This window comes from candidate division KSB1 bacterium, assembly GCA_034506255.1.
GTDB lineage: Bacteria > Zhuqueibacterota > Zhuqueibacteria > Zhuqueibacterales > Zhuqueibacteraceae > Coneutiohabitans > Coneutiohabitans thermophilus.
The window spans coordinates 115,343-346,028 of sequence record JAPDPX010000007.1 but is presented as its reverse complement, the minus strand read 5'-3'; the positions used below and the strand labels follow the sequence as shown (position 1 = coordinate 346,028).

Below are 230,686 nucleotides of genomic sequence, written 5' to 3'. Positions count from 1 at the left end.
CCGCGGTGGCCGCCCACAACTCCCGCGTGAAACTGTTGAAGGCAACGGCTGAAATTTTTGGCACATTCTTGCGCTGTGCCAGCAACCGGCCGTCGCCGTCAAAACGCAGCACGCCCTCGCCCGAGCTGTCAGCCACCCAAACGTGGCCGGTGCCGGGATCGAGTGCGAACCCGGCCATTCCCACAAAGCTGCCATGACTTCCCAGCAGGCGGCCGCCAAGATTGCAGCGCGCCAACTTGCCGCTGGTGCGTGTCGATCGATCCGTCACCAACACCCAAACCGTGCCGCGCTGCCGGTCGACCGCCAGACGAAACGGCGCCAGCGACAGGAATGAGCGCAAGATTTCATGACGCCCGTCATGCGAAATCTTCACCACGCTGCGATCATCGAAATCGGCAACCCATGTGAGTGTGGGGCCGGGCGTGATCGTGGCCGCGGCCGAGCGGGGCGATTCGAAGTCATTCACCAACGCACTGATTTGATAGCGGTGTTCCACACCATAGCGCACCCCCAGGTCGAGGTAGCGCGTTTGCGTCGGCTGTAACCGCGCCAGCAGGGAAGGGGCATTTTCACCGGAACGCTGGCGATAGAGATTGTAACCGGTCAAATCACGCAGGCCAACGGCGTGCCAGCGTACTTCGATGGTATCCAGAATCGCGATGGCGGTCACGCCGGTGGGGCGGCCGCCGGTTTCCGGATTGGCCGGATCCAGAGGATTGTTGCGTGGCCGATCGCTGCACCCCGCAGTCAGCGCACTCAACGCGATGAGCATGGCCGCGCCGAGCAGGCCTGCAGCCACCTGTCCGCAGGTGCGTAAGCCTGGTCGCGACACTGCGCGGCCCGCGGTGGATAACTTGGCGGAAGACCTCCGCTTGACCTTGCGGATGTTCAAATTCTGCTTGAGTGGGCAAGAATGAAGCTGGTCCCGAATGCCATTCGGGATTGTCACGAGTGGGAAAACCAGGCTTTCGGAGTCTAGTCTACCATCATCTGGTGAATTTTGCGGCAAGACCGGCTGCGACAGCACGGCACATGGATTCGAATCGCGCGCAAAATAAAGAATTCGCTTCGGCAAGTCAAGAAATTTGTTGAATGTTTGGCAGTGCCTTTCTATCTTGCCAGCCGTTTTTGCCGTCGCGTTGCCGTTTGGCGATCACCAACTGCTTACCGACTCCGGATGACCACGTTTTCATCGCATGCTCGACCTCAGTCCGCTTAATCCTCCACAACGGCAGGCCGTCACACACACGGAAGGGCCGCTGCTCATTTTGGCGGGCGCCGGCTCCGGCAAGACCCGCGTCATCACCTATCGCCTGGCACATCTGCTCTTGAACAAGAAAGTGCCGGCACAGCATCTGCTTGCCGTGACCTTTACCAACAAAGCCGCACAGGAAATGCAGGAGCGCCTGAAGCATCTGGCGGGGCCGGCAGCGCAAAAGGCAACCCTCTCCACCTTTCACGCACTCGGTGTTCGCATCCTGCGCCAACAGGCGGCGGCTGCGGGCTACCGTCGCAACTTCGTGATCTACGACCAGCACGACCAGCTCGCACTGGTGCGCGAGATCGTGAAGGAGCGGGCCCTGGATTTTGCCGCGCACAACGCCTTCGAGCTGCTCGGCCGCATCTCTGCCGCGAAAAATCAGGGCGAATCGCCGGAGAGGTTCGCCAACCAGTCCAATCCCGAAGAGGCACTGTTCGGCGATCTCTATGCGCATTATCTCGAACGCACGCGCCATTGCAACGCCGTCGATTTCGATGATATTTTGCTGTTGGTGACCCATTTGCTCGAGCAACATCCCGCCATCCGCCGGCACTATCAGGAGCAGTTTCGCTATCTGATGGTGGACGAGTATCAGGACACCAATCCGCTGCAATATCGGTTCATCACGCTGTTGTTGGGCGAACATCGCAACCTTTGCGTCGTGGGCGACGATGACCAGGCGATTTATTCCTGGCGCGGCGCCGACCCCGAAATTTTGCTGCGCTTTGAGGAACACTTTCCCGGCGCCCGCCTGGTCAAGCTCGAACAAAACTATCGCTCGACCCAGGTGATCCTGCAGGCGGCCAACGCGGTGATCAGGAACAACCGCCGGCGCAAACCCAAGGAACTTTGGTCCGCGCTCGGCGGCGGCGCCCGGCTGCGCGTTCTGACCGCGGAGAATGAGAACGAGGAAGCGGAAAAAGTGGTCGGCGCGATCACGCTGCGCAAGCTGCTCGACCCGCGGGTGCGTTACAGCGATTTTGCCGTGCTGGTGCGCACCAACTTTCAATTGCGGCCGCTGGAAGAAGCGGCGCGCCATGCCAATCTCCCCTATCAGCTCATCGGCGGCACCTCGTTCTATGAGCGTCCGGAAATCCGCACGCTGATCGCCTATCTCAAGCTGATGCGCAACCCCGATGACGAGCTCAGCCTGAAGCGCGCACTCGATTTTCCCAGGCGCGGCATCGGTGCCACCACGCTGCTGCGCCTGCATCAATACTGCCAGCAGCACAATTGCAATCTCTCTCACGCCTTTCAACAGGCTGCGCACGTGGCGGAGATTCGCCCGGCGGCGCTGCATGCCATTCAGGCTTTTGTCCAGCTCATCGAGGAGTTTCGCCGGCGCTTTCAGCATGAGAAACTGAGCCTGGCCATGCAGGAGCTGGTCGCGCAAACCGGCTACCTCAAGGCGCTGGAAGAGGCGACGGCTGATCCGAAATCCCGGCAGGCCAAAGTCAACAGTGTGCGTGAATTCCTCGGCAGCCTGCAGCGCTTCGAGCAAACCAGTGATGATCCCACACTCGCCGGTTTTCTCGACCGGGTCAGTCTGATCTGCGACAGCGATTATCTCAACGAAAAAGTGGATCGCGCCATCTTTCTCACCATTCATGCCGCCAAAGGCCTGGAGTTTCCCCACGTTTTCCTGTTCGGCATGAATGACGGCCAGTTTCCCAGCAGTCGCGCGCTGGAGAGTGGCACTCTCGAGGAGGAGCGCCGTTTGTGCTACGTTGCCCTCACGCGGGCGCAGCGCGAGTTGACCCTGAGCTATTCCACCCGCAAGACACGCTACAAAGAAGTGCTCAAACTGCAACCCTCGCGCTTCCTGCTGGAAATCCCCGCCGAGCTGTTGGAGAACGGCGGCGCGGGATCGCCCGGAGAGGCAGCGCCGCGGACCGCCGGGGAACAGGATGATTTTGCCGCCATGCTGCGGCGCTTGCGCGAGAACCATTTCAAAGTCTGAGAAGTCGGAGCCCGGCGCCCCGTCGCACGGCAGCGATGCCGCAGACACACATGCGGGAAAATGTTCCTGTCATGGCCTGCCAGGACAAAGAACCAACTGAAGGCCGCGTCATCAACTGCAATCACCTTTGATTTGGCGTCCGTCCTGACTCGCAAGCCTTTGCGAAAATGCTCCCGCAACGGCCCGGCCGGTGCCGGAAGGACCCCGGAACGTCCGACAGGCTGGGACGTTTTGGAACCCCGGCTCCGCCGGGTGAAACGTTTTCGGGATCGATGCCACTTCGCGCTTGCAGGCTCCATGACCAGGCACCCCGACGGTTGCTGCCCTGCCGGACCGGCAGCAGTTGCATCGTGAAGTAGTTTTGAATTGCGGTTGAAATTGCTCATGGAAGCCATCAGTAACAAATCCTGGTTGTGCCGCCGGTCTTCTGGCATGCTGCTCATGCTCGCCGTGTTGGGAACAGGAGGGTTCGCCCAATCTCCAGCCGCACTCAGCGGTTTTGTTCAGGATGCAGACAGTCATGAAGCTTTGATTGGCGCCCACGTGCTGCTGGCCGGCACCCCGCTGGGCGCCGCCACCAACGTGGATGGCTATTTCGTCATCCATGGCATCACGCCCGGCCGGCACGAGATCATCGTCGGCAGCATCGGCTATGAACAGCAGGTGCATGTCATGAGTTTCGCGCCCGGCGAGAAAGTGGTGAGAAATTTTCGGCTGGCGGTGAAGCCCCTCATGCTCGGCAGCGTGACCGTAACGGCCGAGAAGCAAGCCGCCCAGCGCGATCTCGCCATTGCCCAGCTCAATCTCAGCGGCCGCACGCTGACGACCCTGCCGCGCGTGGTGGAAGCCGATGTCTTCCGCGCGCTGCAGTTTTTGCCGGGGGTCACGGGCACCTCGGACTACAGCACGGCGCTGGCGGTGCGCGGCGGCAACACCGATCAAAATCTCATCCTGCTGGATGGCATCACCGTCTACAATCCCTCGCATGTGGGCGGCTTGTTTTCCAATTTCATCACTGATGCCCTGAAAGATGCGAACCTGATCAAGGGCGGCTTTCCGGCGGAGTACGGCGGCCGCTTGTCATCCGTCTTGCGCCTGACCAGCCGGGAGGGAAACAGCCGGAATTTTTCCGGCACCGTGGCGATCAGCCTGCTCAGCTCGCAGACCACTCTCGAAGGGCCGCTGCACAAAGGCGCCTGGTTGCTGGCTCTGCGACGCACTTATATCGATCAATTGCTCAACGCGGCGCGGCGTGCCGGCCTTACCGATTTTGAACTGCCCTACTACTTTTATGATGCCCAAGCCCACGTCTTTCAGGACCTCTCGCCGGCCGATCGCATTTCCTTCAGCACATATCTCGGCCGCGATGTGCTGGATTGGGGGGATCTCACCCTCGATCTGAACTGGGGCAACCGCACCTTTGCGCTGCATTGGCGCCATCTCTTCAGCCAGCAACTGCTGGCGAATTTCATGGCGGCCGGCAGCCATTTTGACACCAAAGTCGGCATTGGCGGCCGCGGCGGTGCCTTCGGGCTCAACGAGATTTTCGATCAAACCTTCAAGGCGGATCTCACCTATTTCCGCAATCCGCAGCAGGAAATCAAGCTCGGCCTGGAAGCGAAGAATCTCAGTTTCGAATACCGCAATGTTTTCGATGATCGCGATCTGGGCCGCATCCGGCAGGAGCCGTTCGCGCTGGCGGCCTATGTCCAGCATCTCTGGCGGCCGTCGCCGCGTTTCACGCTGCAGCCGGGCTTGCGCCTGAGCTATTACAACGTCGCGACGCACATGCTGCAGCCGGAGCCGCGCCTGTCAGCGCGCCTGTTGCTGGGCGAACATTCGGCGCTCTCCGTGGCCTGGGGGATCTACAATCAGTACATCGCCACGGTACAGGATGAATTGAACCCCTCGTTCATTGACTTTTGGTTTTCCTTCGACCGCACGCTCGATCCCGGCCACTCCCGGCATTATCTCGCCGGCTGGGAAACCGAATTCCCCGCCGCCGGTTTGAAACTGACGGTGGAAGGCTACTACAAAACCCTGCGCCATCTGCTGGCCTTTCGTGAAACGCGTTCCTCATTCACCCAGCAGGTCGATTTTACGATTTTGAACGTGTTCCGCAAGGCGGATGGCGAGGCCTACGGGGTGGAGGTGTTTCTGCAGAAACCCACAGGCCGTTTCAACGGCTGGCTGTCCTATGCCCTGGCATCTGTTTACAAGGAAGGGCAGACGCTCAATGATCAAATCGCGCGCTACCCGCCCAATTGGGACCGGCGCCATTCTGCCAATCTGGTGATGAACTGCCATTTCAGCCGCAAATGGGAACTGGGCGTGCAGTTCAAGCTCGGCAGCGGTTTCCCCTACACCAAAGCGAGCGGCAGTTTTGAATATGACGTGCTGGGCGTGCCGGTTGCGCGGCGGGTCATTTTCGACCGCATCAATGGCGCACGCTATCCCGTTTATCACCGTCTGGATCTTGGCGTGACCCGACACTACTTTTTCAAGGCGTGGCAGATGGAGGTCTCGTTGAATCTGGTCAATGTGTACAATCGCAGGAACGTGTTCTATTACGTGTGGGATTTTGACAAAAATCCGGCAGAACGGGAGACCGTGCCGCTGTTTCCCTTTCTGCCGAGTGTGGGTGTGCGTGCGAAGTTTTGAGCCGTGCGGCAGACCGCGACGGACAGGGCTGGAGAATGACTGCTGCAATTGTCGGCGTTTAGCGTGAAGGGGGATCCCCCTTCCGCCGTTGCCGCTACAAAGCGTATTTGATCACGAGGAAGCCGAGAATCAGCAGCACCGTGAAGCCCAGTGCAAACCAGTCGAAGTAGCGATCGATCTTTTCCTTGATGGCCGCACCAAAGACGCGGATCAGCCCGGCCACCAGGAAGAAGCGCAGGGAACGGCCCACGATCGAAGCGGCCACAAACTCGGCGAAGTTGATCTGAAAGACCCCGCCGGCAATGGTGAAGACTTTGTAGGGAATGGGGGTGAAGGCGGCCGTGAACACCGCGAGAAAGGCATTGTCGTTGTATTTTTGCGCCACCAGATTGAAGACTTCCGGGGTGAAACCCGGCACGTGGGTGAAAAAGAAATCGCTCACTACATGCCACAACTGCCAGCCGATCAGATAACCGAGCATGCCGCCCGTCGCCGAAGAAGCCGAACACACCAACGCATACCACAGGCTGCGCTCCGGCCGGGACATGGCGAGTGCCATCAGCAGGGGATCCGGCGGGACCGGGAAAAAAGAGGATTCGGCCGTCGCCAAAGCGGCCAGCGCCGGCGTGCCGTAAGGCGTGTGCGCCCAGTGCAGAACCCAATCGTAAAGCCGGCGAATGAGATGCGGTTTTTTCACTGCTGAAGCCGAGCTTGGTTTTGTTGCAATATCCGGAAGGCTCATGCGGGTGGCAGTCCCGTGGTTATGGTTGTCAGTGATCGGGCAAAATTGACTTTGAAATGTACAGAAAATGCGCTAGTTTTGCAAACATGCTGTTCAACTTTTTCGCAGAAGGGAGGCTGACAGAATGAAAGCGGGACGCAATGACCCCTGTCCCTGCGGCAGTGGCAAAAAGTACAAAAAATGCTGCATGGAGAAGGATGAAGCCGCGGCGCGCCAGGCGCATGCGGCAATGGTGCAGGCACGCGCCACGATGGAAACGCCGGCTGCCGCGACAGCGGAAGCCGCGGAAGAAAAGGGCGGTGAGTCGCATCCCGCCAGCGGACATGCGGCAGAGGGACATCCCACGCCCGCACGGCTCCGCCCCGCAGCGCGGCTGGAGGCCAAAGGCGGGCAAAGCCGTGCTGCGCGCATTCGCGCAAAGGATTTCGCCAAACGCTGGGCCACGCGCAAGCGCGCCGAGGGCTGAATCGTTTCTGCGTTCATGATTGCGCCACCTCAAAGACCCGATTCGCCTCCGCAATTTCCGCGGCCTTGCGCTCGGCCGTCCAGCCCAGTTCGCCAGCCATCAGCTCGGCGCACCGCTGCAGCGCCTCGGCGCCGGGGTGACCGGCGGTGCCGAGTTCGGTACGCCGCATAATCACATCGACCAGCTTTTGCGCCATCTCTTCGCGCACGCCATGAATCACTTCTGCGGCTATGGTTGTGGTCTGCGGATGCACGCGCGCCGCCCATGCCGGGTTTTCCCGAAGATGTGGAAACAAATCGACGTAGGCGGAGCCGTAATTCTCGATGAGATGCTTAACGATTTCCGCCGGCAGGCCATATGGCTGTTTGCGGCTCTCGGCAGCCACAAAGGCCTCGAAACGGTCAATCTCCCCGCCATGAATCCGTTCTTCCCGGGAACGCGATGGCAGCACGGGACGCTGCAATTTGCGCAGCGCCAGGTCGATGGACTTCTGCGCGACGTCACGTGCGGTGGTGTATTTCACGCCCACCACTGTCAGCAAACCCTCGAGGCCCTCCACCACGGCATGATCCCGAAGCAGATATTGCTTCAGCAGTTTGACGTCCCCGGTGCGGGGATTGACGCTCTCCATGGGGAGCAGACCGCCGTAGTAAAAAGAAACGTCGTCACGGGTCAATCCCGCGGCAGGATACGCCGCTCGGAACGCGTTGACGAAATCCTGGATATCCTGCTCGGTGATCCTGAAATCCTGCGGATCGCCCTGATAGGCGACATGGGTGGTGCCGATCAGCGAGAGATGCCGCCAGGGCCGCAGAAAGAGCAGGCGCGAACCTTTGTTGAGGATGGCGTCCGCATCCTTGAATTCGAATTTGCTCGGCACACCGACGGCATAGTCGGGCAGCAGTTGTCGGCGGATGACCAGATTCATGGCTTTGGAGAGCAGCACCGGCGGCTGCGGCGGCCGGCCGTTTTTCAGGCTGAGCACCTGGTTGACCCAGGGCCCGCTGTTGTTGATGGTCAGACGCGCGCGCACGTCAAAGCGCCGGCCGGTGATCAGATCTTCGACCTGCACGCCGGTGATGCGATTGCCTTCCTTCAAAAAACCGCGCACCGGGAGATAATTGGCCACCTGCGCGCCTTTTTTCACCGCGGAATGCAGAAAGGAAAGCAACAAACGCTCGGAGTTGTAGACGTGGCAGTCATACCACAATGCCCCACCGGTGAGGCCTTTTTCGTCCACCCCCGGAATCAGGCGCTTGCACGCCTCCTTCGAAATCACGCGACCGGCTGGCAGAAATTTTTGGGGATCCTCCAGGCGGTTGCGATCGCAGCCGATCAGGTCGTTGAGAAACATGGCGACCGCCATGACTTCCCTGCCTTTCAGCGCGTGGCCGTAAGTCGGCATGACACAGGGCAGGGGGTGCACCAAATGCGGTGCGATGCGCATCAGCACCATGCGCTCATGAATCGACTCGCGCATGCGTTTGAAGTCGGCATGCTGCAAATAGCGCAAGCCGCCGTGAATGATCTTCAAACTGTTTGCGGAGGTGGCGCCGCCGAAGTCGCCTTTTTCAACCAATGCGACTGACAAGCCGCGCAGCGCTGCCTCCCACGCCGCACAAGCGCCATAAATGCCGCCGCCGATGATCACCACATCGAAAACATTGTTGGCCAGAGCATTCAGATCTCGTTTCATAACGGAAATCCATCACTCGCGGATCGGTTCAAAGCAGGCTTCCTTGCGGAGAACAATCTTGGATATTCAAAGAATGATTTATAACTTCCCCCACCGGCGAGCGGTAAGGGCTCAATATGCAAATCCTCCGGCCCCTTTCAAATAGTCCGAAAACCTTCCCGCCCCGGCTGAGCCGGGGTATCCCAAACAGCCAGAGGCGTGAAAATGCAGCCTGTTTAAAGCAACGGCCGAGCCTTTGCTGGAACCGCTGTTGCAAAGTCAGTGATTTCGGACGCTAAATAGAAATGCCGGCTTGATCCCGCTGCCCAATGCCTCGGTTAGGTGTGGGGAGACGGGGCAGATTTTTTGTCTGCAGGCAGGGATGCCGGCTCTCCTCCACTCGCTGCTGAAGGATGACGTGCCGGATACTCCTGCACAGCAGGAGAATTTCCGGAAAAACTTTGGCCGGACAATCCGGCTGGCGGAACAACATTCCGGATCATACCCATGCTTTCCCTCACCGGGCAATTGCTGCTGTTATTTGGCATCGGCCTTGTTGTCGGTTTCATCAACGTACTCGCAGGCGGCGGCTCGCTGTTGTCGCTGCCGGTGTTGATCTTTCTCGGCCTGCCGAGCGCAACCGCCAATGGCACGAACCGCATCGGCATACTCCTGCAAAATGTGGTGGCGATTGCCGGCTTCCAGCGGCAGCATGTCATGCCCTGGCGCGTCAGCCTGCTCGCCGCTGTGCCGGCGGTGGCGGGTTCGATTATCGGCGCGCGGTGGGCGATCGCCTTGCCGGAGCACCAATTCAAACGTGCGCTGGCGCTCACTATGATTGGCGTATTGGTTGTGATCCTGGCGGACCCCGGCAAACGCCTGCATGCAACCCCCCGGCCACTCACCGGTTGGCGCCGGCTGGCATTCATGGCCGGTTTCTTTGGTGTCGGCGTGTTCGGCGGATTCATTCAGGCGGGGGTTGGCTTTTTGATCATTTTGGTCATGGCGTTGGCTGGTTTTGATCTGGTGGCGACCAACGCGGTGAAAGTCATCGTCGTTTTTATTTTTACCATCGCGGCGCTGTACGTCTTCATCAGGCATGACCACGTGGACTACCTGTTGGGCGCCGGCCTCGGCCTGGGCAATGCGTTGGGCGGCTACCTTGGCACACGCTATACAGTGCGCAAGGGCCATGCCTGGATTCGTGGTTTCGTGGTGGTCGTGGTCATCGCTTTTTCCCTGTATTTGATGTGGGATTCGCTGTCATGACACGATCTCTGCACAAGTATGCCTTGACCCTGCTGGCTTGTCTCACACTCGGGCTGGCGCCTTATGTCCCTGAGCCTCATCTCGTCGGTAAAATCCGCTGGATTCTCGGCGGCGCCCAGGGCATGGCGCTCATCGACTGGTGGGACACGCTGCAGCACGGCGCGCCCTGGCTGATTTTGCTTTATTTCGCTGTTACTGACCTTTACCTGAAAATCACAAGGAGAAACAATGTTGCGCGTTAAGCAGTCACTCCTGCCGCTCATGCTCGCGGCTGTCTGGCTGGGATGCCAATCCAGTGAGAAAAAAACTGACGATTCGCCTGCTCAACAAGAAAATTCCCACCCCGCCCTCGCCGGTGAGGTGAGCTACACTGCCCCCGATGGCTGGATCGCCGAGCCGCCCTCCAACAACATGCGCAAAGCGCAGTTTCGCTGGCCCGGCGTGGAGGGGGCAGCGGATGGCGAGCTGGTGGTCTTCCATTTTCCCGGCACGGGCGGTTCGGTGCAGGCCAATCTTGACCGGTGGTATGGCCAATTCAAACAGCCGGACGGCAGTGACACACGCGACCACGCAGAACAGCGACAACTGCGAGTCAACGGCCTGGACGTGACCGTGGTATCGGTGACCGGCACCTATCTCAAATCGCAGTCGCCGATGATGATGAGCGGGCCCTTCGATGAGCTGCCGGATTACGCCATGCTGGCGGCCATCGTCGCGATGCCCAATGGCAATTGGTTCTTTAAAGCCGTTGGTCCGCAGAAGACAATCGCGCACTGGCGCGCCAGCTTCGACGCATTCGTGCAAACCTTGCAGGCGAGTTAGCACAGCCGCCAGCCTTGTTTGTGCAGCTCGCCACACACATGCCATGGCCGGCTGCCGGATGCCATATCAAACCAGGGATGATACCAGCAGCCGGCCATCCCTGCGAATGCAGATGCCGGCGTGCCCCGCCTTGCAATCTTGACCGGCAGGTGGCAGCCGCTCCCGCCGCGGGTTGGAGGCCAGAGACGCTTCATGCGCCAATTCGTGCCCTCTGAAATCGTTGACCTCTCAACGGCTGTTCCTGCACCAGCCTTGTCGCGGCTTTGCCCTCCCCGACTTTGTCACGAGCCGCGCTGTTTTGGAAGTCCCGTTGCAAGGCTGACACTAAAATTTACGCCTGTCTGAAATCGCGGCCTTTTGCGCAAAGGGTTTCACCCGGCCGGGCCGTTTCAGGAGAAACCCTCGAAGTTGTTGCGGGACGCAAACTCTTGCAAACATCGGCTCACCGGCGAGAGTGGAACCCCCGGGGACGGAGTGTTATGCTCCCTGCCATGATAAAGCTGCCATGCCTTGTCAGCCTGGTGATGTTGCTGCCGGTCTGCAACCAGAAACCCGCCAGGCTGCCATCAATGAGTGGGCCCTCCCAAATGCCGCGGGTTGAGTCCATGCCTTCCCTGATCTTTCTGCCGGAATTCCAGCCATTCGTATCCGACTATCTGATGACCGCACCCACTCTTGATACAACCACCTTGCAAGCCTTCGCTGCCGTCTGGCAGCGTGAAGGCGCCGGGATTTGTCGTCACATCACCGTTGATACCCTCGCCAGTCTTTCGCGCCGGGCGGCGGCAGAGGTGACAGCCTTGCAATTGCCTGAGCGCTGGTGGGAGAAAATTCCCCTGCGGCCTGTGGGCGTCTCCGCTGATCGCCGACTCATCCTGTTTGGCCAGTTCAAAGAAGAGGGACTGCCATTGCCTTCCCACCATCCACTCGTCTTTCGTCGTCTCACCCTTTTCGCCGGCTATGATCCGCACCGCCAGCGCCTCGCGACCGTTATTGTTTCCATCGGTGGCTGGGTTGAAGAGTAATTGCGGTTCCATCTTGATTTGTGTGGGTAAAGCGTAACGCGGCACTCAGTCCTGAACAAATTTCCCGGACGCTGATCGAAGCGGGGTCCCCGCTAATTTTTATCAGCCGCAGGCTGAACAATTCGGTGTCCCCGAAATCTCTGCAGCCAATATTGTGTTTTCAGGGTCACTGCCATGTCCGTGTCGGCACCCATCGCGATGAAAATGACGCGCAGACCTCTTGACTGCCAGCGGGCCACCTTGGGGATAACGACCCTGAAAGGCCTACTACAGAAAAGCATGCAGCCAGGGTTGCCTGCGCTGGTCCACACGTTTTATTTGGGGATTGCGTGCCGAAAATTCAACCGCGCAGCCTCAGCATCTGATGCCCGCAGGAAATTTTCGGCCTCGACGGTTGAGCACATGCTTTAGCCATGACAACAGGTGTCGGGATTGACTCCCTTTGAAACAGTGATGTCTCATGAGTTTGGTGGATAAAATGGCACGCTGCGACTCGGCGAAGCTACTTTTCTTCACTCGAAAGGGCTTAAGCGTACAAAAATCTTTGATGCACGTCAAAAGTTGATTATATTTTTGTCGTTTTTGAGAAGCTGCAATTTGTGTGCTTGATATTGCAGGTGAAAATTTGTTCGTCTGCGCCGGATAAGCGGATGAGATAATCCTGCAAAAGCCCGTTTGCGATGGTAATTTCTTTGGCAACTGGCTGGATTGTTTGACATCGGCAAACTTCAATTGGGATCTCGCAATTCGGATTTGGACAGCATTGCAGTTTGCCGGCGCATGGAAGCTCTCAAAAGCACCGTGAGGCTCGTCCGCCTTGCCGGCGATTCGCGCCCGGTTCGCCGGTGAGATGAGCCAGCAGAAAATCGTGTCTGATCGAAAACATTCCAAGCTCGGTGGGTCAGGCAAGGCTCGAGCCGTGGCAGAAACATCCCCTAAAAGTTTATGATTTCGAGCGGGCACGAGTCTGCGCAGAGCAGCACGGATTACCAGCAAGCCTGCGCTGTGCAACTGCCAGGAGGCAAATATGTTCAGGAGATTGTTCGACACGGCACAGGGAGTGACAAGCCGAGGGCAAGGAAAGTGTTGCTGTAATGAAGCGCGGCCTGCCGCTGCAGGGCGTGGTGCCGGGAAAAAAGCCGCCGGCCCGGCGCTGCCGGCTTGCCGTCCGCACCGGGGCGTGCTGATGTTCTTTGTCATGCTTTCGTTCCTGGCGGGTGCGGCGTCAGGGTCCGCCCAGGAGATTCGCGAATGGCTCGTTCTCGGTTCTTTCTCTGCGGAGAAAGGCCGGGGGCTGGGGGATGATTTCACCGGCAATGACGCGGGCATTCGGCCGCATGGCGGGCTGGTTACCGCCGGCAAAAGCTGGCGGCATTATGCCACACCCCAGGCCCACCTCGACTTTCTCGACCTGATGCTGGATTTCTTCCCGGTGGAGCATGTCGTGGCCTATGCGCATTGCTACGTCCACAGCCCGGCACGCGACAGCGCAGTGACGCTGATCGTCAGCTACGATGACTTTGCCGCTCTCCGGGTCAACGGCCGGCCGGTGTGGATGCAAAAAGAGCGGCGTGCCAACCGCCTGGAGCAGGACACGGTGACGATCACGCTGCAAAAAGGCTGGAATGCGCTGTTGTTCAAAGTGATGAACGGTGTCGGGGAATGGTCGCTTGCCGCACGTTTTATCAATGCCACGGGCTTGACAGTGCAGGCGGAGACACCGGAGCGCCTGACCACGATTCCACGCGCCGATCCGGAATTGATTCGTATCCGCAAGATCGAGCCGGCGGAGAAAGCCATCTTCACGGTGGACAATCGCCCGGCCCTGCAATTTCGTACGGTGATCTACAATCCTCAACAGCAACCGCTGGGCGCCTGCCGTGCCCGGCTGCTGGCACGCAATGGCAAGGCAGTGGGCGGGGAAGCGGTGTTTGAGCTGCATGCCGGTGAAATTCGTGCCGTTTACTTCACGGTGCCGGTGAGCGCCATTCTCAACAGCTTTCAGGCCTCCGGGGCCTGGCAGATGCGGCTGCAGTTCAACAATTATGAAGTGAAGCGGGTGGTGCCGCTGCAATACGATGCACGGCTGCTGGACAAGATTCTGGGCAGCTTCGAAGTCGATGGCGTCGAACCGCTCGCCAGCAACGGCAGCAGCGGGTTTCGCCGCGTGTTGTTCGTGCCGTGGGAATGGGCGGGCATGCCGCTTTATGTTTCGGCAGACCTGGGTTCCGCCACCGGCACGGTGTTGATCAACGGCGAGCAGCGGCTGTTCAATCATCGTGGGTACACCGGCGATCTGTTCCTCACCGACAGCGCCGAGGTGGCGGCGCGCTACGAAATCGTGGTGCATGCCGGCACCGGCCACGCCAGCCGCGCGGCGGGGGAGACCACAACCGCCGCTGACAGCGGGATTCCCGTGCCGCACCTCACCATTGCGGTCGAAAACCTTGCTCTGCGGCGCTATCTCTCCGCGGCGGCGTTGTTGCAGCAGTATCGCGGCGATGAAATCGCGGAGCAGAAGACGCTCGATGAGAAAATGTTCGCGGCGCTCAAAGCGCGCGATGTTGCCACCCTCAACCAACTCATTGACGAGGCACATGCCAAACTGCCGCAGGTGCCGGAAGCCGAGCTGAAAGTTCCCGAAGTGAGTCTGATCGGCAATGCGCATGTCGATCTCGGCAAGTCGGCCGATGTCCATGCCGGCATGCAGCAATATCGCGCCACTTTCGCGCAGGTGATCAAGAACTTTGCGAAGTATCCCGGGTTTCATTTTTCCCAGGCACATGCCTCGACCTACTGGTGGGTCGAGCAAAACGATCCGCAACTCTTCACCGCCATCACCGAAGCCGTGCAGCAGAAGCGCTGGGAAATTGTGGGCGGCAGTTGGGCGGAAAGTGACATGAATCTGCCCGCCGGTGAAAGCCTGGCGCGCCAGTTTCTTTACGGCAAGCGCTACCTGAAGGCCAAGTTCGGCGTGGAATCGAAAGTGGCGTGGATGCTGGACAGCTTCGGCCACGCGGTGAGTGTGCCGCAGCTCCTCAAGAAGAGTGGCATGCGCAGCTACGTGTTTTACCAGCCGTGGGAATCCATGCGGCTGTTCGAATGGGAGGGCCTCGATGGCAGCCGGGTGCTGGGTTATCGGCCGCCGGAGCAATTCGATCTGCCGCTCACCCGCGATGAAGGGCGGCACGCCCTGGCGGCCAACCAGCGTTTTGGCTGGCCCAAGGCGGCCCGGCTTTACGGCGTGGGCAGCAGCCCCGCCAGCCGGGACATTCGTCTGGCGGAAGATCTGGCCTATCTCACCGCCGGGCGGGCAAATCACCCCGCCGTGCCCTCGGTGCGCATGACCGGTGCGCGCGGCTTTTTCGAAGAATTGGAAACCGCCAAACCCCGACTGGGCGTGCATCGGGACGAGATCAATTTCACCGCGCGGGGCGCGTGGGTGAACAATGCCCGGTTGAAGCGCAGTCATCGCCGCAGCGAAATGGCCCTGCCTGCGGCGGAAGCCTTCGCCTTGATTGCACGGTCATATGGCTTCACTTATCCGCAGGGCGAATTCACCCAGCAATGGCGCAATGTTCTCTTCAATCAATCACAAAGCATTTTGGCCGGCGCCACCAGCAGCGGCGTGAGTGAAGATGCCCTGCGCTCCTATCGCGAAGCCACGGAGACCGCCAAGGCCGCGCTGGACAAGGCCATGACGCGCATCGAGACCGCTATCAACACCAAATCGGCCAACGGCTCGGAGAAAGCCCTGGTGGTCTACAATCCGCTCAACTGGCCACGCACTGATGTCGTGGAAGTGGACGTCACCGTGCCGCCGCCACCACCTGAAAAACCGGTGGTCACGAAGACCAAACGCGGTAAAAAGGCCGCCACGGCAGACTCGACCCAGATGAAGACGCCGCTGCCCTACTTCCGTGAGGCCGCCGGGGCACGCCTGCCGGCACAAATTCTTCTGCGTGACTCGACGGCCGAAGGCATTCATTACAAGCTGCTCTTCCTGCCGGAGAATGTGCCGGCGCTCGGTTACAAGGTCTATTGGCTGGAATGGCTCAAACAGGAGGTCGAGATTCCCGGCCGGGCGCGCATCGATCTCCCGTCATTGGCCATGAACAACGGGTTCTTCACCGTGCGCCTGGATTCCGCCACCGGCGGGCTGCTGCGGCTGGTGGACAGCCGGCAAAACCGCGAATGGATGGCTGCGGCCGGCGGCCTGGAAATGCTGGGGGAACGCAACACCCCGCAGTCCGCGCTGGAATTGGAATATGATGGCCGGCGCGAAATCGTACGCATGTCGGCGCGGCCGGAGATCATTGAAGCCGGGCCGCTGCGCGCGCGCTTGCGGACATATTTGTCTCATGGCAACACCACCTTGCGGCAGGATTATGTGATTTACGCCAATCTCCCGCGGCTGGAATTGCAATATACCGGCCGCTGGCAGGAACAGGACAAGGTCCTGAAAGTCGGTTTTCCGTTCTATGTCCCGGACAGCCGCGCCATGTTCGAGATTCCCTTTGGCGCCATGGCACGCGCGATGAACGGCGAGGAAGTGCCCATGCAGAAATGGCTCGATCTTTCCAACGAGCAATTTGGGGTCACCGTGGTGAATGACGGCAAGTACAGCGTCGATGTCAAGGACGGGTTCGTGCGGGTAACCGCCCTGCGCGGCGCCACGCCCCTGGACCAGGGTGAGCAGCAATTCAACCTCGCCATCCTGCCGCATGAAGGCGATTGGAAGCAGGCCATTCAGGCCGGCTATGGCTTCAACCAGCCCCTGATTGCGCGCCTCGTCGAGCAGCATGCCGGCACCCTGCCGCCGGCCTTCAGCTTTGTCAGCATCGAACCGCGCAACGTGGTGCTGTCGGCGCTGAAGAAAGCCGAAGATGACGACAGTTGGATCATCCGCCTGTTTGAAAGCACGGGCACGGCGGTGAATGCCAGCATTACGCTGCCCTTCTCCGCCACCGCGGTGAGTGAGGTCAATTTGATCGAATGGGAAGACAAGCCGCTGCCACTCTCCGGCCCGCGTTTGACGGTGACGCTTGCGCCCTGGGAAGTCAAAACTCTCAAGGTGAAAGGGCAACCTGTTTCGCAGCAGTGAGCAAGAAAGCCCGGCTCCTGCTGCACCGCGATCACCTGGTGGGCGGGAGCCGGCAATCAGGTTGTAAACTTCGGGGTATCCGTCCCCAAGGTGTTCTTCAGGAAGCAGGAGGGAGCATGGCCGAAACCGGATTTCGGTCTTTCTTGTCAATCTCATTGCCGGCCGCTCTGGCCGGGTCCGCCTCTATTGGAGAAAGCGGCGCCCTGCCGGCACGTGGAGAGATTTCATCTGCTGCCGGCCCGCTTCGATTTGCATCCCTCCGCCCGTTCCCGCCAGCGACCACACCGTTGCGATGTCGAAATCCCGTTGCCGTGAGGCATCCGTTCTTCTCCACAATCAATCACGCCTGGATGAGCAAATGATCTACACCAGCCCCTACACGCACAAAGTTCGCAAAGGCAGCGTGCTTGCCGCCAAGAAAGTCCGCTTCAAGTTCCATGTGGTCTCACATACCCACTGGGATCGCGAGTGGTACAGCACGTTTCAGCAGTATCGCATGCGTCTGGTGCGCCTGATGGACCGCCTGCTGGACTTGCTCGAACGCACGCCCGAGTTTCGCTATTTCGTTCTCGACGGCCAAACCATCGTGCTGGAGGATTACCTGGAGATCCGGCCGGAGAATCGCGAGCGGCTGCGCAATCTGGTGCAAGCCGGACGGCTGGAGATCGGGCCGTGGTATGTGCTGCCCGATGAATTTCTCGTCAGCGGTGAAGCCCTGATTCGCAACTTGATGACCGGGCAACGGGTGGGGTTTCCCTTCGGTGGCGTGATGAAAGTCGGCTACAGCCCGGACTCTTTTGGGCATGTGGCGCAACTGCCGCAGATTCTGCGCGGCTTTCAAATCGACAATTTCATTTTCACCCGCGGCATGGGCGATGAGCAGGATGCGCTGGGCACGGAGTTTCTCTGGGTCGCGCCCGATGGCAGCCGGGTGCTGGCCGTCAATCAATTCAAATCCTATTGCAATGGCAAACAAATTGGCTTCGAATCCGGCCCGGTGGCCGCCACGGAGGCACCGCGTTTCGATCTGGTGGTCGACTTTTTCAAGCAGGAAGCCCAGGCGCTCGGCGCGGTGGCCAAGCCGGGCACGGACGACACCCGTCACCTGCTGATCAACAACGGCTGTGATCATCTCGAGCCGCAGGCCGACCTGCCCCGCATTCTTTCCTATGCCAACACCGTGCTGCCGGACAGCCAGGTGGAGCACACCACCTTCTCGCGTTTTGTACACACGCTGCGCCGTGCCGGTTTGTCGCTGGCCGACTGGTCCGGAGAAATTCATGCCAGCAAGCATCATGACGTGCTTGCCGGCGTGTTGTCGGCTCGTGTTTATCTCAAGCAGCAAAATGATGCCTGCGAAAGTCTGCTGACCCGGCAGGCGGAGCCGCTGGGCGTGCTGGCCAGTCAGTTGACTGGTGCCGAAAGTTTTGCCGGATTTCTGCAGCAAGCTTGGAAGGCGCTGCTCAAGAACCATCCGCATGATTCGATTTGTGGTTGCAGCATCGACCAGGTGCATCGCGACATGCAGCCGCGTTTCGAGGAAGCGCGGCAAATCGGCCGGCTGGCGCTGGCTGCCGGTCTTGACGCACTGACCGGCCGTGTCAAGCACGAGTCGCGGCCAACGGTGGTGACGGTGAACACGCTGGCGTTTGCACGCTCCGCGGTGGTGCGCTCACTCGTCCTGCTGCCGCCGCAGCGGCCGGCAAAAGACCTGACCCTGGTCGATGCCAACGGTGAAGCGGTGCCCACGCACATCCTCAAGGTGCGCACGCTGCGGTCACAACCCGGCTACAGCCTGCCCCAGGCGTTTCTGGCGGTGAGCACCGGCCCGGGTTCCGAGGTGCGGCCGCTGGATTACGCGGCCAAACGCGCACAGCTCGAGCGCGACATTGCCAACTTCGGCCTCACCACTCTGACCGCGGACAAACCCTGGCGCGCCATCGAGCTGGAGTATTTGGTCGAGCATGCGCCCGCGCTGGGCTATCGCGCGCTGACGCTGGTGCCCCGGGCCACGGTCAAACCGCCGGACAGCGTCATTGTGCGCGGCAACGTCGTGGAGAACAAGTTTCTGCGCGTGAAATTTGCCAGTGACGGCAGTTTCGATCTTTATCACAAAGCCACGAAAAGGGAGTACCGCAACCTGAATGTGCTGGAAGACGCCGCGGATCTCGGGGATGAATATGACTATTCCCCCGCTCCCAAAGACAAGGGCATCTGGAGCCGCAACCAGCGCGGCAAAATGAAGATCACGCATCGCTCGCCGCTGGCGGTGGCCGTCGAGATCGACACCACGCTGCGGTTGCCCGTGAGTTATGACCGCGCCCGCAAGCGCCGTCACGCCAACACCGTGCGCTGCCCGGTGCATTGGAAATTCACCGTGACCGCTGCCACGCCCTGGGTTGAAGTCGAGCTGGCCTTCACCAACCTGGCGCGCGATCATCGTCTGCGCGTGCGCGTGCCCGCGGGGATCCCGGCACAACATACCCTCACGGGACAGGCTTTTTGTACGGTGCCGCGCCCGCTCAAGCAGCCGGCCGGCAAAGACTGGCGCCAGGCTCCCGCGCCCACCGTGCCCATGCAGGGCTTCTGCGCGGTCGAAGATCAGCGTCGCGGTCTGGCAGTGCTGGTGCACGGGCTGTACGAGTACGAAGCGATGAAAAGCAGGGGCGGCGTGGAACTGGCCCTGACACTGCTGCGTGCCGTGGGCTGGTTGTCGCGCGATGATCTGACGACGCGCCGCGGTCATGCCGGTCCGTTCTATGCCACACCTGAAGCCCAATGTCAGGGGCTGCAGACCTTCCATTATGCGATTTTCCCCTATGCCGGCACGGCGGAGAAGCTCAATCTCGCCAACGTGGCGGAATCCTATCGTGTGCCGCTGCTGGAGGAACAATGCAGCGGCGCGGGCGGCAACCTGCCGGCACAGTTTTCCCTGCTGCAGTGCGAGCCGGCCTGTCTGACCATCACCGCGATCAAACGCTGCGAGCAGCGCAACACCACCATCGTGCGGCTCTACAATGCTTCGACCGAGCGTGTGCGCGGTCAGCTCGCATGGGGTCTGCCCATCGCGCATGCCTGGCGGGTCAATCTCGCCGAAGAGCGACTGGAGGAGATCGCGGTTCTCGCGAAATCGCGCGTCGAGCTGGATATTCCCGCTTGGCGCATTGTGACGCTCGAACTGGAGGCAGGCAGGAAGATCGCCGGCTGAGAAAGCTGATGCCGGTGAGCACCGCGGAGTGTCGTCGCGCGGCGGTCGCTTGCCTACAATCCTCGTCTTCAGCGGCAACGAGCATCAGCAGGCGCGAACGTTGGAGCTGAGGTCCCGGTGATGGCCCCGCTGTTGTCAAGCCTGTGTGAGCCATCACGCCGTTGGAGGTTTGGGAAAGTTCGGGGCGGCCGAGGGCGAGGCATCGGAAGGACGTGCACCATTTGAAAAACTGCGCGCAGGCGTAAAGCGTTTTCCATCCAAGCAACGGCCATGATCACCACCTTCTCCTTTCCCACCAAAATCATTTTCGGGCCCGGTGCCATCAGCCGGTTCGAAGCAGCGCTCACTGAACTGGGTGGCGTGCGGCCGCTGATCGTGACGGACAAAGGCCTGGTGGCGAGCGGCATCATCAAACAAGTCATCGTGCCGCTCAAAAAAGCCGGGCTGGAGTTCAGCGTGTTCGATGAAGTCGTCTCGAATCCGATAGAAGACAACATGCAGGCCGGGGTCGCGCGTTTTCAGCAGGAGAAGTGTGACATGATCATTGGCCTGGGTGGCGGCTCCCCGCTGGATGCTGCCAAAGTCATTGGCTTGCTGGCCACGCATCCGCCGCCGTTGGCGCACTACGACGAAAAACGCGAAGGCTGGCAGCATGTCCGTCCGGTGTTGCCGCCACTGCTCGCCATTCCCACCACCGCCGGCAGCGGCAGCGAGGCGAGCCCCAGCGCGGAGATCACCCTCAACGCCACCGGGCGCAAGACAGTGATTGCCTCACCCCATCTCATGCCGCGCCTGGCGATCTGCGACCCCGAACTGACGCTCAAGCTGCCGCCCCACCTCACCGCCGCCACCGGCATGGACGCGCTCACGCATTGTCTGGAAGCTTATGTTGCCCGCGGTTATCATCCCTTGTGTGACGGCATTGCGCTGCAGGGCTTGCGCCTGATCGCCGGCAGCCTGTTGCGTGCGGTGCATTACGGTGACGATGTGGCGGCACGCACGGACATGATGATGGCTGCGCTCATGGGCGCAGTGGCCTCGCAAAAAGGGCGGGGGGTGTGTCAGGCGCTGGCGCATTCACTCTCTGCCATCGCGGGGTTGTCTCACGGGCTGGCAAACGCCATCATGCTGCCCCGGGTGCTGGACTTCAATCAGAACGCAGCACCGGAACGGTTTGCGGAGATGGCTGCTGCACTGGAGGCCAGGAAAGAGGAGTCGGTCAGTCTCACCGTCAAACGCCTGAACAAATTTGCCGGCATTCCTGAAAAGCTCTCCGCCGTGGGGGTGAAAGCCGAACAAATTCCGGCATTGGTTGAGCAAGCCTTTGAGGATGCTGCGCACCGGCTCAATCCCCGGCCGGTGACGAAGGAAGATTTGCGCGCCTTGTACGAGATGGCGCTTTAGAAGCCGGCTGTTCATGAAACCCCGCTTGTGAAATTGGCGGAAAACACGCTCCTGCTCTCCAACGCCACCGTCCTGGCTTGGCCTTTCCGGTTCATTGTCCGATGTTCAATAAGGTACACAATCCTCAGGGCAAGCTGATATCGATTCATGTCCATGCGTTATCCCTTTACAAATCAATGAGCCGATTCTGCCGCCATGCAGCCCTGTCAAGGCGGCATGGGGGTTGCATAGTGGGCAGTTGGTTAACTGGCTCTCAAGAATTGCTCATGTCCCTGTTCACAAGACATCGCTGGATGGTCGGGCTGCTGCTCATCCCTTGCCTGGCGGGCGCAGCGTTCACGCAAACCGAAATCGGCCTGCGCGGCGAGCTGGAAAAGCTCAAAGCCCTGCTCGAAACCGCACGCGAGGTGGTGCAGACTTTTGGTAACGAAGAAGCCCGCAAGCTGCTGGCTGACGCCGAGATGCTACGCCAGAAAGCCGAGCAGGCTTTTGCAGAGCGCCGTTGGCGCGAAGCCAACCTGCGGCTGATGGAGGCACGCCGACTGGCGGAAGCGGCGATGGAGCTGGCTTTGCGGGCGCCGGTGCAACGTCTGCGCACCCAGCTCGAGGAACTCATGCGGCGGGCGGAGAGTGAAGTGATCGGCAGTGGCAACCGCGAGGCCGAGCGGCTGGTGCAGGAGGCCCGCAGGAATCAGCAGCTCGGTGAACGCGCCCTGCTGAACCGCAGCATCCGCGGGGTGGAGCATTTTCGCCTGGCGATTACCCTGCTTGAACGTGCCCTCAAGCTGGTGCAAGGCTCAACCGGGCCCAGTCTGCCGGGTGAGCGTGCCGAACGCGCGCGGCAATACCTTACGGAGCTGGCACAACGGGCGCAGGAAGGTTTGGAACAATGCCGCCGGCCACTCGCCCGACAGGTTTATGAGCAGGCGCTGCAGCAAGGCCGTCTGGCGGAGGAGGCTTTTCATCGGGGCGAGTTTCTGCGTGCCGAGAAATTTTTCAATGGTGCCACACGTTTGTTGCTGCGCGTCATCGATCTGTGCCCGGCCACCGGGCAGGCGCTTGATGCCGAGCGGCTGCGCCGCGAGTTGCAAGCGCTGCGCGATGCCCTGGCGACTGCCGAGAGTCAGATCACGAGCGTAAGCTCCCGTCCGGGGGCGGCGGTGCTGCTCGACCAGGCCCGCAAACTCAGCCGCGAAGCCGAAGAGGCACTCAACCAACAGCGTTATCAGCAAGCCAGTCGTTTCATCGTCAACGGTCACAATTTGATCGCCCTGGCCACGCGCAGTGGCAACGTGCCGGCCGCCGACTTTAAAAGGCAATGCGAAAGCGAAGTGGCGCAGTTGCAGCAGGAGTTGGAGACGGTTGCGGCAGAGCGTGAGGCGGTGGCGAATGAGGAAGTCCATGTTCTGATTGACTTGTCCCGCCGGGCAACTGCAAGCGCGGGGAGAATTTGTCAGTGGCCACGGCAGACCCTGCGTTCCGTCGCGGCTTTTCGTCTGATGGTGCGTCTTGCCGAACAGTTCCTGGTGCAGGCGGAAGCGCTGGTGCAAAGCACGGCCGCTGCTCCGCCCAACCGCGGGATCCTGGGCCAGCGCCTGCAAGAGTTGGACGCCACACTGAGTGAGGTGAGTAAAAATTTGCAGGGCGATGAGTCGGGCTTTGCACAGATTCTGGTGGATCAGGCCACGGAAATGCGGCGACGCGCCCGGGCTGCCTATGAGGCGGGTCAGCTTCACGTCGCAGCCGAAACCACCGCCCTGGCTTTCGATTTGTTGCGGGAGGCGCTCAAACTCGCGGAATAGCGCAAAGGCTTGGGCGTTTGCGCCGGCACTCCGGCTTTGTGTTTTGGAAATCCGGCTCCGCGGAGCGTGACATCCCGCGGTGTAAATGTTTTGCCACTTGCTGCGATTCCCCTCGGTCTCTTAAGAGTTGAATCTGTGTAGAGAGCAAAGATTTCTCCCACTGATAGAAAACCCGACGGATAAAATTTAACAGTTGGGTTCTGCCATCCGCTGGAGATTTTCTGTTGGGTGGTGGCTTGCCCACGTTGGGTGGCAAGCTCCCCGGCGGTTTTTTGAATGACCAAGTTCGCACCACCGTCAGGTGCGCGAAGATTCTGCAGCGCCAGCTTGCTGCCCGCCGGGTTTCACAAACTGCAATCCTGTGTGGCGAGGCAGAATGTAATTCCCCGGAAAAACCGTCGCAACGAGGAGGTGAGTGCAATTAGGGAAGAATGTGTGGGTGGTGGGAACATGTGGCGCAGCACGACGCACGCGCCATTCTCGCACGGTGGCAAGACCACCATTCAATCCCATTGCGGTATTCGTTGAGAAGGAGTTCATCATGAGAGCATTACGAAATGCAGTTGTGCTTTTCCTGTTGGGGATGGCCACCGGCGCCCTGGCACAACGGGAACCGAAACTTGTGATCACGCCGCCCGAAGCCAGCCTGCAACCCGGTCAGGGCCAGCGTTTCGAAGCCGCCTTGTTTGATGCCGCCGGCCAGCATATTCGCATCATCAGTCTGCGGTGGCGTGTCGAACCGGATTCCCTCGGCAAAATCACCGATGACGGGTTCTTCATCGCCGGCCGCAATGCCGGTGCCGGTGCGGTGATCGCCGAGGCAAAAGCGGAGGGCTGGAATACGTTGTTCGTCGGCCGGGCGCAGGTCAAGATCGGCCGGCAGGATCCCTTGCGGGTGCGGGTGGTGGTCCGGCCGGAAATTGCCGTGGTGCCACCCGGTGAACAACAGCAATTCAAAGCTTTCGCCTTCGGCCCGGGTGGCGAGCCGCTTGCCATCAGCCGGGTTCGCTGGGAAGTCCGGCCGCCGGAGTTGGGCAAGATCGATGACCACGGCGTCTTCACCGCCGGTCGCGAAACGCGGCAGGGCGAGGTTGTCGCTTTCGTGGAAACCAGCGCGGGTGTGTTTCAAGGTGCGGCCAGGGTGATTGTGTCGGTACGGCCCAGCTCGGCAATCACTGGCAAAGTGGTGGCGGAGGATGGGACGACCCCGCTGACCGGCATGGTCTGCGCCGAGCGGGTGGCCGATGGCCCCTGGCGCGGCGAGGCGCCTATTGCCGAGGATGGCAGTTACATTATTGGCAATCTCATGCCGGGCATCTATGTCCTGAAGGCCCAGGTGCGCGGTTTTCTGCCGGAGTTTTATGACAATGTCGATCAGTTTGTTGAAGCCAAACCGGTGCAGCTTGCCGCGCATGATACTGCCAGCGGCATTGATTTCAGCCTGCGCCGCGGCGCGGGTATCGCCGGCTTGATCACCGTGGAAGACGGAGGTACGCCGCTTGCCGGTGCTCATGTCTTCGCCTCGCGCGTGGTGCGGCCCGACCTCCGGCATCATGCTGTAAGCAACGATGACGGCACGTATCTGATCGAAAATTTGCCCGCGGGTTCCTACGCGGTGTTTGCCGAAGCCCCCGGTTATCGCGGAGAATTTTACGACAATGCCGGCAGCCTGCTGGAAGCAAAGTTGATCGCAGTCATGCCGCCGGCGACTGTCTCCGGAATTGACTTGGCCCTGGCGACCGCCAGCGCGATTCGCGGTCGCGTGGTGGATGCGATCAGCGGGGCAGCGCTGGCAAAGGCGCAGGTCACGATTCAGCCCGCGCGCGGTCCGCAGCCCGGGCTGGTGGTTCGAACTGTGCTCACCGATGAAGAGGGCAATTACCTGGCGGGCGTGCCGCCGGGCTCCTATCTCGTCATGGCGCAGGCACGCGGCTATCATCCGGAGTTTTATGATGGTGTGCGTGAGCGCAGCCAGGCCACGCCCGTGACCGTCGAAGAAGGCAAGCACACTGCGGGCATCGATTTCAAGCTCGATCCGCTCAGCCGCATCAGCGGCAAGGTGACCGCTCAGGCCACCGGCAATCCGTTGAGCGGGGCGTTGGTGCTGGCCTTCCGCGAGCGCCATGCCACCAACCCGGCCGGCGATCCTGGCCATCTGAACGGGCCATACGCTGCGCGCACGGATTCGAACGGCGTGTATCTCCTGGAAGGTTTGCCTGCGGGAAAATATTTTGTGATGGCGGAGGCGCACGGCTATCTCAATGAATTCTGGCAGGAAGCACCCGCGCTCGAGCAGGCAACGGCGGTCGAGGTTCCGGAAAGCGGCGAAATCACCGGCATTGATTTTACCCTGGAACAAGGCGGTGCGATCTCGGGACGCGTGGTGGCCAGCGCCGATGCCATGCCAATTCCCGGTGCCACGGTGCATGTCTGGTTGCTGGGCAGCAATTGGACAACACACAGCCAGACTGATCGTCAGGGCAATTATCGCGTGGCGGGTTTGCGCTCCGGCCAGTATGTCGTCTATGCGGAAGCCAAGGGCTTCAAGCCGCAGTTCTATGACGGCGTCGAAACCCGCGATAACGCCAAGCCGGTTTCCGTCACCGCACCCAACGAAACCAGTGGCATTGACTTCAAGCTGGAAAAACTCGGCAATCTGCGCGGCGCCATCAGTGGCACCGTGACTGCAGAAGCGGACGGCAGTCCGATTGCACATGCCATTGTGCTTGCCATTCCCACCACACCGGGCGCCCCGGGGTTTGCGTGGACCGATGCCCTGGGTCAGTACACCGTACCCGGCCTGAAACCCGGAAAGTACATCGTGCTGGCGTGGGCGCGCCATTTCCTTTTGGAATTTTATGACAATGTGCGCCATTGGCGGCAGGCCACGCCAGTTGCGGTTACAGAAGGGGCGGAAACCACCGGCATCAATTTCAGTCTGGCTGCCGGCCGGTCCGGACCGTACAGGATTGCCGGCCGTGTGACGCGCGGCAATTCCAGCGTGGGTGAAGGCTATGCCGCCGTCTTCGCCCTGGCGAATGGCGTCCCGGTTGCTTCCGCCGTTGCCGAAGCCAACGGCACTTTCACGGTGGAGGACGTGCCGGCCGGTGACTACAAGCTGATGAGTTCAGGCCCGGGTGGCACGGCCTATTTCGGCGGCCCGGATGAGCAGCATGCCGCCAACATCACGCTCGGCAATGGGGCCAGTGTCAGCAACGTGACCATCAACCTGCCGGCCACGCCGACGCACGTTGAGGAAGCGGCAAGCGTGCCGGTGACTTTCGCACTGCAACAGAACTATCCCAATCCCTTCAATCCGGAAACCATGATTCAGTATGAACTTCCCCAGCGGGTGGAAGTCACACTGAAGATCTTCAACGCCCTGGGCCAGGAAGTCCGCACGCTGGTGCAAAAAGTGCAGGAGCCGGGCGTTTATCGCGTGACGTGGGATGGCAGAGACAACCGTGGCGTGACGCTGGGCGCCGGCATTTATCTTGTCCAGATGCAGGCCGGTGACTTCAAACTGACGCGCAAGATGGCGTTGGTGAAATAGGGCCATCGGGCCTGAAAGAAAATGCCGGAGAAAAATTGCCGGCACCGCGACAACTGCCGGCCGGTGCCGGCCCTGCGGCGATACACCTGAAACTCAACAAAGCAGTGCAGCGATGGCCTCGGGAGTTGGCGGGCCCAAACCGGCCAGCGCGGCACGGACAGAAAACAGCAACGGCCCCGTGATGCCAGCGGCAAGGGAAATCACGCGGGCCGTTGCTGTTTGGATGATTGAGAATCCTGGTTATTCCTGAATCGGCGGGGTGGCTGCCGGATTGATGCTCACCACCGACGGAATTTTCAACTCATCGTTCAGATTGAGATTGTAAAGATCGAGGTCGGGATTGTACATCGCCACCAGCCAGACCGGCACCTGATAAATCTCGTTGCAAATCTTCCAGATGGTTTCGCCGCGTTTCAGACGGTGTGTCTGCACACTGTCAACTTTGTAGGTCGAGAAAAAATCTTCCTCGATGCTGCGGTGATATTCATTGCGCCGGCGCTCGAACTCCGTGGCCGATACGCGGGCATAGGACAGCCGAATCCGCTGGCCGATGCGAATGTCTTCACTGTAGCGCAAACCGTTGAGCGCCCGCAGCCGCTGCGTCGGAATCTCCAGCCAGGTGGCGTAATGGCCGAGCGTCTCCTCCGGCTCGACTTTGATCCACAGGGAATCTTTGGAGGTGCGCAAGCGCGGGGGAATCGACCTGGTCATGGTCTCGTTGCGCACCGGTGCAGGCAGCGTGACCGCCGCCACCTCCACCGGTTTTGACGCGCTTGCTTCACTTTCATAGGTCACGATCGACTCGCGTTCGGCGCGGGGTAAATCAGCGCGTTGCACGGCATAGGACTGGCGAATCGCTTCGGGCGTCAGCTCGATTCTGGTATCGATCGCATTCTTGATCAGGGCCCCATCTGCCAGAGTGCGGTTGTTGTCAGCTGCCAGCGTCGGTTCGGCAAGTGTGGCAGGCGCGGCTTTGCTCGCTGTCTTTTGGTCCGCAACCGCCGCCGGGGGAGGAGGCGGAATGACAGGGGGCGGCATCTTGCTCTCCGCATGCGCCATCACGGCCGGTTCCGCAGCGGGAGGAGCGGTTGCCACCGCCGGCGCCGCCGCAGGGGCTTTGCCCTCGGGAATCCGCAAAACCAGTCCCACGGCAAGTTTGCTGCGCAAGCTCAGATTGTTGCTTTCCGCCAGCAGTTGCGGGGTGGTATTGAATTTTCGCGCAATGGCATAAAGGTTGTCGCCCTTCTGCACCCGATACCACTCTGATTCCACCTGGGAATCATAGGTGGCATTGGGATTGATTTTGGCGGCCAGCAGGGTGGCATCTGTGCCGAGGCGGTCGGGCAGTCGCAGCTTGTAGCCGCGCGGAATGCGGCGTTGCGAGTTCAACACCGGCGGCCGCAAGCCGGAGTTCAACTCGGCAAACTCCTCCAGCGTCACGTTGTAGATCTTGAGAATGTCCCTCACCGTAACGAAGCGATCCAGTTCGATCTCCACGAATTCGGCGGGCACGTGATAGTCGATTGGCCCGAAGTAGGTTTTGGCATTCTTGACCACCTCCAGGGCCGCCAGAAATTCTGCGTAGAAATTTCGCGAGGCAAAACCGAAGCTGCGGCTTTGATAGCTGGTGTAAATCCTGCCGAAATCCGTGCCAAATTGTGCCTTGGCGCGTTTCATGCCCTGCAAGCCGTGATTGTAGGCCGTGATGGCCAGCGGCCACGACCCCAGCTCGCTGTAATTGAGTTTGAGCAATTTGGCCGCCGCCTCGGTGGCGCGCAGCGGATCGAGACGCTCGTCGATGTCATAGTCGATCCTCATGAACAGCCGGCCGGTGTAACGGGTGAATTGCCACAGGCCGGCGGCACCGACTTTGGAGTAGGCTTTGTAATTGAAGGAAGACTCAACGTGCGGCAGCACTGCCAGCTCGCGCGGCAGGCCGTGTTCCGCCAAAATCTTTTCGATGAAATCCAGATACAACCCGGAACGTTGCATGCCGAGCAGAAAGCGATCCTTCAGGCCGAGCTGGCCGCGAATGGAATTGGCAGCCGTGCGCAAGCGCTCGGGGTCCGCCTCTGCGCCATAAATTTCCAGCACCCGTTTCGCGCGCGCACCGGGATTGGTGAGGTCCAACCGCCGATCAGCCAGGGCAGTGAGAATACTTCTGTATTCGTCCTTGATCGCCTCGATTTTGCGCCACTCCTGGCGGTAGGCATATTCACCCTGGCTGTTGTCGATATCGACGATCTCATAGATGATGGAAAGATCGTTGATGTCGTGTATCAGCACCTGGTTTGTCGGATAAACGGCATAAACCTTTTTCCAGAATTCGACATTATTCCGAATCTCTTCCGGCATCGGAAAAAGGTGTGCAGTTTCGTTGGATTGTGCCTGCGGGGCATCCAGCCAGACTCCCAACCACAGCAATGCGATGGTCAATCCTGTTTTCAGCATGCGACCCCTCAACAAGTTGATCTCCTTACCGCCTTTTTCCTGTCATCACTGCGTTGCGCATGGGCATGAACAGCATCCACTTCGTTGAAGTGCCGAAAATATTGAAACCACGACTGAAATCCAAATTTTTCCTGCTCTGTTGCCTATTTTTATCGTCCAACCGCCTGGTTCGCAGAGCCCCACGTTGCAGAAATTTTGCAACCGTTGCGGAAAGGTCACAATCGGCGTGGACATCGCTGCCGATTAACGCCGCGGCGACTGTTCGGTTCAAATTCTCCGCGATCAGGCAGGCATGGGGGGGGAGAGCAACGCCCCGGTGCCGCTCGCACCCGGTTCCTCGTGATACCTCACCTTGCCCCAGGGCGGTGACGGGGCGGGAAACCTGAAACGTGCATTGATTGGCGGAACGATAGGGGGAATCGGAAATCTTTTCGGCACCGTCGTTTGCCGGTTCTGCCAGGTTGACCCCGGCAGCCGATCATCACAACCAGCGGCTACCAGTGCCGTTCCAGGCCGTGGCCGAAGCCAAACCGGCCGGGAATGGTCACCGGCAGTTTGCCGGTGATGGCTGCTTCGCCCAACAGAGCCCGCGCCATGGCGCCCTCCATCAATTGGCTGCCGCCGTAGGCACACAGGCTGGCAGCCATTGGGGGGAGATGTGCGAACATGTAAGGATCACCCAAAGAGAGGGCAATCACCGGTTTTTGCCCGTCGCGCGCCGCCTGCAAGAATTGATGCGCCTGCGGCGGCAATTGCAGCTCGCCCTTCCAGGCTCCCATGGTGAGAAAGGCCTCAAACACCACCACCTCCGCCTGCCGGCAGGCGGTGAGCGCTTGCGCCAGCCTGGCTTCACTCATTTCAGCGGACAAACGAAAGGTGTCCACCACGTGGCCGGCTGCTGCCAGCCGGCTGTTGAGATATTCGCCCTCCGTTGCCAGCGCAGAGTTGGACACCACGCCCACCGCCAACTTCAGGGAGGGATGGGTGCGCAGCGGCAGAATCCGGGCATCATCCTCCAGCAAAGTGATGGCGGCGCTTGCTGCTTGTTGCGCCAGCTCCTGCGCCGCACGGGTTTGCACCACCTCCGCCAGCTCTTCAATCGCGACCGTGCGCTGCAGATGCAAACCCAGGCCGGCCTTGGCGGCCAGCACACGCCGGGCCGCGCTTTCGACCTGTGTGAGCGGCAATTCTCCGTGTTGCACTGCCTGCACCAGCCGGCGATGGGCGGCGTCAATATCTGCCGGAATCAACAGCATGTCCACGCCCGCTTGTGCGGCGAGTAGCGCCGCCTCCCCGGCCGAATAGTAATCGCTGATACCCTGCATCGTCAGGGCATCGCTCACGACCAATCCTTCAAATCGCAACTGTTGTCGCAGCAGGCCGGTCACGATGGGGGGCGACAGCGTTGCGGGTCGGCAGGTGGCATCGATCCTGGGCAGGGCAATGTGTGCGGTCATCGCCGCTTTCACGCCGGCTTGGATCGCCGCTTTGAACGGCATCAATTCGACCGCCTGCAGGCGCGCGGCATCAAAATCCAATACCGGCAGCGTGACATGCGTATCCATGTCGGTATCGCCCTGGCCGGGAAAGTGCTTCATGGTGGCAATCAACCCGGCAGCCTGGCAACCGGAGAGGTAGGCAACACCCAGACGGGCGACGAGTTGGGGCTCTTCTCCGAAGGCGCGCACGTTGATGATCGGGTTGCGCGGATTGTTGCTGAGATCGAGCACGGGCGAGTTTGTCCAATGGATGCCGGCGGCGCGCGCTTCCCGGCCGGTGAGCCGGCCGATCTCGTAGGCGAGCGCTGTGCTGCGCGTGGCGCCAATGGCCATCATGCGCGGGAATTCCGTGCCACCGCCGGAGAGATACGCCGGCAAATCCGGCGCGCGGCCGCGCGCCCGGCGCCAGGGAGAGGGAAAGAGCGCGCCGGTTTCCATATCGGCATTTACCAGCAGCGGCACCCTGGCCAGCCGCTGCAGTTCGTTGGTGATCAGTGCCACTTCCAGCAAGCCGCCACCCGCGAGTATGATGCCGCCGATGTGCAACTCGCGCAGCAGGCGGACGATGCGCCGCCAATTCTCATGGTCATGGTTGGTGAAGACGGCGGCAAAGTCGGCAAGCAACATCTGTCCGACTTTTTCCTCCAGACTCATGTGGGCGAGGGTGGACTCAACCCATTGCGCGGCATTTCCGGTCGAATTCATGGGGTCTCTTGGTTGGTGAGGGCTGGGTTGGGCGGGGCGACAGCAGGAATCAGACTTCGTCTTGTTCGAAATCGCGCAGGCGCTTTTTGAGATCGTTCAATTGCTCGATCAGGCCGGCGATTTCGGGCGCGGGTGATGGTTCATTTTGCCAGTAGGCTTTGCCCAATTCCTCCAGCAGGCGCGGCCGCAGGGCATTGGCAGCACGCGCTTCGTTCTTGAGCTGCTCGATCAGAAAGGGCACATCCACCTCCGGTCTCGCCGCGGACTCCAGTCCCTCTTTCTCCAGATCATGCTCATATTGCCGTTTCTGCTGATGCAGATTTTCCAGCTCGAGGCGGCGGCGCTCCAGCTCGGCAATTACTCCGGTAATGCGCAGCTTGATGGGCTCGAGATCATCATGTTCGTAGCGTTCGGCACAGGTCTTCCAGAACTCTTCGCCCACCGCTTCCGCGGCGGCTTGCAGGCGCCGGGCATCGGTGCTGTTTTGCGTGCGCAGTGCCAGGATTTCCATCTGCCGTTTGGATTTGTCCAGCACGCTGCCGCTCGCCGCCTCCAGCCGGGCGATTTCGTTTTCGCGATCGCTGATGACGACCTGATACTGCAGCGCCTTCTCGAAAATTTGTTTCAGAACGGCATCCGTGCCGAGGTGGGGCTGCAGGCACTTGAACGCCGTGCGGCCGAGCTCGCGATAATGCGTCTCCAGGGCGCGGGTGGCATTTTCGCGTTTCTGCTCCGCCGCGGCGATCGCGGCCACGGTTTTTTCCCAGGCCAGCTTGGCCAGATTCAAACGGCTGATCTTGCTTTCCAGATCGGTGGCAGCCTGGCGGTTGCGCTGCAATTTCAAAAAGGCGCGGCTGATGCTGTCGGCCTCGCCGGCCGGCGGCTGCACGCTCATGGCATCATACACCAGGTTGCCGATCTCGCGCTGCAGCCGGCGTTCCTCCTCCTTGCCCTCGGAGAATTGCTGAATCTCGCGAAAGCTGGGCAGCAGCTCGCGTTCATATTTGCGGTGCAGTTCGAGGTCCGCGTACAAATCCGGAAAACGCTCGCACCCGAAGGCCACCAATTCAGCGAGCCGCCGCAGCAAGCCCGGCTGCGCCGTCAGGATTGCGTTGCACCACTCGGCAAGGCGGTGGCGTTGTTCCAAAGGCTGGCGCTCGATTTGGCCGGAGTTGACACGGCCAGCGAGGGCGCCAGCGCACATTGTCTTCATCGCCTCCACCGCATCAATCAGGGACAGGCCCAGGCCCAACCCCAGGCGATCCGCCGTCAGATGCGTGAGACTGCAGTAATAGTTGACCACCGCCCAGCTCAGGGGATTGCAGCGCGCCACCAACACCAACAAACGGGTGATTGGCCAGCTTTGCCGGCGCAGCCACTGCAATGCCAGCATCCGGCTGACGAGCCAGATCAACTGGCCGATCTGCGGCCGGCCGATCATTGCCGCCACCTGCGCCTGGCTCAACACCAGCACGCGCTGCCCGCCGGTGGCCTGCCAGCGCGGAGGCCTCGCCTCCGCCGTAACGTAAATCGCAAAGTCTGCGATGCCCGGCAGCGCGCGCGCCACGGCATGGTGGATGTAATGGATTTCAGGGAAGTTCTCCTCGCTGACCCGCACCGCACCGGTCTGCAGCCGGGCATAACGCAGACGCAGCATCAACCACACGATCACACCGGCCGGCAGCAGACTGGTGTAAACCGCCGCCAACACCCGCGGAAAGGCAAGGGTGAGCGCCAGCCAACCCGCCAGCGTGAGCACGCCCAGGACAACGCTGAGGCGATGAAACAGGTGCGCGCGGGGATGGTGAAATGTTTGTGCTTCGATGCCGCGGTTGACGATGATCTTGGCGGGGAGAAACTTGCGTGACATTCTCGCTCCGATTCGTCACGGCGGCCTTGCAAATGATGTGTTTTTTCGCAAGGTTCAATGCCGTTTTGCACAAGATGATACAAAACACGCTTTCCCTTGTCAAGCTGTTTGTCAACACCTGCTCACGGTGTGACCTTCGCGTTTGCACCGGTTCGCATTGCGGCCGCCTGCCACCCAGTCCGGCAAAACCATGACCCGCTCACGAGGGCACCAGACAAAAATTTTTCGGAGGCACAAGATGCACGGCTCGCGCATCTGTTTGCTCATCATCTGCTGGCTGATCAACTGCCCGGCGCAGACAGTCACAACTTCCCCGCCACCTCTCAGTGTCAGTTGGATCATGCAGGAGGCCCACGGACTGCAGGGCTGGCCCAAGCAGCCCTTTTGGTCGGAGGACGGGCAGACGCTCTACTTCTGGTGGAATCCCGAGCGCGCCCCCGCGGATTCGCTTTATCAGGTCAGCCGATCCGGCGGAACGCCGGAGAAAGTACCGGCGGCAGCCTGCCGGCATTTGCCCTCGCCCACGGGCGTGTACAATCGCAGCTACACCCGCAAGGTTTTCGAGCGCGAGGGGGACATCTTTCTGCACGATATCACGGCCGGGCGCATTCTGGCGGTGACCAACACCACCACGACGGAAAGCGCCCCGCGTTTCTCCTTTCAAGAAGATGCCGTGATCTATGTGGCCGATCGCAACCTTTTCGCCTGGGAGATCGCCTCCGGCCGCACCACCCAGCTCACGGATTTCCGCGCCGGCACGGCGCCGGAGAAAAAAGAACAGAAGAGTGAGGCACAAAAGTATCTGGCAGCGCAGGAGCTGCGTTTGCTGCAAACGCTGCGCGCGCGCAAGGAGCGGCGTGAACAGGCCGAAGCGCGCAACCGGCTGACGGGCCTGGCGCGGCCCAAAACCATTTACCTCGGTGAGGCCATCCCGCAACAGCTTCAGCTTTCACCCGATGGCCGTTTCGTCACGCTCGTGCTGCAACAGCCGGCAAAAAATCAGGAGGTGGCGATCGTGCCGAACTACATCACCGAAACCGGCTTCACCGGCGAGATTCGCACGCGCGAAAAAGTCGGTGAGGCCCAGGCGACCTATCATCTCGCCCTCTGGGAAACCACCGCGGACACGCTGTGCCTGGTGAAGCCTGACAGCCTGCCTGAAATCACCGCCATCCGCGAGTTCACCACGCGGCCGAGCGCCGATTCTGCTTTGGCCAAAAACCGCAAACCCCGGCCGGTGATGTGGCATGGCCCGTTTTGGAATGCCGCCGGCACTGCCGCATTTGTGGTGGTCACTGCGATGGACAACAAGGATCGCTGGATCGCCGGGTTGTCGCTGCCCGCCGGCACGCTGCGGCCGCTCGACCACCAATATGATGCGGCGTGGATTGGCGGGCCGGGCATTCCGGGGCGCTGGTCGGCCGGCGCGGTCGGCTGGATGCCCGATCATGAACGCATCTGGTTTTGCTCGGAAGCCACCGGTTATTCCCATCTCTACACGGTGCATTACAAGACCGGCCGGCGGCAGGCACTCACGCAGGGCCCTTTCGAAATTTATTCACCCTTCCTCTCCCGCGACCGGAAAAACTGGTATTTCACCAGCAATGAAGTCCATCCCGGCGAGCGCCATTTCTACACCATGCCGCTCAACGGCGGCCAACGCACACGCCTGACGGCGATGACGGGCCATCATGAGGTGCTGCTCTCTCCGGATGAAAAAATGCTGGCCGTGCGCTTCTCAACAGCGTCGCAACCGTGGGAGCTTTTTCTGCAGCCCAATCAACCCGGCGCCACGGCGCAGCGACTGACCTTTTCCCCCAGCGCAGCGTTCAATCGCTATCCCTGGCGCACACCGGAATTCATCACCTACCCCGCCCGTGACGGCCGCCAGGTTCATGCCCGGCTTTACCGGCCGGCGCATCCCAACGGGGCCGCGGTCATTTTCGTGCACGGCGCCGGCTACTTGCAAAACGCGCATAAGGGCTGGTCCAGCTATTTTCGCGAATACCTGTTTCACAACCTGCTCGCCGATTTGGGCTATACCGTGCTCGATCCGGATTATCGTGCCAGCGCCGGCTATGGCCGCGAGTGGCGCACCGCCATCTATCGTCACATGGGCGGCAAGGACCTGGACGACGTGATTGATGGGGCCGCCTATCTTGTCAAAGACCTGGGGATGGAGGCCGGGCGCCTGGGCATCTACGGCGGCAGTTATGGCGGCTTCCTCACTCTGATGGCGATGTTTACCGCACCAGCAACCTTCGCCGCCGGCGCCGCGCTGCGTCCGGTGACCGACTGGGCGCATTACAACCACGGCTACACCGCCAACATTCTCAACATCCCCGTCGCCGACACGCTCGCCTATCGGCGCAGCTCACCAATTCACTTCGCCGAAGGTTTGCAGGGCGCCCTGTTGATCTGCCACGGCATGGTTGATGTCAACGTCCATTTTCAAGACACCGTGCGCCTGGTGCAACGATTGATCGAATTGGGCAAGGAGAATTGGGAAGTGGCGATCTATCCGATGGAGGATCACGCCTTCCAGGAAGTCAGTGCGTGGACGGATGAATACAAGCGGATTTTGAAACTGTTCGAAGAAAACCTGGGCGGGAAATAAGGAGGGAGGAAAGTGAGCGAGGGCGGTGCGGCTGGTGCCTTTCGGCCTGATCAATTCTTCCGCAGCAAGTGCCGCTGCCACACCGGCGAAAATATCGCACACGGACAGCTCGAAGCCGGGCAGCTTTTCCAGTGCGCCCGGCCATCACGCTGGCTGCACGTGCCCTCCGGCTTGCAAACCCGGAGGGCACGCACGCTGGCACTGATCAACCAGACCATTTTCCCCCGGTTTGCGGATATGCTTCGACCTTCACCATTGGCGTGTCGAAACTGTTCTCCACTGGTGGAATTTCGACGGCTCGGGCCGGGGCCATGGCGCGATAACGCTGCCAATTTCCCGCAAGCTGTTCAGTGCGGATGGCAGTCAAAGTCGGGGCGCGTGGCGCTCTGGCCTGTTCCGGTCAAAATCTGCGATGGGCAAGACACCGACAATGCCGGCTGGATGGGGCAGTATCGGCCGCTCGAGCTCTCCGGCAGCAACATTCGTCCGCTGCTCGATGGCAAAAGCTGCGCGGTCCGCCCATGCCGCCGGAAATTGGTCTTGATGAAAATAGAGTGATTGTCACGCCGCGCCCGGCTTCCATCAAAATTACCACGAACATACCGTAGCGCAGGCTTCCAGCCTGCCTGCAGACATTGTCATCGTAATGGGTGTGCAAATGCACATGGCAAATTCCTGAATTTTGGATTTTCTTTTTGCCACTTTCGCAGGCTGGTTCACCAACACCGCACTAAAATCGCGAGGCCGGGGAGGCAGGCGTTGTTTTCCCTCAAAACACCAGCGCCAAACCGACGGTTGGAATGTGCACGAACTCATACAGGCCGCTGAAGCGCAGGTAAAGCACATCATAGTCGAACACCAGCGCCAGCCGGCTGCCCTGAATGAACAGCTCGCCCTGCAGGCCGCCGGCGAAATTGATCTTGGTCTCGGTGTGCTTTTGGTCGAGGCTGTTGCGCGCGCGCAGATGATAGGCGCCGCCACCCAGGCTGCCGTTGACGAAAAGCCGCTGCAGATGCAGCAGGTGGTATTGCAACTGCAGATTCACATTGTAGACTTTGGAGCGCACCTGGTCGCGGCCCAGGTCGAACTTGTCGCCGATGTAAAGCGCGAACAGTTTGAACTGCTGGCGCCGGCTCATCTGGTTGGCATAGGTCAATTTGGCGGTGCGGCCGTATTGCAGCGCCAGCGCGTTCGAATGAATGGTGTGAAAATACTTGCTCGGCTGCGCACGGCCCGCCGCCGGCAGGCACAGCAGCAGCGCAACAATCACCGGCAGAAAGCACCGGGGGGTGGGAACGCGCAACGCCCCGCGCGCCCGCAACACCGGCGGCATGAGCGGCGCGGCCGGCCGCGCGCTTGTGACCGGACGATTTTTCAGCATTGCACCACCATGAAAGCTCATCATGCTTGTCCTCTCCTCATGCGGGTTGCCTGATCGGCGGGAGCCGGTCAATTGCAGGGGATTTTAACTTGTTTGATCACCTCGCCGGTCACATTGCGGTTTCGCACCCGCAGTTGCACGGGATACTCTCCACTCCGGGCATAGCTGTGGCGCACCGTTGACAGCGTGGCGCCGCTCTCCATGGTGCCGTCGCCAAAATCCCACTCATAGTTGTCGATCGCATCATTCGGCGGCGCGTTGGGATCGTAGCTGGTCGAAATGAACGTGACGTTGCCAAGATCACAATCGCGCCAGATGAAATCCGCCACCGGCGGCGTGACGACGGTTACCGGCACCGTCTCACTGCTGGTGGCGCCCACGTTGTCCCGCACGGTCAGGCGCACGACATACGGCGAGTTGGGCGGGCTGTCGCGCAAATAGGTGTAGGAGCCGCTGTCCGCCTGCGAGCTGCCGCCATCCCCAAAGGTGATGTCATATGCGACGATCTCGCCGTCGCCATCACGGCTGCCCCGGGCATTGTAAATGATCGTCAGCGGCGCGCTGCCGACGGTGGGGGTGACGCTCAACGCCGCCACCGGCGGTTGATTGAAAGTGGTCACCACCCGGTCCAGACTGTCCGCTGCGCCCTCCTCATCCCTGATGATCAGTCGCACGGTGTACGAACCCGAGCGCAAATAATCATGATGGATGGTGCTCGAACGCGAAGTCACCCGGCTGCTGTTGTCGCCGAACGACCACACATAGGCGCTGATGGTGCCGTCGCGGTCGGTGCTGCTGCTGGCATCAAAGTCAACCCCGTAAGGCGGATTTTGCTGGCCGCCGAGCTGCACACGAAAGCGCACCAGCGGCTTCAGATTCTCAAAGAAGGTGGTGGACGCCAGCTTGACTTCGGAATCCTTCACCCCGTCGCTGATCTGCAGTTGCAAATCCACGATGCCGGATTTCGCCGGGATCAGAAAAATTTCATCATTGAGCTGCGGGGGCACATCGAAAGACAGCCCATCCGCGCCCGGATTGCTGAAGTGGGTGCTCACCAGCCGGCCGCTGCCCGCCAGAAATTTGAAGCTGGCGCGCAGCGGGCGGTTCTTGTTCCGCAATTCCGCATCTTCGTATTGCAGCGCGATGGCATAGGCCTCGCCTGCCCGGTATTTCAACGAATCGCCGCTGGCCCGCAGCCGCGCATCCGGCAGCGTCACATCCGGCTTGAAGGCAAAATTGCGAATCACCGGTGCCGTGTTGCCGGCTGAAAACGGATCCTTGTGCGATTCACACGACCACAGGCTGCCGAGTGCCAGCAAGCCTGCCGCCACCAGCGCCAGCCCGTGACCGCTTTGCACACGGCGTTCAGAAAATGTTGGTAATCTGCGCATAGAACTCCAAACCCTCCTCCAAGGTGGTGACTTCCTGATTGAACGGCGTAACTTCCTGATCGGCAGCGTAGCGTCCGACAATGGGAATGCCGGAGGCCAGGCTGCGCAATTCGTCCAAAACCACTTTGCGGGTTTTGTCATCGAGCGGGGTGTAGGGAATGCCGGGCAGCCGCTTGAGATCATAGGCGCGGCCGCTGCAGGAGCGTGTCACGCCATTGATGCGTATTTCCCGAAATTGGATCTCCACCCGGTTGTTTTGCAAGGTCGCCACACCCAGCAATTGCGCCCGCCGCGGAATCTCGATGCTGCCCCAGCGGCCCTCGCTGATCACCCGCGCCAGCACCAGGCTGTTGTTCGTCACCGGCGTCTGATCCGGCAACATGACCTTGAGCAAAACCGACTGCAGGCCCAGCGCACTCGTGGTCGAAAGTTGATTCGACTCCAGCGTGCTGTGCACGATCATGCTGCGGCCGCTGGCCGGCACGGGCAGTGGGGCGCTGGGAAATTCCTGCGTGGCGGGCGCGGCCGCAGGCGCGGTTCGTTTTGCCGCTGCGGCGGCCGGTGGCGTTTGCCCGCGTTGCGGGGCCGGCACCTCGGTGCGTTCCTCCGGCCGGCTTGTCGGGATGATGGCCGGCGGCTCACTGGGTTTGTAGTAATCGCCCAGGGAAATCGTATCGAGCTTGATGATGTCATAGTTGAGCTGCTGTTGCGGCAGCTTTGGCCGCGCCGCAAACGGCGTCACCAGCTTCGGCTTGCTCGCGGCATTGCGCTGATAGAGCGCCAGCACGAACAGCACGAATATGATGAAACCCGCCACGCTCGCCAGCATCGCCATCTGCGGCTTCAGCCGGCGCCGGCCCTGGCGGGTCTCGAAAAATATTCTTTCCAGATTCACCGTATCTCTCCACTGGGTATTTTTCACCGCCTGATGTTGCCGTCGCGCACCGCGGCCCATGACCTGGCGGCACGCTTGCCGGCTTATTCGACAAATGATCCGGGCACCCGCAGCACCAGATCACGCCGGCCGCTCTCCTCGGTGCATTTGATCTCGATATCGCTGCGGTCGCTGAAACCGTGCTTGTCGAAGACGAACAGCATACGCGTGCTGCTGTTCGGCTCGACGCGCGCGGTATAGGCCTCCTGCAGCGGCTCCAGCTCCTCTTCCTTGACCCGTTTTTTGAAGAACAACAGCGAGCGCGCATTTTCGACCAGACGAAAACGCACGAAACCGATGTCATAGGGAATGCGTGAATTGTTCACCAGCGTGCCGATCACGAACAGCTTTTCCTCGATCATCGCCATGTGATCGACCGCGAAGATCACGCCCGAGTTGACCATGCTGTAGGTATATGGTCGCGGCGTCTTGAGATAGGAGGCCAGCAGCGCCCGGCTCTTCGGCGAGAGGTCTTTCAAGTTCGGCGATTTCGCCGCGGCACTTTTCGCCGCCGCGTTTCCCGTTGCTTCGCCGGGGTGCGAGCTGCCGTTTTTGCCCCCGGCGGGCATGCTCGCGGCCGGCGCCGTGGGTTGCAGCCGCACCTCCAAATCCGGCCGGTCGGAAACTTGCAACAGCAAATTGTAGGAGTCCGGCCCCGCCTTGATGAACATGTTCGTGCTGCCCTGGCTGACCACCGGCTTGACCAGGATGTAATTGCCCGCGCTTTGGGTGGTGAACTGCTCGGGATTGCCCACGGTCACCAGCTCCGGCGGCACCGGGCACACGATCACCGTGGCAAAACCCGGCTTGACGCGCACCGCGCTCGGTGCCTGCGCGGTTGCAGCCTGCGCCAGCAGGCACAGCACGGCGGCAAAAAAATTGAGCGTTTTCATGTTTTTTCTTGTGTGTAATTGATGATGCGAAGGCCAAAAGGATTCGATTCCGTGCGATTGACGACATTGATGGTCAGGGTGAAGCGCAGGGGAATCGGCGGCTGGCCGGGAAAGACCTGCTGGCCCGCAACATACGCGCTGAACGGATCGCCCTGCGACACCCGGATCTCCTCGACATTGAACTTCACCGTGCCCGGCGTGTTCTGCACGATTTTGGGAATCTCCGAAGTTTTGATGGTGTTGTACATCAACACCTCCAGCTCGGTCGAACACATCTGCAGCGCGGTTTTGATGTGCTCGTTGAAATTCTCGCGGTTGAATTCCAGCAGATTTTTGGCAAAGGTCAGGGCAAACTGCCGCACCTCATGCACCGAGCGCGCCTCGCCGTAGGGCGTGGTGGCATAGGCATAGCCCTCCTTGACCAGAAACGTCTGCACCGGCCGCGTGAAACCCAAATAGGCCAGGAAAGCCAATCCGAGATTCACGCCCACCAGCAGCAGCACCAGTCGCTTGAGAAAAATGTTGCTCTTGATCAGCTCGCCATAGAATTCGTAATACTCGGGAGTGGGACGCATGGCGCATCTCGAAGAATTGGATGACTGAAAGCGTGCCTGTCAGATGCCTGTTGTTGGTTGTGATGTCACAACATGACGCCAATGAATTGCACTAAAATCAACCGGAGGCCGCGCGAATGTAACCATCGGCTCTCTTGCGCGGTTCCGGCAAAATCACAAACGCTTTACCCGCCGGAGTTGGAAACAAAAAAACCGGCGAAGCGGCCCGCATCCGGCTAGCCAAGGTTGCCCGCCGGTTGCCGCGACCCGGCAAACGGCCACGTCGCCACCGGCGATTCTGGCTGCACCATTGCCGCCGCCGCGGCTTGTGCCGCCTGCGCCGCCGGGCTGCTGGCCAGGGTCTGCGCACCGGTGATGATGGTATCCCCGGTGCGCGTCGCCACATTGTGGCTGATGTTGCTGGTGTATGCCTTGACGTTCTTCCACACCGTCGAAATCACCAGGCCGGCGGTCAAGCCCGTGCCGTAGCTGCCGAGATCCGCGCTCGCCGAGGCCAGCTTGAAGATGCCCGCCGAGAGTTTGGGAATCAACACGATGGTGATCGCAATCAGCACGCCCAAAATAAAGGTGTCCCACAAGACCCCCTTGTCGCCCGCGGCCACCGCCTGTTGAAACGCACTGGCACTGGTGATGGTCTTCACCAGGCGAAACAAAATCGCCACCAACACCGACCAGAAATTCACCGAGCAGAAATTCGAAAGCCAGATCTTGAAGACATCATGAAACTGCGGGAACAGCGAGAGCACGATCGCCACCGGTCCGAGCAGATAGAAGAAAATCTGCACCAGCACCTGGATGATCATGAAAATCTCATAAACCACCATCACCAGCAGGTACGACAGCGAAGACAGCGACTCCAGGCTGAAAATGTTGAACAGCGACAGTTTCACGCCGCCGTTGCCGTCGCCAAAAAAAGCGCCGAGATATTCCGTCATGAGATTGTCCGACTCCAGGTCGAAAATCGCGCGCGCCAGCAGCACGAACAGCTTGCCCAGCCACACCGCCCAGATCTTGTAGGTCGCCAGCCCGATGGCGCTGAAAGCGATGAACAGCAGGTGATAAAAGGGATCCCCGCCCTCCTGGCCGCTGCTCATGCGCAGCACCACCGCCAGAAAGTAGAAAATCATGCCGACCGTGAAAATATAGGTCGCTATCGTGACGATGTAATCCACGAGCTGGTGGACGGATTCGAAAAAAACCGGACTGAAAAAGATTTCGAGCATAATGGATGCCTTCGCCCTCTCAAGGGGCGCCCTCGAGATTATTGCTTCACCTGCTTCCTGGATTTCGAAGAACAGGATTCCCAACGCCCGACCTGCCCTGTCGCGCGCCGGCCGTGGCGTGCAACCGGGAGAAAGCCACCCTGTAACCGCGGCTCAACCCGGCCGCACGCGCAACCAGCAACTTACTGCGAACGCGTGCTGCCAATGTCAAAAAAACCATAGCGAATTTTTGAAGTCTTGTTCACCTGCGACTTGAGCGTCTGCCAGTCGATTTTCCTGCTGAGAAAATCCAGCTTGCGGTCGAACAGGCCCAGCTCGTTGGTGTGCGCCTCCTCCGAATACTTCAGATATTTTTCATAGTAGGAGTTGGAGAACTCGCGCAGCTTCACCGCCTCCAGCAGGAGTTGCGTGCGTTCGGCCTCGGTGAATTTGTTTTTGTTGTTGATCACCTGTTGCTGCAGCTCCACTGCCATCGAGTCGTAGGTTTTCGCCAGCACCTGGCTCTTCATGGCATACTCCAGCAGTGCCTTGGCAAAGGCCTCCTGTCCCAGCAGCGCATTGTGCCGCCGCACCTCGAGATCCGTGGGAATCTCCTCTTGCTGCGTGGACAGCGCGAAGCTGTTGTAGGTGCGCTCCAGCTCCCGCGCATTGCCGATCAGCGATTCCACCCCCAGCGCCGACTGGGAAAGGTCGGTGGTGGTCCCTGGCAGCCAATAGTTCAGGCGGTCGCCGTTGATGATGAAATTCGAGATCGCGTAGGAATTGCTCAAATCCAAATTCTCGATGGCACGCATGTCATTGTACAGGCTCTGGGTGAATTCGAGATCTTGACGCAGCAGGGTGTAGGTGTCGTAGAATTGCTTGAGCTGCTGCACCAGTTGCGCCGTTTGCCGGCGCTGTTCCTCCAGCCCGAGATTGTGCTTCACCGAAATCTCGCGCAGCGTGCTGAGAATCAAACTGGTGTTGGGATCCCAAAACTGGGCGTGCGCCAAGTTTGGAAACAACGGCAAAAGAATGATCACGCAAAGACGCAGAGACGCAGAGAACACGCCAGACTTTTCTTTGCGCAACCTCTGCGTCTCCGCGTCTCTGCGTGAGCGTTGTTCAGTCGGCGCCATCTTGCAGCCTGTGAAAGATTTGTTTGGCATATGCAATCACAATAAATACGGTGACAGCTCAGCGTCCTTCTCGTACGCAATTTCCTTGATCGCCTTGATCAAGTTGCCCTGGTGCTTCTTCAACTTGCCTTCCAACAAATTTTTCTCTTGCCGGTCAGTCGTGAAGAGATAATGATCATACGTACTCATGTCCGCGCGCAGCACCGTGATGCGGCCGTCGCGATCCAGCAGAAACTCGCCGCGTTGCAGGCTGGAGATCAACGCCAGCTCGCGTTCGCCGTAGCCGAACGCGCGCGACAGCGTTTCCAGTTGTTTCGGTTTATGCGCCAGAATAAAGTGATTCAGTGCATTGTCCTTGATCGGCGCGGAAAAACTCACGGAATCAATATCTTCGATCGACTGCGAAATCGCGAAAATCCCCGCGCCCATTTTGCGCGCGGTGCGGAACAATTCCACCACCAGATGGCCGATGGTCGAATTGTCATCCAGCACTTTCCACAACTCGTCCGCGAAGATGACTTTATTGTGGCTGAGATTGCGTTCCATCAAATCCCACAACAAACCGGTGATGATGATCGCAATGATGCCCTGCAAATCCGGATGAGTTTCGAGGCCCTTCAAATCGAAGCAGACCAGATCTTCGCGGATGTCGATCATGTCAGCGGCGCAGAGGAACCGGCTGTACTCGCCGTGGGTGTAAATGTACATCTTGCGGCTGAGCAGCTTGACATCGACATAGCCGTCGGGATCGGTCTGCGTGCTGAAGAAATCGACGAAGGTCTCGAGATTGCGGGGGCCGCTGTACTCCGTCAGATACTTTTCAATCGCCTTGCTGATGAAGGCCTGTTCGACTTTCGAGATCGAGGTTTGCTCGCGTTCCAAAATCAATTTCTCGATGAACGCGCGCAGGAACAATTGCTTCTTGGTGTCAACCACGCCCTCGGATTTCACCAGCGCAAACGGATTCAGCGGAATGGGATGATCGATGTTCAGTTCGACATAGCGGCCGTTGAGCAGCTTGATCATCTTTTTGTAACTGCCGCCCATGTCGCCCACGCCGCCGACATCCAGTCCGAAAACCTTCACGCCCTGCTCCAGAAGCTGCAGCAGAATGGACTGCATCAAGTAACTCTTGCCGGTGCCGGTGGGGCCGACAATGATGCTGTTCCACGAGTTCAAGTTCGGGTCGAAATAGTCGAACAATATCGGCTCGTCGTTGCGGTTCTTCAGCAAAATGCCGCGATGATAGCCGCGGTTGAAATTGGTGAGGTTGATGAACTGCGCCGCGTTCGAGGTTTTCACCACCAGCCGGTGATAATTCTCCGCGCTGTTGCCCGGCAGCGTGCCGATGAAGATGGGCAGGACGTCGATGGTTTCGAGCACGGCCTGCGCCTTGTCCATCGCCGCAAAGGCGAGCTGGGTTTGATTGATTTTCTGCTTCAGCCGCTCGAGATCGTCGTCGGGGATCAGCACGTTCAGGCTGATGCTGGCCAGGCGTTTGTGTTGCGTGTAGATTTCATCCATCAGCTCGTTCAACTCGCGGAAGCGGATTTCGCTTTTGCGGCCTTCGCGCTGGCGCGAAAAGGACATAATGAAGCGCGAGACATTCAGGCGGCGCTGCAGGCGGGCGGTTTCCTTTTCCATGTCGAGATTTTGCGTCGAGAACACCACCCGGTGTGGAAATGCCAGGTTGTGCAGCAGGGGGAAGAGATAGGGCAGGGGAATGCCGTTGAATGTGATGTGATCGCGCGTCACCTCCGGCAGCAGGCTGAGTGACAGGCAGGCGAGGTACTGCGTGCCGATGCGCAGCAGTCCTTTCTCGACCATGTAATCCGTGACGAGCAATTCGTTGTTGGTGGCTTTGCCGCGCACCGTGCCGGTGAATTCCTCCGCCGTGAGATTGATCGCACGATAGAGCACGGTGGCGAGATCGGGGTTGTGCAGGCGCCGCAGCCGGATGCCCGTGCCCTCGAAGGCGGCCTGCAAGGTTTTCAGGATGTTGTTCTTCTCGGCCACCAGGCGTTCGTGCTCGCTGCGCAGCCGCGTCTTGATATTTGCGCTGGCGGCGAAGATGTTGTAGGGCGTGCGCAAATTGCGGCCCGCATCGAAATCGATGAACAAATGCTGGTGGCACATCAAATACTTGTAATAGCCGTAGTATTTGTAGCGCTGTCGTTTGAAAAAATCGAGTGTGGGGTCGTCGGTGAAGACGAAATCTGCCCGGTAGGGAAAGTAGTCGAAATTCGAGAGGAATTGCAGATTGACGTCCTCATCGACGGCATTCAGCACATTTTCGAGATTGGCGCAGAGTTTGGCGTAATCGTCGGCGGACAGGCTCATGTTGTCGAGTGCCAGAATCTCGAAACCGGCGACAAAATTGCCGTTTTTCTTGATGATGAAGTCGTCCAGGATTTCGAGATAGGGCAGATATTGCGCCAGCGCCGGCCGGTTTTGCCAGGCCTGCCGCTCTGTCAGTTTGGTGGCTGCCATGCAGTTTTGCTTCAAAAGATTCGGTTGCTCCTTTTTGATCTCCTTCTCTTACTCTTAATCCTACTCGGTCTGGTAAACCTGAGAGGCGAGTAAGAGTAGGAGTAAGAGTAAGGACAAGAGCATGAGTTCTAGTTGTTCCGTTCCGTCTGCTTGCGCAGATAGTCGTGCTCTTCCAGCCGGAAGCCGGAAAGCTGCCGGGGCCAGATGAAGTGAAAGCTGAGAAAAGACACCAGGCCGTGATCGAAGCCCGACAGCCGGTTGCTGAAACGCAGCAGGGCATAGACGAAGATGTCGATCACGAAAGCGAACAGCAGGTTGATTTCCAGCAGCGTGAAAAACGGTGCGAGCACGATGGGCACGGCCAGCAGGATGATGGCCTCGAGCGGACTGACGCCCGCGAGCTGGCTGTGCGACTGGATTTCACGATAGCATTTCTCGGTCATGAGCAAAGCTGAGAAGGATTTTTCCAGCGGAGTGAAAAATTCAACGGATAATGCTTTTTGTCGAGCTTTTCTCGTTGTGATTTTCAAACCATTTGGGTTTCGGTTTGTGTCATGACAAGCCGATCTCGTCACGGCATGAAGTGAAACTGTTTTTAAGCCCGCTAGGGCTGGCATGTTTATAGATGTGGGAATCCAATTTCGTCGGAACCCCAGAGGGGTGGCATGTTGTAAATTTGTTCGCTGCCAACATGTCACCCCTGACGGGGTTTCGGCTTGGGAATTGATCTGAATCTATAAGCATGTCACGCCTTCGGCGTTCTACGGCTTGAGATTGTCGAGATCGTTGATTTAAAACGACACATTGGCGCCGGGAACGAAGGAGATCAGGGCGGAGACGATGGCTTTGGAGCCGAAAATAACGATGGCTGCCAGCGCCACGCCGATGAGTTGTTTCTTGGCTTTCTCATGCCGGCCGCCGTCTGCGCTCGCCATGTTGAGGCCGGCGATGATCAACGCGATGACCATAACCGGTGAGGCCAGGATCAGCAGCGCATTGGTCAATTGATTGAGGGCTTGAATGACGGTTTGCATGGGTTCCTCCTTGAAAGTTGCCGAGGTGGTTGTGAAGTGTTGATACTATCTGAGCACCAATATTTTCCGTTGTTGCACGAACGGTTGACTCATACCTACTGGCGTGAGTTCCATCCGGCAGAAATAAATTCCGGCGGCGACCGGCTGTTGATTTAAATCCCGGCCGTTCCAGCTTGCTTGAAACACACCTGCCGATTTCGTTTCTGCAACGAGCACCGCTACCGCACGGCCCAACACATCATAAACCGCCATGCTCACGTAAGCGGGGCGCGACAATGTATAGGTTAATGTCGTTGCTTGGCCGCTGGCTTCTTCTACTCGAAAGGGATTGGGGTAATTTTGCCGTAAGTTGAATTCCAATGGCAAACTCTCTTGCTGTTCTTCGACACCGACTAATTGCCCCGTGACCTGCTGCCAGGTTTGGCCGCCGTTTGAAGTTTTCAGGATTACTCCATGCTCACCGACTGCCCACCCATTGTGAGTGTCAATGAAATCAATACTCCAAAAAACACTATTTGAAATGCTGGCTTGACGACTCCACGTAACACCGCCATCAGTAGTCGCTATAATGCCGCCACTCCCGCTACACCAGCCCTGTTGTTCACTTGAAAAGAAAACCGCCAGTGTGATTATTTGATCAGGTGTTGTAGCTCGACCAATCCAATTCTCGCCACCATCATTTGTATAGGATAGGCTGGTTGAAGTGTGTGACGCCCATCCAGTAATTGCATTGATAAAAAAAACCGAAAATAAGTTGCTATTCCCCGTAAACTTTGTTTCCCATACATTCCCTCCGTTTATGGTTTTTAGAATTGTGGATGACCGGCCAACTGCCCAGCCGGTGTCAGCATCGAAAAATCAAATATCTAAAAGTCCATTAGCCGTTCCGGAATTTTGAATCTGCCATGACTCCCCGCCACTTATTGTTTTCGCAATAAAACCATTTGCGCCGGCAGCCCAGCCAATTTGTAAATCAACAAAATATACCGCATGTAGCTCAGGTGCATTGAGCGTTTGTCTGAGCCACTTCTTACCGCCGTTGGTGGTTTTGAATACGACTCCGTCTTCTCCCACAAGCCATCCGTTTTTTTCATCAACAAAATGAACACTCAGAAAAGTCTTTGCCGAATTTATTTGTTGTGCCCAGTTGTTTCCACCATCTGTCGTGCGCAACAACGTTCCGTTACCGCCAACAACGATGACTGTGGAAGTATCTAGTACAGCAACATCGTAAAGACCACTATTTGTCGGTTGTGCTGCGATTACATGCACTAGTACTGTCGGCAAGAGGCAGAATGTTACCTTAAAAGTTAGTGCCTTCATAATTGAACCTCCTGTGTGAAAAATCTCCTGAATAAGCTACTGTTGTGGCAAATTGCGAGTACCGATCCAAATCCCGTTGCCTGTCGTAATCAAAAGAAGTTTGTTGTGTGTCGCTGCTCCGGCTGGCACAAATGCCATGGAAACGCCATTGGCGAATTTGAGCTTGTTGGCGTCTTCTTGTGGCTGGGCCTGCTTTGCCCAAGTCGCACCCCCATCCGTGCTTTTGTACAATCCCATCAACTTGTAATTGTCAATGCCTTTGAGACCGTGCCGATAAGTAACCGCCCAAAAGTCATTGCCCGGATCTTCCAGGTCTTCGACAATGCCGCCAATACTGATCAATGAATCAGCCTGGCCGGTTGGTCCGCCTATCACCCAGTCCCATTCGCCGGGTGGATCACTCTTGCGCCAGCGTATCAAACCGCCGTAATAACCCAGAGAAAAATCGGATCCCATACTGACACCGGCAAAGACGTAATCTTCTATGACGAGCAGAGATGAACCTCGGCAGTTACATTCTCGTAATCCGTGCTGATTTGAGCGGTTTTATTGAAGCGAGAATCGATCACTTCAATTACGGTATCCACCGCCACGGTGTCGGCAGCGATACGGTCGAGGATGATTTTGAATACTCCGCCGGCGGGCCAACTACGGGCGGCATAAAGCGTATCATTGCCGCCGGGGTCGAACATCAGGCGCGAAAAATTGTACACGCTGATTTTACGGTCGGCGTTGGTGATGTTTTCTTCGTCGATGACATCGCTCAAATCCAATTCTACAAATTTGTCGTCTGTATCTCCTGTGGCCTTGCCCCAAAAGATGCCCTCGCCCCGCACGGCACAATAGACCCGCTCGGAATCTGAATTTGTACCGATTTTGTCGAAAACGAAAGCGGGTGTTGCACCACTTGGTAAGTCTCTGAAATTTTCCAGGTTTTCCACTTGCCCACCCCCAATGATTTCCCAATCCGTTTCGTCACCTTTGCCACCATCCCATTTCGCCTTCAACAATTCACCAAAGCGCTCGTTTATATTCGGGTTTCTCTTTACAGCCGCGGAGGCTAGAACCATCAATGTATCGGCGAACTTGCGCACCGCAACATGATGAACTGTTTGGGTGCTGTTGCCTGCGCCATAGTCTGTTTCCCAATCAGATTGGCTGCGCAATCTCCGTTGTGACCAGGTTTGGCCGCCGTTCATGCTGCGCAACAAACCGTTATCCGTCGTGCCCACGAAAACGATATTGGAGTTGTCCGGATCAAAAGCGAACAAACCAATGCTGAATACCTCATCCATTCCGATGGTTTGGTAAGTGCTGTCGCCGTCGGCGTCCAGGCCCTTGCTCTTGGTGAAGATCTGCGCGTATTCGCGGGTATCATCCGGCTCACTCTCCGCCGGCGCTTTGATCGGGCCGTAGCCCCATGCGCCGTAAACATCGCCGTTATCAGCCACGGTGAAACTGCCGAAACGCAGGTCAACGTCACTCTCCCGATAGCCGTTGTGTACGTTGGAGTTTTTGTCGGCAATTTGAACCACCGAGCCATCAACGCTTACCCCCAGCCACGACATGTTTTTGCGAGAAACGAAAATTTCGTAATCATTCATGGTGCTGCCGGGTTTTGCGTTGATATTCTCCAATCGGTTCAAATCCGAAGAGGTTTTCGTCCAGGTTGTGCTGCGCAAGACGTTGACGTTGCGATACAGACCGCCGGGATGAGAACCGCTGCCGGCCGGGTCATAGCGCGTCACGAAAGCCACAACAGAATCACTGGCAGTAGTCTCAGGCAGCAGAACCAGGCTGCGTAAACTATCCAGGCTTGCACTGATCTTCGTAAACGTTACGCCCTCAGGAGTTGCCGCCTCGAACATGTTCTTGCTGAGGTAGATGCCGCGATTCGTGGTGACAAAGGTATACGTCGTGTCATTGTATTCGTAGAAATCGAGATCATAAACAATCTCTTTGCTCGAAGTTGCATTGTCTATCGGCTCCAGCTCGAAGCTGTCCGGCTCAACAGAAGTCTTGGTAGAGCGCAGCACCGCACTCATGCCGAAACGCCGATCTCGCACGTCACCGATCCCGGCAAGAATCTCCAAGCCCGTGGTGTCATAGGGGTTTTCACGAATCACGCCAATCCACGGATAAATGCCGTCTTCATCAGCAATGCCGTTGGGCGATGCCGGCATGACGGCGCCTTTTCACGTGTTGTTGCTGTTTCTTCACAAATAGATGCCTTCTACCGTTCCTGCGATGATTCGGCGCGAGCCGGTTGGGCGAAAAGCGAGGCTTGTGGTGTATCGTGCCAACGTGTTCTTTTCCAACGAGGCTTCGTAAAACAACATTTCCCAGCTTACGCCCCTGTCAAACGAACGATAAACGCTGGATACGTCGGTGGCAAGATAGAGCACCGGATTGCCGCTTTGAGAGTAATTGTCAAACGGATCAATCCGAATCTCCATACAAAAACCGCCGCCGCCAATGGAGGAATTCTTCCACTGAAATTGCTCAGGAGCCGGGACGGGTTGCTGCGCGAAAGCCATGGCGATAAGGAATAGGAGGTTAGACCAACCGAACGACTGTTTGCTTAAAAACTTTTTCATAATCCCTCCATTTTTGCCAAGTATTCCACGGCCTAGAATGTTTGCTCGCAAGACTTCTCAAATCACCCGTTTTTGAGCTGAAGTCAAAACAAAAAGGCCTTACTTCTATATTTCTGAGGTTGCGACCTGCTTCTCACTCTTCCTCCCCTCAAAACTCAGCGGTTTTTCAAATTTGAAATAGCCCGTCTTCAATATCGCCAGAACGCGCGGCTGGCGGATGAAGGCCAGGCAGCGGCCAACCTCGAGGTGTTTGAGCAGCTCTTCGTTGATCGCAGTGCCGCCAGGACTCGCGGCGGGGGGCGCGCTGCCGGCGCCGGGCATGCCTTTGGCCGGGGGCGGCGCAGGCGCGGCTTCACTCTTGCCGCTGCCCTGGCCGATGCGTTGCAGGATGGCGCGAATGCTCTCCGTGCTGCCGAGGTGAAAGCAAAACGTGGCGTTGGTGTGATCCGCCAATTCCTCGACAAACGCAGGACTCAAGTGCAGCGCCGGACTGGACAGCTCCGCGAACGACTGGTTGGTATAGCACACGCTCACCTGGGCATTGCGGCACACCCGCAGCAGTTCGATGAAGCCGGGATTGACGAAATGTGCCAGTTCATCGATGATCAGCAAGCCCTCGTTGCCGGCGGCGGCGTCACTCATGGGATTCAAGCTCACGCGTGCGAAGCTGGTGGCCATGTCCTGCAAAATGAGCTGGCCGAGAAAGTGCATGGCGGGCGCGCCACTGTGCATCGGCAGGGTGAAGTAGCAATCCTTGCGGCGGAGATAGATGTCGGCGATGTCGATCTCGGGCTCGTCGGTGTCCAGCAGCCAGGCATAATCCGACTGGCAAACCTCACGCAGGGTGGTGGCGAGAAACTCGGTATCGCTTTGAAAGCGGGAGTAGTTTTCCATCGCCTCGAACAAGCCTTCGTAGGCGGTGCGGTTGCGCAGCTTGCGCAGTTGGTTGTGCAGATGCGTCTTCGAAGTGAGGTACTGGTGGATTTCCTCCAGGCTGATGAACCGTCCGGTTTCTTTGATGGCGCGAATGATCAAATCGAGATAAAAGGATGTGCGTTCCTTGGCGCCGCCGGCGGCCTCGGCCCAATTCAGGCTGGCGATGATTTTTTGGCGGATTTCGCCGGCGCTGCCGGTGAGTACGGGATTGTAAGTCGCGGAGCGGTCGGGGTCGCCGGGATTGAAATAGAACACCTCATGCCCCTGTGCCAGCGAGGTGGCGATGGTGTAGAAGCGGTCGAGATTGCGGCGCGAACCTTTGCCGTCGATGACGAAGGTGGCGACGTTGCGCCGCACCTCCTGAAACCAAATGGGCTGGATGATGCTTTCGGTTTTGCCGCTGCCGGCGGAGCCGATGATTTGGGCGTGACCCTTGAGCCACTGGCGTTTGACATAGAACGGCGCGTGGTTGCGATTCATGTCCAGGCCAATAAAGATTTCATCGGGGCCGGCTTTTTCGGCAAAGCGCACGATATCCACGTCGCGCACCGCCTGGTTGCGCAACGTGACTGCTTTGCTCAGCGAGCGCGTGGTGGTCACCATGCGCAAGAGCAGATTGAACAGGAACAGCACGGGCAGAAAGCACAAGTAGAGTGCCGGCAACAGGTGCCAGAAAGCGACACGGCCGCCCTGCACGAAGGTCAGGGTCACATTCAGCGGCCAGAGCAGCGTTTGCGCGAGGCGAATGAGATCGTTGACTATCGCCACAAAATAAATCTGGCCCCTGGCAAAGAAGGCGGCATATGAGGGAAAGAGCCGGCGGACTTCATGGAAGGTCCACGCGAGGTAGACCAGCGCAAGCATGCCGGCGCCCAAAATGGTGAGACGGAGGATCCTGCGCTTGCGGGCATCCAGGCCGACGCGATAATGCTTGAAGATCAGGGGCTGAACCAGGTATTCGAACAGCTTTTCGGCCAGATACCATGGCAGGAGAAAAGGAAGAGCCAGGAGGCTCAGAAGAAATTCACCGAGTCGCTTCAAGAATGGTCCTCACGTATGTGCCATGCAAATGGTGCTCCCACCGCCGACGACTCTTTCTGCCGCAGAAAAAGCCGCCGGCCCGCCATTTCTCCTGTACAAAAATGGTTCATGCCGAAGGAGCTCGGGAAGATGCTCTTCGGCGGCAGTCGATGTTGCAAAGCAAGGATCTGGTGAAAGTCTGAATCTGCCGGGCCCGGTGGCCTTGGCGGTTTTTCTCCGCTGCTTTTTTGATTCTGCAGGCAGCGGGAAGCAGCAGATCAGTGGAGAATGCGTTCTCCTCCGAGGAGATGTGATGCAGCCAATGTGGTAGGAGAGGGAGTCTCCCTGCTCTCGCGCGGAGCTACCCGGGTCATTTTGGAGACTACCCCAAAGAGTGCGGCGAATATACAAATGTCACAAAAGATTGTCAAACAAAATCTCGGGCAGTTTGCGCGGGGTTTGGGCGGATCGCAAAGCGCGCCACCGCGTCGCCCGCCGGGAGCCACGGGATTGCCGGGATGGACTTGTTGGGCTGGTTGGAAAGGCAGGCTGTTTGGTCATTTCATCTGCCGTCCATCATCCCTGCTGCACGGTCGTGGTGTTAATCGTAATGTCTCAATACGTGTGCGGGGACGTGGCGCAGACTTCATGTCCATGGCATTGACTTTTTCACATGAATTGTTGCCGAACCGCGAAGCCCGGCAAGAACACACAGTTTGAACCTGAATTTTGCATGCCGGCATGCTGTTGACCGGAAGAAATGTCTTGTTCACAAAATTTTTTATGCACCACCCCTTGGGTGGTTGGACGTCGCGATCAAAGTGGCGTCCCTCGCGGAGGAGATCCATCTGGGTGTGAAATTCAGGTTGAAAGAACCCGCTTTGGGGGTTCGAATCACGACCAGCCGGTAAACCAGGTTTGATCATGGCTTTTATAGTAAGCTGCGCTTCTTCGCGGATTTCACGGCGAGAAAAGATGTTTCGCTTTCCTAAAGATTAGCAGCATTGAACCTCTTGTCTGCAGGCAGGGAAGCCTGCGCGACTCCACACGTTACCGATATTCCGTTTGCATCACGGTGGCGGTGATGTTATATTCGCGCCGTTCGTTTTTGTTTATGACCGGCTTTTTTCTCCAACTCCTAGCGCCCGGAATGAGATTGACCATCATCCCCATAATTCGTCTCTGTCTGAAACCGCGAACTTTTGAGCGACTGTTCCTGCAGTGGCTTGACCGTTGTATCAAATGTATCAAAGGCACCGGCGCCTGGCAATCGCGGTTCAGCCGGGGGTGGAGCATGACGGGGGGAACGCTTGTCATGCTCGCCGGCTGGTGCAGTGGCAGCGCTCTTTTTGCGCAAGACTCAGCGCCGGGCGGCGTCGTCACGATTCGCCTGTTCGAGATTCTTGCTCCTCACGTCATCGAGCTGGCTCCGGCGGAATTCCCCCATCAGGCATTTCTGCCGGCGCAACAGCCCGCACACGGTTTGAGCGCGCCGTCGCCGGACATCGCGACAACGGCAGGTGGTGCGGCAATGGCCTCCCTGCCGGGGCGTTGGTTGGAGGTTCGACTGGGTCGTGCGCTCCTTTTGCGTGCGCAGCGGCCGATTCGCATTGTGCGGCAGGGCCGCGCGATGCACCTGCAAAGTCAGGACTTTTCCCGCACGCTGGATTCGAGTGATACCATCACGGTGGCTGGTATCACGGGTGCGATTGCGGCTGGCGTCAGCCTGCGCAACGGTCAGTGTCCGTTCCCGTCACGGCTTTATGTCGGCGCTTTTAAAATTCATTTGAGCGGCAATGAATTGTGTGTCATCAATCTCGTGCCGGTCGCAGACTATCTCGCCGGAGTGCTGGCCGCCGAGCTGCCCGCCGCACCCCTGGCCGCGTTGCAAGCCCAGGCGATTGCCGCCCGCACTTATCTGCTCAGAAACTGGCAACGCCACGCTGATGAAGGCTATCAGCTTTGCGATCTGACCCACTGCCAGCGTTACGCCGGCAGTATTGGCGTGGAGGCATCGATTTGGCAGGCGGTCACCAGCACCGCCGGCGAGATTCTGACCCATCAAAACCACCCCATCGAAATCTTCTACAGCTCCACTTGTGGCGGCCGCACCGCGGAGGATCACGGGGTGTGGTCAGGCGTTGATGATCATGTCTACCTCGTGAGTGTCGCTGATTCCTCGCGCCACGCCGGTTATTGTGCCGTCTCCCCGCATTTTCGCTGGCGCTGGCAAATTGACGCGGACAGCCTGTTGCAAATCTGGCGGGATAAACTGGGCGATGCCATTCAAGCGATCGGCGTCAGCAAGCGCGGCATTGATGGACGCGTGCGTGAGCTGGCACTGATGGGACAGTCACTTCATCTCGTGCGCGGCGAGGAATTTCGCGCTGTGGTTTGTCGGGTGCGGGGATGGAATGCCGTGAAGAGCACGGCGTTCGATCTGCAACTCCAACAAGGAAATTACGTGTTCACCGGCCGGGGCCTGGGCCACGGCGTGGGGTTGTGTCAGTACGGTGCCATTGGCATGGCGCGGCAGGGGCATTCTTATCGCGACATTCTGCGGCACTATTTCCCGGGAACGGAAATCAAGAAGTATCCGGCGTTGGGGGAGCAGCAGGCAGGCCTGTGAGACAAGGGGACGAGGAGACGAGGGAACAAGGTGACATGGAGACAAGTGGTCTCCAGAAGCGTGTCCGAGTCTGGAATCGATAAATACGAGTTTGCCCATGAAGAAGCAGCAGGTCCTGTGGTTGGCAGTGGCGGTGCTGGCGGTGCTCGCGGTGGCCGTCGGATGGTATTTGTTGCGCAGCAAAGCGGGTGAAGCCGTCACCACAGCCCTGCCGGAGGCGCAGGAGGTGCGCGCGCCGCAAATTGTGCTGCGCGAATTGCAGCAGCCGAAAGCCGACGAGGAAAAATTTCTCGAAGCGGTGCGCCGCGAAACCGGCGCGGCCTATGATTCGTTGACGCCGGCGCAGCAGCTGGCCGTGTTGCTGCGCTTGGCGGATGATCAGGAGACGACCAACCGGTTGCTGGCAGTACGCCGCTTGGGCGAATGGCAAACGCCGAATCCGGAGCGTGATCAGAAACTCGTCGCCAGGCTGCAGGATGAAAGCATGTGGGTGGTGGAGGAGGCCGTGCTGGCGCTGCTCAATGTCCGCCCGCCGGCGGCGGTCGAGCCGCTGCGACGGTTGTGGTCGGACCTGCAGGCCCGGCGGCAAGCCGAATATGTCCCGCTCCGTGAAACCGGCCTGCTGCTGGCGCACGGACGTATCCATTCCAGCGGCGCGAACAGCGGCACGGAATTGCTGTTCGAGTTGACGGCACATCCGAAGCACGCGCCGGTGCAATCCAGCGTTGCTGGCAGGCGCGAAAAGCTGGCGCGCGGCGTGCCGGGCGGATTCGATCTTTGTCTGTTCGCTCCCCATTTCAAGGAAAATTGGGAAAAACTGCAAAACTCCCGTTTCGTGCAGCAGCTCACGGCCCTGCAGGCCTGGCAGGATTTCAAGGCGGCTGAACCGTTCAGTCATGTGTTTCAGCTCGGCGAGCAGCTCGATCAACAACTCGGCATGCTCGGCGGCAAATTCAACTACTTCATCGACCCTTTGGGTGAGGAGGTTTGCCTGGCCTCTTATCCGGCGGGCAACGACAACCGCTGGCTGCTGGTCACGCCCGCCAATCTCAAAGCCCAGACGGTGACGCGCGTGCTCGCCGCACTCGGCACGTTCGAGAGCCGCGAGTTGAGCGTGAGCAGTCAAACCTACCGCCAGCACACGCTGTTTACCGTTGCCTCGCAGCGCCGCGGCGCACTGTTTTACTACACGCTGGTCGAAGATTTTCTCATGGTCGCGACCGACCGGGAGCTGCTGGTGCGTGCCATCGCCTCTTTTCTCGATGCGGAGGAAAGCAGTCTGGCGTTTCAACCCGCCTTTCGCGCGGCGGAGCCGCAGATTGGCCCGGCTTCCTGCCTGCTGGTGTTTCTCGATCCGGACAAGTATTTCGGCCTCACCGCCGGCGGGCGCAGCGCCGCTTCGCTCGCTGAAATGGTGGCCCGGGCACTGGAGCAAATCACCGGGGAAGCGCCGGCGGGTTCTTCCGATTCGCTGCCCGCCCCCGTCCCTGCGATTCCAACACCGGCGCTGGCGGAGGAAACGCTGCGCTTCATTCCCGGCGACGCCATTTTCTGCTGCGCCACCAGCGCCATTTTTCCGGAAAAGTTTTGGCACTACGTGACCACCATGCGCGCGGAGCGTGAAGCGATCCGCGGCTTCGAGACCCGCAGCAATTTGAACCTGGGCCGCGATCTCATCGGCAAACTCGATCCGCAAGTGTTGTACTTCTTTGCCGGCATCGACACCAGCGGACCGCGTTACTTTTGGCGGCAGCTTGCCGGTGTGCGCCTGCGGCAAACACAGGGCGTGGAAGCCTGCGTGAAAAAGCTGCTGGTCTATTTCTATTCTCCCACCGACGGTTTGCTCATGGAAGAGTATCAGGGCGTGCGGCTGCACTACATCAAGAGTCCAACGACCTTCGAGCCCAACTTTGCGATCAGCGGCGATTATTTGCTGTTCGCCTTTGACCGGCCGACGTTGCGCGCCGCGATCGATGCCAGCCGGAACCGGACGCCGGCGATAACACAGAATGCGGGGTTTGCCGCGGCGCGACAGCGGTTGCAGGCGGCAGAACACACGCTGGCGTATTTCAATGCCACGGCCTTCTGCCAGAACTATCGTGATTATCTTGCGGCCTATGATCGCCAGACGCATCTTTTTGACCAGGCCGATTTGCACAGTCGCATCGATCCGTTGTTCGATCTGATCAAAGCCAGCGCGCCGCAGGCTGCCAGCAAATTCAGCGCCGCAGGCAATGGTGAGTTGGTGTGGAGCATGAAGTGAAAGTTCGCAGCCCGATCTCATGAGAATCAGTGCGAGAGCATCGCTCAATCGGTGCAACCTCCCGGCGCTTGGGGCAGCGATCGTTTTTTTCTTCTCCTGTTCCGAGCCGCCCGCCAGTCCGCCCTCCGGCGTTGCTTCGGCACCGGCTGAAATCCCACAGGCCGTGGGAAACGATGTGATGCTCGACCGTGATGCCGACGGCTTCCCGGATGCCGCCGAATTGCCGGACGAGCAGGACCGCCTGAACTTTCGCCGCTGGTTCGTGACGCTCGCGGAATCGCAACTTTACAAGGAAGACCCGGCTTGGCGGCAGGATGATCACGATTGTGCCGGTTTGCTGCGCTATGCCTATCGCGAAGCGCTGAAGCGGCATGACACCAATTGGCTGCGGCGCAAGCCCTTTCTGCGCGAGGCGGCGATTGCGGATGTGCGCCGATTTCAATATCCGAACGTGCCGTTGCTGGCAACGCGCATCTTCCGCACCGCGCCCGGTTCCTTCCAGCCCGCGGATTTGCAGGACACGACTTTTGCCGTGACCGCGACCGCCAGCAAATTACGCAGCTACAACACGGTTTTTCTCGGCAAGACGCTCGAGCAACTGCTGCCCGGCGATTTGTTGTTTTATCTCAATCCCGGCGACGTGCACATGCCGCAGCACGCGATGATCTTTGCGGGCGCGTGGCAGCGGCCGCCCAGTTGGGACGACGGCGTGATCTATCACACCGGCCCGCGTGACGATCATCCCGGCGCCTTGAAGCTGGTGCGTCTGGCGGATCTGCGGCAGCATCCGGAGGAGCGCTGGCACCCGGTGCCGGAAAACCCGTATTTTTTGGGATTCTATCGCTGGAAGATTTTGGAATGAGGCATAAGAGCGGTGCAGCCGGCGGCGTGCCGCAAACGATTCAGGCGGGAATTATCCGAGGAGTCATCATGCAAGCGAAGTGTTTGGCGACTGTGCTGGTGAGTCTCGCGCTGCGGGCGCAGGCACAATACTTCAGCCTGGAAACGCCGAAGATTTATTCACCGGGGGAGAAAGTGGTGGTCAATCTTTCGGCGGAGAACATCAAAGGCTCGCTCTTCCTGCGTGCCTACAAAATCACGGACCCGGTGGCTTTCTTCCAGCGCCAGGCTGACCCGCACAGTCCGCAGCAGTTGCTCAACGTGCGCGAGGCCAATGCCATCGACATTTTGCGCGCTTCCCGCAACCGCCTGGCGCGCGACCAGCGCCAGGTTTTCCGCGATAACATGACGCCGCAGACGCGCACCGACGTCAAGAATACGCTCGGCCTGCCCGCGTTTTCCGTGGCCACGCGCGCCAGCCGGCTGCTCTCTCCGCTCAAGAACTACCCGCTGGTCAGGACCTGGGAGATCACCGAATTCGGCAGCGCGGAAGAGTACATTTATCGCGACCTCGAAGTCGAGGTGACCGAACCGGGTGCCTACCTCATTGAAGCATTCAACGACCGGCTGATGGCGCATACCGCGGTGGTCATTTCGCCGCTGGGCATGATCACCAAAACCTCACCGAAAGGAACAACGGTTTTTGTCTGCAACAAAATGACCGGCACGCCCGCGCCCGAGGTCGAGCTGCACCTGTTTCAGGAGAGGAAACTGCAGGCGCGGCAAATCACCGACGCGAACGGCCTCGCCACCTTCCCGCCGCCATCTGCAAGCAGTGAAGAGGAGGGCGGCAATGCCATGTTGATCCTCGGGCGAAAAGGCAATGACTTCGTGCTCTCGGATCTTTACTATTCTTTCGCCGGCAGCCGCAGGCAATACGTCGTGCATGCCTACACCGACCGTCCCATCTACCGTCCCGGCCAGACCGTTTATTTCAAGAGCATCGTCCGGCAATTGACCGAGGCCGGTTATCAAGTTTATGCCAACCGGCCGGTGGAAATCACGATCAGCGACGCGCGCGGCAACGAAATTTACCGGCAAACTTTGCAAACCAACGACAACGGCACGACCAGCGGCGAGCTGGCGCTGGCGGAGGAACCGCCGCTGGGCAGTTATCAATTGCGCACGACGATTCCGGATGGCATCACGCACTACGCCTCTTTCAAAGTGGAGGAATACAAGAAGCCGGAGTTCAAAGTCGTGGTCGCCACCGACAAAGATCAATATGCCAACGGTGAGCTGATCACGGCAACGATTCAAGCGGATTATTACTTCGGCAGTCCGGTGGCCAATGCGCAGGTGGATTACTACATCTTCCGTGGCCGGTTCTGGCGGCCGTGGTGGTACGGCAGCGAGTATGCCTGGTACTATGAGGATGAATATGACGACGGCGGCGGCTACAGCTATCGTGCCGAATTGCTCGAAAGCAACACCGGCTATCTCGACGAGAACGGCAGTTTTACACTGCGCTATCGCACACCCCGGGAAGAACAGGATTTCTACTATCGCATTGAAGCACGGGTGGTGGATGCCAGCCGCCGGCAGATCCTCGGCTCGCAGCAGGTGGTGGTGACGCGCGGCCTGTTCATGATTTCCGCGTACACCGACAAATATGTTTATGTGCCCGGCGAAGACGTCACGGTGACGATTCGCACGCAGGATTTCAAGAACCAGCCGGTGTCAGCCCGGGTCAACGCGGAGGTGTTCAGCCAAAATTGGGTGCCCGGCCGCGGCTGGCAAACCCAGAACCGCATTGCAGCGCAGGAAGTCAGCACCGATGCCCAGGGCCAGGGGCAAATGCGGTTCAAAGCGCCGCAGGAGGGATACTATTATCTCACCATGCAGGCCAGCGACAGCCGCGGCAACAAGATCACCAGCGAGGAATATTGCTGGGTCAGCGGCCGTGCTGGCTATGCCGGCTATGAGGCCAAAGGTCTGGAGATCATTCCCGACAAGGACAGCTATCGCGCGGGTGAGACGGCGCATGTGCTGGTGATTGCGCCGGTGAAAAATGTCACGGCGCTGGTGACCGCCGAGGGCGCGGAACTGCTGGCGCAGCGAGTGGTGCGTTTCACCGGCAGTTCGCAGGTAATCGATTTTGAGATCGAAGCGCAGCACCAGCCGAATTTTTCAGTGGCGGTGGCAATTCTGGCGAACGATGAGCTGTACTCGGAAAGCAAGAACCTTATCGTCATTCCCGAGGAGAAATTTCTCAACATCGACCTCAGCATGAACGAGGATGTCTTCCGGCCGCAGGAGGAGGGCGAGCTGACCATCAAGGTGACCAACCGGGAGGGCAAGGGCGTGGCCACTGAGCTGTCGGTGGCGATGGTGGATGAAAGCATCTATGCGCTGGCGCCGGATTTGACGCGCGCGATCAAGAAGGTGTTTTACGGCAAGCGTTACAACCGTGTGGCAACCGGCTCGTCGGTTTATTTTCGGTTTTATGGTTGGGCGCGCGGCCTGGGTGGTGCCATGGCGGCGCGCAAGACGGAGCCGTTTGCGCGCACCGGCTTTGCCGAGGTCAAAGCCGACAAGTTCAAGGAGGCACGCGTGCGCAAGGATTTCCGCGACACCATGTTTTGGCAGGCGCAGGTGCGCACCAATGCCGACGGCATTGCCAGACTGAAAGTGCGCTTTCCCGACAATCTCACCACCTGGCGCACAACGGTGCGCGCCATCACCGCGAAAACCGAAGTGGGGGAGCAGACCTTCAAGAACCTGGTGCGCATGGATCTGATGGTGCGCATGGAAACCCCGCGTTTTTTCATCGCCGGTGATCAGGTCACGATTGCGACCATCGTGCACAACTATCTCAACGAGGCGAAGCAGGCCAAAGTCAGTTTGGCGGGCAAGGGCGTGGGCATCACGCCAGTGGGCGAGAAGTTGATCTCGGTGCCGGAGAACGGCGAGAAGCGCGTGGATTGGACGGTGCAAACCAACGAGGTGGGCCTGGCCACTTTGACGGCCAAAGCGCTCACCGACGAAGTCTCCGACGCCATGCAGCTCGAAGTGCCGGTGTTGCCGCACGGCCTCAAGACTTCGGAGGCGATGGTCGTCGATATTGAAGAAAACCAGGCCGTGCGCGAGCAAACCATCACGATTCCGGCGAGCGCAGATCCCGCCACGGCCGAGTTGGTGCTTTCGGTTTCGCCTTCGCTGGCGGCTTCACTTTTGTCCGCATTGGAGGACCTGGCGGGCTATCCCTATGGTTGCGTCGAGCAAACCATGAGCCGCTTTCTGCCCACCGCGATTGTCGCCTACACGGCGAAGAAGCTGAAGCTCGATTTGCGCCTGGAGCTGCTGAACGAATTGCCCAGGATGATGGACAAGGGCCTGCAGACGCTATACGGCTATCAGCACCGTGACGGCGGCTGGGGCTGGTGGCGGGATGATGAAACCCATCCCTACATGACGGCCTACGTCGTTTATGGCCTGTCCCTCGCAAAACAAGCCGGGCATCCAATTGACATGGAGCGCTTGCAACGTGGTGCCGACTGCCTGGCGCGGCAGCTCGAACAAGCGCGGCTGGTCGATCGCGAGGTTACCGGACTCGGCGAGGCGCGCGGCCGCGGCGCGTTCGCATTGCTGGACGCCACCACGCAAGCCTATATGCTCTACGCACTGCAAACCGCGCGGCAGGCTGGCGTGAAAGTCGACAATCTGTTCGAGGCGCGATTTGCAGAATTGCAGCGGGCCAGGAGCAACGACTACACCCGCGCGCTGCTGGCGCTGGTTTCACATGGCCAGAACAAAACCGAAATCGCCAACACGCTCGCCGCTCAACTGGAAGCAAACGGCGTCACCGCCGGCAATCTCTGCTCCTGGGGCGGCAAGAGCTGGCACTACAACTGGCAGGACGACAACCTCGAGACCACGGCGTTTGCGGTCAAATCGCTGGTGCAGGTGAAGCCCGCCAGCGCCCGCATCAATCCGGGCATTCGCTATCTGCTGCTGCAAAAGCGCGGCGAGGCCTGGCGGTCGACCAAGGACACGGCGATGATCATCTTTGCGCTGGTCGATTATCTCGAAAAGAGCCGCGAGCTGGAACCCGACTATCGCGTGCGCATTCACCTCAACGATCAGCTCGTGTTCGACCAGCGCATGACCAAAGCCGAGGCCAACGGCAGGGAGCAGACGATTCGCCTGCCTGCCGGCCGGTTGCGCCCCGGCCCCAACCGCCTTCGCATCGAGAAAACCGGCGCGGGCAAGTTCTTTAGTACTTTCCGCACGACTTATTATCAAGCCGGGGAGAACCTGCCGCGCAGCAACTCCGGCTTTGGGGTGGAACGCGAATACCACGTCCTTGAACGACAGGCCGCCGGCGCGCGGCTGGTTTATGCCAAAACCGGATTCAGCGGCACGCTGCGCTCCGGCGATGAAATGCTGGTGAAGCTCAGAGTGACTTCGACCTCGGATTTCGAATACTTCATGCTCGAAGATCCTCTGCCCGCCGGCGTTGAAGTGATCAAGGATGAATCGGGCTATGTGATTCCCGGCGAACGCAACTACGCCGGGCGTGCGGAGGAGGGCTGGCGGCCGCAGTATGCCGGCCGTGAAACCCGCGATGAGAAAGTGGCGTTTTTCGCGACCCGGCTGGCGGCGGGCGTGCACGAATTCACCTACCTGGTGCGCGCGCAAATTCCGGGCAGCTATCATGTCATGCCGGCCCTCGCCAGCTTGATGTATTATCCGGAATATCAGGGCAACAGCAGCGAAGCGCGTGTGCGAATTGTCGAATGAGCCTTGTGCTTCATCACGCATGCCCGGCTCCCGGCCGGTTGTTTTGAAAAAGCATTGCCGGGAGAAATGTCATCTCGGAGCGGTCGCGGCGCATCCGTCGGGAGAGGGAGCGCATGGGATCTGATCGAAATTGGCAGACGCCCCGGCAGTTTTGGCCCGTGTTGGCCTGTGCCGGCATGCTTGCGCTGGCGGGTGTGTCCTGCTGGCAGCCGCGTGATCGCTTTGCGGATTTGACCGCGTTTCGCCAGGCCTGCCGTGAGCTGTTGGGCAATCGCGACGGAACGATTTTGGTGATGCAGCCGCGCACCGGTTTGCTGCTGGCTGTCATCAACGAACGGCTGGGCGTGCAACATGCCACCCGTCCGGGCTCGATCTTCAAAATCGTGACTGCCCTGGCGTTGTTGCAGCACGGTCTGCTCGATCCGGAGGAGCAGTTTTTGTGCGAAGGCCAGATCAAACTCGGCAGCGAGGCCCATCACTGCTGGCTGCGCCGTGGTCACGGCAGGCAAACTCTGCTGCAGGCACTGGCGAATTCCTGCAACATTTACTTTTATCTCGCCGCGCAGAAGCTGCCCGCCGGTGCGCTCGCCGAAACGGCGCGCAATCTCATGCTGGCGGAGCGCACGGGTATCAACCTGCCGGAGGAGGCTGCCGGCCGGTTGCCGGAATGGGTTTCGCCTGCAGAAGCAGTGCGTTTCGCGGTGGGGCAAAGCCGCGCGCTGGCAGTGACGCCACTGCAGATGCTGCAATTGGTCGCAGCGCTTGCCAATGCGGGCGCGATTTACCGGCCGTTTTATCCGGCCTCGGCGGCAGCGCTGCAGCAGTTCCAAGCGGAGCTGGTGAAGACGATTGTGTTTGGCCGGGAATTGCATCTCATCAGGGAAGGGATGCGGCAGAGTGTGGCCTATGGCACTGGTGTAGGCGCGCGGCTGGCGGAAATCAAAGTCGCGGGCAAGACCGGCACGGCAGCAGCATATTTTGGCGCCAAAACCAACGGGTGGTTCATTGGCTTTGCGCCGGCAGAGAAACCCGAGGTCGCGCTGGTGGTTTTCCTGGAGGAGGCGCAGGGTGCGCAGGACGCCGCCCCGCTCGCCGGCCGGGTGTTGCAGTGTTATTTCGAATTTCAGCAGGCCGGCGCATTCTGAAACAATGCGGCCGAAAAAAGCAAAGCCTGCTTTTGCAGGCTTGTGATTCTGCGACGAAAATGTTCACAACGGTGCCGGGAGGTTGGGTGGGTGCAGGCGTGAACGGCGAAGGTTGCGCTGGCGTTGGCAGGCATTGCCATCCCGTCCGAGCCGGGGATTGCCAAACTGCATTGTGACGGGAGAATCCGGAGGCTTGCGAGGCCATGGCCAGGCAGTTGCGCGGGCATTTTTATCCAAAAGACTGCTGTTTTCGGCGGACAGCGGGCCGCGGTGAACCGCCCGCCTTCATTGCCTGCTGCGCAGCTTCATGCCCTCGAGCTGTTTGAGATCGATTTGCTGCAGCGCCGTCCTGGTTTCCGCCATGCTGACTTGGTAGCCGCTCACCTCCACGATAAAACGATTGCCCACCAGCACATTCAAAATGCAGCTTTGATCGTCGCGGTCGAATTGCTCATAGCCGCGGTAACCGTGCAGTGTGAGCGTGCGTTCGTATCCGCTTTCGGTTTGGCGATCGATGTCGGTGGCCGCCCATGCGTAGGTCGCCATGCTCGACAGCCCTTGCAACGAGCCGAGGTCAGTGAGCTTGAGAGTTATGCTGCGACCCTCGTCATCGCTGTAGTGCGCTTCGGCCGTCGAGACTTTGATGCCGAACACTTCGGCAGTTTCGCCGGTGGCCTCGTCGCGGGTGAGGCCCGCCAGGCTTGCCGGCAGAAGTTTCTGCAGCTCAGCAAAGGCCACCGGTTCAACGTGGGCGGCTTGACCGCCAGCGGAGGGTGTTTCCATGACAGACTGGCCATATTCGCGGCTGGCATCCTGGGCGGTGATGCCGGATGAAGCGGCGCCCGCTGCCGGGGACTGGCCGGCTTGTCTTTCCTGCTGGCTTTGGCCGCAGCCGAGCGCAAACACGAGCAGCCAGAGGATGATCCTGTACTTCATAACCACTCCCTGATCGATTTTGTCATTCCATGGCAGAGCTGAAACACTGCTAGGTAAAGCAATTTTGTACCAAAACCAACAGGAAAGTTCCACCGGCGCGCCGCGTCTCAATCATCCGATTTCTGCACTTCGTTGCTGCCCGCCTTCACTTTCACCTTTTGCGTGCCGCCGTCGGCGCCGCGGATGGTAAAGCTGTAATAAGTGCCCTGGCCCTTGTCGCGAACTTTCCACTTCACCACTTCGCCGGGGATGCTGGCGAGCGCGGCTTGTTCGGCGGCATCGCGCGCGGCGAGATCGGGAATTTCAGCGGGCAGGGCCTTGCCTTCCGCCTCGTAGTCCGCCGTCTTGTCCTCCACTTCGAGCACCGCGCCGGTGACCGCGTTGATCACCAGTTGGAAGATGCCGCGTTCATTTTTCACGTCGACTTCATAGACCAGCACACTGTCTTCCCGGTCGATTGCTTCGGCGATGATCAGCGCGCCCGGCATCTCCTCCCGCGCGATCTCTTCGATCTGCGCCCGGCTGAGCTTCTCGGTGGAATCGGCGGCTGCGGCTGCCGGCTGCGGCGCCGGGCTGGTGGTTTGCAGACTGTCCACTGTGCCTGCCGCGCCGGCATCCTGCCGGGGTTTTTCACAGGCTTGCAGCAAAACGGCCAGCAGGCCAATGGCCAGGGGGTGAACGAGCAGGGTAATATTCCGCATGGGTTACGCTCCTGAACGAATGGTAAAGGCTTCCGGGGACCGGTTTTTTGAAAAACACAGTTATATAGCGACAAGTTGGCGCAACGGCGAAACGCCCAAAACAATTTGCCGCGGCGGTCAGGACGATTGGCAAATTGCAAAAATTGCCGTATATTGCCCGCCGACAGAAATTCAGCAGCACGGGAGGAAAACAGGGATTCATGCGTGAGCAAATCGCGGCATTTGCAGCAAGCGTGCACGAGCATCGCCTCGGCAACGGTCTGCAAATCATTCTGCACGAAGATCATACTCTGCCGCAGGTCGCCATGCACATCTTTTGGCGGGTGGGATCGCGCAACGAGAGCCCGGGCGGGACCGGCCTGGCACATTTCATCGAACATTTGATGTTCAATGGCGGGAAAAACTACGGCCCCGGCCGTTTCGATGAAATCATGGAGGCGCATGGCGGCGCCAACAACGCTTTCACCAACCAAAATCTCACCGTTTATCAAAACAGTTTCCCGGCCAGCGCCCTGGCCACCATCTTTGACCTGGAGGCCGACCGCATGGCCGGCCTGCAGCTTGAGAAGAGCACCTTTGCCGCGGAGCGCAAAGTCATTGCCTCCGAACGGCGCTCCACGGTGGAAAACGACAATTTCGAGTTGCTGAATGAGAAGCTGTGGGCAACGGCGTTTACGGTTCATCCCTACCGCTGGCCGGTGATTGGCTGGCCGCAGGATATCCAACGCTGGAAGCTGGCGGATTTGAAGGAATTCCATCACCGCTATTACACGCCCGCCAACGCGGTCATGGTGCTGGCGGGAGATCTCGACCCGGAGGAAACGCTGCGGTTGTGCGAGCATTATTTCGGCGGGCTGCCCGGCCGGCCGGCGCCCACCGTCGCGCTGCCGGTGGAACCGCCGCAGACTGCACCACGCCGCGCCGATCTGCATCTGCCCGCGCATCTGCCGGCGTTCACCTGCGGCTTTCACACGCCCGCAAGTCGTCACCCCGATCATTTTGCACTGCAACTGCTCGAAATCATCCTGGTGGCCGGCCAAAGTTCGCGTCTCTATCGGCGATTGGTGGATGGCGAACGTTTGGCGGCCTGGGTGAGAAGCGACTACGGCCCTTCGCTCGACCCCGGTTTGTTCATTCTTACCGTGCAGTGCAGCGAAGGCCGGGGGGCCGAGGCTGGTGAACAGGTGCTGAGGGAGGAACTGCAGCGCTTGCGCGATGAGCCGGTCTCCGCCGCCGAACTGCGCAAAGCGCAAAACATCTGCCGCGCGGCTTTCGTGCGCAGCCTCACCACGCTGGCCGGCAAGGCCGACACCCTCGGCAGCTTCGCCATCTACTTCGATGACTATCGCCTGTTGTTCGAAGCCCTCGATCACTACGCCGCGCTCACACCGGATGATCTGCAGGCGGCGGCGAACGCCTGGCTCCAGCCCGCGCAGAGCACCCTCGTGACCCTGCATCCGGAGCCATGAAAAACACCCGGAAAATGCCGGCGAAGCGACCCCGGGAACCGAGACATCGGTATGCCTCCCACGAACACGGCACTCCGGTGGAAACAGCCGAACGCAATTTCATGGACGAAAGACGTGACACAGAGGTCGACACTATTTGCTTATGAAGAACAGTGGTATCCGCTTCCCCGAGTTCACCAAACACCTGCTGCCCAACGGCATGACCATCCTGCTGTGGGAAGATCATCGTCTGCCGCTGCTGGCCTTTGAAGTTTTGTTGAAAATTGGCGCCACGGCTGACCCGCCGGGCAAGGAGGGGCTGGCTGCCATCACCTTGTCGCTGTTGCGGAAAGGCACCCGACGGCGCAGTGCCCGGCAGTTTGCGGAAACCCTCGATTCTGTCGGCGGCCGTTTCAGCACGGACCAGGCCATTGATTGCGGTCTGCTCTCGCTGGAAGTGCTGCGCGAGGATTGGCAACTCGGCCTCACGTTGCTGGCGGAAGCGCTGCGGCAACCCGTTTTCCCCCGGGAGGAATTCGACAAAAAGATCGAACAAGCGATCGCCGGCTGGCGCCAGGCCAGGGATAACCCCGCCAATGTCATCGAGCAGTATTTCAACTCCTTTCTGTTTGCCGGGCATCCCTATGGCCGCTCCGAGCTGGGCACGGAAACCAGCCTCGCGAGTCTGAGCCTGGCGGAAGTGGTGGCTTTCCATCAGCGCTATTACGGCCCGGAACAGGTGATTCTCGCCATTGCCGGTGACTGCAACAGCAGCGAGGTGCTGGCAAAGATTCATGAACTTTTTGCCGACTGGCAGCCCGGCGCCGCTGTTGTGCCCGTGCCCGCACCGCCGCAGAAGTGGTCGCATTCGCGTGTGTTGCTGGTCGACAAGCCTGATGAGCAGCAAGTCTACTTCTGCCTGGGAAATGTCGGCGCCGCGTACAATTGCCCGGATTATGCCGGCCTGGATGTGTTGGAAACGATTCTCGGCGGCCGTTTCACCTCCTGGCTCAATGCCGCCCTGCGCATTCAGGCCGGGTTGACTTACAGCGCCAGCGTTTTCAGCTCACGCCACCTGCTGCCGGGCGCCTTGATGGTTGCCTCGGACACTGCCGTGGCCGCCGCGGGCCGCGCCCTTGAAATCTGCCTGGCGCAAATGCGCCGTTTGCATGACCATCAGCTTGACGAAGCCACGCTGCAATCCACCGTCAACTACATTCGCGGGCAATACCCCGCCAATTTCGAGACCCTCGAACAACTGGCAGGGCTGGCTTGTGATTTGGAATTCTATGGCGTGGGGCCGGCGATGGTCAACACCTACTTCGATCGCCTCGCCGCGCTGACGGTGGCGGAACTGGAACGCCTGGCACGGGAATATTTCCCGCGTGAAGCTTTCGCCTTCGTACTGGCCGGCCCGGCGAAGAAACTGCGCAAAGTTGCCGCGCATTTCGGTCCGGTCGAGGAAATCAAGCTGAGCGATCCCGGTTTTTATTCACCGGCGTGAAAGACACATGGTGGCTGTCAACGACAATTATTTTGTCTATCTGCTGCACTGCGCAGATGGCACGTTTTACACCGGGATCACCAACGATCTCGAACGCCGGCTGGCGCAACATCATGGAGGCAGGGGGGCGCGCTATACCCGCGGCCGCCGGCCGGTGGCGCTGGTTTACGCCGAGGCCTGCGGTTCACGCCGGCGAGCCCTGCGGCGTGAGGCGGGTTTGCGCAAGCTGAGTCACAGCGCAAAGGCTGCGCTTGCTGCCGTCACACAGAAGTCATAACGCAGGGATCCCATGGCATCCGTCGGCGCAGAAGTCGGCATGATCGGGAGCAAAGATCGGTTGGAAGAGAGGCTCCCCTGCCGGGAGATTAGTACTACAACGTTAAGTGCCAAAATCCGCTCCGCAACCCAAAGCTGTCATTCTGAAGGAATCTTCCTGGGTACTGGGAGTGATGCTTATTCTGACATTATCCCAAGCACTCAAGAAGATTCTTGCAGAATGACATTTGAGGGGTGGAGATGCCAACTTAACGTTGTACTATTAGACGCGCTTTGAGTGGCCTCGCGACGCCTGCGATTTGCGGGCGGCCGGAGATCCGCCATGCTTTTCGCGAGGCACGCGGCGGTGGACGGAAATTGACATTTTGCCGGACCGGGCAATAGCTCATTTGAACGGTCTTGACAAATTTTGCTTTCGCTTTCGTGCGCCGTTGTTTAGATTCGTCCCGCTTTTGCAGTGCCGGCGCGAACAAATTTTTCGAGATGGCGGCGGAGCCGGCCGGTGGGACCTCAGTCGCAGCAGATCAAATGGGCTGACACGCTGCGACGCTCGAGCGCGCCCGCTTTCCAAGTTTGCAACCAGGGGGTCGTGCGCCGTTTTTGCCGCGCTCGTCATGGATGCCGTTCGCCAAACGAAAAATGCCATAAACCGGTTGAAAGAGTTCATGCCTGAAGCCACCACTTCTGCCGCGCCCACCTCCGTGTATGATGCCGCGGTGCAACGCGAAGGGTTGTCCGCCACCCATCGTTATCTTTTGCAGCAGATTCCTCCACACAGCACGGTTCTGGAACTGGGCCCGGCCTCGGGATACATGACCGCCGTGCTGGCCGGCAAAGGCTGCCGGGTTGACGCCGTGGAGCTGAATGCCAGGGATGCCGCGAAAGCGGCGCCTTTTTGCCGGCAAATCATCGTTGCCTCTTTGGAGGACGAGGGCTGGTCACGCTCGCTTTCCGAATCCTATCAATTCGCGCTCATGGCCGATGTGCTGGAGCATTTGCGCAACCCGGAGGAAGTGTTGCGTCGCGTGCGCCGTCTGCTGGCGGCTGACGGCGTTGCACTGGTTTCGCTTCCCAACGTGGTTTATTGGCGCACGCGCCTGCAATTTCTGCTGGGTCGTTTCGAGTACACCGACACCGGCACACTTGACCGCACCCATCTGCGTTTTTACACGCTGGCTAGCGCGCAGGACATGTTCCGCGCCGCGGGTTTTCATATCGAAAAAGTGATGGTCCTGACGCCGGAAAACGTCCGTTGCAAGCGTCTGAAACGCTGGCTTCGCAAAATCCGGCCGGGTTTGTTCGGCTTCAATTTTATTTTTCATCTCCGCCGCGATGCCGCCTGATCTCAGCATCATCATCGTCACCCATAATTCCGCCAACGATATCGACAAATGTCTGCGGTCGTTGCAGCAGTATTGCACCGGGGTGCGGAGCGAAATCATCGTGTTCGACAACGCCTCCACCGATGCCACGTGTGAGGTGATTGCCAGCCGGTTTGCCCATGTCCGGCTGATACGCCATGCCGAGAACGTCGGTTTTGCGCGCGCGAACAACCTGGCGGTGTCCCAGGCGCATGGCCGGCATCTGCTTTTTTTGAATCCCGACACGTGGGTTGATGCCGATCTCGCCACGGCGCTGGTGCGCTTTCTCGATTCGCACGAGCAGGCCGGCGGCTGCGCCCCGCGGGTCCTCAATCCCGACGGCTCATTGCAGCGCGGCTCAGTGCGCGCCTTTCCGACGCTGACCACGCTGCTTTATGACCAACTGGGATTGTCGCGCCTGTGGCCGCGCAGTCCGCGCTTCGGCCATTACTTGATGACCTGGTGGGATCATCAGCAGCAGCGGGAGGTGGAGCAACCCATGGGCGCGTGCTTGGCGGTTCGGCGCGAAGCTTTCACGGCCGTCGCAGGCTTCGACGAAGGCTATTTTATGTATTTTGAAGATGTCGAGTTGTGCCGTGCCCTGCACAACACCGGCTGGAAGATTTTTTTTCTGCCGGAGGCGCGCGTCTTTCATGTGGGCGGCCAGAGTACCAGTCCGGTGGCGGTCAGCAACTTTCCGCAATTCTATCGCAGCATGTATCGCTACTTCCGCCGGCATCACGGCCGCACGGCCACGCTGGTGGCCAAAGTCTTGGTGACGATGGGCGAGATCGGCAAGCTCTTCACGTTGCTTGTGCTGCTGGCCACTGAAAGACTGCCAGCACGTCCGACCTACTGGCGCAGCCGGCGCCAGCAGTTCCTGAGTCACGGCCGCGTCCTGTTGCAGCATTGGGGCTATTGATGAAGATCCTTTTTATTTCACCTTATCCGCGCTCGGGCGGCAGCAGCCGGTTTCGCATTTATCAATACTTGCCTTATCTCGCAGCAAAAGGTCATCAGGTTGCCGTTTGCACGTTTTTGAGTGAAACGGCATACCGCGTGCTTTATCAGCCCGGCAGGCTGTTGCGCAAAGTGTTCGTCATGCTGGCTGGCATGCTGCGCTGCCTGGCTTGGTTGCCGCGCCTGCGGCGTTGGGACGTTTGTGTGGTGCATCGCGAAGTGGCGCTGTGGGGGCCGGGCTGGATCGAGTGGCTGGTGGCGCGTCTCAGCCGCCGGCTGGTTTATGATTTCGATGATGCCGTGTTCGAACCGCATGTCAGTTCGGCCAACCGCTGGTTTGCCTTTTTGAAATCGACACGCAAGATTCCGCGTTTGATTGCGCGCGCGCACGCGGTGATTGCGGGCAACGGCTACCTCGCAGCCTATGCGCGGCAGTATTGTGCGCGAATTTTTCAACTGCCGACGCCGGTGGAAGTCAACTTGTTTGTGCCGCAACCGCGGCCGGCTGACGCACCGTTGGTGATCGGCTGGATCGGCAGCCATTCGACTGCGCCTTATCTCGAGCTGGTCGAAGCGGCGCTACAGGGCTTGCTGGCGGAAATGGGCGCGCGCCTGCGCATTGAAATCATCGGCGCCGGCGATTTCCGGTTCCACGGTCTCGCGGCACATTATCGCCCCTGGGTTTTGGAAAGAGAAGTGGAGGATCTGCAACGCTTCGATATCGGAATCATGCCCATGCCCGACAACCGCTGGACGCGCGGCAAATGCGGCTTCAAGGCGCTGCAGTACATGAGCGTGGCCATCCCGGTGGTGTGTTCGCCGGTGGGGATGAACCGCGAGCTGGTCACGCCCGGGGAGAATGGCTTTTGGGCGGAGAACACTGCGGAATGGCAGCATGCCTTGCGCACGCTCATCTCGGATGCCGAGCTGCGGCGGCAAATGGGGCAGCGCGGCCGCCGGTTGGTGGAAGAACGATATTCCACGGCACCCTGTGCTCAACGTCTCGATGCGATTTTGCAGGCTGTCGCCCATGCGTGACACTCATCAGCCCCGGCTCTTATACCTGATCACCCGCCTCATCGTCGGCGGCGCGCAGGAAACTGTGATGCTGCTCGCCGAAATGCTCGGCCGGCGGGGCTATCACGTCGAGGTGGTCAGCGGGCCGCAAACCGGCCCGGAAGGCAGTTTGATCGAAGAGTTTCACCGCCGCGGCATTGCGCTGACGATCCTGCCGGAGCTGGTGCGCGAGGTCGACCCCGTGCGGGACGTCAAGGCGTTCTGGAAATTGCAGCGTTTCATCAAGGCGGGCCACTATGATATCGTGCACACCAACAGCAGCAAAGCCGGCATTCTCGGCCGGTTGGCCGCGCGCTTGGCCGGCGTGCCGGTGATCGTGCACACCGTGCATGGCTGGGGCCATCATGAGTATCAACGGCCGCTGATTCGCCGCACGTTCATTGGGCTGGAACGCGGCTGCGCCCGTCTCACGCAGCGTTTGATCGTGGTTTCGCCGCGCAATCTCGACAAGGGCCGCGCGGATCGCATCGGCCGGCCGGAACAGTATCTCACCATTCGCAGCGGCATCGAGCTGGAGGAATTTCTCCATCCGCGGGCGGACCGGCGGGAGATGCGCGCGCGGCTCAACATTCCTCTGCATGCGCCGGTGATCGGCACGGTCACGCGCCTGTCCGCGCAGAAAGCGCCGGCTGATTTTGTCGCCGCTGCCCTGACGGTCGCGCAGTGCGAGCCGGAAGCGCATTTCGTCATGGTCGGTGACGGGCCGTTGCGGCAGGAGGTGGAAAACATGATTGCCGCCAGCGGCCGGCAGCAGCACTTTCATCTCACCGGCCTGCGCCGCGATGTGGCGGAGCTGCTCACGAGTTTTGATATTTTTGTGCTCTCCTCTTTGTGGGAGGGGCTGCCCCGGGTCCTGCCACAGGCCATGGCCGCGGGGCTGCCGATCATCGCCACCGCGGTGGATGGCAATGTCGAAGCCGTGCAGCAGGACGAGAACGGCATCCTGGTGCCGCCCGGTGATCGCCGGGCACTGGCGGCGGCCATGTTGCAGCTTCTGGCCGACCGCGAGACCGCGGCGCGCCTGGGCCGGCAGGGGCGCAGCCGCGTGCAGGAATTCAGCGCTGAAAAAATGGTGCAGCAGCACGATCAACTTTATCAGGAATTGCTTGCTGCCAGCCGCGCAGCACAGGGCGGCGGGGCGGCATCATGAAGGCCTCGCCCGGGGAGACCTTTTTCAAGGTTGCCTGATCATCACCGCTTGTGTGGGAACATCGTCGCATTGACCCATGCGCTACCTCATTTACCTGCATCTCTTCCTGTTCGCCCTGCTGCTGGCCCTGCTCTTCGTGCCGGTCGCGCGCCAGCTCGCCCTGCGCCTGGGTGTGATTGATTGGCCGCAGGGCCGCAAGGCGCACCGCCAGCCGACGCCTCTGCTCGGCGGACTTGCGATCTACGCCGCCTTCATGCTGGCGGTGCTGCTGCATCTCGCTGCCTACTTCAGCATGCAACAGGCGGAGTGGTTCGCACAGACTTTTCCCTTTCTGCCCGCGGAAGCCGGACGTCTGGCGGAAACACTGCCGAAACTGCTCGCCATCAGTGCGGGCGCCACGCTGATGGTGGTGCTCGGCTTTGTGGATGACCGCCGCGGTTTGAATTTTTCCTACAAGATCAAATTCGCCATTCAAATTCTTGCCGCCGGCCTGCTGGTGGCCGCCGGCGTGCACACCGATCTCATGCCCTCGCCGCTGTTGAACACCCTGGTCACGGTGGTGTGGGTGGTGGGCATCACCAATGCCTTCAATCTCCTTGACAACATGGATGGCCTGTCCGCGGGTGTGGCGCTGATTGCCACTGCGATGTTGTTGGTGATCACCATCGCGCAGGATCAGTTTTTCTCCGCGATGGCGTTGAGTGTGCTGGCCGGTGCCCTGCTGGGCTTTCTGCGCTACAACTTTCCGCCGGCGGGCATTTTCATGGGTGACACCGGCAGTCTGTTCATCGGTTTTCTGCTTGCCGCGTTGTCGATCACCAGCAGCTACGTGGTGCCGCAGAGCGCCTCGATGATGCCGGCATTGATGCCGCTGCTCGTGCTCAGTCTGCCGATCTTCGACACGCTCTCGGTCATCGTCATTCGCCTGCGGGAGCATCGCCCGGTCTTCCAGGGCGACCGCCGTCATTTTTCCCACCGCCTGGTGGATCTCGGCATGACGCCGCGCGGCGCCGTCGTTTTTATTTATCTCGTCACCGCCACCATCGGCATTGTCGCGGCACTTCTGCCGTATCTGCCGCTGTGGGGCGAGATTTTGGTGCTGCTGCACACCGTGCTGGTTTATGTGATGATCACGGTGCTGGTGCACGTCGCGCGGCGGCGCCGGCAGGAGGGGGCCCCGGCCTCCTCGCGCCAACCGCTGCCTTCGGCCCAGCCCGAGTGACGCGACGGTGAATTTCCCACCCCGGTGAAAAATTATACCGAAAAATCTTTTGGAATTTTGCCAAAGGTTTCTAGGTTTTGCCGCACTGCCAAACAGCGACACGCAGGTCTCTTTGCCGTGCCGCCGCCGGCAAGAGCGGGAAGGCGAAGATGCCGCGAGCGAACGGAAAACATCAACAAAAATGTGCAAGCTGGCCAGTGGCCGAAAGGAGATGCTGGATGTCTCATCCCGTTGTTCTGAGTGACAGCACATTTGAGAAGGAAGTGTTGCAATCCAACATACCCGTGCTGGTGGACTTTTGGGCGGAGTGGTGCGGTCCGTGCAAGATGATCGCGCCGGCGATCAACGAGCTTGCCGGCGAATATGCCGGCCGGGTCAAAATCGCCAAGCTGGACGTGGACAGCAATCAGATCATCACCAGTCAATATGGCATCCGCAGCATCCCCACCTTGTTGATCTTCAAGAACGGCCGCGTGGTCGATCAAATCGTCGGCGCGCTGCCCAAACAGAGAATCAAAGAACGTCTGGATGCCACGCTGTAAAATGCCAAACGAGTGAGGCAACGGAAAAGCATCCGCGCGGGCGGGTGCTTTTTTGTTTGGTGGAATGGCTGATGCAGACGAGCGAAACAGATGAGTCGCCCCCAGCAATATGATGTTGTGATCGCCGGTGGCGGGCCTGCCGGCCTGAGCGCGGCCATGACGGCGGCGCAGAGCGGCCTGCGCGTGGCCGTGCTGGAACGCAGCAAAGAAATTGGCTATCCGATTCACACCAGCGGTGGCAGTTGGATTGAAGATTTGCGCCGTCTCGGCATTCCCGACCGCTTCATGCATCCGATTCGCACCGGCCGTTTTCTCGCCCCCGCGGCCGAAGCCATCTTTCATTATGACGAACCCGTGAGTTGCATCCTCGATGTGCGCGGACTTTATCAGCATCTCGCCGTGCTCGCCGCCCAAGCCGGTGCCGAAATTTTCCCGGCGACGCGCGTCGAAGGCGTGATCCTGGACAGGGACAAGCCGTGTGGTCTGCGGGCCGGCAGGGCCGGGAAATTCTTCGCACCGCTTCTCATTGACGCCACCGGCATGGCGGGGTTGCTTGCCAGAGAGCTCGGGTTGCGCGAGCCGCCGCAGCGTTACGGCCTGGGTGCCGAATGCGATGTGGTGGCCGGGGAATGGCCGGCGGACACCGTTGCCCTGCTGGTCGGCAGTCTGGTTGGGCCGGCGGGATATGGCTGGATCTTTCCGCACGCTGACAACCGCGTGCGCATCGGGGTGGGCCTGCTGCATCCCGACACCGCCACGCCGCCGGAGTTTGCCCTGCAAGCATTGCTGGAGAAATTGCGTCAGGGCAGGATTCACAACCTGCGGCTCAGCACCGCTGCGACCCTGGAATACCACACCGGCGCGATTCCCGCCGGCCCGCCCTTGCGCCGGACTTCCGCCCATGGACTCTTGGTGGTTGGTGATGCCGCCGGTTTGATTTCCACGCTGGTGGGAGAGGGGATTCGGTTCGTGATCGAACTGGGCCGCCTCGCGGGCACGGTGGCCGTTGAAGCCCATCGTCGCGGCCGCTTCGACGCCGGTTTTCTCGCGCGCTATGACCGGCAGTGGCGGGCACGCTATGGCCGGCTGTTTCAACGCATGGCACGCGCCAACCGCCGGCTCGCCGGTTACACTGATGAAACATGGAACGAAAAGATTCAACTGCTGGCGCACTTTCCCGCAGCGGTCCTGCCACCGCTGTTGCGCGGCGAATGGCACGCGCCGGTGTTGCGTCAGGCATTGTGGCAGAACCGGCGGCATTTGCAACGTTCTGTGCTGCAACGATGGGGCGCCAACTTGCGTGCACGGGCCCGGCGCACCGGATAAACTTCTTGATTTTTTGGAACCGGTTGTCTACATTGCGCTCGTTCCAACACACGACCGGCCATCATCACGCCGCTTTTTCAGAGAAGATGCCCGCACGGCGCAAATCTTCTTTTCTTTTTTCAGGACGGACACAACCGAGGACTGCATCATGGTAGCACTGATCATGGCCGGCGGAGCCGGCACGCGGTTTTGGCCCAAAAGCAGAGAGAAACATCCGAAACAACTCCTTCAAATCATCGGCGCCGGCACCATGTTGCAGAACACCGTGCGTCGATTGCTCCCAATCATTCCCCCGGAAAAGGTTTTCATCGTATGCAAGCAAGCGCACCAGCAGGAGATTGCCCGGCAATTGCCCGCCGTGCCGTACGAGAATATCATTGTCGAGCCGCAGGGAAAGAACACCGCACCCTGCATCGGCCTGGCGGCTCTTTTCATTCATCGGCGGTTCGGCGATGAAGTGATGATCGTGCTGCCGGCCGATCACCTGATCGAAGCCGAGGACAATTTCCGCCAGACGCTGCTGGATGCCGCCAAAATCGCCGCGGACAGGGAGGTGCTCATCACCATCGGCATCAAGCCGACTTTTCCCGCGACGGGCTATGGTTATATTCAGTTCAGTGACGAAACGGTCTCCGTGGGCGCAGCCACCGCCCGGCGCGTCAAAACCTTTGCGGAAAAACCCAATCTCGAAACCGCCAAAGTCTTTCTCGCCAGCGGCGATTTTCTGTGGAACAGCGGCATTTTCGTCTGGCGCGTGTCGGTGATCCGCGAACAGTTCGAAGAGCATCTGCCGCACCTCAACGACGGGCTGCGGGAAATCGCGAATTCGCTCGGCACCCCGGCGGAAGCGGAGATCATCACCCGCGTCTATCAGCAAATCAAAAGCATCTCGATCGACTACGGCGTGATGGAGCATGCCCGCAACGTTCTGGTGCTGCCCGCCAATTTTGGATGGAATGATCTGGGGAGTTGGGATGAAGTCTACAAGCTCATGCCCAAAGACAAAGACGGCAACGCCGTGGCGGGTGGCGAGCACGTGCTGGTGAACAGCTCGGGCTGCCTGGTGGAAGTGCCCGGCAGGACCGTCGCGGCAGTGGGGATTCACGACCTGATCATCGTGGAAACTGATGATGCCCTGCTGCTCTGTCCGCGCGACAGTGCCCAGGAGGTCAAAGAAGTGGTGGAGTGGTTGAAGCGCCGGAAAAAAACGAACCTGCTCTGAGTCTATGAAAGAGGAAGAAATCCTCTCCAGCCTGGAGAAGTTGCTGGACAGTCTGGGTATTGAATTGCGTTATGAAAAGGGCGATTTCACCGGCGGCTATTGCCTGGTGAAGGAGAAACCGATGATGATCATCAACAGTGCCCTCGCGCCGGCCCAGCGCATTCGCATACTCGCCCGCGAACTGGCACAGATGAAGCTGGAAAATGTTTTCATCGTGCCGGCGCTTCGCCAGGTGCTGGAAGACGCCCTGGCGACAAACGCAGCCAGCCTGGAAGGCCAACCGCAGAATGGAATCTCACTTGAAAGCGTTTAGGAGCATGTATGGACAAGCTGGATCTGGTGCCCTATTTCAATGAGGCCTTGTTCGTGCCCGCGCTGCAGGCCAAATCCAAGGATGGGGTGCTGGAGGAACTGGTAACTTGTTTTGTCAACAGCGGGTTTGTCCGCAATCCCGCCATCGTGTTGGAGATGATTCACCGCCGCGAACAGCTGGGCAGCACCGGGATTGGCCGTGGCATCGCGATTCCCCACGGCCGCACCACCGCCGCGCCCGAGCTCATGATCGCATTTGGTTGTTCCAGGAAGGGGATCGAATGGGAGGCGATGGACGGCGAGCCGGTGCATCTCGTGTTCATGGTGATTGCGCCCCCGCAAGAGCAGGACAACAAATATCTGCCGGTCCTGGGCCGGCTCGTCGAAATCCTCAGTCACTCCCGCGAACGCGAAAAATTCCGCACCGTCAATTCCTTCTCCGACTTCATTAAACTGCTCAAAAACTAATGGCTGAAAAAATCCAAACCCAGATCGAATTCCTGGTGGCGCTGCAGGACCTCGACATCATGCTCAAAGAGATCGAGGAAGTCAAAGCGCTCGGCTTCGAGGTGGACAACGAGGGCAAGACCACGTTGGGCCGCGCCCGCGAAGAGCTGGCAGCCAAAATCAAAAGGCAGTTGTTCAACAATTATGAGCGGCTGCGTTCCCGCTACAAACGCGCGATCGTGCCGGTCAAGGACGACACCTGTCTGGGCTGCTTCATGCGCGTGCCGACCGCCCTCACCACGCACGGCCGCACCGATCAGGAAGTCCTCACCTGCGAAAACTGCGGCCGTTTCCTCTACTGGCTCTCCTGAGCAGCGCCCGCGAGAAGCGCTTGCTTCCGACGCCGGCCTCCCCACCTGCGGATCAGCAGCCGCGCTGAGCCACGCCCGCACCGGCGCGCGACCGGCAGTACTGCGTCCATACGTTTAAAGCGGCTTTTCGTAAAGGCGGTACTTTTTGTAGAGTTTGGCCCCCAGCAGTTGCATGCCGCGATTGATGGGAAGGTTGGTCTCAAGCGTCCAGGAAAACTCCCCGCTGTCGAATCCTGCTGCAATGCCCCGCCGGTAAGTTTCCATGTAAAGCGCGGAGCCGATACCGCTCACATTCTGCAGCCGCCGGATCACCCCGAGTGTCAACACCCGCAGGGTGCGGATCCGGCGGGCGTGATAAAGCACCTTGAAGAGGCCAAAGGGCAACAAACGGCCGTTGATCTTGTGCAGCGCCAGATTGAAATCCGGCAGGGAAAGTGAGAAGCCCACCGGTTCACCCTGCTTCTCGGCAAAGAGCACGAGTCGCGGATCCACCACCGGTTTCAATTCCCGCGCCATGAACTCGAATTCCGTGTCGGTCATCGGCACGAAACCCCAGTTCCTGCTCCAGGCATCATTGTAGATTTTCTTGACGATTTCCACTTCCTGCCAGAAGCGCCGGCGGTCCAGAGTGCGAATGGTGAGGCCCTGTTCGCCGAGCACTTTCTCGCCGAGGCGCTGGATTCTGGGATTCAGCGGCGTGCTTTTGTCCATGTACCAGGCATAGAGCTCCATCGCTTTGCGAAAGCCGGCCTGCTCCAGCAGCGTCACGTAATAGTCGGGGTTGTAGGTCATCATGATCACTGGCGGCCGGTCGAAACCCTCCACCAGCAATCCCCAGGTTTCATTGGAAGAATAATTGGCCGGCCCGCGCAGATTCGTCATGCCCTTTTGCCGCGCCCAGTTGGCGGCGGTGTCCAGCAGGGCGTTGGCGACCTCCTGATCCGGGATCGTTTCAAAAAAGCCGAAGAAGGCGCAGTGCTCCTGGTGAAAGCGATTGTGGTTGTTGTTGAGGATGGCGGCAATGCGGCCGGCCAGTTCGCCCTTGCGGCGTGCCAGGAAGAACTCCGCTTCGGAATGTTGAAAGAAGGGATGCTTGTCGCGGTTGAGCAGGTTCTTCATGTCCATGATCAGGGGGGGCACCCAATGGGGATTGCCGCGATAGATCTGCCAGGGCAGCAGGATGAACTCCCGCAGCCGGCGGGCATTGTCAACAGGAACAATCTCGATGGTTGGCAAGGCTCCCTCCGCGAAGTTGGCCGAGAGCGTTTCGTGCTCGCAGCAGGGCGTGACAACCTGCAGGTGGAATGTGTCTGCTTCCTGGGGCTTACAATCCGGAAAAGCGGGAACTCTGCCACGGAGCGGCCGTGGCAGAAAAGGGTGAGCCGTCTGCCGGCGGGTTCAGGGAATCAACCCGAACTGCCGTCCCACGCGCGCGCAAGTCGCGATGATATGATCGAGATGCTCATCGGTGTGCGTCGCCATGTAGCTGGTACGAATCAAGCCCTGACCGGCGGGCACGGCGGGGGAGATGACAGGGTTGGTGAAAATGCCGTTTTGGAAAAGCAACTGCCAAAAGTCGAAGGTCTTGCGATCTTCGCCCACGTGAATGGGGATGATCGGCGTTTGGGTGCGGCCGGTGTTGAAGCCCAATTCGTCGAAGGCACGCTTCACTTTGCGCACGTTGCGCCACAGCCGTTCCAGCCGCTCCGGCTCCTGCTCCAGAATGGTCAGCGAGGCGAGCACCGCGGCCGTGGCGGCCGGTGGCATGCTGGCGGAAAAAATCAGCGAACGGGCGTGATGCTTGATGTAGTCGATCACGTAGGCATCGCCGGCGACAAAGCCCCCAATTGAGGCAAAGGACTTGCTGAAGGTGCCCAGCACGAGATCGACTTTATCCTCCAGGCCAAAGTGCTCGCCGGTGCCGCGGCCGTGTTTACCCAGCACGCCAATGGAGTGCGCATCATCCACCAAAATGCGGGCCTGATATTTCTCCGCCAGTTGCACCAGACTGGGCAGGTCGACAATGTCCCCCTCCATGCTGAACACGCCATCGACCACGATGAGCTTGCCCGGCGCATTTTCATGCTTGCGCAGCAGCCGCTCCAGGTCTGCCATGTCGTTGTGGCGATAGCGGGTGACATGTCCAAACGACAGCCGGCAGCCGTCGACGATGCTGGCATGGTCGGCGCGATCGGCCAAAATCACATCACCTTTGCCCACCAGGGTGCTGATCACCCCCAAATTGGTTTGAAAGCCGGTGGAAAAGCACAACGCCGCCTCCCGTTTCATGAATTTCGCCAGCCGGCGTTCGAGTTCCTCATGCAATTCCAGCGTGCCGTTGAGAAAGCGGGAGCCGGTGCAGCCCGAGCCGAATTCTTGCACCGCTTTGATGACGGCTTCCTTGACGCGGGGATCCTGGGTGAGTCCGAGGTAATTGTTGGAGCCCGCCATGATCAGACGGTGGCCCTTGATGGTGACTTCGATATCGGCGCCCGAGGAAATGGCTTGAAAGTAGGGATACCAGCCCTCCGCAATCGCTTCTTGTGCGCGGGTGAATTTGCGACACTTGTCAAACAAATCCAATTCTTCTTCCTCCTCCCTTGAGATTTCAGACAAATCTGCTTATGCAAAAACCAGGACATGGAACGACGGTGCGCACTTGCTGCCATGGGCGGGTGGTTTGTGGCCGTGGCCGGTCGGCAAAGCTCGTGCAGCGCCTGGCGCGGCGGCCCGCCGGCTCACCAGATTCGTCCGCATTCACCATTTTGCCGGCGTATTCGCTTCGTGGCGGCGCACCACACGATCGAATGGCAAAAAATATAACCAGGGAGTGCCTCGAAAGCAAGCTTTAATCTGGCATGGCACTTGGCATCGTACTGGCCGTGCGTCCGCCCCCGGCAGCGTGGCCGGCTTGTCGTTTCGCGTCAGCGCCATTCACCCCGCAACTCATTCGTGATCTCGCTGTAACCCTGGTTGACCTCCCATTTCGCAAAATCGAGCTCGAGCCACTGGTTGTTGAGGCGCAACACCAGCCGCCGCTGGTCGGGAAAGTAGCGCATGAACTGGCTTTCGAACAGGGGGCAGGTTTCCGCCGTTACCGGCAGGCCGTTGAGCAGGCGGCGCACGGCGCCGGTGGCGGCATTGTACGAAAACAACATGCGGTCGCCATAGCTGGTGGTGTATCGCACCCGGGTGGCCCCGGCGTCCTGGTCGACCGTCAGGTTGGCCACTTCCCGCACCCGGCGTTGAAACTCTTCAAAGCTGGCATTCTCCAGCGGCGTGCTGACTTCGATCACGAAGCCATTGCGGGGGCCTTCGGAAACAAACAGCCGGCCGCCCGCAATCTTTTCAAAACGAAAAGGCTGCATGGGCAGCACCGCGATGAAAGTCTCGGCTGCCCGGCAGAAAATCCATTCTCCCGGCAGCAGGCTGTTGCCGCCGCCGGTGGTCACGGATAGATCCTGCAAATCGTCCGAGAAAAAGCCGTGCAAACGCACCTGACGCAGTGAGTCGGGAGTGTCATACAGGCCGAGCAGGACATTGCGATGCTGGAACAATCTTTCATACGCCGAGGCACCGGTCAAGCCTGATTCCTGGCTGCGGCGGTGGCGCGGCGAGCCGGCTTCCGCCAGCAGCACGCGCGGCTCGTCGGCATGAAACAGCGCCAGCTCAGAGGCACTGGCGGAAGGACAGGAGATGAACAGGGTCGGCCGCTCGTCGGTTTGGGCGAGATAGGTAAGACCCCAGGAGTGTTGGTGGGCGGGGTAAAATAAACCACCCTGATGCGAACCGAGAATGTACTGCCTGGTGATGTAGTTGTATTTGCACACCGTTGCTTCCTGATGGGCGGGGGAGCGCAAAAAACGGGCGGCGCGTTTGCGCTCGCGATGCACATAGCCGCCCAGGGGGTCGCGGTTGGTGGCCAGTTCCCGAATCACACTGGCCAGCTCGAAGCTGCTGAGCGAGGCAAACAACAATTCCGGGCTGGGCACCATTTTGCCGGCGCCGAAATAGAGCCAGGCAAAGCCCGCACTCAACGCCTCGCGCGGTGACATGATTTGCGCCTCGGAGATGCGGCTGTGCGCGCCGGCATACAGGCCGTCCAAATGTTCCGAGGCAAAATCGAGCATGATCAGATTCAGCACCACTTTGAGGCGTTTGCGAAACAGATCGTCGCGGGTGAATTCATGCATGAGTGCGAGGGTGGCAAAGAAGGCGGGCATGAACTGCGGCGAATCATATTCGCTCTGGCCGTTTTCCACCAATTGTGTGATCCAGGCGTTGAAATAGCTCTTGGCTTCCAGCAGATTTTCCGCGGAAGATTTGCCGTTGAACCACTGCTCGGCCGGGGTGTCCGGCCAGGTCTCTGCCGCCAGCAGCAGCGCCGCATGATACATGTGCCACTGGTGTTCCGCCTCTCCCCGCCGGGTCGGCACCTCGGCGAGCGAACGCTTGATGCTTTCAGCCAGGGCATAAGGCAGGTTCTGGCGGCCAAAGAGATAGATCGCCACGCGATAAAAGGCATCCGCAGGCGCGGTCGAAGGCCGGGCCAGCAGTTCGCCCAGCATGCGGTGCGCTTCGGAAACGCGCTCGCCGGTGGCATAGCGGGCGGCCACGCCCGCAAAGCTGGGCTGGCGCTCCTGTTCGACAAAATGCATCAGCAGCAACTGGCCGCGCAGTTCAATCTCGTTTGTCGCAGCGTTGCCGGAATCCGGTTGTGTCTGCGCCTGGCAGAAGGCGGTGAGGATGAGCGCGCCCACAAGCAGGCTGGCGGCGCATGTGATTTTTGGAGAGTGGAACGGCAGCCGCTGCAAATTCCTTGCAGCCATGCCGGCCGAGGCAAGCGTTTGCATGTCGAGTCCTTCTGATGCTGTTGCAAGAATAATGTGGGGAGATGATCCGTCCCGTCACTGTGGCTGGCGGCGGGCGCAATCCGAAAAAATCACCCAGTGGCGGCTGCCGCTGGGTGGGCAGTATTTGCGGGGCAAAGCCCATTGCAAAGTTTCCACGAAAATGCCGTAGCGCAGGTTTGCAGTCTGCCGGAAGACAAGATGTCTGCGCTGCATTTTCATCATGCGGCCTGCTGCGCACGGCACGGCAAATTACGCGGAAGAAACGATCATGCCTGCGAAGCTTTTTGGGACACAGATTTTCGCCGACGATCGCAGACACAAAAGTCAGCGGTCATCAGCGTTCATCTGTGTCCCCCAAATACCACGACTATGCCTGCCGGCAGACGAGAAGTCTGCGCGACGTTTTCCTCCCGATGGATGCCCATCCGGGCATGACAAATTCCCCCGCCCCACCTGCCATGACTGCGAAGCTTGTCGCCGCACAGGCCTCCTGCCCTGCATGGGCAGGCAGGCGGCCCGCGTCACGGATAGATGCCGCGCAGGCGAATGGCCTCGGTGACGCGGTCGATGCCGAGGATGTAGGCGGCCAGCCGCATCCCCACCTGGTACTTCTGCTTCATCTTAAGAACATCCTGGAAGCTGGTGACCATGACCTCACGCAGGTAGGAGGTGACATCGCTCTCGCGCCAGAAGAAGTGGTAATTGTCCTGAACCCACTCAAAATAGGACACCGTCACCCCGCCGGCATTGGCAAGAATATCGGGCAAAATAAAAACCCCCTTTTGTTCGAGAATCTTGTCCGCATCCGGCGTGGTGGGGCCGTTGGCCGCCTCGGCAATGATGCGGGCGCGAACACGGCCGGCATTGTGCCGGGTGATTTGATTTTCGGTGGCCGCCGGTACCAGCACCTCACACTCGAGGGTGAGCAGCTCGTCCGTGCTGATCGCCTCCGCGCCGTCGAAGCCTTTGAGCGTGCCATGCTTCTCCTTGTGAATGAAAGCCCGCTCCAGGTCGATGCCGTTCTTGTTGTACAAACACACCGAAGAGTCGGAGATGCCAATGATGCGCATCTGATGCTCGTATTGCAGGTACTTTGCCGCCACCGTGCCGGCATTGCCAAACCCCTGAATCACCGCGCGGCCGTCTTTCAGATTCAGCTTGAGATGGTTGGCAGCCTCGGCGATGGTGAAGACGCAGCCGCGCCCCGTGGCTTCGTTGCGGCCGCGCGAGCCGCCGATCGACAGCGGCTTGCCGGTGACCACACCGGGCACGGCGTAACCTTTCATCATGCTGTACGTGTCCATGATCCAGGCCATCACCTGCGGGTTGGTGTAGACATCGGGCGCGGGAATGTCGCGCTCCGGGCCGATCATCGGGATGATCTCGGTGGCGTAGCGCCGGGTGAGACGCTCCAACTCGCCCATGTCCATGTTTTTGACATCGCAAACGACGCCGCCCTTGCCTCCGCCAAACGGCAGATTCACCACGGCACACTTCCAGGTCATCCAGGTGGCCAGCGCACGAACCTCGTCGAGTGTCACCTCGGGATGATAGCGGATGCCGCCCTTGGCCGGGCCGCGCGCCGTGCAGTGCTGGACACGATAACCGGTGAAAATTTGGATGCGGCCATCGCGCATGCGCACGGGAAAGTGGGTGGTCAATTCGCGCTCGGGCAGCCGCGCGCGCTGCCACAAATCATACTGCAAGTCCATGATTTTGGCGGCTTCGTCGTAAACCGTCAGAGCGGATTGCCAGGGATTGTACTCGGGTTGTGCAGTTGGTGCCATACGAAACTCCCATCATTTTGCAGTGCAAGGCCAAATTGTTGCTTGATAACCGGCGCTTCGCCCGTGTCTCGTCACGGAAGACCCCGGCCCATGCAGCGCAGGGTTGCGCCGGGGATCACCGCGCTGGCAAGAGCAGCCGGCGGTGCCGTGCGTTCCCGCCCCGCAGTCAGCAGGTCACCTCTCACGAGTCCAGGAGTCGAATTGCCAGTATGATCTTCGTTCGCAGTGTCATCTCTCATTTGGGCCGCGCCCAGTCGGGGAATTGTTCCCATGAGATGTCAAACACCGGCACGGCGCAGGTATAAATCACCAGCGTGACGATGACCACCCCGGTCAAATTCAGCCAGAAACCGGTTTTTGCCATTTGCGGCACGGTGACGTGACCGGAGGCAAAAACAATGGCATTCGGCGCCGTGGCCACCGGCAGCATGAAGGCGCAGGAGGAGGAAATCGCCACGGCGATCATCAACGGCAGGGGATTGATCTGCATCGCCTGCGCCGTGGCGGCCGCAATCGGCATGAAGATGGTGGCCATGGCGGTATTGGAATTGATTTCGGTGAAAAAGGTAATCGCCAGGCAGACCAGCACGATCACCACCAGCGGCGGCAGGCCGGCGAGCAGTTGCAGTCGCTCGCCAATCCAGACGGACAAACCGGTGCTGACAAAAGCACTGGAAACCGCCAGCCCGCCGCCAAAAAAGAGCAAAATTCCCCACGGCACTTTGGTTGCCGTCCGCCAATCGAGCAAAAATTCCCCGCGCTTCCAATCGGTCGGAATCAGGAACAGCAACAGGCCGGCCGTCATGGCGATGGTGGAGTCCGTCACCTTTTTATGCAATGCAAGTGCGCTGGCCCACCCGGGCAGGCGAAACACCCCGAGATCAATATCCACCCGAAACACCCACGCCAGCGTCGCGCCTGCGAAGATGAGCAGGGTGAAGCGTTCGCCACGCGACATGCCACCGAGTTTGTGCAGTTCGGCGGCAATGACTTCCCGGGTTGGGGCGGAATCCATCCGCCCCACGGGAAACAGCACACGTGTCATCAACAGCCAGGCGATCGGGAGGAACAGAATCACGACCGGCATGCCGAAGCTTAGCCACCGGATGAAGTCGATCGGGGGACCCTCGGGAAACAGTTTCTCCACATTGCTGGCAAAAATCAAATTGGGCGCGGTGCCCAGCAGGGTGCCCATGCCGCCAATGTTCGCGGCATAAGCAATGCCCAGCATCAAGCAGGTTTGCAGATGACTTCTGGACTCCTGCGGCGCTCCGCTTGCGCCCTCCTCCAATTGGGCCACAACCGCGGCGGTAATGGGATACATCATCATGGTGGTGGCACTGTTGGAAATCCACAGCGAAAGAAAGGCAGTGGCGCACATGAAGCCCAGGACCAGACGCATGGGGCTGGAGCCGATCCGCCGGATGATGTGCAGCGCCAGGCGCTTGTGCAGGTTCCAGCGTTGCATGGCCATCGCGAGAAAAAAGCCGCCCAAAAACAGATAGATGATCTCGTCGCTGTAATTGACGGTCACCGCCGCCATCGGCAGAATGCCGAGGAAGGGGAAAAGCACCATTGGCAGCAGGGCGGTGGCCGGCATCGGGATCGCCTCGGTGATCCACCACACTGCCATCAACAAACTGGTGGCAAGCAGGCGGCGCGCCTCCGGCGAAAGTCCGGGGGTCAGTGCCGGCCACAACAGCAGCGCGAACAGCATGGGGCCGGCAAACAACCCGATTTTGCGGCGGCGACCAAATGGTGCGCCGGATAACTCATCGTGGACAGGCGGCGGTGCTTCCATGATGTCGTGGCGTTGGTGCCAACCGATTCAGCACGACCTTCACGCTTCTTCCGGCTGGCGATGAGCAGGCACATGATGCCGGAAATCTTGCATGCAGCTTGCAGGCCCGGACAAAAGTGCGTGCTGGCGCCGGAGCAAGCTCCGAAACGGCGCCGTGCCGTGCATGCTGCACTCACTCGGGCGAACGCTTTATCTTTCTCCATCTCCAGCCGAAGAGGCGGGTGCCGAGTTTTCGCGACCAGCGGTAACGTGACGCCAGACGACGCAACAAATGATGGTGATGCTCATGGCCATGATCTCTGCCCTGGTGCCTGGTCTGCACCGGCGTGAACCGCAGGCCGGCAAGCGTTTGCCGCACCGCCCGCAGGCGGGCCTCCTCTTTCAGCAATTCGGCTTCCGTGCACAAGCCTTTTTGGACGAGAACATTGATAACGGCTTCGAGTGAAAGTTGATCCTGGGTGAGGGTGGTATGCGGCTTCTCCAGCCAGCGCTCGTCGTTTTCATCCGCCGCAGCAGGGGGGGAGTTGCGATCCTCGCGCGGGACTGAGTTCGTGATGTCTACCATGTGCTGATCCTTGCGCTGATGATACCACTTCGAGGAACGACCAAATGTATTTTTTTTTCAATCAAAACGCAAGCGCCAAAAGTCCGGAAACTGTTGCTGATGACGGCCGCTTAACACTTGCCCATCTCTCCCCGGCAATCTGACCGACCGTTTCGGCGTGATGCCCGCCGGTGAGGTGGGGCCGGTCTGCCTGTGGGCATGGACTTTCGCACCAGCAGGAGAAGCGGGCAAAAGCAGAAGCGCGGCATGCCAGTGAAAGTTCAAAGGGCAAGGTCAATTTCTGCGACTGCAAACAAGCCGCGGTGCCTATTTTGATTTATGTCTGTCCGAAAAGGCTCACCCGACTGAGCCGGGGTGCTCACAACAGCCGGGCGAGGGAAAGATCCTGGGTGTTTGAAGCACCGGCCAGCCGTTGCGGGGGCAGTCGGCGCAAAGCCGGTGATTTCGAACAGACACCCATCGCATAAAAAACTTTCGCAAGCAAGAAGAGTGCTGAAAAAAAAAGAGCGAGGACACGTGGTGTCCCGCTCCAGGGGTGGAGTGGTCAAACTTCAGTTTACGATGCAGCAACGTTGTCGCGGTCAAACGGAAGCCCGGCACTCCCGAGAATGATCAATTGGGTTTGCACGGACATCTTCGCCGGCGGGTGCAGGCGGAAATGTCTGCACTGTGAACGACTTCACCAACAGCACTTTAATGCTGCGGGTTTGCGTCGGCATGCGCAATTGCACAAGATAGACACCCGTGCTGAGATTGTTGCCTGCCTCATCACGACCGTCCCACACCAGCCGCTGCTCGCCGGCTTCCTGCCAGCCATCCATGAGCATGCGCACCTGTTGTCCGGTGGCATTGTACACGGCCAGCCGGACACGCGCCGCTTGCGGCAAATGGTATCTGATCATGGTTTCGAGATTGAAAGGGTTGGGATAATTCGGCTCGAGACGGAATTCGCCGGCCGCGGTGCCTTAGCCGCAGCAAGCAGAGCTGCAAGCGATGACCCCGCCACTTTGTGCGTCGCCCGCACCGGGGAGGCACCGGCTGCCTGGGCAACGGTCTCCACGATCAATTCCAGCGGATGAGATCCCTCCCGCGCGCTGAAAACATCCACTTGCGAAGTGGAATTGATAAAGCTGAAGGAATAGGTGCCTTCTGCCATGACGTGGGAACTCACCTCCAGCTCGATCCAGTTGTCCGAAACAATCGCTGTCGGGGTGGAAGCGATGGCCATGCCGTTTTTGTCGGCATTGTTCCAGGTCAAGCCGGTTTCCTGCCAGGGGGTGTTGCTGCCCGCGTAGTTGTTGGAGGCGGAATAGAGGGTGCCGGTATCCCCGGCGCCGTTGGTCACATAAAGGCGCAGGTGCGCACGCTGTATCGTTTCCTGCAAGCCGGTGACTTGAAATTTCAGATATGCCAGCAGGCTGGCGGAATTTTTCCGCTGGCTGCGCAAGTCCGGCGCGGTGCCGAAATTCGCTGTTGGTTGCGTTTGCACAACATGGGTGTCCGCAACCGGGAGGAAAGTGAAACCCCGGGGCGCTGCACTCACGGTGATGCTGACGGTGGCGAGGTTGGAAAGCGCGCCCTCATTGTCCCGGACTGTGTAGGTGAAGGTATCGTTGCCACTGAACCCTGCCGCCGGGGTGTAGGTGATGATCCCGCTGCTGTTCACGCAGGGCGAGCCGTGCTGCGGAGCACTGGCAATGGCCACCGTGGCCGCCGCCAGCGTGCCATCGGGGTCGCGATCGTTGGCGAGCACCGCGATGTCGACTGGCGTGGCTTCAGTCGTCGTCGCCGCATTGTTGGCGGCAATCGGCGGCTGATTGATGCCATCATCGCTCACCCGGATGATCAACTGTGGCGGGTTCATGCCCTCACGTGACTGCAACACGCCCGTGTTGGTCGCATGGTTTTGGAAGTTGAATGTATAAGTGCCTTCGCCCGTCACTGTGGAGATGACGCAGGCATTGTCGGGCAGCGGCGCAAGCGAGGCGATCGCCGTGTTGTTGCGATTGGCATTGTTCCAGGTGAGACCGGTTTCCGTCCAGGGATTCGTCGAGTTGGCGTAGTTGTTCGAACCCAAATAGAGCGTGCCAGTCTCATCGTTGGCGTTTTCGACGAACAGCCGCAGTCGCGCGCTTTGCACCGCACCGCCCAATCTCGTCACTTCGAATTTGATATAGGGCAAATAGACCCTGCCAGCTGCGCTGGCGGAATTGCAGTTCATCCGTGGTGCCGTAGTTGCGGCTGCTGTTGGATTGCGAAATGCAGGTGTCGGCGACGGGCGTGCAGGTCTTGGTGATGCTGCCGGCCTGCGCGGTCACGGTAACGAAGACAGTGGCGGTATTGGAGTCGGCGCCGCGGTCATCCCGCACAGTATAGTCGAGGCTGTCTTCACCAGTGAACCGGCAGCCGGGGTGTAGGTAATCGCGCCCGTATTGTCGTTCACTTGTGCCTGGCCATTGCCGGGAGAACGCACGATTGTCACACTGCCGGGATCGAGTGAGCCGTCCGGATCCGTGTCATTGACGGGAACGGCAATGGTGACCGCCGCCGCCTCAACAGTTTCGGCGAGGTCGTCTTCCGCGAGTGGTGCCTGATTGGCAGGCGCGGGCGAGGCGTCATACAGTGTGCAGTCATCCGTGCCGATTGCCACCAGCGCTTCCCCGGGCACCTCAACGCCGGCCGTGGTGTTGGGTGGGGCACCGGGATTGGTGAGAATCTGGCCGTTCGCTTGCTGCTGCGCTTTGATGAACTCAATCCCGCGCCGGATGTTGTCGGCATAACGTTCCGCATCCCAGGCTTTCAACGCCATCATCGCCCAGGAGGTGGTGCTGACGTCGCCCACAAAGAGGGCGGCCCCCATGCCGGTGTCATAAGGCCAATCACCACCCCGGCGTTGGTAACTCACCAGGAAATCGACAAAATCCTGCGTCGTATTGAAGTCCGCCCAGCGCCCGGTTTGCGGATCGAGATTCACCCCGGTGTGTGCTGAGGCTTGAAGCGCACCGGCAATGCCGGTGAGATCACCGTCGCGATCGTTGGCGCCGGTTTCCTCCAGCTTCTTGATGATGCTGGCAAGCAGATCGGCGCGATGCGCGCTTTCGCCGGTGTAATGCACCGCGATCGCCGGCATGGAACGATACACCGGTTCCATTGCCGTCCAATGGGAGAAGTCCTCGAAGACCGGAATCGTCTCCGCCCATTCCGCGCAGTTTTGATCATTGCGCTCGCCACAGGTGCCGGCGGCGAGTTTGTTCCACGAGTTTGCCTGCAAAAAGTCGGCGTATTTGGCATCACCGGTGAGCAGGCTCAGCTCTTCAAGAAAGAGGACATCGAGCGGTGCGATGTCCGGGTCGCCGTCGGAGAAGCGTCGTGGCGGCGTATTCACCAGATAATCTCCCGTCCTGCGGGCGGAATCCAGATAGCGGCTGTCGCGCAAAACGTCATAGGGGACCAGCAGCCCGCGTGCAGTAGTGCCCCGGGTGTCCTCGCTGATCGGCCCTCCGACTTCCCAGGGAGAAGCACCCTGGGCATTTTTGTTGCGTCATCAGCCATTCGGCGCCGTCGCGCAGCGCCTGTTCATCGGTTTGGTTGGCTGCGCGTGCGCTGCGGCGCGGTGAGAAGAAGGCCGGACCGATATCGCCGCATTGCCATTGCCGCGGCATGGTCTGGACGGTGGGCTGAGCCAGCGTGGCGGCGGCCAATCCCAAGACGCAGGTGATCAGCAAAGTCAGAGACGCAATTCTGTGCATTTCGCCTCCCGGGGCGAGCTGGTTTGGGGTGAGTTTCAAAGTGAATTTCGTGGGACAACCACGGACCGCCGCAAAGAATTTTTGCCATGGTGGATAAAACAGCGAGCCTGCAACGTCATATCCCGATTGCGTGTATGGGACGCCGCCCAGGCACCTTGTCTGCAGGCAGACATGTCTGCGCCGCTCCACACGTTCACTCAGGGATTACCCTGCAAGAGAAAGTCTCTCTGCACAACGGTTTCGCTGCAAGTCGGGATGGATCCGGAAAAACTTCAAACTGGAAAGCAGGGCAGGCGCGACGGGCAGCGACTCATTTGCCAATCGTCATCGCCGCACCTGCCCGGCAGGAGAATCCAATGGAAATCTTGCGTGATGAGTGACCGCTACTTCGTCAGCACGAGCTTGCGCCTGGCGATGAAACCGTCGGTCTGCAACAAGAAGAGGTAGACACCGCTGGTGACACGTGTGCCGCGGGTATCGGTCGCATCCCAGATGAGTTGATGCCGGCCGCGTTCAAAAATGCCATGCGCCAGTTGTTTCACGAGCTGCCCCGCGGTGTTGTAAACCGTCAAGTTCACTGTGCTGCGGGTGGCCAGGTCGAAGGTGATGGTGGTGGCCGGATTGAACGGATTGGGATAATTCTGCTTCAGCTCGAAATGCTCGGGCATGATTGCGGAGACCGGGGTGCCGGCACTTTGTTTGGCACTGCCGGCATAGCATTCCAACTCGAAGATCTGATTGTTGTCCTTGTTGTTTTGATCCATGCGGATGCGAAAATAACGCGCCGCAAAGGGGGAAGTGAACGTGACGTCCTGTGTGCCGGCGGTGCCGGCATTGTTGGTGTACACCGTGGTCCACTCGTTGTCAGAGCTGCCGCCCGTGTTGGAGATTTGAAAACGGTAGCGCGCGGCATAATAGCTTTCTTTCCACTTGACCACGGTGCGCGACAGAGAGTAGGGCCCCTCGAGATCAATGCGCAACCATTGGTTGGGTGAGGCCTTGCTCGACGCGCCGCTGCGCCAATAGGAAGTGGCGCTGCCATCCACTGCGCGCTCGGTGCCATAAGGCGTGGTGGTACTCGCAGCGGTTGCGACCTTGCCGCGTGCCAGGTTGCCCGCCGGCACGCTGTTCACGGTGATGTAGTCGATCTTGGTTTCCGAGTCGAAATTGCACGCGCTGGTCGCCGTCAGTTTCACTGTGTACGTGCCCGCCAGGGCATACTGATGGCTGGGATGCTGCTCGTTCGAACTGGTGCCGTCGCCAAAATCCCAGCTCCAGGAGGTGGGATTGCCGCTCGATTCATCGCGAAAATCAACCCGCAGCGGTGCGTTGCCCGAGGTGGGGGAGGCCGAGAAGTTCGCCGTGGGCGGCACGCAGGGATCGACGTGAATGTAGTTTGCCCGAATCGTGCTGTCCGAGCCGCAGGCATTGCTGACCACCAGTTTCACGGTGTAGTCGCCGGCGACTTGATAGGTGTGGGTGGGATGTTGTTGCGTCGAAGTGCTGTCATCGCCGAACCCCCAGCGCCATGTCTGCGGGCTGCCGGATGACCGGTCCGTGAAGCTGACAGTCAACGGTGCATTGCCTGAGGTGGTGGCGGCCGTGAAGCTGGCCGCGGGCAACAGGCAGGGACCGACGTGCACCCGGTTCACGGCAATCAAAGTGTCCGTGCCGCACTGGTTGGTGACGATCAGTCTGACAGTGTAGTCACCGGCAGCCGTGTAGGTGTGCGTCGGGTTTTGCTCTGCCGCGCTCCGGCCATCGCCAAAATCCCAGTGCCAGGAGGCAGGACTGCCGCTGGACTGATCGCTAAAGGTGACGACCAGTGGTGCATTGCCGGAGTCGGGTGAGGCCGCGAAAGCGGCGTTCGGCGGCACACACGGCCCCACATGAATGAAGTTGTGCTGCACTTTGGTTGTTGAGCCACAACTGTTGGTGGCCGTGAGTGTCACGGTGTAGTCGCCGGCAACGGTGTATTGATGGGAAGGATGTTGCTGCGTCGCGCTCGCGCCGTCGCCAAAATCCCAGCGCCACGCCGTGGGATTGCCGCCGGACTGGTCGGTGAAAGCCACTGTCAGCGGCGCATTGCCGGAAGTCGGTGCCGCCGTGAAATTCACCCCCGGCGGTTGGCAGGGCGCAACGTGGATGTAGTTGGCCTTGGAGCCCGTGCTCGTGCCGCAGGTGTTGCCGGCAGTGAGTTTGACGGTGTAGTCGCCCGGGGTGTTGTAGGTGTGCGAAGGATTGCGCTCGGTCGAACTGCCACCATCACCGAAATCCCAGTTCCAGGAGGTGGGATCGCCGCTGGATTGATCGCTGAAAGTCACGGTGAAGGGGGCGGTCCCGGAAGTGGCGGAAGCGACAAAATTCACACCGGGCGGCAGGCAGGGGGCGCTGGCATAGCACTCCAGTTCAAAAACCTGGTTGTTGTCCTTGTTGTTTTTGTCCATGTGGATGCGAAAATAGCGCGCCGCAAACGGGGCGGTGAAGGTGACATCCTGGCTGCCACTGCGGCCGGCATTGTTGGTGTAGACCGTCGTCCATTCGGTGTCGTTGCTGCCGCCGCTGTTGGAAATCTGAAAGCGGTAACTTGTCGCGTAGTAACTCTCCTTCCAGCGAATCACCGCGCGATTAATGTTGTATGCCGCGCCCAGATCGATACGCAGCCAGGTGTTGGGCGTGTTTTTGCTCGTGTTCAGGCTGCGCCAGTAGGTCGTGTTGTCGCCATCCACGGCGCGCTCGGCGGCATAAGGCGAAGCGGTGCTCGAAGCGGTCACGACTTTGCCCGCCGCCAGATTTCCGCCCGGCACACTGTTGACCGTGATGTAATTCGTCTTGATCTCCGCGTCCGTCGTGCAGGCGTCACTGGCGATCAGGGTCACGGTGTAAGTGCCGGCTGCAGTGTACTGGTGGGTGGGATTCTGTTCGGTCACGGAGTTGCCGTCGCCGAAATCCCACAGCCACGAGGTGGGATTGCCGGTTGTGAGGTCGTTGAAATTCACCAGCAGCGGGACATTGCCGGAGGTGGCGGAGGCGGAGAAATCCGCGGCGAGCGGCGGACAAGACTGCACTTGTATCAGATTCGTTTGTGTTGCAGGCGTTTGGCCGCAGGCATTGGCGGCGGTCAAACTTACGGTATACTCACCGGCGGCGGCATAGGTGTGAACGGGATGTTGTTCGTTTGAAGTGGTGCCGTCTCCGAAATCCCATGACCAGTTGGTCGGATTACCGGTTGATTGATCGGTGAATGTCACCGTCAGCGGCGCGTTGCCTGCGACGGGTGCCGCGGTGAATGCTGCCACCGGCGAAGGGCTGGCCGAGATGTAATTGTCCTTCACCACCGCGTGGCTGTGGCCGGCACCATTGCTCACCGTGAGCCGGACAGTATAATTGCCCGCATTGGCATAGGTATGCACGGGATCTTTTTCCGCCGAGGTGTCGCCATCTCCAAATTCCCACAACCAGGAGGCCACTGGGCCGCTGGATTGATCGGTGAATTGCACGGATAGCGGTGCACAACCGGCCGTCATCCCCGTGGAGAAGTCCGCGGTCACGGTATCCACCACTGTCACATAGTTTGCCTTGCTCACCGTGTCGCTGTCACAATCATTCCTGACCGTCAGAGTGACGGTGTATTCGCCGGGCGCGAGGTAGCGATGCACGGGGTTTTGTTCCGTCGAGCTGTTGCCGTCCCCGAAATCCCACGACCAGGCGGTTGGAGCGCCGGTCGAGCGGTCACTGAAACGGACTTGCATTGGCACACTGCCGAGCGTATCGAGAGCGGAAAAATCCGCCACCGGTGCAAGACAGGGGTCAATGTGAATGTAGTCGGTCCGGCTGACGGTGCTGCTGCTGCAGGCGTTGCTGCTGGTGAGCATGACGGTGTAGTCGCCGGCCATGGTGTAAGTATGCGACGGATGCTGCTCCGTGGAACGGCTGCCATCACCAAAATCCCACAACCAGGAAGTCGGGTTGCCGGCGGATTGATCCGTGAACGGCACCAAAACCGGCGCATGGCCGGTGGTTACGCTGGCGGAAAACTCCGCCTGCGGCACGGGATAAACTCTGACGTATGTCGTTCGTGTGGCCACGCTGCTGTCATTTGCAGCGTTCTGCACGGTGAGCCGGACGGTGTAGCTGCCGGTGTCGGCATAGGTGTGCGCCGGATGTGATTCGGTCGAAAGTGTGCCGTCGCCAAACTCCCACCGCCGGGAGGTGATTGGTCCGCTCGACTGGTCGGTAAACTGCACCGTCAGCGGCGCGCAGCCCGCAGTGTCGCCGGCGGAGAAAGCCGCGGAAATCGTATCGACAACCGTCACATAGTTTGTTTTGCTCTCCGTGTGGGTGCCGCATTCATTTGAAACCGTCAAGGAAACGGTGTACTCTCCCGGCGCGGCATAATGATGGGTGGGATTTTTTTCGGGCGAAGTGCCGCCATCACCGAAATCCCACAACCAACGGCTCACCTCGCCGGAGGATTGATCCGTGAATGTGACGGGAGAGGAAACACTCACCCGCGTTCGCGTGGCCTGGAACGCGGCCCCGGGCTGCTCTGTGACGATCACGAAGTCGCTTTTGCTTGTGGTATCAGTGCCAACTGCCGAGCTGGCTGTCAGCGTGACAGTGTAGCGCCCGGAGGCGTGGTAGGTGTGGGAGGGATGCTGCTCGGTCGAATTCGTGCCATCGCCGAAATCCCACAGCCAGGCAGTGGGGCTGCCGGTGGAAGAATCACTGAACTGCACGGTGAGCGGGCTGCAGCCACTGCTGTCCGAGACGGCGAACGCCGCCACCACCGGCGAGTTGACGGTGATGAATTCCGCCTTGCTTGCACTGTTGCTGCCGCAGGAATCGGAGACTGTCAAGGTCACCGAATAAACTCCGGCCCTGGCATATTCATGCGTGGGATGTTGCAACGTCGAAGTGGTGCTGTCGCCAAAATCCCACAGCCACGCGCTCACGTGGCCGGTCGATTGATCGGTAAACGCCACAGTCAGCGGCGGGAAGCCGGTCTGCGGTGCGGCAGTGAAATCGGCGGATGGCGCAGCCCCGACGGTGATGCCGGTGGTGCGCGTATAGGAGTGACGATAACCGGAGGCATTGGTGGTGGTCAACATCACCGTGTAGACACCAGCGGAATTGTAGGTATGTGTGGGGTTTTGCTCGGTGGAGGTGGTACCGTCGTTAAAATCCCATTCCCAGGCGGTCACCGGGCCGCTGGATTGATCCGTAAAGTTGACGGTCAGCGGTGCGCAGCCGGAAGTCGGTGTCGCGCTGAAAGCAGAGGTGATGCTGCAGGTCGTCAAGAAGTTCTGCGCAATATCCTCCCAGGCAAAGAGTTTGAAGTTTTTTCCGGTGCTGTGGTGTTTGACGAGAAAGCCGTGGGGGAAATTCGGACCGGCCGGCTGGCTGGTCACATCCAGGCCGTCGGTGCTGGTGGCATCGGGGGTGTGAATCGTGGTCACGAGTGTGTGGCTGTGGGGATTGCCAGGATCACCCTCGCGGCGGTATACTTTCACCCGCTGGTTGCCCTGGCTGGAGAGCAGCAGGTAGCCGGTGCCTTCCGGACAGGCATAAATGCCCAGACCCTCGCGATCGGGTTCGATGCTGTCGCCATGGGCAAATTCCGCGAGCTGCTGATTGCCCATGTCGGGGTCAGCGTGGAACTTGTGCACACAGCAGTCTTCTTCCGAAACGTACACATAGCCCAACTCATCGTCTGCGACGATGCCTTCGGAATGCTGGCCGTTGACGTCGCCGCCGACCGAGCGCACGTGCACGCCCTGCACGCGGCCCTGGCCATTGTCGCTCAGGTGGTACTGCTGCAAAACTCCGTGCACGCCACCGTTGCTGGTCATGAAGGCATAGATCGCGCCATCACGCTTGCGGCGATAGAGGGCGAAGCCATAAGGCTCCTTGACCTCAGGGGTCAGAATGCCGCCGGCAACGGTGATGTCGCTGAGCTGACGGGTGTCGGGATCGATTTTGTAGACCATGATGCGGCTCGGTGCGTCCACGCCCACCGCGTAGATATCGACCGGGACGCCGCCGAGCATCAGCCCTTTGCGCACGTCGCCATTGTTGGGCGTGCGCGCCAGCGCGATGCGCTGCAACTCCACGCCGTTGACGTCCCAGACATAGATGAAATTCCCGATTTTGTCCGTTCCGATAACCAGACTGAGAGCTGGATCGTCGGGGTGGATCCAGATCGCCGGATCATCCGCATCGCCACTGACCGCACCGGTACTCACGCGTGGCGACACCTGAATTTCGCCGGGAATGGTCTGCGCCGGCAGCATCCCAAAGCCGAGCAACAACAGCAACGCTCCCAGTGGCATGGCATGACCGGTGTGCGCAAGCTGCAGCATGCCCCGCCGCAGTTTGTGGAAATCTGATTTCAACGCTGCCGCCTCCCACTTTTAACTCTATCAGCCCTGTGTAATCGAAACCTGGTGGACTTGTTGGCGCAGGCAGAGATGCCTGGGCTACTCCACACGTCACTGGTGCCCTGTAAACGTGAATTCTGTAGTCCCCGCCCCTGGTGGGCGGCTGTTCAAAAATGAATTTTTGCCACTCCAGCAGCGACCCACGAGAGGCCGGGACTAAAAAAATCAACGTAACAATGCACTAGGGATTACCCGCAAAACCCGCCGGCTGCTCACTTCATGTAAACCAGCCGCCGCGTCTGCGTGAAGCTGCCGCTGTGCAGAACGGCGACATAGACGCCGGTGGGCAGCGCCGAAGCGTCGAAAGTGACGTGATGCACTCCCGCTGGCACCCAGCGATTGACCAGGGTGGCGATGACTTGCCCGGCGAGATTATAGACCTGCAATTTCACCATGCCCGCTTCCGGCACCCTGAAAGTGAGCGTTGTCGTCGGATTGAACGGGTTGGGATAATTCTGTTCCAGTTGCAACGCTCCGGGCGGTTGCAGCGCCGCGGCTGCTCCCTCGCCGGCGCTTGTCACGCCTTGAGCCTGACTGCCAGGCGCGGCAGACTGAATTTCCAGCTCAGCGATGCGATAGCAATTCTTGCGATTGCCCGTCATGTAGACACGCACATATTGTGCGGTGATCGGCGGCAGTTCCAGACGCACGGTCCCGCCGGTGCCGGCCTGCTCCGCAAAAACCGTCTGCCAGCCCAGTTGGTCCATGGAAAGTTGGATTTCATAGGCCGTCGCAAAGAAGTTGCCGTCCCACTTGATCGCCACGTCTGTGAGCACTTGCGCCGATTGCAGATCGACCATGAGCCATTGCGTGGTCGAAACCGTGGTGAGCGGACCACTTGCCCAGTAGCTGCACTCACTGCCGTCGACTGCACGCGCCGCGGAATTGCCGCCGTTTGTGCTCGAAGCGGTCGCAGTTTTGCCACAGGCGGCATTCACGGCAAAGGCCTGGCTGTCGGCCCGCGCGGTGAAAAGCAGCACGGTATCCAGTCCGGCCACCCGGGCCTGCACTTTGGTGACGCCGGGCTCCGGGCCGAGCGTGAGGCTTGACGCCGCACGACCATTCAAGCCGCTGCGCACCGGCTGGGCGGGGCTGAGCGTGCCGGCGCCACTGCTCACTGTAAAGGTTACGGCGGCCCCCGGCACCGCATTGCCATTGCGGTCGGTAACTTTGACTGTCAGTGCAGCAGGCAGCGTCGTCCCCGGCCGGCCGCTTTGGCAATCGCCGCCGGTGACTTTCATCTGCGCCGGCGGTCCGATGATTTTGAAGGTGGAATCGCCGGTGTCAATGGGATAGCGGTCGCCGGCGTCAGCGATGCGGATCAGTGCCGTGGAAGTCGGTGCGGTATTCACCTGCCAGAGATAGCTACCGGTGTTGGGCGCGTTGGCGGCGAGCACCTGCCAGCTTGCGCCGGCGTCCGCAGAGTATTCCACCCGCACCAAACTGCCGGGATTGATCCGGCTGGCATCCCAGGTGATCGCATAACTCGAATCCACCTGCCAGGCTTCACCACCGTTCGGGGATTGGAGAAGGATGGAGTCGCCGGCCGCGGACTGCGCAATCTCCAGCTCGGCAATGCGATAGATGTTCTTTTTCGCCTCTGTCATGTAGACACGGACATAGCGCGCCGTCGCCGCCGGGAAAACGAAACGTTCGGTTCCGCCCGTGCCGGCCACCTGCGTGTACACCGTCGTCCAGTTCACACTGTCGCTGGAGAGTTGCACCTCGTATTTGCGCGCAAAGAAACTGCCATCCCACTTGATGGCCGCACGGTCGACCGCAAATGATGCGGCCAAATCCACCAACAGCCACGCGGTTTGGCTGCCGTTGCCGAGCGCACCACTGGCCCAAAAGCTGCAATCATTGCCATCAACAGCCCGGCCCGGAACGTTGTTGCCGGCGGTGCGGGAAGCCTGCGCGGCTTTGTCCCGGGCAATGTTGTTGGCGAATTCCTCCACATCCGCCTGGGCTTCGAAAGTGACAATGGTATCCAGCGTGGTGACGCTCGCTGTCACGCGGTTGGCCCCATGATGCGGGCCGAGCGTGAGCAGCGTCTGGGCGCGGCCATTGAGCGCCGTGCGCACCGGCCCCGTGGTCGACAAACTGCCGTTGCCAGCGGTAATCTCAAAGGTGACGAGGGCACCGCTCACCGCATTGCCGTTGCTGTCTGTGACCTTGACCTCCAGCGCAGCGGGCAGGTTCGTGCTCGGCCGGCCGCTCTGGCAACTGCCGCCGGTGATCTTGATTTGTGCCGGCGGCCCGATGATTTTAAAAGTCGAATCACTCATGTCGCTGGGCCGACCGTCGCGGGCATCTGCAATGCGCAGGCATGCGGTGGAAGTGGGTGCCACCCTGACCTGCCAGGTGAATTCACCATCGTTTGCCGTCTGCGCCGCCAGCACCTGCCAGGTCGCACCGCCGTCTTGCGAATATTCGATCCGCACGGTGTCGGCGAGATGAGCATTTTCCGCCGTCCAGGTGATGGTGTAGGTGGAATCCACTTGCAGCGCCTCACCGCCATTGGGCATTTGCAAGGTCAATCTGGCTGCCGGCCGGTGGTGGTAATCGACAAATGCCGTCTGCAAGCCCAGGGCGCTGGCGATGGCGCCCCAGTCGTAGCAATGGGCATTGCGGTCGGTGTTTTGTGCGAAGAGCGAGCCATTGGGCAGATTGGAGAGCGCCGTTTGCACGATCTCGATGCCGTCGGTGTCGCGCGTCGAACCACTAAAATTGCCCAGACAGGCAAAGGTCTGCCGGTCGAAAACTTCATACTCCGTCGGGCTGGCGATTTGATCGGAGACGACAATGTAGCCCGTGCCGTTGCCGGTGTCGTAAATCTGGATGCCCTCCGGCTCTCTGACGAAGTGGCCGAGACCAAAACGCTGCAGCAAATTGCCGGCGAGATCGAGCACCATCACCTCGGAGCGCGCTTCATCGCACAACAAAATGCGGCGGTGATATTGATCGATAGTGAGCGACTCCAAAATGGTTTGGGTGGCAATTTTGCGCTGCAGCACCCCCTGCACCCCCTGGCCCTGTGGCACAATATTGAACACGAACACGTCGTCGGTCGGGCCGCCGTTGTCGGTCGCGAAAACCTGAAATTGATCCTCGTCCCAATAGGTCGCGACGCCGTAAGGCTCGATCATGTCGGGGTGACTGACGCTGCCCATGTAGGTTTCATCCGGCACCGACCAAATCGCCAAACGGTTGTTGTCACGATCCGCCACGATGAGCAAATCGCGCTCACCGCTGCCGGTCGGCACGTTGTAACCGACGTCTACGCCGTTGGGATAGCGCAGTTGCCCGGGACCGCTGCCCGTGCTGCCCAAATAGCCGAGGAATTTGTTGCGAACAGGATCGTGTTTTTCCAGACAGTTTTTGGTCTTGTCCGTGATGTAGAGAATACTTTGTTCGGGATTGGGCGCAACCCACATTGCAATGGAATCGACCCGGCCATGGCCGGCGACGATGGTGGTTTCATAAAAGAGTGGCACCGTGACGGTGGCACCCAACACCAGGCCGGCAGCCAGCACCACTGGCATGACGAACCGGGTTGCGCCACGAGAGCCTTTCCCTTTCATCAGACGACTCCAGGAATTACAGAGAACAGAAATGATCTGATCTTGCGACTGGCAGGCGTCCCTGTCAGGCCAGTGCCAGCATTCATCCAGAGAGATGACACATGTGAGAAAACAGCCAAAAGGGGAGGTGACACAATCAGATGGGGGAGGAATTGCCAGGCCTGGCTTGGCCAGCCTATGGGACGAAAATGCAGCACCGACCGCTTGTTGGTATGCGGGCTGGCAGCCTGTGCCACGGACCGCCGCTGTCACGCGGCCGTGTGGGCCCGGGGGAGAATGGTGCAAACACAACCGGCAGTCATGACCTGAATTTTGCATGGGTGGTGTTGCCCTCACCGCCTGCGATTGCAATCGCAGGCTCCCGATTGATGGGCAGCCGCCTGCAAGGCGAAAGGTGGCAAAAAGAAGGTGCAAAATTCAGGTATGAAGCGCGGCGTGGTGTGCCAGATTTGGCGTGACCCCGACCGGCAGAAGTCCGGTCAGTTGGCTACGGTGTTGCCTTCTGCGATTTTCACCGCCTCCCATTTGCCTTGAAACGGGCGCCCGCCCTCCCGGCCGTGAAAAACACTGAGAATCTTGTCGCCGCGTAAACGCGCTTCATGGCTGTAGGTCACCTGCAGTCCGCGCGTCGATTCGAAATTGAGCTGAAAGGTGAGCACGCCGTCTTGCAGACGAACCTTCTTGAGATTCTGTTTTCCCATTTCGCCGCCCTGATCCTGCAGGTGGCCGGTCAGGCGGTTGTTGCGGATTTCCAGCGTGAGTGTCCAGTCACGCACGGGATCCATGCGATTTTCGCGGATGCCCTTGCCCTGCCAGGTGCCCACCCACTGCTGCAACTCCGGCAGTGTTGCCATCTGGCGTGCGCCGCCACATCCCCACAAGCAAAGCGCGGCGAGCAGGGGAAAGATGTACCGCATGAGGAGGTGCCTTTCGTGTTGGTGTTCACGAATGATAACAAGGTGGAGAAACCGGGCGGCGCCGGTGTCCACTTTGCAAAATTACGTTTCTGATCGGGAAAGTACCGGCAAGCCCGGCCGGTTGCGGTTTGCCGTGGCAAGGAACAGGTGGTTAATCCGGTGAGACGGTGCGGATTTGGGCCTGGGCGCGGCCGCGGGCAAACTGAATGCGGACGGCTTCGGCAGGCTGCAATTGTCCGGCCTGCCGCACAAGCGCACCGTCCTCCTCGCGGTACACCAGTGCAAAACCGCGCTGGAGTATGTTTTCGTGGCTCAGGGCCTGCAGACGCTGGTGGGTGGTTTCCAGCTCACGCCGGTGCCGCTCCAGCAGCCGTTCGAAGCTGCGCAGCATCTGGCGATGCGTCTCGTCCAGCGCCTGGCTGCGCTGGTGGATGAGATCAACCGGACGGCGCAGGCCATAGCTGGCAGCGATGCTGCGCAGGCGCTCGCGCTGCCTTTGCAACAGGCGTTGCAGGGCAAGATGGCCGCGTTGCAATTGCTGCCGGAGATGGCGGCGGACCTCGGCGGCGTCAGGCACCACCAACTCCGCGGCCGCCGAGGGGGTGGGGGCGCGCAAATCCGCCACAAAATCGCTGATGCTGAAATCAATCTCATGGCCGACCGCCGAGACCACCGGCAGCTCGCTGGCATAAATGGCGCGTGCGACTATCTCCTCGTTGAAGGGCCAGAGATCCTCCAGGGAGCCGCCGCCGCGGCCCACGATGATCACATCGACACCGCCATAGGCATTGAACTCCTGCAGGGCCCGGGCAATGTCTTCCGCCGCGCCCTCGCCCTGCACCCGCACCGGCCGCAGAATAATCTCGATCGGCGGCCAGCGCCGGCGCAACACACTCACCAAATCGCGCAGCGCCGCGCCGGTGGGGGAGGTCACCAGGCCCACGCGCTGCGGAAACGCGGGCAGCCTGACCTTGTGTGCCTCATCGAACAAGCCCTCGCTCTGCAAGCGCAGCTTGAGGCGTTCGAAGGCGAGCTGCAGCGCGCCCTCACCCGCCGGCTGCATGGTCCAGACCTCGAGTTGATAATAGCCGCGCTTTTCGTAGACGGTGACCTTGCCCTGCACGACGACCTGCATGCCGTCGCGCGGCAGGAAGCGCAGGTGGCGATTGCGACCCGCCCACATCACGCATGGAATCTGTGCCGCGCTGTCCTTCAGGGAAAAATAAAAATGCCCGGAGGTGTGATGTTTGAAATTGGAAATTTCCCCGCTCAACCAGACGGGCGGCAGGCCGTCCTCCAGCAGGGTTTTGATGACCGCGGTGAGCGCGGAAACCGTCAACACGTGGTCGGCGGCAGAGTCGTCGAAAACAGCGATATTCATGAGGCGGGGTCTCGCGGCTGGGCATCGGGAACAGGGCGAGCGGGCGGTTCCACGTCGAAACCGGCATCGAATTTTTCCGCCGGCGAGCGCTTCTCCAGCGGCAGGTCGACGGTAAAGATCGTGCCGCTGCCGGGCGCCGACTGCACCGCGATTTCACCGCCATGATCATTGACGATTTGCCGGCAAATGGCCAGACCGAGGCCGGTGCCGTAGGTCTTGGTGGTGAAGAAGGGCTTGAAGATGTCCTCGATGATCTCCGGAGGAATGCCGCTGCCGGTGTCGCGCACCGTGATGCGGGCGAAGCGTTTGGACCACAACAGCGTGCGCACCTCCAGCATGCCGCCGCCCTTCATGGCCTGAATGCCGTTGCGGAACAGGTTGACGAGCAGTTGATTGATTTGAATGGGATCGATCCACATCTTGGGCAGGCCGGGTGCCAGGTTGCGCCGGATTTCCACCTGCCGCTCGCGCGCCTCATCGCGCAGCAGGCTGCAGACTTCTTCGATGAGATGATTGAGATCGGCCAGTTGCAGGGAAGGTTTGGGCAGCTTGGAAAAATCCAGGACATTGGCCAGAATCTTCTCCAGCCGGATGACTTCTTCCATGATGACGGTGGTGATCTGGCGGGCCGGCTCATGGTCCTGCAATTGCCGGTTCAGGGAGCGTGCAAAACCGCCGATGGTGACCAGCGGGTTGCGAATCTCATGCGCGACATGGGCGGCCATGTTGCCAATGGCTGCCAGACGCTCGGCATGCACCAGGCGGTCATGGGTGGCCTGCAGCTGCTCGTAGGCATGCTCCAGCTTGCGCTTTTCCAGCTCCAGCCGGCGATAGGCATCGGCCTTTTCGATGGCCTGCGCCGCCTGGCTGGCAAACAACTCGAGCAGCGCGATCAAGTCGGCTTCTATGGGCTGCGAGCGGAAGCGGTTGTCGGCCAGCATCACGCCCTTGAGGCGGTCTTTGGCAATCAGCGGCACGGCGACAAAATCCTCGAGCTGCAGGGCGCGGAAGACCTTGCGGCAACTGGGGTGATCGCTGCGACCGGGCAGCCCGCGATAGGTGTGTTTGCGCAGAATCTCGCGGACGAAATCCGAGTCGTGAATGCCGAGCGGCAGAATCTGCTCGCGCACGATCAAATCCAGGCGGGAAGGGATGGCTGGCCGGTGTTTGCCGTATTTTTCCAGGAAATCTTCGAGCGAGAGATGCTCGCGTTCAAAGGTCTTCCAAATCTCCTCGGCTTCCCTGGCATCGAAGGGCCCCACTCCCATCTTGCCCGCCAAATGCTGGCCGGAGGGATCGGTCAAAAAGATCATGGCGCGGGTGAAGCCGAGGGCCTGGCCGGCGGTGGCACTGGTGAGAATGAGATGCAGCAGGTCGTCGAGATCAAGCAGGCTTTGCAGCGCCAGACCGATGGTGGAGAGCATCTGCAGTTGCTCATCGCGCTTGAGGGTTTCCGTCACGTCCTCGACGATTCCCACCACGCCTTCGAGCTCGTCCGTGGTTTTTTTTACCGGCACGCAGTGAATGTTCAAGACCCGGCGCCGTTCGGAGTGTTTGCGATGGTGAAAATAGCGGATTTTCCACGCTTTCCTGCCGGTGAGCACACGTGCCACGGCGGTGCGCAGGAAAGTGTCGCGCAGCCGCGGGTCGTCGGTAGCGGAACACTGGCGCAGCTCGTTGGGGCTGTCGAAACCCAGCAGGTGCGCCAGCACGTGATTGATGTGCTGGAGGCAGCCGTTTTCGTCGGTGGAAAAAATGCCGATGGGTGCCGTGCGCATCACCAGTTCGAGATGATCGCGCGTGCTTTCGACTTCCGCACGCAGTTGCTCGTTGCGCCGGCGAATGTCGTGAATGATGAAAACGTTTTCGATGACGTTGGTGAGCTCGCGCAGGCCGAAGGGCTTTTGCAGGTAGGCGCTTACCCCGCGTTCGAGCAGGGTGGTCTTCATCACCTCGTCGCCGCCGCGTGCGGTGAGCATGATCACCGGCGTGTCCTGCACCGTGCGATAGGCGGGGTTGCTGATCAGTTCGTTGAAGGCGCTGGCACCGTCCATCGCCGGCATCAGGAAATCGAGCAGCACCAAATCGGGGCGCTGTTGCACGAGCATTTGCAGGCCGGTGGCCGCGTCGTAGGCCGAAAGCAGCGTATAGCCTGATTTTTCGAGATGCGCCCGCGTGAGCTCATGCATCGCGGCATCATCATCGATCAGCAAAATGGTGCGTGCAGGGCTGCCAGCCATGGAAGGTTCACAGGGATTGTACTGCAAGACAAACGGGCGTCCCGCCTGGCACCGCCTGCACGAAGGTTGCTGTACCGCCCGGCAGGACGCCCGCTGCGGTTAACGGATTTTCTTCTTGTGCCGGTTTTTCCGCAAACGTTTCTTGCGTTTGTGAGTAGCAATTTTGTGCCGTTTGCGCTTCTTGCCGCTGGGCAAATGGCTTCACCTCCTTTGCGCGTGGAATGGATGATGCAGTTTGTGACATTCAATGGCAGCCGCAGGTGCCGCCGCAACAATGGCCGCCGGAGGGGAGATCCGCCGGGGCCGCCGTGGCCCCCGCAGCCCCCGTGCTGGCACCCGTCGCAAACACCGAAAGCAGCCGGTTGACCTCCTGCGCGCCGCAATGCGGGCAGCGCAGAATCAGCGCCTCACCGTCGCGAATGAGCTGTTCGAAGCGCGTTTCACAGTTCTGGCAGCGGTATTCGTAGATTGGCATGTTCACCTCAAAGTATCATTTGATAGCGCAGGACCGGCAAAGTCTGCAGGCGGAGGAGATGCTGCTCGATATCGCCAAAGAGCAGGTCCCAGATCGTGGTCTTGCGCTGTGGTGGCCTCACCACCCGCGCCTTGCCCGTGATGCCGCCGCGTTCGCCGGCGAGTTTTACTGCATCCTCGTAAGTTCCCAAAACATCGATGAGCTTGTGCGCGTGTGCCTGCTGGCCGGTGAAAATGCGGCCGTCGGCAAATTTCAGCACCTCGGCCTTGGGGAGGTTGCGCTCGCGTGCGACCACCTCCACGAATTGCTCATATGCGTCGTTGACATATTCCTGCAGTTGACGGCGATCCTCCTCCGTCATCGGCCGGAAGGGCGAGCCGCTGTCCTTGTACTTCCCGCTTTTGATGATTTCGAAGCGCACCCCGATCCTCTCCAGCAGTCCGGTGGCATTGATCATTTCTGCGATGACGCCGATGCTGCCGGTGGTGGTGCCGGGGTTGGCCATGATGGTGTCCGCGCCGCAGGCAATGTAGTAGCCGCCTGAGGCCGCCACCGAGGCCATGGAAGCCACCACGAATTTGCCACGCTCGCGCACGCGCCGCACCGATTCATAAATCTCCTGGCTGGCGGCCACTCCCCCGCCCGGGCTGTCAATGCGCAGGACAATCGCCGCGATATCCTTGCGGTCGGCGAAACGTTCGAGATTCCTGATCGTGGTTTCGGATTCCAAAATGACGCCTTTGATCTCGATCAACCCGACACGTTTGCCGCCCGACAACGCGAAGCCGTCCTCCTGGCCGGAGCCGGAGATAAAAAGCGAGGCGACGAAGAACAGAAAGATTCCCGCCGCCGCCAACAATAACACTCCCAACAGCCAGTCTCTGCCCCGTGCCATAATTGGGTATTACTCTGGAAAAACTATTAGCACGACTGCGAAGTTTTTGTAGCGCAGGCATCCTGCCTGGTTTGCAGACTGGAAGTCTGCCTCGCGTCGCTTGGTCTGCAAAATGGATGATGCGGTTCAGACTCGCTGCTCCGCAAGCTTTTTCTGACAAGCGGCCGCAGTATAAGAAAATTCCCGCCCAAAGTCAACCGAGGGGATCGCGGGAGCCGGGCAGGTGACCGGCCACAAAGTTGCAGCCGCGACTGGGCCAGGGTTGGGGAAACTCGGGAAGGCAAGCGCGGTGGGGAAGTGTGAGGCAGCCGCCCGGTCGTTGCCAGGGAGCTTGACACGGAGTTGTGCTCGCTGCTCACCACTAATCGGCGATAACCGCGACCTTCGCGGTTTCGATCAAGGCGCCGGCGCGAAACCGCAAGAAGTACACCCCGCTGCCCACCGGTTGGCCCGCGTCATCGCGGCCGTTCCACGCCAAATCGGCATGAAAGCCGGCACTGCGCGAGCCCAAATTGAACTCCCGGATCACTTTGCCATCCTCCCGCAGAATTGCGGCCTGCACGCGCTCGCGCGCCGCCAGGCGGTAGGGGAAGATCAAGACCTTTCCGGTGCTCAAGCGCAGGGGGTTCGGCCGCGGCTTCTCCAGCACGCTTTGCAGTTGCGCCTGCACCCCATATTTCACCTGCAATTGATATTCGGCGGCAGGTGCCTGACCCGGCGCCGGCGGTCCGCCAATGTTGGCGACCACGACCGCGACCGTGTCTTCAGTGGTGCTTGCCGGCAGCATGATCGGCGCCATCGCCTGATCCGTGAGCAATCGGAAACCCTCGTCCGGCGAGCCGGTGATGGCTGTTATCGCCCAGCGGCCGGGATCGGCGCCGACCTGCAGCAGCAGTTGCAGGCTGCGTGCGGTGCGCACGAATTGGTAATAGTGTGCCGACAGGGGAGGCAACTCGCCGGTGAAGGTTGCGTCCTCCGCCGTGGTCTGCACTCCCTTGAGCTGAATGCGCGGGTAGTCTTCGCCGTCCGGATAGTAGAGATCGGTGTCGGCGCGTTCCTGTGTGAAGTAGTTCCAACTGCAAAATTCCTGCATGGCCTGGCCAAAGGTGAGGGGATGGTTGCCCGCACCCAAGACACTCTGCAGCGCAGCGATTGCCGGCTCACGCAGAATGCGCTCCCAAAACTCACGGATCACCCCGGGCTGCAGCCGTTTGGTGAGGTAATGCAGCCAGATCGCCGAGCCGTATTCGTGATAATTGCCGGTGGCATACAGGGGAAGCTGGGGATTGCGAAACCAATAGCGCAAGTATTGAAAGTAATCGTTGACGTCGGGATGTGCCAGCTCTTCGAACCAGGTGGAGGACATTTCGAAGAAGAAGATGTCTTCGCCGCGGTAGAGATAGCCCAATTGCACGGCGTGGAAATACTCATGCGCCACCGTTACCCGCAGACCGTCCAGGCCGCGGCTGAAGAAGGCCGGGCCATAATCATTATCCAGACGAATAAACGAAGGCCCGCTGCCGCCGGTAAATTCGGGATTGGTGTCGCCATACAGATTGCCGAGTTCGAGCAGATAGAAATCATACTCGGCGCCATCCTGGCCGTTGTCACCGGGCGGCGGCCGCATGCCGAGCTCTTCCACCAGCAGGCGATGCGCCTGCTGTGCGGCCACGCCGGCTTCGTAAACAAAATCCGGCACACCGGCAGGGTTGGTGGAGACCGGGCTGACGGCATTCGGGCCGCTGGTGGTGTAATGAAAGCGGAACTTGCCGTCGGCGGTGACATAGCTTTGCGGCAGGGAGGGGCGGGAGCCGGCAGTTTGCCACAGCGCCTGCCAGGCCGCGTTGCTCCGGCTTGCCGCATGCAAACCGGCCAGTGCGGGAAAACCGCACTTCACCGGTTCAAGCGCCAGGCCCACGCGCGCCTGTTGATATTCCGAGACGAGGTGTTCCACTTCCTCCGGATGCGACTGACCGTGCGACGGCAGGGCAAACAGACCGAGCGTGAGCAGGCAGACGGAAATGCAGGGGGTGAGGGTCTTCATTTTTTGCGAAACGTGAATGTGATGGGAACGCCCCGAAAGCCGAAACGGGCGCGGAAGTTCTTTTCGAGATACTGCCGGTAGCTGCGCGGGATGGAGGTGGGATGATTGCAGAAGATCGCGAACACCGGCGGGTTGTTTTTCACCTGGGTGCAGTAGTTGAGTTTGATTTCACGCTGATCCATGGCTGGCGGCTGGTAGCGTTGCATGGCCTCCTGCAGGAAGGCATTGAGCTCGCTGGTGCGCACCTCGCGACCGCGTTCCGCCTGCACCTGCAGCGCCAGCTCGAGCAGCTTGAAAACCCGCTGGCCGGTCAGCGCCGAGACGAACAGCAGGGGAATGTAGTTGTAGATGCGCAATTCAGCGTAAATCCTCCGGGCATATTCCCTGGCCGTGTTGGCGTCCTTTTCCACCAGATCCCACTTGTTGATGGCGAGGATGATACCCTTGTGCAGTTGGGCAATCTCCGTGATGATGTGGAGCTCCTGGTCCGTGAGGCCCTCGGTGGCATCCACCACCACCACCGCCACTTCGCAGCGGCGGATGGCGTCACGCGTGCGCACCGTGCTGTAGAATTCCACCGCTTCTTTCACGCGCGCGGCTTTGCGCAGCCCGGCGGTATCGATGAGAACGATGTTGCGGTTCTGGTAGCGCAGCAGGGTGTCAATCGCATCGCGCGTGGTGCCGGGGATGTCGGTCACGATCACCTTTTCCTGGCCCAGCAGCGCATTCACCAGGGAGGATTTGCCGACATTGGGCCGGCCAACAATCGCCAGCTGCAAAGCACCGGCTTCAACCCCGGCCTCGCGGCCCGCCTCCGGTTCCGCCGGCGGGCGTTGCGCGGGCGGCAGCTTCTGCACCAATTGATCGAGAAAATCGCCCACACGCATGCCGGAGACGGCTGAAATCGGAAAGGGCTCCCCCAATCCCAGGCGGTAGAATTCGGTCAGCGCCGGCAGATGGCCGTTGTCATCGATTTTGTTAACGGCGAGCAGCACGGGCTTGCCGCTGTGCCGCAGCATGCGTGCGATTTCCTGATCCATCGCGGTGAGGCCGTTGCGGCCGTCGGTCACGAACACCAGGCAGTGCGCCTCCGCCACCGCTTCGTCAATCTGACGCAACACCGCCTGGTTGATCACGTCGCTGCTGCCCGCGAAGAAACCGCCGGTGTCGATCAGAACGAATTCATGTCCCGACCATTCCGCCTCGGCGTAGTGGCGGTCGCGCGTGACCCCGGGCTGATCGTGGACGATTGCAACCCGTTTGCGCAGGATGCGATTGAACAGGGTGGACTTGCCGACATTGGGACGGCCGATGATTGCGACCAGCGGTTTTTTTGCGATGCTCATCGGAGCGTGAACCGATTCATGCGAGGCCTCGGCCCGGCGCGGCCGGGTCAAGCCGCGGCTCATGCGACCGTGGCCGTGGCTTTCCGGCCCGGCGGCCGTCGCGACCGGGAGGCGTTCCGCCCGGCCAGCACCGGGAAGATCTGGCTGAAATCATTGGCCAGGGGCACCACCGGCACGGCCAGGCGTTGCGACAGCTCGAGCAGCTTCCAATCGTCGAGAAAGACGTGGTTGTCATTCAAGCAGTTTTTGGGCAGAAACACGGCGGCGCCCAGGTCCCGCCCGGCCAGCGCGTCATGAATATCCCGGCCGGTGAGCAGGCCGCTGACGGTGATGCTCTCGCCGTAAAATTTGTTCTCGACCACCACCAGCTCAGCAGTGAAATTTTTGATCTGCGCCAGACGCGGCATGATGTTTTCCTGCAGGAAACCGCCCGCCAGCGTGGCGGTCACCAGCGTCACTCTCGCCGGCTGCGCCAGGACGCGCGGCAGGCGGCGGATCTGCCGCTGGTGGAAATTGTTGAGCAGATCTCGCAGCATGCCAACGCCGTTTTCCATTTGATCGAAGGCATCGTAACGTTCGGTGGGAGGCAACGGCTGGCGCGCCAGAATGTAAAATTCATCCGCGGCATAAACGAAGTGCGAACCCAGTCGCGGCCGGAACTCCGCCGCATAGCGATCGATCAGGTGCAACGTCTGCCGCGCATATTCCCCCGTCACCGGCTGAATCGGCGTCAGGCCCTGGCGGTGTTTCGTGAGACCCACCGGCACCAGGGCAACACTGCGCACCGCAGGATAAAATTTTGCCAGATCCCGCAGGGTTTTGTCCAGCACCGCGCCGTCATTGATCCCCGGACACAGCACGATTTGGGTGTGCAACACGATGCCGTGTTGGGTGAGATACGTGATCTTGTCGGGCAGCCGGTCGTCGAAAGTGATGCCCAGGAGAAATCTGCGTACCGCGGGATCCGTGGCATGCACCGAGATGAACAAGGGCGACAGGCGCTGCTGCACGATGCGCCGCAGATCGGCCTGGGAAATGTTCGAGAGGGTGACGTAATGGCCGGCCAGAAACGACAGCCGAAAATCCTCATCCCGAAAATACAACGGCCGGCGCATGCCGCTGGGGTTTTGATCGACGAAGCAAAACACGCAATCATTGCCGCATCCGCGGATCTTCAAGGGTTCGAAATTCACGCCGAGGCTGTCATCCTGATCCTTCTCAATTTCATAAATGATGGTTTCGCCCTGGCGCCGAATTTCGAGCACCACTTCCTCCGCCGCAATGAGGAAGCGATAGTCGATGATATCGCGCACGCGTTGGCCGTTGATGCGCAGCAGTTCATCGTTGGGTTGCAGGCCCAGCTCCGCGCCGGTGCCGGCCTGGTCGAGGGAGATGATTTTCATGCAAGCGTTGTGATTGCCAAAGGTGAGCTCCGCCGCCGCATGGCACCGCGGGCGGGCGGCGGCGCAACGATCCAAAAATAAAACGCCCGTCAATTTCTTGACGAGCGCGCGCAATATAAGCATTCAGGGGATGGCAGTCAAACCAAAACTTCAGCGCGGCTGCTCACGATCACGTTGCCGGTTCCACTGCACCCAGTCATTGCCGGCTTCGGCGGTGGTGTCGATGCTCGCTTTCGCGTAGCGGCCGTTGGGCCGGATTTCGATTTGAAAGCCGGCCACCAGCCGGATCCACCGGTCGAACGAGACTTCATACGGGCCGGGGATTTCGGTTGGCCCCGGCACCTGCCGCGGCGGGCCGACCGGCCGTGGTTGTTGCTGCAGCCGCTGCCGCAAATTGGCTGACGGTCCAACCTCCACCTGGCCGTCATACACGGCCACGCGGGTGGTGCTGTCCGCTTCCAGGCGGTAGATGGTGCCGCGCACCGCACACACCGCAGTCGGCGATTTGATCTCAAAGCGGTCGCGGCCCCACTTGAGCTTGCTGACCCAGGCCCACAACTTGCCGCTCATTAAACTGCCCTCCACCTGCCGGCTGCCGGCAGAAATTTGCGCCTGGTCGAAGGCAAAATGTGACCGCTCCCCAAGGCGCACCAGGCTGCCGTCATGAAGTTTCACTTCGCAGCGGGCCTCCGCCGCCGTTTGAATCTGATCCCCGGATTGCAACGGCATCTTGAGCTGCGCCGGCTGCCATTTGCTGCTCTGGCGCCGCAACACCGTCACTTCCTCCGGTCTGCCCAGGATGAAACTGATGGTGCCGATGCTTTCCGGCACCGGCAGGCGGGCACTGCCACTTGCCAACAGCGCGGTTGCCAGGGCAAATATTGAGAATCGCAGTTGTCGTCGCATGATGTCTGGCCTGAGCGGGTGAGTCAGCGCGGCATGGACGGCTTGACCGCCTTGTAACCGGCGGGCACGGTGAACAGCGTCGCGGGGTAATTGCCGTTTTCGTAGGCGGTGGTTTCGACCGTGGTTTCGTACAGCACGCCGCCCGCCTCGTCGGAACCCGGCTGCTTCATGAATTTGCCCAACCCGCCGAGCAAGCCGCCTCCGGCGGGCGGTGCCTTTTTCGCGCCGGCCGCCGGCGTGCCGGTTTGCGCCTGGGTCTCGAACTTGCTCTCCACCAAAACCGCAAACCCCTGCATCTTGCGGCTCTCTTCTTTGAGCTTGGCGATGGCCTTGGCAAGCTGCGGGTTGACAGCCTGCAAACTGGCCAGCATATTCTGGCCGTCGCTCATGTTCATGCCCATCTTCTCACTGAACAAGCGCCAAAACGCCATCTGCTCCTCGTGGCCGCTGGCGTCCCTGGTCAGCCACATCGTCGAGGTTACCACCATCCTGCCGGAGCCGCCTTGTTCGGTTGCGGTGGCGGCTTTCTCACCGGTCGCAGTCAGCGTGAGAACGACTTTCTCGGTGTGGAAGCCGGCGATGGTTTTGGTCTCACCAGTGCGGTTGACTTTCACGTCGAACTCGACTTTGACGTCCGCGGGTTGCTGCCCGCCCTCCTGCGCCGGAGTGCCGAGCTGGCTTTGCAACTTGCGCATCATCTCCTTGAATTGCGCGAAGGTCATCTCGCTGTACTCTTTTTTCTTGTGGTCGATGGAGATGTACACCTCGCGATCGAGGTCAATGATGGTGGCGCGCGTGAGGGCGCCTTTCTCATCCCGGTCTTCGGAGCAGTATTGGTGACCCTGTACGTAGGTGGTGCTGCTGTGCGGCTGGTCCGCACCGGCCATTTTCATCACCGTGCCCAGGAAACCGTGAAATTTCATGGTGGTCACCGTGCTGTGTTTCACTCCCGGAAGGGCGCACCAGGCGAGGGCGGGGAGAAGCAGGAAGGGGGTGATAAAAGTGGCGGAACGTGTCCGTAGCATGAGAGGCTCTCCTTGGGTGATGTTGGTTTGCGAAGCTGTGAATGACTTTGCCTCCCTCTCCCGTCCGGAGTCAGGTCGGGCAGGCCGGCGACAACCGGCCCGCAACCCAACTATGGCACTGCGTCAGTCTTTGTTTTTGCCTTTTTCCTTGACGAGATCGCCGGCGGCAAAGCCGCTGCCCTTCACCGTCATGCAGGCTGACGCCCGGCCCTTGCCGCCGAAGTTGTTGTCGGTCACTTTGATCTCGCCGATGGTCTCCTCGGAGGCGCCCAGCGACTCGCCGGTGTCCGGATCGATCAACTCTTCCCCGGGCCGCACCACCACGAAGACATCGCCAATATTGACGCCGTTTTCCCTGCCGGAATTGATGATGATCTGCCCGTCCTTCACCGTCACGATTTTCGCCGACCACGCCCCGCCGCCCTGCTGGCCGAGCAGCTTGACGATCTCTTCGATGGCCTCGCGCGTGGCCTTGCCCACCAGCGACTGATCGAATTGGGTCTCGCTTTCGAAGCGCAGATCGGGCACGTCCACGCCGATGTCAGCCTTGGATTTTTCCTTGCGCACGTTTTCCGCTTTGATGATTTCGCCGCTGTTGACATCAACGAAGCGGACATCCACGGCGACCACTGCACTTTGTTTGCCCACACTCGCACCGATGCCGATCTTCTTCAAGGCACCACCGGTCGACATTTTCTTGTAGCCGAATTCCGTGACCGCGCCGATGATCGCGATCTCCACGCCCAGCATCTTGCCGGCCTGGGCCGCGGACTGCGGCGTGACCACGCCCGACATGCCCAGCCCCTGCTCCTGCAGCAGTTTGTCCATTTGGGTGCGTTCCATCACCCGGTACTTTCCGCTTTTTACCAGGGTGGTGATCAGCATGTCGCTCATGCCTTCACCCACCGACTGGCCGGTCCACCAGTACCAATGATGACGATGATCGGTTTTGTCTTCGAATGCGAAAACCGCCACACGTTTCTTGCCGCCGGTTTTCTCCTGCGCGCCGGCGGTCGTGAGGGCCACTGCCAGCACCGCAAGAAGCAGCACGCCGGTTCGCCTCATTGTTTGCATGTTCATGATGACTCCATGGATTTTGGTTTTGCGGGAATTGCTTCCTTGCGCCTGCAGCCGTACTGTCGGCCCGGTCACCGGCTCAGCGCCGCCCCTCGGGCCACTCCCCTCAATCCCCCGGCCCTGCTGCGCAATGATCAATCATGCAATGAATCCGACACCACTCCCGCCGGTTCGCCAGTCTGCACCTGCTGCTTGATCCTCACGTCGATCCGGTTCGGCATGACTTTCACGACATTGACGGCAAAAGGCGAAAGGTCCTTGTGGGCCAGCTCGCGGGCAAGCTGCGCGGCCGTACCGAGTATCTTGACATCGAGCATGGCCACCCCGCCCGCGGCGTTGCGCTCATAGACGTTGCGCAAACCGCGCAGGTTGAGCTTCAGGGTGCTGATGAACTGCTGCAGCTCGCTGTAGTTCTGATGCCCCTGCACCTGCACGCTCACGTTGTTTTCGTTGTAGAAATTCTTCTGCGCCTCGGCGACCACCTTGGCCAGCAGGGTTTCGCTGACTTTTTTGGCGGCCTTTTCGATGGCCTTGGTGCCGCCGGTGACTTCATCGATGTGGGGCACCGCGGCATTGTCGCTGGCGGTGGCGATAATGCGGGCATCGCCGGCGCGCACCACCCGCGCCGTGAGGTTGGCCTGGCAGGATTTCATGCCGCCGAGATTCACCGTGGTTTTCGCCACGGTGGCCACCGCCTTGCCGGTGATGATCAGCTCCGCCTGTTGCGCGGTGGCGATGGCCGCCGCCATGCGCGCATCGCCCTCGATCGCCGCCAGCACCTGATCGCGGTTCTGGTTTTCCTTGGCCTGCGCCGGATCGACGACTTCGAAACCTTTGTTGCGGAAGGCCTCGATGATCGCGGTCTCGGCCGCCGTCATGTCAACCTGAAAATAGTACCAGCGGTCGCTCTCCCCGATGTTTTGCTCGGCAATCATCACCATCACGCGCGGATTCTCCTTCTGCAACAGCTCCGCCAGCGCGCTGTCGTCATTCTTCAGATCGCTGAGATTGACAGTGGCGCGCATCTCGACTTCATAGGTGTCGTACTTGCCGGCTCCTTCGCGCAGAATTTCGTATTTGCTGACATAACCCGCCGACCACGCCAGGATGCGGTCTTCGACCATTTGATAATTCTGCACCAGCGTTTCCGACTTGATGTTGGTGCCGAGTGCCTGCTGCACTGCCTTGCGCATGGCGTCGTCAATCGCTTTGTCGCGCGCCGCCGCCATGTCGCCCGCCAGTACCGCGCCCAGGCCGACCACGGTGATTTCGGCGGTTTGTGCCTTCGTCGCCCGCGGCCAGGCCGTCAGCGCGACGCCCGCCAGCGCGAGCGCCACCAGCGCTTTGCCCATCCGGTTTTGTGTGGCCACAGTTGTTCCCTTTGCTCGAAAAAAGGTTCGCATGCGCCGCTTGCTGAGTCACGGCGGCTCGTTTCACCCGCCCCAGCGGAAAAGCCTCAGCCGGTTCCGCAGGCTGCTGATAACAGCAGAAAACCCCGGTTGAAAGCAAATCCCGCCGGCAATGCCAGGCCGAGCTTCCCTTCCCGCCGAGGTTTTCGGTGCTGCACGCGCCGTCAATCAGAAGGTCAGGCGCAGGGCATTTTGAAAATCGCGGATCACCAGCAGCGCATCCGCGCCGGAGATGTGACCCTCGGGATTGAACGCGCCGGTGATCTTGTCCGCACTCATGATGCCGCGCTCCGCCATCAACGCCGCGGCATTGTATGCGAAGTGGTCGCTGCGCATGTCCGGAAAGCGCGACTGGCCGCCAATATACTTGGTCTTCAGCGATTGATCGCCGGTCACCGCGATCAGGATGGCCTGCATGGTCTGGGCGTAGTTGGCGCGCGTGATCTTCACGTCCGGCTGGAAGGTGTGATCCGGGAAGACTTCCATCCCGCCGATGCGCACGATGTCCTGGATCCAGTTCCGCGCCCAATGATTCGCCACATCGGTCACCGCCGGCAGGGCTGCCACCGTGGGCTGCTCCATCTTGGTCGGATCGGTGGGTGCCTTGAAGCCGGTGTCATACGTGGGCTGCTGTTTCTTCTTGAAAACTTCTTCGAGCTTCAATTCCTCCAGCAGCAACACCGCCAGGTCCGCGCGGTCGATTTCCGGAATCAGGGCGATCTTCATGCCGATTTTGGTGCCGGGTGCCGCGCGCTGAATCTTCTGCATGGTGGCATATTCTGCATCCGCACGGCCGGCGTATTCGCCCTTCAGCGCAATGGCCCTGCTGTAGGCTTCGGCGGCAGGGCCGAATTGATAAGCGGTTTTGTAGGCCTCGCCCTTGTAGAAGTGCGCCTTGTCGCTGTTGGGATTCAATTTCAGCACGCGGTCGAATTCCTCCACCGCGTCCCTGGTCCAGTCGTTGATCTTTTCCTGATTCTTTTCGGGATCATTCTGCAAGCCGGCCACCCGCATCGTGATGATGCGGCCCTTGATGATGCGCGCTTCAACGGACTTGTCATTCTTGCCGAGCGCCTCATCGACCGACTTCATCGCCAGATCGAAATTGCCTTCATAGGCATAAACCAACCCCAGGCCGGCGTCGGCCTCGGCGTATTTGGGATCGAGCTGCTTGGCGCGCGTGAAAGCCTGTCTGGCCTCCGCAAGATTGCCACTGTCCAGCCGGCGCATGCCGATGCTGAAATGATTCTCGGGCGTATCCAGCACCGACTCCTTCTTGATGGCCTTCGGGCCGCAGGCCCATTGGCCGGCACACAAAATGGCAACCGACAAGGCGGGCAGCCAGCGTCGGGAAGCATTCCTCATAAAACCCTCCTCATTATTTTTCTTGTATTTGAAGCATTCATGATCGATGTGTCCAATGATGGCAGCAGCCCCGTTGCGGTGTTGGGGGTCGCCCCTGGTTGGCGGGCGGGCCGGGGTGAGACCGCGGACGCAGCGGAAGCCGGCTGTGCAACACGGTTCAGTCAACCACCACCATCACCTGGCATTTGGTGAGGAAGCTCTCGCTTTCCGCGCGTTGCTTGAGCATTTGCGCATCCTGATTGGAGATCACCACGTCGGCTTTGTTGTTGCCGACTGCTTTGATGGCCTTCACCACAATGGGGTTGGGTGCCACGCGTTGATTGGTGCGCGCCGACGGCACATCCTTGGCATACCCCACCATGCCCTGCTTCACCGCCCATTCGCGGTCAACGTACTTCGAACCATAAACTTCGTTGCCGTCTTCATCGAGCACTTTCGGCGCCATGGCGGGCGTGACCGACAAGCCCTTGGCGTCGATGATCAAGCCGGTGGCGGCTCCGGAGACCGGCGCGGCCGCAGGCGCGGCGGGATAGCCGGCGGTTCCAGGCACGGCAGGCGTGCCACCCACCGGCATCACTTTGCCGGGTGGCAGCAGCAACTCCGCCAGGCCGGCGAGTGGAACTTCGACGTCGACCTCCACCGAGGTGTCGCTCATGTAGCGCGTATCCACCACCGTGAAGCCGCGCACATAGCCCTCCACGCGCGTGCGGATTTCATCATTTTCCAGGATCATGTTCTTGACGGTCGACTCCGAAGTGATCGCCATGCCGTTTACCGTCTGCACCAAATTGCGCAGAGCCACCAGCTTGGCGGCCTCCAGCGCGGCGGGCCGCTGCGCACCGAACGGCAGGTTGGGATTGGGCGCAGCGATTCCGGTGGCGCGGATTTTTTGCTGACTCCAGTCCACGGCACCGCTCGTGCCCACGGTTTGCACCACCTGTGCGTGCAGCGTGCTGCCGGCGAAGAGCAGGCACACTGCCAGGCTCAAAGCCGCAAGCCGTGTTTGACTTGTGAACATAATGCTTCCTCCATGCATGTAAAAACTTGGTGAAGAAACGCTCGAGTTCGGATTACTGAAGTTGAATCGGCGGATGACGGTACTCGGTGAGGAGGCGTCGTGACTGCAGATCGCGATTGGAGCTCGGGAAATGGAGGTGAGATGATCAATGTGTCATTGCCGGGCGCGGAAACCACCGCTTCGTTCATAATCGCAAAGTCCTTTGACCCAAAACTGCCTTCCCCGGTCACCTTTCATGCCTTGTTCCTCCTCCAACCGCTTTATCTCTTCTGGGGGGCACTAATTGGTGGAATGGTGCAGTATCTTGGAGCGAATGACGGGGATCGAACCCGCGACACTCGGCTTGGGAAGCCGATGCTCTACCAACTGAGCTACATTCGCTTGTGGCGGCAAACGGCCAGTAAAATAAGCTTCTTTGCCTGAAAGTCAAGAGGAAAAAAGGCGCATCTTCACCCGCTGCGCACGAAAGTGCGTCTGGGGAAAGTCGTTGGGCTTGCCTGATGCAAGGCTCTGTGTTAGAGCCATTATGCCCGTCAAAAATCAGCCCGTCTTGCTCCCGCCCCGGCCGGCATGGTCAGTGATTGCCCGCAAAATCAATTCAACCGCCGTCTCGGGCAGCGCCTGCTCCTGCAATGTCAGCCACTCACAGTTCGGCCGCCGGCGAAACCAGGTCAACTGCCGTTTGGCATACTGGCGGGTGTGGCGCTGAATCAGTGCGACCATTTCGGCATGTGAGATTTCGCCGTTGAGAAATTGGAAGGCCTCCTGATAGCCGACGGTTTGCAGGGCGTTCAACTGCGGCGAATAGCCAAGCGCCAGCAGGCGGCGGCATTCTTCGAGCAGGCCGGCTGCCACCATTTCCTCGACGCGCCGGTTGATGCGTTGATACAGCCGGCTGCGTTCCAGGGCCAGACAGAAAAAACGATAGCGAAAGGACGGCGGCTCGCCGGCCTGGCGCTGCAGCTCGGTAAGCGTGCAGCCGCTGAGTTGATAAACCTCCAGTGCACGCACCAGGCGATGGCCGTCATTGGGATGCAAGCGCGCGGCGGCCGGCGGATCAATGCGCGCCAACTCCCGATGCAGGGCGGGCGCACCCTCGTCCCGCAATCTTTGCTGCAGTTGTGCGCGCAACCGCAGATCCGAGGGCAGGGCGGTTGACAAGCCCTGCAGCAAGGCTTGCAAATAAAAGCCCGAGCCGCCCACGATCAGCGGGGTTTTGCCGCGCTGCATGATTTCGACAACCACCCTGCGCGCAGCCCGGCCATATTCACCCGCGGTATACCACTCGTCGGGATTGCGGATGTCAATGAAATGATGCGGCACCTGGCGGCGCTGCGCCGGCGTGGGCTTGGCCGTGCCGATGTCCATGCCGCGATAGATTTGCCGGGAATCGGCGGAAACGATTTCCGCCGGCAGGCGGCGGGCGAGCGCCAGCGCCACTTCTGTTTTGCCCGAGGCGGTCGGCCCGGCGATAACAAGGGCGGGAGGGTTGGGAAAAGCTTCACTCATGTTTGCGCGCCACCAGGCTGGCAACCGCTTTCTCCCGGCAATCGGCGCAGCCGCGGATGACAGCCTCGCGATAGTGCAGGATGCGCAAATCGGAGAAAGCGTGCAAGAGTTCGTTGGGCTGGAGCAGAAACTCGGGATTGAATTTGCCGCCCGCCAGCGCGAGCTGGTCCGTGGTCATGGTTTCGAAGAGCAGTAAACCGCCGGGTTGCAGCGCCTGTTTGATTTGGTGGTGGAGCCGGCGTTCGAGATAATTGAAGTTGATGATGACTTGATACCGCGCGCTCGGCAGCGCGGCTTCGGCGAGATTCATCACCACCGGCAGGATGCGGGCGCCCCGCTGCCGTGCCTGTTCGGCAAGCCAGGCGAGGGCGACATCCGAGAGGTCAACGGCCTCCACCGTGAAACCGAGCTGCGCCAGATAGAAGGCGTTGCGCCCGGCACCGCACGCCAGATCGAGGACCAGCCCGCCGGGCTGCCGGCGCAGCAGGTCTTCATGTTCCACCAGCCACGCGGCCGGCTCCTGGCCAAAGGCATTCATGCCGCGGCGCAGGAATTTTTCGTTCCAGCGCAGCCGGTCAGGATGATGCAACCATTCACTCATTTTGTCCCTTCAACCGCCAATGTAGGACATTTCCACTTTGGGCAGCGCCGCGGTGGCGGCGCTGCGCATTTCCGAATACCGGTCACGGCGTTGCCGCCAAACCGCGGTGATCGCCGTGCGCAATTCGGCATCGGAGGCGCCGCGGCGCAGCAAGGCGCGCAAATCATGGCCGTGTGTCGCAAACAGGCAGGTGAAGAGTTTGCCGTCGGTGGAGAGCCGCGCGCGGGTGCAGTCGCGGCAGAAAGCATGCGTGACCGAAGCGATCACGCCAATTTCACCGCTGCCGTCACGGTAGCGGTAGCGCTCCGCCACTTCGCCAGAATAGTTGGGGTCGAGCGGTGCGAGTGGCATTTCGGCGTCGACGGTGGCGATGATTTCCGCGGCCGGCACGACGTCGGTCAGGCGCCAGCCGTTGCTGCTGCCGACGTCCATGTATTCGATGAAGCGGACGATATGCCCGGTACCCTTGAAATGGCGCGCCATCGGCACAATACTGTCCTCGTTCACGCCGCGCTTGACCACCATGTTGATTTTGACGGGCGTCAAACCCGCCGCCGCCGAAGCCGCGATCCATTCCAGCACACGATCGACCGGAAAGTCCACGTCATTCATCTTTTGAAAGACGGCATTGTCCAGCGAATCCAGACTCACGGTCATGCGCTGCAGACCGGCGTTTTTCAGGGAGAGCACCCGCTTCACCGGAAAGGAGCCGTTGGTGGTGAGCGTCAAGTCGACGCCGGGCAGGGCTGCCAGCATCTCGATCAGCCGCTCCAGGTCATGCCGCAGCAACGGTTCGCCACCGGTGAGGCGAATCTTGCGGACGCCCAGCGCCACGAACAGCCGGGCCAGGCGGTAAATCTCTTCGAAGGTGAGCAGCGCGGCGCGCGGCAGGAACTGATAACCCTTGCCGAAAATCTCCCTGGGCATGCAGTAGACGCAGCGGAAATTGCAGCGGTCGGTCACGGAAATGCGCAAATCACGCAAGGGGCGGCCCAGTGTGTCGCGCGGAGGAGTGGGGTCGGATGATGGTTTCATGGGCAATTCCTGTGGCGTAGCGAAAACCTCGGAATCTCGCCCGCGGCTTCAAAATGTCGCAGGCGCGGTCCGCTCGGGCATGAGACAAGCCGTGACGGGGGTGTTGCCCTCACCGGGGCTATCAGGTTCGGCCGAATCTCTTGTCCAGCTCTGCCAGCGGAATGTTGATCACCACCGGCCGGCCGTGCGGGCAAAAATAGGGCGATTTGGTCGCGAAGAGCTGGTCGATGAGGGCATTCATACTCGCCCGGGTCAGCCGGTCGCCGGACCGAATGGCGGCATGACAGGCAAACGAAGCCGCAATGTTTTCGCGAATCTCCAGCTTGTCGCGCTTGCCGCGTTTGTATTCGTCGATGATGTCGAGAATCACCTTGCTGTCCTGCAGGTTGGCGGTGTAGCGTGTACCGGGCGGCACGCCCTCCAGCAGCAGGGTGCGATGGCCGAAGGGCTTGAGTGCAAAACCGATTTTGGCCAGGAAGGGCAGCATCTCGAAGGCCAGGTCATAATCTTCCGCGCTCAATTCGACGACCACGGGAAAGAGCAGGCGCTGCGTGGCCGGCTCTTGTTTGCTGAAAGCGGCGAGCGCCTGTTCATAAAGAATTCGCTCGTGAGCGACATGTTGATCAATCACCACCAGGCCGCTGGGGATTTGCGAAAAGATGTAGCGGTTGTGCACCTGCCAGACGTCGGTGCCTTCGTAAAGGCGGCCCTGGGCCTCGGGCACGAGCTCAACGGGTGGCGCAGTGGCGGCGGGCGGCAGCGGCAGTGCCAGGCCGAGTTGCCGCCCTGGATGTTTGACGCGGAAGTCGGCGGGCGCAAATGTGGCCGGCGTCTGTTGGGCGGCCGCAGTTTCCCCTTCGCTGGCGGGCACCTCCGGCGCCGCCGCCCAGGACAGCACCGGCACGGCCCGCGCAAAGTCGTTGGCCACCGGGATGACGGAGTTGTTGTTGAGCGTTTGCCTGACCGCCGTGCGCAACAGGGCGTAAATCAGCCGGTCATCGGCAAACCTTACTTCCATTTTGGTGGGATGCACGTTGACATCGACGCGGCTGGGATCGACGCGCAGAAACACCGCAAAGAAGGGGAAGCCGCCGTGTGCCAGCATTTCGCCGTAGCCGGAAATCACCGCGTGCTGCAGCGAGCGGTCGGAAATGTAGCGGTTATTGAGAAAGAGAAATTGTTCGCCCCGGCTGCTGCGCACCGTGCTTTGCTTGCCGAGCACGCCGCTGATTTCACACACCGGGCCGCGGTCCTGCAGCGGAACCAGGGCGTCATACATGCGGCTGCCATACAGCGTGGTCACGCGCTCCGCCAGACTGCCGGCCGGCGGCATGTCGAGAATGACTTCGTCGTTGTGCACGAAGGTGAAATAGATGTCGGGATGGCCGACACAAAAGCGGTTGATCACCGCCAAAATTTGGCGGTATTCGGTGGTGGGCGACTTCACAAACTTGCGCCGGCCGGGGGTGTTGAAGAAGAGATTTTTGACGGCGATGCTGGTGCCGGGCGTGCCGGCGGCGATGCTGAGATGCGTTTGCACCCCGCCCTCCAGCTCCACCACGGTGGCCTCGCTCGCGCCCGGCGCCATGGTCTTGAGCACCACCTGCGACACCGACGCAATGCTGGCCAGCGCCTCGCCGCGAAAGCCCAGCGTGCGGATGCACTCCAGATCGGCGGCAGTGGCGATTTTGCTGGTGGCGTGGCGTTGAAACGCCATCTGGGCATCTTCACGGCTCATGCCGCAGCCGTTGTCCACCACTTGAATCAGCGCCCGGCCGCCGTCTTTCACCACCACGGTGATTTGAGTGGCGCCGGCATCCAGCGAATTTTCGATCAACTCCTTGACCACCGAAGCCGGGCGCTCAACCACTTCGCCCGCCGCGATTTTGTTGGTGAGATCCGGTGGCAGCAGTTTGATTTTCGAGGTGGCCACAGGCACGGCAGCGACATCCGGCAGGTTGCTCACAACAAACCTTCCTCGGCAAAGCTCAGATAGCGGTCTTTGCCAATGATGACATGATCGAGCACGCGCAAATCAACCGCTTCGCAGGCGCTTTTGAGTTTTTTGGTCGTGCGCAAATCCTCCGGGCTGGGCGCCGGCTCGCCGCTGGGATGATTGTGCACGAAGATGATGCCGGCCGCCTGTTCATTGATGGCCAATTTCACGACTTCGCGGGCGTTGACCATGCTTTCCTGCAGCGAGCCCTCGAACACTTTGCGTTCGCGCAGCAGGCGGTTGCGGGCATTGAGCAGCAGGATGAAAAACTGCTCGCGCGGCTGGTTGCACAGCCGCAGGTGGAGATAGTCGAACACATCGCGGCTGGTGCGGATGTAGGGCTGTTCCTCGTGCTGCGCACGCGACAGCCGCTTGCCAATTTCCAGCGCGGCTTTGAGCTGTGCCGTCTTGGCCGCGCCCATGCCATGGATTTGGCAAAGCTCCTCCGCGGCCTTGGCATCCAGGCCATGAAAGCCCCGCGCTTCCACCAGCAGCTTGCGCGCAAGATCCATCACCGACTGGCCGTGGTTGCCGGTGCGCAGGATGATGGCGAGCAGCTCGGCATCCGAGAGGCTTTCCGCACCGTGCTTCAGCAGGCGCTCACGCGGCCGCTCGTTCTCCGGCCATTCGGCGAGGCGCAACGGATATTTTTGCATGTCACCCCCGGCAAAGAGATTGACAGACGCCCCGGCGGCGGGGCGATGGCCGGAACGTAGAAACTGCGCCGCAAATTTTCAACAACTCTTTTGCGGCGATTTCCCCATCGGCGCAAACAGAGCGGCAGCAACCGCGCTGGCAACTCCGCGACAGTTCACCCGCCGGCACTGCCGTCCCCGCCGCCCTGCATGCCGTGGCGCCACCTTGCCCTCAACTTTGCCACAACAGCATGCCCAAAATCACGAAGCCGAGCACGATGCGATACCAGCCGAAGGCCTCGAAGCTGTGTTTCTTGATAAACGCCATAAAGGCGGCGATCACCCACCAGGCCACCAGCAGGGAGACGAGAAAGCCAACCGCAAAAATGACGGCGTCATCGGCAGTCAGCAGGGTGAAGCGTTTCGCCAGACTGTAGAGCGTGGCGGCAAAAATGGTGGGGATGGCGAGAAAAAACGAAAACTCCGCTGCCGCGGCGTGACTCAAACCCAGCACCAGGCCGCCCATGATGGTCGAGGCCGAGCGCGACATGCCGGGGATCAGTGACAGACACTGCGCCAGGCCGATGCCCAGCGCCTGTGCCCGGGTGATCTCCTCCATTGTTTCCACTTTCACGCGCAGGTGCAACTGTTCGATCAGAATGATGCCGACCCCGCCGACGATCAACGCCGCGGCCACGGTTTTAGGGTTGAATAGCAACTCCTCGATCAGGTCGTGCAGAAAGAATCCCAGAATCGCGGCGGGTACGAAGGCAAGCATCACACCCGCGGCGAAACGCCGGGCCTGTTCGGTCGTCAGCCCGCCGCCGGGCGCCGGCTTTCCCCAAATGGCGCTCACCAGCCGCCAAATGCGATCACGAAAGTAAATCAACACTGCGATGATGGCACCGAGCTGGATGAAGATTTCAAACGTGTTGGCTTTTTCGCCGGTGAATTGCAGCCAGTTGCCCACCAGGATGAGATGCCCGGTGGAACTGACCGGCAGAAACTCGGTCAGCCCCTCGACGATGCCAAGGACTACCGCAACCAAAATTTCGTTCATTGACGTCCTTTCAAAGTTGGAATGGCGTGTGGCTGGCATGAACGGCCAGAGATATACCGGCGAACCCGCCCGAATCCGTAACCCGCAACCCGGCCTGTCGCGTGAGTTCTTTGCTTTGCGAGAGCGGCATACCCGTTGTTTTTTTGCGGGCGTTCTGCTTTCGGTGGAAGTTTTTGGGGTGTGATCCCGACGCCGTCATCCCGTCCCGCCCCGGTGACGAATTGAAAGCGAAGGGCAGCGCCCTGGAAAGTTTCTACCTGAATTTTGCACCCAGATTGATCCCATCAGCAGGGAACGCCGATTGGATCACGATGCCCAACCACCCAGGGGGTGGGGTACAAAAATTTTGCAGGCAAATATGCTGTTAACTCCAGTCGGGGGGTACTTCACACACGCCATTTCTTCCGGGCAAGGGCAAGCCCGCCGGCAAAATTCAGGTTCCATCCGTTCTGCAGATGGAGCTACACCGCCCTCTCGCGCCGGCCCTTGAACACCAGCACCGCGAGCGGTGGAAAAGTGATTTCCATTGAGTAAGGCTGATTGTGATGCGGCTGCTGCTGCGCGTGCACCTCTCCGGCATTGCCGACATTGCTGCCGCCGTAATGTGCGGAATCACTGTTGAGGATTTCCTGATAGCAGGTGAGGAAGGGCACACCGATGCGGTAGTTGGGCCGCGGGACCGGGGTGAAATTGCAGGCAAAGATCAGCACCTCATCGGGGTTTTTGCCGCGCCGCAGAAAGGAGATCAGGCTGGCATCGAAGTCCTGAAAGTCGATCCACTGGAAACCCTCCCAGGAGTAGTCGATTTCATAAAGCGCCGGCTCCCGGCGGTAGAGCGCGTTGAGATCTTTGACATAGCGCTGCAATTGGCGGTGATATTCCGTTTCGAGCAAATGCCACTGCAGCGAGTCCGCGTGATTCCACTCCCACCATTGCCCGAACTCGCTGCCCATGAAGGTGAGTTTTTTGCCGGGATGACCGTACATGTAGCCGAGCGCCACGCGAAAATTGGCCAGCTTTTGCCAGAGGTCGCCCGGCATCTTGTCGAGCAGCGAACGCTTGCCGTGCACCACCTCGTCGTGGGAGAGCGGCAGGATGAAGTTTTCCGAAAAGGCATAATACAGCGAAAAGGTGATGAGATTCTGGTGGTACTTGCGGTGAATGGGATCTTCCCGCATGTAGCGCAGGAAATCGTTCATCCAGCCCATGTTCCATTTGAAAGTGAAGCCCAGACCGCCGAGGTAAGTGGGGCGTGACACCATCGGCCAGGCGGTGGATTCCTCGGCGATGGTGATGGCGCCGGGAAAGCGCTCGTGCACCACTTCGTTGAGCGTTTTGATGAATGCGATGGCTTCGAGGTTTTCGCGGCCGCCGAATTTGTTGGGCAGCCACTGACCTTCTTTGCGGGAATAATCCAGATAGAGCATGGAGGCCACGGCGTCGACGCGTAGGCCGTCGATGTGATATTCCTCCAGCCAGAACAGGGCGCTGGCGATGAGAAAGTTGCGCACTTCGTTGCGGCCATAGTTGAAGATGAGCGTGCCCCAGTCGGGATGTTCGCCCAGGCGCGGGTCAAGATGCTCGTAAAGCGCGGTGCCGTCGAACCAGCGCAGGGCCCAGTCATCTTTGGGGAAGTGCGCCGGCACCCAGTCCATGATCACGCCGATGTTGTTGCGGTGCATGACATCGACGAAATAGGCAAAATCCTCGGGCAGGCCGTAGCGGCGGGTCACGGCAAAATAGCCGGTGACTTGATAGCCCCAGGAGGGGTCATAGGGATGCTCCATCAGCGGCATCAGTTCGACATGGGTGTAGCCCATGTCCTTGACGTAGGCGGCCAACTCTGGCGCGATTTCGCGGTAGGAGTACCAGTCGTTTTCGCCGGGGCCTTTGCGTTTCCAGGAGCCGAGATGGACTTCGTAGATTGACATGGGGCGGTCGAGCCAGAGCGTTTCCCGGCGCGCCGCCATCCAGTCCTGATCCTGCCACTGGTGTTGGTTGCGTGCGGTCACGATTGAGGCATTGTTGGGGCGCAGCTCGCCGGCGAAGGCATAGGGATCGCTCTTAATGCGCAGGTGGCCCTCGCGGGTCTTGATCTCGAACTTGTACAGCTCGTTGGCCTGCAGGCCGGGGATGAAAATTTCCCAGACGCCGGTGAGATGCACACGCATGGGATGGCGGCGGCCGTCCCAGTTGTTGAAATTGCCGATGACGCTCACGCGCCGCGCGGCCGGCGCCCAGACGGCGAAATGCACACCCGCCACGCCCTCGACCGTCATCACGTGTGCACCCAGCTTGTTGTAAATGTTCCAGTGGTTGCCTTCGGCAAAGAGATGGAGATCGAAATCGGTGAGGATGGGAGAAAAGGCATAGGGATCCGCAGCGCGGCGGAGCTGGCCGTAGTGGTTGATGATTTCCAGCTCATAGCGAAAGCGGCCGGTGCGGTCGGGGAAGAACGCCGTGAAAAACCCCATGTCGTTGACCTTGCTCATCGCCGTGGTGGCGCCGCTCTCGAGATCGACGACCTTCACGGTTTCCGCCTCGGGGGCAAACACGCGAATGATCAAGCCCGGGCCCTCGGCGAGCGTGACGGGGTGCGGCCCCAAAATGGAATAAGGATCATGATGATCGCCATGCAGCAGACGGTCGAGGTCTTTGGGCGGGATTTCAGGAGCTTGTCTGTTCTCGGAGCTGTGAATGAGATTCACGGCCACTTTTTCTCCCTTCATCTTTCAGGGTGAGTCCTGCCGCAGACGCCAGCGGGCCCGTGCAGGCCACTTTTGATTGAAAGTGGGCGGATGATAGCAAATTTAAGATTGAAGCGCAAGCCCGCCAACGGTGTGTCGCGAGCTGCCTGGCACGGGAGAACCCGTCTGGCCACTGCGTTGGCGCGCGCCCTTGCATGGCTGGCTGCCCGGGCGGGTGCTGGTTGCGCGGCGAAATTGTTCAATCAAACACTTGTATTTTGCAAAAATAAATCCTATTTTGCCGCCGAATTCGAGTGATGGTGCAAACCCCGGCAGTCGACCCACTCTTTGAAGGAGACGTTCCATACCATGCCCAAAACCTCTGCTGACCAGCTTATTGGTCGGGAAATCGAAACTCGCTGCGGCAAGTGCAAAACCGACACCTTACATACCATCATCAAAGTCAAAAAGGACGGCAGCATCGCGCGCGTGATGTGCAACGACTGCAAGAGTGAACACATTTATCGCGACAAAAGCGCCGCTGCAAAGGACAGCGTGAAAAAGACCGCCCCCAGGGCCACACGCCGCAAGAAGGATTATGATTCCCTGATGGCGGAGATCTCCGAAAACGACGTCAAAGACTACACCAGCGCGGACGATTTCACGGAAACCAAGGCCATCCGGCACCGTTCCTTCGGCATCGGTGTCATCACCAAAATCCACAACAACACCCGCATTGAAGTCCTCTTCAAGGATGGACCGCGCCTGTTGGGCCAAAACATCAACATGGCCGATTTGGAAAGCACGATGGCCGACGCCTGAGTCCGGCGGGTATTGCCCAGCGACTGCAACGCCGCATGTTCCCTGGCGGGAGCGTGCGGCGTTCGTGTTTTTGAACTCCGCCATACCTCTTTCGCTCAGTCCAAATCCTCCCACCGAAAGAACAACTCCCCACGGCCGGGCTGCCGGGGCAGCATGAGAGCGCCGCGTGGTGCTTCACCCATCCGGCACTGCCGGTCATCTGTCAGCCGTACAAGGCGCTGCCTGTCCGCAGCTTTGGTGCAAGTCGGTACATACTGCCAGATGCCGGCGGCATGCTTAGCCAGCCTGACAGACTCGAATTAAAGCCGTGTTTGCCTCTGAAACAGTGTCCGTGGTGAAACAAATCAATGCCATCTTCCCTGCGCTTTCTGCCGTAAGGGGCGCATGTCATTTCATCTTTCGCGCCAGGGAGCAGCGGCCGGTTGGGTGTTGCAGCGGCGCCCCACCAATCTCGCAACGGATTTCTGCCGGCAGATTTGCCAAGCCCGGCTAGCGACAAAGCGTGATTATCGCGGTGTGCGCCGTGCACGCCGGCGCGCGGATCGACTCATGCCATCTGGCATGAGCCTTGCGTGAGGGCGGCCGCGTCAAACCTTTCGAGCTTTCTTGACGATTCGAGGGCATCAACATCTGGAGTGCTGCATCGTGAGAGCAACTTGGATCCTGCGAGCAGGCGCGTCTGCCTGTGTTCTGCCATTTTGCCGCCGGTGGTTTGTCTGTCCACGTTTGGCGATTCTCTGCTTCCTTCTGCTTGTCTGCGGCTGTTTCTGCCGCGTGGTTTACGCGCAGTCTTCAGCGTCCACGCCTCCGGTGATTCAGGTGGAGGAGTTCAAAGACACCTTCAACCGAACCGGACCCTCGCTGGGCGGCAACTGGGATGCCCACGAGGCCATGCAGATTCAGAACAACCAGTTGGTGAACACTTCGACGGTGGATCAATGGAACGGCTTTCTCGCCATCGCCAAGGTCTTCACCAATCCCACCGTGGTCAAACTGGTGTTTGGCAACCGCTCCGACAGCCTGGGCCGCGCCTTCACCGGCGCCGCGGTGCGCTTGAGCACCACCAATTACAAAACCACCAAAGGCTACCTCGTCGTGCACAACGGCGAACGCTTGAAACTGTTCGAGCTCTTCGACGGCGTGCCGCAGACGCCGGCGATTGTGGATCAGGCGGCACTGGCGCCACCGCCCAAGATCGGTGACACGTTGCGCGTTGAACTCGACAGCGACGCCTCCGGGCACAAATTTACCGTTTACATCAACAACACTTTCGATGGCATCCTGCTCGATCCCAACAAAGTGGCGGGCAACAACGCCGTCCTGTATGCCGGCGTTCAAATCCACGGCAATACCAATGACGGGGTGGATTTTGTCTCGTTGAGTACACCCTCGGACATGGTGCCGCCCGCGGCTATCACCAACTTGAGTGTGGTCGGAGCCAGCTCGACCACTTTGACGCTCGAGTTCACCGCCACTGGTGATGACGGCAACTCGGGTGTCGCCAGCCGCTATGACGTCCGCTACTCGAACGCCACCATCACGGAAGCCAATTTCACCAGCGCCACCCCCGCCAATGTCACCGATCAGCCCGCGCCCGCGGGGACGGTGCAGCGGGTCACCGTCTCCGGCCTGAGCACAGGCAAATCCTATTTCTTCGCTCTCAAAGTGCTCGACGAGGCCAACAATGCCTCGCCGATCTCCAATGTCGTGCAGGGTTCCACTGCCCTGCTCTCGACTATAAAGGATGATTTCGAACGCGCCGGCCCCGGCCTGGGCGCTGATTGGGCCGCCGGCACCAATCTCCAAATTGTTGGCGGCGAAGTGAAAAACACCAGCCCTGCTTTCGGCTGGGAGCGGGCGGTGCTCAAGACCCGGCGCAACGCGCAGGAAGTCACGATGAAATGGGGCCCCACCGCCACTCCGGAAGCGATTCAGCACACCGGCATTTTCGTGATGGCCAGCAGCGGCAGCAGCACGGCCTCCGGCTACTTGATTCAGCGCGAAAACGTCAACGGCGGCCGCACCAACCTGTGGCATGTCAAAGCCAACGGCGAGTTGGAGCAAATCGGCGGCGGCCTGTCACAATACAGCGGCCTGGCGACCGCCGGCTCGGTGATGACCGTCAAGATCACGGTTGCGGAAACCTCCAACATTTTCGAAGTCACGGTGGATGGCCATTTTGACCGGGAATTTGCCGATGATTTGAAACGCGAGAGCGGCAGCTTTGCCGGCTTCATGCTCAACGGCGGCAATCCCACTGCCACCATCGGCGAGATCGTGATGGCATATCCGGTCAAACCGGCCACCAGCCTGCGTATTGATTCCGGTGACGGCCAGATTGCCTCTGTCGGCCAGTCACTGCCCGAGCCGTTGGTGGTGGCGCTCACCGATGAAGACAGCAACCCCGTGCCCGGCCAGCGCGTCGATTTTACCGTGTCGCCGGCGGAAATGGCCGTGCTTTCCGCGCCGCCCTCACCCGATGGCAACCTGCGCATTGAAGCCGAATCCGGCAATTTGCAGGCGCCGCTCACGATCCGGACAGATGCGGCAGCTTCCGGCGGCAAGTACATCAACTATCCCTCCGGCAACAGTCAGGATGCCAAGGCGGTTTACACCTTCCAAATCCAGGAAGCGGGAACCTACTACATCTGGACCCGCAGTCTGAACAACTATGGCGCCCCCGTCAGTTGGGACATCAAGGTCGATAATCTCGACGTGTTCATTTATGATGTCTTCAAAGGACAGGTAATCAACACCTGGACGTGGGACAAGCTCTCCGATCGCGGCAATGACATCACGCGGGGCACAAACCCGCAATTTAACCCGCGTTTTTTTGAATTCACCCCCGGCACCCACACCATCGAGTTTCGCGTGCGCTATGCCGAAGCCTGGCTGGACAAGTTTATCATCACGCGTGACGTCAATTTCATCCCGGAGGGCACCGAAGACACCGGCTTCGTAACCGACAGTGAAGGCAAGGCGCGGGCGGAAGTGAAGCTCGGCAACAGGGCGGGCCAATTTTTTGTCGATGCCACCCATGGTTCGTTGCCGCCGGCACGCTTCACCCTCAATGCCACGGGCGGCGCGGCGGCACGTATGGAAATCACCGCCACCAACAACGGCAACAACCAAACCGGTCCCGGCGGACAGGCCCTGCCGAAGCCGTTTTCCGTGACGGTGCGGGATGCCAATAACAACCCGGTCGCCGGGCATCAGGTGAGTTGGGTGGTGCTGGAAGGGGAGGGCAGGTTGAGCAGCTATACCAGCGTCACCGATCTGAATGGCGTTGCGACCACCACGCTGACGCTGGGCAGCGTTCAGGCCAATCACCGCGTGGAGGCGCGCAGCCACAATGCCAGCGGTCTTGCGCTGGCCGGCTCACCGGTGGTGTTCACCGCCACCGCCAATGCCAGGCTCGCTGCCTCGATCACACGCGTGTCCGGAAACAACCAAAGTGCGCAGGTGCGCACCAGGTTGCCGCAACCGGTGGTGACCAAAGTGGCCGATGCCGGCGGCGCGGGCGTGTCGTGGTTTTCGGTGGAATGGGAGGTCGCACGCGGCGGCGGAACGGTGAGCTTGCAGCCGACGCTGCGCAATCCCGGTTTTGAAAGCTTCACCGGCAGCTTGCCGGCGAATTGGACGCTGGAAGGCGCTCCCACCGGCAATGAAGTTTCGCTCAGCACGTCCTCTCCGCGCAGTGGCAATCGCAGCCTGCAAATCAACACCAGCCGCACCGGCGTGGGTGTAAGCCAGAGTTTCGAATATGCCGCCAACACCAACTACACCCTGTCCTTCTACGCCAAAGTGTTGAGCGGCACCGCCCGTGTCGTCTGGCGGGTAAACGATGCCAACGGCAATATCTCCGAACGGGTCATCGATATTTTGCCTTCGGGCACCGGCAACAGTTGGGTGAAATATTTGGCCGCCGCGACCAACGGCCAGGCGGGCGAGCGCGCCCTGATCTTTCGTTCTTCCGGCGCCGCCAATTTCCTGATCGATGACGTCAAGATCACCAGCAGCACTGACAGCAACGGCGAGCTGACAGCCACCTGGACGCTGGGCGATACTGCCGGCACGCAGGAGGTGCGGGCGCGCGCTTTGGCCGGCAGTGCCAACCTCTCCGGTTCCCCGCTCGCTTTCACCGCCACCGCCAAAGCCGGACCGGCCGCCACGCTGGCGAAAAACAGCCCCACCAGTGGCGACGGCCAGGTTGGCTCCGCCAATCAACCACTCAACCAGCCGTTTGTGGTGAAAGTGACGGATGTGACGGGCATCAATGTTGTCTCCGGAGTCAATGTGACGTTCAAAGTCATCGCCGGCAACGGCAAACTCGAAGGTGGCGTGACCACGCTGACGCGCGCTACCGGCGCAGATGGTCTGGCCGCTGTGACGCTGACGCTTGGTCCGCAGAATGGCGCCACCAACACGGTTGAAGCCTCTGCGGCGGGTTTGGCGGGCAGTCCCCTGACCTTTTCCGCGGTGGCAGCGGTGCCGGCCAGGTTTGAGATTGCCGGTGGCGCCAACCAGCGCGGCTCCGCCGGTTATCTGACCAATGCGCCGCTTGCGCTTCGCATCACCGACGCCAGTGGCAGGGCCATTTCCGGCTATCCGGTGCTGTTCGAAGTTTTGGAGGGAGGCGGCACGATCAACGGCAAAAGCACGATCACGCTCAACACCGAGGCCGATGGGGTGGCGCGCGCGCCGTTCAAATGCGGCCCGATTCCCGGTGCGCTCAATCGCATCAAGGCAAGCGCCAGCGTGAATGGTCAGCCGGTTTCCGGCTCGCCGCAGAGCTTCAGCATTCGCTCGCAAGGTTTGAACCGCATCAAGCTGGAGAGCGGCAACAATCAGGAGGGGGTGGTGGGCGAGTTGCTGGCAGAGCCGTTCAAAGTGTCGATCCGGGATTCGGCCGGCAAGGGGATCGCCAATCAGGAGGTGACCTTTAAAGTCACTGCCGGCGAGGGGCAACTCGAGGGCAACCTCACGCAGAAGACCGTGAAGACGGACAGCAGCGGATTTGCCAGCATGCCGTATCGCTTGGGCACCAAACCCGTTGAGAATCGCGTGACCGCCACCAGCAATCCCGCCAACTTGCAGGGTTCGCCGATGCTGTTCAAGGCCATCGCCAAAGTTGGGCCGCCGGAAATTCTGGTGAAAGCCGGTGGCGACAGCAGCAAGGGCGTGGTCGGCAATCCCTTGCCGACACCGTTGGTCGCGCAGGTGACCGACAAGCATGGCAATGGTATCCAGGGGATAGAGGTGACCTTCACGGTCAAGAGCGGCGGCGGCAATCTCGAGGGTCAGCAAAGCCTCAAGCGGGTGACGAATACCGAGGGCAAGGCGCAGGTGACGCTCACGCTGGGCACCACTGCCGGGCTGCTCAACAACGTGGTCGAAGCCGAAGCCAGGAACGGCTCCGTGCCGTTGAAGAATTCACCGGTGCGCTTTCGCGTTTCGGCGACGGCCAGCCGCGCCGTGACCATCGTCAACAACGGCGGGTCGGGGCAGAGCGGCCGTGCCGGTGACTTGTTGTCGGAGTTTTTCCGCGTGCGCATCAACGACAAGGACGGCAATGGCGTGGAGGGGCATCCGGTGCAGTTCAGCGTCAAGCACGGCGGCGGCGGCTTCCATCCCAGCGGAAGCAAAGACACGACGGTCGTCACCAATGCCAGTGGCGTGGCGCGCATCCAATATCGTCTGGGCGGCGTGATCAAGCCCGACAGCCAGCTCGTGCAGGCCACCGCCAATGATGGCATCACCGGCGATCTTCTTGGTTCACCGATCAAGTTTGTGGCGTATGCCACCCCCGGCCGGCCGTGTGACGGCAAATCCTTCGTGACCACCGCAGCGAGCCGGAACCCGGCGGATGGCGTGACGCCGGTGCCGGTGACAATTTACGTCCGCGATTGCTTCGGCAATCCGGTGAAGGGGGAGAGTGTCATCATCGAAGTGACCAACGGCCCCAATGACATCACACAGCCGGTGCAGGTGACCAACAGCAACGGCATCACCACCGGCAGTTTTACCTCGACGCGTTCCGGCGAGAAAGTGGTGACCGCGCGCATTCCCAGCGGCATTGCGATCACCGCCGGCGCCACGGTTACTTTCACCCCGCTGGCGGCGCAGCAGATGGCGCTGCGCGGCGGCAACAATCAAAAAGGCAACGTCAATGCAGCGGTGCGTGAGCCGCTGTCCGTGAAGATTTCCGACCGCTTCGGCAACGGCGTGCCGAACCATCCGGTGACGTTTGTGGTGAAGCGTGGCAATGGCCGGATGTTTGGCGGCTCGCCCGGGGTGCAGGTGTTCTCGGATGAGGCGGGCATTGCACGCGCCTACTTTATCGGCGGTGCCAGTCCGGGGGAAAGCCAGGTCTATGCCGAATCCGCCAACCTCGACAATTCCCCGGTGATTTTCATTGAAAACACGGAGGACAATCCGGCGCGCAAACTGGAGTACGTTGGCGGCAACGGCCCCACCGGCACGGAAGGACAGACCGGCGTGGCGGGGGAAGTGCTGCGTGACTCGATTGCGGTGCGCGTGACGGACGCCAACGGCCGGCCGGTTTTCGGTGTCCCGGTGCACTTCACCATTGCTTTTGGCGGCGGCAGCGTCAATCGACCGGTGGTGAATTCCAATGTCTTTGGCGAGGCCAAGGTCGCCTGGCGGCTGGGAGATCAGGCCGGCTTGAACACGCTGCGCGTGAGCGCGGAGGGATTGCAAGGCTCTCCGATTGATTTCTCGGCCTACGGCACTGGCGGCCAGGCCTGTTGTCTGACAACTTTCGGCGGCGTGGTCAACGGTTATGTGGGCGGTCTTTCGGATCCGATTCGCGTGAAGGTGAGTGACCGCAACGGCAACGGCGTCGACGGGCAGAAGGTCACCTTTGAATTGGTCGAGGGCAGTGGCAGTCTGACCGCCACGGAGAGCTACACCAGCAATGGCGGCATCGCCAGCACCCGTCTGAACAACAGCGACAATGTCAGTGGTTTTCGCACGGTGCGGGCGAGTGCACCGGGTTTGACCGGTTCGCCGCTGTTGTTGCAGGTTTATGTCAAACCCTCGGCGGTGGTGAGCATGAGCGCCGTGCCGCGCACCAACAACCAGGGCGGAACCATCAACCGCCCGCTCAATTTTCCGCTGCAGGTGAAGCTGCTGGATCGTTACGGCAACCCCACGCCCAACGAGGCGGTGAGTTTCGTGATCACCGGCGGGGGCGGCAATTTCAACGGCCTGCCCAGCATCTCGGTGTTGAGCGACACCTTTGGCATCGCGCAAACGGTCCTGACGCTGGGCGCCTCGCCCGGCCTCAATCAGGCGGTGGCCATCAAACCCGGTTTGTCGAATGTCGAGTTCAAAGCCACCGGTTACATCAACAAGTTTCCGATTTTCATGGATGTGCCGGATCTGGTGGTTTTTGAAAATCAAACCGTGGAATTCAGCTTGCGCGCCACCGACGATGACGGCGATCCCATCAGTTACGGCGCCTCGAATTTGCCCCCCGGCGCGGTTTTCGATTCACTCAACACCCGCTTTTTCACCTGGCGCACCGACTTCAACACCCACAACAACGGCCCGGTTTATGAACCGTTGTTCTATGCGCGCGATGGCAAGGGCGGGGTGGACATCGAGGCCGTGCGCATTACCGTGAAGAACACCAACCGGCCGCCGGTAGTGATCAGCCGCATTCCCGACCGCCTGCCCGACCGTAACGGCATGGATTCCACGGTGGTGGTGGATTCCACCGGCGTGGCGCGCTTCACCATGCGTGTGGTGGCGGAAGATCCCGACGGTGATCGGTTGCATTACGCCTGGGAGCAAAACGGTGTGCCGGTGGGTAGCGATGCCCCCAGCTATCGTTTCGTGGGCGTGCCGGTGTTTCACCACGTGCGCGTCACGATTTCAGACGGGTTCGATCAAGTGGTTGAAAACTGGCAGATCAAAGTGCCGGTGGTGTTGATCAGTTTTTCGGCGAGCGCGAACGGCGGAAACGGTGTCAAGCTGGAATGGCGCACCGGCGGCGAGAGCCAGAACCTCGGTTTCAACCTCCTGCGCAGCGTGACGCGCGAAGGCGGCTACCGCAAGCTCAATCGCGGGCTGATTCCGCCGCGGCCCGACGGTGAGTATTCCTTCGTCGATACCGACATCACTGCGGGCAGCCGCTACTTCTACAAACTCGAAGATGTCGATGCCACCGGCAACGTGACCACGCATGGTCCGATTCAAATCGAAGCCGCGGTGCCCACCGAGTTTGCACTGCGCCAGAATTTTCCGAACCCATTCAATCCCAGCACCAACATTCAATATCAACTGCCGCGGCCGGCACAGGTGCGGCTGGTGATCTACAACGCCCTGGGCCAGTTCGTCAGGCTGTTGGTGCATCGCGAGCAACCCGCCGGCTTTCATACCGTGGTGTGGGACGGCCGTGATCGCAATGGCAATCCCGTGCCAAGCGGCATTTATCACTACCGTCTGGAGGCGGAGGGTTTTGTGATGACGAAAAAGATGGTGCTGGCAAAATAGCGTCATCTGACCGGCCAGGCAAAGCGCCTGACCCGGCTGCCCCAGCAAAATTTCCGCTGGATTGGCGTGCGGTCAGCATCTGCCAAACGCCAAAGGCATGTGAGGCGCAGGCGCCGGGTTGCCGCCGTGCATTCCGGTGTTTGCCCCTCACCCTCAGAAATCAGCTTCGTGCGCGGTTGCCTTGCCCGGCAGAAGTGGCTGCGTGGCAAGCCCTGCCGGTGAATCGTGTGACAGACTCAGCGTCCTGTCCGAATTCGCAGGAAATCCTCGAGACTCCGGGCGGGGTGCGGAATCCTGCACAGGATTCTCAGTGCAAGACCCGCGGCTTCCCCCATGCCCGGGCGAGGTGCCAGGGCCCCGACACTCAGGCAAAAATGAGTGGTTTGCCGGTGTCGTTTCCGCCGGCGAAGGCGGAGCCGACAGGAGATTTTACCCCAGGAGATGACATTGTGAGCACGTCTTGGATTCCCGTCCTGTTATCCATTTTTGCTCACCTCCGCGAGACTCACCTTGAAAAATTTCACCCGGCCGGCCGGCGCCTGCGCCTGGCGCTGGCGGCCGGGTTGCTGTTCGCCGCCACAGCCCACGGCCAGTTGAAGATCATGCCGCTGGGTGACTCCATCACCGACGGTGACGGTTCTTCCAATGCCGCCGCCTATCGCAGCGGCCTTTACACCCGCCTCACCAACGAGGGCATCGCGTTCGACTTTGTCGGCAGCCTGAGCGGCGGCAGCGGATTCCCGGACATTCAGCACGAAGGTCATGGCGGTTACCGCGCCGATCAAATTCGTGACAATGTCAAGGATTATTTGCAGCGAAACCCCGCCAATTTGGTGCTGCTGCTGATCGGCACCAATGATCTCAGCCAAAATCAGGGGGTCACCAGCACGCATGCCGAAATCGGCGAAATCATCGACAATATTTTCCAGTTCAACGGCCTCATCGAAATCTATCTGGCGACGTTGTTGCCGCGCAAGGACAGCCATCAAAGCGAGATCGAAGAGCTCAACGCCCTGCTGCCGGATCTGGTCGCCAGCAAGCGCACACAGGGGGTGAAGATTTTTTTGGTGGATCTCAATACGCGCTTTCTCGCGGATCCCAACTGGCAGAGCACGCGCATGTTCGACAATGTGCATCCCAATGATGCCGGCTATGACGTGATTGCCCAGGTGTGGTACGAGGAGATTCGCAAGAATCACGCGCCGCAGGTGGTGCGGGAGTTTCAGGACAACTTCAACCGCAGCGGCCCGGGTTTGGGGAGCAAATGGGCCTTCCACAGCGCGATGCAAATCAGGAACAACGAGCTGGTCAATACTTCCAGCGTCGATGCCTGGGACCACTTCCTGGCGATTCCCAAAGAGATGACCAATCCGCGCATTGTCGAGTTCAAATATGGCGCCAACAGCGATGAAGTCGGCCGTGCCTTCACCGGTTTGGCCGTGATGCTCAACAGCGCCGACCCCAACACCGCCGATGGTTATCTCGTGTTTCACAACGTCAACGGCAGCACGGGGGAGAACACCATCCGGCTGCATGAGCTGCGCGACGGCGTGCCGGTCAACCCGGCGATTCACATTGAACCGGCGCGGGCGCCCGCACCCAAAGCCGGCGATCTCTTTCGGGTCGAAATCGCCACCGACAACGACGGCCACAAGTTCACCCTCACCACCGGCGGCGTGTTCGACGGCGTGCTGGTCGATCCCCTCAAGCGCCAGGGCAACGCGGGCGAGTTGTTTGCCGGTGTGCAAATCAACGGCGCCACCAACAACGGTGTCGATGATTTCTTTGCCACCACCGCCAGCGATCTGGCCGCACCCGGCACCATCACCGACCTGAGCGTGCTCGGCAGCAGCTCCGCAAGTGTGACCCTGCAATTCACCGCGCCCGGCGATGACGGCAGCATCGGCCAGTGCACCAGCTACGATGTGCGCTATTCCACCACTGCCATCACCGCGGCGAATTACAACCTGGCGACGCGCGCCCTGGGTCTCAAACCACCGTCGCTTGCCGGCACGCGCGAGAATCTCGAAGTCAGCGGTTTGCAGGGCGGCACGACGTACTATTTCGCCGTCAAAGCAGTGGATGACGGCGGCAACACCGGCGAGATGTCGAATGTCGTGCAGGGCACCACCGCTTTGCTGGCCGCCTATACCGACAACTTCGAACGCCCCGGCCCGGCCCTGGGAGAGGGATGGGTGGTGGGCGCGGGCGTGGCGATCGTCAATGGCGCCATTCACAACAATGGTTCCGGTTATCAAGCCGGAGTATTGAGCACCCGCCGCCATCCGCGCGAAGTTTCCCTGACCTGGGCAGCGACCGCGGTGGCCGGCCCGATCAATGAAAGCGGCATTTTGGTGATGGCGAGCAACGCCAGCAGCCGCCCGAATGGCTATTTCATTCAGCACAACAATTCCTCCGGCAAGACGGTTTTGTGGCGCGTGGAGAACGGCAATCTCACCACACAACTCGACGGTGGGAATTCCTTCGGTGGGCCAATCGGGCCGGGCACCGTCATGCGCGTGGAATACAACATCACCGAGCAATTCAACGCCTTTACGGTTTTCATCAACGGCAAGTTTGACCGGGAATTGACCGACAACCAAAAGCTCGAAAACGGGCCTTATGCCGGTTTCATGCTGGACGCCGCCGGTGCGGACAATGCCATTGATGCCATCACGATTTCGGTGCCCATCAAGGAAGCCACCAGCATCACGGCGGTGTCGGGCAATGATCAAGTGGCTTCGGTCGGCGCAACCCTGCCGCAACCGCTGGTGGTCAGGCTGGTGGATGATGAAGCCAATCCTTCGCCGGGCAAAACCGTGGATTTTGTCGTGACCAAAGGTGATGCCGCGATCACGCCTCCACCCGCCCCCGACGGCCATATTCGCATTGAAGCCGAGTCAGGAACAATTCAGGCGCCGCTGAAAGTGCGCAATGATGCGGAGGCGGCGCGCGGCAAGTATCTCACCTATCCTGCCGGCAACACCGCGGACGCCAAAGCGACCTACACCTTCGATATCGCACAAGCCGGCACCTACATCATTTGGACGCGCAGCCGCAAGAATCAGGCGCCGGCCGGCAGTTGGATGGTCAGCGTCGATGGCGGGTCCGATCAGATTTACGATGTGTTTCAGGGGCAAACCAGCGACAAGTGGACGTGGAATCGCCTGAGCGGCCGCGGCAGCGGCACGGCGGAGAATCCCCAGTTCAATCCCCGCCAATTCAATTTTGCCGCCGGGCGTCATACCCTCGAGTTCAAAGCGCGCTATGAGGAAACCTGGCTCGACAAGTTCATCATCACCTCGGATCTGAATTTCATTCCCACCGGCCTGGAAGATCCCGGCTTTGTCACGGACGGCAACGGCCAGGCGAGCGCGATCGTTACCTTGGGCCAGACTTCGGGGGAGGTAAAGATTGAAGCGCGGCACAAGAGTTTGGTGCCCGCGCAGTTTACCGCCACAGCCGCCGGGGGCGCGGCGGTGCGGTTGGCGGACATGACCAACAACAATCAAACCGGCACCGCCGGCAAGGAGCTGCTGCTGCCGTTCAGTGTGCGCGTTTATGATGCCAACAACAATCCCACCGCCGGGCATCCGGTGAGCTGGGTGATTACTGCGGGCGACGGCCGCTTGAGCAGTTACACCAGCCTGACCGATCGCGAGGGCAAGGCCTACACCACACTGACTCTGGGACATGGGCAGGCGGACAATCAAGTTGAAGCCCGCAGTCACAGCAACAGCGGCACGCCACTCACCAATTCCCCGCGCGTGTTCAAGGCCACGGCGGTTTCCGGTTTTGCGAAGAGCTTGAATCGCACCGGCGGCAACAATCAGACGGCCACCGTGCGCACGACGCTGCCGGAGAAGATCGCCGTGCGGGTGCTGGAGGAAAGCAACGCGGGCGTGCCCAACGTGCCGGTCGAGTTCACCGTGAAGCGCGGCGGCGGCACGCTGGCCGTGCAAACCGGCTTTCGCAATGGTGGTTTCGAGAGTGTCAGTGGCACCACGCCGGCCTCCTGGTCGCTGGTGAATGCGCCGACGGCCAGTGAAGTCACCACTTCCACCAACGCGCCGAAAGCCGGCCTGCGCAGCCTGGAAATCAACGCGGCGCGCACGGGCGTGGGTGTGAGCCAGTCGCCGAAGTATGCGGAAAACACCAACTATGTGCTGACGTTTTGGGCGAAAGTGGTGAGCGGCACGGCACAAGTGGTTTGGCAGCAGAGCAGCAGCACCGGTGAGTTGTTGCAGCAGACGGTTGATTTGCTGCCCGCGGCGACCGGCGAGAGCTGGGTGCAATATCGGCTGTTTGGTGTCAATGGCGTTGCCGGCAGCCGGCCGCTACAATTCAAGACCAGCGGCAGCGGGCATTTCTTCATTGATGAAGTCCAGCTCTATCCCGCCACTGATGCCAATGGCCGGCTGGCGACCACGTGGACGGTGGGCGACACGGTTGGCAGTCAGGAAGTGCAGGCCGTGACGTTGGTGGGCAGCCTGGTGAACAATCCCGTGAGTTTCACGGCCAATGTGACGGCAGGGCCGGCGGCGTTGCTGCGCGCCGAGGGGGAGACCAATCTGGTGGGTTCGGTGAATCAGCCTTTGAGCAAACCCTTCGTGGCGCGCGTAACCGATGTCACCGGCATCAACGGGGTGAGCGGTGTTGCGGTCACGTTCAAAATCACCGCGGGTGGCGGCCGTTTTCAGGAGGGCGGCACGACCAGGATGGTGACCAGCGATGCCAGCGGCCGGGCGGCGATCACTCTGATTTTGGGCGGACAACCCAACGTTGCCAACACAGTGGAGGCTTCGGCGGACGGTTTGAGCGGCAGCCCGGTGATTTTCACCGGCATCGCGGCCACGCCCGGTTCCTTCACCAAAATTGCCGGTGATGCGCAGCGCGGCTCTGCGGGACACCGCCTGAAGACTCCGTTGACGATTCGCATCAAAGATGAAAACGGCAACGCCCTGCCCGGCTTTCCGGTGAAGTTCGAGATCACACAGGGCAACGGACATTTCGACGGCAAAGCCGCAGTCACCATCAACACCAACGCCGCCGGTGATGCCCAGGCTTTCCTGACCTGCGATCCGGCGCCGGGCGCCAGCAATCGTGTGCGCGCTTCGGCCACCTTCAACAATCAACCGGTCAATGGTTCACCGCAAAGTTTTACGGTCGTGAATTATGGTTTGCAGGAAATCAAGCTGGCTGCCGGCAACGAACAGAGCGGCATTGTTGATCAATTCCTGCCCAACCCGTTGGCCGCGGTGGTGCTCGATTCGGCGGCGCAAGGCATCGCCGGCCGTGAGGTCGTGTTCAAAGTCACGGAGGGCGGTGGCAAGCTGGAGGGCGGGGTGACCGAGAAGACGGTAAAAACGGATTCGCTGGGCCAGGCGCGTGTGCGCTGGCGGCTTGGCATCCGGCCGGTGGTCAATCGCGCCACCGCGACCAGCAATCCCGTTTTGCCGGGCTCACCGGTGCAGTTCAGTGCCACGGCGGAGGTGGATGCGCCGGCAACATTGTCCAAGGTTTCGGGGGACAGTGCGCGCGGCGTGGTGGGGAATCAACTCGGGACGCCGTTTGTGACAAAGGTGGTGGACAAACACGGCAACGCTGTCGCCAATGTGGCGGTGATTTTCAAAGTCACGGCAGGAGGGGGCAATCTCAATGGTCAGACCAGTGATACCGTCCGGACCAATGCCGGCGGGTTGGCGCAGGTCATTCTCACGCTGGGGCCGGCAGCCGGCAGCTACAACAATGTGGTCGAGGCGCGCGCCAGCAACGGCGCGATCCCGCTGACGAATTCGCCGGTGCGTTTCGTGGCGAGCGCGGAGGCGAGCAAGGCGGCCAGTGTGGTGGCGGAAAGCGGCGACCGGCAAACCGGCAGCTCCGGTGAGTTATTGGCGCAGCCTTTCCGCGTGCGCGTGCGCGATGCCAACGGCAACGCGGTGAAAAATCACCCGGTGCGTTTCACCGTGGTGCGCGGCGGCGGCAAATTCAGCAGCGGCGCCGTCGATTCCACGGTGATGAGCAATGACAATGGCATTGCCCAAGTGACGCTGCGCCTCGGGCCGGCCGTCCTGCCTGACAGCCAGATCGTGCAGGCTGCGGCCAATGACGGGGTCAATCCCCTGAAAAATTCGCCCCTCCGCTTTGTGGCCTTTGCCACCGGCGGCAAGCCGAGCGCAGTCACTTCCTATGTGCAGGCGAGCGGCGCCGTGCCCGCGGATGGGGTGACGCCCATGCCGGTCACCATTTTCGTGCGGGACGTGTATGATAATCCCGTGCCCGATCAGGCGGTGATCATCGAAGTCACCAACGGCCCGAATGAAATTTCGCAACCAACGAAGAAGACCGACAAAGAGGGCAAAACCACCGGCAGTTTCACCTCGCGGCGTGCGGGCGCGAAAACGGTGACCGCGCGCATCACCAGCGGCATCGCCATCACCAATGGCTCGACGGTGCAATTTCTGCCGCTGGCGGCGCAGCAGTTGTCGCTGGCCGGAGGCAACAATCAAACCGGCAATCTCAATGCCGCCACGCCCGAGCCCCTGCGCGTCAAAGTCGAAGACCGCTTCGGCAATGGCGTTGCCGGGCATCCCGTTGTCTTTTCGGTAAAAACCGGGGAGGGCCGCTTTCCTGATGGCAGCCGCAGCCTGCGGGTGCTCTCCAACACCAATGGCATCGCGGAGACCCATTATGTGTTCGGCAGCACCACCGGCGAGAGCCAAATTTGGGCGGAGGCTGCCGGTTTGAACAACTCTCCCATCATTCTCACCGCCAATGCCGTCAACCGGCCGGCGCGCAAGCTGGTCAGCGTGGGCGGCAATGACCAAACCGGCATTGCCGGGGAGGAGCTGCCGGATTCGATCACGGTTAAAGTGACGGACACCACCAACCGGCCGGTGGCAAACATCCCGGTGAATTTTGCCGTGGCCTTTGGCGGCGGCTATGTGAGCCATGCTGTGCTGCGCAGCAATATTTACGGCCTCGCCACCGTGGCCTGGCGTCTGGGCGAGCAAGTGGGGCTGAACACGCTGCGGGTCAGCTCGGAAGGTCTGGAAGGTTCGCCGCTGGATTTTCGTGCCAACGGCATTGGCGGCCAACCCTGCTGCCTGCAAACCGTGGTCAGTACGCCGCCCTCGGCGCCGGTGGGCGGCACGCTCTCGGTCACCGCTTTTCGCGTGAGCGATCGTTTCGGCAACGGTGTGGACGGCATTCCCGTGCAGCTCGAGCTCGTTTCCGGCACCGGCATGCTGCTCACCCCGGAGGCCATCAGCAAGGATGGCGGCCTGGTGAGTTTCACCATCATCTTTGACCAGGTGAGCGGGCCGCGAAAAATCCGCGCGCGCGTAAGCACGTTTCCGATAGCACCGCTGACGGTGACGGTTTATGCGCGTGCCGCGGCGGTCGCGTCCATGACGGCGGTGCCCCGCACCAACAATCAGGGCGGCACCGTCAAAAAGCCGCTGAACTTTCCGCTGCAGGTGAAGCTGAGTGATCGCTATGGCAACCCGGTGCCGGATGAAGCGGTGAATTTCGTCATTACGGCGGGCGGTGGTTTTCTCAACGGCCAGCCCAATCTTTCCACCACCGGCGCACGCAGCGACAGTAATGGCATTGCCTCGGCGGCTTTGACGCTCGGTCCGAATCCCGGCAGCAATCGCGTCAAGGTTTTGCGTTCCGGCCTGCCGGAAGTCGAGTTTGTTGCCAACGGTTTCACCAACAATTTTCCAATTTTCACCGATGTGCCGGATCGACGACTGACCGAGGGCGAGCAGGTGGAATTCAAGCTGGCGGCCCGGGATGACGATGGCGATCCCATTCGCTTTGGCGCGAGCAATCTGCCGCCCGGCAGCGCATTTGATTCCCTCGCCACCCTGGTGTTCACCTGGGTGCCGAATCTCACTGCGGCAGGGATTTATGAACCGGCTTTTTATGTTCGCGACAATCGCGGCGGCATTGACATTGAAATTGTGCGCCTCGAAGTCTTGAATCGCAACCGGCCGCCCCGCATCATCAGCCGCAGCCCGGTGGGCGACGCGCATCCCAACCGGCCGGACACCACGCTGCTCACCGAACCCGGCAGGCAGGCCCGTCTCACGCTGCGCGTGCAGGCGAAGGATGAAGACGGTGATCCGCTCAGCTTCATGTGGGAGCGCAATGGCCGGCCGGTGGGCGGTGACTCTGCACAGTACACCCTGATCACCGCCGAGAGTTACAACGCCATCAAAGTCACCGTATCGGATGGCACCGATCACATCGCCACCGACTGGCTGATTAAAGTGCCGGTGTCGCTGCTCAGCTTCTCCGCCAGCACCGCCAATCTCAGAGGGGTCCTGTTGAGCTGGCAGACTTCCGGTGAGATCCAGCCCGCCGGTTTCAACTTGCTGCGCAGCTTGTCACGCGACGGCCGGTATCACAAGCTCAATGCCAGCCTGCTGCCGCCGCAGCCGGAGGGGGAGTATTCCTTCCTGGATGAAACGGCGAATGCCGGCCACCGCTATTTCTACAAGCTTGAAGAAGTGGAGGTGGGCGGCAATGTCACCACCCACGGCCCGATACAGATCGAGGTGGCGCAGCCGGTGAGTTTTGCGCTGCGTCAGAATTATCCGAACCCGTTCAATCCCTCCACAACCATCCAGTATCAACTGCCACACCCCGGTCAGGTGCGCCTGACAATCTTCAACACCCTGGGGCAGGTGGTCACCCGGCTGGTGAATCGCCGGCAGGAGGCGGGCTTCCACACGGTGATGTGGCACGGTCGCAATCATGCCGGCGAGCCGGTGCCCAGCGGGATTTATTACTATCGCCTGGAAGTGGAGGGCGGCTTTGTGGAGACGAAGAAGATGGTGCTGGCAAAATGATCGTCCTTGCCGACTGCTCACCGGCGTGAACGTTTGCAGCGGGAACCATCGCGCCGCCGGTTGAGCGGTGGTTGTTTGATCCGATGGCTGCGTCCTTGTGGCAAGTCAGGGCGCAGCCATTCTTTTTTTTCTTTTGTCGTGGCAGCTTCTGCCCAACGCGGCGAGGGGCCGTCAGCCACCGCGAGAAATCGAGTTGCACGGCTGATGCACCGGTGCAAGGGGGAAAGCACAGTTCGATGCTCACGATTTGGGTGTCAGCGGGACAGGCATGGGGCTTGCCGTACGACAGGCCTGCCAGCTTCGGCTGGGTGGGCCTTGTTTGCTCTGAGCCCTGCCAGGAACGCCTGCGCTCCGGGTTTGTCAACTTGCGTAACGCAGACCCCTTGTCTGCCAAGCAATGCCGGCAGGATGATGGTTTTCCCGGAGTCATGCTATCGCGGCATTCAACTGATGAGGGCAACGGGATAATTTGCCACGCATTCCGCAGAACGCTTGTGGTGCGGATATAGTGTGCATGGACTCAGAAAATTTTTCTGGGCTTTGGGCTGTGTTGTCATGTCAAGCCATGCCTGGGCAAGGCGCGACGGGAGAGCTGCGGGGGAGCGGGGCGAGCAACTGGCGGGACATCATTTTGGCATTTTCCCCACAATTTCTCTCCCAATAGCGGGATGACAACGTTCCATTCTCTGCGGGACCGGGCAGAGGATGGCTGTCACGTCACCCCCCCCTGACAACGGAAGCCTTACTCCTCCTCTCCATATCTCTCTACCTCTTTCACATTAAAACCTTCTTGAAAAAGTCACGCCTCGAGGGGCGAAGGCGGAAAGGAAGATTTCACGGTTTTGAACCGCGACTTGTAATTTTCCGCCTCCCCGCGCGGCTGACATCTTGCACACCTGCTTTGCCGTTTTGAGCGATTACCTGGATCAGCTCATTGGTGATACTCATGTAAAGAGTTCATGCGCTTTGTTTAAAGGAGCTTTTATGGGCACCCTCGCTCAGATTTACTCGAAAGCCGGAAGGTTGTGGCTGCTGCTTGTGCTGGGCGGCCTGCACACGAACGCGGTGTTGCATGCGCAGGGAACGAACACCATTGTCCGATCTGTTATTCTCGGCAGCGATGACGCCGGACCGGAACCGGGAGGCTGCGGTTTTTCCACCGGTGATGGCAATATCTATTTTGGCCAGTGTGACAACGGCCGGGAAATCGTCAGCGGATTTCGTTTCCAGGATGTCCAGATTGCCAGCCCCGGTGAGATTCAAAACGCCCACCTGGAGTTCACCGTGGACGGCACATATACCAACCCCCTGACGCTTCGGTTTTACGGCGAAGCGGCGGATAATGCCGCCACGTTCAGTGCAAGCAGCACGCCGGCAGATCGTCCGTTGACCACGCAATTCGTGGAGTGGGCGATCACGGAGGAGTGGCAATGGGATACCAGGCGCGATGGCCCGGACATCACCGCGATCTTGAAAGAGATCGTGGGTCGCCCGGGCTGGCAAGCCGGCAACGCCCTGAGCATCATCGTGAAAAACGTGAGTGCCGGCGGCACACATCGCCGCGTGTATGCCTACGAGCGTGAAGGCTCGGCCAAGTCAGCCAAGCTCGTCATCAACGAGCCGGCGCCGCCGAGTTTTGACCTCTACACGCAGCGCCCCAAAGTGTGGGTGATCAACTTCGATCCCGCCATTCCTTCCGAAGGCAATCGGCGCCTGCACGCGGCGTGGGGCTGGAATGATCCCGACACGCTTTCCGCAGGCTATGACGCAGATATCGAGGAGACCAGCCACGGCCTGGTGCAATACGACATTGTGAAGGTGATCAATGCCGGCACCTTCCCGGTGAAGGAAGACGGTTTTCGCTATACCAACGGCGATCGCAATACGCCGGGCTCGTATATGTACGAATGGTCGGATGGCGATTGCGATCCGCCGAGCGGCATGACGACCGTGGATTACAACGCGATTGTGCGCGACTACGATCTCGCGCGCCGGTTGGAAGCCGGCGAGGTGGATGAGGTGTGGCTCTACGGCGCGCCGTGCTTCGGCTATTACGAGTCCCGCATGGCGGGCAAGGGCGCCTACTGGTGCAATGCCCCGGAAATGCAGCAAGTGAGCGCGTCGAAGATGTTCGTGCTGATGGGCTTCAACTACGAGCGCGGGGTTGGCGAGATGCTCCACGATTACGTCCATCGCACCGAATCGATCATGCAACGGGTTTACGGCAGTTGGACGAACGACTCGACGCATGCGTGGAATCGCTTCACCTTGTATGACGGGAACTGGCCGAATGGCGCCGCCTGTGGCAATGCTCACTTTGCGCCGAACAGCCGGAGCGATTACGACTATGGCAACATGACCTACGTGTGGAGCACACATCGCGACTGGCTTAACAATTATCCCAATCTCACCAATCAAAAAGAATGGGTCAACGCCACCGAGTGGGGCGGCGGCGATATGCGGCTTTACCACAAATGGTGGTTCACGCACCTGCCCCACATGGGCGGAACCGCCACCGAATATGGCATGACGCGCGCCAACAACTGGTGGGCCTACATCCAGGATTTCAATTCCTATCCGGAAAGCGGCTCCACGCGCGCGTCCGGTTATTACAGCACCCCCTTGCGTCCCGAGGGCGTCACTCAGTTGACCAGCAATGCCGTGGAGGATTGGGCGCCACAGATCAACGACGCCGGCCGCATGGTGTGGTACGGTCATGATGGCAACGATTATGAAATCTTCGCGGTCAATGCCGACGGCACCAATTTCGTGCAGATCACCAGCAACAGCATCGACGACGAATATCCCAGGATCAATGCCGGCAACCAGGTGGTTTGGCAGGCGTTCGACGGCAGCGATTATGAAATCTTCACCGCCAATGCCGATGGCAGCGGGCTGGTGCAAGTGACCAACAACAGCCACGACGATTGGCATGCGCGAATCAACAATGCCGGCAGGATCGTGTGGGATGGCTGGGATGGCGCCGATTATGAAATTTTCAGCGCCAACGTCAACGGCACGGATGTCGTTCAACTCACCAACAACCACGCGGCCTCCGGCTATCCGCGCGAGGACACCTGGCCGCAGATCAACAACGCCGGCCGTGTCGTATGGATGGGCCACGATGGCAGCAACTGGGAGATTTTCAGCGCCAATGCCGACGGTACGGGCCTGCTGCAGCTCAGCAGCAACACCTACAACGATGAATATGCGCAGATCAACGATGCCAATCAAGTGGTGTGGCAGAGCTGGCATGACAATACCAACGCCGAAATCCACGCCGCCAGTGCCTCCGGCCCAACCGGCTCGGACATTGTGCTTTCCAGCAACCTGCGGGAAGATTGGCATCCGCGCATCAACAACTCCGGCCTGGTGGTGTGGATGGGCCACAACGGCAACAATTGGGACATCTATCGCGCCGGCTTTGACGGCAGCAACCGCGTACAAATCACCAGCGGCCCGACCGACAATCAGATGCCCGAAATTGCCGACAACGGCATCCTCGCCTGGCAGGCTTTCGATGGCAGCGACTGGGAAATTTTTGTCTTGCAGAACGGCACTATCCATCAAATTAGTAGCAATACCTTTGATGACCGGGCACCGGCACTGAGCAATCACAAAGTGGCCTGGCATGGCAACAGCGGCATGCCGAACAAGAGCGATGTTTTTGTCAGCAATGGCACTTTCTCTGGCATCACGCCGCCGGCTGCCCCCAGCAACTTGACCGCTACTGTCGTGAGTGGTAGTCAGGTTGATCTTTCATGGACCGATAACTCGAATAACGAAGACGGCTTCAAGATCGAGCGCAAGACCGGCGCGAGCGGAACCTATGCCGAGATTGCAACGGTGGGTGCCAATGTGACCAGTTACCCGGATACCGGTCTGGCAGGGGGAACAACCTACTACTATCGGGTGCGGGCTTACAATGCTGGCGGCAATTCGGCGTATTCTAATGAGGCGAGTACGACGACCGCAAGCAATCCGCCGGCCGCGCCAAGCAACTTGACCGCCACGGCCGTGAGCAGCAGTCAGATCAATCTCAACTGGACCGACAATTCCGCCAACGAGGACGGCTTCAAGATCGAGCGCAAAACCGGTGCGAGCGGAAGCTATGCCGTAATTGCAACGGTGGGTGCGAACGTGACGAGTTATGCCAACACCGGCCTGGTCGCGGGCACGACGTATTACTATCGCGTGTTCGCTTACAATACCGGCGGCAATTCGGCCTATTCCAACGAGGCCAATGCAATGACGCCGAGCGGCAACACCAATCTCGCGCGCAACAAGCCGGCAACCGCCTCCAGCTACAGCAGCAGCAAGTATGCACCGGAAAAGGCCAACGATGGCAGCACCAGCAGCTCTTGGAGCAGCGCCAAGCTCGGCAGCAGCAATCAGACGCAGTGGTGGCGCGTGGACCTGCAGGCGGTTCAAACCGTTGCACGCGTCGTCATCAAGTGGAACGGGAAATATTTCGCGAAGAATTACCAGGTGCAAATGTCCAGCGACGGTGTGACCTGGAGCACGGTCTATACCGACAACGCCGGCAATGGCGGCAACGATGATTTCAGCTTCAGCCCCGTTTCCGCGCGTTACCTCCGGCTGTACCAGACCAAGCCGAACAAGTCCTATTATCGCGTCAATGAGCTGGAGGTCTATGCCGGCGGCAGTGCCGCGTTGGTGAAGGAGAGCGCCGCGGAATTCACCGAGGCGATGATTCCGGATGAAATCCAGTTGCAGCAAAATTATCCCAACCCGTTCAATCCCGGTACGACGATTACTTTTTCGCTTCCCGAAGCGGGTCATATTGTCCTGAAGGTTTACAACCTCGCCGGTCAGGAGGTGGCGCGTTTGGCCGAGGGCTATTACGGCCGCGGCGTCCATCGCCTGCATTTCGAGGCGGGCGGCTTGCCGAGTGGAATTTATTTCGCGGTGTTGCAGGCCGGACAGCAGAGGTTGGTGCAGCGGATGATGTTCATGAAGTAGGATTTTGGGGCCCCTTGCCCGGTCACCACCGCCGGCGAACAGGGCACAGTATCATACAAAGGTGACCGGGCAATTGAGCCTAGTGGCAGGAAGGTTGCCCGGCCGCTGCGTTCTCAGCGGCCGGTGCTGCCGAAGCCGCCACCGGCCCTGGCCGTCGCATTCAACTCTTCGGCCTCCACCCATTCGGCATGCATCACCGGCGCAATCACGAGCTGCGCGATGCGATCGTGCGGATGGATGGTAAAGGTTTCGTGGCGGTGATGATTGATGACGATCACATTGATCTCGCCGCGATAGTCGGCATCCACCGTGCCCGGCGAATTCAACAGGGTGACCGCATGCCGCAGTGCCAGGCCGCTGCGCGGCCGCACCTGGGCCTCGTAACCCGGCGGCAATTCCAGCGCGATTCCCGTGGGGATCAACGCCGATTCGCCCGGCGCCAGCATTTGGGCTTCGTCCAGCCGCGCATACAAATCCATGCCGGCGGCGAGTGCGGTTTTGTACTCCGGCAGCCGCGCCGCCGGATGCAGTTTTTTCACTTTGATGCGAATGTTCAAGCGGTGGCAATCCTTTTCAGGTTGGTGAGATTTTCCGACTTCCCCCCGGTTTGATTCCGCCTTCCGTCTAACCGAATACGGCCGCCACTTCCTGCTGCAGTTGTTCGAAAAGCGAAGTGTCGCATCCCTCCGGCAGGTTTTGCATGAGACTCTCCGCGACGCTGCGATAATACCATTCCTGCTGTGCGCGGCCGCGATTGAAGCGCTGCCACACCGCCTCCCCCACACGATGTCTTTCGAGGGCAATGCTGCGCAGATTGTGCAGCTTGTCCGCCGCCACCACCAGCTTGACCGCCGGCGGCGCGGTGGCGAGAAAGCGGATCGTGTGCTGTTTGCGTCTTTCCCAGGGCAGTGATTTGTCCGGCTCGGAGCATAGTGCCACCAGGTCGGCGATCGTCCCGCCGAATTCCCGGCGCAAGGCCTCGAGTGTCACCGGTGTGTCTTCGATGACATCGTGCAGGATGCCCGCCACCACCACCTCGGTCGGACAGCCGGCGGCGAGCAGCAGAAAACCAACGGCGCAGGGGTGAACGATGTAGGGAATCGCGGTGCTCTTGCGTGTTTGTTGGCGATGCGCCAGAGCGGCAGTCGCGAGCGCACGGTCGATCATTGCCCAATCGTGGGCGGGGTTGGCCTTTTCCATCGGAAGATTTTGCATGGGCAACCTTTGCGTGAAACGGCGGGTCAAAATACACAATCACGGCCCTCACATTCAAGGCCGAATTCCGAAGCGCGAGGGCGGGAGATCGCGCTTGACTTTCCATCCGGTGATGTCTACTTTGCCGGGCCGGGCGATTGGTTTGTTGTGCGGCCGTTTTTTCATCATGGCCACGCCGGTTTTCCAAACTCCCGAATGACTCGCAAACAAGCATCGGCATGCGCCGCATCCTCAAGAACACGATTTTCTCCGTTCCCTTTCTGACCTTTCTCGGGGTGACCCTCGTCGACAGCGTTTGGTTCATGATTGCGCGCATCCCCGAGATCGTGCGCTTGTTCCGTGACGGTATGTTGCTGGCGGCCATCATCCTGCTGCTGCCGCTGCGGGAGCGGATCAAGATCCTTTCCGAACGGCGCATTTTCCACACGCTGCGCTACACCTTTTTGACGGCACTGGCGGCGCTGGTGGTGTTGACCATCATCGACCAGTATTTGATGGCAGCCCCGGATTCCCGGTCTCCGGCTTCACGGCTGTTTCTCTCCCCCCGCCACTTCCTGATCGGCACGGCGGCCGCGTTCCTGCTGCTGTTTCTGCACCTGCTGCTCTCCGGACTGCTGGCCAATTTGATTTTCTACAAGAGCAAAGGCTCGACGCTGCGCAATTTTCGCCTGCTGGTGTTCGCCATACTGCTGATGGCTGCAACGGCTTCCGCGCGCGGCCGGGTGAATTTCTTCGCAAGCTTCGAGCAGAACTGGCTGGGTGATGTGCCCGTCATCCTGCTCCTGCTGTTGATCGGGGTCAATGCCCTCCGCCACCGCTGGATCGACTATCTCAACCGCCGCCAGAAGTGGCTGGTGTTTCTGGCGTCCGCACTGGCTTGCGGTCTCGGCGTCATGTTGACACAACGGGTCGCCGGCAGTTTTGTGGCGGATCACAGCATCGCGTTCGCCGCCGTGTGCGCTGCGATTGCACTGTTTTTCAGCGTCTATGCCGGGGTTACCGCCTTTGCCCTGATGCTGCATCTTCCCACCGCCGGCAGCTTCGATGAGAAAATCAACGCCATCAAGACGCTGCAGGAGCTGAGCCAGTCCATCAGCCATTTCATGGAACGCGAGCAATTGATGGCGATGATCACACAGCGCGCGCTGCAGGTCACCCGCTCCGATTTTGCCTGGCTGGAGCTGCTGGAGGAGGCCGGCGCGCCGCCGGTCTTGTGTTCGGCGGTCAATCTTTCCGAACGGGAACAGCAGGAGATGCCGCTGAGCCGTGAGACCGGCATCAGCGGGTGGGTGATCCAAAATCAAAAAAGCCTGTTGATCAACGATGTCACCGCGGATGCGCGCGCCGCCGGTGTGCGACCGTGGAAGAAGGATATTGGCGCCATCCTGGCGGTGCCGCTGATCTCACGCGGTCAGATTCTGGGCGTGCTGTTTTCCGCGAAACAGGATTACTTCGGTTACGATCAATTCGATCAGGACATGCTGCAATCCTTTGCCGATCAGGCGGCCATCGCCTTTCACAATGCCCATTTGCTGGCGGAATCCCTCGAAAAGGAGCGCTTGTCGCAGGAGCTGCGCGTGGCGCATGAAGCCCAGGTCAAGCTGCTGCCCAAAATCATGCCGGCGGTGCCGGGCCTGGAAGTTGCGGGCGTCAGCGTGGCGGCACAGGAGGTGGGCGGAGATTATTTCGATGTCTTCACGCGCGGCCGCAAGCTCGTGGTCGTCGTGGGTGATGTTTCCGGCAAGGGTGCGGCCGCCGCCTTCTACATGGCGCAGGTGAAGGGCGTGGTCGAGGCACTCGGCCGGCATTATGATTCACCGCGCGAGGTGTTGCTGCACACCAACCGCATCCTTCGCCGCAGCCTGGAGAAGAATCTCTTCATCACGCTGCTGTATGCCGTGTTTGACCCCGACCATATGACCATGACCTTCAGTCGCGCCGGCCACAATCCCCTGCTGCAAGCCCCGCGCAGCCGCGCGCCCGCATTTCTGCAGCCTGCGGGCATGGCCATCGGTTTGGAAGACGGGCCGGCTTTTGAAGCCGCGCTGCAGGAAATGACCTTGCCGGTTGCCGCGGGTGACTTTTTCGTTTTCTATACCGACGGCGTGGTCGAGGCACGCAACGACAACGAAGAGGAATATCAGGAAAAATCCCTGCTGGCGGTGGTGCAGCAGCGGGATTATCAGAATGCCGAAGCCTTGAAAGAGCGCATTTTGCTGAGCATTTACGATCACGTCGGCCTCGCCAACACCCACGACGATTTCACGGTGGTGGTGGTGGGCGTCACGGAACAGCCGCGCGGGCCCGCGCGCATGTTGAACACGGAACCCGAAGCTGAAAGCGCCGGAGTGCAGATATGAATGCCTTCGCACACCTCGCCGAACAGAAGATTCTCGAAGCCATTGCCAACGGTGAATTCGACAACCTGCCCGGCCATGGCCGGCCGCTCAACTGGGAGGATGATTCCAACATCCCCGCCAGCCTGCGGTTGGGCTTCAAGATCCTGAAGAATGCCAATGTGCTGCCCGAGGAAATGCAGCTCAAGAAAGACATCCTTGCGTTGCAGGAGCAGTTGCGGGATGCACCCCACGCAGAGGCGCAAGCGCTGCGCCGGCAGCTGCGTGAACTGGAAACGCGCTTTCATCTGCTGATGGAGCGCCATCGCCGCTGTCTTCGCAACCCCGCTTTTCGACATGCGTGAATCCCGGGTCTGTATCATCGGTGCCGGCGCCTCGGGCATCGCGGCAGCCAAAGTGCTGCATGAGAAGGGCATACCCTTCGACGGCTTCGAGAAAGGCTCGAGTGTCGGGGGCAACTGGCGTTATTTGAATGACAACGGCCAGTCTTCCGCCTATGCCTCGTTGCACATCAATACCTCGAAAACCCGCATGGCATTTTCCGATTTTCCCATGCCGGACGACTATCCCGACTATCCCCATCACGCGCAGATTGCCAGGTATTTCGACGATTATGTCGATCATTTCGGATTTCGCGACCAGATCACTTTTCGCACCGAAGTGATCGACGTGGCACCGGCGGGTGAGGGAAGCTGGGACGTGACACTCGCCGGCGGGAAGAGCCGCCGTTATGGTGCCGTGCTGGTCGCGAATGGCCATCATTGGGATCCGAAGTGGGCGCATTTTCCCGGCCGCTTTGACGGTTTGCAAATGCACTCGCACGACTACAAAACGCCCGGGGTGTTTGCCGGCCGGAATGTCCTGGTCATCGGCATGGGCAATTCCGGCGTTGATATTGCCTGCGAAAGCAGCCGGGTGGCGGCGCACACGTTTCTCTCCACCCGGCGCAGTGCGCACGTGATTCCCAAATACATTTGGGGCAAACCGGTCGATCAATTTACCACCCCCTTCACCAGTCTGCTGCCACCGGCTGTGCAGGCGCTGGGCATGCAGTTTCTGCTCTGGCTGACGCGCGGTCCGCAGTCGCGTTATGGTGTGCCCGTGCCGGCACACAAGCTGCATCAGGCACATCCCACCATCTCTTCCGAATTGCTGACGTTGATTGGCCACGGGCGAATCAAAATCAAACCGAATGTCAAAATGCTCGCCGGCGAGCGTGTGCTGTTTGAAGACGGCAGCGCGGAACGGATCGACTGCATTGTCCACGCCACGGGATACAAAGTCTCCTTTCCTTTCTTCAAACCGGAAGTTTTCACGGTGCAGGACAACGAACTGCCGCTTTACCGTTGGGTGGTGCCGCTGCAGCATCCCAATCTGTATTTCATCGGTTTTTTGCAGCCGCTGGGTGCCATCATGCCGCTGGCCGAGTTGCAGGCAAAATGGGTGGCCGGTTTGCTGACCGGCGCATGCAAACTGCCCGGCACCGGGATCATGCAGCGGGAAATCATTCGTGAACGGGAGCGCATGCGCCGGCGCTATGTCGCGTCAACCCGGCACACCATGCAGGTGGATTTTTTTTCGTACAAGCGGCAGATCCAGCGGGAATTGCGCAGGAGATGACGGGGGTGACAACCGGTGGGGGGAGGGCTGTGGCTTCCGCGGCGGCTTGGGATCAGCTTTGGGAGCGGGCTTCGAGCGCGGCCACGCGCGTATCAAGTTCCTCCAGCGTGCGATTCTGTTTCGCCTCGGATCCCTCCAGGACATCAATGCGGCTCTCCAGACGATCATCCCGGGCTGCCAGCGCTTTCTTCTCCACCTCGAAATCAGTGAAATATCTGCTGACATGATCGACCATGGTGTAGATTTGCTCTCTGAATTGCATGTTTTCTTCTCTTTCTTTCTCCACGACATTGTAGACCCGGTTGATCAGTTCCACAGTCCTTTCCCAATACAAATCCACTTTCGCTTCCAGTCTGTCCTGGCGGTCCCTGAGCTCTTTTAAAACAGCCTCGACTTGGCTCATTCTGGCAAGGAGTGACTTTTGACTTTTTTCCAGCTCCCGTTGTCTTTGCTCCAGCTTTTGTTGCCCTTTCTCCAGGCTTATCTGCCCTTTCTCCAGGCTTATCTGCCTTTTCTCCAGGCTTACCTGCCTTTTCTCCAGGCTTATCTGCCTTTTCTCCAGGCTTACCTGTCTTTTCTCCAGGCTTATCTGCCTTTTCTCCAGGCTTAGCTGTCTTTTCCCCAGGTTTACCTGCCTTTTCCCCAGGTTTACCTGCCTTTTCTCCAGGTTTACCTGCCTTTTCTCCAGGTTTGCCAGTCTTTTTCCCTGTTTTCGCTGCTGATTTTCCAGCTTTTGTTGGCCGCTGATCAAGCGTCGAAAGCCTTGTTCAACGCGGCGACTCAAGCGTTTCAGCTCTCGTTGGAGGGCATCTTTGGGTCTGGATTTTTTGCGCGACCGGCGTGGCACGAATTTCTCCCCTGAACGTAGTTTTGCGTTTGGAGTGCAATCATACAAATCGTCGCGCCAAGAAGCAATGCCTTTTTCGGAATTTGGGGTCACCCATTGTGCTTCATTGAAACCGTTGCCGGAAGGCCAGCCATTGTGGCTGTCGTAGTGAGTTGTTTCTGGGAAAGGGAGGCGCAGCAGCAAGTGCTCCACAAAAAAGTTCGATTGTGGATGGCTCGCGAAGTGAATGCAACTGTCGAGGTGCCGTAGTGGTGGGGGTACCACAGGAAGAATGAATCGCACTTGGGCAGGCGCACTCGGCGGGCAGCAACGCTGCGATGCCCAAGTCCGTCACCTGTGACCTGCGTCAATCGTCGCCATCCTCGTCATCATCATCCGCAAAGGCCTTGAGCGAGTTTTTGATATTGTGCTCGATGGCCTTCTGATTCCGGGGCAGGCGGGGGTCAAGATAGCCGCCCGAACTATCGCGGAACCAGCTCGCGGTATCAAGGGCGAGCACAATATTGGCATTCGGGGAATTGGCATCGACCAAAAGGGGTGGCGAAAGCTCCTGCTCCTGTTCCAATCTGATCGCACTGGCAAAGACGAACGCCGACGCACTGTCGCCGTCGATATAACCGCGGACGAGCAGGCTGCGGTTTTGCAGGTCTGGATTGGCGGTGTAGACCTGTCCGGCACTGGCCTGCAGGGGTGCGATTGCAACTTCGATCTCATCATACCTGCCAAACGGAACGGCAATCGCGCCGAGCGTGGTCCTGCTGCCGGTGACATCGAGATTCACCACCAGCGGGCCGCTGGACATGAAATCCATGCTGTCCCGCTCGCTGCTTTCAATCTCGATTTCACCGATGACGATTTGTGCGGCCGTAATGGTGACTTGCTGCACACCGGCCGCCACCTTGGCTGGTGCGGGCACGGCTTTGATACTGAGTTTCAAATTGCCGGTGGTGCCCGACATTGGATTTTTCGCGCAGCTCCACAAGCTGAAACCCAGCGTGATCCCGCTCACAGCAACGAGAGAGAGTAGGGGCCTCATCATGCTTGCCTCGATATAAAAGATTCCCCCCTCTTGCTGGCAATTTTTGCGCCATGCGGGGCGGTTCCTGCGCAACGCGACTGCCGCGAGGCTCGCATGATTTGTATTCACTTGCAGCCCGTCATACCAAACGCGACATCCTGCCCGGCTTCCGTTCTTTCACCTTGGTAATGCCGTCGCGAGTTTTGCAATCTCTTCGGAGTTGAGGTTATACCCCTTCCAGTCCGCCAATCCTGCTCTTTCTGGGCAAGACTATCGTGCCCGGCCATCTCGCTGCCGGGCTCTCTCTCCCGGCGTGCACCTGTCCGCCACGACTGCCACGGCCGGCACTTTGGCGCAGTGGTGTCTCTCCGAAGATGTTCCGACCCCGACTGAGCGGGAGACTCCACAACGGCGAGAGTCTCGCAAGATGCGAGGAATTCACGGCAACGATCAGGCTGTTGCAGAAACCCTTCATCAAAATTTTTGAGATTGCGACCCAACACGTCTCGCGCTGCGCGTGATCGCGGACTGTCGCCGTGGGTGCAGAGCAACCGGGGGGCATCTCGACTGCCCGGTGTTCCTTGCGTTTTGTGTTGCATGGCAATCCGATGGCTTTGCCTGCCATCACCACCTTTGTGCCCGATGCCGGGAGGCTGCCACTGCCTGCTGGTCGCTGATCCCGCCGGCTTTGGCCACGCGACAATTCGCCTGTCCATCGTGCACCTCGCAATCACACGGCGCAATCTCTGCAGAGGTGCAGTGTGCGTTCATGCCACTGCCGGCAGCGCACGCTCAACATCACAGCGGGCCGCAGCGTGAAAGGTGGCGCTTGGCCGGCGGGAAGGAGTCGCTCAGCCACCAGCCCGGGCAGCCGGCGGCTGCCAGCAAGCAACTCATAGGGAGGAGGCCTCAGGCAGTCGCAGGCTGCGCCGGCACTGTGGCAGTCCTTTCTGCAAAAGCTGCGGTTGCATGGTAGAGAAGAGCTGCGCCAAAACTTCACCGGCGCAACCGCCGTTTCATGAGGCCACCCTCTCTTGCCGGTGCTCACGAGATGCTGCCGGTTGGCCCGTTGCATCCACAGCTTTCCGCAAACCCTCGCCGGCGTTGCCTGCTCTTCCGAAAATTGGCAGTGACATGCGGTATGGCATCCGTTGAAACGAAAACAAACCCAATTCTCCCCGCAACCACCGGCTGGACTGTACGCGTGTCGAAGTGCCTGGTTGTTTCCGCTCTTGTTGTTGGCGTGGCAGTTGCCCTGTGGTGGCGTTCCTCCGCGGAACTTCGCGTGCAGCATCTTCGCATTGCCCATCCCGCTTTTGCCGACGTGCTGTCCGGCAAAAAGATTGTTCAACTCAGTGATCTGCATTTCCACCAGCACAGCGCACACACCGCGCAAGCTGTCCTCTCCCGGCTGCGGGAAATTCAGCCGGACATGATTCTGCTGACCGGCGACTACGTGCGATGGTATGGCAGTCAGGATGATTATGAGCATGCGCTTTCGTTTCTCGGGCAATTGCAGGCGCCGCTCGGGGTTTATGCCGTGATGGGCGATGCCGACTACTCGTTCTCACGCGCGAGCTGCCTTTTTTGCCATCGCCGGGATTCCGCCGATCCGCCGGTTGCACACCGGGTCATATTTTTGCGCGATTGCTTTGTCGATCTCGCCATTGGCGGCCGGTGGTTGCGACTGGCGGGATTGGATTGCTGGCCACCGCTGCGGCCCAACCTCGCGCTGGTTGACTCCCTGCTCGCCAGCGAGCATCCAACGATTTTGCTGTCACACACCTCGCTGGCCTATGCCCGCGTGCCTGCATCCGCGCACGCGCTGGTGCTGAGCGGCGACACCCACGGCGGACAGATTCGTCTGCCGGGCCTCCTTTGGCGGATCACTGGACGCAAGCCCGATCCGGATCACCTCCGCGGCTTTTTTCAAGAGGGGAATAAAATGCTGTATGTCACCAGCGGCATAGGTACAACGGATATCCCCATTCGCCTGGGCGTGCCGCCGGAAATTGTGGTCTTCGAATTTGAAAGGAAGGATTAAATGGCCGGTGTGAAGCGGCTGCCGTTCGAACAGGGGAGGCGGGCGTTGAATTTCGCCGGCATCATGATGCTCAGCCTGCTTGCCAGCGCCTGTCAGCGCGACCGGCCTTTCTTTTTCGACTTTGAGAGCGATGCGGAGCTCGACCGGCTCCACTGGGAATGCCGCGCGCTGCTCACCCTGGCCACCGATCCGGTGGCGCATGGCGAACGCAGCCTGCGCCTCGAAATGTTCCCGGGCAATTTCCCGGGGCTTAAAATTACCAGGTTCGATCCGGATTGGTCGGCTTTCCACAGCCTGCACGCCGCGATTTACAATCCACAGCCCGACACGCTGCAGGTGCATTTCCGCATCGATGACCGCCGGGAAAGCCCGGCTTATGCCGACCGTTGCAATCGGCGTATCCGGCTGCCGCCGGGCTGGACGCAATTTGTCTGGCCGCTGGATTCCCTCATCACCACCGGCACGCGCCGCCGCATGCAACGATCAAACATCGAGTCGGTGTACTTCTTCCTGCAGCGACCGGCCCAACCGGTGACCCTGTATTTTGATCATCTGCATTTGGAATAGCAGAAGAAACCGCCCCGGCATTCGGTCCCGAAGCAGGCACCTGTCACCATCAAGTCCACTGCTGATCACGAGGAAACGCCCGGGCGGTGTCGTGTTCAGATCCTTACACGGTTCCCTCCGGGGGGCAGCGGCATCGGGTGAATGCTGCAATGCCCGGAACAGGAATGCCTCAAGCACATGCGGGGACCCAGCGCAGACCTCTTTTCTGCAGGTGAAGAGGGCTGCGCTCCGTCATACGGTTACTGCGGGATTACCCGGAACACCCGCCGGGGCATGGCCTCATTTTAGAAATCGAAACCCAGCGTGTGTGCTTTGCCGTCATCGCGCAGCCGAACCGTGACCGTGCCGGCTTCGGCTGCGAAGCTGACCTCCGCCAGTTTCCTGCCGTCAAGGCTCACCCTTTGCGGTGCGCGGCGCTGGCCGTGCACGATAACGCGGTAATCACGCGCCGGCGGCACATACCTGCCCTCCCGGCCCGCGATGGCGAGCGTGACATTTTTTGCCCGGGTCGAGACTTTGAAGGAAGTCAGGCTCATCTCGCCCCCGGCATAGGCAAAGGAGTGGCCATCATCTTCATACAGCATCGAGGTTCTCTCTGCGCCGGGATAGACGTGCAGATCGATTTGCGTCAGCGGCTTCTCTCCGACATATTGCAGCACCTCGCCCATCGGGATCACCGCGCCGGCGCGCACGAACAGCGGCAGTTTTTCCACCGGCGCGTCGACATAGACGTAGCCTCCGCCTGCATGGGTCTTGTTCTCCCAGAAATCATACCATGTGCCCGCCGGCAGGTAGACTTTGCGAATGCGCTCGCCCGCACGCGTCACCGGCGCCACCAGCAGGTCGTTGCCCCACAGATATGTCGTATGATTCTGGCCCTCATAGGTCTCGGCCTCCTGTGGAAACTCCAGGAACAGGGGCCGCATGATGGGCATGCCTTCGACTGCCGCCTGATAAAACGCCGTGTAGGTGTAGGGCAGCAGGCGGTAGCGCAGCTCGATGTACTTGCGATTCACTTCTTCCGCCCATTCTCCAAAACTCCACGGCTCCTGATCGGGAGAATTGATCTGGGTGTGTGTGCGGAAAAACGGTGTGAAGGCGCCGACTTGCATCCAGCGCACAAACAGCTCGGGCGTGGGTGTTTCCGCAAAACCGCCGACGTCTGTTCCGACAAATGGAATGCCGCTCAGGCTCATGGACTGGCATATGCGGATGCCGATCTCCAGATGCTCGAAAGTGGCAACATTGTCGCCGGTCCAGCTTGCGGCATAGCGCTGCGTGCCGGCAAAGCCGGCGCGTGTCAAAATAAAGGGCCGTTCCTGCGGCCGCCACCGCCGCAAGCCTTCATAAGTGGCCTGTGCCATGAGATGGCCAAAGACATTGTGAATCTTTTTGATTGAGACTTTGCGGCCCTCCTCGTCGAACTCCACCAGCAGGGGCGCCTCGCGGCCCCACACCGCCGGCTCGTTCATGTCGTTCCAAATACCGGCAACCCCCATGTCGAGGAAATCTTTGTGGAGATCACCCCACCAGGCGCGCGACTCGGGCTTGGTGTAGTTGGTGAAATGGCTGGGGCCGGGCCAGACATCGCCGATATAGCGCTGGCCGTCGGGGAACTTGATGAAATGATCGCCCTGCACACCGCTGTCATAGACCGAATAGCCGGGATCGACCTTGATGCCGGGATCAACAATCGTCACCACCTTGAAGCCCTGCGCACGCAAATCAGCCAGCAATTTTCGCGGGTCCGGAAAGCGTTGGGGATCGAAAGTGAAGCAGCGATAGCCGTCCATGTGGTGAATGTCGAGATAGAGGACATCAGCCGGGATTTTTTTCTCGCGAAAGATGCGTGCCAGTTGCCGCACTTCGCTTTCGGGGAAATAGCTCCAGCGGCATTGCTGGTAGCCCAGCGCCCACAGCGGCGGCAGCGGCATGCGGCCCACCAGCTCGGAATAGCGGCGGAGAATATCCTTCATCGTCGCGCCGGCAAAGAAAAAATAATCCAGCGCCCCGCCCTCGGCACGAAACGAATAGAGACGGTGATTGCCGGCCCCCAGATTGAAAAAACTGCGATGGGTATTGTTGAAGAAAATCCCGTAGCAGCGGCTTTCGCGCACACCGATGAAGAAGGGATGGGACTGATACAGCGGATCCGTGCGGTCACTGTAGGCGGGGATGTCCGAATTCCACATCTGCCATTCACTGCCGCGCCGGTCGAGGCCGCCGGTTTTCTCACCCAATCCGTAAAAGCGCTCACCCGGCAGCAGGGTTTTGAACACGGCGACTTCCCTGCCCTCCCAGGCGAGACCAAACGCCTCGTCGTCCTGGTTCAGGAGATTGCCGGCGGCATCATAAAACGCCAGGCGGCAGGGCGACCGCCGGATGCGAACCTCGAGCGCGGCGGTCTTGAGCACGACGTGGGTGGCAGTCTCCGCAACCGTGAAGGTTGTGCCCGGCCAGTCGGTTTTGGCGAGGGCATAATCCGGCCCGCTCTGCCAGCGGCCGTGCGGCGCCAGCGTGACACGTGCCAAATCCGGCGCGAGAAATGCGAGACGCACCAGATCCTCGCCGCAGCGCAACACCGCACCCTGCTCGTGAAAATCGATGGCGGTGAGATTGCCCAGGAATTGGTACTGGCTCATCACCCTTTCTCCCAGCAGCAGACTCGCCAACATCACCAAGGTGAAGCGGGGCTTCATGACGTCCTCCCTGCGTGTGTTACATGTCATCCAGTGTGTATGACATCCCATCGCGCGCCGCGAGCACGGGCACACCGGTTTCCTGCGTGAGCTGTTCGGCCAGCAGCCACGGCCTGGCGCGCACCATCGACATGCCGAAGTGAGTCAAAATCGCCGTCTCCGGCCTGATGGCCGAGATCAGGCGGCGGGCATCATCCAGGCACAGGTGTTGGATCAAGTTTTCCTCACGCTGTTTGAGCAGCACGACATTCAACACCAGCACCCGCGCGCCGGCGTACCATTCCATCAGGTCGGGAAAAAATTCTGTGTCGATCAAGAACGCGAGGCGGCCCGCCCGGCTCTCGAAGACGAAGCCATAAGTCTCCACGCCGTGGCGGTGCCGGCCGCGGGTGTGAAAGCACAGGCCGCCGAGCTCATAGCGGGTGAAGGGTTGCAGCCGCGTGATGCCGGTGATGTAATCACGCACATAACGCAACACCACCGGGTCGTCACCCTCCAGGCAGTCCGCCGGCGCGAAGAGCAGGCCGCGTTTCTGCCGGCCGCCGTGGGACATGGCCTCCAGCATGACATTGACGTCGGTGGAATGATCGATGTGGCGGTGGCTTAGCAGAACGGCATCGAGCGCGTGGCCGGCGATTTTGGGCCGGCTGCTGGCGCAACGGCTGAGCGTGCCCGGCCCGGGATCCAGCAAAATGGTTTGGCCATCCAGACTCAGAATGGTGCCCGCGGAGGAGCGCAGTTGTTCAATCATGACGAAGCGCGCGCCGGCGGTCCCGAGAAACTTGATGAAATTTGACATGATCTTGCGCTTGCTCAGAGTCCCTGCCACCGTCGTGGCGGTGGAACAACCCCGCCCGGTGGCGCCCCTCCCCCCCCCGTGTGACGGAATGAGAACGGAGCAACGACGGGATGCGGCTGTGTCAGCCCGGGCGCCCGCCAGTCAGGCGCAAATGTTTCACCTCCGCGGCGCCCTGCTTTTCATCGACAAAGGAGAGCAGCAGGCCGCCGAGCACGAACAGCACGGCGATCGAGGCGATGCCCGTGCGCGGGCTGTCGGAGATCATGCCGGTCACGCCGATGAGAATCGGGCCAAAGATCACCGCGAATTTGCCGAGCAGATTGTAGAAGCCGTAGAATTCCGCGGTCTGATCATGCGGAATCAGGCGCGAATAAAGTGAGCGGCTCAGCGCCTGAATGCCGCCCTGCACCAGCCCGATCACGATGGCGAGGGCGTAGAACTCGATTTTGTCACTCATCCGCACCGCCCACAGAACAACGAGCAAGTAAACGACGATCGCGAGGTAGATCGCGCGCTTGGCGCCGATGCGTTCGCCCAGCCTGCCATACACAATGGCACTGGGAAAACCGACGAATTGTGTGATCAGCAAGGCAACGATCAGGTCTTTGGCTTCGAAGCCGATGGACAGGCCGTAATCCACCGCCATGCGGACGATGGTATCGACGCCGTCGATGTAAAGCCAGTAGGCGGCCAGGAAGAGGCCGATGGTTTTGAGATGGCGGATTTTGCGAAAGGTGTGCGCCAGTTGGCGGCCGCCTTCGCGCACCGCCTGGCGCAGGCTGTGCGCGGTGGCGGACTGTGTTTCCGGCACGAACAGCATGATCGGCAACGTGAAGACGCCCCACCATACGCCCGCGGTAATGAATGAGACGCGCACGGCTTCGCCGGCATCTGCCAGGCCAAAGGTCGCCGGGCTGAGCGTCATCCACACGTTGAGGGCGAAGAGCAGGCCGCCGCCCAGGTAGCCCATGGCATAGCCCAGCGCCGAGACGAAGTCGATCTTCTTGTCATCCACAATGCCGGGCAGCAGCGCGTCATAAAAAATGTTGCCGCCGGAGAAGCCGATGGTTCCCATCACGTAGATCAACGCCGCCTGCGGCCACTGGCCGCGAGCGACGAAAAACAGCGCGCTGGTCGACAAGGCGCCGAGATAGGCGAAGAGCATCAGAAATTTTTTCTTGCGGCTGCCGCGGTCGGCAATCGCGCCGAGCACCGGCGCCAGCAGCGCCACCACCAAACCGGATATGGAATTGGCAAGGCCCAGCTTGGCGGTGCTCTCTGTAACCGCCACGCCCTGGCTCCAGTATTCTTTGAAAAAGACGGGAAAGAAACCCGCCATCACCGTGGTGGCGAAGGCGGAATTACCCCAGTCGTAAAAACACCAACCCAGTTCTTGTTTGTTTTTGAAGAGCGGCATGCAAGCTCCGTGATCAGCAGCGAACGGCAACCATCATGGTTGTGCCGTTCGACGGGTGGTCATTTTCTCCGGCCTTGGGGCTGGATGTGATTGCCACAAAATGTCGCAGCTCAGGCTTCCAGCCTGCCTGCAGACAAGATTTCTGCGCTATATTTTCATCGTGATGGCTGTGCGAATGCACATGACAAATTACCACGAAAAGACTTTTGTAGCAGACCCTTCAGGATCGGTGCTTGAAGGCACTGCTACGGAAGCTCATGTTCATCTTGATGGGTGCCGCGCACGGCATGGCAAATTACCCTGAAAACACCATTCTGGCCGCAGAGATTTGGGCGGCGCCGCCTTGGTCCAGCCTGCCACTGATAAAAATCAGTGCGACACGGCGTCGATTAGTCTCCAGGGAATTTGGTGGTGGCCGCATGCCGTGTTACGAGTTACCCACACAAGTCAACACAGAACCAAAATTATAGTGTCCATCCAAAACCACTGGCTATGCAGCGACTGTTCCTGCAACGGCTTGGCCGTTGCCTCAAATGCACCGGATTTTTCACGCGGCTGGTTGCGTTGAACATCCCGGCTCAGCCGGGGCGGAAACGTTTTCGGACAGACACGAAATAATGGCGAGGCGGCGGCAGGCCCGGGTTTGTTGTTTTTTCTTCATGGCGTGGTCACTTTGTCCGGAGGCGTTCGAAACCAGAGCCCAACGAGAAACGTCACGATACTGCCGAACATGATATACCAGGTGAAGGCAATCTGTGGCACCGGCAGCGGGGCCAGCCCCAGCCAGCCCAGCACCCTGTTTGCCAGTCCGCTGAGTCCAAAGACGGTGAGGAAGCCGCAAAGCATGGCGAGCAGATTGCCGCGATCGTTGCCGCGGCGGCGGGTCAGCATGCCGATCAGGAAAACGCCGAGCAGCGAGCCGTAGGTGTAGCCGATGATGCCCAGCGCAATCGGAATAATGGTGAGCGTGGGATCGTGCAACACCGAGTAGGCGGCGAGGCCGGCGACCAGGATCATCAAAAGCGCAAAAATGAAGGTGAAGAGGCGGGCGGCGGAGACATAATGACGGTCATCGGCATTTTTCCTGAAATAGGGGGCGTAAAAATCCTTCACGAAGCTGGTGGCGAGAGCATTGAGCGCGGCACTCAACGACCCCATGGCGGTGGCAAAGACACCGGCGATGATCAAGCCGCGCAGCCCCGGCGGCATTTTGTTGATGATGAAGTAGGCGAAAATTTCGTTGTGTGCCGCCGGCAGGTTGGGATCTGGGACAAGGCGAAAATAGGCATATAGAAAGATCCCGATCGTGACAAACGCCAGAGCGATGGGAATATCGGCCACGCCGGAGAGGATGAGGGAGAAGCGGCTGCGCTGGTAATCAGTGGCGGTGAGCATGCGCTGCACCATGTCCTGGTCGGTGCCATGCGTGGCCATCACCAGAAAAATATAACCGGTGAATGCCGCCCAAATGGTGTATTCCTGGCTCAGGATGTTGCGCACGGTCTGCGACAGCGTGGTGGCGCCGTGCACGCCCGTGTCAAAGATGCGGAAGTTGGCAAAATTGTCGGTACCGGCCTTGATGCCCTCCCAGCCGCCGGGCGTGAGCGCAACAATGATATAAAGCGAGAGCAGGGCGCCGCCGAACATGATGCCGGCCTGAATCAAATCAGTCCAGATCACCGCTTTGATGCCGCCCAGCATGGTGTAGAGCGTGGTGATCAGGGTCATCACGATGATCGCGAGCACATACTGCTCGAAGGTGGGGGAGGCGCCGGTGAGAAATTTCCAGGCGATCACCAGCACCACCGCGGCAATGTAAACCCGCACGCCGCTGGCCAGCACACGGGTGATCAGGAAGATGATGCTGCCGGCCACGCGCGACCGCACGCCGAAGCGCTTTTCCAGGAATTCATAAACGGTGTAAACGCGGTAATGATAGTAGGGTCTGATGAAGAGATAGGCGATGATCACCCGCGCCACCACGGTGCCCAGCATTAATTGCACGTAGATGGCGCTCTGCTGGCGGTAGCCCTCCGCCGGCACCCCGAGAAAGGTGGCGGCGCTGGTTTCCGCCGCGATGATGGATGCCAGCACCGCCCACCAGGGAATCTTGCGCCCGCCCAGCGCGAAGTCCTCCATGCTTTCTTCGCGCCGCCCCATGTACAAACCGAGACTGGTAATGGTGATGAAGTAGAAGACGATAATCGCGACATCCCAGAAGAGTGCGCTCATCGATGAGCCCGGTTGAGGAATGAATCTCGCCTCCTGCCTGCCTTGGTGCGGACTGCGCCGTCACCGGTGTTGTGCCCCGCTCTGGCAAGCCACTGAATTTTGCATTTTCTTTTTGCCGCCTTTCGCCTGAGAATAAATTCTCAAACTTAAAGCTGAGACCGCTTGAAGGCGGCCGCCCACCAATCGGATGATAAGCCGGCCTTGCCCAACTTGAGCTCTGCGCCTGCGATTGCAATCGCAGGCGGTGAGGGCAACGCGGCCCATGCAAAATTCAGAAAGCAACTTTTGTCCGCGCCTCGCCCGTGCTGCCGGCTTTGTCAACCAGCAGGGAGGCGACACCCCGTCACTGACTTCGATCATATGCACAAAGCTGAGAGAGCATACAAACTGCTGCTAAGATAAAAAGTATTGGAGATGACGCAACTTTTTTCTATCATGCCGCACTTTGGCATGGCTGGGAAGGACTGTTCTGCTTTCTCAAAGGTAGGGAATGCCTTGTGAACCCGATGGAGGTGTGCGATGCGTATGGAGTGTCGGAATATTCTGAAGCGGCTCGCCGGCGTGTTGGTGCTGGCCGGCATGCTGTTTCTGCCGGGCGCGGCACGGCCCGATGAGGGGATGTGGACGTTCGACAATCCGCCTCTCAAGCAGCTTCAAGAACGCTATGGCTTCACGCCGACACAGGCGTGGCTGGATCACATCCGGCTGGCGAGTGTTCGCTTCAACGATGGCGGCTCCGGCTCCTTCGTGAGCCCCAATGGTCTGGTGTTGACCAATCACCACGTCGCTCTCGGCCAGTTGCAGAAACTGTCGAGCCCGGAGAACAACTATGTCGCCAACGGTTTTCTGGCAATGACCCCGGCGGCCGAATTGAAATGCCCGGATCTGGAGTTGAATGTTCTGATCTCGATGGAAAACGTTACCGCGCGCGTGCAAGGCGCGGCAAAGCCGGGCATGACCGACCAGCAGGCTTTGCAGGCCCGTCAAAAGGAAATCGCCCGCATCGAAAAGGAAAGCCTGAAGGCAGCCGGTTTGCATTCAGAAGTGGTGTCACTCTACCAGGGCGGCGAATACTGGCTGTACCGCTACAAGAAATACACCGATGTGCGGCTGGTCTTTGCGCCCGAACAGCAGGCGGCATTTTACGGCGGGGATCCCGACAACTTCACTTATCCGCGTTATGATCTCGACATGACGCTCTTTCGCGTCTACGAGAATGACAAGCCGGTGCAAAGCAAGCATTATCTGAAATGGAACACCACAGGCGCGGCGGTTGACGAACTGGTGTTTGTGTCCGGCCATCCCGGCTCCACCGACCGCCTGCAAACGGTGGCGCAACTTGTACGGCAACGCGACTACAGTTATCCGTATCGTTTGAAAATGTACAACCGCCGCCTGGCCCTGCTGCGCCGCTATGCCGCACAAGGTCCGGAGCAGGAGCGCCAGGCCATGCGCGACATTTTCGGGATTGAGAACGCGCTGAAAGCGTGGACCGGCGAGTACAACGGTCTGCGCAGCAAAGAGCTGATGGCCAAAAAGGAGCAGGAAGAGAATGATTTCCGCGCCCTGATCGCCGGCAAGCCGGAGTGGCAGGCGGCCTATGGCGACGCCTGGGACATGATTGCCAATGCGGAAAAGAAACAAATCGAAATGCTGCCGCAGCTCCGCTATCGCGATTTGCGCTTCTCACGGCTGGCAAACCTGGCCAAAAATCTCGTGCAGTATGCCACCGAGATTAAAAAGAAGGACGAAGAGCGCCTCGAGGGTTTTCATGACTCCCAGCTCGAAGGTTTGAAGTTCCGGTTGCTCTCGCCGGCGCCGATTTATCCGGCGTTGGAGGAAGTTTCCCTCGTGGATGCCCTGCAGGAATCGCATGAGCAGCTTGGCCCGGATGATCCCTTCATCAAAACCGTGCTCGGGGGGCGCACGCCGGCGGAAGTGGCCCGGGAACTCATCGGCGGCACCAAGCTCGCCGATGTGGCGGTGCGCAAGGCCCTGCTCGAAGGCGGTGAAAGTGCGATCAAAGCTTCGACCGATCCGCTCATTGTCCTGATGCGCGAGCTGGACGGGATGATGCGCGAACAGAACCGCCTCTATGAAGAGCAGGTGGAGAGCGTGCTGGTGGCCGCCGGTGAAAAGATCGGCAAGGCGCGCTTTGCCGTTTATGGCAAATCTGCCTATCCCGATGCCACATTCACCCTGCGGCTTTCCTACGGCAAAGTGGCGGGCTATCCGATGAACGGCACCAAGGCGCCGGCCATGACGACGCTCTACGGCCTGTTCGACCGCGCCTACAGCTTCAACCTGCAGCCGCCCTTCAACCTGCCCAAGCGCTTTTTCGAACGCCAGGACAAACTCGATCTGCGCACGCCGGTGAATTTCGTCACCACCAATGACATCATTGGCGGCAACTCCGGCTCACCGGTGATCAACAAGCAGGGCGAGTTGGTGGGTTTGATCTTCGACGGCAACATCGAGAGCCTGGTCGGCCGTTATGTCTACAGCGAGGAAGCCAACCGCGCCGTGGCGGTGCATCCCGCCTACATGATCGAAGCGATGCGCAAACTTTATGATGCCGGTGTGATCGCCGACGAGTTGGAAAACGCGGGCGCAACGTCCTCGAAAACAGATTGATCCTGTTTTGACGCGCGGTTTGCGGCGGCCCGGTGTTCAGGTCGTCGGGCAGAGGGAGTTTTCTTCACCAAGTGGCGCCGGCAGGCAGTATCAGGCGCCACTTTTGTTTGTGTTGGTTGCGGGGAGCAGGGGAGCCGGTGCCCTTGACTGAAAGTTGGTTGTGCTTTGATGGCTGGCGGAATTTGCGGCTTGCAAATCGAAGAATTTTGCCTAGAATTCTTTTCGGTTCCATACGGCTCGGTGTGGGCAAAACGGAACGCGGCGATAAACAAATTTCCCGCAGGCTGATTTGCGCAGTGTCGCGCCGGTTTTTACCACTGGCAAAGCGGGACAAAGTGGCGTCGCCAAAATCTCTGCGGCCCACATGGCGTTTTCAGGGTAATTTTTGTCATGCCGCGCGCTACCCATCAGAATGAAAATGAGCTTTCGTGGCAGTGCCTTCAGGCACCGACCCTGAAGGATCTACCGCAAACAAAAGTATTTTCGTGTAATTTGCCATGCCCGCATGGGCATCCATCGACATGAAAATGTCGCGCAGACCTCTGGTTTGCCTGCTGACATTTTCGTGGTGAAGCCATGTTGCCACGCTGCGACTGCGGCGTGGCCGCAGCCCAAATGTTTGTCGGGAGGGCGCGTTTCCCTCCCGGAAGGGATGCCGGGTTTGAAAGTGCGGGCGATCGCGTTCAGTTCTCCGTTTTCCGTCATGAAAATGTTCAATTGGAAGCCTGATGGCATGAGAAAAGTGATTTTGTTGTGCAGTTTGCTTTTGTTGGCCGGCGCCGGCAGAGCGGCGGCGCCACTCGACACGCTCCGTATTGCCAGCTACAATCTGCTCTTTTTCCCGAGCAGTCAGGGCGTCGCCCGGCTGCCCTACTTCCGCACGGTGATCAACGCGTTGCAGCCGGATCTGCTGCTGGTGCAGGAGCTCGAGAGCGAACAGGGCCAGCTTCTTTTTCTCAACCAGGTGATGAATTTTTCCCGGCCCAATTTGTATCAGAGCGCGCCGTTCGTCGACGGCTTCGACCTGGACAACACGCTGTACTACAAACCGGACAGGGTGACCCTGCTGGGCACGCAGCAAATCCGCACGAGCCTGCGCAATATCTCCGAGTACTATCTGCAGGCCAACGGGGTGGAATTCCGGCTGTACTCCGTGCATCTCAAGGCCGGCACCGAGGTCAATGACGAACGCCAGCGCGCCAACGAGGCGCTGACACTGCGCACCTATCTCAACGATCTGCCGCCGGGAGAAAATCTGGTGGTGATGGGAGACTTCAATCTCTCGCGTTCCAGTGAGCCGGCATTTCTGCGTCTCACGGAAAGCCAGGCCGACAACGACGGCCGGCTTTTTGACCCGCTCAATGCGGTCGGGGTGTGGAACAACAATGCGAGTTTTGCCGCCCTGCACACACAATCAACGCGCACCACGGTGTTTGGCGAAGGCAGTGCCGGCGGCCTCGACGACCGCTTCGATTTGATTCTGGTTTCCGCCAGTGTGCTCGCTTCCGATGGTTTGTATCTGCTGCCCAATTCCTATCGTGCCTTCGGCAACGATGGCAATCATTTCAACCGCGCCGTCAATGACGGCCCCAACGGCGTGGTGGCGGCGAGTGTCGCCAACGCACTGCATGAAGCTTCCGATCACCTGCCGGTGTACGCCGACTTCGTGGTGGGCACGCCCACCGCGGTGCAGCAGCGGCTGCACAAAGGTCTGCCGGTGTTGTTTGAGCTCGAGCAGAATTTCCCCAATCCCTTCAAGCCGGAAACGATCATCGGATACCGGCTCCACCGGCGGGCACGCGTGATGTTGAAAGTTTATGATCTCAACGGCGCGGAAGTCGCCGTTTTGCTGAATGAGACCAAGGCCCCCGGGCACTATCGCACCCGCTTCTCCGCGCGCGGCTTGAAGAGTGGCGTGTATTTCTGCCGCCTCACGGTGGATGGACAAACACAAACCCGCAAACTCATCTTTCTGGAGTGAAGCATGGAACTGTCGGGCAAGGTTGCATTGATTACCGGCGCCTCCAGCGGCATCGGCAAAGCCACGGCCCGTGCGTTTGCGGCGGCGGGCAGCCGTCTGGCACTGCTCAGCCGCAGCCGGGAGAGTCTGCAGCGTGTGGTCGATGAGATCGCCCGGCACGGGGTGGAAAGCATCATCCTTCCGGTTGACCTCACGGACGCCGAGCACTGCCGCCGCGCCGTCGCGCAGACGGTCGATCATTTTGGCCGCCTCGATGTTTTGGTCAATGCCGCCGGCATCATCGCCACCGGCTCGATCAGCTCCACCCCCAGGGAAGCATGGGATCTGATGCTCCGCCTCAACCTGACCGCGGTGTTTGTCATGATGCAGGAAGCCGTGCCGTTTTTGAAAGCAACCGGGGGCAACATCGTGAATGTGTCGAGCGTGACCGGCACCCGCGCCTTCCCCAACGTGCTGGCTTATTGCGTCAGCAAAGCGGGTGTGGATCAACTCACGCGTTGTGCCGCCCTGGATTTGGCGCCTTTTGGCGTGCGTGTCAACGCCGTCAACCCCGGCGTGGTGGTCACCAATCTCCATCGCGCCAGCGGCATGACGGGGGACCAATATCAGGCGTTTTTGGAGCACAGCAAAACCACCCATCCCCTCGGCCGGGTCGGCACGCCGGAGGAGATTGCCGATGCCATTCTTTATCTCGCCTCCCCGCGTGCGGGCTGGATCACCGGTGTGACGTTCAACATCGATGGCGGCCGGCAGCTCACCTGTGCGCGGTGATTGCAAGTGACGCCACTGACCACCATCACTCTCACCGCAGTCATTTTCGCCACCGCCGCGTTGTATGCCTCCGTCGGCCAGGCCGGCGGCTCCGGTTATCTTGCTGCGATGGCGTTGTTTGGCCTGCCGCCGGAAATCATGAAACCCACCGCCCTGGTGTTAAACATTCTGGTCTCCGCCCTCGCCTTGACGCAGTTTCACCGTGCCGGCTTTTTTTCGTGGACAAAATTTTGGCCGTTCGCACTGACGTCGGTGCCGTTTGCCTTTGCCGGCGGCAGCTGGATGCTGCCGGCGACCGTTTATCGCTGCGTGGTCGGCGGCCTGCTGGCTTATGCCGCGCTCCGGCTGTTTTGCCTCACGCCGGGACCTGCGGTCATCGACCGGCGCACGATACCGCGGCACACCGCATTGCTTGCCGGCGGGGCGATTGGATTGCTTTCCGGCTTGACTGGTGTGGGTGGTGGAATTTTTTTGAGCCCGTTGCTGCTGTTGCGCGGCTGGGCGGACACGCGCGAGAGCGCCGCACTGTCGGCGGCCTTCATTCTGGTGAATTCGATCGCGGGTCTGTTCGGTCACCTCGCGCAAACCGCCACGCTGCCGCGGGCGATTGTGTGGTGGGCGCTGGCGGCGGCGGGCGGCGGTTACCTCGGCGCGGCATTCGGCAGCCGGCGTTTTGCGCCGCACACCCTGCGCCGGCTGCTCGTGCTGATATTGTTGTTGGCGGCCGTGAAGATGATCGTGCTGTAGCCGGACGGAAAAATCGCGGCGGCGCGGGCGTATTCCCATTTTATTGCTTGCAATTATCGCGAATGATTCCTATCATCGCAAAAATTTTTGCCGGGGCTGCAGCAACGGTTGGGCGTGCACGCTCAATCAGGCCGTGGCATGTATGCCGATGAACAAGATGGTGGAGGCTGAATGGCGACCAAGCAACACCAACCCATCGAACGAGTGATCGTGCTCTACAATATCGATCCCAACTGGCCGGCGGCGGATCGCGCGAATTCGATGCGGCTTGTGGAACACATGCTCGCGAGCCTGGAGGGCAGAAAGCTGCGCGTGGAGGCGGTGGAGATTCATGATAACCTGGAACCGCTCGCGCGTTTCGATCCGGAGGAATGGATTGTTTTCAACTGGTGCGAGGGCTTTTCCGACATTCCGTGGTCCGATGCACTGGTGGCCAGGGGCCTGGAACAGCGCGGTTTCGTGTACACCGGCGCCAATTCCCGCACGCTCGCCAAATCCCAAAACAAGCACACCATCAAAAAAATTCTGCTGAATGCCGGTGCGCCGACACCGCCGGGTCACACCATGCAGCATCACCAGGTGAAGGAATGGAGGTATTACCCCGCAATGGTGAAGCCCGCCAATCAGCACTGCAGCTACGGCATCACGCGCGCCTCGGTGGTGGAATCGAGCGCGGAGCTGGCGCGTCAGATCCGGCGCATTGAAACCGAGTTTGGCGGCCCGGCACTGGTGGAGCCGTTCATTGGCGGCCGTGAATTTCACGTCGCCGTGTGGGGCAATCGCAAGCTCGAAGTTCTGCCGCCGGTGGAGCTGGACTATTCACGCTATTCCGACATACACGACCGGCTTTATACCTTCGAATCCAAATTCGATCCCAACTCCGACGGCTGGAACGGCATCAAATGGCTGTGTCCGGCGCCGGTGGATGAGCCCCTGCTGCGCCTGTTGCAGGAAGCCGCAGTGGCGGCCTATCGCGCCATGCGCTGCCGCGATTATGCCCGCATGGACATCCGTTTGTGGAACGGCGCGCCAATGGTGCTCGATGTCAATCCCAACCCCGATCTCGATCCCGAATCCGTCCTGCCCATGGCGGCACAGACGATCGGCTACGATTACGGCGCCATGGTGCATCGCATTCTGGAGCTGGCCGCGGCGCGCCTGCGCCTGCGCCGGACACGCCGCGAGAATCGCCTGGTGAACCACCTCGAGGAGTAAGTGGACCTTCGGCCTGGCCCGGTGCGCGCTGTCGGCACACGCGCCCGCGCCGGCGCCGGGAAAGGCCGGCAGCAAGGGGAAACACACGGAGAGCGGCTGTCCTCATTCGGAGAAGCGTGATGACCCACGGCTTCGTACACGTGGAGATCCCCAGCGCGGACTTTGACCGAACCCGGAACTTTTACCGCGAGCTGTTCGAGTGGAAACTGGATCTCGTCGTGGAGGAGGACTATATGCTCTTCGATACGGGCGAGGAGGTCAATGGCGCCTTTTACCACTCCCCATGGCACACCGGCCGCCAGGGCATCATTCTCTACATTCGCGTCGATGATATCGATCAGACGCTCGAGCGTGTGCTGCAACTGGGCGGGAAGATTATTCGCGGCAAAACTCCTGAGAAGGCCAGCGGCAGTTTTGCACTGATCAGCGATCCCGACGGCAATGTGCTCGGCATCTGGCAGAGGGGATGACAGTCGGGCGAAGCTGCCCGGCATGTTTTTGCCTGCTCCCCCGCGCCCCAACCATACCTCCTGATCGTTGGCATTGCCCCTTTCCTCGCTCCGCTCTCTGCCTGTTTTGTCGTGATGAGTGCAGTCCGACTTGGCAGCGGCGAGTTTTCAAATTTCGCAAAATCTGCTGCCCACCTCGGACTTCGCCCTTTCGTCCCGGAGCAGGCATTCGTTGTCCACACAAATCAGCAGCGAACCGTTTTTTTTTCGTTGCCCCAGAATCCTGCGCATGCCGCCGGCCAGTCTGCGCCAGAAGATGGCGACCGGGTGGTGTTCGCCAAACCGTTCGGCATAGTCACGCGCGGCGCGGAGCATGCCCACATCCCGGCCCGCCTTGCGGCTCAGGACATATTTGTTGTTCATGATTTCGACGTACAGGTCGGCCGCGGTTTTGCCGGGGAACAGGTCGAGCAACCCTTCGTTCTTGAACAACTCGCACATGGGGATGAAAATGTTTTCCAGCCAGTCTCGCGCGGCGGCGGCATAGCCGACTTCGTGTTGTTGTCGTTCGCTGAGGTACCACTTGTGCTCTTCGATGTGCCGGCGCAGGACGTCGAAGTAGGCCGGCTCCCGCACCGTCCCCAGATATTTTGCGATTTCCAGGCCGCTGCACTGTTCAAAGGCGCGCCCCTGCAATTCGACTTCATAGCGGCGCGCGTAGGCTTCGCGCAGATAAGCCTTGTCCTGCGCCGTGGCCACTTCATCCCGCGTCATGCCGCTGGCGCGCAGGTCTTCATTCACCCAATCCATCGCTTCCAGGAAGAAGGCCAAATCCGCCGCGCGCAGGGAATCCGGCACGGAGGCATGAATCTCGACCGTCTCGGCATCTGCCAAAAAGGCCTTCAAGCGGGTCTTGCGGCCGAGGTGGGGGATATCGATTTTCATGAATTTGACCAGGGTGTTGGCCAGCGAAGCATCCCCCCAATAGACGCCGTTGCTGTGCAGCTCGACAAACAGCTCGACGATGGCGTCCCAAATGCGTTTGCGATTATCGAAGTGGAAGGCGCGGCGATACAACTGCGAATCCGGCAGCACATGGTCGATGAGCAGGGTGACGGTGTGGCCGACGAGATGGCGTTGATATTGCCGGCCCACCGGCGTCCACACGGCGAGCGGCTCTTCCTCGCGGGCCACACAACCCGCCGGGATGAGAGTATGCAGGCCGCGCAGCAGCATTTGTTTGTAATTCTCCACTTCGCGGCGTGCGACTTCGAAGCCCAGCTCTTTGACGACATATTTGCGGCTGCCGGCTTGCACGAACACCACTGGGTGTCGGCCCAGGCCGCGTTTGATATTGAAATGTCTGACGCCGAGCGCGCGCCAGCTTGTAATCGGGTGCGACCAGGGCAGTTTTTCCAAATCAGCGCGAAAAAGCTCATCGACGAAAAAGGAAATCGGCGGGGAGGAGAGGGGGTGCATGGCGTCATCCGGTTCGTGCAGGCGGCTGGAGAACGTAACAAACCGGCGGTCAAATGTCAAGCAGGCGGTGTTCCTCACCGTTTGTAATCTTGCGGCAACGTGGAGAGTGGCGCAGGCTCCCCTGCCCAATGCTGCCAACTTTTTCGAAGCGATAAAATCCACAAGCCAAAACATACAAGGACGCGAAGCCGCAGGGGCTTCGCGCAGAGTAACCGTTCTGCCATGATTTGACCGTGGCGTTATCTTACGATCCTGCGGAGGCTCTCTGCAGGAATGCCACGGCCAAGCCGTGGCAGATCAGAAAGGGCACGGAACTGTCACCGCGAAGATTTTTGAACCACACAAGCCACCAAGAGCAGGAGGGAAAACCTGATGACCCGTGTGATTTTGGGGTGCTGAGACTTGTTGTTTGGCAGTGGCTGCAGAAAAACTCCTGGCGTGAGAGTTTTTGCTTTGTTTGAAAAGTTGGTGACATTGGGCACTCCTGCCTGCAGACAAGAGATCTGCACCATGTCCTCAGACGCAACCGAGTCATTCCTCCTCGCCCTCTCCCTTTGATCATTCCCGCCACAATGGCGGCCGCTGCTGTTGCCGTTGCATGGCTGCGGGTCGGGCAAAGCCGCTTGACATTCACGCACTTTTTCAATATGATTGCGCGGGCTTCGATGGTAAAATTTGTCCCTGCGCGAAAGGAAATGAGCATGGAAAAGCATAGCGAGCACCCGGTGCCCACTCCCGATCCCTCCGAAACTTCCCCGGCCGGACAAACCTCCACCAAAATTTCGCGGCGGCACTTTTTGAAGTTGAGCGGCGGCGGCGCGGTCAGCACGGTGATTTTGAGCACCGGGTTGCGCGCCAAAGCGGCAGCGATGCCTCCGGATGTGGAAGTTTTCTCCGGCAACGTCCCGCTCCAGCTCAAAGTCAACGGCCAGCGGCGCAGCCTGACGGTTGAGCCGCGCACCACGCTGCTTTCAGCGCTGCGCAACCAGCTCGAGGTGACGGGTTGCAAGGAGGTCTGCAATCGCGGGGAATGTGGTGCCTGCACCGTTTTGCTGAATGGCAGGCCGGTGCTGGCGTGCATGATGCTCGCGCTTGATGCCGCGGGCCGGGAAATCGTGACGGTGGAAGGGCTGGTGCAAAACGGCAAACTCGATCCGGTACAGCAGGCCTTCGTTGACCGGGATGCACTGATGTGCGGTTTTTGCACGCCCGGCTTTGTCATGTCGGTGCGGGCGTTGTTGGACCGCAATCCCAATCCCACGGCGGCGGAGGTGCGCCAGGCGGTTGCCGGCAATCTTTGTCGGTGCGGTACCTATCCGCGCGTGTTTGAAGCCGCGCTGGCAGCGGCGAAATCTGCCGGCGGAAAGCGAGGATGAGCATGGCAAAGTGGAAAGCACTCGATGAGATGACCTACCTGGGCAGGGGCTATTCCCGCGTGGATGGTCCGGGCAAAACCTCCGGTGCCGTGAAATACACGCATGATCTCAAGTTGCCCGGCATGCTGTATGGCGCGCTGTTGTCCTCACCCTACGCCGCGGCCAGGATCAAACGCCTCGCGGCGGGTGCCGCGCAGGCGCTGCCGGGGGTGAAAGCCGTGCTGACCGATGTGCATCCCACCGGCACGGTGCGTTATGCCGGCGAAGAGGTGGCGGCAGTGGCAGCCGTCTCGCCGGAAATCGCCGCTGAAGCCCTGGATTTGATCAAAGTAGAGTATGAGCTTTTGCCATTTGTGGTGGATCTGGAAACGGCGATGGCGGACGATGCGCCACGGGTATATGCCGAGCAAAGCAACAGGCGTGAGGCGCGGGTGGACAGCAGGGGGGATCTCGCTGCCGGCTTCGCGCAGGCGGCGGTCATTGTGGAAGGCAGTTATCGCACGCAGGTGCAGGTGCACGCCTGCCTGGAAGTGCATGGCAGCGTGGCAAAATGGGAGGGCGATGAGTTGATCGTGTGGGACTCCACCCAGGGCGTGTATGCCAGCCGCGAGGGCATTGCGAAATTTCTCAATATTGAACAAAGCAAGGTACGGGTGATCTGCGATTACATGGGGGGTGGCTTTGGCAGCAAACTGCAGGCGGGGCGCTACTCAGCCATTGCCGCCCGGCTGGCCAGGGCCGCGGGTGCACCGGTGAAGTTGATGCTGACACGGCCGCAGGATTCGATCAGCGCCGGCAATCGTCCCAACCTCCTTGCCGAGGTCAAGGCAGGCGCCACCCGCGACGGCAAGCTCATTGCGTTCAGCGCGAAGACTTACGGCACGGCCGGCATTGGCAACAACGCCCGGCCGGCTTTGCCATTGGTTTATGAGGTGCCCAATTCCCGGGTCGAGCATTATGATGTTTACACCAATGCCGGGGCGGCGCGTGCCTTTCGCGCGCCTGGTTGTCCACAAGCCTCGTTCGTCATGGAGCAGGTGATGGATGAGCTGGCCGAGCGGCTCAATCTCGATCCGCTGGATTTTCGCCTGCGCAATGATTCCAACCCAACCCGGCAACAGCAATGGCGCATGGCGGCGGAACGCTTTGGCTGGTCCCGGCGGGCGAAACGGCCCAATGCCAGCCCGGGTGGGATCAAGCGCGGCATGGGGTTGGGCGCGGCGGTGTGGTGGCCGGGCGGCCGCGGCACACAGGCGCAAATGACCATCCTGCCGGATGGCGGCATTGAAGTGCGCTGTGGCACGCAAGACATTGGAACCGGCACCCGCACGTTTGTGGCGGCCGTGGCTGCGGAAGAATTGGGTGTGCCGATCGCTTCTGTCAAGGCGATGATTGGCGATACCGAATATCCCTATTCCGGCGCCAGCGGCGGCAGCACCACTGCACCCTCGGTTGCGCCGGCCATCAAGAACGTTGCCGAAAAAGCCCGCGATAAACTCGCGGAGCTGGCTGCCCGGCACTTTGGTGTTGCCAGTTCCGAGGTGCAACTGGCGGGTGGCCGCGCCTTTGTCAGGGGCAATCCGCAGAACGCGCTGCCCTGGAAACAACTATGCGCCTTGTTGGGCTCGGCGCCGCTGGTGACGCACGGCGAATGGGCGGAGGGCCTGTCCTCTGCGGGTGTGGCCGGCTGCCAGTTTGCAGAAGTCGAGGTTGATACTGAAACCGGGGTGGTGACGGTGCTGCGCATACTTGCGGTGCAGGATTGCGGCCTGGTGCTCAATCGTCTCACTGCGGAAAGCCAGGTCATCGGTGGCGTGGTGCAGGGCCTTTCCTATGCGCTTTATGAAGACCGCCTGATGGATCCGCTCACCGGCGTGCAAATCAATCCCACCTTCGAGAATTACAAAATCATCGGCGCGCTGGAGATGCCAAAGATCGAGGTGATCATTCATGATCAACCCGGGCGCGGGGTGATCGGCATCGGTGAGCCCCCCACCATCCCCACCGCGGCTGCAATCGCCAATGCGGTTTATCATGCCACCGGCAAACGCCCGCGCGAGCTGCCCATGACGCCCGAGCGTGTGCTGGCAGTGCTGCATGCCTGAGCCCGCCTGGAGGTGACCGCCGATCGCGCAGCCGGATGGCAGGCAGGTGAAAAAACTCGCAGAGTGTGGCAGGAGAACGGGTCATGTTCAATTTTGAGCTGGTGAACCCCAAAAGTTTGGACACGGTGCCGGCGTTGTTGAGCCGCAGTTGGGGGGAAACCATGTTGCTGGCGGGCGGCACCGACTTGCTGGACATGCTGAAAGAGCGTCTGGTGCGGCCGCAGCGTTTGATCAATCTTAAAAGCATTCCGGGCTTGAGCTACATCAAAGCCGGCGCAGGCCTCGAAATCGGCGCACTCACCACCATTGCCGAAATCGCAGAAAACGACGCGGTGCGGCGGCATTTTACCGTGCTCGCCGAGGCGGCGGAGAGCATCGCCACACCCCAGTTGCGCAACATGGGCACGATTGGCGGCAATCTCTGCCAGCGGCCGCGCTGCTGGTATTTCCGCGAAAAAGATCTCGTGTGTTTGAAAAAGGGCGGCGAGCAGTGCTTTGCCGTGGAGGGCCTGAACAAATATCACTGCATCTTCGGCGGTGGTCCGAGCTTCATCGTCCATCCCTCCGATGCCGCGCCCGCACTGGTGGCTCTGCAGGCGCAACTGGAATTGTTGCATGCCGCCGGCCGCCGCACCGTGGCGGTGGGCGAATTTTATCAACTGCCACAGGACAATCTCATGCGCGAGACGGTTCTGGGGCCGAATGAGTTGATCACCGCGATCAAGATTCCCGCGCCGGCACCGGGCACACGCGGCACCTATCTCAAATTCCGTGAAAAACAGTCGCATGATTTTGCCCTCGTCAGTGTGGCCGCCGTGCTGCAAATGCAGGGCAGGGTCTGCCAGCAGGCCCGCCTTGTGCTCGGCGGCGTCGCGCCCATCCCCTGGCGCGTGCCGGCTGCCGAGGCGGAATTGCAGGGCAAGTTGCTCACGACCGGTGTGATCGCCAAAGCCGCCGAGGCGGCAATTGCCGGCGCGCTGCCGCTGCGGCAAAACGGTTACAAGATTCAGCTCACCAAAGTGATGGTCCGGCGGGCGCTGGAAAAACTGATGAAGTCGTGAGACCGTGTTGCGCCTGCGCTGTGCCCAACATGTTGAACACCCTTCCGATAACAGGCGGGATCATCCGCTTGGCGCGGCTGCCGCACCGCAGAAGGTGCAAGGCCGTGCGGCGCAGTCAGGTTGTGTCGACCGGCCAAATTGCTCCGGACCGCGGCACCGGCAATGACGCCCCGCCAGGAGAGTGCGGGCAGTGCCGGATCGTGCCCTTAGTCGCCAAGCCTCTGCGGCGGCAATTTGGGGGAGACCGGGCGCAACAAACCTCTTTCCAAAGTCAAAAAATTCCCTTATAATCCTGTCCAACCATAGCAACCCCCTGTTTCGCGACACGCAGCACAAAATCCGTGAATCATTTCCCTGCCACAGGATTTGACCTGCATTCACAATCATCAATTAGGAGGACTCTCCCGTGTCCAAGAATTCTGCCCGGCGTTATGACGTGGTGGCGGCTGCCAAGAATTGGGTCATGCGCAGCACGCCGCAACAGCTTACGGCTGACATCAACTCCATTTTTGGCGAGCACACCTTCAACAGCGAGGTCATGCGCGACAAACTGCCCAAGGAGACGTTTCAGTCGCTGATGGCAACGATCGAGAAGGGCCAGCCGCTCGATCCCAAGCTCGCCGATGTCGTGGCACTGGCCATGAAAGAATGGGCGGTGGAACATGGGGCGACCCATTTCACCCACTGGTTTCAGCCACTCACCGGCCTGACCGCTGAAAAGCACGACAGTTTTGTCACGCCCAATGTCGGGGGCGGTGCGATTGCCCGTTTTTCCGGCAAGGATCTCATCCAGGGCGAGCCCGATGCCTCCTCCTTTCCAAGCGGCGGCATTCGCGCGACCTTCGAAGCGCGCGGCTACACCGCCTGGGACCCCACTTCGCCCGCCTTCATCATGAAGAATCATCACGGCGCCACGCTCTGCATTCCCACGGCATTCGCCTCGTGGACCGGAGAGGCGCTCGATCACAAGGTTCCGCTGCTGCGCTCGATGGAGGCACTGAATCAGCAGGCGCTGCGTGCGCTCGCGCTGTTCGGCGTGAAGAATGTCCACAAAGTTTATACCACCGTCGGCTCCGAGCAGGAGTATTTTCTCATCGATGAGGAGTTCTACTACCGCCGGCCGGATCTGGTAACCACCGGCCGCACGCTGTTCGGCGCCAAACCGCCGCGCGGCCAGGAGCTGGAGGATCATTATTTCGGCTCGATTCCCGAGCGTGTGCTCGCCTTCATGACCGACGTCGAGTATCAGCTCTACCGCCTGGGCGTGCCGGTGAAAACGCGGCACAACGAAGTGGCGCCGGCGCAGTATGAAATCGCGCCGATTTTCGAGAACAGCAATCTCGCCGCCGATCATCAACAGATGATGATGCAGGTCATGCGCAATACCGCGCGCCGATACGGCCTGGTCTGTCTGCTGCACGAGAAGCCGTTCGCCGGCATCAATGGCAGCGGCAAACACAACAACTGGTCGATGTCCACCGACACCGGCATCAATCTGCTCGATCCGGGCGAAACGCCGCACGACAACATGCAATTCCTTTTCTTCTGTGCGGCCGTGATCAAGGCGGTGGACGAATACCAGGATTTGCTGCGCGCCAGTGTCGCCCATGCCGGCAACGATCATCGTCTGGGCGCCAATGAAGCGCCGCCGGCGATCATCTCGGTGTTTCTCGGCGAACAGCTCGAGGATATTTTCAAACAAATCGAGAAAGGCCGGCCGGAAGCCAGCAAATCCAAGGACCTGCTCGGCCTGGGCAGCCCGGTGTTGCCGCACCTGCCGCGCCACGCCGGCGACCGCAACCGCACCTCGCCGTTTGCCTTCACCGGCAACAAGTTCGAATTCCGCGCCGTGGGCGCCAGCCAGTCGATCTCCTTTCCCAACACGGTGCTCAACACCATCGTGGCCGCCGCCATAGACGAGATGGCCACCGCCATTGAAAAGCATCTGCACAACAAGATGCCCTTCGAACAGGCCCTGCACACCGTCTTGAAGGAGGTGATCCACAACCACAAGCGCATCATCTTCAACGGCGACAACTACACGCCGGAATGGCATCAGGAAGCCGAACGCCGCGGCCTGTGGAACCTGCGCAACTCGCTCGATGCTTTCGAGCGTCTGCATGACGAAAAAAACGTGAAGCTGTTCGAGAAATACCGCGTGTTGAACCGGCGCGAGCTGGAGGCGCGCGAGGAGATTCTTTTCGACCAGTATTTCAAAACCATCAACATCGAGGCCGAGACCACCGCCCTGATGGCGCAGACCATGATTCTGCCGGCGGCGGTTCGCTATCTGCATGATCTCTCCCAAACCGCCGAGACTCTGAAGCGCAATGGCCTCACGCCCGCCGGTGTGCTCAGAACGTTGCAGGAGATCAACGCCTGCACCAATGACTTTCGCGAAGCGCTCGACAGGCTGCTGGTGGTCAATGCCGAGCTGGGCGGTGACACGGTGCATTCCAAAGCCTACCACATGCGAGACCATGTCATGCCCGCGATGAACGAGGTGCGCGCGGCAGCCGCCCGGCTGGAAAAGGCACTGCCGGATGATTACTGGCCGTTGCCGATTTACAGTGAAATGTTGTTCGTGAAATGATCCCCGCGGATACGCGGCTCCCGCCGCCGTTTTCCCGGCGGGAGCCGCGCGCCGCTTTTCATCCCGAGTCACGGAGCGACACATGTCTTCCAACAGCAATCTGCCGCCGGCGCCAATCTGCGGCAATCTCCGCACCCGCGCCAATTACATTCCGGGGTGGCCAAGCACGAACGCACCCTACCATCCCAATGATTACACGCCGTGCTTCTGCCTGAAAACGCTGGATGTCTTCGGCCCCGATGATTGTCCCGTTCATGCCGACGCCTGCCGGCCACACCGTCCCTGCTTCGAGCCGCTGCTGCCGGTGACGGTCTGAGTTGAAAGTGTGTTCTCCGGCCAGACTGTCTCCTCCGGCATGGGGCGAGCGTCGCGTGGAGATCGCTCCCGCCCGGCTTTCTCACCAGCCGCGATGAATGGCAGGCTCTGAAGCGCCGACTGATACGCTCGAATACCCGCACGGTTGACAAGAGCGACGAGGACGCTCGCGGGTGGCTGACAAGCCGGAAAGCCAGCGCCTGACGGAGAGGATCGAACCGCGACGCCTTGCCATGGACAAGACTTCGGGTTTTGAGCGGCTTCATGCCAAAGTGACGAAACTCCAGTTCGGTGGCATGGCGCGCCATTTCGCGGAATTGCGCCCTGTGCGCAAGCCGGGTGCGCGCCTGGCTTGTGTCGTTGGCTTTCAGGCCTCGTACTTGCCGGTCATGATCCGCACCGGTCGATTGCTGGCGGATATTGCCCGGTCCCTGGGTTACGAAGTTGTCGCTCTCGACTTGTTCCGAACCCGCCTTGCCACCGCCACCCGCACACCGCTTCGCCAGGAAGTTGTCGTGCTGCAATGGCACAGAAGATGAACCGTTACCGGCATCTTCACCCGGTCCAGCCGCAGCACCCGCTCTGAATGACTCCATCTTTCTTTTCATTTCACCGCAATGCACACAGAAAGGAATGCCTGCAATGCCTCATCGTGTTCGCAAAGTCGTGCTCTCCTATTCCGGTGGTCTGGACACCTCGATCATCATCCCCTGGCTCAAAGAAAACTATGGCTGCGAGGTGATCGCCTACACCGCCAACATCGGCCAGGGCGACGAACTGGAAGGACTCGAGGAGAAAGCCATCAAAACCGGCGCCAGCAAGATTTACATTGAAGACTTGCGGGAAGAGTTCGTGCGCGATTTCATCTATCCCACTTTGAAAGCGAATGCCGTTTATGAAGGCAAATACCTGCTCGGCACCTCCTTCGCCCGGCCGTTGATTGCCAAACATCAGGTCCTGATTGCCGAGAAGGAGGGGGCGGATGCGGTGGCGCACGGTTGCACCGGCAAGGGCAACGACCAGGTCCGCTTCGAATTGACCTACAAGGCGCTCAACCCCAAATTGCGCGTGATTGCCCCCTGGCGCGAATGGAACATTCGCTCGCGCGAAGATGCCATTCGCTATGCTCATGAAAGAAAAATTCCCATCAGCGCCTCGCTCGGCAAAATCTACAGCCACGATCAAAACCTCTGGCACCGCTCCAGCGAAGGCGGCGAATTGGAAGACCCCTGGCACGCCGCACCACCGGCCGTCTTCAGCCTGACCGTCAGCCCGGAAGAAGCGCCCGACCGTCCCACCGTGATCACCCTGGACTTCGAGAAAGGTGAGCCAGTTGCACTCAACGGTGAAGCCCTCTCGCCCGTGGCTCTCTTAACCGCGTTGAACCGGCTGGGCGGCGCCAACGGCATCGGCCGTGTGGACATGGTGGAAAACCGCCTGGTCGGCATGAAGTCGCGCGGTGTCTATGAGACGCCCGGCGGCACGATTCTCTATGCCGCCCATCGTGAGCTGGAAAGCCTGGTGCTCACCAGCCAGTTGCTGCGCATGAAGGAAATGCTGGCGCCGCGCTATGCCGAACTCATTTACAACGGCCAGTGGTACACGCCGGTGCGCCAGGCGCTCGATGCTTTCATTCAGAAAACCCAGGAAAAGGTCACCGGAACCGTGCGCCTGAAACTCTACAAGGGCAACGTCATCATCGAGGGCCGCAAATCACCGTACTCGCTTTATCGCGAAGATTACGCCACCTTCGGCGAGGATGATGTCTACAACCAAAAGGATGCGGAAGGCTTCATCAATCTTTTCGGCCTGCCCTTGAAGGTCAAGGCCCTGATCGACATCGAAGGCACCGGCATGAGCGAGTATCGGCATCCGGATTACAGCAAGTTCAAGCGGGACTAGGCGGCACGCGCCGGCAGATCGCCGGCCTCGCAGCCGGTCAGCACACGGCATGTTTCATCGGGCATCAGTGGCATGCTGCTTCCTGCCCATTCTGCCGGGAATTCCTGCAGCCCCGGGCATCCCTCCTTGACGCCTCCCTGTTTCCGCTGCACGGGTGACTGCCGCGGGCATGGCAGGATGGGCGTCGCCGCCGCATGCCCGCAAAAACTGCCGTGCCACGCCGCGGGCAGGCACGGATGTGAAGAGGATGAGAAACAGTCTTCATGAAAAAGAATTCGAGGCAGAAGCTGAAGCACAAGCAGGCAGGCAAAATCGCGGCGAAAGTCTGGGCCGGCCGTTTTGGCACCGGCCCGGCGGCCTTGATGGAAAAATTCAGCCGCTCAATCGCCAGCGATGGCCAACTCTGGCGGGAAGACGTGCAGGTCAATCAGGCATGGGCCAAAGCCCTGGTGGCGGCCGGCATTCTCTCCGTCGCGGAAAACAAGCGCATTCAAGCGGGCTTGCAGCGCATCGCCCGCGAGTTTCGCGCCGGCCGCTTTCCGTTCCTGCCGCAGGATGAAGACATCCATGTCGCCATTGAACGCCGCCTGACCGAGCTGGCGGGCGAGGCGGGCGCGAAAATCCACACCGGCCGCAGCCGCAACGATCAAGTCGTCACCGATTTTCGTCTTTACCTCAAACGCAAAACCCGCGGGCTGCAGGCCGCCCTACACACCTGTGTGGCGGTCCTCGTGCAGCAGGCGGAGGCGGCGCAGCAGATCATCCTGCCGGGCTATACCCACACCCAGCGGGCGCAACCGGTTCGGCTCGCGCATTATTTGCTCTCCGCCTTTCCCGCGTTGCGCCGGCACCACCACCAGTTGCAGGACTTCCTGCAGCGTGTCGATGAGTTGCCGCTCGGTGCCGGTGCCGTGGCCGGCACCGCTTTTGCCATAGACCGGCGTTTGCTGGCGGCGGAGCTGGGCTTTCGCCGCCTGGCCGCGAATTCGATCGATGCCACCGGCAGCCGCAGCTTCTGCAATGAAATCACTTTTGTTTGCGCCGACCTGGGCACCACGCTGAGCCGTTATGCGCATGACTTCATCCTGTGGAGCACGCAGGAATTCGGCTTTCTCGATCCCGGCGAAAAATTCGCCACCGGCTCCAGCATGATGCCCAACAAGAAGAATCCCGATGCCTTCGAGCTGGTGCGCGGCAAGGCGGCGCACCTGATTGGACTGCTGACCGCCATGCTCACGCTGCAAAAAGGCACGCCGGTCACTTACAATCGCGACCTGCAGGAGGACAAGAGGATCGTGTTCGACGCGCTGCAAACGGCGCAGGACTGCCTGGAGGTTTTTGCCGGCGCGCTCGCCACCAGCCGCTTCCGGCCGGAGAGGATGCAGGCCGCAATCGACAGCAGCCTGTTCGCAACCGATATCGCGGATCATCTCGTGCGCAAGGGCGTGCCATTCCGCCAGGCACATCATCTCGTGGCGCGGGCGGTGCGGCACTGCGAAGTTACCGGGTGCAGCCTGCAGGCCCTGCCGTTGTCTTTCTGGCAGGAGCTGCATCCGGCGTGTGACGGGGAAATTTTCAATTGTTTTACGGCGGAGGCCAGCGTCGAACGGCGGGCAGCCACCGGCGGCACGGCGCTGGCACAGGTGAAACGACAATTGCGCGAGGCCAGGGCATGGCTGGATCACAATCGCGGTTGATCTTGTTGTCGGGCCTGTTCGCGGCACTGCCGCTGCACGGCCAGCAGCCGGACAGTTTGAAGCCGTGGCCGCAAAATCCCTCCCCCATGCGCGAAACGGCGCGGCGGCATGAGCGCATTTTGCAACAAACCCAGGCGGGTCTGCACTTCGAGATCGGGGCACTGTTGCCCAGGCCGGTGAAGGTTTTTCTCCCGGAAAAAAGCAGAAAAGCGCGCCGGCTGGACGTGCTGCTGCACTTTCACGGCGCGGATTTCATCACCCAATACGCGGCCGTGCGCCACCGCCGGCCGCTGCTGGCAACCACCATTAATCTTGGCTCCGGCGCGCGCGTTTACGGCCGCGCCTTTGAAGACTCCGCTGCTTTTCCCGCACTATTGCGCGCGCTGCAGGACAGCCTGCAAGCCAGGCTCGGCCGGCCGGTGCCGTGGCAACACGTGATCCTGAGCGGCTTCAGTGCCGGCTACGGTGCGATTCGACGGATCATCAGCACGCCACAGCATGCCGCGCGGCTGGATGCGATTCTGCTGCTCGACGGCATTCACGCCGGCTATGTGCCGGAATATCGCGTGCTGGCGGAGGGCGGTGAAATACAAGCCGCGGATTTGGAAGCTTTCGTGCGTTTCGCCGCCGGCACCGCTGCGCCCAACGCCCGGCAGCGCTTCCTGATCACGCATTCCGAAATCTTTCCCGGCACGTTCGTCAGCACCACCGAGGCGACGGATTTCATCCTGCAAAAGCTCGGCATGTCGCGCCGCCCCGTGCTCAAATGGGGGCCGCTGGGCATGCAGCAGATCAGCGAAGCCCGCCGCCATCATTTTGCGGTGCTCGGTTTTGCCGGCAACACCGGACCGGATCACACCGATCATTTGCATGCACTTTATCATTTTCTCAATGAACTGGCGCGGTGAATTCGGTTGCGCCATTTCCCACCAAGCAACAGCGGGGAGGACACTGCCACGGCCAAAACCTTGAGAACGTTCGCGGAATTCTGGCCTTTTTATCTCGGGGAGCATGCGGCGCCGGCCAATCGCTGGCTGCATTTTACCGGCACTTCGCTGGCGCTGGTGCAAATCATCTTTGCCGTTGCCACGCAGCGCTTTTGGCTCCTGCTCACCGGTTATGCCCTGGCCTGGGCCGGCCACTTTCTGCTGGAGAAAAACCGGCCCGCAACGTTTACTTATCCACTTTATTCGTTTCTGGATGAGTGGAAAATGTGGACCTTGATGCTCACCGGCCGGCTGCAGCAGGAGGGACAGAAACTGGGATGGGAAAAGCGGAAGGGCTGACTTTGGCAGGAGCACCTGAGCAGGCCCGCGGCAGGCATAAACGCCGCAGCCGTCCAGTGTCCCCGCGGCCGGCAACCACTTTGCGTTGGCTGTGCGTCCCTTCCTGCCTCTGGAAGTCCAACGTTGCAAACGGGCATTTCCTGGTTTGAAGCCAAAACCGCCATCATCCGCGACGCGGCGCGCCCTACTTCCTGAATTTTTCATCCTGGCTTGCTGCTGCCCGGGAGATATGACGTGTTCACAAAACCCCGTGAGGAGTGAACTGTTGGTAGACATGGGCAGCCGGCGTGTCTTTAAACTCCGTTGGGAGCGGCCTGCAGAATTTCTCATGATCTGGCGCGGTTTTTTGAAGAGGGCCAGCCAGATCACTCCTGACGGAGTTTGGGGGAGGCGATATGCGGCTTTACTAAAAACAAATCACTCCCGCCGGAGTTGACCGCGCGTTGGCCTGCAAAATTTTTTATGCCCCCCGGGTGGTTGGGCGTCGCGATCGAAACGGCGTTCCTTGCGGAGGGGATCGATCGGGGTGTCAAATTCAGGCACGGCAAAAAACGCACGAGCGGTTGCAGGGATTGCAATTTTTGCGGCCAGAAAACCCCGGTGCCATCCTCCCCCTGCTTTCCCGTCCGCTCCGCCCGCCTTGACTTTCCCGCTGGAATTCGATATTGTTCCGGCCGTTTGCTGTTCGAACCAAGCAAGCGATTATGTCATTGTGATGGTTTGCTCATCAACGCGAAGGGATGCTATTATGGCCAAAGCCTGGGTTGTTCTGCTTGCGACGTTGGGCCTGATGGCCGTTGGCTGCCAGCAATCGCCGCCGCTCAATCGCAACAGTGCCGCTGCCCTGCAAGCGGCTGACGTGCAGTATCATGTCAACTATCTCGCTTCCGATCAACTCGAGGGCCGGCTCTCGGGGACAGCCGGTGGCGATTTGGCCGCCAATTATATTGCCGCGGAGTTCAAACGCTTTCAGCTTGAGCCGGCAGGTGGACAATCCTCCTATTTTCAAAAATTCGATTTCATCGGTGACCTGGAATTGGGGCCGAACAATCTGCTGCGCGGCACGCGCGGCGCGGCGGACACCACCTGGAAAGTCGGCGTCGATTTCATGCCCGCGGGTTTTTCCGCCACCGACACGCTCGCGCTCGATTCCGCCCTCGTGTTTGCCGGCTACGGCATCAGCGCCAGCGAACACGGTTATGACGATTACGCCGGCGTGGCGGCTGCCGGCAAGGTTGTTTTAATCATGCGTTTCTCGCCGGGCCTCAACGATCCGCACAGCCCGTTTGCCAAATTCGAGGAGCTGCGCCACAAGGCCACGACGGCGCGCCAACAGGGCGCCGCCGCGCTGCTGGTCACCACCGGCAGCCTGAGCGACACCAGCGATGCCCTGCCGCGGCTGCGCTACGATCGCGCCGCAACCGACGCCGGCCTGCCGGTGATTTATGTCAGGCGGCACGTGGCCGAGTGGCTGCTCGCGGGCAGCGGCCAGTCACTCGATGCGCTGCAACAGCGCATCAACGCCACGCGCCAGCCGCATTCACTCATGCTGCCGGCCACCGGCATTCATTTGCAAACCGATGTCAGGCCGGTCCGCCGGGTGGCCGCGAACATCATTGGCATGCTGCGCGGCAGCGATCCCCAGCTGCAGCAACAGGCGGTGGTGGTGGGCGCGCATTATGATCATCTCGGCCGCAGCCATGAAGGCAGCCGCAGCCCGGACAGCCTCAATGGCATTCACAATGGCGCGGACGACAATGCCTCCGGCACTGCCGGCTTGCTGGAACTGGCGCAATACTTCGCGGCCCTGCCGCAAAAGCCCAGGCGCTCGCTGGTGTTCATCGCGTTCGCGGCGGAGGAGCTGGGGCTGCTGGGTTCCGCGCATTATGTCAATCATCCCTTCGTGCCGCTGGACAAGACCATCGCCATGATCAACATGGACATGATCGGCCGCCTGCGCGACAGCACGCTGGTGGTGCAGGGGGTCGGCACCTCGCCGCGCTGGCAGCCGCTGTTGGACAGCTTGCAGGCCGGCACGCACTTGCAACTCAAGCGGGTGAAGGACGGCCAGGGCCCGAGCGACCATGCCTCGTTCTACCTCAAGAACATTCCGGTGCTGTTTTTCTTCACCGATCTGCACGAAGACTATCATCGCGTGACAGACGATGCTGACAAGATCAATGCCCCCGGTGAAGCAGAGGTGCTGCAACTGGTGGCGAAAACGGTCACGGAAATCGCCAATTCCGACTCTCTGCCGCTATTTACAAAAACCGATTCCGAGCGCCGGGCCATGACGGCTTTTCGCGTCAGCCTGGGTACCATGCCCGACTACGCCGCCGAAGTGGAAGGACTGAAGCTCAGTGGTGTGCGTGAGGGCGGCCCGGCGGCGCGTGCGGGGCTGCAGGCCGGTGACATTATCATCAAATTTGGCGAAATTGACATCAAAAACATTTACGACTACACATATGCGTTGGGCCAGCATGCGCCCGGACAGGAGGTGGAGATCGTAGTGTTGCGCAATGGCGCCAAAATGGCGTTTACCGTCAAACTGGAGGCGAGTCGCCGGATGTAACAAGGGCGGCTCTGCCCCGAAGGGCTTGACGGAAGAAGCCTGCCGGCATTGTGCAACTATGCGGGAGAGGAGATCACGATCGCCCTCTCCCGGCTGGTAGAGCCGGCATCCAAGTCCATCCATGGCAGGGAAGGAGATTTTCCAGATTGATCCCGCCTTTGGCTGTTTTGCCAATACTGTAAGTTTTGGCATAATACTTGTTTAAATTATCCCGCGTTTGTCAGTGAAGGAGCCAGTGCCGGTAACTGGCGCAGATTCATGAGCTGCGTTTTATCCCGATTGTCTCATGCTAAGACGAAAATATACGGGATTTGTGATTACGCCATACTGCGCGGGCTAAACAGCCCCGATTAATGATTTAGGCGGGCTTGCATACCACCAATCCGTAAATGGCAATTACGGTTTTGGCATTTGTTTTTTCTTTCGACGCTCAGCAAAAGTTGGAGCTCCGCACGTGGATCATTTGTACGACAGCGCTCAACTTGAACAGGCTTCCGCGTTACCAACTCCACCAGAGGATGGCCCCCCGCCTCTGCCGCGCCCGGCACCGGAAGATGACGATGTCGTCACCAGCTTTCCCAAGGAGTTCAACCGTCGTTTTTGGGAAACGATGGACCGGCGTTTCATGGCCATTCTCATTCTGGTCATGATCATCGAGCCGCTGATCATTATTTATGAGCTGTGGACGCATCCGCCCGGCACGACCGAAGCGGAGGTGGCGCGGCTGCAAGCCAAATATGCCGAAACCTTCCTCTCGGAATTCGAGGTGGAGCCGCCCCGCGTAAACACGACGCCCAACGAGTTGTTGTTGTATGCCTCGGAATATCTCCCCGCCATCGTCGAAGAGGTGATGGGAACGGAGCCGCCAACTTTGAATCCGGGTTTGCGGCCCGGGGCAGGCACACCCGAAGCCCGCGGGGTGACGCGCGAAGCCAGCGAAATACACCGCCGCATCTCATCGGCGGTGCGCGAGCGGGCACGACAGGCCCTGTCGGAAGAAGTGGGGCGCGTGGGGTTGCTCGGCTTGTTGACCAGCACCAGTAATCTTGCGGCGCCGACCGGCCGGTTGGTATCCTATCAGCCGGTGCAGGATGTGTTGGAGCACGGCGTGGCGCAAGCCCAGGATCTCGAGCAAGTTCTGTCGCAGGTGAGGACCCTGCGCGTGCCGCGCGTGGGCCAGGACTACTTCGGCGCACCAGTGGGTGGCGCCAGTGGCGGGTTGCTCGGCCACGGTGGCTTTGATGCCGAAAAAGTGATGATTGCGCAGCGCGAGGTGCGCGGCGAACGCCACACGGCCTCCGGGGTGCAAGCCGAGGAAATCGTGACCAATCTGGCGGCGGCACCCAAAAAAGAGGTGACGGCAACGCGCGAATTCCAGAAGGTCGAGCCGGTCGAAAGTTTGGTGGAAGAAGCCGTGATCCCGGGAGTGACGGGGCTGGCACGCCGGCGGCCGCGGGAAACGGCCTCGCGCGATCCCGCGCGCATGCGCGAAATTGTCATGTCACACAGTGCCGCCATTCAAGACTGCTATCGCCAGGCATTAAAAACTTCGCCGACTTTAAAAGGCGAGGTGTCGGTGCGGTTCACCGTGGCCTATACCGGCAGAGTGACCGAAGCCAGTGTGATTTCCTCGACGTTGAACCTGCCAGATTTGGACAAATGCATTCTGCGGAAAATTCTGCGCTGGAACGATTTCGGCAGAATGGATCCTTCCACCCCGGATGTGACGCTCCGGCAGACCTACAAGTTTGGCTATTGAGCGCGCTTGCCGGTTCCCCCGCCCTTGAATACACGCTTTGGCGTTGCCCGCGAGCCGGATTTGCCGATGCAAGTCCGGCTTTACTTTTTCGGAGCCAGTCGTTATTTTGTCCGCGTCCAATTCCATCAGGCTGTTCAGGCAAACCGGATGGCTTCCATGATTGATCTCCGCAACAAAGTGATGTTGATTACCGGCGCCAGTCGTGGCATTGGCGCTGCTGTGGCGCAATTGGGGGCACAGGCAGGCGCGGCGGTCGCCATCAATTATCACCGCGCCCAGGCTGCCGCCGAACAACTTGCCGCCGCGATCAACCAGCGCGGCGGGCAGGCGGCTTGTTTTCAGGCGGATGTCAGTCGCTATGTCGACGTCGAAGCCATGGTCGACGCAGTATTGCGCCGTTTCGGCTGCATCGATGTGCTGGTGAACAACGCCGGCATCTGGACCTATGGCGCAATCGACACCATGCCGGAGCAGGTTTGGGATGAGACCATGGCCGTCAATCTCAAGAGCATGTACCACTGTTGCCGGCTGGTGACTCCGCACATGAAAGCGCGGCGCCGGGGCACGATCATCAACATTGCCAGCACCGCCGGCCAGCGCGGCGAAGCGTTTCACTCCCATTATGCCGCGACCAAGGGCGCCATCATCAGCTTCACCAAATCGCTCGCGCCCGAGCTGGCACCCTTCAACATCACGGTGAATTGCGTGGCGCCCGGCTGGGTCGCCACCGACATGTCGAACGATGCCCTGGCGGAGGAGGGTGAGAAAATCACCAGCCTGATACCACTCCGCCGCGCGGCGACCGCGGCAGAGATTGCCGGCCCGGTCATCTTTCTTGCCTCCTCGCTGGCCTCTTACATCACCGGTGAGATTCTCAATGTCAACGGCGGGAATGTGCTGGCGGGTTGAAGCCGGCGCCGGCCGGTCGCGATGCGCGCGTTGCACCGCCGGTCAGCCGGATCGAAAACCGTCCTGCAAACCGGCATCGGCTCAATCGAATTTATCGTGGCAGCCGTTTTGACGCGTCGTTTGGTTCGATCCGTAAAATACGCCGCACTGCGCCCGGAACTTCACCCTGTCGTTTCGGGCGAAGGCAACACCGGGAGTCCTCCCGGGGGGCTCAAGCCAACCACGCTGTCGTGCAGGTGCTGCTGGCAATGCATGTGCTGTCTCATCTTCCTTCCAATCGCGGTCATGCCCAAAGCGCGCCAAAATCGTGAAGATGCCGTGCCGGCAGTCAGCCCGCAGGATTTGGAGGCTCTGATGCGAGCCTGGCGGATGGCGGCCGGCAGTGGCGGTTTGGCGCCCGTCTCCACTCTCGTCGAGCGGGAGACTATTCTCACTTTTGCCGAGCAGCGGCTGCTCCTGGCCACGCGCTTTCTTGCACTTGCGGATTTTGCGGGGAAATACACTGTGCAGGCGCTGGCCAATGCCCTGGCCTGCCAGGGTGGCGAACCGCACAGCCTGTGGGCGACGCTGCTCCTGCCGGCAGAGGGAAATCCTGCCGCGGAATCGCATGCGCTGTGGGCGGAAATGTCCGACTTTGCCAAAAAGCTGGAGGTGGACTGGCGCGGTGAAGAATCGCGCTGCATGCCGGCCGTGCGCGAGCCGCTGGTGGCATGTCAAATGTTCGCGTTCCTCGCCGTGCCGCGGCCGTATCAGCCGCATGGCATTCAAGCGGGCGATCAGCTCATTCTCACCAAAAGCCTCGGAGATGCGGCGGCCGCACTCATGGCATATGCCAGGGAACAGGAATTGTCCGAGGCATTTGATCTGAAGTTTGCCAAACGCTGCCAGCAGCTTGCCGGTGTCGAGGAGGCCAGTGTGCTGGCGGCGGCACGCTGCGCCTGGAAAGTGAACGGCATTCACGCCCTGCACGATCTGTTTCAGGCGGGCCTGGCCGGTGTGCTGCACGGCTTGTTGGACCAGGTCAACCTCGACGTTGAAATCGATCCCGCGCAAATTGAGTTGCTGCCGGAGGTCAAGCTGCTGTGCGAGTATTTCGGCGTTGATCCCCTCACCGCGTTCGCGCCCGGTGCACTGTTGATCGTGGGCGAACCTTCGGCCTGCGAGGCCGTGCTCGGCAGGTTGCGCCTTGCCCGGATTCCTGCCCGACTCATCGGGCGGGTGCTCGAGGCCGGCGAGGGGCGATGGCTGGTTGATGGTGCCGAACGCATCAAGCTGCCGCGGGTGACGCGCGATCCGCTCGCGGCGATCGTTGCGCCAGGGCAGCCCGCGGCGCAGTGAAGCCCGTCACGCTGCAAGTGGTTTCCCGGCATGTCAGACGGGCGGGCATACGAAGAGTCCGGCTGCGCCTGCCGGAGTCTTCACCGGATTCCTGCGGGGAGACATCGGGGATGTAAGGCGTGACTGGGGATGGTTGTCTGCCGGATACCAGTAGAGCCGGGAGCTGCCGGCGAGTGGGGTGATCCCGTAATCTCTCCACAACGTGTGGAGTGGCGCAGGCCTCCCTGCCAGCAGAGAAGATGTTCAATGCTGCTGGCTTTTTCGAAGCGATAAGAATCCAAAACAAGCAAGGATGCGAAGCCGCAGAAGTCACCCTTATGCCACGGTTTGACGGTGGCTTTATCCTGCGATTCAGCAAATACTCCCTGAATTTTGCATGCTGGCTTGCTGTTCCCCGGAATGAATGCCGTGTTCACCACGCTCCGTCAGGAGTGAACTGTTTATAGGCACGAGAATCTTGGAGGCTACCCAACTCCGTTGAGAGTGGCCTGTGGAATTTCTCATGATCTGGCGCAGTTTTTTGGGGAGACCAAGCCGGGCACTTCTGAGGGAGTTGGCAGCAATTCTGCTTGCAAGATTTTTTCTGCACCACCCCCTGGGTGGTTGGGCGTCGCGATCAAACCGGCGTTCCCGCTGATGGGATCAATCTGGGTGGAAAATTCAGGTGGTGACATTCGGCAAGAGGTCTGCGCCACGCCCCTACAAGTAACTCAGGCTTTACGCGGTTCAAGAGTTTTGACTTGATTCTCTAGCGGCAAACGCTAGATTCCGACTGACTCCGCCAGAGCAAGTGTTTCCAACTCCGCAAGTCAGGCTAGCCCACGGAGCGTGGCATGAAAAGATGGCTGCTTCTGCTGCTTGTCCTTCTGGCCTGGACGGCCACGAGTGAAGGGCAATATTACTTTGGCCGCAACAAGGTGCAGTACAATCATTTTGAGTGGCAAATTTTCAAAACCCGCCATTTCGACATCTATTTTTATCCGGAGATGCGTGAGCTGGCGGAAATCGGCGCCACCTTCGCCGAGGAGGCCTACAGCCGGCTGGAAAATCTCACCAATTACAGCTTCAATCATCCCATTCCGCTGATTTTTTATTCCAATCATTTTCACTTTCAGCAGACCAACACCATTCCCAACCTGATTCCCGAGGGGGTGGGCGGCTTCTTCGAGTTTTTGAAGGGTCGCGTGGTGATTCCAGCCACCGGCAGTCTGTCGGAATTCGAACATGTCATCAATCATGAATTGGTGCACGTGTTCACACACGGCCGGGCCAACCGCATTTTGAAGGATCATAAACGCACCCAGCATGCCGGGCTGCCGCTGTGGTTCACCGAAGGCATTGCGGAGTATTGGTCGGAAGGCTGGGACAGCGAAGCGGAGATGTTCATTCGCGACGCCGTGCTCGCCGGACAACTGGTGCCGCTCAGCCAGATGTATCGCATCTACGGCACTTTTCTGATGTACAAGGAAGGTCAGGCCATTTGCAAGTTCATTGCCGAACGCTATGGCGAGCAAAAGTTGCTGCAGTTGATTGAGAACATCTGGAAGGCCGATAATTTTTCCGAGGTCATGAAGCTTACGCTGGGGGTGGACTACCGCGAGTTCGACAAGCTCTGGCTCTATCATCTCAAGAAGGAAAAATACCCGCTGCTGGAGGATCATGATGTGCCCGGCATGATCACCCGCCACCTCACCGACAAGGGCATCAGCACCAAGCCGGCCTTTGCCTGCTATGGCGAACAGCGCGAAATCGTGTTCCTGTCCAATCGCGTCGGTTATTCGAACATCTACCGCATGCCCTACGGCATGGAACGCGCGGAAAAGGGGCATCCCGAAACCCTGGTGGATGGCGAGCGCACCACCGAATTCGAAGCCTTCAATTTGTTGCGCAGCAAACTGGATGTCAACCGTCACGGTTTGCTGGCATTCGTTTCGAAGAGCCGGGGGTATGACGCACTCTATATCTATTCGCTGAGCCGGAAGAAAATTGTCAGCCGGCATCAATTCGATGAGCTCGTCACCCTGAGTTCGCCGAGCTGGTCGCCGGACGGCCGTCGTCTGGCATTTGCCGCCACCGGTTTCGCGGGCATGCGCGATCTTTTTTTGCTCGATCTCGACAGCGAGCGGCTGACCAAACTGACCAACGACCATTATGACGACCGCGATCCCGCCTGGTCACCGGACGGCCGCGTGCTGGCGTTTGCTTCCGACCGCACGGTTTACGGCCGGCAGGGCGCCTATAATCTCTTTTTCTATCATCTTGGCAGCGGCGAGATCGAATACGTCACCTACGGCAAACATCGCGATTACGCGCCGGCGTGGTCAGCCGACGGCCGGGCGCTGGCGTTCACCTCCGACCGCGACGGCGCCTTCAATCTCTGGATGCTGCAGGTGCCGGGCAACGAGATGCAGGTGGCCACCACTGCCAGCCTCGACAATCCCTTCAAAAACGGCGATGCTGTTTCCGCGCCGTTGTATCCCCGCGCCATCAACGGCGCCGCCGAAATGCGCAAGCTCACCAGTTTCACCACCGGTGCCTTCGATCCGGAATGGACCGACAAGGGCAGCCTGCTGTTCACCGCCTTCGAGCGCTTCAACTTCCAAATTCGCGAGCTGGAAAACGTGCAGGAGGTGTTCGAGCAGGCCACCGTCCGGGCAGTGGACACGCTGCACGTTCGCCGGCCGCCCTGGACCATTGCCAAGCTCAGCGGTGAAATGTCGCCGACGCAATTTTCCTACAAGCGCAAATTCAGCCTGGATATCGCGCAAAGCCAGATCACACAGGATCCCATTTTTGGCGCGGCGGGCGGGGCGCAGCTTGCGATGTCGGACATGCTCGGCAATGAACAGTATCATTTTCTGGTGTTCAACAACGCGCAAACCCGCAGCGAATTTTTGGAGAGCTTCAACGTCGCGGTCAGCCGCTTCGATCTCTCGCGGCGCGCCAATCATGCCTTTGGGCTGTATCATTTCGCCGGGCGCTACTACAACTATGCGGAAGGTTACTTTTTCGAACGGCGCTATGGCGGTTTTGGCGCGCTCAGCTATCCGCTCAGCGTGTTTGAGCGTGTCGAAGCCAGTGTCAATGTGCGCCAGTCCCACAAACACTGGGAGGGCCTCTCGCTGGCGCGCGATGCGCTGCTGGTCTCCAATTTTGTGTCGTTCGTCAAGGACAATTCCCTGTGGGGCCCCTCCGGGCCGGTGGATGGCCGGCGCTTCAACTTCGCGCTGGGTTACACGGTCGATGTGCGCCATTCCAAGGTGAATTTCTACACCATTCTCGCGGATTACCGCCATTACTTCCGGCTCGGCGTGCGCAACGCCTATGCGCTGCGGCTGCAGACACAGTACAATCAAGGCAAGGAAGCCTATCCCTTTTTCATGGGCGGCAGTTGGGATTTGCGGCTCTATCCCCGCTGGCGCATCTGGGGCCAAAAGACGTTTCTGCTCAGCCAGGAGCTGCGCTTTCCTTTCATCGACGGCTTTGTCGTGGCATTCCCCTTTGGCGGCGTGGGTTTCAGCTCCATTCGCGGAGCCCTGTTTGTGGATCTTGGCAATGCCTGGGATCAAAAGCTCGAGCGCCTGCTCGGCAGCACGGGCTTCGGCGTGCGCCTGCGCGTCGGCGGCTTCCTGGTGTTGCGCTATGATATCGGTCGGCGTTTTTACTGGAATGACCTCGATCGCGGACTCGCACCCGGCCGGCTGCAGCTCGACCGCAAAGTCTACCAGCAATTTTTCTTCGGGTGGGATTTCTGAGCGAAAGCGGTGAGCGCGGGGCAGGAGGGGAGGTCATCACTCCGGCGAAAATGACAGACAATGAAACGATGATTTCTACGCCGGGGCTTGCAGAAAGAGAGAACATGTTGCGAGTGCATCCAATTTGCTGTTTGCTGGCCCTGGCCACGCTCGCGGGCTGCTCCAAAGCGCCGCTGCAGTTGCGTCTGCCGGACAATCCGCAAGGGGATTGGCGTACCGCCGGCTTTGATGCCCGCCGCAGTTCGGCACGCGCGGAAACGCTCATCCCGCCCCTGCAGCAGGTTGCCCGCTTCCGGCTTTCGTCCGCGGCGGCGCAAAATCTGTTCGTCAGCCGCGGTTTTTTGTTCGCGCCCACTCTTGACGGCCGCATCTACGTGGTCGATTTGGAGAAACGCGAAATCGTGCGCAAATGGAAGCTGCCCCAGGGCAATGCCGGCACGCTCACCGTGACTCCCAATTCGGTTGTGCTTGCCATGCGCCATGGCAAGCACACGCTGGCCCATTTCGATCTCGCCAGCGGCAGGCGCTGGTGGGCAATCGATGCCGGCGACATCGCCAGCGAGCCATTGCTCGCCGACAGCCTGCTGTTCGTCGCCGCGCTCTACCAGCATGTCGATGCCTACCACCTGCGCGATGGACAGCGGCGCTGGCAATTCAAAACCCATGCCCAATTGCATGCTTCGCCCGCGCTCAGTGAAGGCGTGCTGGTAGTCGCTGCCGATAACGGCATGGTTTACGGCCTGCGGCCCGAGAGCGGCAGGAAGATCTGGGAAACCGATCTCGAACAACCGGTGCTGGCCACGCCCGTGATTCACGGCCGGCGCGTTTTCCTGGGCACGGCGCGGGATCAAGTGGTCGCGCTGGATTTGGTCAAGGGCGAGATTCTGTGGCGCGCCACGAGCCCCGGTCGCATCTTCCTTGCACCCGCGGTGAATGACAGCCTGCTCGTGCTGGCCTGCGCTGACGGCCGCTTGCGTGCGCTGCTACCGGCCTCGGGCCGGCTCAAGTGGGAGTTCCGCGCGCTCAGTGTGATTGGCACCTCGCCTCTGCTTGCCGGCGAAACCATTTTCTTTGGTGCGCTCGACCGCCACCTCTATGCGGTGCGCGCCGGCGACGGCGGACTGCTCTGGCGCCAGGAACTGGAAGGCCGCGTGCGCACCAATCCCGTTTTGTGGCAGGGGCATCTGATCCTCGCCAGTGAAGAGCGTGAGCTTTACCTCTTTGCCTCATCACGTCCTGCCGGCGGAGAATGAGCCTTGGTCTCCTGCAAGCAATGGTCTCGCACCCGCAAGCCGCACACGATCTGTGCGAACAGGGACTCCTGCCGCTGCACGTTGCGCCTTGCCTGCTGGCGGCGCGGCAGCCGCCTGGCAATCGTGATGCTTGCCATGAGCGTCGCGAACTTGCCGGCGCAGCTTGCCGGAGCGGATTCCACCCACGCGCTCGTTTCGATTCTCTCCCGCCATGCCGGCCTGCCGGTTTTTCTCGATGACATTCAAATTGGCGTGACCCCCTTGCATCATTACCGAGTCGCCGCCGGCGAACATGAGTTTGGCGTGCGCCGCAGCGATTCCTCGAGCTGGCTCGCTTCCGACTGGATACAACGCGTCACGCTCGCCGCCGGTGATACCGTGACGTTGGTGGCGGAGTTTTATCGCAGCTATTTCATCACGTCCACCCCTTACGGTGCGGAAGTCTGGCGGGAGCACAAATTGGAAGGCACGACACCGCTGGTTTTGCGTCTGCCGGAGCAGGCCCGCACCACGGTGGAAGTCGTCATGCCGGGATATTATCCCCGCGTTCTCGAACTCGCACCACCTCCCGGGGAGGCGGGGCTTGCCGAGCCCGTGCGGCACTTTGAGCTCGTCCTTGAAAAAGACCCCGCCTTTGCCTCCCGGCACGAGCAGGCCTCCCACGCGCGTGAGCGGCGCCGCGTACGCTACCTGGGATTGACTTACCTCGCTGCAGGTGCCAGTCTGGCTGTCGGTGTGGCAGCCATCTATTTCAAACACGAGGCTGATCAGGCATACCGGCAGTATCAAAGTTATGGGGACCCGGTGCTGCGGGAGAGTTATTACGCACGCGCCCGGCGGTATGATCGCTACTCCGGTGCCGCTTTTGCGTCATTCCAAATCAGTTTTGCATTGTCGTTTTATGGCTTTCTGCAGTCCATGCGCCGATGAGCCTGGCGTGACCTGCCCGGAATCTCCCCGCGCAAAACGCAGCCCGAAAATGCCAGAGCCTGGTGCCGCATGGCTGCCAGGCTCTGGAAAATCTCTCTGCAAACCGGTGCAGCAGGCAGCACCGGCGCGCAGAGGCTGTTATTTGAACGGCAGTTTCAGTTTTTGACCGACTTTGATCAGATCCGGATTGCTGAGAATGTCCTTGTTCAGGTTGAAGATTTCCATGTAGCGTTTGGCATCGCCGAGGTGCTGCTTCGCCAGCTTTGACAGGGTGTCGCCGGATTTTACGGTGTAATACCCATAGACGTCGGTTCTCTCGACCTTGATGTCAGCCACGATCTCGTTTTCCCAGTTGGGATAGGTTTTGATCTTGTCCCAGAGCAAATCCTTTTCCATTTGGTACGTGGTCGTGCCTTTGATGTACAACTTGCCTCCTTCCTCCCGAACGTCACCATCCTTGACTTGCAATTTGATCCCCAGGTCGAGCAAGTCCTGATACTTCTCTTTGAGTGCCATTTGCCGGCTCCTTTCACGAAGAGGATTGAAAATGCGGACACACCTCATGCTGTGCAAAGACTGTGCTGCCATTGTGCAAAGATTAACAGCCAATTGCAACTGAAATTTGTGCACGACCTTTTGCCGAGTGCGTCATTCGAGCAAATCCAACGCGGCCTGCAGCTCGCTGGCAGCGTGGTGATTGCCGGCGCCGCGGGCCGCCTGCAAGCCGGCACGATAGATTGCGATCGCCTCCGGAATGCGATTGAGCCCTTCCAGCAGGCGGGCGTATTGATAATAGGTCGGCACATAATCTGGATGCTCGGCGACCAGCCGTTCAAAATGTGTCAAGGCCTCCTGCGTCCGGTTCAGCTTGGTAAGCTCCAGCGCGACCAGATAACGCGTGAAAGCATCTGCAGGATCATTGTTCAAGCTGCGCAGTAATTTTTCAAGTCTGGTGGTTTCCATGGCAGCCCCGGTTTTCTGAGTGATTTTTTCCCAACATAATCGCCCTGCCCCATAAATGCAAGGGGCAGTCGCGGCAGGGACGGCACACGCAAAATCAACTTGGCAGAAAGGCAATTTCTTTTATCTTGCATGTTCATCTGCCGGATACGGCAAACTGGCACAATTCACGCGAGGAGTTTTGTCGTGTTGCGAAAAATCTTCGGTTGTTCCACCTGTCTCATTGCCGTATTCATGGTGCACGGCCATCTTTCTGCGCAGGCCGCTTTCACCTCCGCCGAGCGCCTGCAAGGCTATCGCGCCCACGGCGATGAGGTGATTTTCATTTTTGATGAGACGGTTTACGGGGTCAGGCCCGTCCGGGTAGAAGTCACTGGTGAGATGCGCGGCTGGAGCCAGGATATGGCGGATCCGGAGTGGGCGCTGCGCCGGGAGCAGAGCGATACCACGTTGTGGACGCTGGCCGTTTCCCGCACAACCGTCTCGAAACTGACGCCCGGAATGCAGTTCAAATTCCGGATCGACGAAGGCGAATGGCTGCCGGTGCCGGCGGCCGCACCGAACAAAAAGAGTGGCAACTTGGTTTTCAAACCCGGGGAAAAACGACTGCACGTGACCGCCGAGCTGGTAAACCCGCACTATGTGCGACTGTTGCTTTCCGGCAGCAAGGATGAACCCTCTCTCAAGGAAGCGGATTATCGCCTGCTGCGGGCGGATGGCATGGTCATTCCAGTGGCGGCGGTGCTGCGCGTGGGGCCGGAGGAGCTGCATTTGCATGTGCAAACAGCGCTGGATCTGGCACGTGTCCACTACGTTGACGTCGTGAAGCTGGGACAAAAAGTGGTCGCCTCGTTCACCGGCTATTTCCGCCATCTCTACTCCAGCGAGAAGTTGGGCGCGTTTTACGATGATGCCACCCGTCAAACCATCTTTCGTGTCTTTGCCCCGCGTGCCACACTGGTCAAACTTTATCTCTATGCAACGCCCACCTCGGAGGCGGAGCAGATCCTGGAGATGAAGAAAAACGACCTGGGCGTATGGCAGGCGAGCGTGCCGGGGAATCTGGTGGGCAAGTATTATGATTTCACCGTGCACGGTCCCAGTGATCCCGGCAATTATTTTTTTGAGCAGCGGCCGGTGCACGTCAACGATCCCTATGCCCGCGCCAACGTCGATGCCCAGGGCCGCAGCCGGGTTTGCGCGCCCGTCACGCCACCGCCGCCGCTGCCGAAAGGCCGGCCCAAGATGGCTGATCTGATTGCCTACGAAGTCCACGTACAGGACTTCACCACCGGCCTTACCGGCCTGGCGGAGAACAAGCGCGGTACTTTTGCCGGCATGGTGGAGCCCAATTTGCGCAATGCCAGGGGTGAAAAGATCGGTTTCGATCATTTGGTCGAGCTGGGCATCAATGCCGTGCATCTCCTGCCGGTGCAGGAATTCATGCACTACCCCGACGAGGAATGGCAGGAGGCGTTTGCGAACGACCCCTATATGATCGAACGCGGCATCAACCGGGAGAACTATCAATGGGGCTATCGCATTTCCAACTTCTTCGCGTTGGAAAACCGCTATCGCATCAAGGGCACGGATCATGGGGCGCAAAACGAACAGTTTCGCGACATGGTGGCGGCTTTTCACAAAAAAGACATCGCCGTCATTTTGGATTTCGTCTTCAATCACACGGCCGAGAACATCGATGGGCGTGATTTCGTTTTCAACTTCAAGGCGTTCGATGCACAGTACTACTACCGTAGCGATGAGCAGTTGCGGCTCATCGGAGTCTTCGGCAACGAAACCAAGTCGGAAGACCGTCCCATGGTGCAGCGCTGGATCATCGAGCAGTGCAAGTTCTTCGTGGAGGAATACGGCGTTGACGGCTTTCGCATCGACCTGGCCGGCTTGACCGACAAGCAAACACTGCTGGCATTGCGCCAGACGCTGGGTCCGGACATCATTCTCTACGGCGAACCCTGGATCGATTCCAGCGATCCCCACTTTCAGGCCAATCCCGCGTGGGATTGGTACAAGAACGATGCGCCCATCACCTATTTTGACGACGATTTCCGCAACGCCATTCACGGCCCGCCGGATAATCCCAAAAACAAATTCACCGATCGCGGCTATGCCGGAGGCAACGGCCGGCGCACCGAGGCCCAACTCGCCGTGGCAGCCGGCTTCGAGACCGAGCACACGCCGCTGAGTGGCATCAACTATCTCGACATCCATGACAACTGGGCGATGGCGGACCGTTTCGCGCGGCACGATTGGGACGGCCGCCAGGGTGTCGAGGAAGGGCCCTTCAAAATCGCGGCCGCCATGTTGTTCACTTCGCTCGGGCCGGTCATCATTCATGGCGGCACGGAACTCATGCGCAGCAAGGGCGCCGCCCCGCTGGAAGAGGTCGTCAAACACACCCGCACCGGCCCGATTTACCTGCATGGCAAGCGTGATACCTACAATCTGCGCGCCGCCAACGAGTTTCAATGGGAAACCAAGGGCAAGCAGCGCGGCGACGACAATGGTCAGATCAAATGCAACTATGACAACATGTACAAATACTGGCGCGGCTTGATCGCTCTGCGCAACAGCAAATACGGCCAGGTCTGCCGGGTTGCCACCAAGCCGGCGGACGATTACATCAAATGGTTCCTGCCGGAGAACGAAAGATTGCTCGGCTACGTGATCGGTGAACGGCTGCTGGTGCTGGTCAATACCGATACGGTCGATGCGGTCTTCTCCGGTGTGGAGTTGCCGCCGCGTTCGCGCTGGCGCCTGGTTGCGGATGCCGATCGTGTCGATCACGCCAGCGGTATTGGCGGCCTTCCCGACAGCGAGCTGCTGCCGTTGTCAGCCATCGATTTGACCGTGCCCAGACAAAGTGTCAAAATCTGGGTGCGGGATTAGCGAGCTGGTGTCTGTCCGCAAGCTTTGACTGTTGAACGATTGTTCCTGCTCCGGCCCGGCTGGTGCTTCACATTCCCCGGAGCTCTCGCGCCTGTCACCGTTTGGGATACCCCGGCGCTGCCGGGGGCGGAACATTCTTGGACAGAGACGAACTATGATTTGATTGGTGGAAGCGCTTGTCGTGTCCTGCGGCATCCGCCCGGTGAAGCGAACCGACAAAAGGCGGGCGCGCAGTTCCTGCAAGCAGAGTGGCAGTCCAGCAGGGATTTTTATGGAGCAAGGGCAAATTTATCCCAACCTCGCGCAGGCGTTCGGGCTTTTGGGAATGGTCATTCTCCTGCTCACGCTGGCGAGCATCCCGATCAGTCTGCTTGGCGATTTGCTGCAAATTGCGGTGGCGGCGCAGCCGCTGGTGCTGGCACTGGCGAACACCGTGGCGATCGGATTGACTTTGCTGTGGGGCAGCCGGCAGGCAGGCGCCGGCTTTCGCGAACTGTTCCCGCTGCAACCGGTGGCGGCTTCCCTGTGGCTGCCGATGATGCTGACGATTCTGGGCATGAACATTTTGCTGTCTGAGTGCGACAATCTTCTGCGCCTGGTGTTGCCGGTGCCGAACTGGCTGGCTGATTTGATGCGGGAGCTTTTTGATCCCGGCAAGAATGTGTGGGCCACCGTCCTGACGCTGGTGATCGTCGCACCGGTGACCGAAGAATTTTTGTTCCGCGGGCTGATTCTGCGCGGCCTGCTCGGCAACTATGGCAGGTGCAAAGCGGTGCTGGCTTCGGCGCTGTTGTTTGCGCTGATTCATCTCAACCCCTGGCAGTTCTTCAGTGCGGCGGTCGCCGGTGTCGTTTTGGGCTGGTGGTTTGTGCAAACGCGCTCGCTGGTGCCCTGTCTTTTTGGGCATGCGCTGCACAATGCGCTGCCGGTGCTTGTCCTCTCCTGGCTGCGGTGGGAAATCCCGGGCTATACTACAGAGTTGAATCGCGCGGTGGAGTTTCAGCCGCTGTGGTTTGACGCGCTGGGTGTGGTGATGGCCGGAGCGGGTATCGCCCTGCTGCGCTCGCAGTTCCGCAAGCCGGCCGCCACCGGGCAGTCCTCCCGTTAAATTGTTGGAAGCCTCATGCCTCGGTTGCGTATGGGGCCGCAGCGCAGACATCTTGTCTTGTCTGCGGGCAGGGAGGTCTGCGCCACGCCACACGTTGCCGGGGCGCTTACTTGGACGGGCAACGGGGACTTGCATTTGCAGGAACAAATTCGCATATTGGCCGACCTTTTGGCAACATCACCCGGGCGCGACCCTCAACAGGACCGCAGTCATGAACTTCCGTTATTCCGAATGGCGCGATGAACAAAACAAGAGCCGCCTCACCTTCGATGATCTGATGAAGTTGTTCAGCCAGTTGCTGCTGCGCAGCGATGGCGACGTGCGCCAGGCGTTGCAGTGGCTCACCCGGCTCGATCAGAAACACCGGCTGTTTGATGATGAGCCGGGCAGGGGGCTGGGCGATTTCATCGAGTGGCTGAAGCAGCAGGGGTATGTGGAGGAAGTGAACCGCGAATTGCGCCTGACCCGGCATGCCGGCCAGCGCATCCGCCGGGATGCGCTGGAGCAGGTTTTTTCCTCGTTGCGCAAAAGCCGCCTGGGCGGCCAGCATGCCATTCCCAAATCGGGCGAGGGCATCGAGCGATTGTCGGAAACCAAGCGCTACCGCTTCGGCGACGCCCCCGGCAACATCGACTTCACCAACACCATCAGCAACGCCATCCGGCGCGCCGGCCTCGAACAGATTCGCATTGTCGAGGATGATCTCGAGGTCTATGAAACCGAGCATCTCGCCACCTGCGCGACGGTGCTGCTGATCGACATCAGCCACAGCATGGTGCTCTATGGCGAGGATCGCATCACCCCCGCGAAGAACGTGGCGCTTGCACTCTCCGAGTTGATTCTGACCAAATATCCCAAAGACAGCCTGCATGTCGTGCTGTTTGGCGATGAGGCAGTCGAGGTCAAGGTGGAAGACATCCCGTTTGTGAGCGTCGGGCCGTTTCACACCAACACCCGGGCCGGTTTGCAGCTTGCGCGTGCGATTCTCAGGCGCAAGCGCGGGGTCAACAAGCAGATTTTCATGATCACCGACGGCAAACCCTCCGCCATTTTCGAATACGGTCGCCTCTACAAGAACCCTTACGGCCTGGACCGCAAGATTGTCAACAAGACGCTGGACGAGGCCGTCCTGTGCCGGCGGGAAAAGACCACCATCACCACCTTCATGATTGCTGATGATCCCTGGCTGGTCGACTTCGTGAACAAGCTCACGCAGGCGAACCGCGGCCGGGCCTACTTCTCCTCGCTCAACCGGCTGGGCGAATTCGTGTTTGTCGATTATTTGCGCAACCGGCGCCGGCATGTGCGCTGACATTGCGCCGGCGGGTGCGTCTGCCGTCATTATTGGGCCGTTCATTTGCGCGCCCGCCTGTCGATGCCCGGCGCCCTCCATGACGGCGAATGCGCCCGCCCTGAGGCAAGCTTCATCTGCAACGAAGAGACCATGAACACCAAAGCGCTGTTGCAAATCCGCACCCTGGGCCAGCTCAAGGCCTCCGGATATAAAGTGTTGCCGGTCAAGGACGAAGTCCGCAAAAACCTGGTGACGAAGTTACGTAACAGGGAAAAAATTTTCCCGGGCATCATCGGGTATGACGAAACCGTTATTCCCGAGCTGTGCAACGCCATCCTCTCGCGTCATGATTTCATTCTGCTCGGCTTGCGCGGCCAGGCCAAAAGCCGCATTCTGCGCGCACTGCCGGATTTGCTGGACGAGTACGTGCCGATTTTGAAGGGCAGCGAGATCAACGACAACCCCTTCGCGCCGGTGTCGAAGTATGGTGTGGAGTTGGTGAACGAGTTCGGCGATGAAGCGGAGATCGAATGGATCGGACGCGACCGGCGCTATGGTGAAAAATTGGCGACACCCGACGTCACCATCGCCGATTTGATCGGTGACATCGATCCAATCAAAGCGGCGGCACAGCGGCTGCATTATGCCCATGAGGGCATCATTCATTTCGGCATCATTCCCCGCACCAACCGCGGCATCTTCGCGATCAATGAGTTGCCGGATTTGCAGCCGCGCATCCAGGTCGGGTTGTTCAATGTCATGCAGGAAAAGGACATTCAGATTCGCGGCTTCCCCATCCGCATCCCGCTGGATGTGATGATCGTCTACAGCGCCAATCCTGAGGATTACACCAATCGCGGCAACATCATCACGCCGCTGAAAGACCGCATCGGTTCGCAGATTCACACCCACTATCCGCGCACGGTGGAGATCGGCATGCAGATCACCGCCCAGGAGGCGTGGGTGCAGCGCGACGGCCTGCCGGTCAAGATTGCATATTTTCTGCGCCAGGCGATCGAGCAGGTGGCGGTGGAGGCGCGCCGCAGTGAGTTCGTCGACCAAAAGAGCGGGGTCTCCGCGCGCCTGACGATTTCCCTGCTGGAGAATCTGGTGAGCAACGCCGAGCGCCGCAGCTACCTCACCGGCGATCAGGAGCTGGTGCCGCGGGTGTGCGACCTCTATGCCGCCCTCTCTGCAGTTACCGGCAAGATCGAACTGGTTTACGAAGGCGAGCAGGAGGGCACCGCCAATGTCAGCAAGGGGTTGCTGGGCAAGGCGCTCAAACATGTTTTTCTGAGTTATTTCCCCGATCCCTATGCCGTCATGAAGAAGGGGGGGCGTGAGTATCAAAAAGTCGTGGCGTGGTTCAAGAACGACCGCAAGCTCGACCTCTCCGACATGCTTTCCAATCAGGAATATGTCAGGGCGCTCAACCGCGTGGACGGATTGAAGGAATTGACGCTGCAGTATCTGCCCGGTGCGCGGGAGCTGTCGCCGGATCAGCTTGCAGTGGGAATGGAATTCGTGCTGGAGGGGCTGCATCAGAATTCGATGCTGAGCCGCGATGAAACCGGGCCGGTGCGAACCTATTCTGACATGCTGAATCGCATGTTCAGCAGTCTGCAACAGGAGCCGGAGGAGGATGATTCCTGAGCGCGCCGCGCTGGCGGGTGTCTTGTTTTGCCGCAGCACCTGACGGCCGGCCGGCAACCGGCGGAGGCCGGGAGAGGGCGGTGCTGCCCTCGGACGATGTCACGGGGCAGGAGGGATTGCCTCTTGCATCTCGAAAGTTGTTTTTTTATCTTTGCCCGTTCTGTCGCGAAAACCCGCTTCGTGTGTCCGCATTCCGTACCAACTCTATTCGTTGTCCGAATCTTATCGTGATGTATGGCCGGCATGACGGCAGGGCCGGAGACATCACTCTCCGCAGGTGTGCTGCGCAGGATAGCAACCGACGATCAGGACTCACAACTTGTGAAAGGAGCAACATGGGCAGCCTTGATGCCACGTCGGACCTGGCTCATCATGATGATCTGCAAACTCAAATTGCGCGTTTGAACCAGATCGGAATAGCCTTATCGAGCGAGCACAACTTGAACAAGCTACTCGAGCTCATCGTCAAGGAAGCACGGCGCTTTACTGTCGCGGACGGCGGCAGCCTCTACATCAAGGAAGACGATAAGCTAAATTTTCTCGTGGCGCAGACCGAATCGCTGGAGAAGAAGCTCAACGGCGCTCCTCCCTTCAAATCGTTCTATGTGCCACTCACCAAGGAGAGCATCTCCGGCTTCGTCGCCATCACCGGGCAGGTGTTGAACATCCCCGACGTGTATCACATCCCGCCCACGGTGGAATACCGCTTCAACAAAGATTTCGACCGGCGCATGGGCTATCGCAGCAAGTCCATGCTGACCGTGCCCATGCGGGACCACAAGGATCAGATCATCGGCGTGCTGCAGTTGGTCAACTCGCTGGATGCCAATGGGCGGGTGGTGCCGTTCCGCAAGGAATATGAGACGCTGATTCTGTCGCTTGCCAGCCAGGCGGCGGTTGCCATCCGCAATGCCAAGCTCATCGAAGAAATTCGTGCGCTGTTCAAATCGTTGGTGCGGTATTCCGCGAAAGCCATCGACTCGCGCTCGCCACACACCGCCGGCCATTCCGGACGGGTCGCCAAGTATTCCCTGCGCATCGCCCAGGCCATCAACGAAGAAACCGAGGGCGTGTTTGCCAACGTCCAGTTCACGCCCGAACAACTGGAAGAGCTGCGCATGGCCGGCTGGTTGCATGACATCGGCAAGATCGGTGTGAAAGAGGCGGTGCTGGAGAAGATGACCAAACTCAACGAAGCGCAGATGGAGACCATTGCCGAGCGCTTCACCGCCATCAAATCCTCCCTGATCATCGAGGCGATGCGACAGAAATTCGAGCTGGTGCAGATGAATGGCGAGGGCGCGGCACGCATGCGCGAGATCGATGCCCGCCTCGGCGAACAGCTCAAGGAACTCGACAGCGATCTGGAGTTTCTGCGCACCATCAACATCCCGGGCTATCTCTCGCCCGACAAGCTCGAGCGCCTGCGCCGCATCGGCGAGCGCACCTTCGTGGACAGCAACGGCGAGGAACGCTACTATCTCACCCCGCAGGAATATGAAAACCTGTCGGTGGTGAAGGGGAATCTGACCCCGGCGGAATACAAGGAGATTCAGAAGCACGTCGAGCATACGCTGGCAATCCTGCGGAAAATTCCCTTCACCAAAGATCTGGAGAACATTCCCAAGTATGCCGGCGCGCATCACGAGATGATGGATGGCTCGGGCTATCCGCTGGGACTGCGCGGCGAGGAAATTCCTCTGCAGGCGCGCATCATGTGCATCGCCGACATTTTCGACGCGCTGAGCGCACAGGATCGCCCCTACAAGCAGGCCGTGCCGCTGGAAAAGTCCCTGCAGATTCTGCAGGAGGAGGCGCAACGCGGCAAACTCGACAAAAACCTGGTCGAACTGTTCATTCGTCGCAAACTCTATCAAAGTTCGCGCAGAGTCGATGATGAGGATGAACAGGACTGAACACGGACGCCAGTCTCTTTTTATCAATGAATGCTGGTCGTTGGAACGTGTGGCGGCAGGGGCGGCGGGCATGCAGGAATTCCACGATGCCCGGCAATCCCGGCGTGGAGGGCACGGGACTCTGCGGGACAGACACTAAATAATTTTCAATGCACACGCTCGTGTTTGCGAGCACGAAATTTAACAGTACAGTAATGAAGAAGGCGGGTGCCCGGACGGTGCCACTTGCCTGAGAATGCGGTGTTGGGAGCCTGCCGGCTTTGCTATTCCGGCGGGGCGCGATGCGCGCGGGGAAATGAGAGCTGCAAGACATCATGCCGACTCTTCCTCCGCATATCATAGACGAAGTCCGCCTGGCGACGGATGTTGTTGATCTCATATCCGAATACGTCACGCTCAAGAAAGCCGGCCGCAACTATTTCGGACTTTGTCCCTTCCATCCGGAAAAAACCCCGTCGTTCAGCGTCAATCCCGACAAACAAATTTTTCACTGCTTCGGCTGCGGCGCGGGCGGCAATGCTTTCACCTTCATCCAGAAGCTGGAGGGCGTGGGCTTTGCAGAGGCCGTGCGCAAACTGGCGCAACGCGCCCGCATCGCGATCCCCGAGCCCGAGCCGGAGGATCGTGCGGCCAGCCAGGAAAAGGAGGGCCTGTATTTCGCCAATGCGCTGGCGGCGGAGTTCTTCCAATTGATCCTGGCGAGCAGCAAGGGTGCAGCCGGACGGGAGTATATGCGACAGCGCGGCTTTGACGAGGAGGCGTTGCGGCTGTTCGGGGTCGGCTTTGCGCCCGATGATTGGGAGGAATTGTACAAATACGCCCGCCAGAAGTCGGTGAATCCGGAATTGTTGGTGAAAGCAGGCTTGCTCAACCCGCGCGCGAAAGACGGCAAAATGGCGGGCTATTACGACCGCTTTCGCAACCGTGTGATGTTTCCGATTCACAACCTCTCCGACCGCGTGGTGGCCTTCGGCGGCCGGCGCATCCCGCCCGAGCGCGAGGATTCCCCCAAGTATCTCAATTCACCCGAAACCGCGGTTTACCACAAAGGCCAGATTCTTTACGGCCTGCCGCTGGCCAGGGAGCATCTGCGTGCCGCTGATTGTCTGATCGTGGTCGAGGGGTATCTCGATGTCATGCGCATGCATCTGTGCGGTTTCAAAAACACGGTGGCGACTTCCGGGACGGCGCTCACCGCGCAGCAGGCGCGCTTGATCCTGCGCTACACGCGCAACGTGATTCTGTTGTTTGACAGTGATGCCGCCGGCTCGGCCGCCACTCTGCGCGGGGCTGACATCCTGGTGGAAAACGGCTTGCAGGTGAGAGTGGCGACACTGAGCGCGGGTGACGATCCCGACAGTTTTCTCCGCCGGCATCCGGCCGGGGCGATGCAGGAGATTTTGGCGAACGCACCGGATTTGCTCGAATTCAAAGCCCGCGCGCCCGGCCAGGCGGGGGCGGCGTCCACCGCGCGCGAAGAGCAACTGCGCTCGATTGTCACGACGCTGGCGCGCATGAATGACGCGCTGCAACGGCAGATGATGGTGCATCGCATGGCGGAAAAGCTGCAGGTGAGCGAGGCCGCGCTGTGGGAGGAAGTGGGACGTTTGCGCCGTTCCCAGTCCCGGCAGGCGCGTGGCGGCGCAGCGGCGGTGTCACAACCCAATCCCCAGGCCGTGCTCGGCGCCCCGCGCACGTTTGCGGAGCGCAGCCGGGCTGTGGAGATGGAACTGCTGCGCATCATGGTTCTGAATTGGAACGCCATCCAGTTCATCTTCAGCTTCATGCGGGTGGAGGATTTTCACGACCCGCAAGCACGCACGATGGCACAGGTCTTTTACAATCTGCTGGATCGCCACCTGCCGGTCGAGCCGGAAATGTTGCTGCACCATTTCAACGAGCCCTGGCAGACGGAATTCATCTCGAAAGTCATCACTCAGGAGGCCGGCCGGATTCACAAAGAAGGAATCGAAATCGACTATCGCCGCTGGAGCGCGGACTGCATGGCCCGTCTGCAACGCTACATGATCGAGGACCAGCGCCAGGCCCTGCTGGAGCAAATCAAACTCGGCGACCGCAGCGGCCGCGACGTGACCGAATTGATGCAGCAATTGAACGAGTACGATCAACAACTGCGGAGGATCAAGCCTGAAAACTTTCTTCTGGCCGCCTGAAACCCGTGTGTTTAACCAGACCACCTCCGTGAGAGCATGAAAGACCAATTCGACAAAAACCAAGAGGAAATTGTGATGGAAAATCAGGACGCCGTTCAAGACGGCCGACGGGTGGTTGCTGACCATGGGGTGACTGAATTCGTGCGTGGTGCGGCGCGGCCGCATGTGCGCCACGGCCTGCTGCGCTGTATGACCTTCATTGATGGGTCCTGGTTGTATCACAACCAGGATATGCTCATCCGCGCGCATGGCGGGCCCTACAAGATCGACTTCGGCAAAATCAACGTGGTGGCGCTGCGTTTTTTGCGGCAGTATTATCAAAACCTGCTGCAAAGCGAACCGCCAGTGCTCGATCTGGTGCGCACCTACTATTATGCCAGCGTTCCCTTCAATGTGCATCCGGAGGATGCCCTCAAGCTGGAGGAACAGCGCAAATTCTACAGTATTCTCAGCGAGTCGCTCGGTTTCAACCTCGTCTTGCATGAGATCGATTTTCGCGGTCATTTCATGGCCATGCAGGATCGCATCACACGCGAGGGCGACACCAGTTTCACTCCCAAGGAGCGCACCATTGACATGGCGATGGGCACCGACATGCTTTATTTCTCCGCCATCAACGCCTTTGACATCGCCATCGCCGTGCTCGGCGACGCCGACTATCAGCCGGCGCTGGAGCGCGTGCGGCAACTGGGCAAGCGGGTCTTGATTCTAACCATTGGTGGCTCCGCCGCCTACGAATACATTTTTCCCAAACCCACGCAGCGCTTCAGCGATTTTCCCGTGCTGCGCTTTCAAGATTATCTCGAAGAACTGCGCCTGGTCCCCAGAAACGAACGCGAGAAACCGGTCTACAAATACAATTGCGCCCGCTGCGGCAGGGAATTTGAATCGACCTACAAGGCGGCGCCCAAGCAAAACATGTACTGCGATGAGCATCGCATCTGGCGCAACAACAACCAAAACAACAACCAAAACCATAACGACGGGGCGGCAGCCAGCGGCCGGGTGGAAGCCGCAGCCAGCGGCACCGCTGCTGCCGAAGTGTTGCGGCAACCGGCGACACAGGGGGAGGCGCCAGTCAACGGCAGTGCGACGCCGGCGGCCGAAGTCTCAGAAAGCTAGCGTTTGTGTGCAAGCGCGCTCTTGTGAACAGTTTGGTGCAATGTTCCGGTCTGCCAATCCCGGCTTCGCCGGGATTGGCAAATATTTTTGGGAGGAAGATGCCTCAGACCGTGGGCGTCACGCGGCGGGCATTCATGGTTTGCGGAAATGCAGGCAGTAATGGTGAAAGGTGTTGCTCACCCAGGCATAGCGATAGCCAAAGGGCGCGAGCTTCTGATCATTCTGGCACCAAAACTGTTCATGGCACAACGTCAGGTCCCGGCGCAAAGCCAGCGCCAGGTCCCACGCCAGCGGATACATGCGGCCGCGTTTCTTGACATTCTTGACGATGATGGTGAAATAGCGGCCGGAGTTGAGCCGGGTGGCGAGCATGCGATAGAGTGCGATGAGCTTCGCCAGGAAAGTGGGATAATCGTCGAGATTGCCCAGGTCGCGATTGTCATCGGAATAAAAGCGCGGCAGGCCCGCGGCTTTGCGTTTTTGCTGGGTTTCCGCGCCTTTCATGCGCAGCATATCCCAATAAGGCGGGCTGGTGATGATGTAATCGAAGCGGGCGGGCAGTTCGCGATAGCTCGCTTCCGTTGTGGCATCACCGCAGACCAGCCGCCACGAGGGTGAATCCAGCAGGCCGGGGAGGGCGGGCAGATATTGGGTAATGCGTTCGTGCGCGACGCGATGGAACGCCGGATTCAATTCGATGCCATAAGCTTCGCGGCCCAGTGCCAGTGCCGCCAGCAGCGCACTGCCGGTGCCGGTCATGGGATCAAGAACCCGGTCACCCGGCCGTGTGAAATCCTTTAAAAAGATCTCGACGAGCGCTTCCGGAAACTTGCCGGGATGCAGCAGCACGTGTTTCTCGCGGGGCGGCGGTTTGACGATCATCCAGGAGGGGCGGGGCGGCACAAGGGGCCAATTGCCGGAAGCACACACCGACAGGGTAGGCGTACCTGAGTCCATCGGCGATGCGGCCGCCTCCGGAGGCTGCTCTTCACGGCGGAAATTCAGGCAATAGACAACATTCTGCAGTGTGCTCCAGCCCACCGGGGAGGGGGAAACATCAGGCGCTCTTTCTTCACAACCAATCTTCTCATCTTTTAGGGACAAGGTTTGGCCGACGGCTTTGCCCAGCAGCCAGGCGAATGGCTGCAGCAGTCCGCCGGCGTCCTGGTTGCGAACGAAAACGGTGAGATACGCATTGTTTTTGAGCAGCGGCGCGAGGGCGGTGATGCGCGCCTGCCACCGCGACAAGGCATGCTCATCGACAATCGTGCCGGCTTCACTGAGATCAATCAAACAATAGTCCAAAGCCGGCGTGCTGTCAGGCGTGGTATGACCGTGCAGGATGACAGGCTGACGGCCGAGCGCAGAGATCACGGGTTGCAGGGTGGCGAGGTTCTCCGCCAGCAGGCCGACACGCGACCGCTGGTTCGGCGCCACGAATTGCTTGGTAAAAAAGGCGATGAACTCCGCGGCCGTGTCTGCAAGGCCCCGGCCGCGGGGAATGATGAACCAGCTCTTTTGAAAGGTGAGCCAGCGCTGACTGTTCAAATCATTCAGGCGGTTGTCGGGATCAATCGCGCGCGCGGTCGGCGCGGCTTTCTGGCCTCGAGTGGAAGACATAATCCTGCCGGTTGAAAATGAGAGCGTGCCTGTTTTGTGGTTTGATGGCGGCTTGTGAAGTTGACTCCGGTGATTTTAGTGACAAAATTGCGCCAAAGCAATAGCGGAAAAATGAGGCCGCGGGGAGGGCGCCATGCGTGCGGAGGAGATCATCTGCCTGGCGATTTTACCGGAGGAAGTGGCCGCCGGTATAGCATATGCCTGCCGTTCGCTGCACCATACTTTTGACCGCATGAATTATGGCGCGGACGCCGGCCGGCGATTCAACAAGATCGCCACCGGCAAGGCCTGCGAAGCGACCCTGACCCGCTTTCTGCGCCGGCACGGCATCCCGCATCTCAGCTGCGAAGGCGAAACGCCGCACACGCAGCCGGATCATTTCGATTTGCGCATTCTGAACGAAGTGGTCGATCTCAAAACCTTTCACCTGCCCGAGGCCGTAGCGCGGCCGGCGGCGATGCTGGCCTGCCTGGCGCTGGTCCCCTCACAGAACGGGCATGACCAGTGGGGCAGGCGCCATCGTTATCAGCGTTACGTATTCGCTTTCAGCAGGGGACGACTGCGGGGCCACCTCGCGCTGGCAGCGGGCCCGGCACGGTTGAGACCGGAAGCGGTTCGCCTGACGAGCGCGCCGACTCACCTGTTCGTGGCGGCGGCGCCCACCATCGCGGAATGTGAGCGGCACTTTCGCCGGGTGGCAGCGGGCACGATTTGCCCGCAATATCCGCGCGGCACCAGAATTGAAAACCACGGCTGTGAAATTGCGCATCTGACTTCCTTTCAAAGTTTTCTCGACAATCTGGAAAAATTTCAGCGGAGATGAAGATGACAGTGAAAGCGGCCCCAGTGGCGTTGCAAGAACAGACGCATGAGGGCACGAGGGCGATCACTCCTTCCACGGCGTCGTCGCGCCGGACCCCGGCACCGCAACGCCGGTTGCGTGCCAACCGGCCGCTGGCTGTCACCACCGCGCAGGACAAATTCACCGTTCTGGTGCTCGCGCCGCAGCGGGGTGAGCGTGTGCTGGAAGTGGGCTGCGGCAACGGCCATCGCCTGTCGTTGATTGCAGCAGCCGGTGCCACGGCGGTCGGCGTGGAGGCCTCCCCCGAGCGCTTGCGGGCCGCCCGCCGCCGCTTTCCGGAAAAAATGCTGCTGCAATGTGATCTCGCGCAACCTCTGCCCCTGGCGGGCGGCTGTTTCGATGCGATTCTGTGCGTGATCGTGGGCGAACATCCCGAGCGCATGCCCGCTTTGTTGCGCGAAATGCAGCGCGTGCTGCGGCCGGGCGGCCGGATCGTGTTGTCGCTGCACTATCCCAACATTTTCATCGCGGCCGACCACCACAAGGCGCCGGCGAATCTCGAGATCAATTTTTATGAAGTCGATTTCGAGATGCGCTCCGGCCCGTTCCGCTTTTTCCCGCAAGATTATGTCACCGCCCTCCATCAAGCCGGTTTTTACGACGTGCGGCAGCATGAAGATGGCAACCCGGGCGCCACGCCCCCTGGCGGCAAACCGTTGTCGGCGGCGCCTTCCGCATTTCCCACGCAGGTGGTTTTGCAAGCCGTGCGTCCCCATCTGCATGGTTGAAGCTGAAAATATCGCTTGACAAGCCGGCTTCTTTTCTCTATTTTCGCCGCAATTTTTTATAATATAGCGCGAAGCTGCCAACTTTTCCCATCCCCTTTTGTGCCTGACGCGGACCTGCCGCGACGTGTGCGGCCTCTGCAGTCCGCCCGTCTGCGATGGTGCCGTTTTCTCCCGAGCGATTCCAGCCCACGCGAAGGCAAATTTTGGCTCTCGACCGCTGTTGTGAACGATAAAACCGAAAAGCGTCCATAGTAACCCTGTCGTCTCATCACAAAAGAGGAGCAAGGTTATGCAGAACTCGTGGCGTCGTTCTTCCGGGTGGCGGGTGGTGGCTTTGTTCGTGCTCTCCGCATTGGTCTGGACGGGCTGTACGAGCAATTACGACACGCCCGTGGATCCGCAGGCCAGCCAGCAAGTCGTGACGCTGGGCAAGGATAATCCGCAAATTCAGGCAGTGATGGCAGTCCAGGACCGTCACACCCCAAGCTTGATGGCGATTCCCGGCGTGGTCGGCACCGCCACCGGCTTGACGGATGACGGCCGGCCGGCCATTTTGGTATTCACCAAAACCGACATCATGACACCGGCGCTGGCCAAGGGGCGCGTGGCTCCCCTCCCTGAAAGCATCGAAGGCGTACCGGTGGTGGTTGAGGTGACCGGTGAGTTTCGTGCCATGAAGAGCGGTGGTGGCGGAGTGAGCCACACGGCCAAGCAAACCCCACCGATCCAGCTCGGCACCTCCGGCGGCTGGCGTTATGACCTGGCCAACGGCTATTGCTGCGGCGGCACGCTGGGCTCCTTGATTCAAAAAGGTGGGACGCAATACATCCTGAGCAACTATCACGTTTTGTATGCCGACATTGTCAGCGGCGGCAACAGCCGCACGGCACAACCGGGCGACCCGGTGATTCAGCCCGGTCTGATTGATGTCAGTTGCAATGCCAATAACGCCCAGAATGTGGCCACCCTGGTGAGCAACGGCGGCACACTGCCCGGCGCCAACATCGACGCCGGCATCGCGGCGGTGATCTCGGGCATGGTGAGAACCGACGGCGCCATCCTCGAAATCGGCACGCTGTCGGCGAACACGGTTGCCGCTGCCCTCAATCAAGCGGTCAAGAAGAGCGGGCGCACCACCGGCCTGACGCGCAGCACGGTCAGTGGCCTGAATGCCACGGTAAGCGTGACTTATGACAACGAATGCGCGGGCGGCACGGCTTTCACCAAGACCTTTACCGGTCAAATTGTCGTCAAGAACCGGCGCAGCTCGTTTTTGAACTCCGGCGATTCCGGTTCGTTGATGGTCGAAGATGTGAGCACCAAACCACGCGCCATCGGCCTGCTTTACGCCGGCAGTTCGACCTCGGCGATTGCCAATCCCATCAATGAAGTGTTGAGTTATTACGGTGCGACGATGGTCGGCAACTGACAGCGAGCGGTTGGTTGCATCGCAAACCGGTGGATAGGCAGAATGAACGCCTGCTTTCCGAGGCTGCGGGAGGCAGGCGTTCGCTTTTATGAGCGATGGAAAAATGAAAACAAGTCTGGCAATAGTGCGATGCTTGTCCCTGCCCGGCCTGCTGTTGTTTGCCGCCATGGCCTGTCAAAATCAGATCAAAGAAGAGAATCGGGACCAAGGGCGCATACCGGTGCGTGACATCAATCAAGTGATGCAGGATCATACCGCGGAGTGGATGGCGTTGCCGGGCGTGGTGGGCGTTTATATTGGCGCGCAGGAAAACGGCCGGTTGTGTATTCGCGTGATGGTGGTGGAAAAAACCGAGGCACTCGAGCAGAAGATTCCCCGCAGCGTGGAAGGCCATCCCGTCGAAATCGAGGAAACCGGTGAAATTCGCCCAATGTAGGCAGAGAGGCCCGCAGCGGTGGCCGCAGCCGGGAGTACGGTTTGCCGGAATGCTTTTGCAGGCGGGAATGCCGGTTCCCGCCCTTGGCACAGTGCGATCAGCATCCTACCAACTGAGGCCACTCTCCCTGAAGTAGTCGTGCAAGTCCTGGCGTGCCACCAGATTCACCTGCTCCGACCAAAGCTCAACCGGGTTCCAGTCATCGGACAGGACCGGTGCGCGGCGGGTGTTTGGCACGAAGCGATTATCCCAGGCATGAACGCGTTGATAGTCCATGCTGAAGCGATAATCGGGATCGGCGTAATTGCGCTCGAGTTCGCGCAGCAGCGTCACCGGCCGGTCGGCCGCGAGCAAAATCACATTGCCCAGGCGGTTGGGCGGTTCTGCGATCGGCAGCGCCAGGACATGCTGGAAATGCTGCTGCAGCGTGGCGGTCAGGCTGCGCGTGAGAATGTGATGCCAGCCCACGGTCTCGACATTGATCGCCAGCACGCCCTCGGGGCGCAGCCGTGAGCGCATTAATGCGAAAGCCTCCCGCGTGACGAGATGAAAGGGGATGGCGCTGCTGCCGAAGGCATCCAGAATGATGACATCGTAACTGTCCGCCCGGGTGGAAAGAAACTGCCGGCCATCGGCATGGTGAATGCGAGCCTGCGAGGAGTCCAGCGCAAAATAGCGCAGCGCCATTTTGGTGACCGCCGGATCGATTTCCACTGCGCTGACGTTCCAGCCGGCGCGTGCGAAGTTTTTGATCACCGAGCCGCCGCCCACACCGATGACCAGCAGGTCGCCCGGCTGAACGAAGAGTTTTTTGACGATATCCAAAACCCCGACGTAGGGGAAAGTGGATTCCAAAAATTCCGGTTCGACAATGGTGTGAATGCCGCCGTCAATCAAGAGATGGCGGCCGGCCTCGGTTTCGAGCACGCGCAACTCGGCATAGGTGCTGTGTTCAACAGCCAGCAGCCCGTGTTCCGGCCGGGCTTGTGCCATTGGCAGGGCAGCGCTCAGGCTTGCGCCCAGCAGCAGGAGCAGCAGTCCGGTGAGGGCACCGGTGCTGGAGTTTCGTGACAATGCGAAGCCGAAGGCGGCAGTAACCAGCAGCGTCAGGCCAATTGCCAGCATCAGCCGGCTGACACCAATGTTGGGTATGAGGAAAAAGCCGGTGAGCAGCGCGGAGAGTACGCTGCCAATAGTGGAAAGAGCATAGAGATCCCCCGCGGTGCGGCCAACTTCTGCGAGACTGACCGCGCGCAGCCGGAGCGCGTATGGGCTCACCATGCCGAGCAAGGTCAGCGGTGGCGCGAACAAAACGAAGGCAGCCACCAGCACCGCGAAGCGCAAACCCAATGGTTCGGCCAAATAAAGCAGCGGCTGTTTCAGCCACGGGATGAGAATCAACCACAGACTAGCCAGAGCCAGCAGGCTGCATAGCCGGGTGAGCTGCGGCCCACGATCCGCCCAGCGGCCGCCCAGCACATAGCCCAGGCTGAGCGCCGCCAGCGTAACGGTGATCAGTGCCGACCAGAGGAACAGGCTGACGCCATAGAACGGGCCGAGAATGCGCGTGCCCAGAATCTCAACGGCCAGCACCGCCGCGCCAGAAACAAACACCACAAAGTAGATGAACCATTGCTTTGCCATGTGCAAGCTCCCGCCTCGGAATTTTGCCATCGGTGATCGATTGGCCAATATACATTCGAGGCGGGCGGAAAGCAAATGCGAAAACCCATTTCAGAATGTGTATCTGCTGCCCACTTGCAGCAGCCGCGGCATGCCCACTTGAATCCCACGGGTACGATCGACGATGTAGGTCTTGTCGGCCAGGTTCTTGACCGTGGCGAAGAATGTCAGATGCGCCGCCCACAGGTGAACGTTGAGAGCCGCATTGAAGATGGTGTAGGCCTCGATCTTGCCGCGTTGCCCGTCGTCGGTGGGGGTCACGGTGTTGGCGAAATCGGCAAATTGCTCACCCACATGCACGGTCTCCACCTGCACCTCCCAGCCCCGCCGCGAGTAGCCGGCGGCCAGCGTGAGCAAGTGTTCCGGCGCATAGGGTTGGCGTTTGCCGGCGGCACTGCCCGCGACAATCGCTCTGTTCACCACTTGCGTGAACGGGGTGGTCTGCTCGGCTTGTGGCAGCCACGTGTATGCGCCGTCGCAGAAGAGACCGTTGGAGAAGGCCTGGCGCCCGGACAACTCGATGCCTTGAAACAAGGCTTTGCCCTGGGAAAGCGGCGTGCCGCCACCGGCAATCGAACCGACGGCAATCAGTCGCCTGAAAGCATTGCGAAACAGCGTAACCTGCAGCAAACTGGCGGAGGCGGATTGCACGCGCGCCCCCAGCTCCCAGTTGGTTGATTCCTCTGCTTCGACTTCCGTGGAGGTGCCGCTGCCGTCGATGACGTCTTCGGTGCGCGGCGGTGCGAAACCGCGGTGCACGCCGGTGAAGAGGGTGACCATGCCCGCGGGATTCCAGGTGATGCCCAGGCTCGGAATCCATTTCCCCAATTTATCTGAACCGGTATTGCCGCCGGGCAGGCGGTTGGTGCGCGACGAGTTGATTTGTTCATGGCGCAGGCCGGGCGTCACCGACCAGGCGCCGAAGAGAAAACGGTTGGCAAGGAAGGCAGAGAAGGCGGCTGTTTCGCGCAGATTGTTTTCTGCCAGCACGCCCGTGCGGGCCGTGGGCGAAGAGCCATTGATTTGCTTGCGGTCTTGCTTCTCGAAATGCGCCTTGACACCGGCGTGCAGCTCACCGGCGACACCAAAAGCCGCATGTATGAGCCTCACACGCGGTTCGATCCCCCAGGTTGTATACACGCGCAGACGGCCTTGCACCGAGTTGAGGGCATTGACATTGACCGGCCGGCCGGCGAGGCGATCATCGCGGAAGGCCGTGCCCGCCGCGCCGCCTTGCGTATCGGTTGTCGAACTGGATTGCCGCCACCAATCGCGTTTGAAATTGGCATAGTAAAAATTGGTGGTCAATGCAGCATTCGCGCTGCATTGCAGATTGTGAGTCGAAGAAACGCCGTGGCGTTGCGCCTCGAAGCGGTCGTTTTTGAAGGGATTGTAGCGCGGCCCGAAATTGCGAAACTCTGCCTCGGTGATGCCGCTGTAGCTGACGGTGGAATTCTCGGTAAAGAGATTGGCGCGCAGTGTGAATGCCTGGCTGGCGCCCAGCGGCACCACGGCTTTGAAGCTCAAATCATTCAAATTCGAGTTGATGTTGTCGCGCGCCCCCTCGCCCTGCTTGCGGGTGAAATCCAGCACCGTACGATGGCCGCCCAAGCGCAGTTTGCCGTCAAAGAAACCCCTGCTGCCGCCGGCGATTGCAGCGAAGCCACCGAACCTGTTTAGAGGCGCCGGTGTGATGTAGTTGATGATGCCACCAATGGTCTGCGGGCCAAAGAGAATCTGCTCTGCGCCCTTCAGCAATTCGATGCGCTCAAAGCGGTCGATGGGTGGATGATAATAGCTGGCATTGTCACCATATGGTGCATAAGCCAGCGGCACGCCGTCTTCGAGCAGGGTGATCTTGGTCGAGCGCGTGGGATTCAAGCCGCGTATCCCGAGGTTGGGCCGCAAGCCAAAACCCTCCTCATCGCGCGCATTCACCCCCGGCAGTTTGCGCACCGCTTCATTGACGGTGAAGGGACGGCTGATTTCCAGCGCGCGCAGGCCCAGTACATTCGCACTGCCCGGAAGCGACGCCAGATTTTCCGGCTTGCCCACGACCACGACCTCGGGCATCTTGTAAGAAGTGTCTGCGAAAGTGGCGGGCGTCTGTTGCCGGGCTGAAAGTGCACCAGTACCAAGAACAAGCAGCAGTATGGGCGAAAGCATACGATGAGCGATGGACATGACATCTCCTCCTCAATAAGTGATGAGTGGCTCTTTTGTGCGGCTCCTTTGATGAAGTTCGTGCCGACACAACAGAGGGCAGAAGTATCAGCAACTTATGCAAGTGTCCTGGATAAACCTCACAACATCGTTTTCATGCGCGCCAGAAGGCAACGAACGATTTGCTCGCGCAGGAATTTGGTCATTGCAAAGCTTTGCTGACGCCGTCTGGTGGAAGTGTGAAGCGATATATCGAGCCGGAGTTAATGGTGATTTTAACTTAAAAAAATCAATAGAGTATTTCTAGTGTATATAAAAAGGTCATTTGATTTATATTTAAATCAAATAGCTGCAATATAATCCATATGAATTCATATTGCAACAAAAATTTCTAATTAGAAAAAAAACTTGTGAAATTTTTATTCAATGCTTATTTTCAAACCAACGATTTATTAATAAAACACACACATGTATCGATAGAAGTGCCAGTCACTTTCAAAGCAGGAGAGATTGCATTGAATACAGCAGTATGGAAAGAGTTCGACCAGAATATCATCAGCCACAGTGGCGCGCATCACTTGATGGCAATCGACGGGCTGCTGCGCAAGCAGGGCTATGCGCGAGTCACGGACGTGGCGAAAGTACTCAACATCACGCGGGGCAGCGCTTCGATAACGCTCAAAGCGCTGAAAGAGAGAGGACTGGTTGAAGAGGATGAAAACAAGTTTCTCCATCTCTCCAAACTGGGTACTTCGCTGGCGCAACGGATCGAGTCCAAGCGCATCATCCTGCTCAAGTTTCTGCGGGATGTGCTGCATGTTTCGCCCGAGCAGGCCGAGATCGATGCCTGCAAGGTCGAACACTTGATCAGCACCGAGAGCGGCGAATTACTGCTCGCTTTTTTGAAGTTCCTCTTCTCGGGAGATGAGCGCGCCGACGCTTTTCTCAAAGCTTTTCAAAACTACAAGAATGCCTGCGGGGACATCAAGCAGTGTCCCGTGTGTGAGGTCGAATGCTTGTTCAGCGGGGAAACGGCCGACAGGAAATAAACCGTGCTCCCTTCAACCTTTGGCTGCTGCAAGTGATCTTCATTTCAGGAAAGGCATATGATTCCCGGAACAGCAATTGATGCCCGGCCTTTTGGTGAGCATGAAAGACCCGATGGCGCGGCGCAATGGCAGCCGCTGACTCACCTCAAACCGGGTGAAGAAGGTGTGATCGCCGGCTACCGTGAAGACGTGGGTGAAGACTCCCGGTTGGCTGATCTGGGCTTGATCTCTGGCGCCGGCGTGCGCATGGTGAAATGTGCCCCGTTGGGCGACCCGTTGCAGCTTTCGGTGCGCGGTTTTCACCTGACCATCAGCAAGCGCATGGCGCAGGGCATCTGGGTGAAACGGCAGTCCGGCAAGTAAGGCGGTTTTCTGGGAAATGTGACGGGCGGAAGTGACTTGTCAGAGACGCGGGGAGTTCCATTTCAAGCTTCATGGGCAGGGGCGGATAAAAGACAGGTGAGGGAGAGATGTCCACGATCAGTACTGTGCAACACGCAGAGAAAAATGCCACCCTGGTCCACCGCGCGCGGGTGTTGTTGGTGGGGAATCCCAATTCCGGCAAAACCACATTATTCAATGCCCTCACCGGTTTGCGGCAAAAAGTCGCGAATTATCCCGGCGTCACTGTCGAGAAAAAAGTCGGGGTGCTGGCGGGACCCGGGGGTGGCAAAGTGGAATTACATGACCTGCCCGGTTTGTACAGCCTGAATCCACGCTCACTGGACGAGCGCATCGCGGTGGCGGAAATCACGGCCCGGCCCTCACCGCCGGATTTGATTGTGGTGGTGGCCGACGCCACCAATCTCGAACGCAATCTGTATCTCGCCGTCCAAATTCTTGATCTTGGTTTGCCAACGCTGCTGGTGCTGAATATGATCGACGAGGCTGAGCGCCATGCCATTCACATCGACGTGGCCGGTCTCGCAGACAAACTGGGTGTGCCGGTGCTGGCGGCTTCGGCCAAGAAAGGCACGGGCGTGGCAGCCATTCGGCGCGCGATTTTTGCCGCTGTGCAGCCGGGGGCAGGAGTCACCCCGGGCTCCTGGCAAGTCCCCCGGCACCTGGCTCAGGTGTGCAAGCCGGTGGTCGGCTGGTTTCAGGCCAACGGATCGATGAATGAACGCCGGGCGTTGGCTGAAGCCTTGCGTGTGATTTCTGACGAAGACGGTTTGCAACGCTGGGCCGGCCATCCCTATGTTTCCGAATTGCGCCTTCTGGTGGACGCCAGCCGCGAAACCCTGGCGCATCAACACATTCCCTGGCGCCAAACCGAGGCTGCCGCGCGTTATGACTGGATTGATCAACTTCTCGCTGCGAATGTTCGCCATGGCAGCGTGAGCCGGCTGGCACGCAGTGAAAAAATCGACCAGGTGCTGACCCACCGGGTGTTCGGTCCACTCATCCTGATTGCGGTTCTGCTGCTGATGTTTCAAGCCATCTTCACCTGGGCGGAAATCCCGATGGGCCTGATCGAAGATTTTTTTGCGTGGCTGCAACAGCGTGTAACCGCGGCCCTGCCCCCGGGGGTGCTGGCGGATTTGCTGGTCAATGGCGCGATTGCCGGGGTGGGGGCGGTGGTCGTTTTCCTGCCTCAGATTTTGCTGCTGGTGTTCTTTCTCGCACTGCTGGAGGAATCCGGCTACCTGGCGCGTGCCGCCTTCATGCTCGACCGTTTCATGGCGAGAATCGGTTTGCAGGGCCACTCGGTGATTCCCCTGCTCAGCGCCTTTGCGTGCGCCATTCCCGGCATCATGGCGGCGCGCACGATCAAAAACCCGCAGGATCGCCTGATCACGATTCTGGTCGCGCCGCTCATGAGCTGCAGCGCGCGGCTGCCGGTTTACACCCTCATGATCGCCGCCTTCATCCCCAACCTGCCGCTGCTCGGTTTTCTCTCCTTGCAGGGTGTGACATTGTTCGCTTTGTATCTGCTCGGCATCGTTACGGCCATCACGGCCGCCTATCTGCTCAAGCGTTTTCTCATCAAAGGTCAGGTGCAGGCTTTCGTGATGGAGTTGCCAGCTTATCGCATGCCCTCGCCACGCACGGTGCTGTGGCAGATGTATGAGCGTGCCAGGGTTTTCGTCATGAATGCCGGCCGGGTTATCCTGGCGATTTCGATCGTGTTGTGGTTTCTGGCGAGCTACCCCAAAAGTGCGGCACCGGCGGACGAGCTCCTGGTGTCGCAGCAAACCACTGCCGGCACGGAAATCCTCAACACCTATGCCGGCCGCCTGGGAAAGTTCATCGAGCCGGCGATCGCGCCACTGGGCTTCGATTGGAAAATCGGCATTGGGCTGATCACTTCCTTTGCAGCACGCGAAGTCATGGTGAGCACGCTGGCCACCATCTACAATGTGCAGGAAGCCGACGAACGGTCGGTTGATCTGCGCCGCGCCCTGCAGGCCGACCGTAATCCCGCAACCGGTGCGCCGGTTTACACGCCGCTGGTCGCGCTCTCCCTGATGGTTTTCTTCGTGCTCGCCTGTCAGTGCATGTCCACTGTTGCCATCGTGCGCCGTGAAACCGGCACCTGGCGCTGGCCACTGTTCATGATCACCTACATGACGGTGCTGGCTTACCTGGGCGCGCTGGCCGTTTTTCAAGGCGGAAAATTGATCGGGTTGGAATGAGATGAATTGGCAGGAAATCATTGTTTTCGGCATTGTGTTGCTCGCCGGCGTGGCGATGATACGCACCTTTCTGCAGCAATTTAGCGCCGCCAGCCCCGCCGGGGAAACCACGCCGGCCTGCACCAAATGCCCCGGCTGTGCGCTCGGGCATGCCGGCCGCTCGTCCTGGTCGCTGTCTGCGCCCCGTCCCATGCGCCTGATGCTGCAACGGCCTGAGCTGGAGCCCACCAGAAAACCGCCGTTGGGATCGTCCCAAAACCTGGCCACCGCAGCGACGCAATCGGGACAGCCGAAGCCCGAGACCACGCGGCTGCCTTGAGTTTGTCAAAGTCACGGCTGGCCGTTGCAGCGCGCGTGACGGTGAACTGTTGCGATTCATCAAAAGACCGGGTTGAGAAGAGGGATGGGAGTGGGCCGGGTGCTGGTGCCACTTCCAGAAGTGCCAAGCTCGCCTGCTTTGCGCCAGCCTGGTACGGCAGCAGGCGCGGGAGATTGCCGGCTAACGAAAGGAGATTTTCTTGCGCAGTGCCACCTGCAACCGGCTGAGATACTCCTCGCGCGAGATTTCGATGGCACCGAAAAGGCGGAGGGTGGATGTCATCATCTGCGCGTCATGCAGCAGGTAGCCGCGGTTTTTCAAATGTTCGGCCAGGTAGGCCAGTGCCACCTTGGAGGCATTGGAGATGCGGAAGAACATCGATTCTCCGAAGAAAGCGCCACACAACGCCACGCCGTAAAGCCCGCCGACCAGGCGTCCATTCTGCCAGGCCTCAACGCTGTGCGCGTATCCCAACTGATGCAAATTGACGTAGGAGGCAATGATCTCCTCCGAAATCCAGGTTTCCCGCCGGGCGGCGCAGGCGCGAATCACCGCCTCGAAACAGCGATCCACCTGAATTTCGAATGCCCGGCGGTTGAGCACGCGGCGCAGATCACGCGGGATGCGATAGCCCTGCACTTCGAGAATGGCACGCGGATTCGCTTCGTACCAGTTGATCTCGCCGTCCTCGTCCGCCATCGGAAAAATGCCCTGGCTGTAGGCCTCGAGCAATGTATGCGCCGGAATCATGGAAGCTGTTCACTGCTGCGCTCACCACCTTCCCCCGCCTTGACTTTGCCGGCCAGTCTGGCTATCTTGGCGCACCGTTCGAGACAACTTGCTGTGACGGTACCGCCATCGCCGCTCAACTGCAGCACAATCGGAGGAAGAGATGACATCGCCCCTCTGGCTGAATTTGCTCAAAACCCTGCATTTGCTGTTTATCATTGCCGGCGCCGGCGGTGCACTCGGCCAGTATGTGCTGGTGCGCCGTTTCCGCCAGGCCCACACCACAGATGCCGAAGCCAGCGAGAAAATGGCACTGGTGCTCACCCGTTTTCTCGAAGTCTACGGTCTGCTGCTGGCCTTCGTCACCGGTCTGATTCTCGCCGTTCTTACCGGCGCCTTTGCCGCCGGCTATTTGCACTTAAAAAT

Annotated in this window: 154 protein-coding genes, 1 tRNA gene and 1 pseudogene (2 of these 156 cut by a window edge); 81 read left to right on the top strand and 75 right to left on the bottom strand. The window is 59.9% G+C overall.

Annotated elements, in window-relative coordinates; translation table 11 throughout:
• Positions 1–799 carry the 5' portion of a hypothetical protein gene (locus tag ONB52_16185; protein ID MDZ7417677.1) on the bottom strand. It extends 500 nt beyond the left edge of the window, so only the first 799 of its 1,299 coding nucleotides appear in the window; it begins with the start codon at positions 797–799; its stop codon lies off the left edge, out of view.
• 397 nt (positions 800–1,196) lie between these two features.
• Between ONB52_16185 and ONB52_16180 the strand changes: the two genes are divergently transcribed.
• Positions 1,197–3,221, top strand: coding sequence for a UvrD-helicase domain-containing protein (locus tag ONB52_16180; GenBank protein ID MDZ7417676.1), 2,025 nt, complete (start codon positions 1,197–1,199; stop codon positions 3,219–3,221).
• Positions 3,222–3,605: 384 nt separating this feature from the next.
• Complete coding sequence (locus ONB52_16175; protein MDZ7417675.1) at positions 3,606–5,882, top strand: TonB-dependent receptor; 2,277 nt, start codon at positions 3,606–3,608, stop codon at positions 5,880–5,882.
• 94 nt (positions 5,883–5,976) lie between these two features.
• Here the strand turns inward: ONB52_16175 and ONB52_16170 are convergent, their stop codons facing one another.
• Positions 5,977–6,579: a VTT domain-containing protein gene (locus tag ONB52_16170; GenBank protein MDZ7417674.1), complete on the bottom strand. Its 603-nt coding sequence runs from the start codon at positions 6,577–6,579 to the stop codon at positions 5,977–5,979.
• A gap of 169 nt (positions 6,580–6,748) precedes the next feature.
• On the opposite strand from ONB52_16170, the gene ONB52_16165 reads away from it, so the two are divergent.
• Positions 6,749–7,090 carry an SEC-C metal-binding domain-containing protein gene (locus ONB52_16165; GenBank protein ID MDZ7417673.1) on the top strand — a complete coding sequence of 114 codons (342 nt, stop codon included), beginning with the start codon at positions 6,749–6,751 and terminating at the stop codon, positions 7,088–7,090.
• A gap of 13 nt (positions 7,091–7,103) precedes the next feature.
• Here ONB52_16165 and ONB52_16160 read toward each other — a convergent pair whose 3' ends face one another.
• Complete coding sequence (locus ONB52_16160; GenBank protein ID MDZ7417672.1) at positions 7,104–8,786, bottom strand: glycerol-3-phosphate dehydrogenase/oxidase; 1,683 nt, start codon at positions 8,784–8,786, stop codon at positions 7,104–7,106.
• A gap of 486 nt (positions 8,787–9,272) precedes the next feature.
• Between ONB52_16160 and ONB52_16155 the strand changes: the two genes are divergently transcribed.
• From ONB52_16155 to ONB52_16140, 4 genes are all read left to right on the top strand, one after another.
• Entirely contained in the window at positions 9,273–10,034 is a 762-nt protein-coding gene (locus ONB52_16155) for a sulfite exporter TauE/SafE family protein (protein ID MDZ7417671.1), read from the top strand.
• Positions 10,031–10,276, top strand: coding sequence for a hypothetical protein (locus ONB52_16150; protein MDZ7417670.1), 246 nt, complete (start codon positions 10,031–10,033; stop codon positions 10,274–10,276). Before ONB52_16155 ends, ONB52_16150 begins: the two co-directional genes overlap by 4 nt.
• Positions 10,263–10,856, top strand: coding sequence for a hypothetical protein (locus ONB52_16145; GenBank protein ID MDZ7417669.1), 594 nt, complete (start codon positions 10,263–10,265; stop codon positions 10,854–10,856). The genes ONB52_16150 and ONB52_16145 overlap by 14 nt, the downstream gene beginning before the upstream one ends.
• A 479-nt stretch (positions 10,857–11,335) precedes the next feature.
• The gene (locus ONB52_16140; protein MDZ7417668.1) at positions 11,336–11,881 is read left to right on the top strand and encodes a hypothetical protein; all 546 of its coding nucleotides are present in this window, start codon (positions 11,336–11,338) and stop codon (positions 11,879–11,881) included.
• A gap of 354 nt (positions 11,882–12,235) precedes the next feature.
• Here the strand turns inward: ONB52_16140 and ONB52_16135 are convergent, their stop codons facing one another.
• Complete coding sequence (locus tag ONB52_16135; protein ID MDZ7417667.1) at positions 12,236–13,081, bottom strand: hypothetical protein; 846 nt, start codon at positions 13,079–13,081, stop codon at positions 12,236–12,238.
• On the opposite strand from ONB52_16135, the gene ONB52_16130 reads away from it, so the two are divergent.
• The 5 genes from ONB52_16130 (at position 13,068) to ONB52_16110 (ending at position 26,952) form a co-directional block, all read left to right on the top strand.
• On the top strand, positions 13,068–16,985 hold the full coding sequence (locus tag ONB52_16130) for a glycosyl hydrolase-related protein (GenBank protein ID MDZ7417666.1): 3,918 nt from the start codon (positions 13,068–13,070) through the stop codon (positions 16,983–16,985). The two genes, ONB52_16135 and ONB52_16130, sit on opposite strands and share 14 nt — an antisense overlap.
• Before the next feature lie 358 nt (positions 16,986–17,343).
• Entirely contained in the window at positions 17,344–20,193 is a 2,850-nt protein-coding gene (locus ONB52_16125) for a glycosyl hydrolase-related protein (GenBank protein MDZ7417665.1), read from the top strand.
• A 270-nt stretch (positions 20,194–20,463) separates the two neighbouring features.
• On the top strand, positions 20,464–21,597 hold the full coding sequence (locus ONB52_16120; protein ID MDZ7417664.1) for an iron-containing alcohol dehydrogenase: 1,134 nt from the start codon (positions 20,464–20,466) through the stop codon (positions 21,595–21,597).
• Positions 21,598–21,863: 266 nt separating this feature from the next.
• Positions 21,864–23,399: a hypothetical protein gene (locus tag ONB52_16115; GenBank protein MDZ7417663.1), complete on the top strand. Its 1,536-nt coding sequence runs from the start codon at positions 21,864–21,866 to the stop codon at positions 23,397–23,399.
• 541 nt (positions 23,400–23,940) lie between these two features.
• Positions 23,941–26,952 (top strand): carboxypeptidase regulatory-like domain-containing protein, encoded by a 3,012-nt coding sequence (locus tag ONB52_16110; GenBank protein MDZ7417662.1) that lies wholly within the window; start codon positions 23,941–23,943, stop codon positions 26,950–26,952.
• A 240-nt stretch (positions 26,953–27,192) separates the two neighbouring features.
• Here ONB52_16110 and ONB52_16105 read toward each other — a convergent pair whose 3' ends face one another.
• The 3 genes from ONB52_16105 to ONB52_16095 all read right to left on the bottom strand — a co-directional run bounded on the left by ONB52_16105 (position 27,193) and on the right by ONB52_16095 (position 33,477).
• Entirely contained in the window at positions 27,193–29,403 is a 2,211-nt protein-coding gene (locus ONB52_16105; GenBank protein ID MDZ7417661.1) for a LysM peptidoglycan-binding domain-containing protein, read from the bottom strand.
• Between the two features lie 494 nt (positions 29,404–29,897).
• On the bottom strand, positions 29,898–31,607 hold the full coding sequence (locus ONB52_16100) for a glycoside hydrolase family 3 protein (GenBank protein MDZ7417660.1): 1,710 nt from the start codon (positions 31,605–31,607) through the stop codon (positions 29,898–29,900).
• A 49-nt stretch (positions 31,608–31,656) separates the two neighbouring features.
• Positions 31,657–33,477, bottom strand: coding sequence for a hypothetical protein (locus tag ONB52_16095; protein ID MDZ7417659.1), 1,821 nt, complete (start codon positions 33,475–33,477; stop codon positions 31,657–31,659).
• A 238-nt stretch (positions 33,478–33,715) separates the two neighbouring features.
• On the opposite strand from ONB52_16095, the gene ONB52_16090 reads away from it, so the two are divergent.
• Both ONB52_16090 and ONB52_16085 read left to right on the top strand, forming a co-directional pair.
• A complete protein-coding gene (locus ONB52_16090) occupies positions 33,716–36,094 on the top strand; it encodes a prolyl oligopeptidase family serine peptidase (protein ID MDZ7417658.1) in 2,379 nt (792 codons plus the stop codon).
• Positions 36,095–36,106: 12 nt separating this feature from the next.
• A complete protein-coding gene (locus ONB52_16085) occupies positions 36,107–36,652 on the top strand; it encodes a hypothetical protein (protein MDZ7417657.1) in 546 nt (181 codons plus the stop codon).
• 211 nt (positions 36,653–36,863) lie between these two features.
• On the opposite strand, the gene ONB52_16080 is transcribed toward ONB52_16085, so the two are convergent.
• The 16 genes from ONB52_16080 to ONB52_16005 form a co-directional block, all read right to left on the bottom strand.
• Positions 36,864–37,499: a hypothetical protein gene (locus ONB52_16080; protein MDZ7417656.1), complete on the bottom strand. Its 636-nt coding sequence runs from the start codon at positions 37,497–37,499 to the stop codon at positions 36,864–36,866.
• Positions 37,500–37,543: 44 nt separating this feature from the next.
• Entirely contained in the window at positions 37,544–38,866 is a 1,323-nt protein-coding gene (locus ONB52_16075; GenBank protein MDZ7417655.1) for a PKD domain-containing protein, read from the bottom strand.
• Complete coding sequence (locus ONB52_16070) at positions 38,841–39,761, bottom strand: hypothetical protein (GenBank protein ID MDZ7417654.1); 921 nt, start codon at positions 39,759–39,761, stop codon at positions 38,841–38,843. Before ONB52_16070 ends, ONB52_16075 begins: the two co-directional genes overlap by 26 nt.
• Positions 39,762–39,844: 83 nt before the next feature.
• A complete protein-coding gene (locus tag ONB52_16065; protein MDZ7417653.1) occupies positions 39,845–40,693 on the bottom strand; it encodes a DUF4138 domain-containing protein in 849 nt (282 codons plus the stop codon).
• On the bottom strand, positions 40,690–41,268 hold the full coding sequence (locus ONB52_16060) for a hypothetical protein (GenBank protein MDZ7417652.1): 579 nt from the start codon (positions 41,266–41,268) through the stop codon (positions 40,690–40,692). Before ONB52_16060 ends, ONB52_16065 begins: the two co-directional genes overlap by 4 nt.
• Before the next feature lie 215 nt (positions 41,269–41,483).
• Positions 41,484–42,491, bottom strand: a complete 1,008-nt coding sequence (locus ONB52_16055; protein ID MDZ7417651.1) for a hypothetical protein — start codon at positions 42,489–42,491, stop codon at positions 41,484–41,486.
• Between the two features lie 182 nt (positions 42,492–42,673).
• Positions 42,674–43,513: a hypothetical protein gene (locus tag ONB52_16050; GenBank protein MDZ7417650.1), complete on the bottom strand. Its 840-nt coding sequence runs from the start codon at positions 43,511–43,513 to the stop codon at positions 42,674–42,676.
• 132 nt (positions 43,514–43,645) lie between these two features.
• The gene (locus tag ONB52_16045) at positions 43,646–46,099 is read right to left on the bottom strand and encodes an ATP-binding protein (protein MDZ7417649.1); all 2,454 of its coding nucleotides are present in this window, start codon (positions 46,097–46,099) and stop codon (positions 43,646–43,648) included.
• Between the two features lie 128 nt (positions 46,100–46,227).
• On the bottom strand, positions 46,228–46,542 hold the full coding sequence (locus tag ONB52_16040) for a hypothetical protein (GenBank protein ID MDZ7417648.1): 315 nt from the start codon (positions 46,540–46,542) through the stop codon (positions 46,228–46,230).
• Positions 46,543–46,890: 348 nt separating this feature from the next.
• Positions 46,891–47,133 carry a TrbC/VirB2 family protein gene (locus ONB52_16035; protein ID MDZ7417647.1) on the bottom strand — a complete coding sequence of 81 codons (243 nt, stop codon included), beginning with the start codon at positions 47,131–47,133 and terminating at the stop codon, positions 46,891–46,893.
• A gap of 45 nt (positions 47,134–47,178) precedes the next feature.
• Entirely contained in the window at positions 47,179–47,493 is a 315-nt protein-coding gene (locus tag ONB52_16030) for a T9SS type A sorting domain-containing protein (protein ID MDZ7417646.1), read from the bottom strand.
• A 498-nt stretch (positions 47,494–47,991) separates the two neighbouring features.
• Positions 47,992–48,456, bottom strand: a complete 465-nt coding sequence (locus ONB52_16025; GenBank protein ID MDZ7417645.1) for a YCF48-related protein — start codon at positions 48,454–48,456, stop codon at positions 47,992–47,994.
• Between the two features lie 36 nt (positions 48,457–48,492).
• Positions 48,493–48,912: a hypothetical protein gene (locus ONB52_16020; GenBank protein ID MDZ7417644.1), complete on the bottom strand. Its 420-nt coding sequence runs from the start codon at positions 48,910–48,912 to the stop codon at positions 48,493–48,495.
• Positions 48,913–48,938: 26 nt separating this feature from the next.
• Positions 48,939–50,639, bottom strand: a complete 1,701-nt coding sequence (locus tag ONB52_16015) for a hypothetical protein (GenBank protein ID MDZ7417643.1) — start codon at positions 50,637–50,639, stop codon at positions 48,939–48,941.
• A 33-nt stretch (positions 50,640–50,672) separates the two neighbouring features.
• Positions 50,673–51,053, bottom strand: a complete 381-nt coding sequence (locus ONB52_16010) for a hypothetical protein (protein MDZ7417642.1) — start codon at positions 51,051–51,053, stop codon at positions 50,673–50,675.
• Positions 51,054–51,158: 105 nt separating this feature from the next.
• Positions 51,159–53,030 (bottom strand): type IV secretory system conjugative DNA transfer family protein, encoded by a 1,872-nt coding sequence (locus ONB52_16005; GenBank protein ID MDZ7417641.1) that lies wholly within the window; start codon positions 53,028–53,030, stop codon positions 51,159–51,161.
• A 1,273-nt stretch (positions 53,031–54,303) separates the two neighbouring features.
• On the opposite strand from ONB52_16005, the gene ONB52_16000 reads away from it, so the two are divergent.
• From ONB52_16000 to ONB52_15980, 5 genes are all read left to right on the top strand, one after another.
• Positions 54,304–55,638, top strand: a complete 1,335-nt coding sequence (locus ONB52_16000; GenBank protein MDZ7417640.1) for a SpoIID/LytB domain-containing protein — start codon at positions 54,304–54,306, stop codon at positions 55,636–55,638.
• Between the two features lie 97 nt (positions 55,639–55,735).
• Positions 55,736–57,901, top strand: a complete 2,166-nt coding sequence (locus ONB52_15995; GenBank protein MDZ7417639.1) for a DUF3352 domain-containing protein — start codon at positions 55,736–55,738, stop codon at positions 57,899–57,901.
• Between the two features lie 178 nt (positions 57,902–58,079).
• Entirely contained in the window at positions 58,080–58,763 is a 684-nt protein-coding gene (locus ONB52_15990; GenBank protein MDZ7417638.1) for a DUF1175 domain-containing protein, read from the top strand.
• A 68-nt stretch (positions 58,764–58,831) separates the two neighbouring features.
• Positions 58,832–63,544 (top strand): MG2 domain-containing protein, encoded by a 4,713-nt coding sequence (locus ONB52_15985; protein MDZ7417637.1) that lies wholly within the window; start codon positions 58,832–58,834, stop codon positions 63,542–63,544.
• A gap of 113 nt (positions 63,545–63,657) precedes the next feature.
• The gene (locus ONB52_15980) at positions 63,658–64,689 is read left to right on the top strand and encodes a penicillin-binding transpeptidase domain-containing protein (protein MDZ7417636.1); all 1,032 of its coding nucleotides are present in this window, start codon (positions 63,658–63,660) and stop codon (positions 64,687–64,689) included.
• 285 nt (positions 64,690–64,974) lie between these two features.
• Here the strand turns inward: ONB52_15980 and ONB52_15975 are convergent, their stop codons facing one another.
• A complete protein-coding gene (locus tag ONB52_15975) occupies positions 64,975–65,625 on the bottom strand; it encodes a hypothetical protein (protein MDZ7417635.1) in 651 nt (216 codons plus the stop codon).
• A 107-nt stretch (positions 65,626–65,732) separates the two neighbouring features.
• Positions 65,733–66,326 carry a PepSY domain-containing protein gene (locus ONB52_15970; GenBank protein MDZ7417634.1) on the bottom strand — a complete coding sequence of 198 codons (594 nt, stop codon included), beginning with the start codon at positions 66,324–66,326 and terminating at the stop codon, positions 65,733–65,735.
• A gap of 200 nt (positions 66,327–66,526) precedes the next feature.
• Here ONB52_15970 and ONB52_15965 point away from each other — a divergent pair, with 200 nt between their 5' ends.
• The 14 genes from ONB52_15965 to ONB52_15900 all read left to right on the top strand — a co-directional run bounded on the left by ONB52_15965 (position 66,527) and on the right by ONB52_15900 (position 79,544).
• A complete protein-coding gene (locus ONB52_15965) occupies positions 66,527–67,795 on the top strand; it encodes an insulinase family protein (GenBank protein MDZ7417633.1) in 1,269 nt (422 codons plus the stop codon).
• Positions 67,796–67,937: 142 nt separating this feature from the next.
• On the top strand, positions 67,938–69,278 hold the full coding sequence (locus tag ONB52_15960; GenBank protein MDZ7417632.1) for an insulinase family protein: 1,341 nt from the start codon (positions 67,938–67,940) through the stop codon (positions 69,276–69,278).
• Positions 69,279–69,285: 7 nt separating this feature from the next.
• Positions 69,286–69,555, top strand: coding sequence for a GIY-YIG nuclease family protein (locus tag ONB52_15955; GenBank protein MDZ7417631.1), 270 nt, complete (start codon positions 69,286–69,288; stop codon positions 69,553–69,555).
• 664 nt (positions 69,556–70,219) lie between these two features.
• Positions 70,220–70,897: a class I SAM-dependent methyltransferase gene (locus tag ONB52_15950; GenBank protein ID MDZ7417630.1), complete on the top strand. Its 678-nt coding sequence runs from the start codon at positions 70,220–70,222 to the stop codon at positions 70,895–70,897.
• The gene (locus ONB52_15945) at positions 70,887–71,837 is read left to right on the top strand and encodes a glycosyltransferase family 2 protein (GenBank protein MDZ7417629.1); all 951 of its coding nucleotides are present in this window, start codon (positions 70,887–70,889) and stop codon (positions 71,835–71,837) included. The genes ONB52_15950 and ONB52_15945 overlap by 11 nt, the downstream gene beginning before the upstream one ends.
• Positions 71,837–72,913 carry a glycosyltransferase family 4 protein gene (locus ONB52_15940; protein ID MDZ7417628.1) on the top strand — a complete coding sequence of 359 codons (1,077 nt, stop codon included), beginning with the start codon at positions 71,837–71,839 and terminating at the stop codon, positions 72,911–72,913. The genes ONB52_15945 and ONB52_15940 overlap by 1 nt, the downstream gene beginning before the upstream one ends.
• Positions 72,906–74,102: a glycosyltransferase family 4 protein gene (locus ONB52_15935; GenBank protein MDZ7417627.1), complete on the top strand. Its 1,197-nt coding sequence runs from the start codon at positions 72,906–72,908 to the stop codon at positions 74,100–74,102. Before ONB52_15940 ends, ONB52_15935 begins: the two co-directional genes overlap by 8 nt.
• Before the next feature lie 76 nt (positions 74,103–74,178).
• A complete protein-coding gene (locus tag ONB52_15930) occupies positions 74,179–75,324 on the top strand; it encodes an undecaprenyl/decaprenyl-phosphate alpha-N-acetylglucosaminyl 1-phosphate transferase (protein ID MDZ7417626.1) in 1,146 nt (381 codons plus the stop codon).
• Between the two features lie 218 nt (positions 75,325–75,542).
• Positions 75,543–75,866 carry a thioredoxin gene (trxA, locus tag ONB52_15925; protein MDZ7417625.1) on the top strand — a complete coding sequence of 108 codons (324 nt, stop codon included), beginning with the start codon at positions 75,543–75,545 and terminating at the stop codon, positions 75,864–75,866.
• 90 nt (positions 75,867–75,956) lie between these two features.
• Complete coding sequence (locus ONB52_15920) at positions 75,957–77,192, top strand: NAD(P)/FAD-dependent oxidoreductase (GenBank protein MDZ7417624.1); 1,236 nt, start codon at positions 75,957–75,959, stop codon at positions 77,190–77,192.
• A 163-nt stretch (positions 77,193–77,355) separates the two neighbouring features.
• On the top strand, positions 77,356–78,414 hold the full coding sequence (locus ONB52_15915; protein ID MDZ7417623.1) for a sugar phosphate nucleotidyltransferase: 1,059 nt from the start codon (positions 77,356–77,358) through the stop codon (positions 78,412–78,414).
• Between the two features lie 4 nt (positions 78,415–78,418).
• Complete coding sequence (locus ONB52_15910) at positions 78,419–78,727, top strand: ImmA/IrrE family metallo-endopeptidase (protein MDZ7417622.1); 309 nt, start codon at positions 78,419–78,421, stop codon at positions 78,725–78,727.
• 8 nt (positions 78,728–78,735) lie between these two features.
• Positions 78,736–79,194: a PTS sugar transporter subunit IIA gene (locus tag ONB52_15905; GenBank protein MDZ7417621.1), complete on the top strand. Its 459-nt coding sequence runs from the start codon at positions 78,736–78,738 to the stop codon at positions 79,192–79,194.
• Entirely contained in the window at positions 79,194–79,544 is a 351-nt protein-coding gene (locus ONB52_15900; protein MDZ7417620.1) for a C4-type zinc ribbon domain-containing protein, read from the top strand. Before ONB52_15905 ends, ONB52_15900 begins: the two co-directional genes overlap by 1 nt.
• A gap of 114 nt (positions 79,545–79,658) precedes the next feature.
• Here ONB52_15900 and ONB52_15895 read toward each other — a convergent pair whose 3' ends face one another.
• The 35 genes and pseudogenes from ONB52_15895 to glgB form a co-directional block, all read right to left on the bottom strand.
• Entirely contained in the window at positions 79,659–80,780 is a 1,122-nt protein-coding gene (locus ONB52_15895; protein ID MDZ7417619.1) for an N-acetyltransferase, read from the bottom strand.
• Positions 80,781–80,942: 162 nt separating this feature from the next.
• Entirely contained in the window at positions 80,943–82,127 is a 1,185-nt protein-coding gene (locus ONB52_15890; GenBank protein ID MDZ7417618.1) for a pyridoxal phosphate-dependent aminotransferase family protein, read from the bottom strand.
• 341 nt (positions 82,128–82,468) lie between these two features.
• Positions 82,469–84,397, bottom strand: a complete 1,929-nt coding sequence (locus ONB52_15885) for a hypothetical protein (protein MDZ7417617.1) — start codon at positions 84,395–84,397, stop codon at positions 82,469–82,471.
• 521 nt (positions 84,398–84,918) lie between these two features.
• On the bottom strand, positions 84,919–86,184 hold the full coding sequence (locus ONB52_15880; GenBank protein ID MDZ7417616.1) for a Glu/Leu/Phe/Val dehydrogenase: 1,266 nt from the start codon (positions 86,182–86,184) through the stop codon (positions 84,919–84,921).
• 235 nt (positions 86,185–86,419) lie between these two features.
• Positions 86,420–87,985, bottom strand: a complete 1,566-nt coding sequence (locus tag ONB52_15875) for an SLC13 family permease (GenBank protein ID MDZ7417615.1) — start codon at positions 87,983–87,985, stop codon at positions 86,420–86,422.
• A gap of 172 nt (positions 87,986–88,157) precedes the next feature.
• On the bottom strand, positions 88,158–88,550 hold the full coding sequence (locus ONB52_15870; GenBank protein ID MDZ7417614.1) for a hypothetical protein: 393 nt from the start codon (positions 88,548–88,550) through the stop codon (positions 88,158–88,160).
• Positions 88,551–89,131: 581 nt separating this feature from the next.
• A complete protein-coding gene (locus ONB52_15865) occupies positions 89,132–89,452 on the bottom strand; it encodes a hypothetical protein (protein ID MDZ7417613.1) in 321 nt (106 codons plus the stop codon).
• Positions 89,449–90,414: an Ig-like domain-containing protein gene (locus tag ONB52_15860; protein MDZ7417612.1), complete on the bottom strand. Its 966-nt coding sequence runs from the start codon at positions 90,412–90,414 to the stop codon at positions 89,449–89,451. The genes ONB52_15865 and ONB52_15860 overlap by 4 nt, the downstream gene beginning before the upstream one ends.
• 123 nt (positions 90,415–90,537) lie before the next feature.
• Positions 90,538–90,786: pseudogene (locus ONB52_15855) on the bottom strand (DNRLRE domain-containing protein).
• 78 nt (positions 90,787–90,864) lie between these two features.
• Positions 90,865–91,935 carry an Ig-like domain-containing protein gene (locus ONB52_15850; protein ID MDZ7417611.1) on the bottom strand — a complete coding sequence of 357 codons (1,071 nt, stop codon included), beginning with the start codon at positions 91,933–91,935 and terminating at the stop codon, positions 90,865–90,867.
• Positions 91,936–92,682: 747 nt separating this feature from the next.
• Positions 92,683–98,694 (bottom strand): phytase, encoded by a 6,012-nt coding sequence (locus ONB52_15845; protein MDZ7417610.1) that lies wholly within the window; start codon positions 98,692–98,694, stop codon positions 92,683–92,685.
• 257 nt (positions 98,695–98,951) lie between these two features.
• Positions 98,952–102,323, bottom strand: a complete 3,372-nt coding sequence (locus ONB52_15840; protein ID MDZ7417609.1) for a phytase — start codon at positions 102,321–102,323, stop codon at positions 98,952–98,954.
• A gap of 479 nt (positions 102,324–102,802) precedes the next feature.
• Entirely contained in the window at positions 102,803–103,240 is a 438-nt protein-coding gene (locus tag ONB52_15835; GenBank protein MDZ7417608.1) for a hypothetical protein, read from the bottom strand.
• A gap of 151 nt (positions 103,241–103,391) precedes the next feature.
• Complete coding sequence (gene xseA / locus ONB52_15830) at positions 103,392–104,621, bottom strand: exodeoxyribonuclease VII large subunit (protein MDZ7417607.1); 1,230 nt, start codon at positions 104,619–104,621, stop codon at positions 103,392–103,394.
• Positions 104,618–106,861, bottom strand: coding sequence for an ATP-binding protein (locus ONB52_15825; protein ID MDZ7417606.1), 2,244 nt, complete (start codon positions 106,859–106,861; stop codon positions 104,618–104,620). The genes xseA and ONB52_15825 overlap by 4 nt, the downstream gene beginning before the upstream one ends.
• Before the next feature lie 7 nt (positions 106,862–106,868).
• Complete coding sequence (locus tag ONB52_15820; protein MDZ7417605.1) at positions 106,869–107,105, bottom strand: hypothetical protein; 237 nt, start codon at positions 107,103–107,105, stop codon at positions 106,869–106,871.
• Positions 107,106–107,336, bottom strand: a complete 231-nt coding sequence (locus ONB52_15815; GenBank protein ID MDZ7417604.1) for a zinc ribbon domain-containing protein — start codon at positions 107,334–107,336, stop codon at positions 107,106–107,108.
• 7 nt (positions 107,337–107,343) lie between these two features.
• Positions 107,344–108,231 (bottom strand): signal peptide peptidase SppA, encoded by an 888-nt coding sequence (gene sppA, locus ONB52_15810; protein ID MDZ7417603.1) that lies wholly within the window; start codon positions 108,229–108,231, stop codon positions 107,344–107,346.
• Between the two features lie 361 nt (positions 108,232–108,592).
• A complete protein-coding gene (locus tag ONB52_15805; GenBank protein ID MDZ7417602.1) occupies positions 108,593–110,275 on the bottom strand; it encodes a hypothetical protein in 1,683 nt (560 codons plus the stop codon).
• Positions 110,272–111,621, bottom strand: a complete 1,350-nt coding sequence (der, locus tag ONB52_15800) for a ribosome biogenesis GTPase Der (GenBank protein ID MDZ7417601.1) — start codon at positions 111,619–111,621, stop codon at positions 110,272–110,274. The genes ONB52_15805 and der overlap by 4 nt, the downstream gene beginning before the upstream one ends.
• Positions 111,622–111,680: 59 nt before the next feature.
• Positions 111,681–113,024, bottom strand: coding sequence for a DUF512 domain-containing protein (locus ONB52_15795; protein ID MDZ7417600.1), 1,344 nt, complete (start codon positions 113,022–113,024; stop codon positions 111,681–111,683).
• Between the two features lie 150 nt (positions 113,025–113,174).
• Positions 113,175–113,930 carry a FecR family protein gene (locus tag ONB52_15790; protein ID MDZ7417599.1) on the bottom strand — a complete coding sequence of 252 codons (756 nt, stop codon included), beginning with the start codon at positions 113,928–113,930 and terminating at the stop codon, positions 113,175–113,177.
• Positions 113,931–113,953: 23 nt separating this feature from the next.
• Positions 113,954–114,955 (bottom strand): hypothetical protein, encoded by a 1,002-nt coding sequence (locus ONB52_15785; protein MDZ7417598.1) that lies wholly within the window; start codon positions 114,953–114,955, stop codon positions 113,954–113,956.
• 123 nt (positions 114,956–115,078) lie between these two features.
• Positions 115,079–116,035 carry a hypothetical protein gene (locus ONB52_15780; GenBank protein MDZ7417597.1) on the bottom strand — a complete coding sequence of 319 codons (957 nt, stop codon included), beginning with the start codon at positions 116,033–116,035 and terminating at the stop codon, positions 115,079–115,081.
• 131 nt (positions 116,036–116,166) lie between these two features.
• Positions 116,167–117,402 carry a hypothetical protein gene (locus ONB52_15775; GenBank protein ID MDZ7417596.1) on the bottom strand — a complete coding sequence of 412 codons (1,236 nt, stop codon included), beginning with the start codon at positions 117,400–117,402 and terminating at the stop codon, positions 116,167–116,169.
• A 207-nt stretch (positions 117,403–117,609) separates the two neighbouring features.
• On the bottom strand, positions 117,610–118,806 hold the full coding sequence (locus ONB52_15770; protein ID MDZ7417595.1) for an S-layer homology domain-containing protein: 1,197 nt from the start codon (positions 118,804–118,806) through the stop codon (positions 117,610–117,612).
• 157 nt (positions 118,807–118,963) lie between these two features.
• Positions 118,964–119,824 carry an LPP20 family lipoprotein gene (locus ONB52_15765; protein MDZ7417594.1) on the bottom strand — a complete coding sequence of 287 codons (861 nt, stop codon included), beginning with the start codon at positions 119,822–119,824 and terminating at the stop codon, positions 118,964–118,966.
• Positions 119,825–120,129: 305 nt separating this feature from the next.
• A tRNA-Gly gene (locus ONB52_15760) sits at positions 120,130–120,205 on the bottom strand.
• 159 nt (positions 120,206–120,364) lie between these two features.
• The gene (gene miaA, locus ONB52_15755; GenBank protein ID MDZ7417593.1) at positions 120,365–121,333 is read right to left on the bottom strand and encodes a tRNA (adenosine(37)-N6)-dimethylallyltransferase MiaA; all 969 of its coding nucleotides are present in this window, start codon (positions 121,331–121,333) and stop codon (positions 120,365–120,367) included.
• Positions 121,326–121,934, bottom strand: coding sequence for a methyltransferase domain-containing protein (locus ONB52_15750; protein MDZ7417592.1), 609 nt, complete (start codon positions 121,932–121,934; stop codon positions 121,326–121,328). Before ONB52_15750 ends, miaA begins: the two co-directional genes overlap by 8 nt.
• Before the next feature lie 9 nt (positions 121,935–121,943).
• Positions 121,944–122,969 carry a GTP 3',8-cyclase MoaA gene (gene moaA, locus ONB52_15745; protein MDZ7417591.1) on the bottom strand — a complete coding sequence of 342 codons (1,026 nt, stop codon included), beginning with the start codon at positions 122,967–122,969 and terminating at the stop codon, positions 121,944–121,946.
• A 121-nt stretch (positions 122,970–123,090) separates the two neighbouring features.
• On the bottom strand, positions 123,091–124,935 hold the full coding sequence (mutL, locus tag ONB52_15740; protein MDZ7417590.1) for a DNA mismatch repair endonuclease MutL: 1,845 nt from the start codon (positions 124,933–124,935) through the stop codon (positions 123,091–123,093).
• Complete coding sequence (gene radC / locus ONB52_15735; protein ID MDZ7417589.1) at positions 124,932–125,621, bottom strand: DNA repair protein RadC; 690 nt, start codon at positions 125,619–125,621, stop codon at positions 124,932–124,934. Before radC ends, mutL begins: the two co-directional genes overlap by 4 nt.
• A 211-nt stretch (positions 125,622–125,832) precedes the next feature.
• Positions 125,833–126,660: an undecaprenyl-diphosphate phosphatase gene (locus ONB52_15730; GenBank protein ID MDZ7417588.1), complete on the bottom strand. Its 828-nt coding sequence runs from the start codon at positions 126,658–126,660 to the stop codon at positions 125,833–125,835.
• A gap of 461 nt (positions 126,661–127,121) precedes the next feature.
• Entirely contained in the window at positions 127,122–129,368 is a 2,247-nt protein-coding gene (glgB, locus tag ONB52_15725) for a 1,4-alpha-glucan branching protein GlgB (GenBank protein MDZ7417587.1), read from the bottom strand.
• A gap of 348 nt (positions 129,369–129,716) precedes the next feature.
• On the opposite strand from glgB, the gene ONB52_15720 reads away from it, so the two are divergent.
• The 4 genes from ONB52_15720 to ONB52_15705 all read left to right on the top strand — a co-directional run bounded on the left by ONB52_15720 (position 129,717) and on the right by ONB52_15705 (position 152,530).
• Positions 129,717–130,169, top strand: coding sequence for a hypothetical protein (locus tag ONB52_15720; GenBank protein ID MDZ7417586.1), 453 nt, complete (start codon positions 129,717–129,719; stop codon positions 130,167–130,169).
• Positions 130,170–130,988: 819 nt separating this feature from the next.
• Positions 130,989–138,689, top strand: a complete 7,701-nt coding sequence (locus tag ONB52_15715) for an Ig-like domain-containing protein (protein ID MDZ7417585.1) — start codon at positions 130,989–130,991, stop codon at positions 138,687–138,689.
• Between the two features lie 449 nt (positions 138,690–139,138).
• A complete protein-coding gene (locus tag ONB52_15710; protein MDZ7417584.1) occupies positions 139,139–147,547 on the top strand; it encodes an Ig-like domain-containing protein in 8,409 nt (2,802 codons plus the stop codon).
• Between the two features lie 984 nt (positions 147,548–148,531).
• Complete coding sequence (locus tag ONB52_15705) at positions 148,532–152,530, top strand: discoidin domain-containing protein (GenBank protein MDZ7417583.1); 3,999 nt, start codon at positions 148,532–148,534, stop codon at positions 152,528–152,530.
• A gap of 113 nt (positions 152,531–152,643) precedes the next feature.
• Here ONB52_15705 and dut read toward each other — a convergent pair whose 3' ends face one another.
• Positions 152,644–153,081 carry a dUTP diphosphatase gene (dut, locus tag ONB52_15700; protein MDZ7417582.1) on the bottom strand — a complete coding sequence of 146 codons (438 nt, stop codon included), beginning with the start codon at positions 153,079–153,081 and terminating at the stop codon, positions 152,644–152,646.
• Between the two features lie 73 nt (positions 153,082–153,154).
• Positions 153,155–153,745: an HD domain-containing protein gene (locus tag ONB52_15695; GenBank protein ID MDZ7417581.1), complete on the bottom strand. Its 591-nt coding sequence runs from the start codon at positions 153,743–153,745 to the stop codon at positions 153,155–153,157.
• A 218-nt stretch (positions 153,746–153,963) separates the two neighbouring features.
• On the opposite strand from ONB52_15695, the gene ONB52_15690 reads away from it, so the two are divergent.
• The 3 genes from ONB52_15690 to ONB52_15680 are packed head-to-tail and all read left to right on the top strand — an operon-like array spanning position 153,964 to position 157,722.
• Positions 153,964–156,105, top strand: coding sequence for a SpoIIE family protein phosphatase (locus tag ONB52_15690; GenBank protein ID MDZ7417580.1), 2,142 nt, complete (start codon positions 153,964–153,966; stop codon positions 156,103–156,105).
• Positions 156,102–156,446, top strand: coding sequence for a DUF1992 domain-containing protein (locus ONB52_15685; GenBank protein MDZ7417579.1), 345 nt, complete (start codon positions 156,102–156,104; stop codon positions 156,444–156,446). The genes ONB52_15690 and ONB52_15685 overlap by 4 nt, the downstream gene beginning before the upstream one ends.
• Positions 156,439–157,722: an NAD(P)-binding domain-containing protein gene (locus ONB52_15680; GenBank protein MDZ7417578.1), complete on the top strand. Its 1,284-nt coding sequence runs from the start codon at positions 156,439–156,441 to the stop codon at positions 157,720–157,722. The genes ONB52_15685 and ONB52_15680 overlap by 8 nt, the downstream gene beginning before the upstream one ends.
• 52 nt (positions 157,723–157,774) lie before the next feature.
• On the opposite strand, the gene ONB52_15675 is transcribed toward ONB52_15680, so the two are convergent.
• Positions 157,775–158,752 carry a hypothetical protein gene (locus ONB52_15675; protein MDZ7417577.1) on the bottom strand — a complete coding sequence of 326 codons (978 nt, stop codon included), beginning with the start codon at positions 158,750–158,752 and terminating at the stop codon, positions 157,775–157,777.
• A gap of 163 nt (positions 158,753–158,915) precedes the next feature.
• Positions 158,916–159,608: a hypothetical protein gene (locus ONB52_15670; protein MDZ7417576.1), complete on the bottom strand. Its 693-nt coding sequence runs from the start codon at positions 159,606–159,608 to the stop codon at positions 158,916–158,918.
• Positions 159,609–160,872: 1,264 nt separating this feature from the next.
• Here ONB52_15670 and ONB52_15665 point away from each other — a divergent pair.
• The gene (locus ONB52_15665; GenBank protein MDZ7417575.1) at positions 160,873–161,631 is read left to right on the top strand and encodes a metallophosphoesterase; all 759 of its coding nucleotides are present in this window, start codon (positions 160,873–160,875) and stop codon (positions 161,629–161,631) included.
• Positions 161,632–162,198, top strand: a complete 567-nt coding sequence (locus ONB52_15660) for a hypothetical protein (protein ID MDZ7417574.1) — start codon at positions 161,632–161,634, stop codon at positions 162,196–162,198.
• 284 nt (positions 162,199–162,482) lie between these two features.
• Here ONB52_15660 and ONB52_15655 read toward each other — a convergent pair whose 3' ends face one another.
• From ONB52_15655 to ONB52_15640, 4 genes are all read right to left on the bottom strand, one after another.
• A complete protein-coding gene (locus tag ONB52_15655; protein ID MDZ7417573.1) occupies positions 162,483–164,897 on the bottom strand; it encodes a glycoside hydrolase family 31 protein in 2,415 nt (804 codons plus the stop codon).
• Between the two features lie 19 nt (positions 164,898–164,916).
• Positions 164,917–165,696, bottom strand: a complete 780-nt coding sequence (locus tag ONB52_15650; GenBank protein ID MDZ7417572.1) for an MBL fold metallo-hydrolase — start codon at positions 165,694–165,696, stop codon at positions 164,917–164,919.
• A 121-nt stretch (positions 165,697–165,817) separates the two neighbouring features.
• Positions 165,818–167,113, bottom strand: coding sequence for an MFS transporter (locus tag ONB52_15645; GenBank protein MDZ7417571.1), 1,296 nt, complete (start codon positions 167,111–167,113; stop codon positions 165,818–165,820).
• Between the two features lie 657 nt (positions 167,114–167,770).
• The gene (locus ONB52_15640) at positions 167,771–169,345 is read right to left on the bottom strand and encodes a sodium:solute symporter (GenBank protein ID MDZ7417570.1); all 1,575 of its coding nucleotides are present in this window, start codon (positions 169,343–169,345) and stop codon (positions 167,771–167,773) included.
• 525 nt (positions 169,346–169,870) lie between these two features.
• On the opposite strand from ONB52_15640, the gene ONB52_15635 reads away from it, so the two are divergent.
• From ONB52_15635 to ONB52_15610, 6 genes are all read left to right on the top strand, one after another.
• Positions 169,871–171,979, top strand: coding sequence for a S46 family peptidase (locus ONB52_15635; GenBank protein ID MDZ7417569.1), 2,109 nt, complete (start codon positions 169,871–169,873; stop codon positions 171,977–171,979).
• A gap of 733 nt (positions 171,980–172,712) precedes the next feature.
• A complete protein-coding gene (locus ONB52_15630; GenBank protein ID MDZ7417568.1) occupies positions 172,713–173,960 on the top strand; it encodes a T9SS type A sorting domain-containing protein in 1,248 nt (415 codons plus the stop codon).
• Positions 173,961–173,963: 3 nt separating this feature from the next.
• Positions 173,964–174,731, top strand: coding sequence for an SDR family oxidoreductase (locus ONB52_15625; GenBank protein ID MDZ7417567.1), 768 nt, complete (start codon positions 173,964–173,966; stop codon positions 174,729–174,731).
• 6 nt (positions 174,732–174,737) lie between these two features.
• Positions 174,738–175,478 (top strand): sulfite exporter TauE/SafE family protein, encoded by a 741-nt coding sequence (locus ONB52_15620; GenBank protein MDZ7417566.1) that lies wholly within the window; start codon positions 174,738–174,740, stop codon positions 175,476–175,478.
• A gap of 171 nt (positions 175,479–175,649) precedes the next feature.
• Positions 175,650–176,693: a hypothetical protein gene (locus ONB52_15615; GenBank protein MDZ7417565.1), complete on the top strand. Its 1,044-nt coding sequence runs from the start codon at positions 175,650–175,652 to the stop codon at positions 176,691–176,693.
• Positions 176,694–176,812: 119 nt separating this feature from the next.
• Positions 176,813–177,163: a VOC family protein gene (locus tag ONB52_15610; protein ID MDZ7417564.1), complete on the top strand. Its 351-nt coding sequence runs from the start codon at positions 176,813–176,815 to the stop codon at positions 177,161–177,163.
• Positions 177,164–177,310: 147 nt separating this feature from the next.
• On the opposite strand, the gene ONB52_15605 is transcribed toward ONB52_15610, so the two are convergent.
• A complete protein-coding gene (locus ONB52_15605; protein ID MDZ7417563.1) occupies positions 177,311–178,621 on the bottom strand; it encodes a DUF4032 domain-containing protein in 1,311 nt (436 codons plus the stop codon).
• Positions 178,622–179,322: 701 nt separating this feature from the next.
• Between ONB52_15605 and ONB52_15600 the strand changes: the two genes are divergently transcribed.
• The 17 genes from ONB52_15600 to ONB52_15520 all read left to right on the top strand — a co-directional run bounded on the left by ONB52_15600 (position 179,323) and on the right by ONB52_15520 (position 203,472).
• Positions 179,323–179,997 (top strand): (2Fe-2S)-binding protein, encoded by a 675-nt coding sequence (locus ONB52_15600; GenBank protein ID MDZ7417562.1) that lies wholly within the window; start codon positions 179,323–179,325, stop codon positions 179,995–179,997.
• Positions 179,998–179,999: 2 nt separating this feature from the next.
• Positions 180,000–182,102: a xanthine dehydrogenase family protein molybdopterin-binding subunit gene (locus ONB52_15595; GenBank protein ID MDZ7417561.1), complete on the top strand. Its 2,103-nt coding sequence runs from the start codon at positions 180,000–180,002 to the stop codon at positions 182,100–182,102.
• A gap of 83 nt (positions 182,103–182,185) precedes the next feature.
• Positions 182,186–183,163 carry a xanthine dehydrogenase family protein subunit M gene (locus ONB52_15590; GenBank protein MDZ7417560.1) on the top strand — a complete coding sequence of 326 codons (978 nt, stop codon included), beginning with the start codon at positions 182,186–182,188 and terminating at the stop codon, positions 183,161–183,163.
• Positions 183,164–183,626: 463 nt separating this feature from the next.
• Entirely contained in the window at positions 183,627–185,756 is a 2,130-nt protein-coding gene (locus ONB52_15585) for a glutamine synthetase III (GenBank protein MDZ7417559.1), read from the top strand.
• Positions 185,757–185,838: 82 nt separating this feature from the next.
• Entirely contained in the window at positions 185,839–186,072 is a 234-nt protein-coding gene (locus ONB52_15580) for a hypothetical protein (protein MDZ7417558.1), read from the top strand.
• 172 nt (positions 186,073–186,244) lie between these two features.
• Positions 186,245–186,610, top strand: coding sequence for a hypothetical protein (locus tag ONB52_15575; protein ID MDZ7417557.1), 366 nt, complete (start codon positions 186,245–186,247; stop codon positions 186,608–186,610).
• Between the two features lie 94 nt (positions 186,611–186,704).
• Complete coding sequence (locus ONB52_15570) at positions 186,705–187,973, top strand: argininosuccinate synthase (GenBank protein ID MDZ7417556.1); 1,269 nt, start codon at positions 186,705–186,707, stop codon at positions 187,971–187,973.
• A gap of 263 nt (positions 187,974–188,236) precedes the next feature.
• Positions 188,237–189,670, top strand: coding sequence for an argininosuccinate lyase (argH, locus tag ONB52_15565; GenBank protein ID MDZ7417555.1), 1,434 nt, complete (start codon positions 188,237–188,239; stop codon positions 189,668–189,670).
• Positions 189,646–190,578: a hypothetical protein gene (locus ONB52_15560; protein MDZ7417554.1), complete on the top strand. Its 933-nt coding sequence runs from the start codon at positions 189,646–189,648 to the stop codon at positions 190,576–190,578. Before argH ends, ONB52_15560 begins: the two co-directional genes overlap by 25 nt.
• Positions 190,579–190,638: 60 nt before the next feature.
• A complete protein-coding gene (locus tag ONB52_15555) occupies positions 190,639–190,956 on the top strand; it encodes a DUF962 domain-containing protein (GenBank protein MDZ7417553.1) in 318 nt (105 codons plus the stop codon).
• 748 nt (positions 190,957–191,704) lie between these two features.
• Complete coding sequence (locus tag ONB52_15550; protein ID MDZ7417552.1) at positions 191,705–193,528, top strand: M28 family peptidase; 1,824 nt, start codon at positions 191,705–191,707, stop codon at positions 193,526–193,528.
• 454 nt (positions 193,529–193,982) lie between these two features.
• Positions 193,983–195,287, top strand: a complete 1,305-nt coding sequence (locus ONB52_15545; protein MDZ7417551.1) for an AgmX/PglI C-terminal domain-containing protein — start codon at positions 193,983–193,985, stop codon at positions 195,285–195,287.
• A 156-nt stretch (positions 195,288–195,443) separates the two neighbouring features.
• On the top strand, positions 195,444–196,196 hold the full coding sequence (locus ONB52_15540) for a 3-oxoacyl-ACP reductase FabG (GenBank protein MDZ7417550.1): 753 nt from the start codon (positions 195,444–195,446) through the stop codon (positions 196,194–196,196).
• 285 nt (positions 196,197–196,481) lie between these two features.
• Positions 196,482–197,534 carry an AIR synthase-related protein gene (locus tag ONB52_15535; GenBank protein ID MDZ7417549.1) on the top strand — a complete coding sequence of 351 codons (1,053 nt, stop codon included), beginning with the start codon at positions 196,482–196,484 and terminating at the stop codon, positions 197,532–197,534.
• A gap of 833 nt (positions 197,535–198,367) precedes the next feature.
• A complete protein-coding gene (locus ONB52_15530) occupies positions 198,368–201,289 on the top strand; it encodes a BamA/TamA family outer membrane protein (GenBank protein MDZ7417548.1) in 2,922 nt (973 codons plus the stop codon).
• A 104-nt stretch (positions 201,290–201,393) separates the two neighbouring features.
• Positions 201,394–202,542: a PQQ-binding-like beta-propeller repeat protein gene (locus ONB52_15525; GenBank protein ID MDZ7417547.1), complete on the top strand. Its 1,149-nt coding sequence runs from the start codon at positions 201,394–201,396 to the stop codon at positions 202,540–202,542.
• Between the two features lie 135 nt (positions 202,543–202,677).
• Positions 202,678–203,472: a hypothetical protein gene (locus tag ONB52_15520; GenBank protein ID MDZ7417546.1), complete on the top strand. Its 795-nt coding sequence runs from the start codon at positions 202,678–202,680 to the stop codon at positions 203,470–203,472.
• Positions 203,473–203,610: 138 nt separating this feature from the next.
• Here ONB52_15520 and ONB52_15515 read toward each other — a convergent pair whose 3' ends face one another.
• Both ONB52_15515 and ONB52_15510 read right to left on the bottom strand, forming a co-directional pair.
• Positions 203,611–203,988, bottom strand: coding sequence for a LysM peptidoglycan-binding domain-containing protein (locus ONB52_15515; GenBank protein MDZ7417545.1), 378 nt, complete (start codon positions 203,986–203,988; stop codon positions 203,611–203,613).
• Between the two features lie 132 nt (positions 203,989–204,120).
• Positions 204,121–204,435: a tetratricopeptide repeat protein gene (locus tag ONB52_15510; protein ID MDZ7417544.1), complete on the bottom strand. Its 315-nt coding sequence runs from the start codon at positions 204,433–204,435 to the stop codon at positions 204,121–204,123.
• 183 nt (positions 204,436–204,618) lie between these two features.
• Between ONB52_15510 and ONB52_15505 the strand changes: the two genes are divergently transcribed.
• The 7 genes from ONB52_15505 (at position 204,619) to ONB52_15475 (ending at position 216,606) form a co-directional block, all read left to right on the top strand.
• A complete protein-coding gene (locus tag ONB52_15505; GenBank protein MDZ7417543.1) occupies positions 204,619–207,339 on the top strand; it encodes an alpha-amylase family glycosyl hydrolase in 2,721 nt (906 codons plus the stop codon).
• A 271-nt stretch (positions 207,340–207,610) separates the two neighbouring features.
• On the top strand, positions 207,611–208,447 hold the full coding sequence (locus tag ONB52_15500) for a CPBP family intramembrane metalloprotease (protein MDZ7417542.1): 837 nt from the start codon (positions 207,611–207,613) through the stop codon (positions 208,445–208,447).
• A gap of 211 nt (positions 208,448–208,658) precedes the next feature.
• The gene (locus tag ONB52_15495) at positions 208,659–209,759 is read left to right on the top strand and encodes a VWA domain-containing protein (protein MDZ7417541.1); all 1,101 of its coding nucleotides are present in this window, start codon (positions 208,659–208,661) and stop codon (positions 209,757–209,759) included.
• Positions 209,760–209,891: 132 nt separating this feature from the next.
• A complete protein-coding gene (locus ONB52_15490) occupies positions 209,892–211,394 on the top strand; it encodes a magnesium chelatase (GenBank protein ID MDZ7417540.1) in 1,503 nt (500 codons plus the stop codon).
• A 440-nt stretch (positions 211,395–211,834) separates the two neighbouring features.
• Complete coding sequence (locus tag ONB52_15485; GenBank protein ID MDZ7417539.1) at positions 211,835–213,310, top strand: HD domain-containing protein; 1,476 nt, start codon at positions 211,835–211,837, stop codon at positions 213,308–213,310.
• 314 nt (positions 213,311–213,624) lie between these two features.
• The gene (dnaG, locus tag ONB52_15480; GenBank protein ID MDZ7417538.1) at positions 213,625–215,484 is read left to right on the top strand and encodes a DNA primase; all 1,860 of its coding nucleotides are present in this window, start codon (positions 213,625–213,627) and stop codon (positions 215,482–215,484) included.
• 36 nt (positions 215,485–215,520) lie between these two features.
• The gene (locus tag ONB52_15475; GenBank protein ID MDZ7417537.1) at positions 215,521–216,606 is read left to right on the top strand and encodes an NYN domain-containing protein; all 1,086 of its coding nucleotides are present in this window, start codon (positions 215,521–215,523) and stop codon (positions 216,604–216,606) included.
• A gap of 132 nt (positions 216,607–216,738) precedes the next feature.
• Here the strand turns inward: ONB52_15475 and ONB52_15470 are convergent, their stop codons facing one another.
• Positions 216,739–218,226 carry a DNA methyltransferase gene (locus ONB52_15470; protein MDZ7417536.1) on the bottom strand — a complete coding sequence of 496 codons (1,488 nt, stop codon included), beginning with the start codon at positions 218,224–218,226 and terminating at the stop codon, positions 216,739–216,741.
• Positions 218,227–218,359: 133 nt separating this feature from the next.
• Here ONB52_15470 and ONB52_15465 point away from each other — a divergent pair, with 133 nt between their 5' ends.
• The 4 genes from ONB52_15465 (at position 218,360) to ONB52_15450 (ending at position 221,681) form a co-directional block, all read left to right on the top strand.
• Positions 218,360–219,049 carry a hypothetical protein gene (locus ONB52_15465; GenBank protein MDZ7417535.1) on the top strand — a complete coding sequence of 230 codons (690 nt, stop codon included), beginning with the start codon at positions 218,360–218,362 and terminating at the stop codon, positions 219,047–219,049.
• Between the two features lie 2 nt (positions 219,050–219,051).
• Complete coding sequence (locus tag ONB52_15460; protein ID MDZ7417534.1) at positions 219,052–219,816, top strand: class I SAM-dependent methyltransferase; 765 nt, start codon at positions 219,052–219,054, stop codon at positions 219,814–219,816.
• 289 nt (positions 219,817–220,105) lie between these two features.
• Complete coding sequence (locus ONB52_15455; GenBank protein MDZ7417533.1) at positions 220,106–221,245, top strand: S1 family peptidase; 1,140 nt, start codon at positions 220,106–220,108, stop codon at positions 221,243–221,245.
• Between the two features lie 103 nt (positions 221,246–221,348).
• Positions 221,349–221,681 carry a hypothetical protein gene (locus ONB52_15450; protein MDZ7417532.1) on the top strand — a complete coding sequence of 111 codons (333 nt, stop codon included), beginning with the start codon at positions 221,349–221,351 and terminating at the stop codon, positions 221,679–221,681.
• Positions 221,682–221,786: 105 nt separating this feature from the next.
• On the opposite strand, the gene ONB52_15445 is transcribed toward ONB52_15450, so the two are convergent.
• Positions 221,787–223,325, bottom strand: coding sequence for a fused MFS/spermidine synthase (locus tag ONB52_15445; protein MDZ7417531.1), 1,539 nt, complete (start codon positions 223,323–223,325; stop codon positions 221,787–221,789).
• 90 nt (positions 223,326–223,415) lie between these two features.
• Positions 223,416–225,548 carry a TonB-dependent receptor gene (locus ONB52_15440; protein MDZ7417530.1) on the bottom strand — a complete coding sequence of 711 codons (2,133 nt, stop codon included), beginning with the start codon at positions 225,546–225,548 and terminating at the stop codon, positions 223,416–223,418.
• Between the two features lie 389 nt (positions 225,549–225,937).
• Here ONB52_15440 and ONB52_15435 point away from each other — a divergent pair, with 389 nt between their 5' ends.
• From ONB52_15435 to ONB52_15420, 4 genes are all read left to right on the top strand, one after another.
• On the top strand, positions 225,938–226,576 hold the full coding sequence (locus tag ONB52_15435; protein MDZ7417529.1) for a metal-dependent transcriptional regulator: 639 nt from the start codon (positions 225,938–225,940) through the stop codon (positions 226,574–226,576).
• A 57-nt stretch (positions 226,577–226,633) separates the two neighbouring features.
• Positions 226,634–226,939 carry a ferrous iron transport protein A gene (locus ONB52_15430; GenBank protein MDZ7417528.1) on the top strand — a complete coding sequence of 102 codons (306 nt, stop codon included), beginning with the start codon at positions 226,634–226,636 and terminating at the stop codon, positions 226,937–226,939.
• A 107-nt stretch (positions 226,940–227,046) separates the two neighbouring features.
• Positions 227,047–229,212 carry a ferrous iron transport protein B gene (gene feoB, locus ONB52_15425; GenBank protein ID MDZ7417527.1) on the top strand — a complete coding sequence of 722 codons (2,166 nt, stop codon included), beginning with the start codon at positions 227,047–227,049 and terminating at the stop codon, positions 229,210–229,212.
• Between the two features lies 1 nt (position 229,213).
• On the top strand, positions 229,214–229,531 hold the full coding sequence (locus tag ONB52_15420; GenBank protein ID MDZ7417526.1) for a hypothetical protein: 318 nt from the start codon (positions 229,214–229,216) through the stop codon (positions 229,529–229,531).
• 180 nt (positions 229,532–229,711) lie between these two features.
• Here ONB52_15420 and aat read toward each other — a convergent pair whose 3' ends face one another.
• Positions 229,712–230,281 (bottom strand): leucyl/phenylalanyl-tRNA--protein transferase, encoded by a 570-nt coding sequence (aat, locus tag ONB52_15415; GenBank protein ID MDZ7417525.1) that lies wholly within the window; start codon positions 230,279–230,281, stop codon positions 229,712–229,714.
• A gap of 142 nt (positions 230,282–230,423) precedes the next feature.
• Between aat and ONB52_15410 the strand changes: the two genes are divergently transcribed.
• A protein-coding gene (locus tag ONB52_15410) for a hypothetical protein (GenBank protein ID MDZ7417524.1) crosses the window boundary here: on the top strand, positions 230,424–230,686 show its 5' portion. It continues 190 nt past the right edge of the window; 263 of the gene's 453 nt are visible here — the first part of the coding sequence; it begins with the start codon at positions 230,424–230,426; its stop codon lies beyond the right edge, outside the window.

Excerpts from the sequence above, each read along its gene's own strand:
- ONB52_16180 (MDZ7417676.1), top strand. The coding sequence starts at position 1,197 with ATGCTCGACCTCAGTCCGCTTAATCCTCCACAACGGCAGGCCGTCACA.
- ONB52_16175 (MDZ7417675.1), top strand. The coding sequence starts at position 3,606 with ATGGAAGCCATCAGTAACAAATCCTGGTTGTGCCGCCGGTCTTCTGGC.
- ONB52_16165 (MDZ7417673.1), top strand. The coding sequence starts at position 6,749 with ATGAAAGCGGGACGCAATGACCCCTGTCCCTGCGGCAGTGGCAAAAAG.
- ONB52_16160 (MDZ7417672.1), bottom strand. The coding sequence starts at position 8,786 with ATGAAACGAGATCTGAATGCTCTGGCCAACAATGTTTTCGATGTGGTG.
- ONB52_16155 (MDZ7417671.1), top strand. The coding sequence starts at position 9,273 with ATGCTTTCCCTCACCGGGCAATTGCTGCTGTTATTTGGCATCGGCCTT.
- ONB52_16150 (MDZ7417670.1), top strand. The coding sequence starts at position 10,031 with ATGACACGATCTCTGCACAAGTATGCCTTGACCCTGCTGGCTTGTCTC.
- ONB52_16145 (MDZ7417669.1), top strand. The coding sequence starts at position 10,263 with ATGTTGCGCGTTAAGCAGTCACTCCTGCCGCTCATGCTCGCGGCTGTC.
- ONB52_16140 (MDZ7417668.1), top strand. The coding sequence starts at position 11,336 with ATGCTCCCTGCCATGATAAAGCTGCCATGCCTTGTCAGCCTGGTGATG.
- ONB52_16130 (MDZ7417666.1), top strand. The coding sequence starts at position 13,068 with ATGTTCTTTGTCATGCTTTCGTTCCTGGCGGGTGCGGCGTCAGGGTCC.
- ONB52_16135 (MDZ7417667.1), bottom strand. The coding sequence starts at position 13,081 with ATGACAAAGAACATCAGCACGCCCCGGTGCGGACGGCAAGCCGGCAGC.
- ONB52_16125 (MDZ7417665.1), top strand. The coding sequence starts at position 17,344 with ATGATCTACACCAGCCCCTACACGCACAAAGTTCGCAAAGGCAGCGTG.
- ONB52_16120 (MDZ7417664.1), top strand. The coding sequence starts at position 20,464 with ATGATCACCACCTTCTCCTTTCCCACCAAAATCATTTTCGGGCCCGGT.
- ONB52_16115 (MDZ7417663.1), top strand. The coding sequence starts at position 21,864 with ATGTCCCTGTTCACAAGACATCGCTGGATGGTCGGGCTGCTGCTCATC.
- ONB52_16110 (MDZ7417662.1), top strand. The coding sequence starts at position 23,941 with ATGAGAGCATTACGAAATGCAGTTGTGCTTTTCCTGTTGGGGATGGCC.
- ONB52_16105 (MDZ7417661.1), bottom strand. The coding sequence starts at position 29,403 with ATGCTGAAAACAGGATTGACCATCGCATTGCTGTGGTTGGGAGTCTGG.
- ONB52_16100 (MDZ7417660.1), bottom strand. The coding sequence starts at position 31,607 with ATGAATTCGACCGGAAATGCCGCGCAATGGGTTGAGTCCACCCTCGCC.
- ONB52_16095 (MDZ7417659.1), bottom strand. The coding sequence starts at position 33,477 with ATGTCACGCAAGTTTCTCCCCGCCAAGATCATCGTCAACCGCGGCATC.
- ONB52_16090 (MDZ7417658.1), top strand. The coding sequence starts at position 33,716 with ATGCACGGCTCGCGCATCTGTTTGCTCATCATCTGCTGGCTGATCAAC.
- ONB52_16080 (MDZ7417656.1), bottom strand. The coding sequence starts at position 37,499 with ATGATGAGCTTTCATGGTGGTGCAATGCTGAAAAATCGTCCGGTCACA.
- ONB52_16075 (MDZ7417655.1), bottom strand. The coding sequence starts at position 38,866 with ATGCGCAGATTACCAACATTTTCTGAACGCCGTGTGCAAAGCGGTCAC.
- ONB52_16065 (MDZ7417653.1), bottom strand. The coding sequence starts at position 40,693 with ATGAAAACGCTCAATTTTTTTGCCGCCGTGCTGTGCCTGCTGGCGCAG.
- ONB52_16060 (MDZ7417652.1), bottom strand. The coding sequence starts at position 41,268 with ATGCGTCCCACTCCCGAGTATTACGAATTCTATGGCGAGCTGATCAAG.
- ONB52_16055 (MDZ7417651.1), bottom strand. The coding sequence starts at position 42,491 with ATGCTCGAAATCTTTTTCAGTCCGGTTTTTTTCGAATCCGTCCACCAG.
- ONB52_16045 (MDZ7417649.1), bottom strand. The coding sequence starts at position 46,099 with ATGGCAGCCACCAAACTGACAGAGCGGCAGGCCTGGCAAAACCGGCCG.
- ONB52_16040 (MDZ7417648.1), bottom strand. The coding sequence starts at position 46,542 with ATGACCGAGAAATGCTATCGTGAAATCCAGTCGCACAGCCAGCTCGCG.
- ONB52_16035 (MDZ7417647.1), bottom strand. The coding sequence starts at position 47,133 with ATGCAAACCGTCATTCAAGCCCTCAATCAATTGACCAATGCGCTGCTG.
- ONB52_16025 (MDZ7417645.1), bottom strand. The coding sequence starts at position 48,456 with ATGAAGGCACTAACTTTTAAGGTAACATTCTGCCTCTTGCCGACAGTA.
- ONB52_16020 (MDZ7417644.1), bottom strand. The coding sequence starts at position 48,912 with ATGGGATCCGATTTTTCTCTGGGTTATTACGGCGGTTTGATACGCTGG.
- ONB52_16015 (MDZ7417643.1), bottom strand. The coding sequence starts at position 50,639 with ATGCCGGCATCGCCCAACGGCATTGCTGATGAAGACGGCATTTATCCG.
- ONB52_16010 (MDZ7417642.1), bottom strand. The coding sequence starts at position 51,053 with ATGAAAAAGTTTTTAAGCAAACAGTCGTTCGGTTGGTCTAACCTCCTA.
- ONB52_16000 (MDZ7417640.1), top strand. The coding sequence starts at position 54,304 with ATGACGGGGGGAACGCTTGTCATGCTCGCCGGCTGGTGCAGTGGCAGC.
- ONB52_15995 (MDZ7417639.1), top strand. The coding sequence starts at position 55,736 with ATGAAGAAGCAGCAGGTCCTGTGGTTGGCAGTGGCGGTGCTGGCGGTG.
- ONB52_15990 (MDZ7417638.1), top strand. The coding sequence starts at position 58,080 with ATGCTCGACCGTGATGCCGACGGCTTCCCGGATGCCGCCGAATTGCCG.
- ONB52_15985 (MDZ7417637.1), top strand. The coding sequence starts at position 58,832 with ATGCAAGCGAAGTGTTTGGCGACTGTGCTGGTGAGTCTCGCGCTGCGG.
- ONB52_15980 (MDZ7417636.1), top strand. The coding sequence starts at position 63,658 with ATGGGATCTGATCGAAATTGGCAGACGCCCCGGCAGTTTTGGCCCGTG.
- ONB52_15975 (MDZ7417635.1), bottom strand. The coding sequence starts at position 65,625 with ATGAAGTACAGGATCATCCTCTGGCTGCTCGTGTTTGCGCTCGGCTGC.
- ONB52_15970 (MDZ7417634.1), bottom strand. The coding sequence starts at position 66,326 with ATGCGGAATATTACCCTGCTCGTTCACCCCCTGGCCATTGGCCTGCTG.
- ONB52_15965 (MDZ7417633.1), top strand. The coding sequence starts at position 66,527 with ATGCGTGAGCAAATCGCGGCATTTGCAGCAAGCGTGCACGAGCATCGC.
- ONB52_15960 (MDZ7417632.1), top strand. The coding sequence starts at position 67,938 with ATGAAGAACAGTGGTATCCGCTTCCCCGAGTTCACCAAACACCTGCTG.
- ONB52_15955 (MDZ7417631.1), top strand. The coding sequence starts at position 69,286 with ATGGTGGCTGTCAACGACAATTATTTTGTCTATCTGCTGCACTGCGCA.
- ONB52_15950 (MDZ7417630.1), top strand. The coding sequence starts at position 70,220 with ATGCCTGAAGCCACCACTTCTGCCGCGCCCACCTCCGTGTATGATGCC.
- ONB52_15945 (MDZ7417629.1), top strand. The coding sequence starts at position 70,887 with ATGCCGCCTGATCTCAGCATCATCATCGTCACCCATAATTCCGCCAAC.
- ONB52_15940 (MDZ7417628.1), top strand. The coding sequence starts at position 71,837 with ATGAAGATCCTTTTTATTTCACCTTATCCGCGCTCGGGCGGCAGCAGC.
- ONB52_15935 (MDZ7417627.1), top strand. The coding sequence starts at position 72,906 with ATGCGTGACACTCATCAGCCCCGGCTCTTATACCTGATCACCCGCCTC.
- ONB52_15930 (MDZ7417626.1), top strand. The coding sequence starts at position 74,179 with ATGCGCTACCTCATTTACCTGCATCTCTTCCTGTTCGCCCTGCTGCTG.
- trxA (MDZ7417625.1), top strand. The coding sequence starts at position 75,543 with ATGTCTCATCCCGTTGTTCTGAGTGACAGCACATTTGAGAAGGAAGTG.
- ONB52_15920 (MDZ7417624.1), top strand. The coding sequence starts at position 75,957 with ATGAGTCGCCCCCAGCAATATGATGTTGTGATCGCCGGTGGCGGGCCT.
- ONB52_15915 (MDZ7417623.1), top strand. The coding sequence starts at position 77,356 with ATGGCCGGCGGAGCCGGCACGCGGTTTTGGCCCAAAAGCAGAGAGAAA.
- ONB52_15910 (MDZ7417622.1), top strand. The coding sequence starts at position 78,419 with ATGAAAGAGGAAGAAATCCTCTCCAGCCTGGAGAAGTTGCTGGACAGT.
- ONB52_15905 (MDZ7417621.1), top strand. The coding sequence starts at position 78,736 with ATGGACAAGCTGGATCTGGTGCCCTATTTCAATGAGGCCTTGTTCGTG.
- ONB52_15900 (MDZ7417620.1), top strand. The coding sequence starts at position 79,194 with ATGGCTGAAAAAATCCAAACCCAGATCGAATTCCTGGTGGCGCTGCAG.
- ONB52_15885 (MDZ7417617.1), bottom strand. The coding sequence starts at position 84,397 with ATGCAAACGCTTGCCTCGGCCGGCATGGCTGCAAGGAATTTGCAGCGG.
- ONB52_15880 (MDZ7417616.1), bottom strand. The coding sequence starts at position 86,184 with ATGGCACCAACTGCACAACCCGAGTACAATCCCTGGCAATCCGCTCTG.
- ONB52_15875 (MDZ7417615.1), bottom strand. The coding sequence starts at position 87,985 with ATGGAAGCACCGCCGCCTGTCCACGATGAGTTATCCGGCGCACCATTT.
- ONB52_15870 (MDZ7417614.1), bottom strand. The coding sequence starts at position 88,550 with ATGGTAGACATCACGAACTCAGTCCCGCGCGAGGATCGCAACTCCCCC.
- ONB52_15865 (MDZ7417613.1), bottom strand. The coding sequence starts at position 89,452 with ATGATCAGATACCATTTGCCGCAAGCGGCGCGTGTCCGGCTGGCCGTG.
- ONB52_15860 (MDZ7417612.1), bottom strand. The coding sequence starts at position 90,414 with ATGAACCCGCCACAGTTGATCATCCGGGTGAGCGATGATGGCATCAAT.
- ONB52_15840 (MDZ7417609.1), bottom strand. The coding sequence starts at position 102,323 with ATGAAAGGGAAAGGCTCTCGTGGCGCAACCCGGTTCGTCATGCCAGTG.
- ONB52_15835 (MDZ7417608.1), bottom strand. The coding sequence starts at position 103,240 with ATGCGGTACATCTTTCCCCTGCTCGCCGCGCTTTGCTTGTGGGGATGT.
- xseA (MDZ7417607.1), bottom strand. The coding sequence starts at position 104,621 with ATGAATATCGCTGTTTTCGACGACTCTGCCGCCGACCACGTGTTGACG.
- ONB52_15825 (MDZ7417606.1), bottom strand. The coding sequence starts at position 106,861 with ATGGCTGGCAGCCCTGCACGCACCATTTTGCTGATCGATGATGATGCC.
- ONB52_15820 (MDZ7417605.1), bottom strand. The coding sequence starts at position 107,105 with ATGTCACAAACTGCATCATCCATTCCACGCGCAAAGGAGGTGAAGCCA.
- ONB52_15815 (MDZ7417604.1), bottom strand. The coding sequence starts at position 107,336 with ATGCCAATCTACGAATACCGCTGCCAGAACTGTGAAACGCGCTTCGAA.
- sppA (MDZ7417603.1), bottom strand. The coding sequence starts at position 108,231 with ATGGCACGGGGCAGAGACTGGCTGTTGGGAGTGTTATTGTTGGCGGCG.
- ONB52_15805 (MDZ7417602.1), bottom strand. The coding sequence starts at position 110,275 with ATGAAGACCCTCACCCCCTGCATTTCCGTCTGCCTGCTCACGCTCGGT.
- der (MDZ7417601.1), bottom strand. The coding sequence starts at position 111,621 with ATGAGCATCGCAAAAAAACCGCTGGTCGCAATCATCGGCCGTCCCAAT.
- ONB52_15795 (MDZ7417600.1), bottom strand. The coding sequence starts at position 113,024 with ATGAAAATCATCTCCCTCGACCAGGCCGGCACCGGCGCGGAGCTGGGC.
- ONB52_15790 (MDZ7417599.1), bottom strand. The coding sequence starts at position 113,930 with ATGCGACGACAACTGCGATTCTCAATATTTGCCCTGGCAACCGCGCTG.
- ONB52_15785 (MDZ7417598.1), bottom strand. The coding sequence starts at position 114,955 with ATGCTACGGACACGTTCCGCCACTTTTATCACCCCCTTCCTGCTTCTC.
- ONB52_15780 (MDZ7417597.1), bottom strand. The coding sequence starts at position 116,035 with ATGAACATGCAAACAATGAGGCGAACCGGCGTGCTGCTTCTTGCGGTG.
- ONB52_15770 (MDZ7417595.1), bottom strand. The coding sequence starts at position 118,806 with ATGAGGAATGCTTCCCGACGCTGGCTGCCCGCCTTGTCGGTTGCCATT.
- ONB52_15765 (MDZ7417594.1), bottom strand. The coding sequence starts at position 119,824 with ATGTTCACAAGTCAAACACGGCTTGCGGCTTTGAGCCTGGCAGTGTGC.
- miaA (MDZ7417593.1), bottom strand. The coding sequence starts at position 121,333 with ATGAGTGAAGCTTTTCCCAACCCTCCCGCCCTTGTTATCGCCGGGCCG.
- ONB52_15750 (MDZ7417592.1), bottom strand. The coding sequence starts at position 121,934 with ATGAGTGAATGGTTGCATCATCCTGACCGGCTGCGCTGGAACGAAAAA.
- moaA (MDZ7417591.1), bottom strand. The coding sequence starts at position 122,969 with ATGAAACCATCATCCGACCCCACTCCTCCGCGCGACACACTGGGCCGC.
- radC (MDZ7417589.1), bottom strand. The coding sequence starts at position 125,621 with ATGCAAAAATATCCGTTGCGCCTCGCCGAATGGCCGGAGAACGAGCGG.
- ONB52_15730 (MDZ7417588.1), bottom strand. The coding sequence starts at position 126,660 with ATGAACGAAATTTTGGTTGCGGTAGTCCTTGGCATCGTCGAGGGGCTG.
- ONB52_15720 (MDZ7417586.1), top strand. The coding sequence starts at position 129,717 with ATGCCCAAAACCTCTGCTGACCAGCTTATTGGTCGGGAAATCGAAACT.
- ONB52_15705 (MDZ7417583.1), top strand. The coding sequence starts at position 148,532 with ATGGGCACCCTCGCTCAGATTTACTCGAAAGCCGGAAGGTTGTGGCTG.
- ONB52_15695 (MDZ7417581.1), bottom strand. The coding sequence starts at position 153,745 with ATGCAAAATCTTCCGATGGAAAAGGCCAACCCCGCCCACGATTGGGCA.
- ONB52_15690 (MDZ7417580.1), top strand. The coding sequence starts at position 153,964 with ATGCGCCGCATCCTCAAGAACACGATTTTCTCCGTTCCCTTTCTGACC.
- ONB52_15685 (MDZ7417579.1), top strand. The coding sequence starts at position 156,102 with ATGAATGCCTTCGCACACCTCGCCGAACAGAAGATTCTCGAAGCCATT.
- ONB52_15680 (MDZ7417578.1), top strand. The coding sequence starts at position 156,439 with ATGCGTGAATCCCGGGTCTGTATCATCGGTGCCGGCGCCTCGGGCATC.
- ONB52_15670 (MDZ7417576.1), bottom strand. The coding sequence starts at position 159,608 with ATGATGAGGCCCCTACTCTCTCTCGTTGCTGTGAGCGGGATCACGCTG.
- ONB52_15660 (MDZ7417574.1), top strand. The coding sequence starts at position 161,632 with ATGGCCGGTGTGAAGCGGCTGCCGTTCGAACAGGGGAGGCGGGCGTTG.
- ONB52_15655 (MDZ7417573.1), bottom strand. The coding sequence starts at position 164,897 with ATGAAGCCCCGCTTCACCTTGGTGATGTTGGCGAGTCTGCTGCTGGGA.
- ONB52_15650 (MDZ7417572.1), bottom strand. The coding sequence starts at position 165,696 with ATGTCAAATTTCATCAAGTTTCTCGGGACCGCCGGCGCGCGCTTCGTC.
- ONB52_15645 (MDZ7417571.1), bottom strand. The coding sequence starts at position 167,113 with ATGCCGCTCTTCAAAAACAAACAAGAACTGGGTTGGTGTTTTTACGAC.
- ONB52_15640 (MDZ7417570.1), bottom strand. The coding sequence starts at position 169,345 with ATGAGCGCACTCTTCTGGGATGTCGCGATTATCGTCTTCTACTTCATC.
- ONB52_15635 (MDZ7417569.1), top strand. The coding sequence starts at position 169,871 with ATGGAGTGTCGGAATATTCTGAAGCGGCTCGCCGGCGTGTTGGTGCTG.
- ONB52_15630 (MDZ7417568.1), top strand. The coding sequence starts at position 172,713 with ATGAGAAAAGTGATTTTGTTGTGCAGTTTGCTTTTGTTGGCCGGCGCC.
- ONB52_15625 (MDZ7417567.1), top strand. The coding sequence starts at position 173,964 with ATGGAACTGTCGGGCAAGGTTGCATTGATTACCGGCGCCTCCAGCGGC.
- ONB52_15615 (MDZ7417565.1), top strand. The coding sequence starts at position 175,650 with ATGGCGACCAAGCAACACCAACCCATCGAACGAGTGATCGTGCTCTAC.
- ONB52_15610 (MDZ7417564.1), top strand. The coding sequence starts at position 176,813 with ATGACCCACGGCTTCGTACACGTGGAGATCCCCAGCGCGGACTTTGAC.
- ONB52_15605 (MDZ7417563.1), bottom strand. The coding sequence starts at position 178,621 with ATGCACCCCCTCTCCTCCCCGCCGATTTCCTTTTTCGTCGATGAGCTT.
- ONB52_15600 (MDZ7417562.1), top strand. The coding sequence starts at position 179,323 with ATGGAAAAGCATAGCGAGCACCCGGTGCCCACTCCCGATCCCTCCGAA.
- ONB52_15595 (MDZ7417561.1), top strand. The coding sequence starts at position 180,000 with ATGGCAAAGTGGAAAGCACTCGATGAGATGACCTACCTGGGCAGGGGC.
- ONB52_15590 (MDZ7417560.1), top strand. The coding sequence starts at position 182,186 with ATGTTCAATTTTGAGCTGGTGAACCCCAAAAGTTTGGACACGGTGCCG.
- ONB52_15585 (MDZ7417559.1), top strand. The coding sequence starts at position 183,627 with ATGCGCAGCACGCCGCAACAGCTTACGGCTGACATCAACTCCATTTTT.
- ONB52_15580 (MDZ7417558.1), top strand. The coding sequence starts at position 185,839 with ATGTCTTCCAACAGCAATCTGCCGCCGGCGCCAATCTGCGGCAATCTC.
- ONB52_15570 (MDZ7417556.1), top strand. The coding sequence starts at position 186,705 with ATGCCTGCAATGCCTCATCGTGTTCGCAAAGTCGTGCTCTCCTATTCC.
- argH (MDZ7417555.1), top strand. The coding sequence starts at position 188,237 with ATGAAAAAGAATTCGAGGCAGAAGCTGAAGCACAAGCAGGCAGGCAAA.
- ONB52_15560 (MDZ7417554.1), top strand. The coding sequence starts at position 189,646 with ATGGCTGGATCACAATCGCGGTTGATCTTGTTGTCGGGCCTGTTCGCG.
- ONB52_15550 (MDZ7417552.1), top strand. The coding sequence starts at position 191,705 with ATGGCCAAAGCCTGGGTTGTTCTGCTTGCGACGTTGGGCCTGATGGCC.
- ONB52_15540 (MDZ7417550.1), top strand. The coding sequence starts at position 195,444 with ATGATTGATCTCCGCAACAAAGTGATGTTGATTACCGGCGCCAGTCGT.
- ONB52_15535 (MDZ7417549.1), top strand. The coding sequence starts at position 196,482 with ATGCCCAAAGCGCGCCAAAATCGTGAAGATGCCGTGCCGGCAGTCAGC.
- ONB52_15530 (MDZ7417548.1), top strand. The coding sequence starts at position 198,368 with ATGAAAAGATGGCTGCTTCTGCTGCTTGTCCTTCTGGCCTGGACGGCC.
- ONB52_15525 (MDZ7417547.1), top strand. The coding sequence starts at position 201,394 with ATGTTGCGAGTGCATCCAATTTGCTGTTTGCTGGCCCTGGCCACGCTC.
- ONB52_15520 (MDZ7417546.1), top strand. The coding sequence starts at position 202,678 with ATGAGCGTCGCGAACTTGCCGGCGCAGCTTGCCGGAGCGGATTCCACC.
- ONB52_15515 (MDZ7417545.1), bottom strand. The coding sequence starts at position 203,988 with ATGGCACTCAAAGAGAAGTATCAGGACTTGCTCGACCTGGGGATCAAA.
- ONB52_15510 (MDZ7417544.1), bottom strand. The coding sequence starts at position 204,435 with ATGGAAACCACCAGACTTGAAAAATTACTGCGCAGCTTGAACAATGAT.
- ONB52_15500 (MDZ7417542.1), top strand. The coding sequence starts at position 207,611 with ATGGAGCAAGGGCAAATTTATCCCAACCTCGCGCAGGCGTTCGGGCTT.
- ONB52_15495 (MDZ7417541.1), top strand. The coding sequence starts at position 208,659 with ATGAACTTCCGTTATTCCGAATGGCGCGATGAACAAAACAAGAGCCGC.
- ONB52_15490 (MDZ7417540.1), top strand. The coding sequence starts at position 209,892 with ATGAACACCAAAGCGCTGTTGCAAATCCGCACCCTGGGCCAGCTCAAG.
- dnaG (MDZ7417538.1), top strand. The coding sequence starts at position 213,625 with ATGCCGACTCTTCCTCCGCATATCATAGACGAAGTCCGCCTGGCGACG.
- ONB52_15475 (MDZ7417537.1), top strand. The coding sequence starts at position 215,521 with ATGAAAGACCAATTCGACAAAAACCAAGAGGAAATTGTGATGGAAAAT.
- ONB52_15470 (MDZ7417536.1), bottom strand. The coding sequence starts at position 218,226 with ATGTCTTCCACTCGAGGCCAGAAAGCCGCGCCGACCGCGCGCGCGATT.
- ONB52_15465 (MDZ7417535.1), top strand. The coding sequence starts at position 218,360 with ATGCGTGCGGAGGAGATCATCTGCCTGGCGATTTTACCGGAGGAAGTG.
- ONB52_15460 (MDZ7417534.1), top strand. The coding sequence starts at position 219,052 with ATGACAGTGAAAGCGGCCCCAGTGGCGTTGCAAGAACAGACGCATGAG.
- ONB52_15455 (MDZ7417533.1), top strand. The coding sequence starts at position 220,106 with ATGCAGAACTCGTGGCGTCGTTCTTCCGGGTGGCGGGTGGTGGCTTTG.
- ONB52_15450 (MDZ7417532.1), top strand. The coding sequence starts at position 221,349 with ATGAAAACAAGTCTGGCAATAGTGCGATGCTTGTCCCTGCCCGGCCTG.
- ONB52_15445 (MDZ7417531.1), bottom strand. The coding sequence starts at position 223,325 with ATGGCAAAGCAATGGTTCATCTACTTTGTGGTGTTTGTTTCTGGCGCG.
- ONB52_15440 (MDZ7417530.1), bottom strand. The coding sequence starts at position 225,548 with ATGTCCATCGCTCATCGTATGCTTTCGCCCATACTGCTGCTTGTTCTT.
- ONB52_15430 (MDZ7417528.1), top strand. The coding sequence starts at position 226,634 with ATGATTCCCGGAACAGCAATTGATGCCCGGCCTTTTGGTGAGCATGAA.
- feoB (MDZ7417527.1), top strand. The coding sequence starts at position 227,047 with ATGTCCACGATCAGTACTGTGCAACACGCAGAGAAAAATGCCACCCTG.
- ONB52_15420 (MDZ7417526.1), top strand. The coding sequence starts at position 229,214 with ATGAATTGGCAGGAAATCATTGTTTTCGGCATTGTGTTGCTCGCCGGC.
- aat (MDZ7417525.1), bottom strand. The coding sequence starts at position 230,281 with ATGATTCCGGCGCATACATTGCTCGAGGCCTACAGCCAGGGCATTTTT.